Annotated in this window: 145 protein-coding genes, 2 tRNA genes, 1 other RNA gene and 10 pseudogenes; 84 read left to right on the top strand and 74 right to left on the bottom strand. The window is 61.8% G+C overall.

Annotated features, from left to right (window positions below; all coding sequences use genetic code 11):
- A pseudogene (locus tag QZ648_RS24875) lies at nt 1-458 on the top strand (hypothetical protein); the annotation flags it as partial.
- A 1,116-nt stretch (nt 459-1,574) separates the two neighbouring features.
- On the opposite strand, the gene QZ648_RS08340 reads toward QZ648_RS24875, so the two are convergent.
- From QZ648_RS08340 to grpE, 7 genes and pseudogenes are all read right to left on the bottom strand, one after another.
- Nucleotides 1,575-1,922 carry a hypothetical protein gene (locus tag QZ648_RS08340; protein ID WP_291996688.1) on the bottom strand — a complete coding sequence of 116 codons (348 nt, stop codon included), beginning with the start codon at nt 1,920-1,922 and terminating at the stop codon, nt 1,575-1,577.
- A gap of 1,692 nt (nt 1,923-3,614) precedes the next feature.
- Nucleotides 3,615-3,917 (bottom strand): hypothetical protein, encoded by a 303-nt coding sequence (locus QZ648_RS24870; RefSeq protein ID WP_366144088.1) that lies wholly within the window; start codon nt 3,915-3,917, stop codon nt 3,615-3,617.
- A 25-nt stretch (nt 3,918-3,942) separates the two neighbouring features.
- On the bottom strand, nt 3,943-4,212 hold the full coding sequence (locus QZ648_RS24865) for a hypothetical protein (protein WP_366144095.1): 270 nt from the start codon (nt 4,210-4,212) through the stop codon (nt 3,943-3,945).
- A 215-nt stretch (nt 4,213-4,427) separates the two neighbouring features.
- Nucleotides 4,428-4,771 (bottom strand): annotated as a pseudogene (locus tag QZ648_RS24860) (Hsp70 family protein).
- A pseudogene (locus tag QZ648_RS24855) lies at nt 4,695-4,922 on the bottom strand (hypothetical protein); the annotation flags it as partial. The pseudogenes QZ648_RS24855 and QZ648_RS24860, both read right to left, overlap by 77 nt.
- A gap of 16 nt (nt 4,923-4,938) precedes the next feature.
- Nucleotides 4,939-5,628, bottom strand: a complete 690-nt coding sequence (locus QZ648_RS24850; protein ID WP_366144087.1) for an Hsp70 family protein — start codon at nt 5,626-5,628, stop codon at nt 4,939-4,941.
- Between the two features lie 97 nt (nt 5,629-5,725).
- Complete coding sequence (gene grpE, locus QZ648_RS08330; protein WP_291996687.1) at nt 5,726-6,292, bottom strand: nucleotide exchange factor GrpE; 567 nt, start codon at nt 6,290-6,292, stop codon at nt 5,726-5,728.
- Nucleotides 6,293-6,473: 181 nt separating this feature from the next.
- Here grpE and QZ648_RS08325 point away from each other — a divergent pair, with 181 nt between their 5' ends.
- Nucleotides 6,474-7,823, top strand: coding sequence for a serine/threonine-protein kinase (locus QZ648_RS08325; RefSeq protein WP_169066897.1), 1,350 nt, complete (start codon nt 6,474-6,476; stop codon nt 7,821-7,823).
- A gap of 82 nt (nt 7,824-7,905) precedes the next feature.
- Here QZ648_RS08325 and hemH read toward each other — a convergent pair whose 3' ends face one another.
- The gene (gene hemH / locus QZ648_RS08320) at nt 7,906-9,009 is read right to left on the bottom strand and encodes a ferrochelatase (RefSeq protein WP_169066898.1); all 1,104 of its coding nucleotides are present in this window, start codon (nt 9,007-9,009) and stop codon (nt 7,906-7,908) included.
- Nucleotides 9,009-10,037, bottom strand: a complete 1,029-nt coding sequence (gene hrcA, locus QZ648_RS08315) for a heat-inducible transcriptional repressor HrcA (RefSeq protein ID WP_169066899.1) — start codon at nt 10,035-10,037, stop codon at nt 9,009-9,011. The genes hemH and hrcA overlap by 1 nt, the downstream gene beginning before the upstream one ends.
- Before the next feature lie 75 nt (nt 10,038-10,112).
- Here hrcA and QZ648_RS08310 point away from each other — a divergent pair, with 75 nt between their 5' ends.
- Together QZ648_RS08310 and recN are read left to right on the top strand one after the other, a co-directional pair.
- The gene (locus QZ648_RS08310; protein ID WP_169066900.1) at nt 10,113-11,042 is read left to right on the top strand and encodes an NAD kinase; all 930 of its coding nucleotides are present in this window, start codon (nt 10,113-10,115) and stop codon (nt 11,040-11,042) included.
- A gap of 23 nt (nt 11,043-11,065) precedes the next feature.
- Nucleotides 11,066-12,721 (top strand): DNA repair protein RecN, encoded by a 1,656-nt coding sequence (gene recN / locus QZ648_RS08305; protein WP_291996686.1) that lies wholly within the window; start codon nt 11,066-11,068, stop codon nt 12,719-12,721.
- A 293-nt stretch (nt 12,722-13,014) separates the two neighbouring features.
- Here the strand turns inward: recN and QZ648_RS08300 are convergent, their stop codons facing one another.
- Nucleotides 13,015-13,320, bottom strand: coding sequence for a helix-turn-helix domain-containing protein (locus tag QZ648_RS08300; protein ID WP_291996685.1), 306 nt, complete (start codon nt 13,318-13,320; stop codon nt 13,015-13,017).
- Between the two features lie 244 nt (nt 13,321-13,564).
- On the opposite strand from QZ648_RS08300, the gene QZ648_RS08295 reads away from it, so the two are divergent.
- The 7 genes from QZ648_RS08295 (at nt 13,565) to QZ648_RS08265 (ending at nt 21,041) form a co-directional block, all read left to right on the top strand.
- A complete protein-coding gene (locus tag QZ648_RS08295; RefSeq protein ID WP_291996684.1) occupies nt 13,565-14,845 on the top strand; it encodes an aspartate kinase in 1,281 nt (426 codons plus the stop codon).
- Nucleotides 14,845-14,938 (top strand) — tRNA-Ser (locus QZ648_RS08290). The genes QZ648_RS08295 and QZ648_RS08290 overlap by 1 nt, the downstream gene beginning before the upstream one ends.
- A 344-nt stretch (nt 14,939-15,282) precedes the next feature.
- Nucleotides 15,283-16,782: a class I SAM-dependent DNA methyltransferase gene (locus tag QZ648_RS08285; RefSeq protein WP_291996683.1), complete on the top strand. Its 1,500-nt coding sequence runs from the start codon at nt 15,283-15,285 to the stop codon at nt 16,780-16,782.
- Nucleotides 16,779-16,991, top strand: a complete 213-nt coding sequence (locus QZ648_RS08280) for a hypothetical protein (protein WP_291996682.1) — start codon at nt 16,779-16,781, stop codon at nt 16,989-16,991. Before QZ648_RS08285 ends, QZ648_RS08280 begins: the two co-directional genes overlap by 4 nt.
- Nucleotides 16,984-18,495 carry a class I SAM-dependent DNA methyltransferase gene (locus tag QZ648_RS08275; RefSeq protein ID WP_291996681.1) on the top strand — a complete coding sequence of 504 codons (1,512 nt, stop codon included), beginning with the start codon at nt 16,984-16,986 and terminating at the stop codon, nt 18,493-18,495. Before QZ648_RS08280 ends, QZ648_RS08275 begins: the two co-directional genes overlap by 8 nt.
- Complete coding sequence (locus QZ648_RS08270; protein ID WP_291996680.1) at nt 18,488-20,365, top strand: ATP-binding protein; 1,878 nt, start codon at nt 18,488-18,490, stop codon at nt 20,363-20,365. The genes QZ648_RS08275 and QZ648_RS08270 overlap by 8 nt, the downstream gene beginning before the upstream one ends.
- Nucleotides 20,358-21,041, top strand: coding sequence for a hypothetical protein (locus QZ648_RS08265; RefSeq protein WP_291996679.1), 684 nt, complete (start codon nt 20,358-20,360; stop codon nt 21,039-21,041). The genes QZ648_RS08270 and QZ648_RS08265 overlap by 8 nt, the downstream gene beginning before the upstream one ends.
- Before the next feature lie 45 nt (nt 21,042-21,086).
- Here the strand turns inward: QZ648_RS08265 and QZ648_RS08260 are convergent, their stop codons facing one another.
- Nucleotides 21,087-22,529: an IS1380 family transposase gene (locus QZ648_RS08260; protein WP_169068687.1), complete on the bottom strand. Its 1,443-nt coding sequence runs from the start codon at nt 22,527-22,529 to the stop codon at nt 21,087-21,089.
- Nucleotides 22,530-23,218: 689 nt separating this feature from the next.
- Between QZ648_RS08260 and QZ648_RS08255 the strand changes: the two genes are divergently transcribed.
- The 3 genes and pseudogenes from QZ648_RS08255 to QZ648_RS08245 all read left to right on the top strand — a co-directional run.
- The gene (locus QZ648_RS08255) at nt 23,219-26,215 is read left to right on the top strand and encodes an HsdR family type I site-specific deoxyribonuclease (RefSeq protein ID WP_291996678.1); all 2,997 of its coding nucleotides are present in this window, start codon (nt 23,219-23,221) and stop codon (nt 26,213-26,215) included.
- A 94-nt stretch (nt 26,216-26,309) separates the two neighbouring features.
- On the top strand, nt 26,310-26,747 hold the full coding sequence (locus tag QZ648_RS08250; RefSeq protein WP_291996677.1) for a DNA-directed RNA polymerase subunit alpha C-terminal domain-containing protein: 438 nt from the start codon (nt 26,310-26,312) through the stop codon (nt 26,745-26,747).
- 15 nt (nt 26,748-26,762) lie between these two features.
- Nucleotides 26,763-26,990, top strand: a pseudogene (locus QZ648_RS08245) (hypothetical protein); the annotation flags it as partial.
- Here QZ648_RS08245 and QZ648_RS08240 read toward each other — a convergent pair.
- Nucleotides 26,925-27,197, bottom strand: coding sequence for an HU family DNA-binding protein (locus tag QZ648_RS08240; RefSeq protein WP_291996676.1), 273 nt, complete (start codon nt 27,195-27,197; stop codon nt 26,925-26,927). The pseudogene QZ648_RS08245 and the gene QZ648_RS08240 overlap by 66 nt on opposite strands.
- A gap of 470 nt (nt 27,198-27,667) precedes the next feature.
- Between QZ648_RS08240 and QZ648_RS08235 the strand changes: the two genes are divergently transcribed.
- A complete protein-coding gene (locus QZ648_RS08235; RefSeq protein ID WP_291996675.1) occupies nt 27,668-28,006 on the top strand; it encodes a P27 family phage terminase small subunit in 339 nt (112 codons plus the stop codon).
- Nucleotides 28,007-28,011: 5 nt separating this feature from the next.
- Here the strand turns inward: QZ648_RS08235 and QZ648_RS08230 are convergent, their stop codons facing one another.
- Together QZ648_RS08230 and QZ648_RS08225 are read right to left on the bottom strand one after the other, a co-directional pair.
- A complete protein-coding gene (locus QZ648_RS08230) occupies nt 28,012-28,506 on the bottom strand; it encodes a GNAT family N-acetyltransferase (RefSeq protein WP_291996674.1) in 495 nt (164 codons plus the stop codon).
- A complete protein-coding gene (locus tag QZ648_RS08225) occupies nt 28,503-28,781 on the bottom strand; it encodes a DUF1778 domain-containing protein (protein WP_291996673.1) in 279 nt (92 codons plus the stop codon). Before QZ648_RS08225 ends, QZ648_RS08230 begins: the two co-directional genes overlap by 4 nt.
- A 92-nt stretch (nt 28,782-28,873) precedes the next feature.
- Here QZ648_RS08225 and QZ648_RS08220 point away from each other — a divergent pair, with 92 nt between their 5' ends.
- Nucleotides 28,874-30,241 carry a terminase large subunit gene (locus tag QZ648_RS08220; RefSeq protein WP_291996672.1) on the top strand — a complete coding sequence of 456 codons (1,368 nt, stop codon included), beginning with the start codon at nt 28,874-28,876 and terminating at the stop codon, nt 30,239-30,241.
- Between the two features lie 35 nt (nt 30,242-30,276).
- The gene (locus QZ648_RS08215) at nt 30,277-30,822 is read left to right on the top strand and encodes a S49 family peptidase (RefSeq protein ID WP_291996671.1); all 546 of its coding nucleotides are present in this window, start codon (nt 30,277-30,279) and stop codon (nt 30,820-30,822) included.
- A 233-nt stretch (nt 30,823-31,055) separates the two neighbouring features.
- Here QZ648_RS08215 and QZ648_RS08210 read toward each other — a convergent pair whose 3' ends face one another.
- Nucleotides 31,056-31,643 carry a CHRD domain-containing protein gene (locus QZ648_RS08210; protein ID WP_291996670.1) on the bottom strand — a complete coding sequence of 196 codons (588 nt, stop codon included), beginning with the start codon at nt 31,641-31,643 and terminating at the stop codon, nt 31,056-31,058.
- A 418-nt stretch (nt 31,644-32,061) separates the two neighbouring features.
- Here QZ648_RS08210 and QZ648_RS08205 point away from each other — a divergent pair, with 418 nt between their 5' ends.
- From QZ648_RS08205 to QZ648_RS08155, 11 genes are all read left to right on the top strand, one after another.
- Nucleotides 32,062-33,363, top strand: a complete 1,302-nt coding sequence (locus tag QZ648_RS08205; protein ID WP_291996669.1) for a phage major capsid protein — start codon at nt 32,062-32,064, stop codon at nt 33,361-33,363.
- Nucleotides 33,364-33,398: 35 nt separating this feature from the next.
- Nucleotides 33,399-33,845 carry a hypothetical protein gene (locus QZ648_RS08200; protein ID WP_291996668.1) on the top strand — a complete coding sequence of 149 codons (447 nt, stop codon included), beginning with the start codon at nt 33,399-33,401 and terminating at the stop codon, nt 33,843-33,845.
- A 3-nt stretch (nt 33,846-33,848) separates the two neighbouring features.
- On the top strand, nt 33,849-34,472 hold the full coding sequence (locus QZ648_RS08195; RefSeq protein WP_291996667.1) for a head-tail connector protein: 624 nt from the start codon (nt 33,849-33,851) through the stop codon (nt 34,470-34,472).
- Nucleotides 34,469-34,810 carry a phage head closure protein gene (locus tag QZ648_RS08190; protein ID WP_291996666.1) on the top strand — a complete coding sequence of 114 codons (342 nt, stop codon included), beginning with the start codon at nt 34,469-34,471 and terminating at the stop codon, nt 34,808-34,810. Before QZ648_RS08195 ends, QZ648_RS08190 begins: the two co-directional genes overlap by 4 nt.
- A complete protein-coding gene (locus QZ648_RS08185) occupies nt 34,786-34,920 on the top strand; it encodes a hypothetical protein (RefSeq protein WP_291996665.1) in 135 nt (44 codons plus the stop codon). The genes QZ648_RS08190 and QZ648_RS08185 overlap by 25 nt, the downstream gene beginning before the upstream one ends.
- Entirely contained in the window at nt 34,920-35,282 is a 363-nt protein-coding gene (locus QZ648_RS08180; protein WP_291996664.1) for a DUF3168 domain-containing protein, read from the top strand. Before QZ648_RS08185 ends, QZ648_RS08180 begins: the two co-directional genes overlap by 1 nt.
- Nucleotides 35,283-35,345: 63 nt before the next feature.
- Nucleotides 35,346-35,987: a phage tail tube protein gene (locus QZ648_RS08175; protein WP_291996663.1), complete on the top strand. Its 642-nt coding sequence runs from the start codon at nt 35,346-35,348 to the stop codon at nt 35,985-35,987.
- The gene (locus QZ648_RS08170; RefSeq protein ID WP_291996662.1) at nt 35,984-36,322 is read left to right on the top strand and encodes a hypothetical protein; all 339 of its coding nucleotides are present in this window, start codon (nt 35,984-35,986) and stop codon (nt 36,320-36,322) included. The genes QZ648_RS08175 and QZ648_RS08170 overlap by 4 nt, the downstream gene beginning before the upstream one ends.
- Before the next feature lie 53 nt (nt 36,323-36,375).
- Nucleotides 36,376-36,546, top strand: coding sequence for a hypothetical protein (locus tag QZ648_RS08165; protein ID WP_291996661.1), 171 nt, complete (start codon nt 36,376-36,378; stop codon nt 36,544-36,546).
- Nucleotides 36,547-36,954: 408 nt separating this feature from the next.
- Nucleotides 36,955-38,034: an XRE family transcriptional regulator gene (locus QZ648_RS08160; protein WP_291996694.1), complete on the top strand. Its 1,080-nt coding sequence runs from the start codon at nt 36,955-36,957 to the stop codon at nt 38,032-38,034.
- Entirely contained in the window at nt 38,015-38,476 is a 462-nt protein-coding gene (locus QZ648_RS08155; protein ID WP_366144086.1) for a PIN domain-containing protein, read from the top strand. Before QZ648_RS08160 ends, QZ648_RS08155 begins: the two co-directional genes overlap by 20 nt.
- Nucleotides 38,477-38,613: 137 nt before the next feature.
- Here the strand turns inward: QZ648_RS08155 and QZ648_RS08150 are convergent, their stop codons facing one another.
- Entirely contained in the window at nt 38,614-39,717 is a 1,104-nt protein-coding gene (locus QZ648_RS08150; protein ID WP_291996660.1) for a hypothetical protein, read from the bottom strand.
- 97 nt (nt 39,718-39,814) lie between these two features.
- Nucleotides 39,815-40,195, bottom strand: coding sequence for a NifB/NifX family molybdenum-iron cluster-binding protein (locus QZ648_RS08145; RefSeq protein ID WP_169067400.1), 381 nt, complete (start codon nt 40,193-40,195; stop codon nt 39,815-39,817).
- Nucleotides 40,196-40,256: 61 nt separating this feature from the next.
- Here QZ648_RS08145 and QZ648_RS08140 point away from each other — a divergent pair, with 61 nt between their 5' ends.
- On the top strand, nt 40,257-40,412 hold the full coding sequence (locus QZ648_RS08140; RefSeq protein WP_291996659.1) for a hypothetical protein: 156 nt from the start codon (nt 40,257-40,259) through the stop codon (nt 40,410-40,412).
- Between the two features lie 42 nt (nt 40,413-40,454).
- On the opposite strand, the gene QZ648_RS08135 is transcribed toward QZ648_RS08140, so the two are convergent.
- From QZ648_RS08135 to QZ648_RS08125, 3 genes are all read right to left on the bottom strand, one after another.
- Complete coding sequence (locus tag QZ648_RS08135; RefSeq protein WP_291996658.1) at nt 40,455-40,727, bottom strand: hypothetical protein; 273 nt, start codon at nt 40,725-40,727, stop codon at nt 40,455-40,457.
- Between the two features lie 7 nt (nt 40,728-40,734).
- Nucleotides 40,735-43,449 (bottom strand): HAD-IC family P-type ATPase, encoded by a 2,715-nt coding sequence (locus tag QZ648_RS08130; protein WP_291996657.1) that lies wholly within the window; start codon nt 43,447-43,449, stop codon nt 40,735-40,737.
- A 152-nt stretch (nt 43,450-43,601) separates the two neighbouring features.
- On the bottom strand, nt 43,602-44,738 hold the full coding sequence (locus tag QZ648_RS08125) for an FAD-dependent oxidoreductase (RefSeq protein WP_169067403.1): 1,137 nt from the start codon (nt 44,736-44,738) through the stop codon (nt 43,602-43,604).
- A 388-nt stretch (nt 44,739-45,126) separates the two neighbouring features.
- On the opposite strand from QZ648_RS08125, the gene QZ648_RS08120 reads away from it, so the two are divergent.
- On the top strand, nt 45,127-46,494 hold the full coding sequence (locus QZ648_RS08120; RefSeq protein ID WP_291996656.1) for a sigma-54-dependent Fis family transcriptional regulator: 1,368 nt from the start codon (nt 45,127-45,129) through the stop codon (nt 46,492-46,494).
- Nucleotides 46,495-46,512: 18 nt separating this feature from the next.
- On the opposite strand, the gene QZ648_RS08115 is transcribed toward QZ648_RS08120, so the two are convergent.
- The 4 genes from QZ648_RS08115 to QZ648_RS08100 all read right to left on the bottom strand — a co-directional run bounded on the left by QZ648_RS08115 (nt 46,513) and on the right by QZ648_RS08100 (nt 51,763).
- Nucleotides 46,513-46,698, bottom strand: coding sequence for a hypothetical protein (locus tag QZ648_RS08115; protein ID WP_169067405.1), 186 nt, complete (start codon nt 46,696-46,698; stop codon nt 46,513-46,515).
- A gap of 332 nt (nt 46,699-47,030) precedes the next feature.
- Complete coding sequence (locus QZ648_RS08110; RefSeq protein WP_291996655.1) at nt 47,031-50,429, bottom strand: mechanosensitive ion channel domain-containing protein; 3,399 nt, start codon at nt 50,427-50,429, stop codon at nt 47,031-47,033.
- 9 nt (nt 50,430-50,438) lie between these two features.
- Entirely contained in the window at nt 50,439-51,176 is a 738-nt protein-coding gene (locus QZ648_RS08105; RefSeq protein ID WP_169067407.1) for an alanyl-tRNA editing protein, read from the bottom strand.
- An 11-nt stretch (nt 51,177-51,187) separates the two neighbouring features.
- On the bottom strand, nt 51,188-51,763 hold the full coding sequence (locus tag QZ648_RS08100; RefSeq protein WP_291996654.1) for a hypothetical protein: 576 nt from the start codon (nt 51,761-51,763) through the stop codon (nt 51,188-51,190).
- A gap of 70 nt (nt 51,764-51,833) precedes the next feature.
- Between QZ648_RS08100 and QZ648_RS08095 the strand changes: the two are divergent.
- The 7 genes and pseudogenes from QZ648_RS08095 to QZ648_RS08065 form a co-directional block, all read left to right on the top strand.
- Nucleotides 51,834-52,379, top strand: a pseudogene (locus QZ648_RS08095) (DUF1016 N-terminal domain-containing protein); the annotation flags it as partial.
- A gap of 76 nt (nt 52,380-52,455) precedes the next feature.
- Nucleotides 52,456-52,971, top strand: coding sequence for a PDDEXK nuclease domain-containing protein (locus tag QZ648_RS08090; RefSeq protein WP_291996653.1), 516 nt, complete (start codon nt 52,456-52,458; stop codon nt 52,969-52,971).
- A gap of 52 nt (nt 52,972-53,023) precedes the next feature.
- Nucleotides 53,024-53,632: a hypothetical protein gene (locus QZ648_RS08085; RefSeq protein WP_291996652.1), complete on the top strand. Its 609-nt coding sequence runs from the start codon at nt 53,024-53,026 to the stop codon at nt 53,630-53,632.
- A 646-nt stretch (nt 53,633-54,278) separates the two neighbouring features.
- Nucleotides 54,279-55,517, top strand: coding sequence for a site-specific integrase (locus QZ648_RS08080; RefSeq protein WP_291996651.1), 1,239 nt, complete (start codon nt 54,279-54,281; stop codon nt 55,515-55,517).
- Entirely contained in the window at nt 55,514-55,792 is a 279-nt protein-coding gene (locus QZ648_RS08075) for a DUF4258 domain-containing protein (protein WP_291996650.1), read from the top strand. The genes QZ648_RS08080 and QZ648_RS08075 overlap by 4 nt, the downstream gene beginning before the upstream one ends.
- Nucleotides 55,789-56,019: a type II toxin-antitoxin system MqsA family antitoxin gene (locus QZ648_RS08070; protein ID WP_291996649.1), complete on the top strand. Its 231-nt coding sequence runs from the start codon at nt 55,789-55,791 to the stop codon at nt 56,017-56,019. Before QZ648_RS08075 ends, QZ648_RS08070 begins: the two co-directional genes overlap by 4 nt.
- A gap of 114 nt (nt 56,020-56,133) precedes the next feature.
- A complete protein-coding gene (locus QZ648_RS08065; RefSeq protein WP_291996648.1) occupies nt 56,134-56,841 on the top strand; it encodes a hypothetical protein in 708 nt (235 codons plus the stop codon).
- Between the two features lie 237 nt (nt 56,842-57,078).
- Here QZ648_RS08065 and QZ648_RS08060 read toward each other — a convergent pair whose 3' ends face one another.
- Entirely contained in the window at nt 57,079-58,374 is a 1,296-nt protein-coding gene (locus QZ648_RS08060) for an ISL3 family transposase (RefSeq protein WP_291995979.1), read from the bottom strand.
- 101 nt (nt 58,375-58,475) lie between these two features.
- On the opposite strand from QZ648_RS08060, the gene QZ648_RS08055 reads away from it, so the two are divergent.
- From QZ648_RS08055 to QZ648_RS07985, 15 genes and pseudogenes are all read left to right on the top strand, one after another.
- On the top strand, nt 58,476-58,694 hold the full coding sequence (locus tag QZ648_RS08055; RefSeq protein ID WP_366144094.1) for a helix-turn-helix domain-containing protein: 219 nt from the start codon (nt 58,476-58,478) through the stop codon (nt 58,692-58,694).
- Nucleotides 58,695-58,864: 170 nt separating this feature from the next.
- The gene (locus QZ648_RS08050) at nt 58,865-59,764 is read left to right on the top strand and encodes a toprim domain-containing protein (protein ID WP_291996647.1); all 900 of its coding nucleotides are present in this window, start codon (nt 58,865-58,867) and stop codon (nt 59,762-59,764) included.
- Nucleotides 59,761-61,683 carry a DUF927 domain-containing protein gene (locus tag QZ648_RS08045; protein WP_291996646.1) on the top strand — a complete coding sequence of 641 codons (1,923 nt, stop codon included), beginning with the start codon at nt 59,761-59,763 and terminating at the stop codon, nt 61,681-61,683. The genes QZ648_RS08050 and QZ648_RS08045 overlap by 4 nt, the downstream gene beginning before the upstream one ends.
- Nucleotides 61,673-62,023: a hypothetical protein gene (locus QZ648_RS08040; RefSeq protein ID WP_291996645.1), complete on the top strand. Its 351-nt coding sequence runs from the start codon at nt 61,673-61,675 to the stop codon at nt 62,021-62,023. The genes QZ648_RS08045 and QZ648_RS08040 overlap by 11 nt, the downstream gene beginning before the upstream one ends.
- Entirely contained in the window at nt 62,002-62,343 is a 342-nt protein-coding gene (locus tag QZ648_RS08035) for an HGGxSTG domain-containing protein (protein ID WP_366144092.1), read from the top strand. The genes QZ648_RS08040 and QZ648_RS08035 overlap by 22 nt, the downstream gene beginning before the upstream one ends.
- 463 nt (nt 62,344-62,806) lie before the next feature.
- Complete coding sequence (gene brxF, locus QZ648_RS08030) at nt 62,807-63,286, top strand: BREX-3 system P-loop-containing protein BrxF (protein WP_366144090.1); 480 nt, start codon at nt 62,807-62,809, stop codon at nt 63,284-63,286.
- A gap of 18 nt (nt 63,287-63,304) precedes the next feature.
- The gene (locus QZ648_RS08025; RefSeq protein WP_291996643.1) at nt 63,305-67,030 is read left to right on the top strand and encodes a DUF6079 family protein; all 3,726 of its coding nucleotides are present in this window, start codon (nt 63,305-63,307) and stop codon (nt 67,028-67,030) included.
- A gap of 2 nt (nt 67,031-67,032) precedes the next feature.
- Nucleotides 67,033-68,388, top strand: a complete 1,356-nt coding sequence (locus tag QZ648_RS08020) for a hypothetical protein (RefSeq protein WP_291996642.1) — start codon at nt 67,033-67,035, stop codon at nt 68,386-68,388.
- Between the two features lie 21 nt (nt 68,389-68,409).
- Entirely contained in the window at nt 68,410-70,107 is a 1,698-nt protein-coding gene (locus QZ648_RS08015; protein WP_366144085.1) for a DNA methyltransferase, read from the top strand.
- The gene (locus tag QZ648_RS08010; RefSeq protein WP_291996641.1) at nt 70,094-71,389 is read left to right on the top strand and encodes an ISL3 family transposase; all 1,296 of its coding nucleotides are present in this window, start codon (nt 70,094-70,096) and stop codon (nt 71,387-71,389) included. Before QZ648_RS08015 ends, QZ648_RS08010 begins: the two co-directional genes overlap by 14 nt.
- Before the next feature lie 4 nt (nt 71,390-71,393).
- Nucleotides 71,394-72,650: pseudogene (locus QZ648_RS08005) on the top strand (DNA methylase); the annotation flags it as partial.
- Nucleotides 72,651-72,669: 19 nt separating this feature from the next.
- Complete coding sequence (locus QZ648_RS08000) at nt 72,670-74,430, top strand: Fic family protein (RefSeq protein WP_291996640.1); 1,761 nt, start codon at nt 72,670-72,672, stop codon at nt 74,428-74,430.
- Nucleotides 74,427-77,228 (top strand): helicase-related protein, encoded by a 2,802-nt coding sequence (locus QZ648_RS07995; RefSeq protein WP_291996639.1) that lies wholly within the window; start codon nt 74,427-74,429, stop codon nt 77,226-77,228. The genes QZ648_RS08000 and QZ648_RS07995 overlap by 4 nt, the downstream gene beginning before the upstream one ends.
- Nucleotides 77,225-79,219 carry a BREX-3 system phosphatase PglZ gene (gene pglZ, locus QZ648_RS07990; RefSeq protein WP_291996638.1) on the top strand — a complete coding sequence of 665 codons (1,995 nt, stop codon included), beginning with the start codon at nt 77,225-77,227 and terminating at the stop codon, nt 79,217-79,219. The genes QZ648_RS07995 and pglZ overlap by 4 nt, the downstream gene beginning before the upstream one ends.
- 4 nt (nt 79,220-79,223) lie before the next feature.
- Complete coding sequence (locus tag QZ648_RS07985; RefSeq protein ID WP_291996637.1) at nt 79,224-79,940, top strand: hypothetical protein; 717 nt, start codon at nt 79,224-79,226, stop codon at nt 79,938-79,940.
- A gap of 236 nt (nt 79,941-80,176) precedes the next feature.
- Here the strand turns inward: QZ648_RS07985 and QZ648_RS07980 are convergent, their stop codons facing one another.
- Nucleotides 80,177-80,335 carry a hypothetical protein gene (locus QZ648_RS07980; RefSeq protein ID WP_291996636.1) on the bottom strand — a complete coding sequence of 53 codons (159 nt, stop codon included), beginning with the start codon at nt 80,333-80,335 and terminating at the stop codon, nt 80,177-80,179.
- Between the two features lie 165 nt (nt 80,336-80,500).
- Here QZ648_RS07980 and QZ648_RS07975 point away from each other — a divergent pair, with 165 nt between their 5' ends.
- Nucleotides 80,501-82,345 (top strand): IS1634 family transposase, encoded by a 1,845-nt coding sequence (locus QZ648_RS07975; protein ID WP_291995907.1) that lies wholly within the window; start codon nt 80,501-80,503, stop codon nt 82,343-82,345.
- Nucleotides 82,346-82,402: 57 nt separating this feature from the next.
- Here QZ648_RS07975 and QZ648_RS07970 read toward each other — a convergent pair whose 3' ends face one another.
- Nucleotides 82,403-82,984: a hypothetical protein gene (locus tag QZ648_RS07970; RefSeq protein ID WP_291996635.1), complete on the bottom strand. Its 582-nt coding sequence runs from the start codon at nt 82,982-82,984 to the stop codon at nt 82,403-82,405.
- A 390-nt stretch (nt 82,985-83,374) separates the two neighbouring features.
- Here QZ648_RS07970 and QZ648_RS07965 point away from each other — a divergent pair, with 390 nt between their 5' ends.
- Entirely contained in the window at nt 83,375-83,596 is a 222-nt protein-coding gene (locus tag QZ648_RS07965) for a hypothetical protein (RefSeq protein ID WP_291996634.1), read from the top strand.
- A gap of 401 nt (nt 83,597-83,997) precedes the next feature.
- Here the strand turns inward: QZ648_RS07965 and QZ648_RS07960 are convergent, their stop codons facing one another.
- From QZ648_RS07960 to QZ648_RS07950, 3 genes are all read right to left on the bottom strand, one after another.
- Nucleotides 83,998-84,843, bottom strand: coding sequence for an ATP-binding protein (locus tag QZ648_RS07960; RefSeq protein ID WP_169068220.1), 846 nt, complete (start codon nt 84,841-84,843; stop codon nt 83,998-84,000).
- Nucleotides 84,840-86,282: a DDE-type integrase/transposase/recombinase gene (locus QZ648_RS07955; RefSeq protein WP_291996633.1), complete on the bottom strand. Its 1,443-nt coding sequence runs from the start codon at nt 86,280-86,282 to the stop codon at nt 84,840-84,842. The genes QZ648_RS07960 and QZ648_RS07955 overlap by 4 nt, the downstream gene beginning before the upstream one ends.
- 97 nt (nt 86,283-86,379) lie before the next feature.
- Entirely contained in the window at nt 86,380-86,946 is a 567-nt protein-coding gene (locus tag QZ648_RS07950) for a hypothetical protein (protein ID WP_291996311.1), read from the bottom strand.
- A gap of 222 nt (nt 86,947-87,168) precedes the next feature.
- Between QZ648_RS07950 and QZ648_RS07945 the strand changes: the two genes are divergently transcribed.
- The 3 genes from QZ648_RS07945 (at nt 87,169) to QZ648_RS07935 (ending at nt 90,204) form a co-directional block, all read left to right on the top strand.
- Nucleotides 87,169-87,993, top strand: coding sequence for a hypothetical protein (locus QZ648_RS07945; RefSeq protein WP_291996632.1), 825 nt, complete (start codon nt 87,169-87,171; stop codon nt 87,991-87,993).
- A 117-nt stretch (nt 87,994-88,110) separates the two neighbouring features.
- Complete coding sequence (locus QZ648_RS07940) at nt 88,111-88,761, top strand: hypothetical protein (RefSeq protein WP_291996631.1); 651 nt, start codon at nt 88,111-88,113, stop codon at nt 88,759-88,761.
- Between the two features lie 36 nt (nt 88,762-88,797).
- Nucleotides 88,798-90,204, top strand: coding sequence for a hypothetical protein (locus QZ648_RS07935; protein ID WP_291996630.1), 1,407 nt, complete (start codon nt 88,798-88,800; stop codon nt 90,202-90,204).
- Nucleotides 90,205-90,812: 608 nt separating this feature from the next.
- On the opposite strand, the gene QZ648_RS07930 is transcribed toward QZ648_RS07935, so the two are convergent.
- Together QZ648_RS07930 and rng are read right to left on the bottom strand one after the other, a co-directional pair.
- Nucleotides 90,813-90,889: transfer RNA gene (locus tag QZ648_RS07930), tRNA-Met, on the bottom strand.
- Nucleotides 90,890-90,989: 100 nt separating this feature from the next.
- A complete protein-coding gene (gene rng / locus QZ648_RS07925; RefSeq protein ID WP_291996629.1) occupies nt 90,990-92,444 on the bottom strand; it encodes a ribonuclease G in 1,455 nt (484 codons plus the stop codon).
- Between the two features lie 114 nt (nt 92,445-92,558).
- On the opposite strand from rng, the gene yegQ reads away from it, so the two are divergent.
- Together yegQ and QZ648_RS07915 are read left to right on the top strand one after the other, a co-directional pair.
- Nucleotides 92,559-93,911, top strand: coding sequence for a tRNA 5-hydroxyuridine modification protein YegQ (gene yegQ, locus QZ648_RS07920; RefSeq protein ID WP_169064899.1), 1,353 nt, complete (start codon nt 92,559-92,561; stop codon nt 93,909-93,911).
- The gene (locus tag QZ648_RS07915; RefSeq protein WP_291996628.1) at nt 93,908-95,008 is read left to right on the top strand and encodes a hypothetical protein; all 1,101 of its coding nucleotides are present in this window, start codon (nt 93,908-93,910) and stop codon (nt 95,006-95,008) included. The genes yegQ and QZ648_RS07915 overlap by 4 nt, the downstream gene beginning before the upstream one ends.
- Before the next feature lie 122 nt (nt 95,009-95,130).
- On the opposite strand, the gene QZ648_RS07910 is transcribed toward QZ648_RS07915, so the two are convergent.
- From QZ648_RS07910 to ydiK, 3 genes are all read right to left on the bottom strand, one after another.
- Entirely contained in the window at nt 95,131-96,039 is a 909-nt protein-coding gene (locus tag QZ648_RS07910) for a PEP-CTERM sorting domain-containing protein (protein WP_169064881.1), read from the bottom strand.
- A 545-nt stretch (nt 96,040-96,584) separates the two neighbouring features.
- Nucleotides 96,585-97,190: a riboflavin synthase gene (locus QZ648_RS07905; protein WP_169064880.1), complete on the bottom strand. Its 606-nt coding sequence runs from the start codon at nt 97,188-97,190 to the stop codon at nt 96,585-96,587.
- 136 nt (nt 97,191-97,326) lie between these two features.
- On the bottom strand, nt 97,327-98,451 hold the full coding sequence (gene ydiK, locus QZ648_RS07900) for an AI-2E family transporter YdiK (RefSeq protein ID WP_169064879.1): 1,125 nt from the start codon (nt 98,449-98,451) through the stop codon (nt 97,327-97,329).
- A 175-nt stretch (nt 98,452-98,626) separates the two neighbouring features.
- Between ydiK and QZ648_RS07895 the strand changes: the two genes are divergently transcribed.
- The 3 genes from QZ648_RS07895 (at nt 98,627) to QZ648_RS07885 (ending at nt 101,147) form a co-directional block, all read left to right on the top strand.
- Nucleotides 98,627-98,755 carry a hypothetical protein gene (locus tag QZ648_RS07895; RefSeq protein WP_291996627.1) on the top strand — a complete coding sequence of 43 codons (129 nt, stop codon included), beginning with the start codon at nt 98,627-98,629 and terminating at the stop codon, nt 98,753-98,755.
- A 299-nt stretch (nt 98,756-99,054) separates the two neighbouring features.
- On the top strand, nt 99,055-99,642 hold the full coding sequence (locus QZ648_RS07890; RefSeq protein ID WP_169064878.1) for a TRAP transporter small permease subunit: 588 nt from the start codon (nt 99,055-99,057) through the stop codon (nt 99,640-99,642).
- The gene (locus tag QZ648_RS07885) at nt 99,642-101,147 is read left to right on the top strand and encodes a TRAP transporter large permease subunit (protein ID WP_291996626.1); all 1,506 of its coding nucleotides are present in this window, start codon (nt 99,642-99,644) and stop codon (nt 101,145-101,147) included. The genes QZ648_RS07890 and QZ648_RS07885 overlap by 1 nt, the downstream gene beginning before the upstream one ends.
- A 160-nt stretch (nt 101,148-101,307) precedes the next feature.
- Here the strand turns inward: QZ648_RS07885 and QZ648_RS07880 are convergent, their stop codons facing one another.
- Entirely contained in the window at nt 101,308-102,387 is a 1,080-nt protein-coding gene (locus QZ648_RS07880; RefSeq protein ID WP_169064876.1) for a TRAP transporter substrate-binding protein, read from the bottom strand.
- A 150-nt stretch (nt 102,388-102,537) separates the two neighbouring features.
- Nucleotides 102,538-103,911: a metalloprotease PmbA gene (gene pmbA, locus QZ648_RS07875; protein WP_169064875.1), complete on the bottom strand. Its 1,374-nt coding sequence runs from the start codon at nt 103,909-103,911 to the stop codon at nt 102,538-102,540.
- A gap of 117 nt (nt 103,912-104,028) precedes the next feature.
- Between pmbA and yjgA the strand changes: the two genes are divergently transcribed.
- Both yjgA and mog read left to right on the top strand, forming a co-directional pair.
- Nucleotides 104,029-104,577: a ribosome biogenesis factor YjgA gene (yjgA, locus tag QZ648_RS07870; RefSeq protein ID WP_291996625.1), complete on the top strand. Its 549-nt coding sequence runs from the start codon at nt 104,029-104,031 to the stop codon at nt 104,575-104,577.
- A complete protein-coding gene (gene mog, locus QZ648_RS07865; RefSeq protein WP_291996624.1) occupies nt 104,567-105,169 on the top strand; it encodes a molybdopterin adenylyltransferase in 603 nt (200 codons plus the stop codon). Before yjgA ends, mog begins: the two co-directional genes overlap by 11 nt.
- Before the next feature lie 33 nt (nt 105,170-105,202).
- Here the strand turns inward: mog and QZ648_RS07860 are convergent, their stop codons facing one another.
- The gene (locus QZ648_RS07860) at nt 105,203-106,729 is read right to left on the bottom strand and encodes a hypothetical protein (protein ID WP_291996623.1); all 1,527 of its coding nucleotides are present in this window, start codon (nt 106,727-106,729) and stop codon (nt 105,203-105,205) included.
- Nucleotides 106,730-106,954: 225 nt separating this feature from the next.
- On the opposite strand from QZ648_RS07860, the gene QZ648_RS07855 reads away from it, so the two are divergent.
- The 3 genes from QZ648_RS07855 (at nt 106,955) to QZ648_RS07845 (ending at nt 109,176) form a co-directional block, all read left to right on the top strand.
- On the top strand, nt 106,955-107,776 hold the full coding sequence (locus QZ648_RS07855; RefSeq protein WP_291996622.1) for a thymidylate synthase: 822 nt from the start codon (nt 106,955-106,957) through the stop codon (nt 107,774-107,776).
- Between the two features lie 93 nt (nt 107,777-107,869).
- Complete coding sequence (locus QZ648_RS07850; RefSeq protein WP_169064871.1) at nt 107,870-108,406, top strand: dihydrofolate reductase; 537 nt, start codon at nt 107,870-107,872, stop codon at nt 108,404-108,406.
- Between the two features lie 332 nt (nt 108,407-108,738).
- Entirely contained in the window at nt 108,739-109,176 is a 438-nt protein-coding gene (locus tag QZ648_RS07845) for a DciA family protein (protein WP_291996621.1), read from the top strand.
- On the opposite strand, the gene QZ648_RS07840 is transcribed toward QZ648_RS07845, so the two are convergent.
- The 22 genes from QZ648_RS07840 to rsmI form a co-directional block, all read right to left on the bottom strand.
- Nucleotides 109,163-109,351 (bottom strand): hypothetical protein, encoded by a 189-nt coding sequence (locus QZ648_RS07840; RefSeq protein WP_169064869.1) that lies wholly within the window; start codon nt 109,349-109,351, stop codon nt 109,163-109,165. The genes QZ648_RS07845 and QZ648_RS07840 overlap by 14 nt on opposite strands.
- 4 nt (nt 109,352-109,355) lie before the next feature.
- Entirely contained in the window at nt 109,356-110,285 is a 930-nt protein-coding gene (gene lpxC / locus QZ648_RS07835; protein WP_291996620.1) for a UDP-3-O-acyl-N-acetylglucosamine deacetylase, read from the bottom strand.
- Nucleotides 110,286-110,381: 96 nt separating this feature from the next.
- Nucleotides 110,382-111,557: a cell division protein FtsZ gene (ftsZ, locus tag QZ648_RS07830; RefSeq protein WP_169064868.1), complete on the bottom strand. Its 1,176-nt coding sequence runs from the start codon at nt 111,555-111,557 to the stop codon at nt 110,382-110,384.
- A 74-nt stretch (nt 111,558-111,631) separates the two neighbouring features.
- Nucleotides 111,632-112,861, bottom strand: a complete 1,230-nt coding sequence (ftsA, locus tag QZ648_RS07825) for a cell division protein FtsA (RefSeq protein WP_291996619.1) — start codon at nt 112,859-112,861, stop codon at nt 111,632-111,634.
- Nucleotides 112,858-113,610 carry a cell division protein FtsQ/DivIB gene (locus QZ648_RS07820; RefSeq protein WP_291996618.1) on the bottom strand — a complete coding sequence of 251 codons (753 nt, stop codon included), beginning with the start codon at nt 113,608-113,610 and terminating at the stop codon, nt 112,858-112,860. Before QZ648_RS07820 ends, ftsA begins: the two co-directional genes overlap by 4 nt.
- 3 nt (nt 113,611-113,613) lie before the next feature.
- Nucleotides 113,614-114,549, bottom strand: a complete 936-nt coding sequence (locus QZ648_RS07815) for a D-alanine--D-alanine ligase (protein WP_291996617.1) — start codon at nt 114,547-114,549, stop codon at nt 113,614-113,616.
- Nucleotide 114,550: 1 nt separating this feature from the next.
- On the bottom strand, nt 114,551-115,939 hold the full coding sequence (gene murC, locus QZ648_RS07810) for a UDP-N-acetylmuramate--L-alanine ligase (RefSeq protein WP_291996616.1): 1,389 nt from the start codon (nt 115,937-115,939) through the stop codon (nt 114,551-114,553).
- Complete coding sequence (gene murG, locus QZ648_RS07805; RefSeq protein WP_169064864.1) at nt 115,939-117,024, bottom strand: undecaprenyldiphospho-muramoylpentapeptide beta-N-acetylglucosaminyltransferase; 1,086 nt, start codon at nt 117,022-117,024, stop codon at nt 115,939-115,941. The genes murC and murG overlap by 1 nt, the downstream gene beginning before the upstream one ends.
- Nucleotides 117,021-118,181 carry a putative lipid II flippase FtsW gene (ftsW, locus tag QZ648_RS07800; protein WP_291996615.1) on the bottom strand — a complete coding sequence of 387 codons (1,161 nt, stop codon included), beginning with the start codon at nt 118,179-118,181 and terminating at the stop codon, nt 117,021-117,023. The genes murG and ftsW overlap by 4 nt, the downstream gene beginning before the upstream one ends.
- Entirely contained in the window at nt 118,181-119,548 is a 1,368-nt protein-coding gene (gene murD, locus QZ648_RS07795) for a UDP-N-acetylmuramoyl-L-alanine--D-glutamate ligase (RefSeq protein WP_291996614.1), read from the bottom strand. The genes ftsW and murD overlap by 1 nt, the downstream gene beginning before the upstream one ends.
- Before the next feature lies 1 nt (nt 119,549).
- Nucleotides 119,550-120,638 (bottom strand): phospho-N-acetylmuramoyl-pentapeptide-transferase, encoded by a 1,089-nt coding sequence (gene mraY / locus QZ648_RS07790; RefSeq protein WP_291996613.1) that lies wholly within the window; start codon nt 120,636-120,638, stop codon nt 119,550-119,552.
- Nucleotides 120,638-122,011 (bottom strand): UDP-N-acetylmuramoyl-tripeptide--D-alanyl-D-alanine ligase, encoded by a 1,374-nt coding sequence (murF, locus tag QZ648_RS07785; protein ID WP_291996691.1) that lies wholly within the window; start codon nt 122,009-122,011, stop codon nt 120,638-120,640. Before murF ends, mraY begins: the two co-directional genes overlap by 1 nt.
- 5 nt (nt 122,012-122,016) lie before the next feature.
- Entirely contained in the window at nt 122,017-123,504 is a 1,488-nt protein-coding gene (locus QZ648_RS07780; RefSeq protein ID WP_366144084.1) for a UDP-N-acetylmuramoyl-L-alanyl-D-glutamate--2,6-diaminopimelate ligase, read from the bottom strand.
- A 17-nt stretch (nt 123,505-123,521) separates the two neighbouring features.
- The gene (locus QZ648_RS07775; RefSeq protein WP_169064860.1) at nt 123,522-125,270 is read right to left on the bottom strand and encodes a penicillin-binding protein 2; all 1,749 of its coding nucleotides are present in this window, start codon (nt 125,268-125,270) and stop codon (nt 123,522-123,524) included.
- Nucleotides 125,267-125,545 carry a cell division protein FtsL gene (ftsL, locus tag QZ648_RS07770; RefSeq protein WP_169064859.1) on the bottom strand — a complete coding sequence of 93 codons (279 nt, stop codon included), beginning with the start codon at nt 125,543-125,545 and terminating at the stop codon, nt 125,267-125,269. Before ftsL ends, QZ648_RS07775 begins: the two co-directional genes overlap by 4 nt.
- A gap of 1 nt (nt 125,546) precedes the next feature.
- Nucleotides 125,547-126,500 (bottom strand): 16S rRNA (cytosine(1402)-N(4))-methyltransferase RsmH, encoded by a 954-nt coding sequence (gene rsmH / locus QZ648_RS07765; protein ID WP_169064858.1) that lies wholly within the window; start codon nt 126,498-126,500, stop codon nt 125,547-125,549.
- Nucleotides 126,497-126,943 carry a division/cell wall cluster transcriptional repressor MraZ gene (gene mraZ, locus QZ648_RS07760; protein WP_169064857.1) on the bottom strand — a complete coding sequence of 149 codons (447 nt, stop codon included), beginning with the start codon at nt 126,941-126,943 and terminating at the stop codon, nt 126,497-126,499. The genes rsmH and mraZ overlap by 4 nt, the downstream gene beginning before the upstream one ends.
- 356 nt (nt 126,944-127,299) lie before the next feature.
- Nucleotides 127,300-127,673: RNase P RNA component class A (rnpB, locus tag QZ648_RS07755), an RNA gene on the bottom strand.
- 9 nt (nt 127,674-127,682) lie between these two features.
- Nucleotides 127,683-128,471 carry a DUF3025 domain-containing protein gene (locus QZ648_RS07750; RefSeq protein WP_291996612.1) on the bottom strand — a complete coding sequence of 263 codons (789 nt, stop codon included), beginning with the start codon at nt 128,469-128,471 and terminating at the stop codon, nt 127,683-127,685.
- A 12-nt stretch (nt 128,472-128,483) separates the two neighbouring features.
- Nucleotides 128,484-128,936, bottom strand: a complete 453-nt coding sequence (locus QZ648_RS07745) for a hypothetical protein (RefSeq protein ID WP_169064855.1) — start codon at nt 128,934-128,936, stop codon at nt 128,484-128,486.
- A 56-nt stretch (nt 128,937-128,992) separates the two neighbouring features.
- Complete coding sequence (pyrC, locus tag QZ648_RS07740) at nt 128,993-130,027, bottom strand: dihydroorotase (RefSeq protein ID WP_169064854.1); 1,035 nt, start codon at nt 130,025-130,027, stop codon at nt 128,993-128,995.
- Between the two features lie 124 nt (nt 130,028-130,151).
- Nucleotides 130,152-130,991 (bottom strand): 16S rRNA (cytidine(1402)-2'-O)-methyltransferase, encoded by an 840-nt coding sequence (rsmI, locus tag QZ648_RS07735; RefSeq protein WP_169064853.1) that lies wholly within the window; start codon nt 130,989-130,991, stop codon nt 130,152-130,154.
- Here rsmI and QZ648_RS07730 point away from each other — a divergent pair.
- The 3 genes from QZ648_RS07730 to QZ648_RS07720 all read left to right on the top strand — a co-directional run bounded on the left by QZ648_RS07730 (nt 130,990) and on the right by QZ648_RS07720 (nt 132,749).
- Nucleotides 130,990-131,400, top strand: a complete 411-nt coding sequence (locus QZ648_RS07730; protein ID WP_248595156.1) for a YraN family protein — start codon at nt 130,990-130,992, stop codon at nt 131,398-131,400. The genes rsmI and QZ648_RS07730 overlap by 2 nt on opposite strands.
- Before the next feature lie 108 nt (nt 131,401-131,508).
- Nucleotides 131,509-132,102, top strand: coding sequence for a phosphoheptose isomerase (locus tag QZ648_RS07725; protein WP_169064851.1), 594 nt, complete (start codon nt 131,509-131,511; stop codon nt 132,100-132,102).
- The gene (locus QZ648_RS07720; protein WP_291996611.1) at nt 132,099-132,749 is read left to right on the top strand and encodes a BON domain-containing protein; all 651 of its coding nucleotides are present in this window, start codon (nt 132,099-132,101) and stop codon (nt 132,747-132,749) included. The genes QZ648_RS07725 and QZ648_RS07720 overlap by 4 nt, the downstream gene beginning before the upstream one ends.
- Nucleotides 132,750-132,816: 67 nt before the next feature.
- Here QZ648_RS07720 and QZ648_RS07715 read toward each other — a convergent pair whose 3' ends face one another.
- From QZ648_RS07715 to QZ648_RS07695, 5 genes and pseudogenes are all read right to left on the bottom strand, one after another.
- On the bottom strand, nt 132,817-133,185 hold the full coding sequence (locus QZ648_RS07715) for a hypothetical protein (protein ID WP_291996610.1): 369 nt from the start codon (nt 133,183-133,185) through the stop codon (nt 132,817-132,819).
- Between the two features lie 151 nt (nt 133,186-133,336).
- Nucleotides 133,337-135,143: pseudogene (locus QZ648_RS07710) on the bottom strand (sodium:solute symporter family protein).
- A 12-nt stretch (nt 135,144-135,155) separates the two neighbouring features.
- Entirely contained in the window at nt 135,156-135,410 is a 255-nt protein-coding gene (locus tag QZ648_RS07705) for a DUF4212 domain-containing protein (protein ID WP_291996609.1), read from the bottom strand.
- A gap of 213 nt (nt 135,411-135,623) precedes the next feature.
- Nucleotides 135,624-137,129, bottom strand: coding sequence for a potassium transporter TrkG (locus QZ648_RS07700; RefSeq protein ID WP_291996608.1), 1,506 nt, complete (start codon nt 137,127-137,129; stop codon nt 135,624-135,626).
- 216 nt (nt 137,130-137,345) lie between these two features.
- Entirely contained in the window at nt 137,346-141,221 is a 3,876-nt protein-coding gene (locus QZ648_RS07695; protein ID WP_291996607.1) for a DUF3683 domain-containing protein, read from the bottom strand.
- Between the two features lie 220 nt (nt 141,222-141,441).
- Here QZ648_RS07695 and QZ648_RS07690 point away from each other — a divergent pair, with 220 nt between their 5' ends.
- From QZ648_RS07690 to QZ648_RS07670, 5 genes are all read left to right on the top strand, one after another.
- Entirely contained in the window at nt 141,442-142,635 is a 1,194-nt protein-coding gene (locus QZ648_RS07690; protein ID WP_291996606.1) for a cation:proton antiporter, read from the top strand.
- 2 nt (nt 142,636-142,637) lie between these two features.
- A complete protein-coding gene (locus QZ648_RS07685; protein ID WP_169064846.1) occupies nt 142,638-143,768 on the top strand; it encodes a YbdK family carboxylate-amine ligase in 1,131 nt (376 codons plus the stop codon).
- A 60-nt stretch (nt 143,769-143,828) separates the two neighbouring features.
- Entirely contained in the window at nt 143,829-145,361 is a 1,533-nt protein-coding gene (ilvA, locus tag QZ648_RS07680) for a threonine ammonia-lyase, biosynthetic (RefSeq protein WP_291996690.1), read from the top strand.
- Nucleotides 145,362-145,502: 141 nt separating this feature from the next.
- The gene (cysK, locus tag QZ648_RS07675) at nt 145,503-146,435 is read left to right on the top strand and encodes a cysteine synthase A (RefSeq protein ID WP_169064896.1); all 933 of its coding nucleotides are present in this window, start codon (nt 145,503-145,505) and stop codon (nt 146,433-146,435) included.
- Between the two features lie 17 nt (nt 146,436-146,452).
- Nucleotides 146,453-147,616 (top strand): PatB family C-S lyase, encoded by a 1,164-nt coding sequence (locus QZ648_RS07670; protein WP_169064895.1) that lies wholly within the window; start codon nt 146,453-146,455, stop codon nt 147,614-147,616.
- Between the two features lie 67 nt (nt 147,617-147,683).
- Here QZ648_RS07670 and QZ648_RS07665 read toward each other — a convergent pair whose 3' ends face one another.
- The gene (locus QZ648_RS07665; RefSeq protein WP_169064845.1) at nt 147,684-148,316 is read right to left on the bottom strand and encodes a 5-formyltetrahydrofolate cyclo-ligase; all 633 of its coding nucleotides are present in this window, start codon (nt 148,314-148,316) and stop codon (nt 147,684-147,686) included.
- Between the two features lie 5 nt (nt 148,317-148,321).
- Here QZ648_RS07665 and QZ648_RS07660 point away from each other — a divergent pair, with 5 nt between their 5' ends.
- From QZ648_RS07660 to QZ648_RS07650, 3 genes and pseudogenes are all read left to right on the top strand, one after another.
- On the top strand, nt 148,322-150,322 hold the full coding sequence (locus QZ648_RS07660) for a lytic transglycosylase domain-containing protein (protein WP_248595155.1): 2,001 nt from the start codon (nt 148,322-148,324) through the stop codon (nt 150,320-150,322).
- 49 nt (nt 150,323-150,371) lie between these two features.
- Nucleotides 150,372-151,337 carry a complex I NDUFA9 subunit family protein gene (locus QZ648_RS07655; protein ID WP_169064844.1) on the top strand — a complete coding sequence of 322 codons (966 nt, stop codon included), beginning with the start codon at nt 150,372-150,374 and terminating at the stop codon, nt 151,335-151,337.
- A gap of 39 nt (nt 151,338-151,376) precedes the next feature.
- Nucleotides 151,377-152,610, top strand: a pseudogene (locus QZ648_RS07650) (multifunctional CCA addition/repair protein).
- A gap of 162 nt (nt 152,611-152,772) precedes the next feature.
- On the opposite strand, the gene QZ648_RS07645 reads toward QZ648_RS07650, so the two are convergent.
- From QZ648_RS07645 to QZ648_RS07630, 4 genes are all read right to left on the bottom strand, one after another.
- Nucleotides 152,773-153,876, bottom strand: coding sequence for a hypothetical protein (locus QZ648_RS07645; RefSeq protein ID WP_291996605.1), 1,104 nt, complete (start codon nt 153,874-153,876; stop codon nt 152,773-152,775).
- Nucleotides 153,877-153,905: 29 nt separating this feature from the next.
- Complete coding sequence (locus tag QZ648_RS07640) at nt 153,906-155,465, bottom strand: MBOAT family protein (RefSeq protein ID WP_291996604.1); 1,560 nt, start codon at nt 155,463-155,465, stop codon at nt 153,906-153,908.
- 571 nt (nt 155,466-156,036) lie between these two features.
- Entirely contained in the window at nt 156,037-157,194 is a 1,158-nt protein-coding gene (locus tag QZ648_RS07635; protein WP_169064893.1) for an SAM-dependent methyltransferase, read from the bottom strand.
- Nucleotides 157,195-157,281: 87 nt separating this feature from the next.
- Nucleotides 157,282-158,127, bottom strand: coding sequence for a hypothetical protein (locus QZ648_RS07630; RefSeq protein ID WP_169064840.1), 846 nt, complete (start codon nt 158,125-158,127; stop codon nt 157,282-157,284).
- Nucleotides 158,128-158,254: 127 nt separating this feature from the next.
- Between QZ648_RS07630 and QZ648_RS07625 the strand changes: the two genes are divergently transcribed.
- The 3 genes from QZ648_RS07625 to QZ648_RS07615 are packed head-to-tail and all read left to right on the top strand — an operon-like array spanning nt 158,255 to nt 160,806.
- Nucleotides 158,255-158,992: a pteridine reductase gene (locus tag QZ648_RS07625; RefSeq protein ID WP_169064839.1), complete on the top strand. Its 738-nt coding sequence runs from the start codon at nt 158,255-158,257 to the stop codon at nt 158,990-158,992.
- A gap of 27 nt (nt 158,993-159,019) precedes the next feature.
- A complete protein-coding gene (gene ttcA, locus QZ648_RS07620) occupies nt 159,020-159,904 on the top strand; it encodes a tRNA 2-thiocytidine(32) synthetase TtcA (RefSeq protein ID WP_169064838.1) in 885 nt (294 codons plus the stop codon).
- Nucleotides 159,901-160,806, top strand: coding sequence for an adenylate/guanylate cyclase domain-containing protein (locus tag QZ648_RS07615; RefSeq protein ID WP_169064837.1), 906 nt, complete (start codon nt 159,901-159,903; stop codon nt 160,804-160,806). Before ttcA ends, QZ648_RS07615 begins: the two co-directional genes overlap by 4 nt.
- A 78-nt stretch (nt 160,807-160,884) precedes the next feature.
- Here the strand turns inward: QZ648_RS07615 and QZ648_RS07610 are convergent, their stop codons facing one another.
- Nucleotides 160,885-161,595, bottom strand: coding sequence for a ComF family protein (locus QZ648_RS07610; RefSeq protein WP_169064836.1), 711 nt, complete (start codon nt 161,593-161,595; stop codon nt 160,885-160,887).
- A gap of 201 nt (nt 161,596-161,796) precedes the next feature.
- Here QZ648_RS07610 and bioB point away from each other — a divergent pair.
- From bioB to QZ648_RS07595, 3 genes and pseudogenes are all read left to right on the top strand, one after another.
- Nucleotides 161,797-162,676: pseudogene (gene bioB, locus QZ648_RS07605) on the top strand (biotin synthase BioB).
- Nucleotides 162,677-162,682: 6 nt separating this feature from the next.
- Complete coding sequence (locus tag QZ648_RS07600) at nt 162,683-163,096, top strand: class I SAM-dependent methyltransferase (RefSeq protein ID WP_366144083.1); 414 nt, start codon at nt 162,683-162,685, stop codon at nt 163,094-163,096.
- A gap of 159 nt (nt 163,097-163,255) precedes the next feature.
- The gene (locus QZ648_RS07595) at nt 163,256-163,573 is read left to right on the top strand and encodes a hypothetical protein (protein ID WP_291996603.1); all 318 of its coding nucleotides are present in this window, start codon (nt 163,256-163,258) and stop codon (nt 163,571-163,573) included.
- 42 nt (nt 163,574-163,615) lie between these two features.
- Here the strand turns inward: QZ648_RS07595 and QZ648_RS07590 are convergent, their stop codons facing one another.
- From QZ648_RS07590 to QZ648_RS07580, 3 genes and pseudogenes are all read right to left on the bottom strand, one after another.
- Nucleotides 163,616-163,909: an ACT domain-containing protein gene (locus QZ648_RS07590; protein ID WP_366144089.1), complete on the bottom strand. Its 294-nt coding sequence runs from the start codon at nt 163,907-163,909 to the stop codon at nt 163,616-163,618.
- Between the two features lie 23 nt (nt 163,910-163,932).
- A pseudogene (gene ilvB, locus QZ648_RS07585) lies at nt 163,933-165,577 on the bottom strand (acetolactate synthase large subunit).
- Between the two features lie 427 nt (nt 165,578-166,004).
- On the bottom strand, nt 166,005-166,208 hold the full coding sequence (locus QZ648_RS07580; RefSeq protein ID WP_291996601.1) for a hypothetical protein: 204 nt from the start codon (nt 166,206-166,208) through the stop codon (nt 166,005-166,007).
- Between the last annotated feature and the right edge of the window lie 491 nt (nt 166,209-166,699).

Here is a 166,699-nt window from a genome sequence, read left to right as displayed (position 1 = left end):
AGCGCGGCCCCTCGGGTGTCGAACCGCCGGATCATGAACCCCGCGCCACAGCTATGTTGCCGCATGTGCTCGACTTGAGGGAGCAACTGGAAAAAAAACGGCCCTCGCTAGATCCAGTCAAGGACGGCGACGTGAGAGAAACTTTTCGGTGCGCAGTTCGATGGGTACCGGCAAGATTTCGGCAAAACGAGCGACGACCTGCGGGATGCGAAACGAGTCGAAGTCAGAACAGCGCCACGGAAGACCCGCTCGGATTCGTGCTCTGGAAAAACGCCGCAGAACGAGCTTTCTGCCTTCGACGGGGGGCAGGGCGCCCAGGGTGGAATATCGAGTGTCGGTCGATGAGTTCGGACGGCTCGGCAAGCACTCGACATCCACGCGGAGGTTGGATCTGCGTTTCCCCACCACAGAGAACGAGATCGCGCAATCGATGGGCGCCCATCCCTGCAAGTTGGTGAACTACTGGATGCTACCGGCTTCGTTCGGGTCGCCGAAAAAGCAAAATGTCGACGTCGCTTGGCAACTTCCACGATCAGGGAGATTCTCAAGAAATCGCACGCCCGAAGTGTCCGATTATTCACGTGCGGCAAATTCACGCAGCCCGTCCAACTACTAGGGGGGACAGATCCATCTCGACGATGCAGTCAGGCCTTGAGCGACTCTATACGGGCGAGCTCAGGAGCAGTGGGGGAACGCCGATGCTGTCGCCAGGATCGACTGGAAGAGCGCAGGCCTTGCGCTTCCAGGCAAGAGCAATGAATGGCGGACTTCAACCCCCAGAAGCCTGCGCGGCACTTTTCGATGGCTGCCGAACCAATCGCTAGCAAAGTACACGGCGGTGGCCGGGCAATTGCGCGGGCTGGCGGGTCTGTCGGCATGCTGACGCGCGAATCACAGATTTTCCTGCAAGCGAGCCAAGCAGCGAGCCGGAGGACGGAGACCGGCGCGTCGAGACACATCGAAGCACGCAATCCGCCGAGCGCCTTGCCGCCAAGAAGAAAAAGGACTCGCGGCCGCAGATTCGCATCGCGGCGAGTGATGGCGGCCGGTTGTCGTCATAGGGATGGCGCGACCGGAAAACCATGGCGACGCTCTAGTCACCGAGTCACGAACCCGGAGAAGCTAATGCATGATGCGCCCATGGTCATAACGGTCAGGTCGACCAAAGCCGGAGCAGCGCTTCCATTGCCGAATAGCTGACGCAGAACCGACCCAGGTCGAGGTTGTGCATGCTCTCGAGGGCGTTGATCCAGCCCTTCGCGAGTCGGCTCCTTGCCGGTTTCTGCGGAATTCGCTTCGACCAGCACTCTGGCCATCGCATAGCTCGAGGCAATAGTAGGAAGGATTCCTGCGGACCGATAAACTTATGTATTACTAGTTGCGCCAGCCGCGGCGTATCGCTCCACGGCGACGCTGCCTGCGAGATGCCCCGGATGCCGCGCGCCGCATCGCCAAGCTCCTGCACAGAATCGGCGCGCCAAAACGGAGAAAGGGTCATGACTGCGGCAGTGATCGGCCATTATTCAGGGCCGGACCAAAAAGCTGCGTGGGTTGTAAGCTACGTCACCCATTGATCACCGCGGCGGCTTGACCGCGGCGCTCTGCTGCACGGCCTGAGCGACTCGGACGAGTTGCGCTCGACGGTCGCAACCGACCGACGGCGTCAGTTGATGCCTTCTTCGTGCGCTGCACCACGCCTCCAGCCGAATTGCCAAAACCATCGTTTGGTACAGAACGGCAATGTTCTTGATGCCCAGCGAAACAGATGATGGACCAGGGCTTCTGTTTCGTTTCGCGTAGCTGCGCACGGAGATGAACATGTAACAGATGTTCGGATGCCCTTTCGTCGACTGACGGATCGAAATCCAACACCGAAGGGCCCCTATCAGCGGCAGCGGGCCAATCCCGAAAGGCTCGTTCATGGCGGCGGTCGTCGGGCTCGCCCCGTAGGAGCGAGCAAGGCGAAGAATTTTCCGTGTTGATCAAGGCGTGGTATTAGCCACCGCAGAGCTCGGTCTCGTAGCGTCGGCAAGACCCGCAGGCGACAAAGATTCTGCCGTCGATCGGGCCAGGTTCATTGATTGACGGAAATAGCCTGGATGACGCGCTTAATCCAGTCCGTAAGGCGCCATTGGGGCAGAAAACGGCGCCGTCATGCCAATCAGGATGCTTATGGCGGTTCACCCAGCTCGCCGCAAGGACGCCTACCAAAGCAACTCAACAGAGCGACAGCAGCACCTTTGCAAACCTCCTACGCAGACCCTCCTCCTGGTGCGAGTCCAGTCGGCTGTGGACAGTTCGACCAAACAAGGAAGGATTGCAAGGGAAAAAATGACAGGCGGCTTACATGGACTGCCAAGAAACGAGTCGAAGAATCTATTGCAAGCTTATGGAATTGGCATTCCGGAGACAAGGGCCGCTCGACCCCCGTTTCGCAGAAGCGCAGGACAAGCCGGCCACAGGCCTGCGCTGACCCGCACACCGGAAAAGCGCGATCAGGTCGCCGCGAAGAAGTCGCGCACCGATCATCAGGATTTGGCGCGAGGATTTGACGGCCCGAGTTTTCCTGCGCTCGACTATTCGAGTTCGCGCAGCAACTCCTTCTGACGGTCGGTCAGATGAACCGGCGTTTCGACCACACGTGACACAGCAGGTCCATGCGCATGGTAGCACACTCTGATGACTTTTCGGCAAGACGAAAACCTTATCGGATGGTTTCCGCAGGAATAATGACCTTAGCCGCACCGTAAAAGGGTCGGGATTCAATAGCGCACCGAGAGCGGCGGTCGTAAAGCTGATCGGCATTTCACAACTGCAGATCGCTCTGCTTCACGTGGAAAAAGGGGGTGCGCCTTGAGGTGAATCTGGACGTAGAGGTCTCCCGACGACCCACACGTTGAAGCCGTGCTCACCCTCGCCAGAGAGCCGTATGCGCTCGCCCTAGTCTCCGACTCGCGACGGGATGATTCTTGAACGGCGCAGCGTCTTGTGTGCGTACACGACCCGCGCCCTGACAGGGAGAGCAGGGGTCGGCAATGAACACGAACCGGTGCATGGAAATTCGGACCAGTTTGCTGGATCGGAAAAAAGCCTGCTGCAAAACGCGAACTGGGCACTCCAACTGACAGGTCGGGCAGTCTTCGGCTGCGTGACCGGGACTTGGCGACGCTACGAGGCAGCAGCGCAGACCTCCATGGTCGGAATGCGAATTTGGTTTCGGTGCAAAAGCCAGCCTGCTCGAGGGGTGACCTCTTCGAGGTTGTTAGCGCAGGTCGCGCGCGATAGATATTCGAACGCCGCCGCCCCGCGACACGCGAGACTCGCGAAAAATACCGCCAAGGCGTCGGGAAACCGCCAGGGCCACCGCCGCCATGAATGAATGGGGAGTACGCACTACCGGCGTGACCGATTGGTCGTAGGCGCACCGCTGCTGAGGGTCGGAGAGTAATCGTAGGCTTCCGTGGCTTCCTTGAACTGATCATCGGCATTGGGCTTATTCGGATTGCGGTCCGGATGGTGCTTTCATCGCCAGCTTGCGCTAGGATCTTCTATATCGACGGAGCGGTCGCGAGTGACGCCCGAATGTCGTAAAAAGTCGCGTTTAGCCATCGTTCTCAAGCACGTGTGGGGGAGCGAGGCGCATTATACAGCCCCGCCCGCAGCAGGATGACTAATTCTGTCTTTGACTTCGTGAACTCCGGCATCGACAAGTCGCGTCGTCCTTTCTCGCCATTCACCCGCGGCAATCCGCTCCGGAGCATTTCCTGATCGGCCGCGCCGCCAGCAGTATCGGCCTGCTGCTTGGCGTACATTTTCTCGCCAAGTTTTTGCGCGCCACACCAGTGCCGAAGAGGCCTCGGTTTTTGCCTGATGCTCGCGACGTCGTCGCCACGAATGGATTCTTCCGGCTTCTTCATGCAGCCTTCATGCAAGCCCTTCTCGTCATCGATAAGTCCTTGCCGTACTCGGCAGCGACTCTTGACCGAGATGGATCATGCGTCGCACTGATGACGCCGTATCGGCAGTCGTTGCGCCTTGCGGTTCCTTTCGGCGTGCACTTCGGCATCCGGCAGCAGTGCGCTGCAATTCTTCCTCGCTAGACCGGAAGAGGGGATCTGGATTTCCGTGATCTGTTCTCCTTGCCGGTCGCATTGTACATTCGCCGCAGACATGCAGAATGACGTTGGAGTCGATACGAAAGTGGACTTCGATCTGTGGAATGCCACGCGGCGCCGCGGGATGTCCGCGAGGTTTGAAACGGTCCGAGGGCTCTGGTTGCCGTTGGCCATTTCACGTCGCCCTGCAGAAATGAATGGTGAACCGCCGATTGCCGTCATCGGCCGTCGAGAAACATGGTTACGCCTTAGTAGGGATGGTGGGTGTTCTTCTGATCAGCTTGGTTATCACGCCGCAAGCGTTCGCGATACTCAGCGGGACAGCGGCGTCACGTCGGCAACAGGACATCCTTGACCTCGCCCTGCAGCACGCCGCCCTGAATGGGCGGCACCGACGGCGACGGCTTCATCCGGATTGACGTCGCGGCGCGGTTCCTTGCCGAAGAAAGCATTCACTTTTTCCTGCACCTTCGGCATCCGCGATGGCCACAGACCCAGGATCACGTCGTCGATGTCGCCTATCTTGCAGCGGCATCCTTGAGGGCGATACGACAGGGCTCGATGGTACGGTCGACCAGTTCATCGACCAGAGCTTCGAACTTGGCGCGGGTGATCTTCAAGGTCAGATGCTTGGGTCCGGAACTGTCGGCCGTGATGTACGGCAGGTTGATTTCGGTCTGCTGGCCGGAAGAGAGTCGATCTTGGCTTTCTCGGCAGCATCCTTGAGGCGCTGCAGCGCGAGCACGTCGGCCCTTCAGGTTGAACCCCCGACTCTTTCTTGAACTCGTCGATGATGTAGTCGATGAGGCGTTGATCGAAGTCTTCACCGCCGAGGAAGGTGTCGCCGGTTGGTGGACAAGACCCTCGAACTGGTGCTCACCTTCGACCTGCGCGATTTCGATGATCGAACGTCGAAGGTGCCACCGCCGAGGTCATAGACCGCGATCTTCTTGTCGCCCTGCTTCTTGTCCATCCCGAAAGCCAGCGCCGCGGCGGTCGGCTCGTTGATGATGCGCTTGACTTCCAGCCCGGCGATACGACCGGCGTCTTTCGTCGCCTGACGCTGGCTGTCGTTGAAGTAGGCGGGCACGGTGATCACCGCTTCGGTCACTTCCTCGCCGAGGTAGTCCTCAGCGGTCCTCTTCATCTTGCGCAGCACTTCGGCGGAAACCTGCGGCGGAGCAATCTTCTTGCCGCGCACCTCGACCCAGGCGTCGGCATTGTCAGCCTTGAGAATCTTGAAAGGCATCAGCGCGATGTCTTTCTGCACTTCCTTCTCTTCAAAGCGGCGACCGATCAGGCGCTTGATCGCGTACAGCGTGTTGGTTGGATTGGTGACTGCCTGCCGCTTGGCTGGCGCACCGCAGAGAATTTCGTCGTCCTCGGCGTAAGCAACGATCGACGGCGTGGTGCGCGCACCTTCGGAGTTTTCGATAACCTTCGGCTTGCCGTTTTCCATAACGGCAACGCAGGAGTTGGTTGTGCCCAGATCAATGCCGATGATCTTGCCCATAGCAGAATCCTTTCAATATTTCGGTAAATTGTGACGACATCCGCCCACTGGCTGAATGTCTGTTGACAAACCCAAACTGGGGCTTATCGCAGGAATTTCAACCCTCGGCCTTGGCCTTGGCGACGACAACCATCGCCGGACGCAACACGCGCTCGGCCAGCAGATAGCCCTTCTGCAAGACCGTAACCACAGTGTTCGGCTCCTGCTCCGATTCGACGACGCTGATCGCCTGGTGAAGGTTCGGATCGAACTTCTCGCCGAGCGGATTGACTTCTTTCAACGCCGACTTCTCGAAAGCGGCGACCAGTTGCTTGAGGGTGACTTCGCTTCCCGCGCGCAGGCTGTCGACGCTCTGCGTGTCGGTCGCCAGCGCGATTTCCAGGCTGTCCCTGACCGCCAGCAGTTCGCGAGCGAAGCGCTCGATGGCGAACCTGGCAGCCTTGGCGATATCCTCCTGGGCTCGCCGGCGCACGTTCTCGGTTTCCGCTTTGGCACGCAACCAGGCATCGTGATGCTCGGCGGCTTTCAGCTCGGCTTGACGCAAGGCGTCTTCAAAACTCGGCGCACGGCCTTCCGCAGGCGCGCTTTCGGCAATCACTTCAACAGGCTCCGTGGCTTCGGGCGCCGCGTTGCTCTCGTCAGGCGGTGTGTCGTTTACTTGCATAGATGATGATCTCCCAGAAACTGCAGGCAGGTTGGGGCGAGTTTTTCGATTTCAAGGGCTTTTTATCTGCTTGAGGAGGTGGAAGGCCACCGCAATTCGCGCATAATTGCTCATTCAGCGCCTTGTTTCCCTAGCAGCATCTCAATTGTCTCTAGTCCCCCCAACAGGACTTGGTACTCGCATGACGGAGAAAATCGGCAAATATCAGATTATTCGCACGCTCGGCAAGGGTGCGACAGCGGTCGTCTATCTGGCCCAGGATCCGGACGCAACTCGTCAGGTCGCCATCAAGCTGATCCGCTTTGGCAAGGATAGCGCAGCGATGTCACGGCGCTTGCGCAAGATCTTCCAGACCGAGGACGCGATCGGCCGACGGCTCAATCACCCCAACATCGTCAAGGTGTACGACGCCGTCGTCGAGAAAGACCAAGCCTACCTGGTCATGGAATTCGTTGACGGCGGAGCGCTCGACCGCTTCTGCTCGATCAACCGCCTGCTCCCGATGCACCGCGTCATCGGCATCATTTTCAAGTGCTGCCTGGCGCTTGATCACGCTTTCCACCAGGGCGTCGTCCATCGCGACATCAAGCCGGCCAACATTCTGCTCGACGCCGACGACAATCCGCGCATCACCGACTTCGGCCTGGGGCTGAACCTGCACAAGGACATGGGCCAGGACTCGACCTTCGTCATGGGCGTCGGCTCACCCGCCTATATGTCTCCCGAACAGGTCAAGAACTACCCGCTCAATCACAAGACCGACCTCTACTCCTTGGGCGTACTACTGTTTCAGCTACTCACCGGGCGGCTACCGTACCGTGCCAACAATCCTGCGACGCTGGTCTACAAGATCGTCAACATGGATGCGCCGTCGGTTTGTGCGCTGAACCCCAACCTGCCGGCTGGCCTCGATGCAATCATCAAGAAATCTCTTGAAAAAGACCTCTACAGCCGCTACCGCAATGGTGCCGCGTTCGCCAAGGATCTCTCGGCGGTGCGTTACCAGATGCTCGACGAAGACCAGACCCAACAGGATCTGACCCACTTCGAAAGGCTGCGCAAGCTCGACTTCTTCGTTGAATTCGAGGATATCGAGCTCTGGGAAGTGCTGCGCATCAGCAGGTGGCGGGAGATATCGGAGAAGGTCACCCTGATCCGCGAAGGCGACAATCACCGCAAGTTCGGCGTGATCATTGACGGCTTCGTCGAAGTATCAAACAACGGGCGGGTCATCTGCCGACTGGGTTCGAGCGACGTGATCGGCGAAATGGCTTTCATGCATCCCACTGACACCCTGCGGCACGCCACCGTAGTCACTCTGGAAGCCACGCTATTCCTCGAAATCAACAGCGCGGCGCTGGAATTGGCTTCCGACGAACTGCGCGAACGCTTCAACAAAGTTCTCGTGACCAATGTGCTCCGCCGCTTGCGCGAAGCCAACAAAGTCCTCGCCAAGCTTGGCCAGACCGCCGTCCAGGGCAGCCTTTCGGCCTCCTCTCTAGGACTGACGCCGCCGCTGCAATTGCTCTAGACAGAAATTTGGCACGGCGCGCTGTCGATGTCGCGGAAGCGTATTGAGAGGATGGATGGCACCGGGCGCGCTGGCGCCGCCCTCAGGATGACGCTCCCAGAGCCTTGGCACGCAGGGCGCTGAGTTCCAGGCCGGCCGCCTCCGGTGCGAGTTGCGTCGGCCAGCCGCGCAGCTGCGTTTCGGCAATGTCGGCCAGGGCGCGAATCCAGTCGTCGCGGTCGTTGAGGCACGGCAGGTAGTGGAACTCCTTGCCGCCGCCGCCGAGGAACTCGGCGCGCCCTTCGATGGCTATCTCTTCGAGCGTCTCCAGGCAGTCGGCAGGGAAACCCGGACAGATCACATCGACCCGCTGCACACCCTCTTTACCGAGCGCCTTCAAAGTCGGCGCGGTATACGGCTGCAACCACTCGGCGCGACCGAAGCGCGACTGAAAGCAGATCTGATAGCGCCCCGCAGCAAGACCAAGCGCCTCGGCCAGCAAGCGGCCACTCTTCTGGCACTCGCAGTGGTAGGGATCGCCTTTGTCCAGGGTGTAGCGCGGCAGCCCATGAAAACTCATGATCAGCCGATACGAATCGCCCGGCTGCCCACTGCTCGCCCAATGCTCGCGAACACTGGCCGCGAGCGCCGCGATGTAGCCGGGATGGTCGGCGAAACTCCGGACCGAGCGCACTTCCGGCTGGTTGCGAACACTTTGTAACCAGCTGCAGGCGGCATCGATGGCGGTGGCGGTGGTACTTGCCGCGTACTGAGGGTAGAGCGGCAGCAGCAGAATCCGCGTACAGCCTGCGGCCTTGAGTCGCGAGAGGGTTGCCGCAATCGACGGCTCGCCGTAACGCATGGCGTAGTCGACGACCACCTGATGCCCTGCCTGTCCCAGGAAACCACGCAGCAGCTTCGCCTGCCGCTCGACATACACTTTCAGCGGCGAGCCAGCGGCCGTCCAGATCGACGCGTATTTTTCGGCCGACCGTCGCGGTCGCACTCTGAGAATGATCCCATTCAGGATCAGCCACCAGAGCGGGCGTGGAATCTCGACGACGCGCGCGTCGGAAAGAAATTCCTTGAGGTAGCGTCGCACCGCCGGCGCCGTCGGCTCGTCGGGTGTGCCGAGATTGATCAGCAAAACGGCAGTTCTTGCCGGCGAACCATGACCGTAAGCCGGCTCGGGGAGATAACGAGGCATCAGGAATTGGCCTGGTAAGAGAGCGCGGAAGAAAGTAGTTTGGCGGTGATATCGACGATCGGAATGACGCGGTCGTAGGCCATGCGGGTGGGACCAATCACACCCACCGAACCGACGATCTGACCGTCGACCTCGTAAGGCGCGGTAACCACACTGCATTCATCGAGGGGTGCCAGGCCCGATTCGCCGCCAATAAAGATCTGCACGCCGTCGGCGCGATGCGACAGATCGAGCAACTGCATCAGCGAAGTCCGCTGCTCGAAGAGGTCGAACAACTCGCGCAGCCGCTTCATGTTCGACGAGAACTCCTCGACTTCGAGCAGATTACGCTCACCCGAGATGATATAGCGCTCGTCCGTGCCCTTCATCGCCTCGTCACCGGCGGCCAGCGCGGCGGCCATCAGCGACTGCAGATCGCCACGCAAGCGCAGCAGCTCCTCCTGGACACGCAGGCGAATATGCTCGAAATCGCCACCGATGAAATGCTGGTTCAGGTAATTGGTTGCCGTAACCAGTTCCGACGGGGTATATGAGCGGCCGGGAAAGAGCAGGCGATTCTGCACGTCACCGTCGGCCGTCACCAGGATCAGCAGAATGCGCTTTTCCGACAGACTGACGAATTCGATCTGACGAATCCTCGGCACCCGCCGCCTGGGCGTCATGACGATACCCGCAAAGTGACTCAAGCCGGAGAGCAGGCGCGAAGCATTGCTGATCAGCTGCCGCGGTTGCGAGAGCAAAAGCTGCCCCTCGATGGCGTCAATCTTTTCTTTCTCGAGCGGCTCGACGGTGAGCAGGCTGTCGACGAAGAAACGGTAACCACGCGAGGTCGGCACACGTCCGGCCGAGGTATGCGGACTGGCGATCAGGCCATTCTCTTCGAGGTCAGCCATGACGTTACGCACGGTCGCTGCCGACAGGTCCAGGCCGGAGTACTTTGACAAGGCACGCGACCCGACCGGCAGCCCGTCCGCGATGTAACGTTCAATGAGCGTCTTGAGCAGCCTTCTGGCGCGTTCGTCTAGCATGGCTTGGATTCTACAAAAATTCCCCGCTCGCGGGGGCGCCGCGGATGAAAGCTGAATTGTGGTCTAATTGACGCCATGAACAATGTCTTTCCTCACGAATCGACCGATTGCGCGAATCTGCCCAAGACCATTGCGCTGATCGGCAAGTATCATAGTCAGGATATTGCCGAATCGATCCGCATGCTGGCCAGATACCTGCACGAACGCGGCATGACGGTCCTGATCGAGGAGGAAACTGCACGCAACGTCGTCTCGCAACTTGACCTGCGCAGCTGGGCGAGCGGCAGTTTTGCCTGGCTGGGCGCGCATGCCGATATGGCCATCGTGGCCGGCGGCGACGGCACCATGCTCAACGCCGCACGCCAGCTGGCCCGCTATCGCGTGCCCCTGGTCGGGGTCAACCAGGGGCGCCTGGGCTTCATGACCGACATCTCGCGCAACGACATGCTGGCGGCCATGGACGACCTGCTCGACGGCAAATTCGTTCCCGAAACGCGCATGCTCCTGGAAGCCGAGGTGCTGCGTGACGAACGCCCTGTCGGCGCCCCTCACCTGGCGCTCAACGACGTGGTCGTCGACAAGGGAGCCATCGGCCGAATGATCGAATTCGAGCTCTTCGTTGACAGCGAATTCATCTACCACCTGCGCGCGGACGGCCTGATTGTCGCCACCTCCACCGGCTCGACAGCCTACGCGCTATCGGCCAATGGCCCGATCCTGCATCCCCAGGTTTCGGCGATCGCGCTGGTCCCGCTTTGCCCGCATGCGCTGACCAACCGGCCGATCCTCGTTGGTGATCGCAACGAGATCGAGATCCGCATCGTTCATGGCACCGATTCGCGCGTGCACTTCGACGGCCAGGTGACAGTCGACCTCACGAACGGCGATTGCGTACGCATCCGTCGCTCCGAGTATTCGATCTGCCTGCTGCATCCACCCGGCCACAGCTACTTCGCCATGCTCCGTCAGAAGCTCCACTGGAGCGAGCGACCAAAGGAGCACTAGGCAATTCCTGCGACCACCCCATCATGCTACGCCGGCTGACAATTCGCGACTTTGTACTGGTCGATCGCCTTGAACTCGAGTTCCAGGGCGGTTTCGGCACGCTCACCGGAGAAACCGGCGCTGGCAAATCGATTCTTGTCGACGCGCTGGCGTTTGCCCTTGGCGAGCGCGCCGACGCCAGCCTGATACGCGCCGGCAGCGAACGCGCCGAGATTGGCGCCGAGTTTGATCTCGACCAGTCTCCGGCGGCCGCCGCATGGTTGCGAGAGCACGATATCGATAGCCAGGACGGTCTGCTGCTGCGCCGCGTGCTCGATGCCAACGGCCGCTCGCGCGCCTACCTGAACGGCTCGCCGGTCACCCAGGCGCAGCTCCGCGAGGTCGCCGAAGGATTGGTCGACATCCACGGTCAGCACGCCCACCAGTCGCTGCTGCGCGGCGACGCCCAACGCGCACTACTCGATTCGCACGCCCGGCTCGACGCCCTGCTGGCTGAAGTCGCCACCGCCTGGCGGCAATGGCGCGACGCCAGGAACCGCCTCGACGCCGCCGCCGAGGGCAGTGAAGCCTTGGCCGCCGAACGCGAGCAGCTGGATTGGCAACTGGGAGAATTGGCAGCGCTCGGCTTCTCGAGCGAAGAATGGCGGGCACTGAACGACGAGCACAAGCGCCTGGCACACGCAGCAAGCCTGGGTGAAGGCGCCCAGTTCGCGCTGCAGGTGCTCGCCGAAGGCGATGCAGCATGCGAAGCGCAAGTCGCCAGAGTCGCCAGTCGGCTCGATGGCCTCTCCGAATACGACCCCGCTCTCTCTGAAGTCGCCGTTCTGCTGCAGTCGGCGCAGGCGGAGCTCAGCGAAGCAATCTCGGCACTTCGCCGCTACGCCAACCGCGTCGAGCTTGATCCGCAGCGCCTGACGGACGTCGAAAGCCGCCTCGAAGCCGTCCTTGATTGTGCGCGAAAATTTCGCTGCACTCCGGACGAACTGCCGGCCTTGCTGGCGCGCTGGCAGGAGAGATTGGCGGTACTTGGTGATGCCGCCGACCTCGCCGGGCTGAGCGAACGCGTCGAAGCGGCGGCCAAGCATTACGGTGAACTGGCTCGGCGGCTGTCCGCCAGTCGCGCAAGCGCTGCCCTGGCCCTGGGCGGCGAAGTCAGCCAGGTGATGCAGCAACTGGCACTTGGCGGCGGCTGCTTCGACATCGCGCTGCTGCCGATCGAGGGCGGCAGCGCCGCCGGACTTGAGCAGATCGAGTTTCGCATTGCCGGGCTGGCCGGGAATGAGTCGCGCTCCCTGGCCAAGGTCGCCTCGGGCGGCGAGTTGTCGCGCATCAGCCTGGCCATCCAGGTAGTCACCAGTCAGGCGGCAAGCGTCCCGACACTGATCTTTGACGAGGTGGACGTGGGCATTGGCGGCGGCGTCGCCGAGGTCGTCGGCCGCCTCCTGCGCGAACTGGGTGCCGAACGACAAGTCCTTTGCGTGACGCATCTGCCGCAAGTCGCCGCACGCGCCAACTGGCAGTGGCAAGTCAGCAAGGTCTCCGAGGCCGGTCAGCTACGTAGCCGTGTCAGCACACTTGGAGCCGAAGCACGTATCGAAGAGATCGCCCGCATGCTGGGCGGCATAGAAATCACGCCGATCACTCGCCAGCACGCCAAGGAAATGCTGCAACTTCCCTGACCAGGAGAACAAGACCGAAGACCAGGCGCGAGGCGCACTCCGGAACGCCTTGCAGCGCTCACCGCCCGGACTCCAAACGCCTGCGCCGGGCCCCCGCGCAAGGGCTTCGCGTAACGAGTTCACCCTGAACGGCACGCGCTTCGGGAAATCTTGCGGGAAACCTGGCTTCCGGGACACCCGGGCGGTGGCGCTCGCCGCCCGGCGAGCAGCCAGCAGTTGACCACCTTCGTGAAAACCCGGATCACGTCCGGAAACGGCGCTACCAGCGGCGCCGCCAAGCCACCAAGCCAGGCTCAAACAGCCTTCTTGACCTTGCCTCTGGCTGCTTTTTTGAGGGATTTGAATTGTTCGGGGTCTTCCGCCTTCAGATACTCGACGACCTCGAAGTCCTCGCGCTTGAGGCGCTGAATATCGATTTGCTCGACATGCACCAGGCGCAGCAACTCACGTACCGGCTTTGGCATGTTGCGGCCACTCTCGTAGCGCGAACCACCACTTTGCGTCACGCCAATTTTTGACCAGAACTGCTGCTGATTGAGGCCAAGCTTGCGGCGAATTTCGCGAGGATCGACCCTCTCGACGACTTTGACGGTGCTCATAGCTATCCTTTCGTACGATGACTCTACGCGAACCAGCAGGCAACCCGCTTCCTGCCACAGATCGACACCCTCTGACCCAAGTAATACACGGCACACTATAGGCGAATCAAACAGAATTGCAAGTGGCATTTGATTAGAACATTTGACTAATGCCGATCGGCTCATCAGGGCCGGCGGCTCTTTGCCGCCGTGTCAAGCAATGCTTTAGAATAGCGGTTTTTTCGGACCTCGAATTGGATTGGCAATGGCACTGATAGTTCAGAAGTTCGGTGGTACGTCGGTGGCCTCGACGGATCGTATCAAAAGCGTCGCCAAACGCGTCGCTCGCTGGCAGGCGGCGGGGCACGACGTGATCGTCGTTCCGTCGGCAATGGCCGGCGAAACCAACCGCTTGATCGCCTTGGCCAAGGAGATCTCGCCCTCGCCCGACCCGCGCGAACTCGACGTCATCGCCTCGACCGGAGAACAGGTGACCATCGCGCTGCTGGCCATGGCCATGCATGCCGAAGGCCTTAAAGCCAGGAGTTTCACCGGCTCGCAAGTCACCGTGCTGACCGATAGCGCCTTTACCAAGGCGCGCATCCTCAAGATCGACGAAACGCGAATTCGCAAAGCCCTGGCCGAGGGCAACGTGGTCGTCGTCGCCGGCTTTCAGGGTGCCGATGAAGACGGCAACATCACCACTCTGGGCCGCGGCGGCTCGGACACCTCGGCCGTTGCGTTGGCCGCTGCACTGAAGGCTGACGAGTGCCAGATCTACACCGATGTCGACGGCGTCTACACCACCGACCCGCGCGTCGAGCCGGAAGCACGCAAACTGGACACCATCACTTTCGAGGAAATGCTCGAAATGGCCAGCCTCGGCTCCAAGGTGCTTCAGATCCGCTCGGTCGAATTCGCTGGCAAGTACAAAGTCAAACTGCGTGTGCTTTCGAGCTTCGAGGACGAAGGCGAGGGCACGCTGATCACTGTTGAGGAAAAAAGGACCATGGAAGAACCCGTCATTTCCGGCATCGCTTTCAATCGTGACGAAGCCAAGCTGACCATGCTCGGCGTTCCCGACCGCCCCGGCATCGCCTACCAGATCCTCGGGCCGATCGCCGACGCCAACATCGATGTCGACATGATCATCCAGAACATTGGCCGTGACGACACCACCGACTTTTCGTTCACCGTCCACCGCAGCGATTACAGCAAGGCCCTCGCCATCCTAGAAACCGTGCGGCAAAAGATCGGCGCCCGCGACCTCAGTGGCGACACGGGCACCTGCAAAGTCTCCGCCGTCGGCGTCGGCATGCGCTCGCACCCCGGAGTCGCCAGCAAGATGTTCGGCGCGCTGGCCAAGGAAGGCATCAACCTGCAAATGATCTCGACATCCGAAATCAAGATCTCGGTCGTCATCGAGGAAAAGTACCTTGAACTTGCCGTGCGCGTCCTGCACAAGGCCTTCGGCCTGGAGAAGCCGCCAAAGTCGAAGTTGGGTTTGACCGGACGTGACGAAACCGATATCATCACGCCCTCCTAGGAGACGTGGCCGAGAGGTCGAAGGCACTCCCCTGCTAAGGGAGCATGCGGGCATAAACCTGCATCAAGGGTTCGAATCCCTTCGTCTCCGCCAGGAACGTCGCAGCAAAGCTCTGCGACAAAAACGATCACCCCGCCGGACGCCGTGTTCTGCGGGGTTTTTCGTTTATACCTGTTGACCTCGCCCCCCCACAAATGTCATTTCTGGCCGATTTTGGCGTCTTACGGGCCGTTTCTCTCGAAACCCCGTGACTTCGCGAATTTAGTGTATAACTTTTACGTCGTTGTTTTTGCTTCAGAAACTGACATGGGCTGACGGGTCAGTTTTCGCGCATGTGCTTTGGGTCAGAGAGGTACTCCAACGCGAAATGGGGCTCATCTGGTGCGCTTTTCTAGTGGGATAATGGCCGCCGGCACAAGAACAACAACTGGCGAGTGATGGGGCAGAAACAGACCGTTAGCGTTGAGCAACTGGAGTCCCACCTCTGGGAGTCTGCCAACATCCTTCGCGGTCCAGTGGATGCGGCCGACTTCAAGACCTACATCTTCCCGCTGCTGTTCCTCAAGCGAATCTGCGATGTCTGGGACGAAGAGTATGACGAAATCGTCGCCGACACCGGTGATGCCGAACTGGCCTGGTTCCCCGAGTCGCACCGCTTCCAGATTCCCGACGAATGCCACTGGAACGAGGTACGCGCCGTCGCCAGCAACGTCGGCAATGCCCTGCAGCGGGCGATGCGCGAGATCGAGAAGGCCAACCCCGACACCCTCTACGGTGTCTTCGGCGACGCTCAGTGGACGAACAGGGAGCGGCTGTCAGACGCCCTGCTCAAAGACCTGATCGAGCACTTCTCCCGGCTTTCCTTCGGCAATCTCGACATCAGCAGCGATGTCGTCGGCGATGCCTACGAATACCTGATCAAGAAATTCGCCGACGCCACCAACAAGAAGGCCGGCGAGTTCTACACCCCGCGCAGCATTGTCCGCTTGATGATCGACATGCTCGATCCGCGCGAGGGCGAGACCATCTACGACCCGGCCTGCGGAACCGGCGGCATGCTGCTTGCTGCCGTGCAGCACGTCAGGGACCGGCACGGTGACGTGAAGCGGCTGTGGGGCAAGCTCTTCGGCCAGGAGAAGAACCTCACCACTTCGTCGATCGCGCGCATGAACCTCTTCCTGCACGGTATCGAGGACTTCCAGATCGTGCGCGGCGACACCCTGCGCAAGCCGGTCTTCTTCGACGGCGATCGCCTCGCCAATTTCGACTGCGTGCTCGCCAATCCACCGTTTTCCCTCGAAAAATGGGGCGAAGAACTGTGGATCAAGGATCCCTTCGGGCGTAACTTCGCCGGCCTGCCCCCATCTAGTTCGGGTGACTTCGCCTGGGTGCAGCACATGGTGAAGTCGATGGCTGCGGTCACCGGACGCATGGCTGTCGTGCTGCCGCAGGGTGCGCTGTTTCGCAAAGGCGCCGAGGGGGCTATTCGCCAGAAACTGCTGCAGATGGACCTGATCGAGGCGGTCATCGGTCTGGCGCCCAACCTCTTCTATGGCACCGGTCTCGCTGCATGCATTCTCGTCCTGCGCCAGAAGAAGCCCCGTCAACGCCGCCAGAAAGTCCTGATTGCCGACGCCTCGCGCCTGTTCCGACGTGGCCGGGCACAGAACTACCTGCAAGCCGAGCACGCCCTGGAGATTCAAGGCTGGTTCCAGACATTCGAAGATGTGCCGGATGCCGCTCGGGTGGTCAGCCTCGATGAGATCAAGGCCGAAGACTGGACACTCAACATCTCGCGCTACGTGTTGCCACCCCTGCAGGACGACATCCCGCCGCTGCCGGAAGCCATCGCGGCGTTCAAGGCGGCACTCGCCCGTTGCCGTGAGGCCGAAGACCTTCTGACCAGGGTCATGACCGAGGGAGGCTGGCTGCAATGAAGTTCAGGAAATACATCTGCCCCGCCTGCCGGCAGAAGACCGGCGTCGATATCCTCTATGGATACCCCGCCTACGAAGCATTCGAAATGGCCGAACGCGGTGAAGTGGCGCTCGGCGGCTGCTGCATCGACCTGGAAGGACCGGAGCGCAGGTGCACCGCGTGCGCGCACGAGTGGCGGATCACGCGCCGGGAGGTGAAACTTGTCTGAGCGCATCACCCAGCAGGCACTCGAATCCTACCTCTGGGGTGCAGCGGTCCTCCTGCGTGGGCTGATCGACGCCGGCGACTACAAGCAGTTCATCTTCCCGCTGCTCTTCTTCAAGCGCGTCTCGGATACCTGGGACGAAGAATATCAGGCGGCCCTGGCCGGTTCCGATGGCGATCTCTCCTATGCCGAGTTCGCCGAGAACCACCGCTTCCAGATCCCGGAGGGTGCGCACTGGAATGATGTCCGTCAGCAGCCGAAGAATGTCGGCCAGGCCATCCAGACCGCACTACGCCAGCTGGAGGCCGCCAACCCTGACCTGCTCGCCGGCATTTTCGGCGATTCCCCGTGGACCAACCGCGAGCGCCTGCCCGACGCGACGCTCAAGAACCTGATCGAGCACTTCTCCACCCAGACCCTGTCGGTCGCCAACGTCCCCGAGGACGAACTCGGCAATGCCTACGAATTCCTGATCAAGAAGTTCGCCGACGACTCGGGCCACACCGCCGCCGAGTTCTACACCAACCGCACCGTCGTCCATCTGATGACGCAACTACTCGCCCCCCAGGCCGGCGAATCAATCTACGACCCGACCTGCGGCACCGGCGGCATGCTCATATCGGCGCTGGTCGAAGTGAAGCGCAGCGGCGGCGAATACCGCACGCTCAAACTCTACGGGCAGGAGCGCAACCTTATCACCTCGGGCATTGCCCGCATGAACCTCTTCCTGCACGGCGTAGAAGACTTCCAGATCATCCGCGGCGATACCCTGGCCGACCCAAGGCATATCGAGGGCGGCGGCCTGCGCAAGTTCGACGTGGTCCTCGCCAATCCACCCTATTCGATCAAGCAATGGAATCGGGCGGCGTGGGAGACGGACAGCTGGGGCCGCAATTTCCTCGGCACGCCACCGCAAGGCCGCGCCGACTACGCTTTCCAGCAACACATCCTCGCCAGCCTCAGTGCCAAGGGCCGCTGCGCCGTCCTCTGGCCGCATGGCGTGCTGTTCCGCAATGAAGAGCAAGCCATGCGCACCAAAATGGTCGAGCAGGACTGGGTCGAGGCGGTGATCGGTCTGGGACCGAACCTCTTCTACAACTCGCCGATGGAAGCCTGCATCGTCGTCTGCGGGCGCCGGAAAGCAGCGGCGCGCAAGGGCAAAGTGTTGTTCATCGACGCCCTGCATGCGGTCACGCGGGAGCGCGCGCAGAGCTTTCTGAAGCCAGAGCATCAGCAGCGAATCCTACATGCCTACCAGGCCTTCATCGACGTGGCGGGCTTTGCGAAGGTCGCCACGCTTGCGGAAATCGGCGCCAACGCCGGCAATCTGTCGATTCCGCTCTATGTGAAAAAGGTAGCGGCAAACGCCGATGGCGATGGGCAGCCCGCGAGCCTGCCCGCGGCCTGGGAGCAATGGCAAAGCGACGGCCGGGTCTTCTGGCAGCAGATGGACACGCTGGTCGAGACGCTTGACCAACTTGCCACCGAGGGTGACGCCAATGCGTAACGCAAGCGACCTCTTCTCTGAACTCAATGCAGTCGACGAGTCCATCCAGATCGAAGCCAAACGTGCCAGCGAGATCGGCAAGTCGATCATGCAAACCGTCATCGCCTTTGCCAACGAGCCCGGTCTCGGCGGCGGCTACCTGCTTCTCGGGGCGGACTGGAAAACCGACGAGAAAGGCGACGTTGTGTACTGGCCTCTCGGCCTGGCCGACCCTGACAAGATCCAGCGCGACCTGGCCAGCCAATGCGCGAGCACATTGAACGTCGCTGTGCGTCCAGAAATGCAGATGGAAATGGTGGACGGGCGCGCCGTCCTGGTCGTCTTCGTGCCAGAGTCCGATGTCAGCCAGAAGCCGGTTTATGTCAAAGCGACCGGTTTGCCGCGTGGCGCCTATCGGAGGATTGGCTCTACCGATCAGCACTGTGTCGATGAAGACCTATGGGTGCTACGCGGAGAAACGCAACCGCAAACCGGTCCGGACATGGCCGTCATCGCGGATGCCTCTCGCGACGATATCGACCCTCAGGCGGTCGCCGAATACCGCCGGCTGCGAGTCGAGGCCAACCCCGGAGCAGAAGAACTCGCCTATGGCGACGACGATTTGCTGGAAGCGATCTGCGCACTGCGCCGCGTCAATGGCGAACTGAAGCCGACCATCGCCGGTGTGGTGATGTTCGGCAAGGCGCTGGCGCTGCGGCGCCTGATGCCAGCACTGCGCGTGGATTACATCCGGGTGCCCGGTACGCAGTGGGTCGATGACCCGGACAATCGCTTCGTCACAACACTTGATGTTCGCAAGCCCTTGTTGCTCGCCCTACGACAAGTGCAAAACACGATCCTCGACGAACTGCCTAAAGGCTTTCGCCTGGATGAAGGCGAACTGCAAAGCCGGCAAGAACCGCTCCTTCCCCGGAAAGTCATCCGTGAGGCTCTGGCCAACGCCACCATGCATCGTAGCTACCATATCCACAGCCCGGTGCAGATCATCCGGTATAGCAATCGGATCGAAGTCATCAATCCAGGTTTCTCGCTGAAGGATGTCGCCGACCTGGGCAAACCGGGCTCGCGCCTGCGCAACCCAGCCATTGCCGCCGTACTGCACGACCTCCACTGGGCGGAAACCAAGGGCTCGGGTATTCGCACCATGCGCCGGCTGTCTGCTGGAGCGGGCCTGCCCCTACCGGAGTTCAGTTCGGATCGCCAGAGAAACGAGTTCAAGGCTATCCTGTTCCTGCACCACCTGCTGACCGAAGAAGATTACCGCTGGCTCAAGTCCGTTGTTGGTGAAACGCTCAATCCTGAAGAAGCCAAGGTATTGATCTACGCTCGCGAAACCGGCGCTGTGGACAACACTGCCTGCCGGGATTTTTCGGGGCTGGATACCTTATCCGCCAGTTTGGTGCTGCGTCGCCTGCGTGACCGAGGCCTGCTGGAGAAACAGGGGAGTGGCAGCCGCACGTATTACACACTACAGAATCCAGAAGCGGTTCCCGACCTGCATCCTGAACAGGCTCGCTTACCGTTCGACACCGACCCTAAACTTCTTGAAGGTGGCAAGTTCAACGATGAAGGTGGTAAGTTGCAACGTGCCGACTTACCACCTGAGCTTGCCACCCGCCTCCCGAAAGCGGGGCAGCGTCTGAGCGCCAATGCCTTGCGCACACTGATTCGCACCCTGTGCCGCTGGCGCGCCTTGCGCGGCGAAGAACTTGCCACCCTGCTGGGCAAGGATCTCAAGTATCTGCGCAACAGGCACTTGAGCGACATGGTGCACATCGGGCAGCTGAGCCTGCTCTACCCGGAGTCGCCCAATCACCCGCACCAGGCCTACGTGCTGCCAACCAACGATGGAGAAGCCAATCATGGGTGAGAAGCCTCTGAAGCCGGGCTGGCGCAAGGTGAAGTTCGGCGAAGTAGTGCGCCTGTCCAAGGCGCGCTGTGCCGAGCCTCTGGCCGATGGCCTCGATCGATTTGTCGGCCTGGAGCATCTTGAGCCCGGAGATCTGCGGATTCGCCGTTGGGGCAATGTGGTGGACGGGGTGAGCTTCACCAGCGTCTTCAAGCCAGGCCAAGTGCTATTCGGTAAGCGCCGTGCCTATCAGCGCAAGGTGGCATTGGCCGACTTCGCTGGCGTGTGCTCCGGCGACATCTACGTGCTGGAGAGTAAGGACGCGCAGTTCCTGCTGCCAGAGCTGCTGCCTTTCATTTGCCAGACCGATGCATTTCTTGATCACGCGGTGGGCACATCGGCCGGATCGCTGAGTCCGCGCACGAACTGGACGAGCCTGTCGGATTTCGAGTTTTCGATTCCCGCTGGCGAACTCGACCAGAGCGGCCTTTGCTCACTACTTTCGGCTATGCAGGCTTCAATTGATTCGACGGTGGAGTGCAGGTCTGCCGCGCAGATCGCGCTGGACGCATATCTAGCCCGGATGTTGCACAAACGCTGCCCTGTGCCTCCCCCGGGGCTTGACTACGCATTTTTCGATTTCCAGGCGATAGTTCCCCCGACCCCGCAAGCGGGGAGAAGCGTGAGAAGTGGTTGATGGTCAGGGTGGGTGGCTGCCTCTCGTGGGCCAGACGTGGCGTGTTCATGGCGAAGCCGGCATGGGGCGCATCCGCTTGGCGGGGTAAAGCCTCTTGCAGAGCTGTGCCAGCAGCCCCTTGAGCGGGCAACTGCTGGGTAGCTGCAGCAGCACCCGGTCCTTGTACTGTTTGACGCGGACGGCGATCTTGAACAGCGCGAGGATGACGGTCTTGGGCTGTGCCGTCGCCAACGGCGTGCCTTGCAGCCCCAGGTGGCGCAGTTGCTGATGCAGAACGTAGGCCGCGGCGCTCAGCAGCAGGCGAGCGAAGTTGGCGAGGAAGGACGAAGCGGATGTCCGATCCGATTTCAGATCGCTTTTCACTTGCTTGATCAAATTCTCAGCCTGGCCGCGGCCACAGTAGTCCTGTTGGTAAAGCGTCCGCGGCGAGGGGCCACGCAAGGAGGTGACCACGTAGCGCTGATTGTCCTTGGCAGGCGTGATCGCGCTACCGGTCAGGACTTCGGCCTTGAGCACCACCCGGAAGGCGCGCGGCCAGGAGCGCGCCTGGTAGTCGAATTCACCGAAATGGCGCACCGCCGCGGCGGCCGGGCGCAGGCCCCGGGCGGCCAGCGCCCGATTCAAGGCGGCGTGTGCGCGCACGTTCTTCATCAAGCCCTCGGCCTGGCGCGTGAGGACCGGGTTGCCGGCCAGGCCGAAGATGAAATCTGCATTGCCATCGGCCTGAATCAACGCCATCAACTCGGGATTGGAGAAATGGCCGTCGCCACGTAGCAGGATATGGGTCTGCGGCCAGTGGCGCCGCAACACGGTGAGCACCCGCTTCATGATCATGGCGTTCTCGGCGCCGGTCGGGCGTTTGCCGGGGCGCAGGACGGCGCTCACCAGAGCGCCGGAGTGGGCCTCGAACACCAACAAGGGCAGGTAACAGTGGTGGCCGTAGTGGTGATTGTAGAAAGACAGGGCCTGCTGGCCATAGGTGGCATCGTCGGTGTGATCCAGATCCAGCGTGATCGTGCGCGGCGCTTCGGCGTAGCCAGCGATGAATTGCTCGACCAGAGCCTGCGCCAGTCGGTAGATGTCGCTTCGTCGCACGGCGCCCTCCAGACGCGAGAAGGTGGCACCGCTGGCCAGCGCCTGCTCGGCATCGAGCGGTGCCCGCCCGGCTGCCAGCTTGAACAGCGGGTCATGACGCAGGGCGTTGGCGTCGTTGCCGTCCTCATAGCCGCAGGCAATCTGAAAGACGCGCTGCGTCAGCAAATCGCGCAGCGGGTGGGTGATGTAACGAGGATCGCGGGAATCGGCAATCGCCCCGGTCAGGCGATCGATCAGGCCGATGCGACGATCGACGGCGCTCAGCACCAAGGCGCCCAGGTCCGAGGACACCTCACCGGCGCTGAAATCGGCGCGAACCGTGAAGCCCGCAGCGGGCGGGAGGTGGAGTTGTTCCGGGGTAAAATCCAAGGCTGGGCGAGTAGTGGTAGGCATTTTTTACGAACTGGTTTCTATAGAACTCCAATTGTATCAAATGTTTACGTGCTTACTCGCCCTCTTTATGCAACATCCAGGCTAGATGAAACATTTGAATCGATTGAGAGCTTGGTACCGCTTCAATCTATGTCTAAAGCAATCGTTCGTGGAATCGACAGCCCCGGCCCCGACGTCGACGATGGGGTTCCATACGTTCGCATAGCAGAAATGACAGGCCCTGAGGGCATTCTGCTTTCAAACCTCAAGCGGACATCAAAGAAAATTGCTGATGAGCACCCGGAATCCTGCCTAGTCAGTGGTGACATCGTCGTCGCTTTGAGAGGCGTAGTCGGTCTGCCAGTTCGAGTTCCAAGTGAGGCTGAAGGAGCGAACCTGTCGCGTGGAACAGCCCGGGTATCCGTGCTAAATGAACATTCCTCTGAATACGTTTACTGGGCACTTCGAAGCCCCAGAGTACGGAAAGAGATCCTTAGATTCGCTACAGGCTGGAAGGGTGAAGACCTTAGAGAAATCACTTTGAAAGAGCTTAGGGCCTTGCGGGTGCCCAGCCTGCCAAGAGGGAAACAGGAATATGTTGCGACAACAGCAGAGGCGCTCGCCGCCGCGATACGTGCCGCGACTGGACGCTTGGTATCGGCGAGCAGCTTGCTCCGTACATTCTTGAATACTGCAATGTGAGGGGCGATATGTTTACAGAAGCCAACACCGTCGAAGCCTACCTCCACGACCTCCTCGCCGGGCCGGCCAAGCGCATTCCGCCCCACACCTTTCAGCAACCCGAAACCACCTATGGCCGCAGCCGTGGAGGCCTCGGTTGGCACCGCATCGCCGCCGCCGACGTTCCCCGCCAGACCCAGGAAGTACTGGTCGAACCCTGGGTGCGCGAAGCGCTGATTCGCCTCAACCCGGAAATTACCGCCGATCCGGAACTGGCCGACCAGGTGCTCTACAAGCTACGCGCGATCATCCTTTCGGTGCGCTCCGATGGCTTGATTCGCGCCAACGAGGAATTCACGGCCTGGTTGCGCGGCGAGCGTTCGATGCCCTTCGGCCAGAACAACGAGCATGTGCCGGTGCGGCTGATCGACTTCGACGGCCTGGCGAACGCGCTCGACGAGAACCACTATGTCGTCACCCAGCAGTTCACCTACCGTGCCGGCAGCGCCGAGCGACGGGCCGACCTGGTGCTGTTGGTCAATGGCTTCCCGCTGGTGCTGATCGAGGCCAAGACGCCAACACGGGCAGCGGTCACCTGGGTCGATGGCGCGGTGCAGGTGCATGACGACTACGAGAGGTTCGTGCCGGAGCTCTTCGTCTGCAACGTTTTTTCGGTGGCCACCGAGGGCAAGGAGTTTCACTACGGTTCGCTCGGCCTGCCGGTCAAGGATTGGGGGCCGTGGCATCTGGAGTCGCCCGCAACCCCGACAGCAGCGAGCGACGGCAGCAAGCTGAAAACCGTGCAGCGCGCGGTCGAGAGCATGCTGCGCCCGCATGTGGTGCTCGACATCCTGGCGAGTTTCACGCTGTTCGCCACCGACAAGAAGAAGCGCCGCTCCAAAGTGATCTGCCGTTACCAGCAATACGAGGCGGCGAACAAGATCGTCGAACGGGTACTGGCGGGCACGCCAAAGAAGGGCCTGATCTGGCATTTTCAGGGGTCCGGCAAGTCGCTGCTGATGGTCTTCGCGGCGCAGAAGCTGCGCCTGCACCCGGCGCTGCGCAACCCAACGGTCATCATCGTCGTCGATCGCGTCGACCTCGATACCCAGATTACCGGCACGTTTACCGGCGCCGACATCCCCAACCTCGAAAAGGCCGAGACGCGGGACAGGCTGCAGCAACTGCTGGCGCAGGATGTGCGCAAGATCATCATCACCACGATCTTCAAGTTCGGCGAGGCCGACGGCGTCCTGAACCAACGGCACAACATCATTGCCCTGGTCGATGAAGCGCACCGCACGCAGGAAGGCGACCTCGGGCGCAAGATGCGTGATGCCCTGCCCAATGCCTTCCTCTTCGGCCTGACCGGAACACCGATTAATCGCCTCGACCGCAACACTTTCTATGCTTTCGGCGCCGATGAGGATGACAAGGGCTACCTCAGTCGCTACGGCTTCGAGGCCTCGATCCGCGATGGGGCGACGCTCAAGCTTCACTTCGAACCGCGCTTGCTGGAACTGCATATCGACAAGGCCTCCATCGACACCGCCTTCAGGGAAATGACCGGCGGCCTCTCGGACCTCGATCGCGACAGTCTCGGCAAGACGGCCGCCAAGATGGCCGTCCTCGTCAAAACGCCGGAGCGCATCCGGCGGGTGTGCGAGGACATCGTTCAGCACTTCCAGAGCAAGGTCGAGCCGAACGGCTTCAAGGGCCAGATCGTCACCATCGACCGTGAGTCCTGCCTACTCTACAAGGCCGAACTCGACAGGCTGTTGCCGCCAGAGGCTTCGGCAGTGGTCATGACGGTCAATGCCAACGAGCCCGAGCGCAGGGCCTTTGCGCATAGCCGTGACGAAGAGGAACGGCTGCTCGACCGCTTCCGTGACGCCAGGGACCCGCTGCAACTGCTGATCGTCACATCCAAGCTGCTCACCGGCTTCGATGCGCCGATCCTGCAGGCCATGTATCTCGACAAGCCGCTACGCGACCACACGCTGTTGCAGGCAATCTGCCGAGTCAATCGCACCTACTCCGAGCAAAAGACCCACGGTCTGATCATCGATTATCTTGGCATTTTCGACGATGTGGCGAAGGCGCTGGAGTTCGACGACAAGAGCATGGCTGCGGTGGTGTCGAACATCCAGGAACTCAAGGATCGGCTACCGGAGGCCATGCAGAAGTGTCTGGCCTTCTTTGCCGGCGTCGATCGCACCATCGAAGGCTACGAGGGCCTGATTGCTGCGCAGCAATGTCTGCCCAACAACGCGGCGCGCGACAACTTCGCCGCCGAGTACAGCGTACTGGGCAGGCTGTGGGAAGCGATTTCGCCTGACACTCTCCTGGGCCAATACGAGACGGACTACAAGTGGCTGTCGCAGGTGTATCAGTCGGTGCAGCCTTCCAGCGGTCACGGCCGGCTGATCTGGCACGCCCTCGGCGCCAAGACCATCGAGCTGATCCACCAGAACGTGCATGTCGATGCCGTGCGCGATGATCTTGACACCCTGGTTCTCGATGCCGACCTGCTGGAAGCGGTGCTCTCCAACCCGGACCCCAGGAAAGCCAAGGAAATCGAGATCAAGGTCGCCCGGCGCCTGCGCAAGCATCTCGGCAACCCTAAATTCAAGGCGCTGTCGGAACGTCTGGATGCCCTGCGTGATCGCTTCGAGTCCGGCGTGCTGAACAGTGTCGAATTCCTCAAGCAGCTCCTTCAGATCGCCAGGGAGGTGTTGCAGGCCGAAAAGGAGACACCGCCCGAGGGAGACGTCGATCGCGGCAAGGCGGCGCTCAGCGAACTGTTCAACGAGGTCAGGACCGCCAACACGCCGATCGTCGTCGAGCGGGTGGTCGCCGACATCGACGAAATCGTTCGCCTGGTGCGCTTCCCCGGCTGGCAGGACACCCTATCCGGCGAGCGGGAAATCAAGAAGGCGCTACGCAAGTCGCTATTCAAGTACAAGCTGCATGCCGATGAGGAACTGTTTGAGAAGGCCTACAGCTACATCCGACAGTACTACTGATGGGAGGCGCAGTGGAAATACAGTCACGTCCTGGATGGCTACTCATTTCGAATTGTAGAATCAAGTGAACCAACCGCCCTTAATGAGAACTGAAATGCGGAGTCGAAATCGTGCGATTGTGCAAACGGTGCTTTCAGGATCACCGGCCGCGGCAGTCGCGCGACAATTCGGCGTATCAAAAAGTCGCTGCTACCAACTCGTGCATTCGGTTTGTAGCCGACTTGATCCAGAGTTGTACGCGTCGCTACAAACACCGGGGAAGCGCCTTGTGCCGATAGCCACTTTATGTGAATTTGCCGAGGCATTTCTTGAGCGTCTGGATGTGGATGATGATTCGGTAACACGAGACAGCCCTATCCATAGGCTGACAAAGCTTTCCACCATCACGCTGCACGCCTTGACCAGTGTGGATATCCAGACGGTTGGCGACTTGATGAACTGCAATGTCGATTATCTGAACAAGATACCGCTACTGGGCAAAGAAGGAATTCGACGGATTCATGAATCCCTCCGGTCTATCAAAGTCACCTGAATTTTCTCGGGAAATCACTACCTGATGGGCAAGCGCAACCTCACCTACACGGGGATCACGCGCGGCAAGAGGCTGGTGGTGCTGGTCGGATAGAAGAGAGCGTTGGCGATGGCGGTGAAGGGAAAACAGGTAAAACCGCGCTGGTCGAAACTGCGACGGCGGCAATTTGTTCTTCGTTCATCTTCTCCCCCTGTGTTCAGTGTTCAGCGCATAACCCAGGCCAGAACTCATGGTACAGCATGACCTGCTCATATCCGGCTTGCCAGTGTGTGCCTGTTTCATGCCGGTCATCGCCGTGAATGGACCAATAGCGCGTCGCCGGTTTCGCTTGCCGCTTGCCAATGTGTTGCTCAGTCCTTCAAGAATCGCTTTGACGACGAGCTCGGCATCTTTGGCGCTGAGTTGCGGCAAGCGAGCGGCAAGCCGGGCGATGAGTTGGCAACGGATCATTCCGGCATTCTACTTGGTCCGTATTTGTAGGCGGCCCGCTCTGCGGTCATGGACCGGGCTCGTCGAATAATCGGTTCAGATCATGGCTCCACGCGCACGATCCATCCTTATTCGCTGGGGTTCACCATACTTCGCCGGGGTTCACCATACCAGCAAGAAAGACCGCAATGACTGATGGTCGCGCATCACGGGGATACCATCGAAAGGTAAGGCGGGGGCGCCCGGCACGATGTAGGCAGCAATCTTTTTGTTGCGCTCGCTTGCTACCAGCAACTACGCTCGGACCTCGTCGGAACGGAGACCATTCTGGGACCAGACCACGAGTACGCGCGTAGATGCCAGTAGCGCCAGACCCACGATAGCCTCGTAGCTGTCAGCGCCCCCGGTCCGAAGGCTGTGATAGGAAGGGTCGACGAACATATGTCCGCAGATCCACCAGATCGAATCCCGTCTAGCTACTGCCCTCGACCGTGCCCTTCAAGGAAGCGTGGAACTACGCGCTAGCCAATTCACCACCCGGTTTGCTGTCGGCGCTCGATGGCGCAGTGCTGGAGCGCTGGGCGAACTGCTCGGGGCTGTACCGCGATGCACTCTCCAAGATCAACAAGGCCGGCGTCCCTGGGATGATCATCAAGACCCCCAGCGGCATCCTGCGGCGCTCGCCCCTGATGGACGTGATCCGGGATCTGGCGTTGAAGATGAAGGGTTACGAGGCCGAGATGGGATTCACCCCGGCGGCCCGCTCACGCATCTCGCTCCCCGCTGAATCGACGACCGAGTCGGATCCCTGGTCGGAGATTGCCGGCTGATGCGCTCAGGAAACGACGCTACTCAAGCGCAGCATCAGCGTCATCGGATGCGCTGGCGAGACCTGAAATCCGTAGTGCCCATAGAACTCCCTGGCCTGGTCATGGAGCGCATGCACCAGTAGGGCTCTGACCCCGGCGTTCTGCGAAACGATCACTGCCCGCTTGACGGCGTCCTGCAGCAAGGAAGCGCCCAGCTTGATCCCCCGCGCGCGACGATCGACGGCGAGCCGGGCCAGCACCATCACCGGCACGGGGTCCGGCATATTGCGGCGCACTGAACTCGTGGCCATCTGATGCGCGACAGCTCCTGCGGCCATGGCGTAGTAGCCGTAGATGCGGTGCTCCTGATCGGCCACCACAAAGCTGCGGCTCGCCCCGCTCAGCTGGTTGGCCATGGCCCGCCGCTTGAGCCACTCGTCGAGTACGGCCTCGCCGCACGCAAAGTCATCCAGACGATGGGCGACCGACAGCGGCTGCGGCGCGCCGAGTTGCAGGTTCATGCCTTGCTGGCGCCTGCTTCCCAGGGCGCCTTGACCGCCATCAGGCGCTCAAGTCCAGGATTGGCGGCTGGCGGCGCGTCGAGCATGGCGGTGAACTGCCGGAACTTGTCGGCGTCGAGACTGAAAAAAACCTGATCGATCACCACCGCCTGCGCCTTGTCGCAGGCGGCTTCGAGCATGAAGTCCGAACGGTTCTTGCCGAGCAACTGTGCGGCGTGATCAATCAGATCCCGCTGCTCGGGAAGTGCTCGCAGGTTGATGGCGGCGTCACGCATGAGTTTCTCCTTTGATGCATACACAACAGACACACTTATCCTATGGCGGCGTGTATCTGTTGTCAATACACGACGAAGCTCGAGACTGACGCTTGAGTTCCTACACCACCACCGCCCGCCACTACGCCAAGGCCGTCGTCACCGGCAGGGTTCTCACCGGCAAGTGGGTGCGCGAGGCCTGCCAGCGGCAACTCGACGATCTCGCGCGCTTCACGGGCAGGGACAGTCCCTACCGCTTCAACCCAACGCTGACCGACAAGCTGGGCCGCAGTTTCCGGCCTGCCGACAAGCTGTGGGCCTTCATCGAGCGCCTGCCGCACGTCAAGGGACCGCTGGCAGGACAGCCGATCCGGCTGGAGCCCTGGCAGGTGTTCATCCTGACCACCGTCTTCGGCTGGGTGAAACCCGATGGCAAGCGGCGCTTTCGCCGCGCCTATATCGAAGTGCCGCGCGGCAATGCGAAATCGACACTTTCCTCCGCCCTGGCCCTGTACATGCTGGCCGCCGATGGTGAAGGTGGCGCGGAGCTGTATTCGCTGGCGACCACTCGCGACCAGGCGCGCATCGTGTTCGGCGACGCGCAGACCATGGCCCGCCAGTCGGCCGGGTTTCGGTCCCGCTTCGGGGTGGGCGTCGGCGCACACAACCTGCACGTGCTGGCCAGGGGCTCGAAGTTCGAGGCGCTCTCCGCGGAAGGCTCGACCCTCGACGGGCTGAACATCCACTTCGGCTGCATCGACGAGCTGCACGCGCACAAGACCCGGACCGTCTACGACGTGGTCGAGACCGGCACCGGCAAGCGCGACAACTCGCTCTTGTGGGTGATCACCACCGCCGGCAGCAACCGGTCAGGCATTTGCTACGAGATCCGCACCTTCGTCACCCGCCTGCTCGACGGCGTGCTCGCGGACGACAGCCAGTTCGGCATCGTGTACGGGCTCGACGACGGCGACGACTGGACGCTCGAAGAGTCGCTGATCAAGGCCAATCCGAACTGGGGCATCTCGGTGCGCCCGGAAGTGCTGGCGCCGCTGCAGGCCAAGGCGATGCAGATGCCGAGCGCGGTGAACAACTTCAAGACCAAGCATCTCAATGAGTGGGTCAACGCGGACACCCCATGGATGGACATGCGTTCCTGGGATCGCTGCGCCGACCAAGGGCTCGACATCGAGTCCTATGCGGGACAGCCGTGCTGGATTGGCCTCGATCTGGCCAGCAAGACCGACATCGCGGCCCTGCTGCTGGTCTTCGCGCATGCGGAAATTGACGGCGGCTTTGCGGTGTTCGGGCGCTACTACCTGCCCGAGGATACGGTACACGCCACCGGCAACAGCAAGTACCCCGGCTGGATGGGCAGCGGGCGGCTGACGGTGACGCCGGGCCGGGTAGCGTCAGCACGCAGCAGTTCGCCTCTGCTCTGCGCCAGGCGCTGGCCGATGATTCGGTCAGCCAGATCCTGATCGACATCGACAGTCCGGGTGGCAGTGTCTATGGGGTGTCCGAACTCGCCGACGAGATCGTCAGTGCCCGGGCGCAGAAACCGGTCGTGGCGATTGCCAACAGCCTGGCAGCGAGTGCGGCCTACTGGATTGGCTGCTCGGCATCGGAGTTCTACGTCACGCCGGGCGGCGAGGTCGGCTCGATCGGCGTCTGGCAGGCGCACTTCGATTACTCGCAGGCGTTTGTCACCAAAGGCGTCAAGCCGACGCTGATCGCGGCCGGCAAGTACAAGGTCGAGGGGAATCCGTATGTGCCGCTCGACGAGGAGGCACAGGGCTTCATGCAGTCGCGGGTGGATGATTACTACGCCAGTTTCACCAAGGCGGTGTCGCGCGGTCGTGGGGTGCCAATTGCGCAGGTGCGCGAGGGCATGGGTCAGGGTCGTGTGCTCGGCGGCGACGCTGCGCAGGCACAAGGCATGATCGATGGCGTGGCCACATTCGACGATGTCGTCAGGAAGATGCGACGGAATGTGAAGGCCATCGTGAGGCCGAACGCAAGTCGGCTCGCGTACGCGCAACGGGCAATCGAGATCCTGTGATAATGGAAAGCTCTGATTGATGTCGCGTGGTGCGGTCGCGCGCGTGACCGCATTTTTTGGCGGAACTGTTGTTTCAGTTCGGACAGGCGCGGCCAGTCGCCGGTTGTGGAAGCCGTTCAGAAATATCCACGGAATCTGCTGAACATATTGGCCATCGGCATCCGCCTGAATTCGTATCCACAAAAGAAAAACCCCGGCGAAGCGGGGTCTGGTCTGCACTGTAGTTGTTGCGACTATGCCGTCTTACGGCGGCGGCTGAAGCCGAGTCCGGCTAGCCCAAGGCCAATTAGGGCAAGACTGGCGGGCTCAGGAACCTGTGTGAGGAAGCCGCGGATCTCACCACCTGGGTGGGAAGTTGTATGAATGTTGACATACGCCTCACCAAGGGAGATCCCGGCGAATAACGCCGCTTCTGCTCCCGCCGTCGTCCCGCCATGAGCCGTGATGAAACCCGGGCTGTACGAAGAAGCCAGGGTCATGTCGAGAAGCACGTCATAGACTCCGGACGTGACTCCCAGTGGAAAACCAAAGAAGTTTGGAACGGTCGTGGCCACACCGGCCGTCCCGGGAGCTGCCGTACAGCAATGAATGTGCGAAGCGGTTGTCGTCCCGATCAAACCGGAAAACGTGATGTGCACCGCCATGGTTTTGGCAACATCGTCCGTAATGACCGACGCAAATCCAGTTCCTGGCGAAGCATTTGGGGGGGCCTCGCTCGCTCCATCCAAAGCGGCCTGGTAGGTGATGATCGTCGCGTGCGCCAGCGGAGCACCGGCAAGCATCACCCCAGCCAGCATGAGAACACATAGCGGATGTTTCATAAAATGCCTCCTGTTGTTCGTTGGCAGCAGCCTGAGTAAGGAATGCGGCGGTTAAGGACAATCGCCAGATAACCGACGGTAGCCAGTAGAAAGCATGGATCGTGCCGGAAAATAAATATGGCATGAAGTCAATCGATTAGCAGGATTTGGGGATACCCATGTTTTGGGTGCTGTAAAAATTGCCGACAGGATTTCGCACTGGAAGTCCTTCCGGAAGGTGTTGCTACGCCGCTCGTTTCATGCGCTGCGCCCACGACAATCCCCTTGACCACTACTGACACATTTCCCGACGATGCTCCGTTGCCCCTCACCCCGTTCTAAAACCACCCGCCGCTCGTCCCCACCCAAGCCGCCCCCGGGCGGTTTTTTTACGCCCCTCGAACCCGCCTCACGCGGGTTTTTGCTTTTGGAGAACCACATGAGCAAGCAACTGCGCGAGTTTCAGGCTCGCAAGAGCACCCTGGTCAAAGAGGCCCGCGGTCTGACCGACCTCGCTGCTTCGGAGAACCGCGACCTCACCGACGACGAAGTGACCGCCTTCGACGCCCTGCGCGCCAGGATCGACGCCGCCTCTGCAGCGATCGACCGCGAAGCCGCCCTGATCGCCGACGAAGCACGCATCGGTGTCGACCACGTCATCGGTCCGATCGTCACCGACAACCGCGAAGCCGATCCCCGGCGCGGCTTCGGATCGGTCGGCGAATTTATGCAGGCGGTGTACCAGGCCGACAAGCCCGGTCAGTCGATCGACGCGCGCCTGCTGCTTGGCGGTATCGGCGCCGCCGCACCGAGCAACTACGGCAACGAGGCCGTCGGCCAGGACGGCGGTTTTCTGGTCCCGCCGCAGTTCTCGCAGGAGATCTTCAGGCTCTCGCTCGGCGAGGACTCGCTCCTGCCGCTCACCGACAACGTCGAGATCAGCGGCAACAGCATGGCTTTCCCGAAGGACGAGACGACGCCTTGGGGCACCAACGGCATTCGCGCCTACTGGCAGGGCGAAGCGGCCTCGGGCGTTCCCACCAAGCCGGTGCTGGGCCTGGCGACCTTGCGCCTGAAGAAACTGATGGCCCTGGTTCCTACCACCGACGAGTTGCTCGACGACGACAACGCGCTGACCAGCTACCTGCCGGAGAAGGTCGCGGTGTCGATTCCCTGGAAAGCCAACGAGTCGATCCTCTTCGGCGCCGGCAACGGCATCCCGCTCGGCTGCATGAACGGCGGTGCCATCGTCACGGTGGCCAAGGAATCCGGTCAGGCGACGCAAACCCTGCTGACCCAGAACCTCGCCAAGATGATCGCCCGCCTACCGCCGGGCTCGTTCACCAACGCCGTCTGGATCGTGAACAACGACGTCCTGCCCGCACTCTTCACCCTGACGCTCGGCAACTACCCGATCTACCTGCCGGTCGGCCAGTCGGTCGGCGGCATCCAGCTCTCGCCCTACGGCACGCTCCTCGGTCGCCCGGTGTTCGTCTCCCAACACGCCAACACCTTCTCGTCGCAGGGCGACGTGCTGCTGGTCGATCTCTCGTACTACCAGACCATCACCAAGGCCGGCGGCATGCAGACCGCGACCTCGATGCACCTCTACTTCGACGCCGACCTGACCGCCTTTCGCACCACCTTCCGCATGGACGGCCAATCGAAGATCCAGAACCCGATCGCCCCGGCCAAGGGAGCCAACGCGCTCTCGCCCTACATCCAGCTCGCCGCGCGCTGAGCGAGGCACGAACCATTTTCCCGCAGGAGACATCCATGTACCCCAACCTCAAGGGCAGCGAAACGCTGTCGATTCTCGCCACCATCGACCCGGCCAGCCAGGCGGCCGGCACGGTCACCACCGCCTGGGTGTCGGTCGCCAATTTCCATGCGTTTCTGGCGCTGGTCGAAACCGGCGTCCTCGGCGCTGCGGCGACCGTGGACGCCAAGATCCAGCAGGCACGGGACGCCACCGGAACCGGCGCCAAGGACGTCAGCGGCAAAGCGATCCGGCAGATCGTCAAGGCCAGCGGTGACAACAAGCAGGTGCTGATCAACCTGAGGCCCGAGAACCTCGACAGCAACAACGGCTTCGCCTTCCTGCGTCTGTCGCTGACCGTCGAGGTCGCCGCCAGCATCGTCGCCGGCAAGCTCATCGGTGTGCATCCGCGCTACGCCACGGCGGAGGTCTTCAACCAGGCCGCGGTGGTCCAGGCGATCTGAGCCATGCCCCTGCAACTCATCACCCCGGCCGCGGAGGAACCGGTGTCGCTCGCCGAGGCGAAGCGCCACCTGCGGGTGGAGTCTGCCGACGACGATGCGCTGATTGCTTCGCTGATCTCTGCGGCACGGCAAGCCGCAGAGACGCTCACCGGCCGTCAGTTCGTCACCGCGCGCTGGAAACTGGTGCTCGACAGTTTCCCCGGTCCGAGCCTGATGGGCGTTCCTGCGGGACTGCCGTTCTCGCTGCCGGGGCACGCGATCCTGCTGCCGAAATGCCCGGTTCAGTCGGTGTTCGCCATCCGATACCTGGACATGTCCGGCACCACGCAAACCATGCCGCGAGCGGACTACACCGTCGATACGGCTTGCGAGCCGGCGCGCGTGACCCCGGTGTTCGGCAGTGCCTGGCCCGTTTCCTTGCCGCAGATCGGAGCCGTAACACTTGTCTTCGCTGCGGGCTACGGCGATGCCGCCAGTGTCCCCGCGGGAATCAAGAGCTGGATCAAGCTGCGCGTGGGCAGTCTCTATGCGCACCGCGAGGAAGTCGCCCTGCTGACGAGCGGCAAGATCGAGTCCTTGTCGTTCATCGACGGCCTGCTCGACCCGTACAGGGTGGTGCTGGTATGACCGCGACCTTCAATCCCGGCCAGGCCAAGCAGCGCATCCGGCTGCAGGCCAAAAGCGTTACCCGCAATGCCATCGGTGAGGAAGTCGTGAGCTGGAGCGACGTCGTCACCGACACCGCCGACCATGCGCTCTGGGCCGAGGCCTGGCCGCTCAAGGGACGCGAGTTTTTCGCCGCCCAGCAAACCCGCTACGCCGCCGACGTGCGTTTTCGGATCCGGTGGCGGGCGGGTGTGGTGCGCGAGCAGCGCATCGACAGAAACGCCTTGGCGCGGCCGGCGCCAACAATCCGAACGATCCGTATTACTGGCGGTTTTTGGAGTTCGGCACGCGCAAGCTGACCGCGCGCCCGTTTCTGCGCCCCGCCAGCCGCAAGCTGCCACAGGTCGCCGAAGCGTTCATCGTCTCGGCCACCGCCGAGATCAACCGGCTCAACACGGGGAGTGAGTAATGTCTGCCGAAACCGAACTGCATGCCGCCCTGTCGGCCAGCACCGCGCTGGCCACGCTGGTCGATACCCGGATCACCCCGGACGCCATTCCAGAGGGCAATCCCCTGCCGGCGGTCGTCTACCAGCGGGCTGGCACCACCCCGGTCAGCACCATTCATGACGGCCAGCCGATCGCCGAGGAAGTCCGTTTTCAGGTCAGCGCCTGGGCGCCCACGCGCACCGCGGCTGACGCTGTGGCGGACGAAGTCGCCAACGCCCTGGCCGTCGCTGGCGTCAGCGTCGCCGATCGGTCGAGCGGCATCGACCCGGAGAGCGACCTTAAGTCCGCCACCGTCGAGGTCGACTGGTGGCACGTGTTCTGAGCCTTCCCCCCTTCATCACCCGCCCGCCGATTGGCGGGTTTTTCTTTTTCGGAGGCAAATACCATGTCCAATCCCCGCAAGTGGTCGAACGTCGCCGTCGCCCTGCAGTCGGCGCTGGGCGCCGCGATCACGATTACCGCCGTCACCAAGGCCGCGGAAGGTGTCGTCTCCGCGACCAACACCCTCGCCAATGGCGAATTCGTGCTGCTCGCCGTCGAGGACATGTGGCAACTGAACGACCGGGTCGCCCGGGTCAAGGCGGCCCCCGGGGCCGGCTTCACCCTCGAAGGCATCGATACCACGCTGTTCGATACCTTCACCAGCGGCAGCGCGCAGAAGATCACCTTCGGGGTCAGCGTCACCACGGCGACCGAGGTCAGTCCGTCCGGTGGCGAGTTTGATTTCATCCCGACGACGACCATTCACGCCGCCCAGCAGACGCAGATCCCGGGCACCCCGACGGCCGGTGTGTACACCTTCACCAACGTCTGGGACATCAGCGACGCCGGTCTGCTGGCGATCAAGGCCGCCTCGGACACACAGACCAAGCGCGCCGTCAAATTCACCTTCGGTGCCGGCGGTCCGATCATGTGCTTTAACGGCTACCCCGCCGGCCAGCTCCTGCCGGGGGGCCAGGCGCAGGCACTGGTCACCACGCCGACGGTCATCACCCTGTCCGGCACGCCGAGCTACTACGCCTCATGAGCGCCCTCTCCGCAAAGATCCGCAAGGCGCGCGAACTGCGTGTCGAAGCCGGGGGCTTCGTGTTCACGGTCCTGCGCCCAACCCCGCTCGAACGCGAGGAGAAGATCCGGGGAGACTCCGCCGCGCGCGGCATCCTCTCGCTGGTCATCGGCTGGGAGAACGTCACCGAGGGCGACCTGATCCCCGGCGGCGACCCGCATCCGCTGCCCTTCGACGCGGAGGCCTGTGCCGAGTGGCTGTCGGACCGCCCCGACCTCTTCGCCGGCATCGCCGACGCGGTCGTCAAGGGTTTTGAGGCGCACGTCCTGAAGATCGAGGACGCACTAAAAAACTGAGCGCCTGGCTGGCGGCGCGCGATCTTCCGGCGCAACTTCAGCCAGGCCATCAGATGACCCCGCTGCCAATCGCCACCGCCGTCCAGGCCTGGAACCTGATGGGCGGCATCGATTGGTCCGCGCTGCCGATCGTGATTGATCTCCTCGGTATCTCCGACCCCGAAGCCCTCATCACCCAGCTGGTTGCCATTCGCGACCACCAGAACGCTCAAGGGAACGACTGAACCATGGCCCTCGCCACGCTGACCATCGACATCATCGCCAAGCTGGCGAACATCGAGCGCGACCTCGGCATTGCCGACGGGTAGTCCGACAGGCTGCTAGATTGAATCGAGTCGGGCCGTCTCCCTTCCACGTCGTCGTCCGTTTGTCCGTTTTTTTCGGCGCCGTCTCCACTGCTCTGGATCGCGGAGCACCTCCGCTGGCGGCGGTGGTCAGCGGCCTGTTCTACACCAAACGACATCGAGCAATAATCTCACTGGGCGCACCGTGGCGTGGTGCGGGCATCTACGGTTTGGTTTAAAATTTTCGTACATTTTTGTGTATTTTAAACCATGGGGAGTGTAGCCTACACGGTAACTTGGCTATCGCTCAAACGCGGTAGCCACCCTCAAGCCAACCAAGGAGGCGTCATGATCGGGGACCGAATTCGGCAGGCTCGTCTGGCCGCAGGACTCACCCTGGGCGCCCTGGGAGACAAGGTTGGCGTAACGCACACAGCCATTCAAAAGTACGAAAAGGGGACGATGACGCCGCCGTCGTCGCAACTTCTCAAGCTGGCTCGTGCTTGTGGCATCCGCGTTGAGTACTTCTTCCGCACGCACAAAGTCGAACTGCTTGAGCCTGAATTTCGCAAGCTCGCGACGTTTGGCAAAGCCGCGCAGGAAGCGCTAAAAATAAAGGTACTGGATCGGATCGAGAAACGCGTCGAGTTGCTGGGGTTCTTCCCGGAATCGCCGCTCTTGCGCTTCGACTCACATATCGCGCTGCCCGAGCGCGTCACCGGACTTGATCAACTCGAGGGTCTGGCGGATCAGGTTCGCGACGCTTGGAAACTCGGGCTCAATCCCATCGGTGACTTGACTGATACCCTGGAGACGCGTGGGCTACTAGTGATCGTCGTCGACGAGGAGAACTCAGGGTTCTCCGGCCTGACTGCCATGGCGCGCACGCTCAACGGGCACATGTATCCGGTCGTTGCCGTTTCCTCGCGCTGGCCTGGCGATCGGCAACGATTCACGCTGGCACACGAACTTGGTCACTTGCTTCTTTCCGGTCGCCTGGACGCTCAAATCGACGAAGAAAAGGCCTGCGACCGATTTGCCGGCGCTTTCCTTGCGCCGAAGGCGGCGGCCGTGCAGCTTTTGGGCCAGTCTCGCCGAGGCTTGGAGTGGCAAGAACTCTACGCTCTGAAGCATGAATTCGGATTGAGCATGGCCGGGTGGCTGCAGCGGGCGAAGCAATGCGGCGTGATCACCAATGCGGTCCATCTGGCGATGTGGAGACGCTTTTCTTCGAAAGGCTGGCGGAAAGCCGAGCCCGGTGATCCGGTCCAGCGCGAGCATCCCCGACTGTTTGAGCAGCTGGTTTATCGTGCCTTGGGCGAACAATACGTGTCTGAATCCAAGGCGGCTGAACTGCTTGGCATCCCAATGATGCGCTTTCACAAGGAGCGTCAGCTGGAGTCAGTTGATGCTGCTGCTCATCAGTGATGCCAATATCCTGATCGACATGGAAGCGGGGGAGTTGATGGACAAGCTCTTCCGGCGTCCGATGCAGTTCGCGATACCGGACATCCTGTACTGGGAAGAAATCGAACCAGGAACGCCCGGCCTGAAAGAGCAAGGCCTGCGAGTCCTGGAGGTCTCTGGCGAGTATGTGGCTTACGCAGAGGGCTTGCCTGCGAAGTGCGGAACCGACCCAAGTGCAAACGACTACCTTGCCTTGGCGCTCGCCAAGCAAGAGGGCTGCCCGCTACTGACGGGTGATCAGATGCTCAAACAGGCCGCGAAGGATGAGGATATTCCCGTTATGGGCACCGTCTGGATCCTGCGAACGATGGTTGAGAACCAATTGCTGAACGTCGATCAAGCAGCTTGCTGCACTGGCAAGGATGAAAGAAAGCAAACGCCGACTACCGTGGGTGGACGCTGAGCGGATTCTTGGCAGTATTCACCAAACGGTGTTTCACCCCCGCTGAGCCACTGACGCCTACGCAAATTGGATGCGCCCCGCCAACACCCGCATTTCAGGGACAACCACCCTATGAAATTCCCCCGCAGGACCTGTCTCTATTGCGCGAATGATTCTGACCTGTTGAAGGCGGCTGGAAAGTCGATACGACGGCGGCGGACGGCGGCCCACATTGCTTTCACGCCGTTTTGCGTGACCCGGTAGAGACGAGAGTTGGTGACTTTGGCGATCAAGCCATGGCCGCGCAGTTTGGCGATCAGGCGGCTGGTTCGATGCGTACGCCGCTTGATTTCGGCGGGGTTCTTGGCAGGGGCCGAATAAAGCTTGCCCTGGAGATCGCGGTTGCGGAAGCCATTGATGGCGAACTCGCCGGCCAGCAGCGAGGTGAACAGAGCGACGTTCTCCGCGGTGACCGGGTTGAAAGCGGCGACATGCCGACCGGCCTTGCTCTGTGACCGGCAGAAGCGATCGATGGCCTTGATCGCCTGACCTTTAAGAGGAGCATTGGCCAAGGCGTCGATCAGGCGCGCGTTGGCGCCGTGAGCGACTTCGGCGTAGCGCCAGAAATTCGAGACCCCTTTGCGCATCGACGACCACCGACAGACGACCTGACCCTCGGCATTTTCGGACGAGGTGAGGATTTTGAACTTTGCCGGATTGTTGAGGGTGGTCTCGATTCTCAAGACGTTGAGATGATCGTAAAGTTTGACGGAGTTGCGTCGGATACGGAACTTGATCCGGCACCCTTCGGGCCGCTTCTTGCTGTCGATCACGACCTCGCCCGTGAAGAGGTGATGAGGTTTTTGGCCAAGAAAGCGCATGATGTCCGTGGCACCGAAGCCGGTGATGGCGGCATGGACGAGGTCCTGGTGGATACGTTCGAGATCGGCTCTGGACTTGAACAGGATATCGGTGGCCACTTCGGCCTGGTCCATGCCAAACCAGTAGCCGTCGAACTTCGCCGCGGCGATGGCCGGCAAGAGCGGATTGCCGCTGGCCACCTGGCGAATCAGGAACGCAGGCCAGTCGGTGTGGTTGAACTGCTCGGCAAGTGCCGCGGTGGCTTCGAAATCCGACACCCAGAGAATCTTGTTGTCGCTCCGCTCGAAGGCGACACCCACTGGCGGCAGTTGCCGACACAGCCACTCCCGGCCATTGACGTAAATCTGAGTGGCGTACGCTGCCCAGGTCTGGATACGCACGTGCATCCAGCCAAAAACCGGGTCGATCGGATACCAGTACAGGTGCAGGCAGTGACGATTGCGCCGAACGACTATATGCCATGGCTATAGTGGCCCTCTAGCTCGCGAGGTGTAAAAAATCACCGTGCTCATGGCAATAATGGTGCCGCGGAACAGGCAATCGTGGGAGACGATTGCTGAGCAGGGCGGTCACCGCAGCATCGGGATCTTCCTCCATGGTGATTACCGGAAGAATCCCGCTTTGCATCAAGCGCGCATGGAGGCCGGGCCCCATGCCGCCGGTAATCAGGATATTGATGTCGGCCAACGGTTCGGCAAGCAGCCCGGAGCTGGCGTGCAAGCTCTGCTCCATGGACACCTCGACGAGGCGCTTTCCGGTCACGACACCCTTTTCAAGGTCGTAGATCCAGAACTTGCGGCACTTGCCGGCGTGTTCGGTAATCGTCTTGCGATTCTGGCTGGTGACGGCGATTTGCATGATTTGTCCTTTCCTGGCAATTTGCTCGTGTCATGGCGAAGCGGCCGTTTGTGACGGCGACATGCCGACTCGCTTTTTCGAACGCCAGCGCTCAGGCCTGCCCGCTCGTGTCGCCGCCGATCAGCGGGCGGCGGTCGGCCAGATGGCGGTGTGGGGGAATCTCCAGATTGGCGGCGTGTTCTTGAACATCGCTATCCTCGAAGGTCGGTATCCTTGAATCATCAACTGGCGGCTATGCGCCAACATCAGTCAACTCTTATCAAGATTCGTGCCAGCGTTCGAGCACCGGAACAAACAGCGAGAAAGCAATGGCTTGAAGATGCGCGAGCCGCACGCTGACGCTTCTTTTTGGTGCCTGGCTGCCGATGTGGCAGTCAAAGCGGCACAATATGGCAGTCTTGCGGACAGTGATGAGGCATCCGCTCTGCGGCAAGGGGAGTCCGGTAGCGGCCGCTATCCTTGGTGCGGTTCCTTTGACGAATTGAAAATCTACGTCTGCCAACCATTGGCCATCCAGCGCCGAGTTCTGCATCGTCCGGCTACCAGGTCAGCCAGCGCTGCACGAAGCGGTTGTCACGCCGGATCAGGAAGCGCCGTAACTCGTCACCCAACAGAATCGCGGCCGCGAACGGCAATGCCAGCGAGACCTCGAACCAGCCTATCGGTGCGGTGCCGAAGAATGGCTGCAGGAACTCGATTTGCGAGATCGCCGCGAGTAGCGCCAGTTCCACCGCGATACCCACCCAGATCAGTTTGTTGCGGAAGATGCCGGCGGACAGGATGCTCTGCCGACGCGTGCGGCAGATCAGCACATCCGCCACCTGGCAGATCACCACGGCGGCAAAGAAGGAAGTCACCGCAGTGCGATAGAGCAAATCGGAGGTCGCCAACTCGACGCCCCACACCCAGCCTCCCCGATGCAGCACGACGAAGAATGCGAAGAAGCCGGCAGCGGCTTGCAGCATGCCGATGATGCCGTAGCTCATAGCCAGCAGCGGCCAGGTAAGCAGTCTTTCGTCACGGCGGCGCGGTGCCTGTTTCATCACGTCCTGTTCCGGCAACTCGCGCCCCAGCCCCAGCGCTGGCAATAGGTCGGTGCCCAGGTCAATGGTCAGGATCAGCACCACGGTCAGCGCCAGCGGCGCATCGATCGCCACGAAGGCGATGAAGGGCAATATCTCGGGGACGTTACTGGTCAGGACGTAGGCGATGAATTTCTTGATGTTGGAGAAGATGGTGCGCCCCTCCTCAATGGCCTGCACGATGGTGGCAAAGTTGTCGTCCATCAGCACCATGTCCGCCGCCTCTTTCGCCACCTCGGTACCGGATACGCCCATTGCCACACCCATGTTGGCATTCTTCAAGGCCGGCGCATCGTTCACCCCATCGCCGGTGACGGTGACGATCTCGCCCTTCTTCTGCAATCCCTTGACTATCTGAAGCTTCTGTCGAGGTGTCGAGCGTGCGAACACCAACTCCCGACTATCCAGCAGAACGGAAAGCTCCTGCTCGCTCATTTCCAGCAATCTTTCACCCACCACCACCTGCCCGTCGCCGGTAAACAGGCCAACCTGACGAGCGATGGACTCGGCCGTGGTGTGGTAGTCGCCGGTGATCATGAAGACGCGGATGCCTGCGCTGCGGCAGCGGTCAATCGCTTCGGCGATCTCCGGGCGTGGCGGATCGAGCATGCCCACCAGGCCCAGATAGACGAAACCCTCCTCACTGGCCGCATCGGCGTCGGTCGTCTTGCAGGCGAGCGCCAGCACCCGTTCGCCGCGCGCCGCCAGCACTTCGTACAGTTCCAGCGCGGTACGACGAGCCGACTCAGCGAATTCGACCCGCTCGCCGTGATGCAAACGATGCGTGCATTTTGTGAAAACGACCTCGGGCGCACCCTTCATGCAGGCGAGATTGGGCTGACCGCTCCCAGCTTTGTGCGTGGTGATCATGCGTTTTCTGGCGGAGTCGAACGGACTTTCGTGCAAGCGCGGGAAGCGCGCCGCCACATCGCCGATGGCTTGCAAACGCTGCGCCAGAACCAGCAGGGCGCCCTCGGTCGGATCGCCGAGATAGTGCTGCTCGGTCAGCCGTGCGTTGTTGCACAACACCATGACGGCCCAGGCATCGGCGAAACCTTCCGCCTGCTGCAAACCACTCTGAGCGGCCGACCATTCGCGCTCGCCCAGCACCAGCGTGGCGACCTGCATCTGGTTCTGCGTGATGGTGCCGGTCTTGTCGGTGCAGATCACCGTGGTTGAACCCAGCGTCTCGACCGCTTCGAGATTCTTGATCAGCGCGTTCTTCTTCGCCATGCGTTTGGAGGCCATGGTCAGCGCCAGCGTCACCGTGGGCAAGAGACCTTCCGGGACGTTGGCCACGATGATGCCGATGGCGAATATCAAACTGCCTATCAGGGGATTGCCGAGCACCATGCTGAGCGCGAAGAACAGCACGCCGAGCGCGATGGCGATGGCCGAGATGACGCGGATGAAATGGCGCAGCTCTTTGCGGATCGGCGTCTCCACCGTGCCCGCCGCCTTGGTCAATTGCACGATCTGACCGATCTGCGTGTTCATGCCGGTGCCGTACACCAGCGCACGGCCGTTGCCGCTTTGCACCAACGTGCCAGAAAACACCATGTTTCGACTCTCCATCAGCCGCTCGTGGGTGCAGGCCATTTTGCGCAACTGCGGTTCGCTCTCGCCGGTCAGCGAGGCATGGTCTACCTTGAGCTGATTCACCTCGAGCAGTCGCCCGTCGGCCGGCACCCGGTCGCCCTCTTCCAGCAGGATGACATCGCCCGGCACCAGCAAGCGTGCCTCGATGCGCGATATTTGCCCATCGCGCTGCACCGTGATCATCGGTGGCAGCATGTTGCGAAAGCTCTCCATGATGCGTTCGCTTTGCTGCTCCTGAAGGTAGGTGAACAGCGCGTTGAGCAAGACCACTACCAGCAGCGCGACGCCAATGTAGAAATTGCCTTCGCCCGGCTTCAGGTAATCGGCAAAGAACGCCAGTGCCGAGCCGACGAAGAGCAGCAGGGCGAAGAAGTTCGCGAACTGGCGCAAGAACTTGACGATCTCTGGCGTTTCGTTACGTACGCGTAGTTCATTGCTACCGAACTCGAGCAGTCGTTGGGCGGCCTCGGCGCTGCTCAGTCCGTCCCCTGTGCAGTGCAGGCGCTGCCGCAAGGCTTCCAGCGGAATGCGGTGCTGGTCGGCAGGCACGGTTGTCTCTTCATGATGAGTCATGGCACGCCTCTCGGTCGATATCGGGGCCGGGCTTGCGCGGGCAAGGCGCAGCGATGAGTCAATCATAATTCGACCGGGCGGCGATGGCTCATCTGGCCGTCGTGCTGACAGGGGGCATCGGTTCTGCGGCAAGGGGAGTCCGCTAGCGGCAACTAGCGGTATTTCCTGAGGTACACGCCCTCGAAAAAGCGTTTGGCCCAGTGGAAGAGGCGCGACGAGGGCAGGATGATCTGGCGCCGTGGGTTGCGAAACACCAGGGTGCCGTGATCGATGGCGTCGATGATGCAGATCAGTTCGACCTTGAAGGTCGCGCTCGGCGTTTGTCCGCGCAGGCCGGCGAGCACGTTCTCTGCCGCGGCGGCGGCCTGCAGGTCGGCCATGTGGGCCTGCTTGGGCATCCAGTCGGGGCCCGGAAAGCTGCCGGAGTCGCCGACCACATACAGGTGTTGGCTGCCGACGACACGGCACTGCGCGTCAGCCTGGAGCAGGCCACCCGGCGAACGCGGCAGTGCGGTCGTGTCAAACCACAGGTTGCCGGTCATGCCGGGCATGAAGAGGATGAGGTCGGCGGCGAACTCGCCACCCGCGGTGACCACCCGGTCGGCCTCGAAGCGCTCCATCTTGTGGCCGAGGTGGGTGCGAATGCCACGCTTGTCCATTTCCGCCAGCAGGTAGTTGACCGCTTTCGGGCCGAGACGCTGACCCGGTTCCTTTGACGGATTGAAAAACACCAGCTCGAACTTCTCCCGCCGGCCCTCGCGCTTGAGCTGCTCGTCGATGCCGAACAGGAACTCGAACATGGGACCGCCGCGTACGGCGGCAGGCTCGTTGGGGTTGCCCGCAAATCCCACCGCAATGACACCGCCGTGCATGGCGCGCAGGCGGTCACGAATCTGTTCGGCTGCGGCAATCCCCTCGCAGGGGGTGATGGCGTGCTCGATGCCCGGCAGCTTCTTGATGAAGCGCCCGCCGCTGGCAATCACCAGCGCATCGTTACCGACGTCGCCGGCCGTGGTCTCGACGACCCGCCCGCCGTCACGCAGGCCCGTCACCTCCGCGGCCACGTGCATCACCTGCATGCGCCGAAAGAAGTTCGCCAGGGGCACTATCAGCTGTTCGCGCCTGCGCAGGCCCGAGGGAATCCAGATGGTGCCGGGAAGATAGTGCAACTCCGCGCGCGGCGCGATCACGGTGATCTCGACTTTCGCATCGCGGCGGCGGATTTCAAGCACGCTGGAGAGCGCGCCGAAGCCGGCGCCGATGACGGTAATGCGGGTGGGTGGATTCATGAAAGGAGGCTTCTTGTTGGCAGGGGGTTGCAGGGGGCTAAAAGGCGGCAGGGCGCACGGTCCTACAAGGCCGAGGGCATCGGCCGTGAAGGGCATCAGCATTCAGCACTCAAGAATCGTGCCAGCCAGTGGCAGCACGCAACAGGCCCGGTATTTACAGCGCTTGACGGTGAGCGGACTATTTTCACGGGCTGACGATCGCTGCCGCCTGCCAAAACATGGCAGTATTTGGCAGAGCAAACGCTCACGACATGTCGAGACAGCGCTGATAATGAATGTCTTGACCGTTCCCCCCTTCCCTTTTTCCCCGACCCTTCTCGTGCAGAGGGAGAAGAGAGCTTCGTGGGTCGCGGACGCGACCTGCACGGCAACAAGATGATTGGCAGCAATGACCCCTACCCCAAACCCCCACCCTCCCGCCGAATTGATTTCCTTCCTCGAGTCGCTCGTCGAGCCGCATATCCTGTGTGACCGGAACTACCGCATCATTGCCGCCAACGACAGCTATCGCGCCAAATGGGAGGGGCAGCAGAAAATCATTGGCCGAACCTGCTACGAGGTATCGCACCGATATGCCGTGCCCTGCGACCAGGCAGGTGGATCTTGTCCGCTGCTGCGCAGTCTGCGCTCCGGTCAGCGGGAACGTGTCGTGCATCTGCATCACACCCCGCTCGGCGAACGCCTCGAAGACATCGAGCTGACGCCCATTCGGAACGCCGACGGCGAGATGGTCTATTTCATAGAGAAGATCGACCCGCTGCCGGTGCCGCGCAGCGATGAGCATGCGCGTGGCCTGATCGGGCGGTCAGCGGCCTTTCTGGCGATGATGGAACTGGTGGCGCGGGTGGCACCGTCCGAAGCAGTAGTCATCCTGCAGGGTGAGTCGGGTACTGGCAAGGAACTGGTCGCCGGCGCCATTCACCAGTTGAGCCGGCGGGCGCAGCGCCCGTTTATTGCGGTCGACGGCTCAGGATTGACAGAAACCTTGTTCGAGAGCGAGCTCTTTGGCCACGAGCGCGGCGCTTTCACCGGGGCTGTGGCGCGCAAGATCGGCCTCATTGAAGCGGCAGCAGCGGGAACCCTGTTCCTCGACGAGGTCGGTGATATTCCACTGTCGATTCAGGTCAAGTTGCTGCGCCTCCTTGAAACGGGGACCTTCCGGCGGGTGGGCTCCACGGAGCTTCGCCAGGCCGACATCAGGGTAATCTCGGCAACACACCGTTCGCTGGCCGAAATGGTCGAAGCCGGAAGCTTCCGGGAGGATCTGTACTATCGCCTGAATGTTTTCCCGATCTTCCTGCCGGCACTGCGGGAACGGCGGGAAGACATTGTGCTGCTCGCCGAAACCCTGCTCCCGAGAGTTTCTGGCGGACGTTCGCCGCGCCTGAGCCGCGCGGCGATCGGCTGGTTGCTCGACTACGATTTCCCGGGAAATGTCCGCGAACTGCGCAATCTCCTCGAACGTGCCTGCCTGCTGAGCGACAGCGATGAAATCGACCTGCGGCACCTGCCGGCAAGCGCAGCTGGCGGGGGACAGCGGTCGCTGGCGACGAAAAGCCCGCAATCGGGGCCAAAATCGGGCCAAAAATTGAACCTCAGCGATGCACAACTGCTCGATCTTGCAGCCAGTTTTCCCGGTAGCCGAAAAGAGCTCGCGCACCATGCCGGTCTGTCGGAACGGACGCTCTACCGGCGCTTGAACGCCCTCGGGGTGCTTGAGCAGGCCGAGGAAAGCCGGCCCCGCGGAACGAAGTAGCCGCTTCGCGCAGCCAGCCTATTTGCTCGGCTTCTGGCCAGTCGCCTGCGCCTGTTTTTCCCGTAGTCGCTTGTTCTTGTCCTCACTGCCGAAAAAGACGTAGCGGCCGGCGAGTTCGCAGCCCTTCATCCCCGGATCACAAACCAGGTTTTTCACCTTGGCACATAGCCCCTTGATTTCATGCGGACAGCCCCACGACGACATGGCAATCTCCAAAAAAGGCGGCGATCAACGCGGCCAGAACGCAAGAAGACAATTACCTTACCGCGAGAGCGCCTCCTGGCGTTCTTCACGGTCGGTGCTCATTGCCTTGCTGTAAGCAGTGATGGTATGAGCGCTAGTATAGTGCTGCTTTCTTGATGAGACTCTCGGCAATCATCCCGCACGCACGGTCATTGCGAGGAGGCGCAGCGTTGGTGGTCGTTGAGGCAGCCCCTTGCGGCGGTCGTGACGCGACCCAGGGGACTGGCGGCTGTGAATTGGCTTTCCTGACCATCAGGGTCGAATGGCCAACTCGATTCAGGCGCTACACATGGCTATGGCGTCGCTCCCGGCTCGGCCGTTGGCGCCGTCATGAGGACTTGGAGAGGCGAACCTGTGCTCAGATGCACGTCGCGTTGCGGGTACGAGATCTTGATTCCGCGTTCGCAAAAGGCCTTGTCGATGGCCATGTGCAGTTCGTGCGTGACGATGCTGCGGTTGAGGACCACGCGTGTGAACACGCGCAGCTCGAACTCCATACCGCTTTCGCCGAAACGCAGAAACAGCGCCGCTGCCGCTGGCTCGTCAACAACGCTTTCGTTGTTCAGCGCGACCTCCATCAGGGTGTCGACCACCTGCTCCGCGTCGCTTCCGTAGGCGACGGCAAGGGGGACGATCAAGCGCGTGATGGGATCGGACAGGGTCCAGTTGATGCAATCCTGGGTGATGAAAGTCTTGTTCGGGATGAGCAGTTCCTTGCGATCCCAGTCGCTGATGGTCGTGGCGCGAATGTGGATGCGCGTCACCGTGCCGGTATGGCCGGCAATGGTCACGATGTCGCCGACGCGAAACGGCCGCTCGAAGAGAATGACGATGCCGGAAACGAAATTGGCGACGATTTCCTGCAGGCCGAAGCCCAGGCCGACGCCGAGCGCTGCGATCAGCCACTGCAGCTTCGTCCAGTCGATGCCGAGAAGATTCGACGCGGCAATCAGCCCGACGAGAACAATGAGGTAGTTCAGCAGCATGGTTATGGCATAGCCGGTGCCGGGAGCCAGATCGAAGCGGCTGAGGACGGCCACTTCGAGCGCACCGGGCAGGTTCCGGATGGCGATGATGGCGATGGCGAAAACCGTCGCCGCGACGATCAGGCTCCAGAGGGTCACCACCTGCTGTGGCAGCGTGCCGTCGGCAGCGCCGAGGCGCCAGAGGACGATCTCGTCAAGCGTGCGCACCGCCGGCAACAGGCCTTGCCAGATCCAAGCCATGGCAAAGGCAATGCCTAGCAGGACGAGCAGGCGGAGCAGTGCGCGCGTTTGCCGGCTGATCGTGTGACGGTCGATTTCGTAGCTCTGCAAGGCTTCCGGAATGGCGTCGGCGGCGCGTTCGGCCGCCTGGCGATCGATCGTTTGCGTGCCCGCATCCCGGCCCGCGTGACGCGCTTCGCGCGCCCGTGCCAGCGCCATTCGCCGCTCGAAGACGGAGAAAGCGCGCTCGAGCGTGGCGTGCACAAGCGTCGCCATGGTGATCAGCACGATCGACTGCATGGTTAGCCGCAGCAGCTGTGAAGCGGTGTAGTGGTAGCCAAGCAGGGAAAGGCCAATCGTCGCCAGCGCGATGAGCATTAGTGCGGGATACCACAGGTAGACGATGTACCACAGCCAGTTGTCGCCATCGGTCTCGGCGAGACTGAGACGCGACAGGCGCCACAGCCGGGAAGCGATCCAGGCAATCGCCAGACAGAACACGATCAGGGAAATCCGTCCCAGGCCGTCACGTATCTCCGGGGCGGCGTGCACCGAAACCAGGACCATAACGATGGTGATCGGCACGAAGAGCAGCATCAGCCGCCGGGTGTTACGGCGCAGCAGGGTCAGCGTTGACAGGCTCCAGTCGAAATGCACGGCGGCGACGCCCTTGGCACGAACCAGCTGCAGGAGGAACTCCATGAACAGGATCAGGACGCCACCCGTCATAAGCGCGGTCTCCAGGCTGCGGGCGAAACCCGTATGGCTGTGAGCCAGGTAGGCCAGTCCAAAAAGTAGCAACGCCGGCGGCAAGGCAAGAGCCGCCGTGATCGCGAAAGCTTCCAGGGTCAGTACCAGATCATCCGACTGCACCTTGCCGATCCGCGGCGCCATCCGCTCCAGGCGCTGCTTCAAGCGGCCACGGCTGGCGATGGCGAGCACCAGGAGCAGCAGCAGGCCGAGGAATCCCGGCAGGCGGTGATCCAGATTTCTGGCGGCGGCCTGCCGCACGTCCTGCCAGTGCGCGGGCTCCGAAAGCCAGGCCATGGAATCAACCGCGGCGCGCAGCGTTTGCATGCCCATCGGTTGCGCGCTGGGAATCCAGAACAGATGGCTCTCGAGCGCATCACGGTAGGTATGCGAGCGATCGGAGAAATACTTGAGCTGGGTGAGCAGCACGAACAGTTCATCGGCGTAGCGCGCCTGCTCATTCTTCAGGCGGGTAATCAGGCTGCGGCGCTGTTCGAGCAGGCTGTCGATCGCCGCGCCCCAGTCCTGGGTAGCCCCACGCAGCAGCTTTTCCAGCGCCGGCTTGCTGGGCAGGTCGTAGGGCGGGCGCTTCTCCTCCAGTTGAAACAGGGCAATGCGGCTGGCCTCGAGTTCGCCTTCCGCCTTGCTGCGGGCGCTCTCGATGTTGATGGCGTCCGAAGCCTTGTCCCTTTCCTGGCGCAAGGCGATACCGAAGGCCGCCGAGGCGTCGAGCTGATTGAGATTGAGCAGGCGATCGAGCGTTTCCAGCTTGCTGTTGAGCAGCGACACGGCGCCGCGCAGGCGAGCGCTCTCGGCTTCCGCCTGCTGCCTTTTTACCAGTATTTCGTCGATCAATCTGGACAGGCGGATATTGCCCTCGGCAAAACCCAGCAAGTCCTCTGGCGCCGCACCCAGCGACTGCATGAAGGCCTCGAGATCGCTGACCAGCGCACTCACCCCGGCTTTGTGAACGCGACCCAGAATGGCTTGCAGCGCGGCGATGTAGTCCGTCGTACTGGCCAGCTGGTCAGCCAGCAGGTCGGCTTCGGCCTCCATCAGTGCCAGGCGTGCCGGTCGGCTGGCCAGGCGCTCGCTCAAGGCCTCGATCCGCGCCAGCCCGAGGCGCTTGTCGGCAGCGCGAGCGGCGGCCTCGGCCAGCTGAGTTTGCTCGGAGGTGCCGACTGCACGCGCGCTGTTGTCGACCTTGTCCACGCTCTCTTGCGCGGTGCTGAGCAGTTGCTTGAGCGCCAGAGCGCGTTCTGACTGCACGCTGGATTGCACCCGGGCGAGTTTTGTCCGCAGAATCGCTTCCTCACCCACGACGTCCAGAAGCGCCTGCTCGACAACGCTCGGCGGCTGCTTTTCTAGGTCTTTGGCGACTTTCGGCGGTCGGTAGGCTTGCTGCTCGGCGCGCAATCGCTGCCGCTCGCGGGGCAGGTCGCGCAGCGCCTGCGCATAGGCGCGAGCCTCCTCTTCAAAGCGCTCGGCAGCCTCGATGCGGGAGATGGCCAGCCGATACAGGGCGGCAATTTCGGCTTTCTGCGCAGCGCTGAGAGTGCCGGACTGCTCGACCGACGCCAGGCGCTGCTGCAGGTCCGCAACACCCGGCAAGAGCGTTTCCTGGGCGCCGAGCAGCGATGCCCAGAGCAGAACGATGGGCATGATGGCGCGGCGGACAATGAGCGCCAGAAACGTCGCCCGGCCGGGAGCGGATCGTCCCTGTCCGCGCAAGGGCATGGACATTGCTCAGCGCGCGCTATCGACGAGCGGCGCGAAACCGAGCACGACGCGGCGCGTCATCGCCGACTTCTTCTCGATGCGAGTGACGATGACGGTACCGACTTCGGCCGTGTTGGCCACATGGGTGCCGCCGCAGGGTTGCAGATCGACGCCTTCGATCTCGAGCACGCGCACCCGCCCCAGGCCACGCGGCGGCTTGACACTCATGCTGCGCACCAGGCCCGGGTTGGCATCAAGCTCGGCTTCCGTAATCCAGCGCTGGCTGACCGGATGCGCCTCTTTGACCAGGCGCGCCAGGCCCGCATTCAGCGCCGACTTGTCGAGCGGCGCAGTCATGTGGAAGTCCAGGCGCGCGTAATCGGCGGTGATCGAACAACCGTCGACCGGCTGCGGAACCAGCGCGCACAGCAGGTGCGTGGCCGTATGAAAGCGCATGTGCCGCTGCCGGCGCGGCATGTCGATCTGGGCGGTGACCGGCGTTCCGACGCTCAACAACGCCAGCAGCCCCTGCTGCGCAGCGCCCGCCAGGTGCAGAATCTCGCCCGGGAACGCACCCTTGCGGGTATCGAAGATCTCCAACTCGCTACCGTCAGGCAGGATCAACATGCCTCGGTCACCTGCCTGGCCGCCACCCAGCGGATAGAAAACCGTGCGATCGAGTTGCACGCCGCGCTCGTCGACGCGCGTTATGCGGGCATTACAGGTGGCAAGCGAGGCGTCTTCGCGAAACAGCTCTTCGGTCATCGGTGGTCCTGTCAAGGAAAGCCGCACCCGCCGAACTTGTCACTGCGGGCGATCAAGGCAAATTGAGGACTTTGAGTGTATACCGCTACGCGGTAGCCGGAAAGGAGAAGCCCTCGTAACACATGGGCTAAATGGCTGAATTTATTGGCAGTGTGGGGTGAAATTGAAGCGCCGACTGAGCGACTGATCGATCGATTCTTGGACATATGGCCGTTGCCTTCGCGCAGCGTGCTCCCTGGATTGCTTCGCTTGGCTCGCAATGACGACGACGCTGCTAGCCGCTCCAGTCGCGACGCCGTCACCGCGAGAAACCAACAACGCGGCAATCGCGCATAGTTTTCTGGCAGCGACCATCGTGACTTGCGCACCATTTTCCGGTAAGCAGCGCCTTGATTCTTCCGCTTCGTCGCCTCACCGCAGCCGTCATTCATGGGTTGCGGGTTATGCTCTGGCTGAATATTCGGCATGCCTGACACTTGCGACACACTGCCCGTTTCCGGAGTGAGTGGGCTCGCCTCACCCAGTAAAAGAAATGGAACCGAAGCGCTGATGGACCAGGCCACACATAACAAGATCGTCTCCTTCATCTGGGGCATCGCCGACGATGTCCTGCGCGACCTCTTCAGGCGCGGCAAGTACCCCGACGTAATCCTGCCGATGTGCGTCATCCGGCGCCTGGAGCCACTTCTACAAAGCGCAACCGCTGCGCGCACTGGAAGAGATCAGTGCGGATATCCTGGCCATCGAGAAGGAAGCCGAGGGACTGCTGGATGGGTTGCTGAAGGGCGGGACAGGCGCATGAAGAAAGGGATCAAGCGGCCCGACCGTGACGCTGCAAAGCAGGCAGTGACCAAGTCTGTGCCCACGGCAGGCGAGACAATTCCCGCTGACCAAGGAGCCCTGCTGGGCGATCTGCGAACTCTCGTCCGCTCGCCCCGCCAGCGGCTGGCCAGCATTGCCAATGTCACCTACACGCGGCTGTGCTGGCAGCTTGCTTGCCGCCTGCTGCGAGAAAACCTGCAGGCGGGACGCGCGGCCTACGGCAAGGAGATTCTTGCGACCGTGTCGCAAGAATTGACCGCCGAGTTCGGCGCCGGCTTCAGCTACACGGCCCTGACGCGCATGGCCCGATTCGCCGAGTGGACGACCGACGAGCAGATTCTTGCGACGCTGTCGCAAACATTGAGCGGGAGCCACTTCGTCGAGCTACTGCCGGCCGATCAAGGATCCGCTGGCCCGCGACTTCTACGCCGAGATGTGCCGCATCGAGCGCTGCGACGTGCGTACCCTGCGCCTGAAGATCGTCGGCATGCTGTACCAGCGCACCGCCCTGTCGAAGAAGCCGCAAGCCGTCATCTCGGCAGAGATCGGCAAACTTGGCGAGGGGCCGATGAGCCCCGACATCGTCTTCCGCGATCCGTACCTTCTCGATCTCCTCGGACTCACGGGGGCCTATATCGAACGCGATCTCGAGAGCGCCATCCTGCGCGAGATCGAGTGCGTGCTGCTGGAGCTTGGTACCGGCTTCGCCTTCGTTGCCCGGCAGAAGCGCCTAAGCGTCGGCAAGGACGATTTTCATCTCGACCCGCTGTTCTTCCACCGCCACCTGCGCTGGCTGGACAAATACGAACGGGAACTGGCGAAGAAGCGCCAATCGGTCTCATCCTGTGCGCATCCGCCGACGCCGAGCAGGTCGAACTGCTTCAACTCGACGCCAAGTCCATCCGCGTCAGCGAGTACCGCACCGAGTTACCGCCGTTGCCACTGCTGCGCAAACGGCTGCACCAGGCGATAGAACACGCCAGGGAACAGGCCGCCCGGCGCCTGCCTGACGCTGGAAGCCACGAATGAAGATCAACGACGCCACTTCACAGGCGATCGTCGCCCTCGCGCGGAGCATCGGTGAACTTCAGCAGCAGGCCGCACAGGAATACAGGCCAGTGGTCGACGACATCCTGCGCACTCGCTGCCGCGATACTCAGCACATCGAACACACACTGGATCGCCTGCTCGACTTCTGCGGTGATGACTTAGTGCTCGGAATGTACAAGCGGCTCTGCCGTCACTATTGGAATCTCGACCCGCTGGCGGACGAGGATGCGGAGATCGAGCCTGTCCCAACCGACGGGGGTGGCGATGGCCACAGCCAGCCAGAATTCGACCGCTTGAGCAACATCCTGAAGACCTTCAACGAGCAGTTCGGCACCCTGTTCGCCGACAACGACCGGGTCGCCAGGCGTATTCGCGAGGACATCGCGCCAAAGGTTGCTGCTGACGCAGCCTTCCAGAATGCACGGCAGAACACGCAACATACGGCGCGTATCGCACACGACCAGGGGCTGAGCCGAATGATGCAGGCGCTGCTCAAGGACGACACCCTGGTCTACAAGCAGTTTGTAGAGAACGAGGCCTTCCGGCGCTCGCTCAGCGACATGGTGTATGCGATGACGGGATAGCGCCGCGCCGTGTTGCAGGTGCGGTGAAACGTACGTACTCCTGGCGCTGCACGGACTTGACACTGCTGCCACGGCAGCCAAGGCGAGTTCTGTCAAATGACATATCCGCCTGCGCGCCATTGCCAGCAGGCGTAGCCAAGGTCATTTCGAGGAGGCAAAGCCGACGGGGCAATTCAGAGCTTTGCCTCTTCGCGTTGTCGATGCGGCGGCGGCAAGGAAATCAGAACGTGGAACTGGATTGCCGCGTCGGCCTCGCCTCCGCGCAATGACGGGGTGGGCGCCTCCGTTACCGCTCGATCTGATGCGCGCAGGCGGAAACCGACACCTTGATCCGAGTGGCACGGCTTCCCTTTGAGGCAGCCCTGGAAGTCTACACGAAAGCCGGACAGCAAAAAGCCCCGGCTTTTGACCGGGGCTAAATGCTTGAATCCGTTGGTGGTGATGGGTGGAATTGAACCACCGACCTATGGGTTATGAATCCGTGAGTCCCGGTGGACCGATGGGTTAATGAACCTTAACAGAGCTATACACAGCAAGCCATTGCGGCTAAACTCACCTTACCGGGGTTACACGAAACAGGACGGTTTTTTACCTGCAATGTAACCCCGGCGTAACCCCAGATTCCCCAAGGGCATAAGGAGAGGTCATGGACGATACCGCGAAGCTGCAATTCAACAAGGAAAAGTTGCTCGCCCTGCCGCTACCCGCAGTGGGCTCGCGATCGACTTATCACGACACCAAGGCGCCGGGCCTGCAACTGCGCGTGTCGGCAAGCGGCGTGAAAACCTTTTCGATGTACCGGCGGACGAAGGGCGGCGGACCGGAACGCGTGACCCTCGGGCGATTCCCCGCGATGACCGTAGAGCAGGCGCGCAAGGCAGCGGCCATGGTGAATGCTGAAATCGAGGATGGCGCAAACCCTGCGCAGGCGAAGCGTGTGCTCAAAGGGGAACCGACGCTCACCGAGGTCTTCGCCGAGTACGGCAGGCGACACGGGGAGAAAAAGCAGGCGTGGGCTGCCGATCAACAGCGCTTTCGTGACTACCTGCAGCCGTCCCTTGGCAAGCGGAAATTGACGACAATCACGCGTGCGATGATCGCCCGGACACTTTCCGACGCCGAGAAAACCGGCAAGGCCGTGGCCACGGTGCGCAATATTCGTGCCCTTGCATCAAGCATCTTCGGCAAGGCAATCGAATGGGGATATGTCGACGCCAACCCGGCACAAGGTGTCACGATTTCGGGCGCCAAGGTAAGCCGTGATCGCTTCCTCCGATCCGACGAGCTTCCCCGCTTCTTCCAATCGCTGGCGGAAGAGCAGAACGAGACCTTGCGAGACTACATTCTGCTGGCGCTGCTGACCGGCGCGCGTCGCGCCAACTTGCTCGCGATGCGCTGGACGGAAGTTAACCTGAAAGAGTCCGTCTGGCGGATTCCCAATACGAAAAACGGTACGCCGCAAAACGTAACGCTTTCGCCTGAAGCGGTGACCATTCTGCAAGCCCGACAAGACGCTGCCGAGAGCAGCGCCGTTTTTGTTTTCCCGGGAACCGGCGAGAGCGGTCACATCGAGGAACCGAAAAAAGCGGTCATTCGCGTCATGGAAAGGGCCGGAATCCCCTACGGCAGGAACACGCCGGACGGCGTAACGCTGCACGATCTGCGCCGGACCCTGGGCAGCTGGCAGGCCAAGACGGGCGCATCGCTGGCGATCATTGGCAAAAGCCTGAACCACAAGAGCCAACAGGCGACAGCGATCTATGCCCGTCTCGACCTTGACCCGGTGCGGGCGTCTGTCAATACGGCAACTGCGGCTATGATGGAAGCTGGCGGAATGAAAAACGCAGCGGAGGTGCTGCCCATGCCGAAGCGGGGCAATGCGTGAAGCTGATTTATCGACAGCATGCGGTGCGGCGGATGTTCGAGCGCCGCATATCGACTGCCGACGTTGGCGCGGCGCTGGCGTCGGGGCGCGTAATCGAAGACTACCCGACCGATACGCCCTACCCTAGCTGCCTGTGGCTGGGCTTCGCCGGCAACCGCCCTTTGCATCTGGTATTCGCCGACAACCCCGACGATGGCGAGCGCATCATCATTACCGTCTACGAACCCGACCCGGCCCTATGGCTGGCGGACTTGGCCACGAGGAAAAACCCATGAAATGCCCTATCTGCCGACACGGCGAAACCCGCCCCGGCGCTGTCACTGTTCCACTTGAACGCGGCGACGTGGTGATTGTTTTCCGCGAGGTTCCCGCGCTGCTGTGCGAGAACTGCGGCGAAGCTTTCCATGACGAGGCCGTTACTGCTGCCTTGCTGAAGCAAGCCGAGCAGGCGGCGGCGGCGGGCGTGGAAATCGACGTGCGGCGCTTCGCGGTAGCGGCGTGACCTGAGGAAACTTGAGTTTTGCTGCGCCTAGCCCGAGGTTGATCCCCGCGGGCGAAAACCGAGATACCTAGGTTCGCACGGCGTCTTGAAACAAGGGGAGCGAAAGGGCGCAAGATGATTGAAACAACGCATATTCGGCTGAATAAGGCCGCAGAAATGCTTAATACTGATACCGATACGGTGTTAATTGCTGGCTCAGAAGGAAGAGTGCGTTTGTACTGGCTATTAAATAGATCTGTGCACGCAGAGCTTGGCTATTTTCACGAACCGCCTGACCCGCCTCCAGACGAGCCGCCAGCGTATTGGGTGACAGAGGGTCTGGGATTGAAGTTCTTCTTTTTCATCCCGTTAGACAGTATGGAGGCTGCCGAACTTCTCAAGAAAGAGACGATTACCGCGAAGGCATCGGCGCTTACCGTACAAGACACCAACGGTCGTTTTTGGATGCCTTCTGGGGGCTGGGCCGTAGAGGGCGGCGGTTTAGTTCATGACGATTTGCACGTAACAAGGGATGCTGTTTTTTTGAAACGTACCGATATAGATTGCATCGGAGAGCGCGGCGTTACCCCTTCGGCTGGAACAGTCCTGGCGCTGCCGTCACACGCCCAGCGTGGACTCGTTTCCGACAAACTCGCTATCTTGAGTCGCGCGGCGGCGACATTTTGGGCGAACGTCGATAGAGACGACAGGAGCACACACCCCAAGAATGCTAGCGTGGCAGCATGGCTGATGGAACGTGGATATTCAAAGACGCTTGCCGATCAAGCGGCAAGCATAATTCGTCCGGAATGGGCGCCCACGGGCCGCAAAGCAGAAGAATAGCAACACCCTCGAATGCCAGCAACGGCATGATGGCAGCAAAGGGTGACACCCTTAACGGGAAACCCCTTGCCGTTTTTTTTGACGTTCTATTTCTCTATCGTTCGCACCATGAACTGCGCTGTGCGGTTCTGAACTGCAACATGCAGTTCCTTACTGGAGCGAACGATGACCATTCAAAGCATCATCGAAGCAACCCGCGATCTTCTCGACGAGAAAGAGGCGGGGCTGTTTCTGGGTTTAGGTCGTTTCCTGTGGAACGGGCAAGAACGGGGCGAAGGGCGAGACGGGCAAATGAGTGAGCTTCCCAGCGATAAGGTAGGCCATGGCGATGAAGTTTTCGACGCGGCGATAGCCGCGCGCCCGTGCGCGCGCCTCCTGGAGCGATCGATTCATCGCTTCGACGCGGCCGTTGTGTTTGCCGGCGTTAAAACCGTTGAGTACGCCAGGAAGATGCTTGCTGATCGTCCTGCCGAGGCGCTTGAATGGTTCGAGTCGGCAGCGGCTGGCCCAGCTGAGCCAGCGCTTGAGCAGGGGCGTGGCCTCGTCAGGTGTCGTGGCGGTGGCGTAGATGGAGCGCAGCGCCTGCTTGATCCGCCAGGCCCGTGCGGTCTTGAGGTTCGAGCGCTGCAACCAGTGCATGGTCTCGGTTTGTTTGACGGTCCAGTCGGCGGGCTTCTTGTGCAGGCCCCAGCGGGTGCCCTTCAGTTCGGGTTCGCTCTTGACCTCTGCTCGTCGCACCTCGTCCAGCGCCGTGCTGCTCAGAGCAACGACGTGAAAGCGGTCAAAGCAGACCTCGGCTGCTGGAAAGTGCTCGGCGGCGCCGGCCTGGAACGAGCCGCTCATGTCCATGCTGACATGGGTGATCGCGGTCGGCTGACCACCATGCTCGGTAAGGTCGCTGGCGAACTTCCCGAGCGTGGCCTTGTCCCGTCCCGGCGTCGCAAACAGCAAGCGCTGTGCATCAAGATCATAAAAAACAGAGATGTACGTCTGGCCGCGCTTACTGGCGGTCTCATCGACGCCAATCACGCGAACCTCGGCATGACTTTCCTGCGCACGCGCTTGGCCCACATGATGATTGATCACGCGCCACAGTCTGCGACTGCGCACACGCAGCAGTCGGCCGGCCGCCAGGACCGACATGGTCGGCGCCAGCATCAGCGTCAAAGCCTCGAACAGCAGGGTGAAGCGACTGCCTTCTCGCGCCCAAGGCACGGCGATCTGCGTGACCTTGCCGCAACCGGCACAGGCCACTCGCGGCACCTCGGCATGCAGGTGGGCTTCGTACTGAAAGAAATCCATATGGCGCCAGGAACGCGCCAAGCGGTCATGCAGCGGCTGCGCTGCCGCACCGCAAGCCGGGCAAGCATGATTGGCCGCGCCAAATCGGACCTGGAAATCGATCCGTCCCGACTCTGGCTTGAAGATGACTTCAGCTACCTGCCAAGGAGCAACGAGGCCCAGAGCCTGGGTGAACAGCGTTTCAATCATGAGGAAGAGGCCGCGAGAGGAAAGGCCGCTATTGTCCTCCATGCCGAGGGCGGCAGACTGCCTTCCTCGGCCCGGAGGAAGCGTAAGCGAGCGGGCAGCGATGTAAAGGGTTCGGCTGCGCCCGGACTGCGTCCGCCCTTGACATCGCCGCCCCCTCAAACCGCCAAAACCAGCGCCCGTTCCACACGAAACGACATAGAGCCCTGTTTCTCGATACTGCCCCCGGCACGCTGTCTGTTTGGCGGTGCACCGGGCGTTACAACCTTCCCTTCGTGAAGATCGGACGCAAGGTGCGTTACCGCCGTACCGATCTGGTCGCCTGGTTGGAGAAGCGCACCCGCGAAACCGGCGCGACGGCATAGAGGGCGGTGACGATGACCCACAAAACAAAGGGCCGCGACGGAGGCAACCGCGCGACCCAAAATACTGCATTCGACGCTCGACATTCTACTGGACGAAGTGACCCGCTGCCAGGCTGGTACGGTCTCGCCAGCGACGTGAAACCGTCACGTAATCGGCAGCAGAAAAAATCGTGGAACAGGGGCCGCCGATGCTGACCGTCGGCAACCCGGTTCCCGGATTCCGCGAAGCCATGCACCGGGCCGGCATTGTTCCCCCTGCCGTCGTCGAGCCTGACGGAGCGCTGCATCGCTTCCATGTTGAAGGCGACCGTGGCGGATCGCTCAACGGCTGGTATTGCCTGCACATGGATGGCCGGTCTGCAGGCGTCTTCGGAAGTTGGAAAACTGGCTTTTCTTGTACTTGGTCAGAGGCCGGCAAGCGCATCAGTACGGCCGAACACGAGGCATTTGCCGAACTGGTGCAGGAGGTGCGCAGCAGGGCAAAGGCAGAGCGGCGGGCGTTACACGAGGTAGGGGCACGCAATGCACAAGCCATTTGGACGGCTGCCGTCCCCGCCAATCGGGATCACTCTTACCTGATTGCCAAGGGCGTGCAAGCGCACGCCCTTCGGCAATCCGGCGCGGCGCTGTTGATTCCCTTGTTCGACAGTCACGGACTGCTGTGGAACGTGCAGCGGATAATGCCCGATGGCGCCAAGCGCTTCAGAAAGGGCCGCGCGGGCGGGCTGCACTCGCCGATTGGCGATCTGACGGACCCGGCAAGCCTGCTGATCTGCGAAGGCTGGGCAACCGGCGCAACGCTGCACGAAGAATCGGGACGGCCGGTCCTGTGCGCGATGAACGCCGGCAACCTGCTGCCGGTGGCGACGGCCGCGCGGGCTGCCTGGCCGGGTGCTGATCTGGTGATTTGTGCCGACAACGACCGCAAGACTGCCGGCAATCCGGGCCTGACAGCAGCAACCGCGGCGGCGAAGGCCGTAGGCGCGCGACTGGCGGTGCCAGAGTTCCCAGAGGGTGCAAGCGGTTCCGACTTCAACGACCTGGCGAACTTGCGGAAGGGTGCGGCATGACTGACGACCTTTTCGACGTACTACCGATTTCCGGGGTTACAGAGGTTACAAGGGTGCAAACCCGCGACGACGGGGATTCGGACGTAACCCCGAGCGTCGTCCCTGGGGTTGCAGAGGTTACAACGGTGGCCGATCTGCTCGCCAATGCGATGGAACCTGACGAAGCCGAGGCGCGGCACGACCCAATTACCGTAGTTCCCGAGAGTCACCGTCCGTGCTTTCGCGTCTATGACGGCTGGAGCGTGACCGATAGTGGTCGCAAGCTGAGGCCGGGCGTCTGGCTTCACACGATGAGCGCACCGAAACGCAACTGCGAGCCTGTCCCGGTGGATTCCTGGATTTGCGGGCCGCTGTATGTCGAAGCTCAGACCTTCGACGGTACCGGCAACAGCTTCGGGCGGCTGCTGCGCTTCAAGAACACGGTGGGCCGCTGGCGGACATGGGCAATGCCCATGGAGTTGCTCCGAGGCGACGGAACTGACCTCCGCGGCGAACTGCTCGCGATGGGACTGTCGATCGACCCAAGCGGCCGTTTCCACCTCGCGCGCTACCTCCAGGAGCGAGACCCAAAAAGAAGGGTGCGCTGTGCGCTGCAAGTTGGCTGGTGCGGCGCCGTGTTCGTCCTGCCAGATGCAGTGATCGGACCGGATGCCACGAGCGTGGTCTTTCAATCTGGCGAACGCGGACACGAGGAACACGGGCAGGGCGGAACGCTCGACGGCTGGCGTACCGAAATTGCGGCGCGCGCTGTTGGCAATCCACTGTTCATCGTCGGCTTGTCAGCTGCATTTGCCGGGCCGATGCTGGCACGCTGTAATGCGGAAGGTGGCGGGCTGCACTTCGTTGGTGATTCCTCAACCGGCAAGACGACCTTACTTGAAGCGGCTGCCTCCGTTTGGGGCGGGGCGAACTATCGGCGCAGTTGGCGAGCAACGGCCAACGGTATCGAAGGCGCGGCGATCCTGTTCAATGACTGCCTGCTCGCCCTAGACGAGATCAGTGAATGTGACCCGCGCGAGGTCGGCAACATCGTCTATGCGCTGGGCAACGGCCGCGGCAAACAACGGGCGAGCCGTTCCGGCGCGGCTCGGGCGGTCAGCCGCTGGCAGGCTTTCATCGTTTCGACGGGCGAACGCACCATTGCCACGACAATGGCCGAAGGCGGCCACCGATCAAAGGCCGGGCAATCGGTTCGCTTGCTCGATATTCCGGCCGCGCGGCAGCATGGCTGCTTCGACGTACTGCACGATCAACCGAGCGGCGCGGCGCTATCCGATGCGGTCAAGCGGGCCGCGGTCACGCACTACGGGCGAGCCGGCCGGGCGTACCTCGAACGGCTGGCGCACGATCCGCGCGACTTCGCAGAACGACTGGAGATCCTCAAAGGCTCGCCAGACTTCAACCACAGAGACTTTGAAGGGCAGGACAAACGTGCCGCCGGACGGTTCGCACTACTCGCGCTGGCCGGCGAAATGGCAACCGAATACGGACTGACCGGCTGGCCGGAGGGCGACGCGGTCAAGGCGGCGGTAGTCGCGTTCAAGGCCTGGCGATCGTTGCGCGGGCGTGGCAACGATGAGCGGCGGCAAATCCTGGAACGGGTTTCCAACTTCATCGAACGGCATGGCGACGGGCGATTTTCTGATGCGGACGCGAGCAACGAAATCCCAGTTCGCGAGCGGGTCGGCTGGTGGCGGGACAGCCAAGGGAGCCGGCTTTATCTTTTCACGGCGGTCGGAATGCGCGAGGCATTGAAAGGCTTCGACTTTAACCGGGCGCTTGACGAGTTGGAGGCCTGCGCCGTAATCCCCAAAGCAGGCGCGAACGGCAAGCGATCCAAGCTGGAGAGGATTGGAGGGCGAACGGTGCGCGTCTACGAAGTCCAGGCGGATGCGTTGGGCAGCAGCCATGGGGATTGATGATCTACTCGCCAAGCTGGTACGCGAAGTCGTAACCCCTGTAACCCTTGATGGTGCGGACGGGGTTACGGTGGAAGCCCCGGAAACACTGGCCAGCACCCTTGTAACCCCTGTAACCCCGCAAAACAGGAGTCCCCAAAAGGATGCCGAAGCAGGCGTGCTGACCGCGAACAGGCGCGACGGCGACGATCTTGACGACCGGCGAAGTTGCCACCAGTGCAGCAAACTGCAGGCTGGCGCGTGCATCGTCGCCAAACCTGGCGGGCTGGTGTCAGCAATCCGTGGCTATCGCCCGGCGGCGCCGGCGATGCTGCGGCGATGCTGCGGGTATGCGCCATGAGCGACGCGACACCTGACAAGCACCGGCGCTGGCGCGAGTATCACGCGCTGTGCGGTGCCATTCGTCGGCGATGGCACGAGCGCGGTTATCAGCAGCCTCTGCCACGTTGCCCACCCTGCCCCGCGGATTCGATTGGCTTGGCCTGTGGCGCAAAGACCAGAGCCGGGACACCCTGCAAAATCACGACGTTGTACTTTGGTGGTCGCTGCAAGTGGCACGGCGGCATGAGCACGGGTCCGAAGACCGAGGCGGGTAAAGAGCAATCCAGGATCAATGGCAGGAAGGGCGGCAGGCCGAAGAAGCAGGAACCCGAGTCGTAGGAGGAAAGGTTGAAGGAAGGCTTGGCTCGTCGGCAGCGCAACGACAGAGAAATCCCAAGTCATAGATAGGCAAGGTAACGGCAAGGGTACCCCAAGGTAACCCCAAGGTTGCTTCGTCGGCGTGGAGCCCCAGAAACCAGAGTTGTGAGACCTGAGACAACTTTGCCCTGGGACCCTTCAAAGGCATCCGGAAAGCGAAGTTCACCGCGTCTGGTTGCTGCACGTCGTCGACCACCAGCCGCGGGAGATTCATTGCACGCCAGCGGCGAGCCATGCCGAAGTACTGACGTGGTATCCGCTGGCGGTGGCCGCTGAACCGATAGCAACCACCCTGCATGCGCGCCAGCTTCGCTTGTAGGTAGGGCATTACAGGAATATGATTCACCGCTTATACCATCAAGATAACGGTGGCGGCAGGGCAAGCAAAATAACAACTCGCCCTCACGCGGCGCGGCTAGGGGGTATGCCATCAATGCTTGAGAAACTTGAACGGTTGGCCACCGAGGTTGCTGCCCTCCACAGCAAGCTGATCCTTCTTGTAGGCGCTCCGCGTACTGGCAAGACGGCATTGCTGGTCGCATTTGGAAAGCGGGCAAAGACCGAACCGATGAACGTTGGTTCGGAGCTGGGTCGCCGGCTGGCGGCAATCCCGCGAAAACAGCGCCACCTGCAGACCAACGCCCTTCTGCGCGACCTGGCTGATCAGCATGCGAGTGGCGACCTGCTGCTACTGGACAACATCGAGATCTTGTTCGACCGATCTCTCCAGCTCGATCCGCTCGATCTGCTGAAGCGACACGCGCACGCCAAAGGCGTCGTGGCCGTTTGGCCAGGCGAATTGCACGGCGACACAAGAACGGGCCGGCTGACTTATGCCGACATAGGGCATCCCGAACATCGCGACTACGCCCTCACCAACCTGATCCCCTTCGAAATTCAGTAACCGGGAAGAGAGCAACACATGCGCTACGGCGATCTCATTCAATTCGAACCGATCGAATCGGTCATACAACTACTCGACGCCAACCGGCCCGACGAAGCCAAGAAGCTCGTCGCGACCTACGTCATGTCCGACGACATGGCCGAGCGGATCGCCAAGCAGATGATTCCGCAACTCTCCTTCGACGCGTCCGTCGACCACATGGGCGTGCTGGTGGTTGGCAACTACGGCACCGGTAAGTCGCACTTGATGTCGGTGCTGTCCCTTGTCGCCGAGGACGCGGCTTACCAGCCCATGATCCGCCACCCCAAGGTCGCAGATGCGGCGGGACAGATCGCGGGCAAATTCAAGGTCCACCGCATCGAGATCTCCAGCCAGATGTCGCTGCGGGACATCATCACCCAGGAGCTTGAGCTCTTCCTTGAAAAGAACGGTGTCAGCTACTCGTTCCCGGCCGCCGACAAGGTGGTCAACAACAAGGCGGCGTTCGAGGAAATGATGGCCGCGTTCGCCGAGGTTCACCCCAATCACGGCGTGCTGTTGGTGGTCGATGAGTTTCTCGACTACCTGCGGTCCCGCAAGGATCACGACCTGGTTCTGGACCTGTCGTTTCTGCGTGAGATCGGCGAAGTCACCAAGCACCTGCGTTTCCGCTTCGTGGCCGGCGTGCAGGAAGCCATCTTCGACAGCAGCCGTTTCCAGCACGTCGCCGACAGCCTGCGTCGTGTGAAGGACCGCTTCACCCAAGTTTTGCTGGCTCGACAAGACGTCAGCTTTGTGGTCGCTGAGCGCCTGCTGAAGAAGACCGCTGACCAGCAGAACAAGATCCGGACTTACCTCACCAAGTTCGCCAAGTTCTACAGCTCGATGAACGAGCGCATGGACGAGTACGTGCGCTTGTTCCCCGTTCACCCGGAGTACATCGGCACCTTCGAGCGGCTGATCTTCACCGAGAAGCGCGGCGCCCTGGTCACCCTGCGCGACCAGATCCAGGCCGTACTGAATGATGAGGTTCCCAACGATCGCCCAGGGCTCATTGGCTACGACCAGTTTTGGGACACCGTGACCTCCAACTCGGTGCTGCGCTCCGATCCCGGCATCGGCCCCGTCCTGAAAGTGTCTGAAGTCCTGGCTGAACGCGTCCTGAAGGCATTCGCCCGGCAGGCGTACAAGCCGATGGCGCTGCGCGTCATCGCGGGCCTGTCGGTGCATCGGCTAACCACGGGCGGCGACATCTACGTACCAGTCGGGCCGAGCGCCGCAGAACTGCGAGACACACTGTGCCTGTACCAGCCGGGTATCGAAGACATGGGTGGCGACCCGGCGGACGATCTGCTCACCGCTGTGCAGACCACCCTGCGGGAGATCGTCAAAACGGTCAACGGCCAGTTCATCTCCAAGGCCCCGGACACCGAACAGTACTACCTCGACCTGAAGAAGGACGTCGACTACCAAACCCAGATCGAAAAACGCGCTGAAGCGTTGTCGGACGACGTGCTGGACCGCGCCTACTACGGTGCCATCAAGCAGTTGATGGAGCGCACCGACGAGAATAGCTACGTCACCGGTCACCAAATATGGCAGTACGAGATTGAGTGGCAAGACCGCCGCGTCCACCGCAGCGGCTACCTGTTCTTCGGCGCGCCGAACGATCGGCCCACCGCCCAGCCCGAGCGCGACTTCTACGTCTACTTCATCCAGCCGTTTGAGCCGCCGCGCTTCCGCGACGAAAGCAAGTCGGACGAGGTGTTCATTCGGCTCAAGGCACTGGACGACGCCATCAAGCGCCATCTGTCGTTCTACGCGGCAGCGCAGGACCTTGCCTCCACCGCCAGCGGCGGCGCAAAGGCCATCTACCTGGACAAAGCGAAAGACGCGCTGCGCGACATGAGCAAGTGGCTGCAGGAAAAGCAGATGAATGCCTTCGAGGTCACCTACCAGGGCAAGTCCAAGACCCTGCAGGATTGGGCCAAGGGCGTCTCCATCCGCGACAAGTTGCGTCTGGGGTCTGACGAGCGCGCGAACTTTCGCGACATTGTCAACGTCGTCTCTGGCCTGGCACTCAACCAGCAGTTTGCCGAGGTTTCGCCGGAGTACCCGACATTCCCGGTGCTGGTCACCGAGTCCAACCGCAAGCAACTGGTGAGTAATGCGTTGAAGGCGCTGGCCGGCGGCACCCGCACCAAAGACGCCAATGCCGTGCTCGACGCCTTGGAGATGCTGGACGGCGATCGCATCGAGCCGTGCCGTTCGCGCTACGCCCAGGAAGTGCTCAGTCGCCTGAAGGCCAAGGGGCATGGCCAGGTGCTGAACCGTAGCGAGCTGCTGAACGGACAAACCGACGTGGAGTACTTCCACCCGGTGAAATTCCGCCTGGAGCCTGACCTGCTGGTGGCCGTGCTGGGCGGCCTCGTCTACTCCGGCGACATCGTGTTGGCGATCACTGGCGACAAAATCGACTCCGGCAAGATCACCCTGCTGGCCGAGCGCGGGCTCGAAGAGCTCAAGCAGTTCAAGCATGTCGAAGCGCCGAAAGAGATCAACGTCGCCGTTCTGCGTTCACTGTTTGAACTACTCGGTCTGTCGCCCGGCTTGGCGCAACTGGCCACGCAAGGCTCCGAGGAACCCGTCAAGCAGCTTCTCGAAGCCGTCTCCAAGCTGGTCGGCCGTGTCCTGACGGCGGGTACGGATATGCAAGGCAAGCTCACCTTCTGGGGCAAGCCTCTGCTCACCGATGACGAGACCCGTGACTGGCGCACTCGCCTGGAAGCGCTGAAGACTTTCACCGAGGGTCTGACGCCGTACAACACGGTCGGCAAGCTGAAAAACCTGCGCATTGGCTCGGACGACATCGACGCTCAGAAGAGGAACCTCGAGGTTTTGGCCGCCGTCGAGAAGCTGCTGGCACTGGTGACGGAGTTGGGCAGCACGGCCGCCTACCTGTCGCAAGCCGAGATGGTGCTGTCCAGCGATCACGCGTGGGTCAAACAGGCGCAAAGCGCCCGCAAGGACACCCTGGACAAGCTCGCACTGGACCGCAACGCGCAGCATGCCCCCGAATACCGGCAGACTTTGGCCCAACTCAAGAAGGACTACCTCAACGCCTACATCACCCAGCACAGCAAGGCCCGCCTGGGCGTGGCCGAAGACAAGACCAAGTCTGCATTGCGCAAGGACTCCCGGCTGGTTGCTATGCGGGCCCTGGCTGGCATCGCACTGATGCCCACCAGCCAACTCACCGCCTTCGACGATAAGCTCGACAAGCTCAAGAGCTGCGCGTCATTGGTGGACTCGGAGCTGTCTGCCAGCCCTTGTTGCCCACACTGCAGCTTCCGCCCTGCCAATGAGCAAGGCGATTTCCTGCCAGCCGCCAATGTGCTCAAGCAAATGGATGAGGAACTGGACCGGCTGCTCGACGGCTGGCAGCAGACACTGCTCGACAACCTGGACGACCCGATCATTCAGGCCAACCTTAACCTGCTGAAGGCATCGGCACGAGAGCTGATCAAGAAATTTGTGGCGGCCAAGAAGCTGGCCGACCCCGTGATCCCGGACTTTGTCAGCGCTGTGCAAGAGGCGCTGTCAGGATTGGAGAAGATCGGCGTCACCAGCAAAGATATCAAAAATGCCCTGCTGCAAGGCGGTTCACCAGCTACGCCGGATGACCTTCGCAAGCGGTTCGAAACCTTCCTGAACGATCGCTGCAGGGGAAAAGACACCAGCAAGCTGCGATTCGTGGTGGAGTAAGGATGAGTACGCTAGTCGGTCAAGGGCTCACGGATATCGATGCATTGGCATTGGCCGTTCGCGATCGCGAATCGCGTCGGTTGATCGCAGAAGCAATCACGGCCTATCGCGGTGGTGCCTTACGCTCTTCCATCATGTCGACGTGGATTGCGGTGTCGTTCGATATCATCGCCAAGGCGCGCGAACTAGCCGCACAGGGTGAAGCTGCACCAAAGGCATTCGTCCAGGACTTGGACTCGGCAATCGCCAACAGCGACATCCGAAAGATGCAGACGACCGAAAGCGACCTGCTCAAGACCGCGGACGAACAGCTTCAACTCTTTGCTCCCCATGAGCTCGATGCGTTGCGGCGTCTGCAGAACGACCGAAATCTCTGCGCCCACCCAGCGTTCATCGTCGAGGATGAGCTCTATCAACCGACCCTTGAGTTAGTTCGGTCACATATTGTCCACGCCCTCCAGTACCTGCTGATTCACGCTCCCTTGCAAGGCAAGAGCGCCATAACCCGCTTCGATGCCGACATCGTCAGCCCTTCCTTCCCTACAATTTGCGCAGACATTGGCACGTATATCCGCGCCAAGTACCTCGACCGGGCCAAAGATGTTCTTGTTACCAATCTGATCAAAGCACTGCTCAGTGCGCCGTTCGGCGATGAGCGCGCACGCTTCGTCGGACGATCGCGCCTTCTGGCCATGACGTTGAGGGAAGTGGCCAAGGCCAAAACCTCCATTTATGACGCAACGGTGCCTAGCTACGTGGCAAAGAAGTTTGACTCAGTTCAGGACGATGTCCTGCTGACTATCTGCCCCTTCCTCGAAAACGATGTGCGCATTTGGGAATGGCTATCTGAGCCCGTGCGCTTGCGCATCAAGCAACTTCTCCAGACGGCAGAAGTTGAAACACTCAAAGCGCATGCCGCTTTCGATGCTTTCGCGGTTGCTGAACTTGGTGACGTGCTGCTGGCACGGTTAGACGCATTCGATCGGAACACTCAGATCAGCATCATTGGCGAACATCCAAAGAGAGAATTTGTTCATCGAGGCATTCAGATATACAGCGACGCAGGCGGCTATCGAACTGCCGAGGCATGGGGGCAATCCATCATCCTGCCACTCGCTCCGCACTTTAATGCCGACGATATCCGATCGCTGCTCGAAACTGTGCAAGACAACGGTCGGATTTGGGATGCGGGTGGCACGCCAGACATTCTGAATACAGTCTTCGACATCACCCGTCACTTGCTTCCACAGAGCCGGCAGTATTGGCAAACGTTTGTCGATGGTCGTATCGCCCATAACCGGGGCAATACCGAGGACCACTATTCCTACCCAGGGCTACAACAACGGCTTGCCGCATAAGAACAACAAGGAACTGATCGAATGAATGATTTGCTGCACAACCAGAAGGGCACCGCCGCCACTTCCGTCGAATGCTTCGGCCAGACTTTCCCGAGCGACCAAGCGCGCCGAGAGCACTTCGTGGGATTGCTACGCGAGAAGCTGAAAGACCCTGCGTTCCGGAAAACAGAAGGGTTTCCCATCGGCTCCGACGAAGCAATCCTGGCGATGTCTGATCCGCCCTACTACACCGCGTGTCCGAACCCGTTCCTTGAAGAGTTCGTGCGCCACTACGGCAAGCCTTACGACCCCAGCGTGAAGTACAGCCGCGAGCCCCAGACGATCGACGTATCGGTCGGAAAAATGGACCCCCTCTATAAGGCGCACTCGTATCACACCAAGGTGCCACATTTGGCTATCGTGCCGTCCATCCTGCACTACACAGAACCAGGCGACATCGTTCTCGACGGCTTTAGTGGATCTGGCATGACGGGTATCGCAGCACAGTGGTGCGGATCAGCGCCTGCCGCATATCGGCACGAGGTAGAACAGGATTGGAAGAAGCAAGGCAAGGCCACGCCCAAGTGGGGCTCACGTAGAGTCATCCTCAACGACCTGTCGCCTGCCGCGACCTTCATCGCAGCGAACTACAACCTGCCATTGGATGTTGAGGCCTTTGCAAAGGCAGGAAAGCAGTTGCTCAAGGAAGTCGAGCAAGATATCGGCTGGATGTACGAGACCCTACACAAGGACGGGCGGACGAAGGGCCGGATTGAATACACGGTCTGGAGCGAAATATTTACCTGTCCGGATTGTGCCGGCGAGGTGAATTTTCTTAATGAGGCCTATGACGCTGACAACCAGCATGTCAGAAACAAATTCCCTTGCCCCCACTGTGGGGCGGAGCTAAGCAAAGACAAGATGGATCGCGTCCTAGAAAGTCGCATCGATCCATCTAACGGCGATAGCTGGAAGCGGGTTAAGTTTCAACCAGCAATCATTGTTTATAAGGTGGCTGGCAGCCGCCATGACAAACATCCTGATCACGCCGACTTGGATGCCTTGTGCCGCATTAAAGCGCTTGAGTTGCCTACGAAGATACCAACTGCCCGATTCCCGATTGAGCAGATGTATCACGGGTCCCGAATTGCGCCAAAAGGGTTTTCTAAAATCCACCATTTCTTTTTGCCGCGAGCTGCTCAAGCTCTAGGGTTGATGTGGGCGAAGGCAAACTCCGAACAAGATCTTCGGGTCCGAGGCATGTTGCTCTACTTCGTCGAGCAAGCCATTTGGAATATGTCAGTTTGCAACTCTTATCGTCCCGCCGGTTTTTCGCAAGTTTCGCAATACATGAAGGGTGTCTATTACGTCCCTTCGCAACACGCGGAACTCAGTCCTTGGTATGTCTTGGGTGGAAAACTGAAAAGGCTTGCAAAAGCATTCGAGCCAACCCGATGGAAAGATGCTGATGCAGCGATTTCCACGGGTTCGATCGGAGACCTTCCGGTTGCAGACGCCTCCATTGATTACATTTTTACGGACCCGCCGTTCGGCGAGAACATTTTGGCTCTATGTCGTTTCGTGTGGAACGGGCGCTGGTTTTGGCGGTTTGAGGGGGCGGCGATGTCAAGGGCGGACGCAGTCCGGGCGCAGCCGAACCCTTTACATCGCTGCCCGCTCGCTTACGCTTCCTCCGGGCCGAGGAAGGCAGTCTGCCGCCCTCGGCATGGAGGACAATAGCGGCCTTTCCTCTCGCGGCCTCTTCCTCATGATTGAAACGCTGTTCACCCAGGCTCTGGGCCTCGTTGCTCCTTGGCAGGTAGCTGAAGTCATCTTCAAGCCAGAGTCGGGACGGATCGATTTCCAGGTCCGATTTGGCGCGGCCAATCATGCTTGCCCGGCTTGCGGTGCGGCAGCGCAGCCGCTGCATGACCGCTTGGCGCGTTCCTGGCGCCATATGGATTTCTTTCAGTACGAAGCCCACCTGCATGCCGAGGTGCCGCGAGTGGCCTGTGCCGGTTGCGGCAAGGTCACGCAGATCGCCGTGCCTTGGGCGCGAGAAGGCAGTCGCTTCACCCTGCTGTTCGAGGCTTTGACGCTGATGCTGGCGCCGACCATGTCGGTCCTGGCGGCCGGCCGACTGCTGCGTGTGCGCAGTCGCAGACTGTGGCGCGTGATCAATCATCATGTGGGCCAAGCGCGTGCGCAGGAAAGTCATGCCGAGGTTCGCGTGATTGGCGTCGATGAGACCGCCAGTAAGCGCGGCCAGACGTACATCTCTGTTTTTTATGATCTTGATGCACAGCGCTTGCTGTTTGCGACGCCGGGACGGGACAAGGCCACGCTCGGGAAGTTCGCCAGCGACCTTACCGAGCATGGTGGTCAGCCGACCGCGATCACCCATGTCAGCATGGACATGAGCGGCTCGTTCCAGGCCGGCGCCGCCGAGCACTTTCCAGCAGCCGAGGTCTGCTTTGACCGCTTTCACGTCGTTGCTCTGAGCAGCACGGCGCTGGACGAGGTGCGACGAGCAGAGGTCAAGAGCGAACCCGAACTGAAGGGCACCCGCTGGGGCCTGCACAAGAAGCCCGCCGACTGGACCGTCAAACAAACCGAGACCATGCACTGGTTGCAGCGCTCGAACCTCAAGACCGCACGGGCCTGGCGGATCAAGCAGGCGCTGCGCTCCATCTACGCCACCGCCACGACACCTGACGAGGCCACGCCCCTGCTCAAGCGCTGGCTCAGCTGGGCCAGCCGCTGCCGACTCGAACCATTCAAGCGCCTCGGCAGGACGATCAGCAAGCATCTTCCTGGCGTACTCAACGGTTTTAACGCCGGCAAACACAACGGCCGCGTCGAAGCGATGAATCGATCGCTCCAGGAGGCGCGCGCACGGGCGCGCGGCTATCGCCGCGTCGAAAACTTCATCGCCATGGCCTACCTTATCGCTGGGAAGCTCACTCATTTGCCCGCCTCGCCCTTCGCCCCGTTCTTGCCCGTTCCACAGGAAACGACCTAAACCCAACATTTTCTACGCCGATCTGAACTTCCTCGTTGAAGGTTGGCACGGGGTTGTGACTGCCACCACTTCAGAGGCGATCGTGGACAAGCCAAAGAACAAGGGGTTACCAGAGTATCAACACTTGATGCAGCACTGCTTCGCCGAGTACTACCGAGTACTCAAGCCCGGACGCTGGATGACCGTGGTCTTCTCCAACAGCAAGGCGGCGGTCTGGAACGCGATCCAAGTCGCGTTGCAACAGGCGGGCTTTGTGGTGGCCGAGGTCACGGCGCTCGACAAGATACAAGGCAGCTACCGCCAGGTGACCTCCACAACAGCGGTGAAGCAGGACTTGGTGATCTCGGCCTACAAGCCTAACGGCGGCTTGGAGCAGCGGTTCGCCCAGCGAGGTGCCACTCCCGAGTCTGCATGGGACTTCGTACAGACACACCTCAAGAACCTCTCGGTGACCAAATCCAGGAACGGGGAACTGGAGTTCATCGTTGAGCGCGACCCCCGTCGCATTTACGACCGGCTGGTGGCATGGTTCGTACGCCATGACACGGCTGTTCCCTTGTCCAGCAACGAATTCTTGAGCGGCCTGCGCAGTCGTGTCTTTCCGGACCGCGATGGCATGGTCTTCCTACCGGAGCAGGTCGCCGAGTACGATAAGAAGCGCGCACAGGCCGCACAGGCGCCACAGATGGAGCTTTTCGTTTCCGACGAACGCAGTGCCATCGACTGGTTGGCCGATTTCCTGAGGCGGCGACCTTCGACCTATCAGGAACTGCACCCCGAGTTCATCACTCAGCTCGGCGCCGGCTGGAAAAAACATGAAACCAGACCCGAACTGGCCGCGCTGCTGGAGAACAACTTCCTGCGCTACGACGGCAATGGCGATGTGCCCAGCCAGATCCACAGCTATCTCTCGACCAACCACAAGGATTTGCGTGGTCTGGAGAAGAACGATCCTCGCCTTATTGCAAAGGCCAGGGATCGCTGGTACGTGCCCGACCCGAACAAGGCGCAGGATCTGGAGAAAAAGCGCGAGAAGGTACTGCTCAAGGAGTTCGATGCCTATCTGGCCATCACGGGTCGGCGGCTCAAGGAGTTCCGGCTGGAAGTGTTGCGTGCCGGCTTCAAGATGGCCTGGGGGAAGAAGGACTACCGGACCATCATCAAGGTCGCCGAGAAGATTCCGGAGATAGCGCTGCAGGAAGATGAAAAGCTGCTGCTTTGGTATGACCAGGCGCTGACGCGTATGGAGACGGACGCCTGATGAGCAACAAGGGGCAGCAATGAACCAGGACGAGCTGCTCGGTCGGCTGAATGCTTTCGAGTGGAACGACTTCGAGTGCAAGCGCGCGCAACGCGGCGTGCCGGAAGACGCCTACCGAACCGTTTCGGCCTTCGCCAACACGGCCAGCGGCTGGCTGGTGTTCGGCGTGAGCGAGCGCCAGGGACAACTGGAAATCACGGGGGTCGATACGCCGGACAAGGTGCAAAACGACTTCCTCGCCGTCCTGCGTAGCGGTCAGAAATTGAACCGCGTAGTCGCCGTCGACGCGCATAGGTTCGAAATCGATGGCAAGCACGTCTTCGCGTTCCACGTACCGGAAGCGTCGCGAGCCGACAAACCGATCTACATCAGGGGTGATCTGCGCGAGAGCTACATCCGCCGCGGCGCCAGCGACGAACGGTGCACGCACAGCGAACTGGAGCGCTTTCTGCGCGATGCCGCTCAAGACCGCTATGACGGTGTGGCGCTCCCTGATATTCCTGTGGATCGCTGCTTCGACCTGGCGACGGTCGAGTGGTATCAGGCACAGTTCGCCCGGCGCAATCCTGAACATCCGGAGGTCACCGATCCGATCGAATTTCTGCTGAACTGGAACTTCATTGTCGAACGCGACGGCCGGATGCTACCCACCCGTGCAGGGGTGCTGCTCTTCGGCGACGGACGCTATGTGCGCCAGATTCTGCCGCGGCCGGTGTTGGATTACCAGCGTATCGACACGCCCTTCGACCAATGGTCGGCAGAGAAGCGCTGGCACGATCGCTACGTTTTCGAAGAGAACATCTTCCAAACGTGGCGGGGGTTGGTTAGCCGCTACATGCGGATTGCCGAACATCCGTTTTCGCTCGACCCCGCCACCTTGCGGCGCAATGACGATCCGCCCGACTACGTGGCCTTCCGTGAAGCGGCGATCAACCTGATGATCCACCAGGACTATGGCGATCAAGGCCGCAAGGCATCCATTCGCCTGTTTAGTGACCGCACGATCTTCTGGAACCCGGGCTATGCGTTCGCGACCGAGGCGGAGTTGCTGGATCCGACCGAGAAGGAGGTTCGCAACCCGTCCATCGTGAAGGCGTTCCGCCGCATCGGCTTGTCGGATCAGGCGGGAACGGGGATCCGGGCCATCTTCCGCAACTGGCACGACCTCGGCCGCGTGCCGCCGCAGCTGAAGAACGACAAGGCCCGCAAAGAGTTCGAACTGGTGCTCATCAACAAGCCCCTCGTCAGCGAGGCGATGCAGCGGTACCGCCAGGACATCGGCGTCAACCTGACCCGTGAACAGGCCGATGTTCTGGCGCTGGCGCTCGAAAGCCCTGACGGCGGCCGCATCAGCTTGACCGACATCCGCGGGCTGGGCGTGAGCACTACCCAGCAGGCCAAGGAAATCGCCGATTACCTGGTGCGGCAGCAATTGCTGCAACCGGTCGGCGAGGCCCTGTTCGAGGTACCGGACGCGCTGCGACGGCGATTCGCCGAAGCGACCGAGCAAGTCACCCCGCATGTCACCCCCCAAGTGCCCCCGCAAGTCTCCCCCCAAGTCCTGGCGCTGCTGGCAAAAGTATCCGGGGAGATGGCGCGCCAGGAATTGATGGAGGCCCTGGGGCTGAAAGACCGCAAGCACTTCGGCGATGCCTACCTCCAGCCGGCCCTGGATGCGGGCGTGCTGGCGATGACGATTCCCGACAAGCCGCAGAGCAGCAAGCAGCGGTACCGCCTGACCGAGTTGGGGCAGGCGTCGCTCAAGAAGGGATGTGCATGAGCGACGGCTTCGGTAGCGGCGACTGGTGCTGGCATGCACGCCAGGCCACGCCCTGCCGCGTGATAGACAGACAGGATGTATGGGGCGAAACCGCCTACCGCGTCTGGCTGCCCACCAGCGACGCGGTGTTACGTGCGCGGCCGCAGGACTTGGCCAGGCTCGACAGCATTCAGCCAACGGTCGAGGGCATCCTCCATACCGCAGCGGCGGCCAAGCTGCTGGACGCCTTGGAAGACAAGCTCTTGCTGGCGCCCATCCAGTCCAGTGTGGTCCCCTTGCCGCACCAGCTCTACGCGCTCAACCGCGCCATGAGCCGTGGCCGCATCCGCTACCTGCTGGCGGACGAGGTGGGCTTGGGCAAGACCATCGAGGCTGGGCTGATCCTGCGCGAGCTGAAGTTGCGCGGTATGGCCAAGCGCGTGCTGGTGGTGGCGCCCAAGGGCCTGGTGCGCCAATGGCAGGCCGAGATGCGCCTGCACTTCGGGGAAAAGTTGCAATTCGTCGACCCGGCCGAACTCGCTGCCTTCCGGCAATGGCGAGTCAACGCAACTGAGGACGAGGAAAACCTCTGGCGGCTGCACGACCAGGTGATCTGTTCGCTGGATTCGGTCAAACCCATCGAAGGCCGCAGAGGCTGGAGCCTGGAACAGCTAAACAACTACAACCGCGAGCGGTTCGAGGATTTGATTTCGGCCTCGTGGGATCTGGTGATCATCGACGAGTCGCACCGCATGGGCGGCAGCACCGATCAGGTGGCGCGCTACAAGCTGGGTGCCGCCCTGGCTGAAGCGGCACCCTACCTGCTGCTGCTGTCGGCCACGCCACACCAGGGCAAGACCGACCAGTTCCTGCGCCTGATGCAGTTGATTGACCGGGATTCCTTCCCGGATGAAGGCAGCGTCAGCCGAGATCGCGTGCGACCGTTCGTCATTCGCACCGAAAAGCGCAATGCGATCGATGCGGAAGGGCAGCCGCTGTTCAAGCCTCGCGTCACGCGGCTCCAGGCCGTGGCGTGGCAAGCCCGGCACGGCGCCCAGCAGCGGCTGTATGAAGCCGTCACCGACTACGTGCGCCATGGCTACAACCAGGCATTGGCGGCCAAGCAGCGGCACATCGGATTCTTGATGATCCTGATGCAGCGGCTGGTGACGTCCAGCACGGCGGCCATTCGAGCCACGCTGGAGAAGCGGCAAGCGCTACTCAATGAACCCCAGCTGCAGGCGCCTCTGTTCGATTCGACCGAGATGGACGAGTGGGCGGAGCTGGACGGTCAAAGCCAAGTGGACATCGCGGTTCAGACTTCCGGCTGGGTGCAGGAGAAGGCCGAGCTTGACTTCCTGTTGACCCTGGCCCGCGAAACCGAAGCGCAAGGCACGGACGCCAAGGCCGAAGCCCTGTTGGAACTGATCTACAAGCTGCAGCAGGAAGAGAACGACCCAAGCATGAAGGTCTTGATCTTCACGGAGTTCGTGCCGACACAGACCATGCTGGCCGGTTTTCTGGAAAGTCGTGGCTTCTCGGTGGCCTTGCTCAACGGCAGCATGGATCTCGATACACGCGCCAAGGCGCAACAGGCCTTCTCGCGCGACGTCCGGGTTCTCGTCTCGACCGATGCTGGTGGCGAAGGCTTGAACCTGCAGTTCTGTCACGTCGTCGTCAATTTTGACATGCCGTGGAACCCCATGCGCATCGAGCAGCGAATCGGCCGCGTGGACCGTATCGGCCAGCGCCATGTGGTGCGCGCCATCAACTTTGTCCTTGAAGACACGGTGGAACACCGTGTCCGCCAGGTGCTGGAAAGCAAGCTTGAAGTCATCGCGCAGGAGTTCGGCGTGGACAAGGCATCTGACGTGATGGACTCGGTCGAAGCGGAGCCGCTCTTCGACGAGCTGTTCGTGCAGGGTCTGCAGGACCCGGACTCCATCGAAAATGTGTGCGACGCCGTAATTACACATGTCCGCGACAAGGTTGCCGACGAGCGACAGAATACCGACTTGCTGGCAGATGCCCATACGCTGGATGCCATTGAGGCTCGCAAATGGCGCGACCACCCAGCGCAGTTCTGGCTGGAACGTGCCATCACCACGGGTCTGCCGGCACGCGGCGGAAGTGCCGTGAAGAAAGGCGACGCATGGCGCATCAAGTGGCCGGACGGCAGCGAGTCGACGCAGGTTTGCTTTGACGCCAGGACGGCGGAACAGAATCCCGATCTGGAATGGGTCACCCTGGAGGACCCTCGCGCCAGAGCGGTGATCAGCGAACTGTCACGCTGCGTGGCCGGGCAATCGCTGGCGGAGATCACGATCACCGGCTTGCCCGAGACTGTGCAGGGTGTCTGGTCGCTTTGGGAGATCAGCCTTTCCGCTGAGGGTCTCAGCCGCAAGCGCTTCCTGCCAATCTTCGCAACGGACGACGGGCGAACCTTTGTGCCCACGGCCAGGCGCATCTGGGATCTGCTGTTGACTGAAGCGATCGAGATCAAGGGCGCCGCCGGCACCGAGCAGGCTGTGCAATGGTTCGAAGCCTCCATGACTGCTGCCAAGACTCAAGGTGAGCGCGTGTTCTCTCAACTGCTCGATGAGCACCGCTCGCGGCTGAAGGAGGATCGGGAGCGCGCCAAGTACGCCTATGACGCCCGTTATCAGGCCATTGATCGAATTGGCTTGCCAGCCGTTCGCGAGCATCGCCGCAAGCGGCTGAATGCCGAGCACCGGACGCGCATGGCGGCACTGGACGATGCAGATGCCGGCGTGCCGGAGCTCAACGCGGTGATGATGCTTCGGGTGGGTCCGACATGAGCCGATGGATTGACCGCATCCTCAAGGAGTTTCCGGCCGACCTGGCCCGTTTGTGGATTGCCGCCGACCCCGACGACGTACTGTTGGATGAGCAGGTACTTTCAAGCCTGCGTGAGCGTGGCTTCGAGCTGATGCCCTTCGAGGACTCGGTCGCGTTCCGTGCTGAGTATGAAGATCGCTACCGCTGCGCGTGGGACCGTGGAGAGACAGCGCCAGCCAGGTCACTTGTGCTGCACCTGCGCGGCACCAACACGAGTGACCTCCCCTGGGACTACCTCAGGCAGGCGCGTCGCGTGAGCCTGAGTCTTGCCGACCTGTTCCCGAAACTCAGCTATTCGGTCGTTCGGCAGATCGGCACTGAACACCATGAAGGGCTATTCGCTGCGCAGGCCAAGCACGCGCCGCAGGCATTCGGTGAATCAGCGACCAAAGAGTTCGTTCTGACGCACATTTTCAAAATCAGCCCGCACCTGATTTCGCGGCCTGAGGACCTGTGGCGCGAGTTGTTGCGACTGCACTACCGTGATTCCCCATTGCCGGCGGTCCTGGCTGCGCATATGGCCCATGTGCTTGGCGAACATGCGGAGTTCAAGGGTTTGCCGATCGGCGAACTGTTCGGGTCGAAAAGCGCCTCACTTCGCGTGATCCAGGATGCATGGTATCGCTGCCTCTCGCGCCTTGGCGTGACCGGGATACGTACCGGGGAGCCTACGCCGGCTGATCTTGTAGCTACCGCAGAAGTGCCGTTTGAGCACCCGGACGTGCGAGCAATCATCGACTCGATGTTCCTGGACGGGCTGCTCCACCCGCTTGCCGTTCAGGGGCTGCCTGCCTGCATTCCGGAGTGGGCGAAGGCCGGTATCGTGCGCGACCCGTTGGCACTGCGCGATCTCGTAGCGGAGGGCATCAAGGGCCTTCTCCAGTCACTGCCAAAGCTGGAATCGTCTCACCGCGACTGGGCAAACCTGGCCCGACGCTTGGGTGAGGTTATCGCCCGCTTCCACGCCTTGGACTCGGCTCGTGCCGAAGGGCTGAAGCCCCTGATCAGCGAGCTGCAAGGCGCTACCGATGAGCGCTTGCGGGAGTGGGTAAGCAAGCACTACGCTGACTTGCCATCCCTGCCCGTGGCGAATGGTCCGGTCATGGTTCACCACGTGCCGCGCTTTCTTTCCATGCGACGCAGCGCTGGAGAGAACAAGATCGCGCTACTGGTGTTCGATGGTCTTGCCGTCGACCAGTGGGTCCAGATCCGGGAGGCTCTGGCCAGACGCACCCCGAAGCTCGGCTTCGACGAGAGCGCGTGTTTTGCCTGGCTGCCGACATTGACGTCGGTGTCCCGACAGGCGCTGTTCTCCGGACTCAAACCACGAGAGTTCGCTGACACGATCGACACGACTTCACCAGAGCCGACCCAGTGGTCCCGGTTCTGGCAGGACCAAGGTTTGCGCGCCAATGAGGTCCTGTACCGCAAGGGCATCAAACGTATCGAACAATTGGCTGATCTGGATGCGGGCCTGTCTGAAGCGTCAATCAAGATCGCTGGCATCGTGGTCGACACCGTGGATGAGTTCGTTCATGGTTCCGTGCTCGGCAAAAGCGGCATCGCCACCCAAATCGAGGGCTGGTGTGAGACGGGTTTTGTCGATCGTCTGTTCTCGCTGCTACTCGACAAGGGTTTCAACGTTTACCTGACTGCCGACCACGGGAATGTGGAGGCGGTCGGCCAGGGTCGGCCCAACCAAGGCGTAACCGCAGAGATGCGCGGCGAGCGCGTCCGAACTTACCGTAGTGATGCCCTGGCCACAGAATCGGCTGCGGCCAATCCGAATAGCTACCGTCTGGATATCGCTGGACTGCCTGCGAACTTCATGGCCCTATTCGCTGGCGGACGTACAGCCTTCATGCAGCGAGGAGAACCTGCCGTGGTACACGGCGGCGTCTCGGTTGAAGAGCTGTTGGTGCCTTTTATCAAAGTAAGGTATGTGAGTTGACTGAATGAGTCCGACTGCCCCACAAATTGGCTTCGACCGCTTCATCCAGCTCGATTGGGTGGCTGCGGCGTTGAAGGTGCGTGCCGGGTTGGCCAACCTCGATGAACTGAATGATCTGCTGGATGCCGCCGGCCTTGGTTTGGCGGCCAGGAAGAAGACTCGCACGGTTTTGAACCGGCTTTGGCTTGAACCGCGAGTAGACCTTGTCGATTTCGCTAACCGTGGCGCCGAGATCTTCAAGGCAAATCCGGGTGTCTCCGTCGCAGCGCTGGCTTGGGGAATGGCGATCGCAACCTACCCGTTCTTCGGCAAGGTCGCCGAACTGGTGGGCCGTTTGTCAGCCTTGCAAGGCGACTGCAGTTCCGCAGAGGTGCATCGGCGGATGAGCGAGATCTACGGCGAGCGCGAAGGTATCTACCGCATGGCCAATATGGTTCTGCAGTCGCAGGCTGGCTGGGGCGCGATAGAGCGAGTGGAGAAAGGCAAACGGTTAGTTCGCTGTCCCCCGATTACTGTGACCCAAAATGAGCCCGCCGTTTGGCTCGTGGAAGCAGCGCTACGCTACGCAGGAAGGGCCGTGTCAACGGCGTCGCTGCAATCGATGGTAGTGCTTTTTCCATTCGTTCTCGACCAGTCATTGGCTTACATGGTCTCGAACAGCCCGCATTTAGAGCTTCGATCTGAGGGAGCAGGTACGCAGTTCGCGTCACTCCGCGAGTGAGGACGTCCATTTCTCTGCACGACAATGCGCTCTGTTGGCGCCAACCACTCTTCAGCGACAAGGCTCGGTGGTGCACCAAGGACCAGGACCTGGCTGGCCCACGTTGCCACATCAAATTCGCGAACTCCGCGAGCACTCGCGGCAGGCGCGCAGTGGGGGCGTGAGGTCCCAAGTGCCCCAATGCCACAATTTGCAGATGCAAGCCGCAGGATTAAAACCACCAGCGAACGATGGCCTCACTGAGACTGCCGATCAGTCACCCCGAAGTGGAAGTCGACTTCCTTGCGCGCGGGCGCCCATATCGTAACGCGCATGTCATCCTGCCGAAACACTTTCCCATGCGCGTTGCCGGCGTCTGTCTTCATGCTCGCAAAGTTCGCATCGAAGTTGCGCATCTTGACCCCTCTTTAACAACTCTTTGTCATATTGCGGCCTTTTCCGGGCTGCGGCGATTGTAAGTCATTGATTCTCAATAGGCCGCATTTCTGAGGCGCAATGTTGTGCCATAATAGTTTTTCAAGCCTAGTTTTTCCCCTTGCATTTCTTGTACGATCGTGGGCATGTATATCCGACAGACACGAACGAACAACAAGGTCACCGGCGAGGGCTACTTCACCTTTCGGCTGGTGCGGGGCGAACGCGTCGCAGGCAAGGTCCGTCAGATCACCCTGCTGAATCTCGGGCGTAATTTCGCCATCAAGCAGGAGGACTGGCCGGTGCTGTGTCGTCGCATCGAACAGCTTCTGCATCCCCAGGAAGCGCTCCTGCCACTGCCCTGCACGGGCCCTATCGAAAGCGCAGCCCAGCGCTACGCGGGGCAACTGATCGTGCGGTCGCCGATGAGCGACTCGCCGCCGGCGGCGGAGGCCAGTGAGCCCTGCGGAAAGCCGCGTCCGCCGGTGACGTTCGAGGAAGTCGATATTGACTCGCTGCAAGTGATGCAGCCGCGCTCGGTTGGCGTCGAGCACGTCGGTCTGCATGCGCTGACCGAACTGGGCATCATCGACCAATTGCGAGAGTTGGGCGTCAATGGCGTGCTGCGGGCGTCGATTATCGGCAACCTGATCGGGAGAATGGGCCGCCCGGGCTCCGAGCGGGCGACCTGGAGCTGGCTGCAGAAGCAGAGCGCCTTGGGCGAGCTGATCGACGTCGACTTCCTGTCGATGTCGCACATGAGTCTTTACCGTGCTTCGGACGTCCTGATGAAGCATCGGGAAGTGATTGAAGCGCGCTTGTTCGGCACCGTTCGCACGCTCTTTGGCCTGGAAGAGACGATCACGCTCTACGACCTGACCAACACGTATTTTGAAGGCGAAGTTCCGAGTAATCGCAAGGCCAAGCGTGCCCGTTCCAAGGAGAAGCGCAGCGACTGCCCGTTGGTGACGCTCGGCCTGGTGCTCGACGGCAGTGGCTTTGTGCGCCGCTCGCAGACCTTCGAAGGCAATGTCAGCGAAGCCGGCACGCTTGCTGGCATGCTGACCGGACTGGACGCCCCGGCAGGGGCGCTGGTGATCATGGACGCGGGCATCGCTACCGAAGCCAACATCGCCTGGCTGGTCGAACATGGCTATCGCTACCTGGTCGTTCGTCGCGGGGGGACCCGGCAGTTCGATGAAACACAGGCGGTCACGATCGAGACCGCCGACGAGCAACCGTTGCGGCTGCAAAAGGCGCTCAGTGAAGACGGGAAAGAGCTGCAGTTGTTTTGCCATTCACCGGGTCGGCAGCTCAAGGAGGAGGCCATGCTCGAATCCTTCAGCCAGCGCTTCGAAGCCGGACTGCAGCAAATGCAGGACGGCCTGGCCAAACCACGTGCCGAGAAGCGCCCCGACAAATTGCACGAACGACTCGGCCGGCTGAAGCAGAAGAGTCGCGGCACCAGCCAGCATTACACGGTGGACCTGGTGACGGACGAATCGGGCAAGCGGGTCACCGGGATCACCTGGCAGAAGGTGCCGCGCGAGGGGAGCCAAGCGACGCACCCGGGCGTCTATTGCTTGCGCACTAATGAACTCGACTGGGACGAGGAGCGGCTCTGGCGCACCTACACCCTGCTGACTGACCTGGAGAGTGTGTTTCGCAGCCTCAAGAGTGAGCTGGGCTTGCGGCCGGTCTTTCATCACAAGGAAGAGCGCGCCGACGGCCATCTGTTCATTACCGTGCTGGCTTACCAGTGTGTGCAGTTCCTTCGCCTAAAGCTGAAGGCGGCGGGCATTCCCGACAGTTGGGCGACCCTGCGCGAAACCCTCTCGATCCAGCGCCGGGTGACGACGACTTTCCGGCAACGCGATGGCCGCACGCTGCACGTCCGCAAGGCCACTGCCGCCGAGCCCGAGCTGATGGCGATCTATCGCGCCTTGGGCGTCAACTCAGACCCCGGAGGAACCCGAAAACTGGTCGCCTGACACGAAATTACGCGCTTGTTGTGCCATTAGAGATTCAAGTGCCTTGCAAGCAGTTGATTATGCAAGAGGTTTTTTTGAGAATGTTAAACACGGGTTGAGTTCTTCCGTGCAGTACGCGTTCAATTTGGAGAACTCAACTTCGCCGCCGCGCTCCAGTTGCAGGAACGCGCGGATTATCTGATGGTTGATTTGATGTGGCCGACCAGCCCAGAGTTCGATCCTTCTCAGTTTCAGGAAGTCGTCATCGCCAAGTGTCGGCTCGGCCGTTGAGGCCGGATCACGTACTGCTCGTCTCGTTTTTGGGCCACCAGCGTCATATTTGACATGACAAGCATGACACAAGAACTTGAACGTGCCCGCGATGGGCAAGTGGGATTCAATGATTCTTCGCTCAATCAGTTCGAGATCGCAGTCGACGACGCCAGCCTCATTGATGTTGTCGTAGAGCGCAGCCTCGATGAGCGTGCGGCGATCGCGGCCGTGAATGTGTGCGGAATGCAGTTCGGCCTTGACCCCACAGTCTTCACAGACCCCGCCCAAGCGATTTCTATGACTACGCGCCGCGTAGTTCACGGCGTTACGAACTCTGGGGCCGATGAAGTGATGGAACTCCTGAATCGTGCCGACGAACCTTGCCATTACGCTATTTCCCAATCGTTGCCGAGACTCAGTGGACTTCGTACTGGAGTCGATCTATTCGTCGCCCAAGTTCCATGGTTCCACGGTGCCAGACCAGCGCCATCGCGTGAAAGAGAGCGTTCGTCGAGGCCATGCCAGGGGAATGCCATAACCTGCCGCGACACGCCCGCATGGTGCACTTTTTTGTGAGGAAGCCGCCCGGCCCCATAACGCCGAGGTCAGGCTCTAGGACTTCGAGATCGCGGCTGGCTGGGCCAGCCTTTACTGCGAAGGGCAGTATAGGTGCTACATCCACTGCGGGCAAACTGCGGTTGGGTGGAGGTAAACCGAGCCACAGTCGCGCTCCTCGCCACAATAGCGTCGGCGTGCTATTGTCGTGACAGTCACGGTTTGTTACTGGAGCTTAAAATCACCAACGAGATAACCGCAAACGTGAAGCGTGGCAGACCACTCACGGGCAAGCTGCCGATGAACCCCGCCGAGCGCAAGCGGGCGCAGCGGATGCGCGATCGCCGCGCGGCGATCGAAGCCATTGGCGATGAGGAGAATGCATCACTGCGGGCCCTTTTAACGATGCTTGGGCGCGTTGAAACGTCCGACGCTGCCAGATGAGTGCGGTCAGCCAATTTGATGTTCCGATGTTCACGTACGGTGATGGTTGCGGCGATATGCTAAACGCACTAAGTGTCGCTCGATCATGGACGACAGTCGGGCAAGAGCGGCCCAGGCGAGTCGATCCTGGGGCTCTGCCCCAGACCCCGCACTCGCCGTGAGGCAGCCGTCGGGGATGTAAAACCCCCATCCCCGACAACTGCCTTGAGCGTCGGCGCCCTCCAGGGCGTCAAGGGGCTTTCGCGGCATAAACGCGGCGATGAAACATGCCGCATTTATTCCACGGTCCCCGTGACCCCCTTCCGAGCGCGGTTCGAGGGATTTGCCAACATCTCAAGAAGCCATCGATTGGCGCACCAGCGCGGGATTCGAAGCAGCGAAGGACATCGTCAGCCTCGAAATCAGCGACCCGCCACCGCACGCCGTGGCGCCGGCCTCTCGGGTTGGGCAAAGACCTCCAGATAAAGCTTCTCGTCGAGTTGGGGAAGGTCACGCTGCGCCGCGGCGGCGAGCAGTTCGGCGGCGAGCGTCGTCAGGATGCGGTAATTTCCTGCGGCGTGATCGCACAGCGTGTGTTGCAGCGCCGGTGTCATCAGACTGGCGTTACCGGCGCCGGCGAGCAGATGGCTCAGGCAGGCGAGCAACTCCTCGCGGCTGGCGTGTTCGGTGGCGAGCCGGGTGCGAATACGCGAGCCCAGCGGGATCAGTTCCTCGCGCCGCAGCTTCTCGATCAGGCGCGCATCGCCCGCCAGTACCACACACAAAAGCGGCTGTGAATCGAACCGCGCACTGGCCAGAAGACGTAGTTCGCAGAGCACCGGCGGACTCATCTCCTGCGCCTCGTCGACCAACAGCACCGCGCGTCTTCGCGTCGTCTCCAGATGCGCGAACCAGACCTCGCGCAAGGCCTTGAAGCCACCCCAGCGGTTATGCGGGCGCAGGGGCACAGCAAAGATATCGCCCATCTCGCGATAGAAGTCGGCGAGGTTGCTCTGCGGGTGATTGATCGCGCCCACCGTGATATCGGGCAAGCGCGCGAGACGCTCCGCCAGGAGGCGCAAAGCAACGCTCTTGCCGGTACCCGGGTCGCCATGGATCATCGCAAAGCCCCCCTCGCGGATCTGGGCCTGCTCGATCCGCCAACAGAAATTCTCGATCCGGGGCGGCACGTAGATCGCCTCGGTCGGCAAATCCGGGGAGAAGGGATTCCACTTCAGCCCATACAGGGCAAGGAGTTTCTGGTTCATGCGGGGTCCTGGTCGAGGGGTGGCAAGTACGCAGGCGGCAGGCCGGTGGCGGCGTAATCGGCGAGCAACTGGCGGAGCAAGGGCGCCAGGCCCGACGACGGTAGCGGCGACAGATCGGGGGTCACCGGCGTCAGGCGCCGGCGCTGGCCATCGGCGTTGGCCGACTTGTCGAGTGGCTTGACCGGGCAAAGAAGCCCACCGCTACGCGGATCGACCAGATCGACCCGTGTCAGATCCCAGCGGGCGTAACGCAGGTGAAGCACGGTGAGATGGCGATAACGGGCGGGAATCTCGAAGCGTGCTCCGGCCAAGCTCACCGTGCCATCGGAGCGCCGTTGCCGGCGCGCCACTTCGATACGGAATGCGGCAGACAATGCTTCCGTCGTCGGGCAGTCGCGACGGACATTCGGGCCGGCAAGATAACGCGTCAGCGGCGTGGTCTCGATCTCGGCATGGCGCGTGCGGTGATATTCCTGTTCGACCCAGGCTTGGGTCGCCTGATTGAGGAGATCGAGCGTCAGCGAGTCCTCGCCTTCCAGCATGGCCATCAGGCGCCCTTCGACACGGCCCCAGAAGGACTCTTGCTTGGCGTTTTGGTAAGGGGAATATGGCAGCGTCGTCTGATGGACAATGCCCAGACAAGCCAGGCCGGAGACGGTTTCATCGGCCAGCATGGCGGCGCCATTGTCGGTCATCAGGGCACGGGGCAGCCCTCGCTTCATGAACGCTTGCGACAGTCCGTGTATCAGGCTCTCGGCCGTTTCGTCGAGATACCACTGCAAGTGGCAGACGAGCCGCGAGCGGTCGTCGATCACCCCGAGCAGCAGCGGCTTGACCCAGTTCCCCGCACGTGTCAGCACCTTGCGTTTGGCGTGATGGAAATCGAGGTGCCAGAGGGCCGACACTTGATCGACTTCGAAGCTCCGGACCTCCAGCCGTTCGAGGCGGTCACGGGCCAGTAACGCCCCTTCGGTGGCGCGCTTGGGATGGGCTTGTCGGAACATGCCCTGCGCCTTGAGGTAGCGTCGAACGGTGGGGTAGGACGGCAAGGGTGAGTCGCTGCCCGCCAGTGCGACGCGCAGGTTGTCGAAGTGCAGTTGTGCGGTCCAGCCGGGATGTTCGCGGTACTGGGCGGTCAGCACCTCGACGGTTCGTGGACTCATGCTGGGGAAACGGCCGATGTTGCCGCGCAGTTGGTTTCTGAGCGTGGCGACCGGGTCGGCAGCGCGCCGTGCTCGGTAGTACCAGCGCTCCAGCGTCGACTTACCGAAACACACTTCGAGTCCCGAGAGGGGGTGTCGCCAGCGCTTGACGGCGAGCAGGGTCAAGGCGGCCTGCAATTCGCCGGCGGCCGGCGGTGCGGCCAGCAAGGGGCCGATGATCGAGAAGCGCAAACGCGCCCAGCGATCGCGTTTCAGCGGATCGATAGTGGAACTCAAGAAGGTCTCCCAATGTGGCGGCGCCGACGGCGCTCAAACCAGGAGCGAAGGCTACAAAGCCTCGATCAGGATGACTATCAACATCTTCTGCGGGCGATCAGCGACCCTCAGGCAAGTCGATCGGCCTGACCGTGAGGGGCGACAGGAAAACCAGGAGTCGCATCAGGGCTTCTTCGGCGTTTCCCGAAAACCGTTCGAGCAGGCTGGCGGGGAAGAGATCGCTGACCACAGGGGGCATGAAGTGGGCGCAGGTGGCTTGCCAGAGCGAGGTCTGCGGAAACTCACCCTGCCACCAGTGGCGCCAGCGTCGCAGGGTCAGCAACGGGACGTTGAGGGTTCCGGACAGTCGCGTCGCCGCTGGGTTCTGCCCGGCATGCCGGGCAGAACCCAGCACCACCGCCAGCGCGAGATATACGCGCCGACCGAGGAAACGCACCGACATCGAGGTCGTGCGCCGCCGGCAGCGATGGCAGCAGAAGCTGAAGCGCGACTCGAAATCGCCGCGAACCTCGCTCAGGCAGGCGCGCGGCTTGCGTGGATAATTCGCGCGGTGCAGAACACCGCCGCACCGGCAACCGGCGGCGTGTGTCTCGCTGGCCAGTTCTTCATCGATGCGCAGCAGCAAGCGGAAAAAGTTGGGCGATTGCAGGAGGGCGTGGCACACTTGAATGGTCTCTTGGCTTGGTAACCAGAGACTCCCCCAAAGGGTTCGTTTGTTCAAGTTCCCCGAGGGGGGTCACCTGCTCTCCATCACGCTGCGTGACCAGAAAACCACCAAACACCATCACGAGCGGTGACCGTACTCACCAGACGTTCCGCACGACGGGCCTGGGCTGAAATCGGCCGACGCTACGGATTCGTGACTATCACGAAATGAGGTACGACCATGGAAACGATTGAGAGCACGGCGTTGAGCAATTCTGCGGTGGTCCCGTTCCAGGCGATAACCGAAACTGCGCCAGCACCGAAAGCAGGAGCATACGATGGGGTGCGCTTCAACGCCATGAAGCACGGCATTCTGTCCAAACTGGCTGTGCTGGCGCACGAAGATCATGCCGAGTTCGACGACTTACTGGCGGCGCTGATTGACGAACACCGACCGGCCGGCATCACCGAGCGGCACCTGATCGAAGAGCTGGCGACCATCATCTGGCGCAAGCGGCGGGTGCTGCTAGCCGAAGGAGCGAAGATCAACGAGGGCTTGAAAGCGGTGGTGAACAATTCGAAGTCGGTCATGGCCTCGGCCGCCCCTTTTCAGCGTGGCCTCGCCAGCGACAACAGCCGGTTTTCGGACCTGATGACCCAAACGCCCGAAAAGATCGCCGAGACCGAACGCAATGCGGAGCTTGACCTGGCAGCAGCCCGCAAGGCGGCGGCGACCCTGCGTAAAGGCGGGGCGAATGCTTACGAAAAAGCCTTGCGCGTGCTGCGGCAAGATTCGCGCGACTGGTGGCAGGATCAGATCGAAGACGAGGAATACCCGGCGACCGCGGAAGGGCTGACGCAATTCATCCGTGAATTGCTCGAACCCATGTGGATGCGCGTAGCAGTGGAAATCCGACAGATTCCGGCGATCAAGGCCCAGACATTTGGCGAAGGGCTGCAAGCGTACCGACTGGAGAAGCTGAACCGATACGAAACGCACCTCGACCGCAAATTCGAACGCACTTTGGCGATGCTTTTGAAGCTGAAAGAACTTCGCAGCAAATGAAAACAGCGCCAATAAGGGCACGCCACAAAGTAGGCGCCGCAGGGCTTCCAGTCAGTTTGAGTACGCACCACACAGAAAATCTGCCGAATGATTTCGGCAAAATCGAGAAATCAGCAAATGGGCGGAATTGGTAGCGGGCGGCGGTACCAGGGTGGCAAGGCCACCACCGACGAGTATCGGGCGCTTGACGTGCGACAGCTCCAGCGCGCTGGCCGCCTGACACCCGGCCAGTCGTTCGGCTGGTGCTGGTCGCGCAACGGCGAAGTGGTCGCGCAGATTGATGTGCGAACAGCAGTGAGTGGGCTGGTCTTGAATTATCGCTATCGGATCAGCGGCGGCGAGTGGCAGGCGATAGAACATGCGGTCAGCGTGACCCATTCCGACTGTGCCAATATTGGCGGGCGGCGAGCGTGGTTCGTTTGTCCCGCACAAAGGTGTGGGCGGCGTGTTGCACTGCTCTACGGGGGGGCGGGCATATTCGCTTGCCGGCACTGCTACCGACTGGCCTATGCCTCCCAACGGGAAGCCGGCGACGATCGCGTAACGCGAAGAGTGAACTGTATCAGGCGTCGATTGGGCTGGCAGGAAGGCATCCTCAATCCGCGGGGGTGGAAAAAGCCGAAGGGGATGCATGCGCGCACGTTCGAGCGTCTGGCCTGCCGGCATGATGCTCTGATCGAGGTAGCACTCGCGGGGCTGTCCGCTCGAATCGATCGCATGTGCGGGCGGCTTGGTCGCATTCAGGACGCTCTGTGCGGCGGGCACTGAATCTGTTTCGCAAAATCGCTGCTTCAGTCACGAGCCATGCGAACTAAAACTGGTCAGCAATACGAACTTTCGCCGTTAAAGCTCTGGTCCGCCCTCCGGCGGCGCCTTACCGCCTGTGGGCAAGACAAAGCGACGCCGCAGCAGTGGATTGGCACCATTCGCAACCTGCAGAGCAAAGGGGTGAGCGCTGTCGAGATTGAATGGTCGAATGTTATCCCCGCGCTGGAGAAATCCCCGCACCCCTCTCTGCAGATTGACCAACTGCTCGCTTTCCTTGCGCACCACCCACCTTGCGAGCTTGAACTCCAGCGCTACGTAACCGACCGGTATGTGCCGACCGTCCGCTACGAGAAGCAACTGCGACCGATCGAGTTGCCGCCTCTCACGATGAGGCGCGGCCGACACGAACTTCGTTTGTTGCATTTCATAGATCGAACCTTCGGGCTTTGCATCTGGCTCCATGTGGAAGTTGATGTTGGACTGTTTGGACGGAATCGATACTGGTCCTTCTCCGTTCCACGCGGTCGCAAGAAACTGGCTCCGCATCCAGTAAACCGGTGGTTTCCCAGCGCTCGCGAGGCTATGGCATATGGGCGGCGGCTAGTTGACCACATGGCGCAGCGTTTGGCTGCAGAGGGATTCTACGGCCAAGTCAAGAGCCTCAATAAGTACGTGCCCTATGTCCTCCCCGGTGGCGAAAACTACACCGAGTGGCTGATTAGCGCGCCGAATCTTTCCACGAAGTACCGGGGGCCTCACTTCGACGTCCCCAATATCATTGCCCACGTGCGCACCACCGACCGTTTTACGCTTGAACGCCTGCGCCTGCTCTTTCTCGAAGAAATCCAGAGCGACTGGAATCAAGAACTTCGCCATGCCATCCAAGAAGGGAAAACGCGACGGTCGGCAACCGACACAGAAGCCGACATCCTCGATTGGGATGACGACGTGGAACCTCCGCCCCTTAACCCCTACCTGCATCATTGGCTCGATGCCGGGCTGAAAATGATGCTCCTGCTGGCCGCCAATCAGGGCTATGCGGGAATAGCTTGGTTGCCGGGGAGGCTTCACGCCAAGCGCTTCCCCTGGGCAAATGCTGATGGTCTGAAAACCTTCTACGACCGAATTGTTCCCGCCGCAGTTGCGAAGCTTGGCCGATCATGGGGTGTGGAATTGGTTGAAGCGCAGCTCTCGCCGTCTACTCGCAATTTCGGGGTACGCAAGGTGCCCCAGGCCGAACGGTGGTCGGTCGTAAACCTCGACTCTGGACAGGTTGAGGACGAGCAATTTCTCAATTGGGAGAAGGCCGAGGAGTTTCGGCGGTCGAAGGAGACCACGGCCTTGGAAAACGTGACAGCCCTCTATCTATCAGATCAAATTCGGGCCGACATCCGGAAATATGGTCTCCCTCAGCTGGGGGCAGTGGGGAAGAGGCTAGGATAGATGGTGTGGGCAAAGGTGCCAGCGCTCGTTTCACAGGGCAAGGTGAAAGCGAAAGACACGAGCACCGATTGATGACGACATTGAAATGCCGTTTCGCCGATAGACACCATCAATCCACAGGCAGAGACGGCGGCGGCTGAGAGCAGTGCCGTAGCAGCGCGAAAGCGGCGAAATACGCGGCTTGCGGTAGTCCCTGCTAACAGATAGAAAACAGGCGTCGTGTGCCACACTCTCAACGGGAAAGCTGCAATCAAGGATGCTTGCCAAAGAGATTGCCAACCAAGGCGCTGGCCGGGCGATAGTGCTTGGTGACTGCGGCGGCAACTATCGAGCGGATGCTTACCAAAACGGACCTTACCAGTCAGGCCGTGGGCGTCAGCACTGAACGAGCGGGCTCGGTACGGAGTTGCTGTAGCGGAATTGCTCGACAGAATTCGAAATCTGGAACGGGCGGCAGCTCGACGATGCCGCTGAAGTACGCGCAGCTTGGGTAAAACGGCGCCCCGTCGAAGATAGCGAAGAAGCCGGCTTGGTTACGGCAAACGTAACCCCGGCGTAACCCCAACAAAAAGCCCGACCTTGTTGGCCGGGCTAAATGTTTGATTCTTTGGTGGTGATGGGTGGAATTGAACCACCGACCTATGGGTTATGAATCCATCGCTCTAACCGACTGAGCTACATCACCTCAGGGCGGCAGATTATAGGACCCAGCCCGCCAGGGGTCAAGCCGAACGATACCGATAGTCGACGCCATCGTGCAGCGCCTGGCGAACGGCGGCCGAAAATTACATCAGCACGATGTCGTACTGTTCCTGCGTATAGCTGGGCTCGGCCTGCAGCGAAATCGGCTTGCCGATGAAATCGGAGAGCATCGCCAGGCCGTGCGACTCTTCGTCGAGGAAGCGGTCGATGACCGCCTGGTTGCCGAGCACGCGGTATTCGCGCGCGTCGAACTGGCGCGCTTCGCGCAGCAGTTCGCGGAGAATCTCGTAGCACACGGTACGCGCGGTTCTCACTTCGCCGCGGCCTTCGCAGGTTGGACAGGTTTCACACAGCACGTGCGCGAGCGATTCGCGCGTCCGCTTGCGCGTCATCTCGACCAGACCCAGCGCCGTAAAACCGTTGACCGTCAGGCGCGTATGGTCACGCGCCAGCGCCTTGTTGAACTCGCTGAGCACTGCCGAGCGATGTTCTTCGTTCTCCATGTCGATGAAGTCGACGATGATGATGCCGCCGAGATTGCGCAAACGTAGCTGACGGGCAATGGTCTGCGCGGCTTCGAGATTGGTCTTGAAAATGGTGTCGTCGAAGTTGCGCACGCCGACGAAGCCGCCGGTATTGACGTCGATGGTGGTCATCGCCTCGGTCTGGTCGATGATCAGGTAGCCGCCCGACTTGAGATCGACCCGGCGGGCAAGTGCTTTCTGAATCTGGTCCTCGACGCCGTGCCGGTCGAACAGCGGTCGCTGCCCGGTGTAATGCTCGAGCAGGGGCGCAACAGTCGGCGTGTACTCGGCGGCAAAGGTGGTCAGCCGCGAGAAGTTCTCGCGCGAGTCGATGACGATGCCGGAAGTTTCGGGATTGACGAAGTCGCGCAGCACCCGCTGCGCCAGCGACAATTCCTGATAGAGCAGCGCGGGCGGTGCGGCGGTGGTCGACTGGGCCTGGATATCGCGCCAGGTCTTGCGCAGGTACTCGATGTCCTTGGCCAGCTCGGCTTCGCTGGCGTTCTCGGCCATGGTGCGCACGATAAAACCGCCCGGTTCGTCCTCGGGCACCAGACGTGAGAGCTTTTCGCGCAAGGCTTCACGTTCAGCTTCTTTCTCGATGCGCTGAGAAATGCCGATGTGCTTCTCCTGCGGCAGATAGACCAGCATCCGCCCGGCAATCGATACCTGCGTGGACAAGCGCGCCCCTTTGCTGCCCATCGGATCCTTGATGACCTGCACGAGGAGGCTCTGGCCTTCGAAGAGCAGTCGCTCGATCGGCCGCAGCGGTTCGTCATTCTGCCGCGGCTCGCGGATATCGGCGACGTGCAGGAAAGCGGTACGGTCAAGGCCAATCTCGATGAACGCCGATTGCATCCCCGGCAGGATGCGTACGATGCGTCCGACATAGACGTTGCCGACGAAGCCGCGACTGGCGCAGCGTTCGATGTGCAGTTCCTGCACGGCGCCCTGATACATGACCGCAACGCGGGTTTCCTGCGGGGTGAAATTGATCAGGATCTCTTCAGACATGGGCTGGTGCTCTGGAAAATGGGGCGAGAAATACGGTTAGAATCGCGATTCGCCGCATTCTACTCTTAGTACCCTGTCACGCCCCCTCCCCGGATTCCTGCCATCTCAGCCTTGATCCCTGCTTCGCCCTCCACCGCGACCTCTCCCGAATTGCTCGCTCCTGCCGGTTCGCCGACGATGCTGCGCACGGCCTTCGCCTACGGCGCCGATGCCGTCTATGCCGGCCAGCCGCGTTACAGCCTGCGCGTGCGCAACAATGCCTTCGGCGATCTCGACACGCTGGCCACTGCAATTGGCGAAGCACACGCCGCCGACAAGAAACTGTACGTGGTCAGCAACGTCCTGCCGCACAACCGCAAGGTGCGTACCTACCTGGCCGACATGGCGCCGGTCGTGGCGCTCCAGCCCGACGCGCTGATCATGGCCGACCCGGGGCTGATCGACATGGTGCGCGAAACCTGGCCGGAAATGCCGGTGCATCTCTCGGTGCAGGCCAATACGGTCAACTTCGCGGCGGTACGCTTCTGGCGCAAACTGGGGATCAGCCGCGTCATCCTGTCGCGCGAGCTGTCGCTCGACGAAGTCGCCGAGATTCGCCAGGAATGCCCGGAGATGGAACTCGAGGTCTTTGTGCATGGCGCCCTGTGCATCGCCTACTCGGGCCGCTGCCTGCTTTCCGGCTACTTCAACCATCGCGATCCCAACCAGGGTAGCTGCACCAATTCGTGTCGCTGGGATTACAAAGTGAAGCCGGCGGACGCCGAGGCGGCTGTCGGCATGGGCGCCGGCCACGCGGGCAGCGCGGCCGGCATGGCTAACACGGGCAGCAGCAGCGGCGAATGGCTGCTCGAAGAGAAGGAGCGCCCGGGCGAGCTGATGCCGATAGAAGAGGATGAGCACGGCACCTACATCATGAACTCGAAGGATCTGCGCGCCGTCGAGCACGTCCGCCGCCTGGTCGAGATCGGCGTCGACTCGTTGAAGATCGAGGGGCGCACCAAATCGCCCTACTACGTTGCGCGCAGCACACAGGTCTACCGGCGCGCCATCGACGACGCCGTTGCCGGCCGCCCTTTCGACCCCAGCCTGCTCGGCGAACTCGAGGGCCTCGCCAATCGCGGCTACACCGACGGCTTCTATCAGCGCCACCACGAACACGAAATGCAGAACTACCTGCGTGGCCACTCGGAGTCGGGACGCAGCCTCTACGTTGGCGACGTCATCGACTGGAACGCGGCGCGGGCGCTGGCGCTGATCGACATAAAGAACCGCATCTCGGTCGGCGATCGGCTGGAGATCATCCACCCCTCGGGCAATCGCGTCATCACGGTGGAGCGCATGGAAAACCTCGGCGGTGCCGAAATCCGCGTCGCTCCGGGCAACGGCCACAAGGTGTGGATTGCTCTGCCAACGGAACTGCCCGGCGCGATGCTGGCGCGCTTCGTCTCATCCTCCGGCCAGCAATGAAGCAGCCGGCGCACCTCTTTGTCGACATCTCGGCGCATGGATTCGGTCATCTGGCGCAGGCGGCGCCGGTGCTCAACACGCTCAGCAAGCGCTTGCCGGAACTGCGCCTGACCATCCGCAGCGGCCTGCCCACCGACAAGCTGCAGGCACGCGTCATGGCCGACTTCACCCACCTGCAGGAGCGCAGCGACTTCGGCTACGTGATGCACGATGCCGTCAGCCTCGACCTCGAGGCGACGGCGCTCGCCTATCGCCGTCAGCACGCCGACTGGGACCGCCTGGTTGATCGTGATGCCCGCCTCTTCCGCGAGCTGCAGCCCAATCTGGTGTTCAGCGACGTTGCCTACCTGCCGCTGGCCGGTGCCGCACGCGCCGGCATCCCGTCGGTGTCCATGTGCTCGCTGAACTGGGCCGAGCTCTTTGCCCATTTCTTCGCCAGGGAGGAGTGGGCAGAGGCCATTCATCGCCAGATGCTGGACGCGTATGCAAGTGCCGAGTGCTTCCTGCGCGCGACACCGGGAATGGCCATGGCCGACCTGCCACGGCTACGCCCCATCGGCCCGCTGGCCGCACTCGGCAACGACTGTCGGAAGGCCCTGCGCGAACGGCTGGGCAGCGGCATGGACGAGCGCCTGGTCCTGATCGCTTTTGGCGGCTTCGAGAAGGAGCTGCCCATTGCTGCCTGGCCAGCGATCCCCGGCGTACGCTGCTTGATTCCACAGGCCTGGCAGCTCACACATCCGAGCGTCAGCGATTTCGAACCTCTCGGGCTATCGATCGCCGATGTCTTGCGTTCGGTAGACGCGGTGCTTACCAAGCCCGGCTACGGCACTTTCGCCGAAGCCGCCTGCAACGGCACGCCGCTGCTCTACCTGCGCCGTGAAGACTGGCCAGAGCAGGATTTCCTGATCGACTGGCTGCAAACGCACGGCCGCTGCAGGGAAATCAGCGCTGGCGAGCTGCTTGCCGGTCGGCTGCTGCCCTCACTCGAGGCCTTGTGGCGCCAGGCCGCGCCGCCGATTCCGACGCCCTCGGGCGCTGAAGATGCGGCGGCGGTGCTGCTGCCATGGCTAGGGCTGAGCACTCGGCAGGCCTAGCTGGCAGCCGCGCCGACACCGATGCCGACACGAAGTGCGGCGGTGATGGGCAGCATTCATGTGGGGGAATCGGCACACACCTCGCCCACCTCCTTGTGGCGTGCGCCGGCCAGGCGCCAAATCTAGCGACGGCGGCGAAGGGTGAAGCCAGCGAGCGCCAGGCCGAAGAGCGCGAGCGTCCCCGGTTCGGGTACCGTGCCGTACAAGGCGATACCATCGTTGATGCATTCCTCGAAGAAATGCGCCGTGAATTTCCCGCCAGGCAGCGCGGCGAGGTCAAAAGAGAAGCCGAAGATTTGTGGGCCGACGGCACCAAAGTGGGCAAAATCAAGGCCCAGGTTCTCTAGTTGGATTTTGTTGAGCGAACTGATAGCCGACACCAGGGCGCCGCTGGCAATGTTGGCATAGATGTCGCGATTGCCGAAGTAGTTGGTCACGTCGGTGGTCGAGCTCAGGTCACCCATGCTGCCCGTGGGCCGCCCGAAGCCGGCATCGTAGTAAGCCTGCAAGCTTGCGTAACCTTGGTTCGCCAAGGTCAGATTGACGACGCTCAGGTTCTTGAACAAGCCAAGGGTCGTATTGCTGACGCCGGGGGTGCCGTTGCCAAGCGAGTCGTTGGCACTGGCAAAGCGAATTCCGAACACTCTGGGGTCATTGAACTCGCCTGGCGTGTCGAGATTGTGCGACGAGAAGTTGAGATAGAGATCGCCCGGGGCAATGCTCCCATTGCGGGCACCGGCGTTGGTCACCCCCGCCAGCGGCATCCCGCCACTGATCGCGAAGTAGCCGGTCGAGCCGATCTTGCGGAAGGCCAGGCCACGCTCTTCGTAAGACGCCCCACCGGAGCCGTCAGTAAACGAGTCGATGGCGTAGTTCCAGTCCTGGTAGACGGTGCCTGCGCTGGCGTCGGAAGCACTGACCGCCAGGGCGGCGAAGCCAGCCACCAACAAGGCGGGAGCGAGACAGCGGCGGATGCGGCCAGCTACGGTCGACCTCGAGCAGGCCTCAGGCTTGCGAGAAGAGATATTCATGGTACGATTCCGTTCCGAAGTAACTGAATGATGGTTTTTCAGACCGCGCTTCAGGGGGCACAAGCACACTAGGCAATGACCACTAATCATTGCCGTGCCAACCGAGGACGCGACGCACATCCGCTTTTGAAGCCCGGCAAGGTTTCTCGGAGCGGGGAAGGCGAATCCACAGCCTGGCTCGACTTCGGAATCAAGTATCTCTCGTCGAGCCGGCAGCTGGTTATGAACTAAGTCACGGGGTCCGTCATCTTCAGCGCGCTGGCATGCTTTGCAGGAGCGGAGGGATTGCCGGACCCCGTGCCGCCTTCACGCGCGAGAAGGGATTCTTTCTGGCACCGATAGTGGCCCACGCTCGGCCAGGTCGCATTCGCGCTGGGGATGCGCGCCGACGACGGTCCGCTGCTGGTGCAGGGAGAGATTCATTCCTGCCTGCCTGGAAGAATCCTGCAGACCGCGAGCGCCGCTGTCGACGCGACAACCTCCGCAGGCGATCAGTCGTGAGCGCTTGTTACGGGCGACGCGAACCAACGCGAATCAGGCCGCCCTCACTGCTCCTCATGGGCGCTCAACAGCCGTTCGCAGTAGCGCGCGATCAGGTCGATTTCGAGATTTACCCGGCTACCGGGCTGCAAGCGACCCAAGCTGGTCGCTTCGAGCGTGTGCGGGATCAGATTGATGGTGAAGGTGGCGCCGTCTACCGCGTTGGTCGTCAGGCTGACGCCATCAACCGTGATTGACCCCTTTCGGGCGATATACCTGGCAAGCGCTTGCGGGGCGCCGATTTCGAGCAGGCGGTTGTCGCCCACCGGGTCGAAACGCAAGACCTCGCCGATGCCGTCGACGTGCCCGGAAACCAGATGCCCCCCGAGGCGATCGGCCAGCCGCAGGGCTTTCTCGAGGTTAACCGGGCCAGGTCCGGCGAGGCCAACGGTGCAGGCCAGAGATTCCGGGGAAACATCGACGCAGAAACACGGGCCCAGTTGATCGACCACTGTCAGGCAGACGCCGTTGCAGGCAATCGAATCGCCGAGCACGACGTCATCAAGGTCGAGCTTGCCGGCGTCGATGGTCAAGCGAACGGTTGCAGCGCCATCGTCACGAGGCGTAACGGCGGTGATTTGGCCAACGGCGGCGATGATTCCAGAGAACATAAAAAAGCCCAAGTAGAGTGGTGATTGCTGGATGGTTGCTGGGCGGAAGGGCGCTGGATTCTAGCATGCCGCCCCTTGCCGCCGGCCTCGCCCAGCTCTTGACTTCGCCGACCGAGAACAACAGCAAGGACAGCGATCAGCCGCCAGCCGATTGGCCCTTTTTCTCCGCGACGGGCGCTTCGGCAATGCTCGCCGACGGCGCACCTGGCCGAATCGGATCATCACGCAACCAGGCTTCGAGCAGAGTGTAACTGACCGCCAGGACCACCGGGCCGACGAAGATGCCGACCAGACCGAAGGCCAGCAAGCCGCCAATGACGCCAGCGAGAATCAGCAGCAAGGGCAGGTCGGCCCCCTGCTTGATGAGCAGCGGACGCAGGAAATTGTCCATGGTCCCGACGATTACCGTCCACACCAGGAGGAAAGTGCCCCAGCCGGTATCGCCACTCCAGTACAACCAGGCGACGGCCGGTGCCAACACCAGCGTCGGCCCAAGTTGGGCGATGCAGAGCATGAACATCAAGGCAGTCAGCACGGGCGCAAAAGGTACGCCGGCGATGGCCAGGCCAATGCCACCGAGTACCGACTGTACAAACGCCGTAATGCCGACGCCAAGGGCGACCGCGCGAACGGCTTGCCCAGCCAGCACGACGGCGCCTTCACCGCGCTCACCGGCCAGGCGGCGACCGAACCGCAGCATTTCGTCAGCGGCCTGTTCGCCGCCTGAATAGAGAACTGCGGACAGGGCGACGGTCAATAGAAACTGCACGAAAACCAGGCCAAAGCTGCCGACTTCTCTGGCGAACCACTTGGTCAGATTGCCCGCATAGGGGGCGATCTTGGCCGTCAGTTCCTGGGTTCCAGCCACCGCCAGCTGCATCCAGGCCTGGTCGAGCTTGTGCCCGATCAGCGGCAGGTTGGGAACCCAGTCAGGGGGTGGCGGCACCTCGAAGCTTGCGGCAAACCTCCCCCAACTGACGATGTGGTGAGCGTTCTCGACGAGGGTCGCGATGGCCAACGACAAGGGAACGACGAGGACCAGGAGTACCAGCAGGGTCATGACCATCACCGCCGGAGCACGCCGGTTGCCGAGCTGTCGCTGCACGCGCAGCATCACCGGCCAGGTGGCGACGACAACCATCGTCGCCCAGATCAGGGCCGGCAGAAACGGCCTCAGGATCCAGCCCGAAGCGGCAATCAGCACGCCGATGAAAAGGACGGCCAGGGTTGTTCGGGCGACTTCGGTTCTGGGGCTATTCATCATTCACTCTTCGGCATCGTGCTTCCGCTGGGAGGCTCCTGCTGCACGCGCCAGCGGGTCATGGCGCGCACGGATAACAGGAGAGGACAATCTGACGGGGCATGGTAGCGCAATCGACGCCCGCAGCGTGAGGGGCTGGCAACGCTCGCAGGGAATACGTGCGGTAAATGCACACTTGATCAGCGATCTGATTGACGCCGCCCTGCTCACCGTGCGCTTTCTGCCAGTCCGCTACACGGCCCGCTATCGAATCCAGCCGGACGACGGCAAGGCGCCGGATCTGCGCCAGCGAGAAACCAGCTGAGCGACGGCAGCATAGCTCGCTCGGCGCCAGCGCAACGCCTCTTGTGCTGGCACATGGCTTTCGCCTAAACACCTGATCGGCAAGACCTTTTACCACCCCGACAGCATGGTTTTCATGTTTAACAAGCGCGCTTGCATAGCGAAAAGATGTGCCATAATCGGCCGACTATCGTGCCGCCATGTTTGCGGCCCATAGTTTTTTGGTACCGCAGCCGAGCCAAGCCGCCCGATGAAGAGGCGACTGGCATGTGATCAGCTCTGCGAGGGCCGCGTTTCCAGCTGTCAAAGGAGGATTTTCCCGTGAATGGTTTACTCAAGCTTTCAAGCCTGATTGATGGCCTTACCGAACGCGTCGGCAAGAGCATCATCTGGCTGGTGCTGATCGTCACCCTGATCGGTGCCGGTAACGCCGTCATGCGTTACACCATCGACTACAGCTCGAACGCCTTTCTCGAGATTCAGTGGTATCTGTTCTCGGCGATTTTCCTGTTTTGCGCCGGTTACACTCTGATGCGCAACGAGCATGTGCGTATCGACCTTGTCGCCGGTCGCTTCTCCCGGCGCGGCCAGGCGATGATCGACATCTTCGGCATCATTTTCTTCCTGATGCCGATGGCCATCGCCATCATGTACATGTCGTGGCCGATCTTTGTCCTCGCCTACGAAACCAACGAGCAATCGAGCAACGCCGGCGGCCTCACCGTCTGGCCGGTTCGCCTGATGGTCCCTATCGGCTTTTTCCTGCTGGTGATTCAGGGCTTTTCGGAACTGATCAAGCGCATTGGCTTCGTGCAGGGCCGGTGTCCGGATCCCGGCGCCAAGTCGCACACGCCGACCGCTGAAGAAGAACTCGCGCTAGCCATCAAAGCCAAACAGGGAGAACTCTGATGACCGAATTCCTGATCAACAACATGGCGCCGATCATCTTTGCTTCGATGGTCCTCTTCCTGCTAGTCGGCTTCCCGGTAGCCTTCGCGCTCGCCGCCAACGGCATCTTCTTCGGCCTGATCGGCATCGAACTCGGCCTGCTCGGCCCACAACTTTTCCAGGCCCTGCCGGACCGTATTTTCGGCATCATGAACAACGACACGCTGCTGGCCATTCCCTTCTTTACCTTCATGGGTCTGATTCTCGAACGATCAGGAATGGCCGAAGACCTGCTCGACACCATTGGGCAGCTATTCGGCCCAATGCGTGGTGGCCTGGCGCTGGCCGTCATCTTCGTCGGAGCGCTGCTCGCCGCGACCACCGGTGTCGTCGCCGCGTCGGTGATCTCGATGGGACTGATTTCGCTGCCGATCATGCTACGCTACGGCTACAACACCAAGCTCGCCACCGGCGTCATCGCTGCGTCGGGAACGCTGGCCCAGATCCTGCCGCCATCGCTGGTACTGATCATCATGGCTGACCAGCTGGGCAAGTCGGTCGGCGACATGTACAAGGGCGCCTTCCTGCCGGCTATCGTGTTGACTCTCTTCTACGTTGGCTATGTCCTGCTGGTCGCTATCTTCAAGCCCAAGTGGGCACCGGCACTGCCAGCGGAAGCGCGCACCCTGCATGGCAGCAAACTGCTGCTACGCGTGCTGACCACCATGGTGCCACCGCTGATGCTGATCTTCCTGGTCCTCGGCACGATCTTCATGGGTATCGCAACGCCGACCGAAGGCGGCGCCATGGGCGCCACCGGCGCATTGCTCATGGCCCTGGCGCGCAAACGCCTGACGCTGAGCCTGCTCAAGCAGGCAATGGATACGACCGCCAAGCTGACGACCTTCGTGGTCTTCATCCTGGTTGGCGCGCGCGTCTTCTCCCTCACTTTCTACGGTGTAGACGGGCACCGCTGGGTCGAGCATCTCCTCACCGGGCTGCCGGGCGGTGAAGTCGGCTTCCTGATCGTGGTCAACGTCCTGATCTTCCTGCTCGCTTTCTTCCTCGACTTCTTCGAACTCTCATTCATCGTCGTGCCGCTGCTCGGACCGGTTGCCGAATCACTGGGGATCGATCTGATCTGGTTCGGAATACTGCTGGCGGTGAACATGCAGACCTCGTTCATGCATCCGCCTTTCGGCTTTGCGCTTTTCTACCTGCGCTCGGTCGCGCCGGCGTCGGTCAAGACCACCGACATCTACTGGGGTGCGATTCCCTTTGTCTGCATCCAGATCGTCATGGTCGGCATCCTGATTGCGTTCCCGCAACTGGTGACTTTCGGCCTCGACAAGGAGGTCAAGGTGGATCTCGATTCGGTCGAGATCGAGATGCCGAGTTCCTCGTACGGAGGTGGCGGCGGATACGGTGCGCCTGCGGAAGGCGCGCCAGACGGACAGCAGCAAAAGCCCGGGGCTGCGGCTACCGACGCTATTCTCGACATGCTCAAGGAGAACAAGGAAAAGTAGGCGGCAGGCTGCCGTCGGCGGGAAGGTCGCCGCGCGACGGCAACAGGAATATAGGGAATGCTGACCCGAAAAGGAAACGGAGGCCATTGGCCTCCGCTTCCTTTTCTTCATCGCGAGGGCCGCCAAGCGGCCCTCTACGGACGAAGTCTGAAGTCTGAAATTAGCGCTTGGTGTTCATGTAGCTCACGTAGGCACCTTCGGCAATCCCGAACCAGAGGTTCTGGTCGGCCTGGAACTTCGCGTAGTCGTCATAGACTTTCTTGAAGCCGGGATTCGCCTTGGACGTCTCCGCATAGAGTTCCATGGCCGCCTTGTACGCAGCATCCATGATCACTTTCGGATACTGCCGCAACTGCGTACCGGAGCCGACCAGTTGCTTCAACGCCGTCGGGTTCTTGGCGTCGTACTTGGCCATCATGTCCACGTGCGCATCGGCACAGGCCATATGCAGGATTGCCTTGTACTCTTTCGGCAGCTCGGCGTACTTGGCGCTATTGACGTAAACCGACAGCTGCGGCCCGCCCTCCCACCACCCCGGGTAGTAGTAGTACTTGGCAACCTTGTTGAAGCCCAGCTTCTGGTCATCGTAGGGGCCAATCCATTCGGCCGCGTCAATGGTGCCCTTCTCCAGAGATGGATAGATATCGCCACCCGGAATCTGCTGCGGCACGGCGCCCAGTTTGCTCAACACCTCACCAGCAAAGCCACCAATACGGATCTTCAGGCCATTGATGTCGGCAACCGTCTTGACCTCCTTGCGGAACCAGCCGCCCATTTGCGCACCGGTGTTGCCACAGGGAATCGGAACGATATTCGACTTCCCGTAGAGCTCGCCCATCAACGTGCTGCCGTTACCGTAACGCATCCAGGCGTCGAGCTGACGGTTGGTCATGCCGAAAGGAATCGCGCAGTCAAAGGCGTAGGTCGGATCCTTGCCGAAAAAGTAGTACGACGCGGTGTGCGCCATTTCGACAGTGTTGTCCTTGACGGCGTCGAAGACTGCCGGGCCGGGGACGATTTCACCACCGGCGAAAACCTGAATCTGAAACTTGCCACCAGTGGCTTCGGCGACCCGCTTAGCCATGAACTCGGCACCACCATAAATGGTATCCAGGCTTTTCGGGAAGCTGGACGCCAGACGCCAGCGGATGGTTGGTGCATTCTGAGCAATCGCCGGCATGGCCACGGTACCGGCCGCCAGGCCGACACCCGCATTCTTCAAAAACGAACGTCTTTCCACAGTCTTGTCTCCTATTTTGGTTTTTTTACACGAGTTGCCCGCAGATTATAGCGAAAGCAGTCTGCCTGGGAATACGCATTTTCCGAGCCTCCGCGGCCGGCCGCGCGCCCGTCGCGCAGCTGGCCAGAGAAATTCGTAGCGCGGAAAAAGCTAGGCGCCAGCCACCTTCATCTGCTCGATGAGCAGCGACCCGACCTGCTTCGAGCCGCGCACCAGAACATCGTTGCCTACGCCGGCCACGTTTCTGAACATGTCGCGAAGGTTGCCGGCGATGGTGATCTCCTCTACCGGATGGACAATCTCGCCGCCCTCGACCCAGAAGCCGGCAGCGCCGCGCGAATAGTCGCCGGTAACATAGTTGACGCCATGGCCGAGCAACTCGGTCACCAGCAAGCCACGGCCCATCTTCTTGAGCAGGCCAGGCAAATCCCGCTTGCCGGGATGAACGATGAGATTGTGACTGCCACCGGCGTTGCCGGTGGTCTGCATCGACAGCTTGCGCGCCGTGTAGGCGCTCAGGAAATAGCCCTGCAGCTGGCCGTCAACAATCACTTCACGATCCTTGGTCGCGACGCCGTCACTATCGAAATAGCCACTGGCCAGGCCACGCGCGAGATGGGGTCGCTCGCTGATCTGTACCTTTCTGGCGAACACGCGCTTACCCAGGCTATCGACCAGGAAGGAGGTCTTGCGGTACAGGCTGCCGCCGCTGACTGCGTGCACAAAGTTGCCAATCAGCGACGAGGCAAGCGGCGCCTCGAAAATCACCGGCACCTTGCAGGTCTTGATCTTGCGCGCACCAAGCCGCGCCAGGGCGCGCTGGGCGGCGCGCTCGCCAATCAGCTCCGGCGACCCAATGGCCTGCGCATCGCGGGCCATCGCGTACCAGTCGTCGCGCTGCATGTTTCCATCTTTGCCGGCGATCATCGAACACGACAGGTAATGCCGCGAAGTCGGATAGCCGCCGATGAAACCAAGACTGTTGGCAGACACGAAATGCCCTTCCTGACTGGACACCGTCGCGCCCTCCGAATTACTCAGTCGCGGGTCGACGGCGAAGGCGGCAGCTTCGCAGCGCTTGGCCAGGTCGACGGCGGCTTCGACCGAGAGCAACCAGGGATGATAGAGATCGAGATCCGGCAGGCGCTCGCTGTCGATGGCCAGCAGGCGCGCGTCGGGCAGACCGGCGGAGGGATCGGCAGCCGTAAAGCGGGCGATGTTCAGCGCCGCCTCGACCGTCTCACGCAAAGCCGTCGCTGAAAAATCGGAAGTGCTCGCCTGGCCTTTTCGCTGACCAAGATAGATGGCGACGGCAATCGCCTTGTCGCGGTTGTATTCGATGGTTTCGACCTCTCCACGGCGAGCCGTCACCGACTGACCGAAGCCATCGGAAACATCGACCTCACAAGCACTTGCGCCGCTCTTTTCGGCATGCGCGAGAACGTCACGCGCCAACTGCTGCAGAGTTTCGAAACGGTAGCTGAACCGCGATTCGCGAGCGGCGGCGGTGGTGGGAGGGGACATGGGGCGGTGGCCAAAGGCAAAAGTCGCTATCATAGCAGCTCCGCGCAGACCGTCCGTTCCGGCGTCTGGATACGTCCCTCTCCCCAACCGACACCAGGAAAGCCCCCTCTGCCGCCGATGATCCCCCCCGAAGAAGACGAAGAAGAAGCCGGTCCGCCATCAAAAACGCAGCGCAAGCGGGCCATGGAGGAATTACAGGCCGTCGGCGAGGAACTGGTGGACCTGGCGCCCGATCGGCTAAAGAAAATCGACCTCCCGGAGGATCTGCGCGCCGCCGTCCGTACGGCACAGCGTATGACCCGACACGACGAGGCACGACGGCGACAGCTGCAATACATCGGCCGGGTAATGCGCGATATCGAAGACCCGGAACCGATCCGCAAGGCGCTGGCTGCGCTGCGTGGCGATTCGGCCGAGGAAACAGGCAGGCTGCACCGTATCGAGCGCCTGCGAACGGCCTTGCTGGCTGACGAAGCGGTGCTGTTCGGAATTGCCGAGACCTACCCAGCGGTGGATCTGCAGCGTCTCCGCTCGCTGCGACGCGCCGCCTTGAGCGAGCAGGAGCAAAGCAAGTCGCCGCGTAATTACCGCGCCATTTTCCAGTTCCTCAAAGGGCTGGAAATCCTCGACGACCGCGCCACCGGAAAGGATGGGCATGATCAATGATGATCAACTGCGGATTGGACTGCTGTCGATCAGCGACCGCGCCGCGCAGGGCGTCTATGCCGATCAGGGAATCCCGGCGCTCGAAGAATGGTTCGGCCGGGCACTTGCCAGCCCGTGGCGAAGCGAAAGACGCCTGATCGTTGACGAGCAGGCACGCATCGAAGAAACATTGAAGGAGCTGGTTGATGAGCTTGGCTGCCATCTGGTGCTGACCACCGGCGGTACCGGTCCGGCGCCACGCGACGTCACCCCGGAAGCCACCCTCGCCGTCGCCGACAAGCTGATGCCCGGCTTCGGCGAGGAAATGCGCCGCATCAGCCTGAACTTCGTGCCGACGGCCATCCTTTCGCGTCAGCTGGGTGTCGTTCGTGGCAAGGCCCTGATCCTCAATCTGCCCGGGCAACCGAAGTCGATCCGGGAAACCCTTGAGGGAGTGAAAGCGGCCGATGGCACGGTCGTGGTGAACGGCATTTTCGCTGCCGTCCCCTACTGCATCGATCTGCTTGGCGGCCCCTACGTCGAAACCGTCGCGCAGGTGGTCAAGGCTTTTCGACCGAAATCAGCGCTGCGGCCAACGGCCCCCCAAGGCTAGCGGCAAGGAGCCGCCCCCCAGGTCTTCTAGCCTTCAGGTCGCTGATTGCTCGCGAAAGCAAGCAATCTCGTACTCGCTGCCGACCTCCTCCAGCTCCATCGGAATCAGCGTCCGGCGCTGGCCCTGATGGCTGAACTCCAGCGTTTCACGGACATTAAAGCCCGCCAGCGGCAAGACGATGCGCAGGATTCCGGTTTCCCTACCATCCTGCAACCAAATACCCGGGATAGCCACCGCCGCCGAAAAACCGCTGCGCCGCGGCCGCAATTCAATGCTCAGCGCCTGCCGAGAGAGTACCTGCACGCCCAAATAGGCGTCGTCAGGACCCTGCCTGGTGAAGCGCCTGGCGACACCTAGCATCCAGTTGTCGCCACCCTCCGGCTGGACGCACAGCAGTGCACCGATGTTGATGCGCTCCGTCGCCGAATGGTCAATCTGCGCACGAAATCCGCCAAGGCTGACGTTCTCGACCACCCAGCTGTCCATCGCTACTTCATTCTCGGGGCGCGGCACGGCTCCCGAGAACAGCGAGTAGCTGTCATCAAAGCCATACAGGACGAGCATTCGCGTTTTCACCGCATGCCGCGTATGGCGGCGCTGTGGCGGGCACTTGCCCCAATACAGACGCAGATGGCGAAGTACCGGCAACAGCGCACGCGGCGCGTACTCACCGCCAAGGTTGATGTCGGACGGAATCTCACCGTGCTCGACCCGATGCAGCAGCCCTTCGAGCGCCGCCAGCGCCGTTCCCGGGGAGAAGAAGCGCAAGCCACGCCTGCTCACACCAGGGTGACGGGCCAGTCGCAGCGGTGGCGCGCCGGCTTCCGCATCGACCCAATAGACGCTGTCCGGCCGACAATTAGGGAGGAGAACAAAGTGCGGCAGGCAATGCGCAATCAGGCGGTCAGCGAGCTCGATCTGCACGGGCATCAAGCTATCCATCGAAGAGGCAAAGAAGACAATTGCATGCAGGTATTGCTCCGCCACGGTGCTCAGCCCTTGCCGCGCCGGATAGAGCTGTAGCGGCTTCTGAGCGTTAGTCGTAGTTTCGGCCACCAGATAGGTTGTGCCGAGCGCCTGCCAGAGGTCTTCTGCACCGGAACCGTAGCGAAACGCCAACCACTTGAGTTGATTGCGGCGTGCCGCCTGCGCGCGTACAAGCGCCAGCGGCAGGAAGGCCTTGAAGGCGTCGCCAGCGTTGCTCTTGGGATCCCGCTGGGCGCGTTCGATGCAGTCGGTGTACAGGGTCGCGACCTGGCTCCAATAGCCGTGGCTGCGCGTCCACAGCCGCTCTTCTTCCCGTTTCGTCAGGCGTTCTGACAGCAGGTAGTCGCGAGCCACAGCCAACAGGTGCCGCTGCGCCGCCTCATCAAGCTGGCGGAGCACATCGAAATACTGGTCAACGCGGAAGCTCTCGCTGTGCTGGAGCGAATCGAACCATCCGCTCACTTCGTCGACGGCTTTTGCCGGCCTATCGACGTGCAACTCGGCAAGAATTCGCTTCAGCTCCTTGCTGTCAGCCAGTGGATGATCTGAACGTTTCGCAAAGAAATTGAACATTATGGAACGTGAAGCCTCATCGCGGATGACTGCCGTTGGAGCGCGAATTGTAAACCAGTAATCCAGGACGAGGTCGAACGTCTGCCGAATGACGCCCGCTTGCCGCCAAGCCGATTCCTCGGCGTCGCGCGAAGCACGCTGGGCAATCGAGCGGCGTCGGCAGCGGACTGCGCCCGGCGGTCGATTACTCTACAATTCGGCCTGGATCAACGACAGGCTCAAACCATGCAGCAGTATCTCCACCTGATGCGCCATGTTCTCGAACAGGGCACGCTCAAGGCAGACCGCACCGGCACAGGTACGCTCTCGGTGTTCGGCTGGCAGATGCGCTTTGACCTCAGCGCCGGTTTCCCGGCGGTGACGACCAAGAAATTGCATCTGCCGTCGATCATCCACGAGTTGCTTTGGTTCCTGCAGGGTGACACCAATATCCGTTATCTGCGCGAGAACGGCGTCCGCATCTGGGACGAATGGGCGGACGCGAATGGCGATCTCGGCCCGGTCTACGGCCATCAGTGGCGTCACTGGCAAAGCCCGCAGGGAGGCGAAATCGACCAGATCGCAGTGCTCGTGGAGAATCTGAAAAACAAGCCTGATTCGCGCCGCCATCTGGTCAGCGCCTGGAATCCAGCCGACGTCGAGCGCATGGCGCTACCGCCGTGCCACGCCTTCTTCCAGTTCTACGTCGCGCCCGCCGGGCCAACTGACCGCGACCAGCGCGCCAAGCTTTCCTGCCAGCTCTACCAGCGCAGCGCCGACATCTTCCTTGGCGTCCCGTTCAACATCGCCTCGTACGCACTTCTCACCCTGATGCTGGCGCAGGTCTGCGGTTATCAAGCGGGCGACTTTGTGCATACCTTCGGCGACGCGCACCTCTACAGCAATCACGTCGAGCAGGCGCAACTGCAACTGACGCGTGCGACGCGAGCCTTGCCGACGATGCGACTGAATCCTGACATCGACGACATCTTCGCCTTCCGTTTTCAGGACTTCAGCCTCGAAGGCTACGATCCGCATCCGCACATCGCGGCGCCGGTCGCGGTCTAATCCGATGCAGCGTAGCGACTGCTGCTACTGCATGCCGACCGCTGGCATAGCCGCCGACAGCCGCTGCCAGGGGCGCCTTCGGAGAGGCTGGAAATGATCGTACTGATCGCTGCCGTTGCCAGAAACGGCGCCATTGGCAGGCAGCAACAATTACTTTGGCAACTGCCTGAAGACATGAAACACTTTCGCGAAACAACCCGCGACAAGACCGTGATCATGGGCCGAAAGACCTGGGAGTCGCTGCCGGCAGCGTTTCGACCGTTGCCAAGGCGGCACAATATCGTCGTCAGCCGCAATCCGGCTTACCTTGCCAGCGGGGCAACACGGGCCGGCTCAATCGAGGAGGCCATTCGCCTCGCGGGCGACGCCAGCGAGACCTTCGTCATCGGTGGCGCCGACCTCTATCGACAGACTCTGGCGCTGGCCGGTCGGCTCTACTTGACCGAAGTCGCCGCGGACTGTCCGGGAGACAGCTACTTCCCGGACCTTCCGCCTGACGAGTGGCGCGAGATCTCGCGTCGCGCGGGGAAGCCATCTGCCAAGGACTCTTGCCAAGGGCCTGGCAGCGACGAGCAGGCGACCGCAGCGAGTACCCCCGCCTTCGACTTCGTCGTCTACGAACGTCGTTAGGCGATTGCCGGAAACGAACGTACCAGATTGCGTCGGATTTTCGGTCGGCTTCAAGGCGCGACAACAGGCGCATAGTCGAACTACGTACCTGTGTCGTAATACAGAAGACGGGCGAAAAGACAAGCAGGGTGATATGTTCTTTGACAGAAATCGCCTTAACAGTCATCACCTGTCGAGATACGCCAGATCATCGAAGTCATGACCGTAGCCCTTGTTCCGCGGGGGAAAAGTACCAGCTACGTCACCAGACTACGGGTGTCAAGGTCTTGGCGGTTGCCAGACGGTTGGCGACGAGAATAAGATGCACGCCTTGCCTCTCCCAGAAATTCCCGATGACGGACTCACTGCACAGCTATCTTGATGGACCCGAAGGGGCTGGCAAGGTCTTGGCACACGCCAGACTCCTGGCCAGGCTGGCGGGATTATTTCAAGAGATCGCGCCGCCACATCTTGGCCAGGCAAGCAGCTTGGCCAATTACAAGTCGGGGATCGTACTTATCCACGCCAGCAGCGGCGCCGTGGCGACCAAGCTACGCCAGATGGCGCCGACACTGGTCGATGAATTTTTGCAGCGGGGCGTGGAGTGTAGGGGGCTTCAGGTGAAAGTCCAAGCTCGCGCCCGCCCCGCGGCGGCCCGCGCGGCGGAGCAAAAGCCGCTCAGCGCCAGGACCAGCCAGCGCTTGACGGCATTGAGCGACTCGCTGCCGGCGGCGTCGTCTTTGCGCTCTGCGCTCGAACATCTGCTGGCGCACGCCGCTAGAGAGGAATGACCGCCACGCGTTCGAGGATCAGAAGCGCGAATACCAGCAAGGCGACGATCAGCGCGTAGCGAAAAAGACGCCAGGCGAAATGCAGGTAGCGCGCGTCTCGCGTAAACAAAAAGATCAGCACCCCGCTGGCAACGGTAATCACCGTCAGGACCGCCAGCAGACGCAGCAACCACACCTCGTCAGAACGCCGGCAAGGCCAGCCAGCGTGAAAGCGACGGCGGAGCGAGGCCAGCGTTTTCGAAACTGACGTATTCCCAGGCATCCGGAGTGGCCAGCAATTGCCGAGCCAGCGCGTTGTTCAGTGCGTGCCCTGACTTGTGGGCGACAAATGACGCCAAAAGCGGCTGCCCGAGCAGGTACAAATCGCCGATGGCGTCGAGAACCTTGTGCTTCACGAACTCGTCGCTGTAGCGCAGTCCATCGGCATTCAGGACGCGGTACTCATCGAGTACGACGGCGTTTTCCAGCCCGCCTCCTTGCGCCAGGCCGTTCTCGCGCAACCACTCCACCTCCTGCATGAAACCGAAGGTTCGCGCTCGCGCGACTTCGCGAGCGTAGGAGTTGTCGGCGAAATCAATGCACACCGACTGCCCGGTGCGGTCAATCGCTGGATGATTGAAACCAATCGAGAAAGTCAGGCGAAAGCCGTCATAAGGCTCGAAACGCGCCCACTTCTCACCGGACTGGTCGCTATCGCGGACTTCAATCGGACGCGTGACGCGAATGAATTTCTTGGCGACCGCTTGCTCTTCGATCCCCGCCGACTGAATCAGGAAGACAAACGGCGACGCCGAACCGTCAAGAATTGGGACTTCGGCGGCATCCAGATCGACAAAGGCGTTGTCGATGCCGAGACCGGCGAATGCCGACATCAGGTGTTCGATGGTGCCCACCTTGGCGCCGTCGACTTCCAGGCAGGAACACATGCGCGTGTCGCCTACGAGCAAGGCCGAGGCCGGCAGATCGACGACCGGATCGAGATCGAGACGTCGAAAAACGATGCCTGTCGCAGGCGCAGCCGGCCGCAGGCTCATATTTACCTTGACGCCCGAATGGAGGCCGACGCCAGCGGCGCGGACTACGGACTTGAGTGTTCGCTGCTTTAGCATGTACTTGAAAAACCGATGGAATCGGCGCATTTTAACACAGTCGGAACTGCCTTGAAACGCGCCGATCCCGGCAGAGGAGTTAGTGCAGGGCTGGCTTCAGTCGGCCTGTTTTCTGAGAAAGGCCGGAATATCCCAACGATCCACACCACTGTTGGCCAAGGCTTCGACGGTCGCGCTACGCCCTTTGCGAAACACCGCTGGCGTCTGGTCAAGGCTCGAATAGTCGACACTCTGCCCGTGCGCGTAACGGCCGTCAGTACCGGTCGCCAGGGTCACCGAGCTGTTGATCACTTCAAAGCTCTGCCTTTTCGCCTGCGCCTGACCCAGGCCGGTGGCCACCACCGTCACGCGAATCTCGTCGTCGATACTTTCGTCATAGACCGCACCGAAGATGATGTGCGCGTCGTCAGCAGCGAAGGCGCGAACCGTGTTCATGACCTCGTTGACTTCCTTCATCTTCAGCGAACGGGTGGCCGTGATATTCACCAGTACGCCCTTGGCCCCCGAGAGGTTGACTCCCTCGAGCAAAGGCGAAGCGACCGCTCTTTCGGCAGCAATCCGCGCCCGGTCGACACCGGCAGCGCTGGCCGAGCCCATCATCGCCATGCCCATTTCGCCCATCACCGTGCGCACATCCTCGAAGTCGACGTTGACCAGTCCCGGGAAATTGATGATTTCGGCAATGCCGCCAACCGCGTTACGCAAGACATTGTCGGCTGCCTTGAAGGCATCGTCCATGGAAACGTCATCGCCGAGAACGTCCATCAAACGGTCATTGAGAATGACAATCAGCGAATCCACGTGCTTCTGCAGTTCGGCGATACCCGCTTCAGCAATTTTCAGACGCTTTCCTTCGAAGCCGAAGGGCTTGGTCACCACGGCGACGGTGAGGACGCCGAGTTCGCGTGCCACCTCGGCGACGATCGGTGCGGCGCCGGTACCTGTGCCGCCGCCCATGCCTGCGGTAATGAAAACCATGTGAGCACCGGCCAGCGATGCGGCGATGGCCTCGCGCTCTTCCTCGGCAGCACTACGCCCGGCCTCCGGCTTGGCGCCCGCGCCAAGACCGGTCTTGCCCAATTGCAGGCGCTGCACGGCAACGCTGCGGTTGAGCGCCTGCGAGTCGGTATTGGCGGCGATGAAGTCGACGCCATTGACGCCTTCGCGGATCATGTGATCGACGGCATTGCCACCGGCACCGCCGATACCGATGACCTTGATCACCGTATCGCGTTCCCCGCCCAGTTCTTCCTTATCGATGATTTCAAACATTATCGTCTCCTCTGCAAAAAGCTTATTTTTACTGCTGAAAGTTGCTAATGGCCTGACACCGGAGAGCTCGCGGGTCAGAAGTTCTTTTCAAACCACGAGCGCATGCGCCCGAAAACCTGTTTCACGTCTCTCGTTTCACGCACCTTCAAGCCCCGCTTGCGCTGCGTCTGCGCCTCGAGCAGAAGGCCGCAAGCGGTCGCAAAGCGCGGACTCTGGACGACGTCGGCGAGTGCTCCCTGGTACTTTGGGATGCCCAAGCGGACGGGCATGTGAAAAATCTCCTCGCCGAGTTCGATCATGCCCGGCATCACCGAGGCGCCGCCGGTGAGCACGATGCCTGATGACAGCACGTCCTCGAACCCCGAACGGCGAAGCTCGGCCTGGATCAGTTCGAAGAGTTCCTCGACACGCGGCTGGATGACATCCGCCAGGGCGCGACGGGAAAGCTTGCGCGAAGGGCGGTCGTCGACACCGATAACGTCGATCGTATCTTCCGGGTCGGCGAGGTCTGCCAGAGCACAGCCGAAGCGACGCTTGATGTCTTCCGCCTCGCGCGTCGGCGTGCGCAAGGCCATGGCAATGTCGTTGGTCACCTGGTCGCCGGCGATCGGGATTACCGAGGTATGACGGATTGCACCCTGCGTCCAGACCGCCAGATCGGTCGTACCACCGCCGATGTCGATCAGGCAGATGCCGAGATCCTTTTCGTCCTCCGAGAGCACGGCGCAACTCGAAGCCAGCGGCTGCAGCACCAAGTCGTTGACTTCCAGACCACAGCGACGGACGCACTTGATAATGTTCTGAGCCGCCGAGACCGCTCCGGTGACGATGTGCACCTTGACTTCGAGGCGAAACCCGCTCATGCCGATCGGCTCGCGGATGCCATCCTGGTCGTCGATAATGAACTCCTGCGTCAGGATGTGGAGGATTTCCTGATCGGCCGGAATCGGCATCGCACGCGCCGTTTCGATGACCCGCTCGACGTCCATCGGCGTCACTTCACGGTCCTTGATGGCCACCATTCCGTTCGAATTGAAGCTGCGGATGTGGCTGCCGGCGATCCCCGTATAGACGTCGCGCACCTTGCAATCGGCCATCAGTTCGACCTCCTGCAGGACGCGCGAAATGGTCGCCACGGTCTCCTCGATGTTGACCACCACCCCCTTCTTGAGCCCTCGCGACTCCTGCTGGCCCATGCCGATCACGTTCACCCGCCCTTCCGGGGTGAGTTCGGCGACCAGCGCCACGATCTTAGAGGTGCCGATGTCGAGACCGACGATCAGATCTTTGCTATCCCTGCTCATTTCTTTCCTTTGACTTCGTGACCCGCAGTGGCCGGAAGGCGCAATGCGAAGCCGTTGGGATACCGCATGTCCACCGCCAACGGCCGCCCGTGGCGGGTTTCCGACAGGGTTGGGTAGTAGTCGACAAAACGCTGCAGACGCATCCGGATCGGCGCCTTCGCCTGCTCGCGACCGAGCTCAACCAACATTCCGTCCTCCAGTGCCAGCGCCCAGGCCAGGCGTGGCGACAAAGCCACTTGTACCGGCTGCTGACCGATCGGCTGCAGGAGCCGGGCAAACTCCTCGTGGCGGCGCAGCATGTCGCCCGCCGACCCGCTTGGCCCGAAGAACCGCGGCAGACGCTGCTCGTCGGGCAAAGAGGCGGGAAAGACTTCGCCGAAGGTATTGACCAACTCGCCGTTCCCCTCGCCCCAGTGCGCAACGGCCTGATGTTCCTCGATACGGACATCGATACGCGCCGGCCATTTCCGCCACACCTCTGCTCGCCGCACCCAGGGCAATTGCTCGAGCGCCAGCCGCAGAGCTTCCAGATTGACGGTGAAGAAACTGCTGGCCAGCAGAGATTCGAGTGACTCCTCCAATTCGCTGCGCTGAACCGACTGCAACTCGTGCATCACCTGCAGCTCGTTGACTGGAATCAGCCGCATCCGCGGCGCACCCCAGATCACTGCCGCAACCAGCAAGGCGGCGCCGGCTGCCAGCAAGAGCAGGTCGGCAAGGGCAGTCATCAATTGCGGTTTGTGCCACATCGCTCATCCCAGGGCAGCTAGTGCAAGGACGCGAAGCACCAGTTCGTCGTAAGAAATTCCGGCCGCGCGCGCCGCCATCGGCACCAGCGAGTGATCGGTCATTCCGGGCGAGGTGTTAACTTCGAGAAAATAGGCCTTGCACGTCCCGTCTGCGGTCGCCGCATCCATCAGGAAGTCGACCCGTCCCCAGCCGCGGCCACCAAGAATGCGGAAGGCATGCAAGGCCTGGGCGCCAAGCGCTCGCTGCAGACTTTCCGGCAGACCGCAAGGACAACGGTAAGCCGTGTCGTCGCGCAGATACTTGGCCTCGTAGTCGTAAAACTCGGTACTCGGCTCTATCTTGATGATCGGCAACGCCTGGTCGCCAAGAATGGCGACCGTGTACTCGCCGCCAAGAATGGCACGTTCGGCGATCACCAGGGAATCGTGCCGCGCCGCTTCGGCGTACGCCGCGGCCAGGTCGCCCGCCTGCTTGACCTTGCTGATGCCGATCGACGAACCCTCGCAGGCCGGCTTGACGAACAAGGGCAAACCCAGCGACGCTTCGACGGCAGGATAATCGCTATCCGCCGCCAACATCACGTAGTCGGGAATCGGCACGCCAGCAGCATGCCAGAGCATTTTGCTGCGCCACTTGTCCATACCGATCGCCGAAGCCATCACGCCACTGCCGGTGTAGGGAATTTCCATCAATTCGAGAACCCCCTGGATCGTCCCGTCTTCACCATAGCGTCCATGCAGGGCAATGAAAGCGCGGTCGAAGGCGGCCAGATCGTCGAGTGGGCGCGTGGCCGGATCGAAAGCCTGCGCATCGACCCCCTGCCGGCACAAGGCTGCGAGCACCCGCGAACCGCTGTTCAAGGAGACTTCGCGCTCCGCCGAACGGCCGCCGAAGAGAACGGCCACTTTACCGAAATCTTGCGCATCCAGGGTCGTCATCCTAGCCACCCACCAGCTTGCCGGCGACGCCGCCGATCGAACCAGCGCCCATGGTCATCACCACGTCGCCGTCGCGGGCGAGGTCGACAATCGCCTGCGGCAGGTTGCCGACCTGGTCAACAAAGACCGGTTCGAGTTTTCCTCCGACACGCAAGGCGCGCGCCAGCGCGCGACCGTCGGCAGCGACAATCGCCTGTTCGCCGGCGGCATAGACCTCGGTCAACAGGAGCGCATCGACGCGGCTCAGTACACTCACAAAATCCTCGAAGCAGTCGCGCGTGCGGGTGTAGCGATGCGGCTGAAAAGCCAGCAGCAGGCGACGACCAGGAAAGGCACCGCGGGCGGCGGCGATCGTTGCCCGCATCTCGACCGGGTGATGACCGTAGTCATCGACCAGGCTGAAGGAACCGCCACCAGGCAGGCCGATCTCGCCGTAACGCTGGAAGCGGCGGTCAACCCCGGTGAAGTCGGTCAGCGCCTTGACAATCGCCTGGTCGGCAAGGCCAAGTTCGCTGGCCACCGCAATCGCCGCCAGGGCGTTGAGAACGTTATGCCGGCCCGGCAAGTTGACGGTCACTGGAAAACGGCTGATATTGCCATTGACGCGAACGCAATCGAAGTGCATCTGGCCGTTGTCGGCGACCACATTCTCGGCGTACACGTTGGCTGACGATTCGAAACCGTAGGTGACGATCTGCTTGCTCACCAGGGGCATGATTTCGCGGACATTGGCGTCATCGGCGCAGAGCACGGCAACGCCGTAGAACGGCAGGCGTTGCAGGAAATCGACGAAGGCCTGCTTCAGGCGATTGAAGTCGTGGCCATAGGTTTCCATGTGATCGGCGTCGATATTGGTGACAATCGAAATAACCGGCGAAAGAAACAGGAATGAGGCGTCGGACTCGTCGGCTTCGGCCACCAGGAATTCGCCGGAGCCGAGGCGAGCGTTGGCGCCGGCAGCGTTGAGGCGGCCACCGATGACGAAAGTGGGGTCCATGCCGCCCTCGGCCAAAATCGACGCCGTCAGGCTGGTGGTGGTTGTCTTGCCGTGTGTTCCGGCAACGGCGATTCCCTGCTTCAACCGCATCAACTCGGCGAGCATCTGCGCCCGCGGCACGACGGGCACCTTGCGTTGCCGTGCGGCAATAACCTCCGGATTATCCTCCTTCACCGCCGACGACACGACCACCGCGTCGGCGCCAGTGATGTTCTCGGCAGCGTGGCCAAGCACGGTGCGCACGCCGAGTCCGGCCAGGCGCCGGGTGACCGAGTTTTCGGCGAGATCGGAGCCGCTGATTGTGAAACCGAGATTGGCCAGCACTTCGGCAATGCCGCTCATACCGGCGCCGCCGATGCCGACGAAATGAATACTCTTGACTTTATGCTTCACTAAACCAGTTCCTCGCACATGCGTGCAACGTCTGCGGTCGCCGCTGGCTTGGCCAGTTGACGCGCCTTCGCGGCCATTTGCTCGAGCTGAGCAGGGGCGTATTTACACAGCAGGCTGATGGCTTCCGGCGTCAACTCGCTCTGCGGTAGGAGCATGGCAGCGCCAGCCAGCGAAAGAAAGCGGGCGTTGGCCGTCTGGTGGTCGTCGACGGCATGCGGAAACGGTACCAGGACGCTCGCTACGCCGCTTGCTGCCAGCTCGGCAACGGTTAGCGCGCCGGCCCGACAGAGCACCAGGTCAGCCCATTGGTAAGCGGCGGCCATATCTTCGATGAAGGCCGCACAGTTGGCCTGCACTCCGGCGACGCGGTAATTCTCCTGTAGCTGCGCGAGATGTTTTTCGCCGGCCTGATGACGCACTTCGGGCCGCGCCGCAGCGTCGATCAGCGCCAGGCCCTTGGGAACGATTTCGTTAAGCGCCGCGGCACCCAGGCTGCCACCGAGGACCAGCAGATGCAAGGGTGGCTGGCGGCCCGCGAGGCGCACTGCCGGCGCCGGCCCGGCGCTCATTTCCGCACGTAAGGGGTTGCCGACCCAGACTCCCTTCGGCAGGACATCCGGAAAACCGCAGGCCACCCGGTCGGCGAAGCTGGCGAGCACCCTGTTGGCCAGGCCAGCGACGGAGTTCTGCTCGTGAATCACCAGCGGATAGCGCAACAGGGCAGCCATCAAGCCGCCGGGGAAGCTGATGTAACCGCCCATCCCGAGGACGACGTCGGGCTGCACGCGGCGAAGCTCGCGCTGCGCCTGCCAGCACGCCGAGAATAGATGAAAGGGAAGGAGTATCTTGCGCAACAGGCCCTTGCCACGCAGGGCGGCAAAACGGACCTCGGCCATTTCGTAACCACGCGCGGGCACGAGCTTGGCTTCCATGCTCCCCGGTGCGCCCATCCAGACCACTTTCCAGTGGCGGCTGCTGAGCAGGTCGGCCACCGCCAGGCCCGGGAAGACGTGCCCACCCGTACCTCCGGCCATGACCAGCAGGGTCTTGTTGGTCGCCGCAGCATTCACAGCCGGTGCGTTCATACCTCGACCCCGCGCATCAGCTGACGATTCTCCCAATCGATCCGGAGCAGCACCGCCACCGCCAGGCAATTGGCCAGGATCCCCGAGCCACCAAAGCTCATCAACGGCAGGGTCAGTCCTTTGGTCGGCAGCAGACCGCAGTTGACCCCCATGTTGATGAAGGCTTGAACACCAATCCAGACGCCGATTCCCTGTGCGACCAGCGCCGAATACAGACGCTCGAGGGCGACCGACTGGCGACCGATGGCGAAAGCGCGTTGAACGATTAGCCCGAAGAGAACGATGATCACCAGTACGCCAACGAATCCAAGTTCTTCGGCGATCACCGCAAGCAGGAAGTCGGTATGCGCTTCGGGCAGGTAGAACAGCTTTTCGACGCTGGCCCCGAGGCCGACGCCGAACAACTCGCCACGGCCGAAGGCGATCAGCGAGTGCGACAGTTGATAGCCACGGCCGAAGGCGTCTGCCCAGGGGTCCATGAATCCGAAAATGCGGTCACGACGGTAAGGCGAGAAGATGATCAGCGCCGCAAAAGCTGCGGCCAGGACGATGATCAGGACGACGAACAGGCGCGCCCGCATGCCACCGAGAAAGAGAATGCTGAAAGCAACCGAGATGATCACCACGAAGGCGCCGAAGTCGGGTTCCTTGAGCAGCAGCACGCCAACGGCAACCATGGCGCAAGCCATCGGCAGAAAAGCTTTCTTGAGATTGTGCATGTGCGGCATCTTGCGCACCGTGTAGTCGGCCGCGTAGAGGACGGCGCAAAGTTTCATCAACTCGGAAGGCTGCAGGTTGACGATGCCAAGAGGAAGCCAACGCTGCGCGCCGTTGACCTCGCGGCCCACACCGGGGATCAGTACCAGGGCCAGGAGCAGGCAGCCGCCGACAAAGAGCCACGGGGACCACTGCTGCCAACTGGTCATCGGCACCTGAAAAGCGATGGCGGCGGCGAGTAGCCCGATGATCAGAAAAATGGCATGGCGAACAAGGTAGTAGGCCGGCTGATGGCCCGTGCCGCGGGCAGCTTCGGCGGTCGCCATCGACGCCGAGTAGACCATCACCATGCCGATCAGCAGCAGGATCAAGGTGCCCCACAGGAGCGCCAGGTCGATCTCGGAAGGCAGGCGGCGGGGCGTATCGAAGGTGCTCAACATCAGGCTGCCTCGCCTTCGAGGCCACGAACGGCGTCGGCAAAAGCTGCCGCGCGATGCGCGTAGTTGCGGTACATGTCCATGCTGGCACACGCCGGCGAGAGCAGAACGGCGTCGCCGCGTTGCGCCTGCGCGGCACACCAGTTAACGGCTTCGGGCATATCCAGGCAGCGCCGCAGCGGCACCTGGGAGCCGGCCAGCAGCGCAGCGATTAGCGGCGCATCGCGCCCGATCAGGGCGATCGCACGGGCATGCCGGTCAAGCGCTGGACGGAGCGGCGAAAAGTCCTGCCCTTTGCCATCGCCACCGAGAATGATGGCCAGCTTGCAGCCCAGGCCCTCGATCGCGGCGAGGGTGGCGCCGACGTTGGTTCCCTTGGAGTCGTCGAAATAGCGGACCCCCTTGATCTCCGCAATCCGCTCGACGCGGTGCGCCAGACCCGTAAAGGCGGCCAGGGCTGGCACTACGGCCTGCGGATCGATACCGATCGCCTCGCACAAGGCCAGTGCGGCCAGGGCGTTGGTCGCATTATGACGGCCCACGAGCTGCAGTTCCCGGAGCGCGATCAGTTTCTCCTCACCACGCACCAGGCAGTCATCGGCGATTCCGTATTCACTGGCCTGCGCCGGGGCACCGAGGCCGAAGCTAACGCAACGACGGTCACTGCGTGCGGCCGCCAGGCTGCGCGGATCATCGCGATTGACGACCATCACGCCGCACCCCTGAAAGACACGCAGCTTGGCAGCGCTATAGTCGTCGAGGCCATTGTAGCGGTCGAGGTGGTCTTCGCTGATATTGAGTACGGTCGCCGCATCGGCGGCCAGAGTGTGCGTCGTTTCGAGCTGAAAACTCGACAGCTCGAGGACCCAGACCGCCGGCAAGTCGTCGCCATCGATGGCCGTCATCAAGGCATCAAGAGCCGCCGGGCCGATATTTCCGGCGACGGCGGTACGCCGGCCTGCGGCCCGGCACAGGGCGCCGACCAGGGTGGTGGTGGTCGTCTTGCCATTGCTACCGGTAATGGCAATCAGCGCAGCTTGCGGAGTCAGGCGATGCACCGCCCAGGCAAAGAGCTCGATTTCGGAGACCAGGGGAATGGCGTGCGCAACAGCGTCCTGAAGCAGCAGCTCCTGTACCGGAACGCCAGGGGAAATGGCGATCAGTTCGACACCCGCGAAGGCCGCGGCCGAGAACGGCCCGGCGAAGAGGAGCGCTGTGGGCACAGCGGCGCGTAGCGCGTCGGCCTGCGGCGGTGCGCTACGGCTGTCGGCGACACGTACGCGGGCGCCCTGCCGGTGCAGCCAGCGGGCCATCGCCAAGCCGCTTTCGCCAAGGCCGATGACGAGCACCAGTTTCCCCTGAAGTTCCATCTCAGCGCAGCTTCAGGCTGGACAAGCCGATCAACACCAGCATGATGGTGATGATCCAGAAGCGCACGACGACCTGAGTTTCTTTCCAGCCGCCGAGTTCGAAATGGTGATGCAGCGGTGCCATGCGGAAGATCCTTCGGCCGCCGCTCAGCTTGTAGTAAATGACCTGTGCGGCCACCGACAGTGTTTCGGCGACGAAGACGCCGCCCATGATCGCCAGCACGATTTCCTGGCGGACGATGATCGCCACTGAGCCGAGAGCTGCGCCAAGCGCCAGCGCGCCGACGTCGCCCATGAACACTTCAGCCGGGTAGGCGTTGAACCACAGAAAGCCGAGCCCGGCACCGACCATGGCGCCGAGAAAAATGGCCAGTTCACCAGCACCCGGAACGTAGGGCAGTAATAGATAGCGCGCATAGACCGAGTTTCCGGCCACGTAGGCGAAGATGGCCAGGGCCGCAGCGATCATTACCGCCGGCATGATCGCCAGCCCGTCGAGGCCATCGGTGAGGTTCACTGCATTGCTGGTGCCGACGACGACCAGGTAGCTGAGGACGATGAAGCCAATGATTCCCAGCGGATAGGCCACCGTCTTGAAGAATGGCACGATCAGCTGCAACTGTTCCGGACCGCTGGCGCTGAGGCCAAGGTAGAGGGCTACCAGCAAGCCAAGCGCCGATTGCCAAAAGTACTTCCAGCGTGAAGCCAGCCCGCGCGGATCGCGGTTGACCACTTTTTGCCAGTCGTCATACCAGCCGATGCCGGCGAAGCCGACGGTGACGATCAGCACCACCCACACATAGCGATTGCTGAGGTCACTCCAGAGCAGCGTCGTAAAACAGATCGCGAGGACGATCAGCGCCCCCCCCATGGTCGGTGTTCCCGACTTCACGAGGTGGGTCTGCGGACCGTCCTGGCGCACCGCCTGACCAATTTTCTTGGCTGCCAGCCAGCGGATCAGCGACGGCCCGGCCAGGAAGGAAATGATCAACGCCGTCATCGCCGCGAGGACGGCGCGCAGGGTGATGTAGCCGAAAACGTTGAAAGCGCGCACATCCTGCGCCAGCCATTGGGCGAGGAGCAGCAACATCAGCCGCCCTCCGCAATCGCTGGCAAGGCAATGGCGTCGGCCACCCGCTCCATGCGCATGAAGCGCGAGCCCTTGACCAGGACTGTGGTTTCCGGGTTCAGCTCGGCGATCAGGGCGGCGATCAGTCTGTCGAGGTTCTGGTAGTGCTCGCCGCCGCTGCCGAAATTGTGCGCCGCGAGAGCGCTCGCCTCACCGAGGGTGAATAGACGATCGATCCCCTGGCTCTTGGCATAGCCGCCGATTTCGTCGTGAAACTGGCCGCTCATCGCGCCGATCTCGCCCATGTCGCCGAGGACCAGTACGCTGTGCCCGATGGTTGCCGCGAGCACGTCGATGCCGGCGCGGACCGAGTCGGGATTGGCGTTGTAAGTGTCGTCGAGGAGTAGCGCACCGTGCACGGCCAGGCGCCTTTGCAGCCGCCCCTTGAGACCGTGAAAAGCGCTCAGGCCGGCCTGCACCGCGGCCAGCGGAACTCCGGCGGCGAGGCAGGCGGTGGCGGCGGCCAGCGCGTTGCGGGCGTTGTGCTGCCCGGGCAGGGCCAGCACAATCTCGACCTCGTCGCCGGCAGCTGCGACGCTGAGCCGGCTTTCGAGACCGTGCAGATAGAAGCGACCGCGGACGTCTGCTGCCTTTTCGAAGCCGAAAGTCATCATCCGCAGGGCGCGACTCTGACTGCGCCAGAGTTCCGCCCATTGGTCGTCGGCGCAGAACACGGCGATGCCACTCTCGTCAAGTCCCGAATAGATACTGCCTTTTTCGGCGGCGATCGCTTCGAGCGAGCCCATTCCCTCGAGATGCGCACGCTGCGCGTTGGTCACCACGGCGACGCTGGGGTGCGCAATTCCCGCCAGATAGGCAATCTCACCAGGATGATTCATGCCCATCTCGATGACTGCCGCACGATGGCCGGCCTGCAGCCGCAGCAAGGTAAGGGGCAAGCCGATGTCGTTGTTGTAGTTGCCCTGGGTGACCAGCAGCGCATCGCCGTAGGCGACTTTCAGGATGCTGGCGATCATTTCCTTGGTCGTCGTCTTGCCATTGCTGCCGGTGACGGCAATCAACGGCAGGGTGAAACGGCCGCGCCAATCCGCGGCCAGGGCGCCAAGTGACAAGCGTGTTTCAGCCACCTTAACCAAGGGCAGAGCGAGGTCCTGCAACCCATCGACGGCATCGGCGGCGACCACTGCGGCGACCGCGCCGCGGGCCTTGGCGGCGGCCAGGTAGTGGTGACCGTCGAAATTGTCGCCGCGCAAGGCAAGAAAAAGCTCGCCGGCTGCGCTGCTTCGGCTGTCGGTCGACAGCCCGCAGAACTGGACATTCTCGCCAAGGAGTTGGCCGTCGGTTGCGCGCGCAACGGCCAGGAGATCCATCATCACGCTCATTCGGCCATCTCCTGACGAGCAGTGAGTGCGGCACGCGCTTGCAGGGCGTCGGAAAACGGCCGCCGCAGACCACAGATCTCCTGATACGACTCGTGCCCCTTGCCGGCAATCAACACCACATCCGCGGGGTGCGCGGCAAGGAGGGTGCGCTCGATCGCCTCGCCGCGATCGACAACGACTTCGGCAGCCGGTGCCGCGACGCGAATCTCGTTGATAATCGTCTGCGCATCTTCGCCACGCGGGTTGTCACTGGTCAACACGACATGATCGGCGCGCGCTGTGGCGATCGCTCCCATCAGCGGTCGCTTGCCGCGGTCGCGATCGCCACCGCAGCCAAAAATGACGATCAGGCGGGCACCACGAGCTGTCGCCACCGCCCGCAAGGCGCCCAGTGCGCTGTCCAGGGCATCGGGGGTGTGGGCGTAATCGACGACGACCAGCGGTTCGTTGCGGCCGCCGATCTTCTCCAGACGACCGGCTGGCGAGGGCAACTGCGCGAAGCGTTCGGCGACGGCTTTCGGCGTCAAGCCGGCATCGATCAGGACAGCGGCAACAGCGAGGAGATTGGAGACGTTGTAGCGACCGAGCAGGCCGGTTTCGACCATCGCGCGCCCGTTCGGAGCACAGAGCCGGAAGCGCAAACCGTCGATGCTTTCCTCGATCTCTTCGGCACGAATCGTTCCCTGTCGACCGTCGGGGCTGTCCTGCTGGGTGTAAGCGACCACTTTGGTGGCCGAACTGAGCGCCGCCAGCCGGCGCCCGAAAGGGTCGTCGAGATTGCACACCGCCAGGCGCAGCCTGGGCCAGGTAAAGAGTGCTGCCTTGGCCTGTGCGTAAGCCTCGAAACTGCCGTGATAGTCGAGATGATCGCGCGTCAGATTGGTGAATACGGCGATATCGACGCGGGCGCCGTCGAGGCGACCTTCGGCAATGCCGATCGAACTGGCTTCCAGCGCGCAGGCCTGAGCCTGGTCGTCGGCAAAGCGCGCCAGGGAGCGCATCAGGGTCGTCGCTTCGGGTGTCGTGAAGCCGGTATCGAGCAACTGGCCGGGGAAGCCGGCGCCCAAGGTGCCGATGATTGCGCAGCGGCGCGGGTGGCAAGCGGCAAGCCATTGCGTCACGGTGGTCTTGCCATTGGTGCCGGTAACCGCGATTAGCGACAGCCGCTCACTCGGCCGCCCGTAAACAGCCTCCGCCAGCGGCCCACACAGTGACCGCAAACCCTGCACCGGCAAATTGGCGACCCGCCAGTCGGCGTTCCAGGCAAAATCGTCCGTAGCCGCACCCGCCTCCCAGAGGACAGCGCAAGCGCCCGCGGCGATAGCCGCGGCAATATGTTTGCGGCCATCGGCCAGGTCGCCAGGATAGGCGAGAAAGAGATCGCCAGCACTGACCTGGCGGCTGTCGTCGCTGGCGCCGCTGGGCAGCACGCCAAGCGCCGCCAACTGCGCCAGCATATCGCGGGCGGTCGTGTCGGCCGTCACAAGGGCATCCGTCCGGCTCACAACCTGGCCTTGGTCGCTGGCTTGCCGCTCTGCGCAACCTCCAGCGGCGCATCCGGTGCGATGCCGAGGGTCCGCAAGGTACCGGCCATCACCGCCGCAAAAACCGGCGCCGCCACTTCGCCACCATAGTATTTGCCGCGCGGCTCGTCGATCATCACGGCAACGACCAGCCGCGGATCCGAGGCCGGCGCAAAGCCGACGAAGGACGCGACGTATTTCTTGGTTGTGTAGCGACCGCCTTCAAGCTTGCGCGCGGTACCGGTTTTGCCGGCCACACGATAACCCGGGATCTGCGCCCTGGGAGCCGTTCCGCCGGGCCGCACAGCCATTTCGAGCATGGCGCGCACCTCCCGCGCCGTCTGCGGGCTGAATACTTGCTCGCCACGCGGCCGCGCGGAAGCAACGCGGGTGAGCGAGAGCGGCGCCAGATCGCCATCACGCGCAAAAACCGTATAGGCGCGCGCCAACTGAATCAGGGATACCGAAATGCCATGGCCGAAGGACATCGTCGCCTGCTCGATGGGCCGCCAGGTCTTCCAGGGACGCAGTCGACCGCTGACCTCGCCCGGAAAACCGAGACTCGGCACCTGCCCGAAACCGACGCTGTCAAACATATCCCACATCGTTTTCGCCGGAAGCATGGCCGCGATTTTGGACGCTCCGACGTTCGACGACTTCTGGATGACCTCGGCAACGCTCAGCACGCCGTAGCGATGAGTATCGGAAATCGTCGCACCGCCGATGCGCAGACGACCAGGCGCGCAGTTGATCGGCGTGTCGAAGCGGACTTTCCCAGTCTCCATTGCCAAGGCAATGGTAAATGGCTTCAGGGTCGAACCGGGCTCGAAGGTATCGGTCAAGGCACGGTTGCGCAACTGGGCGCCGGAAAGACTCGTACGATTGTTCGGGTTATAGGTCGGCCAGTTCGCCAGGGCCAGGATTTCACCGGTCCTGGCGTCGAGGACAACGGCACCGCCAGCTTTTGCCTTGCTGTCGGCAATGGCCTGCTTGAGCTGACTATAAACCAGGTACTGTACCTTGGAATCCAGGGCCAGGTTGATATCTTCGCCGTCCTGCGGCGGCTTGATAGAGCCGACGTCTTCCACGATCTGGCCGCGCCGGTCCTTGATCACGCTACGGCTGCCCGGCGTGCCCAACAATTTCCCATGGAAGGCCAGCTCAGCGCCTTCGAGTCCCTTGTCGTCGACCCCGGTGAAACCGACCATGTGCGCGGTCATCTCGCCAGTCGGGTAGAAGCGGCGATACTCCTGGTCCTGACCGATGCCAGGCAGCTTGAGCGCAGCCACCTGCGCAGCCACCGGCGGTGGAATCTGGCGGCGAAGGAAGACGAAGGGCTTATCAGTCGTCAGCTTGCGGGTCAGCGCCTGCGCGTCGGTCTCCAGCAGCGCGGCCAGTTGCTGCGTCTGCTCGGCGCTTAACTGTACCGCCGGCGGGACTGCCCAGATCGACCGCATCGGCGTCGAAATGGCCAGCACGTCGCCATGGCGGTCGGCAATGCGTCCGCGTGAGGCGGTGATTTCGATGTCACGCCGGTAGCGTGACTCGCCCTTCTCCTGCAAGAAATCGGTGTCGAGTATTTGCAGGTAGAACGCACGGCCGATCAGAACGACAAAGGAAAAGAGAATCAGCAAAGCCATCAGCCGCGACCGCCAGGCGGGCAGGCGCAGCTCCAGCAAAGGGCTCTCGGCGAATTTGTGGGACACTTTTGCCTTGAAGCGCATCATCGCGACGCGCCTCCAATCGGTGCCGTGGGAAGCAGAGTCTCGGCGTCAGGGGTGCGCATACCGAGCTTCTCGACGGCGATTTTCTCGATTCGCGGCGCCGTTCCCCAGGTCGACAGTTCAAGTTGCAACTGCCCCAACTCGACCTCGAGCTGGCGTGTACGCTCGTGCTGGACGTCAAGCTCCTGAAAGAGCTGCCGCGCCTTGTGTTGCGAAGTCACCACGCCCAGGCTACAGAGCATCACCACCAGGAGGAGAAGCAGATTCAGGCGCACCATTTCAAGCCGCCTTCCGGGCGAGCTTTTCGGCGACGCGCATGACGGCGCTGCGCGCCCTCGGGTTGGCAGCGACCTCTTCTTCGTTGGCCTTGAGCGGCTTGCCGACCAGGCGCAGCTCCGGCTGCGGCAGATCGACCGCACGCAAGGGCAGCTTCGTAGACAGCAGCTGCTCGGGCGCGGCGCCGTCGCGCATGAAGCGTTTGACGATCCGGTCTTCGAGCGAGTGGAAGCTGATCACCACCAGCCGCCCTCCCGGTTTGAGGACTGTCATTGCCTGCGGCAGCACTAGCGTGAGTTGTTCGAGTTCTTGATTGATATGAATCCGTAGAGCTTGAAAGGTACGCGTCGCCGCGTCCTTGCCAGGCTCGCGGGTCCGCACGGCTTCGCGTACAAGGGCTGCGAGCTCGCCCGTGGTTGCAAGCGGCCGCTCTCCCCGAACAGCCACAACCTTCTTTGCAATCTGGACAGCAAACCGTTCTTCCCCATAATTCCTGATAACCTCCGTAATTTCCTGCACGCTGGCCCGCTGCAACCATTGCGCTGCGGTTTCCCCTTGCGTCGTGTCCATCCGCATATCCAGCGCTGCGTCGTAACGGAAGCTGAAACCCCGCTCCCCTTGATCAAGCTGTGGCGACGAGACGCCAATATCGAGAAGCACGCCATCGACGCCTTCCGCGATGTCGATTCCCGCCAGGCGCAAGGCTTCGCTCAACTCGCCGAAGCGCTGGTGCATGACCAGCAGCCTGCGATCCTGAATCTCTCGCGCCGGCAGCACCGCCTCCAGGTCGCGATCGAGAGCCAGCAGGCGACCGTCCGGCCCCAGCCTTTCGAGGATCGCCCGGCTGTGTCCGCCACGACCAAAAGTGCCATCGACATAGGTTCCGGCGGGTTTTATCGCCAGGGCGGCAACCGCCTCCCGCAGCAAGACCGTCTGATGCTGCGCCGACAAGCTCACAGCGCAAGATCCTCAAGCCCCGGCGGCAGACACTGGTCGCTGAGGGCAAAGACCGCTTCCTGCTGTTCCTGCCAGCCGAGGTCGGACCAGATTTCGAAATGACTCCCCTGCCCGACCAGCCAGACCTGTTTTTCGAGCGCCGCGAACTGACGCAACTCGGGAGCGACAAGCAGGCGACCTGCCGCGTCCATCGTTTCTTCGCGCGCATTACCGACCAACAGGCGTTTGATGGCGGCCGATTGCAGATTCATGCTCGACGCAGCCAGAACCTTGTCGCGAATCGGTTCCCAGGCCGGCTCTGGATAGAGGAGCAAGCAACGATGCGGGTGCGCCGTGAGCACCAGACGGCCGTCAGCAGCCGCGGCCAAAGCCTCCCGATGACGTACCGGAATAGCCAGCCTGCCCTTCACATCGAGACTCAACGCCGCCGCACCCTGAAACATCACCCCAACTCTTCCCCTGCAATCTTTCCGAGATCACCGCAATATTTCCCACTTTCTACTACTTGTCCCCACTTTAAGACAAAGCTGGCACGAAAGCAAGGTCTCTTTCAGTGCTTTTCTCAATAGCTACAAGGACTTATAGACGACTTCTGAAGCACATCAAGAGGCGCATTGTTTTTATAAAACAATGGCGCCATTCCTGTAGTTAAAGTGATTTCTCAAGAAGCGCGGCTAAACCGGCCCTGCGCACGCCTTAAGCGCGCTAGACGCGGCCGACTGGCGGCCAAAGGGAGGCAAATGGAGGGGGGATTGTTGAAATAGCGGCCGCGAAAACAGCCTGTCAGGCGGGAAGAAAGGTGGGAAGCCGATCGATAAGCCGGGTTCTGTCGTGGACAGCCATTCCTCTAGACGTACTGTTACCAGCACGCTCAAGCAGCCTACCCGGAAGCAGCGCGAGCCACGCCCGTGCTTCCCTATTTGGCCTTGCTCCAGATGGGGTTTGCCGTGCCAGCCGTGTTACCACGCCTGCGGTGAGCTCTTACCTCGCCGTTTCACCCTTACCTGCCCGCTCTCGGTTCGCTGAGCGCGGACATCGGCGGTCTGTTCTCTGTTGCACTTTCCGTCACCTCACGGTGCCCGGTCGTTAACCGGCATCCTGCTCTACGGAGCCCGGACTTTCCTCTCGGCGCGAGGGGTTAACCTTTTGCCCAGCGGCTGCCTGACCGACTTCCCGCGCCGATTATACCCGTCGCCGCGTTCGGCCCGCGCGGAATTGCCAGGCATCATCGTAGTAGGATGGGCTTTCGTTGGCCTCCGTCACCCCGGGCAGACCCAGCAGTGGCAAAGGGTGAAAAGCGCGTGGATCGCGATGTCGTCCGGCCGCCACTTCGCTCGCCAGACGCCGGTCGACGTCAGCCAACTGTTCGCACAGCGGCGCGCGCAGCCAGTCCTCACTGACCTCGTGCAGCACGGCCTTGGCTGTCAGCCCGCGAAACGGCTGCAGCAGTTGCTCGTAGGTGGCGTGACCAAAGACAAAACAGCGCAGCGTGCGACCGAGATCAAGGCGCCGCTCCCAGAACAGGGTTTTCCATTGAAAGCCGCGCAACAGGGCCAGCAGCGAGTGGTCGGAGGAGACAACGACAACTCCGCATTCATCGAAATGGGTCAGCGCATCGCGATCGCGGCCGCGACCGCAGCGCGCGTCGGGTACCGCCATCGCCTCGACGTGGCAGGCATTCAGCGTCGATTTGCTCAGCGGAAAACTGAGCCAGACCAGGGCATTGAAGAAATCGTGCCAGTTGCCCGGACGCGTCTCCACCTCGCCGCGCACCCAGATGCGCATTTCGTAATCGACGCCATCGCCTTGCGGCGCAACGAAAGACAGGCGTTGACCGCCAGCGCTACGTAGATCGCAGCGCGCGCTGAGCAGTTCGAGCGACGCCGGCTCCGGGGCAAAGGGAATGCCCTCGATGAGCGGTGACAGTGGCGCGAACAAACCACCCGGCGACGGCCACGCTGCCAGATTCACTTCTTCACCTGCTCACTGCTGTGCCGGCGCGCCAGCGTTCGTCGGCGTGTCGCTCTGCGCTGCGGCGACGAAGCTCAAGCTGCCATTGCGCATCTCGAAGCTGCCCTGTAAAGGACCCATACCCTCCGCCGGCGCCTCTTCAAGCCGGGCAAAGCCCTCACAGGTGCGCGTCTCGACGACCAGCATGCGGCGCCCCTGTTTGAGAATCCAGGCACCGTTCCCGGGGGCGTAGACCTCGACCGGCGTTGTGGCACCGGCCTTGCCCATGTCATGGCGACGCATGCACTCGGGCATCCGCGCGGCGACCAGGGAATAGGAAGCCGACTTCTCCCAGAAGAAATTCTGGATGCGAATTAGCGTCAGCGCGTGCTGGCTGGAGCCGTCGATCTCGAAGGACGCACGCTGATCGGAGCAGGCCACCAGCAGGGGTAGCAAAAACAGGGACAACAAGGTCTTTCGCAGCACAGGAAATCTCCTCAAGCGAATCCCGGAGCCGGCCGACGCAGGGAGACGCCCCGACATTAATCGAGCATCCGCCAGCGTAGCCGCTCACCGGCACGTAGCGGAACCAGCGCATCGTCGCCGAGATAGGAGAAAGCCTCGGCAACGAGCCAGTCCTCCTGCACCAGCGTCACCGTCCCGGAATTGCGCGGCAGACCATAGAAATCGGCGCCATTGAAGCTGGCAAAGGCCTCCAGCCGATCCAGGGCGCCGACCGACGCAAAGGCTTCCGCATAGAGTTCCAGAGCCGCGTGCGCCGTGTAGCAACCGGCACAACCACAAGCGGTCTCCTTGCTGGTCCGTGCATGCGGCGCAGAATCGGTCCCCAGGAAGAATCGCTTGCTGCCGGAAGTCGCTGCGCGCACCAGCGCCAGCCGATGCGTCTCACGCTTGAGCACCGGCAGGCAATAATGGTGCGGGCGAATACCGCCGGCAAAAATGGCGTTGCGGTTGTAAAGCAGGTGATGCGCGGTAATCGTCGCCGCCAGGTTCGGCCCCGCACTACCCACGAAATCAGCAGCATCGCGGGTAGTGATGTGCTCAAAAACGACCTTGAGACCCGGGTAACGCGCCAGCAGGGGCTCCAAAACGCGTTCGATGAAGCGTTTTTCGCGATCAAAAACGTCGACCTCCGGATCGGTCACCTCGCCGTGCACCAGCAAGGGCATCCCCGATCGCTCCAGTTCGGCAAGGGCTGGCGCGCATTTGTCGAGATCGCTGACGCCGGCGTCCGAATTGGTCGTCGCTCCTGCCGGATACAGCTTCACCGCGTGTACGAACCGGCTAGCCACGGCCAGCCGCACTTCATCAGCCGACGTACGGTCGGTCAGGTAGAGAGTCATCAGGGGTTCGAACGACAACGCCGGCGGTAACGCCGCCAGGATCCGCGCCCGGTATTCGCCAGCCGCAGCGACGGTGGTCACCGGCGGTCGCAGATTGGGCATCACGATGGCGCGGGCAAACTGACGCGCGCTATGCGGCAAAACCGTGCGCAGCGCTTCACCGTCGCGCAGATGAAGGTGCCAATCGTCAGGGCGAGTAAGGGTGATCTGCATTCTTGAACCGCGGCGAGGAAAAGTCTGAATTCTAGATGATTTTCTCGCCGCGGCCGAACCTGGGCGAGCCGACGACGCAACGGCCAGCGGCACGACCGGCGTCGCACTGCCACCCGTGCAGCGCTCAAGCCCTGAGTCGTAAGGCCAATTCGTACAAGGTTTTCTTGCCGACACCGGTAATGGCGTGCGCCAGGCGGCTCGCCTGGCTAACCGCCAGGCCATCGTCCAGCAACAGCTTGAGGACTCTTTCCCCTTCGACGCCGTCGTCAAGCGATGCGGCCCCGGAAACCAGCAGCACAAACTCGCCACGCTGCCGGTTGGCGTCGGCCAGCAGCCAGCCATGCGCTTCAGCAAGCGGACAGACATGGATGGACTCGAATAGTTTGGTCAGTTCCCGCGCCAGGACCACGGTCCGTGCCGGCCCGAAGGCATCCGCCAGGGCGAGCACGGTATCGAGAATGCGGTGCGGCGCCTCGTAGAAAACCAGGGCGTAGGGCAACTGGAGCAGCCCGCGCAAGGCCTCGGCGCGCTGCCCCGCCTTGTTCGGCAGAAAACCGTAGAACAGGAAATGCGGGTCCTCGAGTCCACTCGCAGAGAGCGCCACGATCGCCGCACAGGCCCCCGGCAACGGGACCACGCGATAGCCGGCAGCGCGCACCCTGGCCACCACCCGCGCCCCCGGATCGGACACCGCGGGGGTGCCGGCATCGACCACAAGCGCCACCGACTCCCCGTTTGCCAGGCGCGCGATGACCTGTTGCGCGGCAGACTGCTCATTATGCTGATGCGCCGCCAGCAGACGTGCAGTACAGCCATAATGTCTGAGTAGCAGCCCGCTATGACGCGTGTCCTCGGCGGCCACCCACGCCACCTGCCGCAAAACATCGATGGCCCTCTGACTCATGTCGCCAAGATGGCCGAGCGGCGTTGGTACCACATACAGTGCAGGGAGTTCTTCGCTCATGACCATCCATCGGCAGGTGAACGACAAAGATAGCACGGCCGGGGCGGGCGAACGCCCGGCAACACCGGGTTTGCGCGCAGAACGCCTGGCGGCGGCCTTCCTCGAACGGAACGGCCTGAGCATCCTGGCACGCAATTACCGTTGCCGCGGCGGCGAGGTGGACCTGATCTGCGAGGACCGACAGGTGCTCGTCTTCGTCGAAGTGCGCCTGCGCCGCAACACCAGCTACGGCGGTGCAGCGGCCAGCATCACCCGCGCCAAGCAAAGCCGCATCATCCTCGCTGCGCGCCATTACCTGGCCTCGCATAGCGCCAGGCGGGAGCCCGAATGCCGCTTCGACTGCCTGCTCCTGGACGCCCTTTCCGAAGCGGCAATCGAATGGTTGCGCGACGCCTTTGCCGCTGGGTGAGGCATGCCGCCGCTCGCCACTGCCGGAGCACCCCGGCTCCCACTGCACGATCTTGTCGACGCCCTGGTGTTAAGATCTCGTACTCTTCTTTCAGTCGAGTCAAAGCTCATGGATTTGATCACTCGCATCAGCCAGCACTTCAAGGACAGCGCGCAGACCAAGCTCGACGCCATCGAACTGCTCGCCGGACCGATTGCCCAGGCGATCGAGGCAATGGTCGCCTGCCTGCTCAACAACGGCAAGATCCTCGCCTGCGGCAACGGCGGCTCGGCGGCCGACGCGCAGCACCTGGCCGCCGAACTGGTTGGCCGTTTCGAGGCTGAAAGGCACGAACTGGCAGCGATTGCCCTGACCACCGACTCGTCGATCATGTCGGCGATCGCCAACGACTATGGCTTCAGGATGGTATTCGCCAAGCAGGTCCGTGCCCTCGGCCAGCCCGGCGATGTGCTGGTGGCCATCTCGACGTCAGGAAACTCGCCCAGCGTCGTCGAAGCGATCAGTGCCGCGCACGAGAACGAACTGCGAGTGGTGGCCCTGACTGGCAAGGGCGGCGGCGCGATCGGTGAAATGTTGCGCGAAGGCGACGTCCATATCCTGGTGCCGGCCGAACGCACCGCACGCATTCAGGAAACGCACCTACTCACCATCCACTGCCTTTGTGATGGCATCGATTGCCTGCTCATGGGAGTTGAAGAATGAGGAGATCTCTGGTCACCAGCCTGATTTGCGGCGCGCTCCTGGTACCGATGTTGCAGGGTTGCATCTCGGTGCTTGCCGTCGGCGCCACGCAAGCCACGCTGGCCGCCGTCGACCGCCGGGCGCTGGGCACCCAAACCGAAGACGAAAGCATCGAATGGAAGGCCGCGCTGCAGATCAGCCCGCTAGGAGGCCGCGAGTCGCATATCAACTTCACCAGCTACAACGGCAAGGTGCTCATTACCGGCGAGGTGGCGTCCGAGCAGACCAAGGCAGAAGTGGAACGGCTGGTCGCCGCGCTACCGGAAGTGCGCGGCGTTTACAATGAACTCGTGGTCGCGCCAATCTCTTCGTTCGGGACGCGCAGCAACGATTCCTACCTCACCACCAAGGTCAAGTCACGCTTTGTCGAAGCCGGCAAGTTCAACCCCGTCTATGTCAAGGTGGTGACCGAAAACGGTGTCGTCTACCTGCTCGGCCTGGTCACGCAGCGCGAGGCCGACGCAGCAATCCAGCTGGCGCGCACCACGAGCGACGTCAAGAAAGTCGTCACCCTTCTGGAAATCATCACCGACGCCCGGGCCAAAGAGCTGGACGCCAAGGTGACGCCCCAGTCAGTGAAACCGGATAACGTGACAGCCGACGGATAGCCCGCTCAGGCTCCTCCCAGCGAGCCACAGACGGCCAATTGTCGGGGCGTATTCACGTCGCCCCGCATCAACGACGATTGCCCGCTGCCGACTCCTTCTTCTTGCCCCACGGGGCATGGGCGTTACGACTGACAATATAGTCGGCAAAGAACTTCATCCAGATCGTAGACCCGGCGATCGCCGTCCAGGTATCGTAGTGCACGCCGGCAAGGACCACCATCAGGATCACCGAAACCGCGATCGCACCGGCAACCACGTTGACGGCTGCCGTGTAGGGCGCATATTTTTCCGGATTTTCTGGTGGCACGCCGCGTTTCAGCGCCACTTCGGAAAAATCCCTCTTGAACAGGATGCGCCACGCCCGCCGCAGCCAGAAGAAGGCAATCGGGAACAGCCCGAGAAACAGTATCCATGTCAGCGCAATGCTGATACTCATCCACGACTCCTCTTGTACCGCGCGCCAGCGTAGGCGCTACGTATTTGGAAAGCAGCAAAGAAAAACCCCGCCAGACCTGCCAGCGGGGTTGTTCCTTGCCCGCTGCCGCCAGCCGAAGCCGACGGCAGCCTGATGATACGGCTAACTGCGCTCAGTGAGCACCCGAGACAGCACCTGAGCCACGCGGAATGCGAACAGCTTCAACCATCGCCTGGATGTGCGCCGGTGGTTCCGGGGTCATCTTGTCGACAATGAAGGCAACGCCGAAGTTAACACAGGCACCGATCGCACCGAAGGCTTCCGGCGTGATGCCGAAGAACGGGTTCGGGCCACCGATCAGGCCCAGGTACTCGGTTCCCTTGACGAAGAAGATACCCTTGTGTGCGAAGACGTAGAACAGGGTGATGAACAGACCTGCAAGCATGCCGGCCATGGCACCTTCCTTGTTCATCTTCTTCGAGAAGATCCCCATCATGATCGCCGGGAACAGCGAACTTCCCGCAATACCGAAGGCCAGGGCAACGGTACCGGCCGCGAATCCTGGCGGGTTCAGACCCAGATAGCCGGAGATGACGATCGCTACTGCCATCGAGATCTTGCCTGCCAGCAGCTCGTTTTTCTCGCTGATATCGGGCATGAAGACGTTCTTGATCAGGTCGTGCGAGACAGCGGCCGAAATGGCCATCAGCAGGCCGGCAGCAGTCGACAGAGCGGCAGCCAGACCACCGGCAGCAACCAGCGCGATGACCCAGTTCGGCAGCAGCGCGATTTCCGGATTGGCGAGCACGATGATGTCGGCGTTGACCTCCAGCTCGTTGCCTTTCCAGCCAGCAGCTTCGGCCTTGGCCTTGAACGCGTCGTTCTTCGACTTGTCGTTGTAGTACTGGATGCGGCCGTCGCCGTTCTTGTCTTCCCACTTCAGCAGACCGGTCTTCTCCCAGCGCTTCATCCAGTCCGGACGATCCGCGCCGACGATTTGCGAGTCGGCCGCGTAGGGATCGGCATCCTTCATCACGACACCCGGGGTGATCGTGCGGATCAGGTTGGTCTTGGCCATCGCCGCCACGGCAGGCGCCGTGGTGTATAGCAGGGCGATGAAGACCAGCGCCCAGCCCGCGGAACTACGCGCGGCAGCGACCGTCGGCACCGTGAAGAAGCGCATGATGACGTGCGGCAGACCAGCGGTACCGATCATCAGCGACATCGTGTACACGAACATGTTCAACATACCACCAGCATCAGAGGTGGTGTAGTTGGGGAAGCCCAGGTCGGTCACCACCTTGTCCAGCCGCTGGAGCAGCGAGATGTCCTGGCCAACGAGGCTGGAACCGAGACCCAGTTGCGGGATCGGGTTGCCGGTAAGCTGGATCGAGATGAAGATCGCCGGAATGATGTAGGCAGCGATCAGCACGATGTACTGAGCAACCTGGGTGTAGGTGATCCCCTTCATGCCGCCGAAAACCGCGTACACGAAGACGATGCCCATACCGACGTAGATACCGGTTTCGCTGGAAACGCCGAGGAAGCGCGAGAAAGCGACGCCGACACCGGTCATCTGACCAATGATGTAGGTGATCGAGGCAGTCAACAGGCAGGCCACGGCTACTGTACTGGCCGACTTCGAGTAAAAGCGGTCGCCGATGAACTGCGGCACAGTAAACTTGCCGAACTTGCGCAAATAAGGTGCCAGCAGCATCGCCAGCAACACATAGCCACCGGTCCAGCCCATCAGGAAGAGGCCGCCACCATAGCCCATGTTCGAGATCAGGCCGGCCATCGAAATGAACGAGGCTGCCGACATCCAGTCAGCGGCCGTCGCCATGCCGTTCATCACCGGTGGCACCTGGCCGCCAGCTGCGTAGAACTCGCTGGTACTACCGGCACGGGCCCAGAGGGCAATCCCGATGCAGGGCGAAAGTCGCACCGACGACCAGGTAAATCGTTGTTTGAAGTTCCATTATTTTGGCCCCTTACTCTTCGTGGACGTCAAACTGACGGTCGATTTCGCCCATCTTCTTCCGGTAGTAGAAGATCAGCGCGATGAATATGTACATCGCTCCCTGTTGGGCAAACCAGAAGCCCAGGGGATAGCCACCCAGATGGATGCTATTGAGTGCGGGTGCGAACAGGATGCCCGCGCCGAACGAGACCAGGAACCATACTATCAGGATCTTGGTTAACAACCCGAGGGTCGCCGACCAGTAAGCCTTTCCACTGTCCTCCATGATTACCTCCTCCAATTTTTTTTCGATCGATTAAGTGGCTCCCGAAGCACCCATGGGAACCACCGGGGCGATTATTGATGTCGATTCTTACTGGAAGCTGACACCACTCTGGAAAGTAGGGCTTGCGCACAAGCTATCGTGGGGTCGCGCGTTCGCGCGTTCGCGCGCTAGCGGCAACCGTCGCCGCGGCGCGAAGGGCAGACGGCGACTGGCCTACCTCCGCCAGAAGCCAGGCGCCAGCAAGACCAGCAAAGTGAAAATCTCGAGGCGTCCGAGAAGCATGGCCCAGGTGCACACCCAGGTCTGCAAGTCGGTGAGCACGGCGTAGGTCGTCGCCGGACCAACGAGGTTCAGGCCCGGGCCAGTGTTGTTCAAACAGGCGACGACGGCGGAGAACGCGGTGATGATGTCCAGCCGCGTGGCGACCATCAGCAACGTCATTGCGACGATGCTGACCACGTAGATGAACATGAAGCCAAGGATGGCGTGCAGCACCTGGTCCGGAATGACCGTCGCGCCGAAGCGCACCGTCTGCATGCCGCGCGGATGCATGGCCCGCGTCAGTTCGCGCGACACCTGCTTGTAGAGAACCACCGCGCGCATCATCTTGATCCCGCCACCCGCCGAACCCGAGCAGGCGACGAAGCTGCCCAGGAAAAGGATCCACAGCTGGCCGAACAGGGGCCACTGCACGTAATCGGTCGTTGCGAAGCCAAGCGAAGTGGCCAGCGACACGGAGTGGAATCCGACGTAACGCAGAGTCGTCAGGAAATCCGCGTAGATCGCCTCCGGCCAGAGGTAGACCGAAAGCGCCAGGATGCTCAGTGCCAGAATGCCCAGGAAATAGTGCGCCTCGATGTCGGCCAGATACGCACGCAGCGATCGCTGCGAGAAGGCCAGGAAGTGCGTGCTGAAGTTGATGCCGGCGAGCAGGGCGAAAAAGATGACCACCAACTCGATATCGAGGCTGTCGAAGTGGCCAAGACTGGCATCCTTGCTGGAAAAACCACCGAGGCCCATCACCGAGAAGGCGTGCATCATCGCGTCCCAGGGTTCCATGCCCACGCCATACAAACTGATGCCGCAGAGAGCAGTAAGGATCACATAGACTACCCACAGGCCCTTGGCAGTCTCGGTGATGCGCGGCGTGATCTTGGAATCCTTCATCGGCCCAGGGGTTTCCGCCTTGAGCATGCCGCGGCCGCCGAAGCCAAGCAAGGGCAGAATGGCGACGGCAAGAACGACAACACCGAGGCCACCGACCCAGTGCATGAAAGTTCGCCAGAAGTTGATCGAAACGGGCAGCTGGTCAGGCCTGGACAAGACCGTCGCACCGGTCGCCGTAAGGCCTGAAACGGCCTCGAAATAGGCGTCCGTCCAGGTCAGCTCGGCAATGTGCAGGTACAGGGGCAGGGCGCCGAAAGCGGGCAGGATCGCCCAGATCAGGGCGACCAGCAGAAAGCTCTCGCGCACCCGCATCTCGCGTTGCTGCCGGCCTATGAAGAAAGAAAGCAGCAAGCCGCAGAGGATGGTGATCAGCACCGCTTCATCGTACGCGTCATGTGCGCCGTCGGCGGTCAGCCAGGAAATGGCGAGCGGAATCATCATCAGGCAACCGAAGCCGGCGATCAGAACGCCGAGGACGTACAGCGCCGGTGCGAAACGCCCAAACACGCGCGCGCCTCGCGACTCCGCGGAAAGCGACGAAGAACCAGACATTTTCTCGATCCTGGCCACCAGCTTTCTTGACGTGCCCATGAGGATGCGGAATCGACCACTCAGGGGCCTATCCGCGAGGATCAGGGGGAGAGTAAAAAATCAGCCGCACCAGCGAGCAGGTATCTTGGCCCGGCGGTTGCAATGTGGCGGGCATTCTATACCGAAAGTCTCGCCACGGCGCCCGGCAGGCCACTCACGGCGTTTACTGCCCGCGCTCTAGAGCAGCACCCGCTCGATACCGCCGTTGTTGGCCTGCCTGACGTAGCGGGCCAGCCAGTCGTCGCCCAGCAGGCGCCTGACCATTTCGACGACGATGTAGTCGGCCTCTGTGCCGCTGTCATCGTTGTAGCGGGACAAACCTTGCAGACAAGAGGGGCAGGAGGTAAGCACCTTGATCGGGCCGCCAAAGCCATCCGCCCGCTGCCTTTCGACGCCGTTGGCGATCTCTTCCTGCTTGCGGAAGCGCACTTGTGTGGACACGTCCGGACGCGTCACGGCCAGGGTTCCCGACTCGCCACAGCAACGCGCCGAAAGCTCTACCGGCTGCGCCATCAGGCTGTTGACCACCTTGATGCCGGGCATGGTGCGCATTGGCACGTGACAGGGGTCGTGATAGAGGTAACGACTGCCGCTGACGCCGTCGAGGCAGACGCCTTTTTCGAGCAGATACTCGTGAATATCGAGCAGACGGCAACCGGGAAAGATCTGCTCGAAGTGGTATTTTTCGAGCTGGTCCATACAGGTGCCACAAGAGACGATGACGGTCTTGATATCCAGATAGTTCAGGGTGTTGGCAACGCGGTGGAAAAGCACCCGGTTGTCGGTGGTGATCCTCTGCCCCTGGTCGGCCTCGCCGGCTGCCGTCTGTGGATAGCCACAGCAGAGATAACCGGGTGGCAGCACGGTTTGCGCGCCGATCTCGTAGAGCATCGCCTGCGTGGCCAGGGCCACCTGGGAAAACAGGCGCTCGGAGCCGCAACCCGGGAAATAAAAAACCGCATCGCCGTCGTAATCCGGGGCGCTGACCTTTTGCGGATCGCGGATGATCGGGACAATCTTGTCGTCCTCAATGTCAAGCAGCGCGCGCGCCGTGCGTTTGGGAAGCCCACCCGGCATCGGCTTGTTGATGAAGTGGATGATCTGCGACCGAAGAGTCGGCGAACCGAGCGTCGCCGGCGGTTGCCGCGTTTGCGCCTGGACCAGACCCAGCGACTTCGCCGCCCGGTAAGCCAGGCGCTGCGCCCGATATCCCCAGTCGATCATCAGCTTGCGCACCAGCTTGATGGTCGCCGGATCCTTGATCGTCAGGAAAGCCATGGCCGCCGCTTTCGCCGGCACGAATTTCTTCTTGCCTTGCTCGCGCAGCAGATTGCGCATGCGGATAGAGACATCGCCGAAGTCGATATCGACCGGGCACGGCGTCAGGCACTTGTGGCAGATCGTGCAGTGATCGGCAACGTCGTTGAATTCGTCGAAATGGCGCAGCGAAACGCCGCGTCGAGTCTGCTCCTCGTAGAGAAAAGCTTCAATCAGCAAGGAGGTGGCAAGGATCTTGTTGCGCGGCGAGTAGAGCAGGTTGGCGCGCGGAACATGCGTCGAACAGACCGGCTTGCACTTGCCGCAACGCAGGCAGTCCTTGACCATCGCCGAAATGTGGCCGATTTCCGACTGCTCCATGATCAGCGACTCGGTGCCGAGCAGCGAGAACGACGGCGTGTAGGCCTTGCTCAGATCGCCGCCCGGCAGCAGCTTGCCCTTGTTGAAGCGGCCTTCGGGATCAACCCGGGCCTTGTAGTCGCGAAAAGGCTGGATTTCCTCATCGCTGAGGAATTCCAGCTTGGTGATGCCAATGCCGTGCTCGCCCGAGACAACGCCGTCGAGCGCCCGCGCCAGCGCCATGATCCGTTCGACCACGGCGTACGCGGTCTGCAGCATCTCGTAGTTGTCGGAGTTCACCGGAATATTGGTGTGCACGTTGCCGTCGCCAGCGTGCATGTGCAGGGCGACAAACAGGCGGCTGCGCAATGTCTGCTGCTGAATCGCGGCGATACGTTCGACGACCGGCCGGTAAATGACGCCGTCGAAAATGTCTTCGAGCTGCGGCTTGAGCTCGCTCTTCCACGAAACGCGCAGCGAGTAGTCCTGCAAGCGATGAAAAAGCGTCGGCCTGGGCGCCCGATTCTTCAACTCGCCACTGCTGAGGCCACGTCTGGCGAACTGCGCTTCGGCCTCGTGCAGCGGCAGGTCTAGGCTGTCGAGCAACCACTGCCAGCGCGTGCGTACACTGGCCACCGCTTCCAGCGCGGCCGTTCGGCGTTCGCCGATCAACAGCTCCTTGTCGAGGTCGGCGTCGCCACGATGCAGGGGCAGGTCGCCCTGCAGGAATTCGCTCAGGGCGTCGCAAAGCGCCAGCTTGTTGCCGATCGACAGTTCGATGTTGATGCGCTCGATGCCGTCGCAGTATTCGCCCATCCGCGGCAGCGGAATTACCACGTCCTCGTTGAGCTTGAAGGCGTTGGTATGGCGTGAAATGGCAGCGGTGCGCGAGCGATCAAGCCAGAATTTCTTGCGTGTTTCGGCGTCGACGGCGATGAAGCCTTCGGCGCCGCGCAGATTGCACAGGCGCACCACTTCCGACGCCGCGCTCATCACCGCCGACTCGTCGTCACCGACCAGATCACCGATGAGCACCATTTTCGGACGCCCGGCGTTTTCCGCCTTGCGCTTGGCCTTGGTCGCGTAGCCGACGGCGCGCAGATAGCGCTCGTCGAGGTGTTCGAGTCCGGCGAGCAGGACACCAGCGTCCTTGCCGCCGCCCCCAGGCGCGAAGTGATCGGTAATCTCGACAATCGCCGGCACCGCCTCGCGTACCTGTCCGAAAAACTCGAGGCAGACGGTACGTGCGTGCTGCGGCATACGGTGCAGAACCCAGCGCGCGGCGACGATCAGGCCGTCGGTGCCCTCTTTCTGGACACCGGGCAGACCGGCCAGAAACTTGTCGGTGACGTCCTTGCCGAGACCCGCCTTGCGAAAGCTTGAGCCGGGAATCTCCAGCATTTCGGGCTCGCCGTAGAGCGTCTTGCCATTCTTGCGAAAACGCCTGATCTCGAAGCGCACCGTCTCCTGTTCGTGGATCTTGCCGAAGTTGTGGCCGATGCGCGTCACTTCCATCGGATGACCACTGGGGTCGACCAGCTTCCACCAGGCCAGATTGTCGACCGCCGTTCCCCACAGCACTGCCTTCTTGCCGCCAGCGTTCATTGCCACGTTACCGCCGATGCACGAGGCATCCGCCGAAGTGGGGTCGACCGCGAACACCCGGCCGGCCGCCGTCGCGGCTTCCGCGACGCGAGCCGTGACCACGCCGGCACCGGTACGGATCGTTGCGTACGGGCGATCACATCCGGGCAGGCGCATTTCCTCGACGGCACCGATGTTCATCAGCTTCTCGGTGTTGATCACCGCCGCCAGCGGCGTCAGCGGAATCGCCCCGCCGGTGTAACCGGTGCCGCCACCGCGCGGAATGATGGTCAGCCCGAGTTTGATGCAGGCACGCACCAGGGCGCCGATCTCTTCCTCACTGTCCGGGTTGAGCACCACGAAGGGGTATTCGACGCGCCAGTCAGTGGCATCGGTGACGTGCGAGACGCGCGCCAGGCCGTCGAAAGCAATATTGTCGTGGCGCGTATGCCTGGAAAGGGCTTTTCTGACCTTGCTGCGCAGCCTGCCCGTATCGTCGAAATGGCGCTCGAAAGCGTCAACCGCGGCCGCGGCGGCGACAATCAGTTGCTGCACGCGTTCGTTACCCTGGCGACGCTTCTCAATCTCGCGCAAACGATGGCGAAGCGCCGCGATGAGCGCCACTCGCCGCTCGCGATTGGCAAGCAGATCGTCCTCCAGGTAGGGATTGCGTTGCACAACCCAGATATCCCCGAGCACTTCATAGAGCATCCGCGCCGAGCGACCGGTGACGCGTTCGGCACGCAGCTGGTCGAGCAAGGCCCACTTTTCTGCGCCGAGCAGACGAATGACAATCTCGCGGTCGGAAAACGAGGTGTAGTTGTAGGGGATCTCGCGCAGGCGTGCGTTCATTGATACTCTCGGCTAGCAGCAAAGGGCGAATTCTAGCTTATTGCAGTGCAACAGCGATGGCCGCCGGGCAGGGGAAAACTCCCAGCTCCAGACGGTCGCACTGCTGCTTCCTCGGGTATCCTGTCGCCATCAGCTTGGGAGGGCGCATGTACAGGAACACTTGTCGGGTGACTGCTTTCGCCAGCCAGCCTGGACTTTCCCGTCTGCGAGGCCGGCCGGCTTGATTCAGGAAACGCTGCTCGACGTCCTGGCGAACATCGCCTGGCCGGCAGCGATTGCCATCGCCTGGACCGTCGGCGAACTGGCCTACCGCCTGCTATCGCTGCCGCGAATCAGCAGTTACGGCATCGCCGGCTTCGTGATGGCCGCCAGCCAGGGGGGATTTCTCGACAACCCTTCGGGAACGCCGATCGCTCTGCTGGCTCATTTCGCTTTCGGATTGATACTTTTCGAGCTCGGCTACCGCATCAACCTGCGCTGGCTGCGGGTCAATCCCTGGCTGGCAATCACCGGCGTAGCCGAAGCGAGCGGCTGTTTTGCTGCGGTGTTCATGCTGGCGCAAGCCTTTGCCTTGCCAATCGTCCCCTCGTTGCTGCTCGCCGCGCTGGCCATGGCCACCTCGCCGGCAGCCGTGCTGCGGGTGGCCAACGAACTGCAGAGCTCGGGCCAGGTCACCGAGCGCCTGTTCCACCTCACCGCCTGCAACTGCGTACTCTCCCTCTTCGTTTTCAAGGCCATCGTCGGCTACTGGGTGCTGGCCAGCGCCGGCAGCGCCTTCGAAGCCGTCTGGAACAGTCTGGTGGTGGTCGGCGTATCGATCAGCATCGGCGCAGCCTTCGGCGTGGCCGTGCCGGCGCTGCTCCGCCAGCTGGGCAACATCGACCGCAATGCCACCGTCGCTTTTGCCGTTGCGGCCTTGCTGCTGACGGCCGTGACGTACGCTTTCAAGTTCTCGCCGCTACTGGCGGCGCTGGCCTTCGGACTGGTCGCCCGACACCGGCGCGCGATACTCTCGCAAGCGCAGCGCAACTTCGGCACCCTTGGCGACCTGCTGACCGTGCTGTTGTTCGTTTTTGTCGCGGCCTCGCTTGACTGGCAGCAGGTGCGCAGCGGACTCACGCTGGCATTGGCCGTCATCGCGCTGCGTCTGGCCGTCAAGATGACGGCGACGACCGTCTTTGCCCGTCCCAGTGGCGTCAGCTGGCGCAAAGGCGCGCTGACCGGCCTGGCGATGACGCCGATGTCCGGCCTGGTCATCGTCCTCCTCGAACAGACCCGACACCTCAAGCTCTACGCACTCGATCAGGTCGCCGGCCTGGCAGCGATCGTCCTGCTGCTCGAGGTGATTGGCCCGGTGCTTACGCGCCGGGCTCTGGTCTGGGCTGGCGAAACGCATCAGCAGGAGGGCCGCTGAAAATGCCCCTCGAGTCCTTCAAGGCCAGCGCATCCCTGAGCATGGGAGTCGAACTCGAGTTGCAACTGGTCAACTGGACCGACTTCGACCTCTCCGGCTCGGCCAGCGACCTGCTCCACCTGCTCGGCCACAAGACCTTCCCCGGCGACGTCAAGCCCGAGATTACCGAAAGCATGCTCGAGATCTCGACCGCCGTGCATCACCGCCACGCCGAGCTGCTGGCGCAACTGCGCGACATCCGCGACGCCCTGGTGCGTACCGGTGACCGTCTCAACATCGCCGTCTGCGGCGGCGGCACCCATCCCTTCCAACGCTGGTCCGAGCGGCGCATTTTTCCCAATCCGCGCTTCAATCAGCTCTCCACCCTCTACGGTTACCTGGCCAAGCAGTTCACCGTCTTCGGACAACACATTCACATTGGCTGTACCAGTGCCAACGAAGCGCTCTACCTGCTGCATTCCTTGAATCGCTACGTGCCGCATTTCATCGCCCTGTCGGCCTCTTCCCCTTTCTTCCAGGGGATCGACACCCAGTTCGACTCGGCACGCCTGAATTCGGTCTTTGCCTTCCCCCTGAGCGGCCGTGCGCCCTTGCTCTTCGACTGGCAGGAGTTCGCGCATCACTACTTCGCGAAAATGGAAACCACCGGCGTCGTCAAGAGCATGAAGGATTTCTACTGGGATATCCGCCCGAAACCGGAGTACGGCACGATTGAACTGCGCGTCTGCGATACGCCGCTCACCGTGGACCGCGCCGCGGCCCTCGCCGCCTACCTGCAGGCGCTCTGCCGCATGCTCCTGCAACGCGACGAAGCACCACCGGTCGAGGACGATTATCTGGTCTACAACTACAACCGTTTCCAGGCCTGCCGCTTCGGCCTCGATGGCGTGCTGGTCCATCCCAAGAGCCACGAGAGTCGGCTGCTGCGCCAGGACATCCTGGCCACCCTCGCCAGACTCGAACCCCATGCCGCGGTTCTGGACAGCATCGGGGCACTCGAGCAGCTACGCCACGAAGTGAGCGCGGAAGGCAACCACGCCAGCTTCCTTCGCCAGCACTTTGCCGATGCGGGCAGTGTCCAGGGCGTGGTCGACGCCGCGGTAACGCTCTTCCGGCGGGGGAGAAGCAGGTAAGGCAGCTCCCGCGAAGTGATCGGCGACCACTTCACCTGCTAGAATCCTCGTTTTCCCTCGCTGCACACCGCCGCTGCCAAAATGTCCATGGACTACCTCGAAAGAATACTCAACGCCCAGGTCTACGACCTTGCCAGCGAAACTCCCCTTGATTTTGCACCCGGCCTGTCGGCGCGTACCGGTAACCGGATACTGCTCAAACGCGAAGACCTGCAGCCCGTTTTTTCCTTCAAGCTGCGCGGCGCTTACAACAAGATCTTTCATCTCTCGGCCGACAAACTGAAACGTGGAGTGATCTGCGCGTCGGCCGGTAATCATGCCCAAGGCGTGGCGCTGGCAGCAGCCAAGCTCGGTTGTCGGGCGGTGATCGTCATGCCGACGACAACGCCGCAGATCAAAATCCAGGCGGTGCGAGCCCTTGGCGGTGAAGTGGTGCTGATCGGGGAATCGTTTGACGACGCCTTCACGCATGCTCGCGAACTCGAGAAATCCGAGAAACTGAGCTTCGTTCACCCTTTCGACGACCCGGAGGTGATTGCCGGCCAGGGGACGATAGGCATGGAGATCCTCCGCCAACACGCCAAGCCGATTCATGCCGTGTTCTGCTGCGTCGGTGGCGGTGGACTGATTTCGGGTGTTGCCGCCTACATCAAGCGGGTACGGCCGGACACCCGGATCATCGGCGTTGAAGCCAGCGACGCCGACGCCATGACGCGCTCGCTGGCCGCCGGCAAGCGCATCCGGCTCGACCATGTCGGCCTCTTTGCCGATGGGGCAGCGGTCAAATACGTCGGCGAAGAGACCTTCCGCCTCTGCCAGATGTACGTCGATGAAATGGTCCTGGTCAATACCGACGCCATCTGTGCAGCGATCAAGGACGTCTTCGAGGACACCCGCGCGGTGCTCGAACCGGCGGGTGCTTTGGCGGTCGCGGGTGCCAAAGCATACGCCCGAGCACACAAGCTGAAAGACAAGGCGCTGGTGGCCATCGCCTCCGGCGCCAACCTCAACTTCGACCGTCTGCGCTTTGTCGCCGAACGCGCCGAACTCGGCGAACAACGCGAAGCCGTTTTTGCCGTCACTCTGCCCGAGAAGCCGGGCGCCTACAAAAACTTCGTGGCGCTGATCGGCTCACACAACATCACCGAGTTCAACTACCGCTATAACGACCAGCGTGACGCGCACGTCTTCGTCGGTATCCAGGTCTCGTCCCGCGCCGAGTCGATAAAGCTGCTCGAACAGCTGCACAAACACAATTATCCGGCCCTCGACCTGACCGACGACGAAATGGCCAAAGGGCACATTCGCCATCTCGTGGGCGGCCACTCACCAGGGATCAACAACGAGCTTCTTTACCGCTTCGAATTTCCCGAGCGCCCCGGCGCGCTGATGAAATTTCTCAACAGCATGAGCGCCGGCTGGAACATCAGCTTGTTCCATTACCGCAACCATGGCGCCGATTACGGGCGAGTCCTGGTCGGCATGCAGGTGCCGCCGAGGGAAATGAACGAATTCGAGGATTTCCTCGAGAAGGTCGGCTACGCGCACTGGAACGAGACCAACAACCAGGCCTACAAGCTGTTTCTGGGCTAGTTGTGCGCCTCTGCGCCGCAGACAGGCGCAGCAATGATAGGCTGTGCTGACGACGCCACCGGTACTCACCCGTCACATGCCGCTGTTCGTTCCTGAACCAGTCCACACAGGACCCTTTCCGAGGAGAGCATCCACATGACCATGAACATCGTCAACAACGTCACCGGCCTGATCGGCAATACCCCACTGGTCAGACTCCACCGCATCAGCGCCGGTATCGAAGGCACCATCGCCGCCAAGCTGGAGTTCTGTAATCCGGCGCACAGCGTCAAGGATCGTATCGCCATGGCAATGATCGACGACGCACAGGCAGCGGGACGAATCAGCCCGGAAACCATCGTTCTTGAACCGACCTCGGGTAACACCGGCATCGGTCTGGCGATGGTTTGCGCGGCACGTGGGATCAAATGCTGCTTCGTGATGCCGGAGACGATGAGCCGTGAACGCCGCCTGCTGCTCAAGGCTTACGGCGCCGAATTGGTCCTCACGCCCGGCCCGGACGGCATGGGCGGCGCCATCAGCCGCGCCGAGGCCATGGCCGCTGCCGATTCGCGCTACTACATCCCGCAGCAGTTCGAGAATCCGGCCAATCCGGCCATTCACCGCGCGACGACGGCCGAGGAAATATGGCGCGACACGCATGGCCAGGTGGACATCTTCGTTTCGGGCGTCGGCACTGGGGGCACCATTACCGGTGTCGGCGAAGTGCTCAAGGAGAGGAAGCCCGGCGTGCAGGTGATCGCCGTCGAGCCCGACGCCTCGCCGGTGCTCTCGGGTGGGGCTAAGGGACCGCATCCGATCCAGGGCATCGGGGCCGGCTTCGTGCCGAAGGTGCTGAACACCGCCATCTACGATGAAGTGCTGCGCGTCACCTCTGAAGACGCTTTTGCCACCGCCCGCAGAATGGCAACCGAAGAGGGCCTGCTGGTCGGTATTTCGTCCGGGGCAGCCGTGTGGGCGGCGATGGAAGTCGCGCGGCGACCACACAACGCCGGCAAGCTGACCGTGGTCATCATCCCCTCCTTCGGTGAGCGCTACCTGTCGACCGCACTCTTCGCGGACCTCGAAGTCTGAGCGGCGTGCTGCCGGTGCTGCCGGAGAAAGACGACGCCTTCGCCGGCGTCATCGACCGGCGCGGCGGTGATTCGCTGAAGTGGAACCGCTACGCTGGCCGCGATGTGCTCCCCTTGTGGGTTGCCGACATGGATTTCGCGGCGCCGCCAGCGATTGTCAGGGCTCTTGAAAAACGCGTCGCGCACGGCTGTTTCGGCTACGCGGAGGCGACACCGGCTCTGCTCGCTGCCGTCCTCGGACATCTCCAGCGTGCCTACGGCTGGCAGGTCGAAGCCGACTGGCTGGTCTGGCTGCCGGGCCTGGTCAGCGGACTCAACGTCGCCTGCCGGGCCATCGACGGCGATGTGCTGACGGCGACGCCGATCTACCCCCCTTTCCTCTCGGCACCCGGCCTGTCCGGCAAGGCGCTGGCGACCGCCCCCCTGCAGCAGCTTGCCGGCCGCTGGCTCTGGGACTTCGCCGCCTTGCAGCGCGCACTGACCCCAAACAGTCGCCTGCTGCTGCTCTGCCACCCGCACAACCCGGTGGGACGCGCCTGGGACGACGACGAGTTGGCGCAAATCGCCGCCTTCTGCAATGAGCACCAGCTGATCGTCTGCTCGGATGAAATCCACTGCCAGCTACTGCTCGACCAACAGCGGCGGCACCGGCCCCTGGCGACGATTGATGCCGACCTCGCCCAGCGCAGCATCACCCTGATGGCGCCATCGAAAACCTACAATATTCCTGGCCTCGCTTGCGCTTTTGCAGTCATCCCGAACACCGCGCTACGGCGTCGCTTCACGGCCACGATGCGCGGCATCGTCCCGCATGTGAATGCGCTTGGCCTGGCGGCCATGGAAGCCGCTTATCGCGACTGCGACGACTGGCAGCAGGCGCTGCTCGCCGTTCTACGCAACAACCGTGATCGCGTCACAGCAGCGCTCGGCGCCATCCCTGGTCTGCGCGTAAACCACGTCGAAGCCACCTACCTAGCATGGATCGACGCACGCGGCCTGGGCGTCGGCGATGCGACGGCCTTCTTCGAAGAGGCTGGCGTTGGCCTCTCCAATGGCGCGGACTTTGGTCTCCCCGGCTGGCTACGACTCAATTTTGGCTGCCCGCGCGCGACGCTCGATGCGGCCCTCGAACGTATGCTGAACGCTTGTTCGAGATTGCCCAGGGCGGCGACGACTTCCTGAACCTCCGCGGCGACGCCCGCGACAAGGAGTCGGTGGCGCGGCCCGCGGACCAGATCCAGCAGCGCGCTCAACGCAGCGCTCGGAAGACACCGGCTTCGGTCACCATTGCGTCGAGTCGCTGGTCGTGCGGCTCGGGAGAAATGCTGTCCAGCCGGGCGAGTTCGAATCCGACCCCCACCACCAGCGGTCGCGGCAAAAGTGATGCCAGAGTGCGGTCGAAATAACCGCCGCCGTACCCAATGCGGTAGCCGGCGGCGTCAAAGCCATTCACCGGCAAGAGCAGCACCTCGGGAATCAGGAAGTCGCCGTGGGCCGGTGTCGGGATGCCATAGCGATCGGCGAACATCGCCGTGCCCGCCGACCAGGCGCGAAAAGCCAGCGTCCGCGGTTCGTCGATCACCACCGGCAGCAAAGCCCGAAAGCCTGGTTTGCCCGCGCTGGCCCATTCGTCGATCAGCGGTCGGAGGTCGGCTTCATTCTGCACCGGCCAGCAGAAGCCGACAGCCAGCGCCGCCAGCTGCGGAAAACCCTCACGCAGATGCGTGCGGACCCGACGAGACAGCTGCACGCACTCATCCGCAGTCAGAGCCAAGCGGCGCTCAAGCAGGCTTTTGCGCAGCGCACGGCGGGCGGCAAAGCGCTCGGCGGCGACGCGACCAAGGCCATCGATGGTGATTCCCGGCGTCGCTCCAGCAGCCATGTGATATGCTCAAAACAGATATTTTTCGAGAAATCCAGCTTACCATGAAGTTTCGCCACAGCCTCCGCCACAGCTTTCGGTACACCCTTCTGGCCCTCCTCGGCGCCTCACTGCTGACGCCGCTTGGCGCCTTGGCGAGCAGCGCCGACGAGCAGTTTCTCGCCGCGCGCAGCGCCGCTCGCAACGGCGACAGGACGCGCCTGGAGCAACTGGCGCCAACGCTGCAGGATTACGAACTGGCATCCTACGTCGATTACTGGCAGCTTCTTCTCGACCTGAAGGAAGCCGATCCAGCAAGCGTCACCGCCTTCCTTAACCGCAATCCGAACAGCTATGTAGCCGAAAAGTTGCGCACCGACTGGCTCCGCCAAACCGGCAAGCAGCAGCAGTGGGCGGCTTTTGATGCCGAGTTCCCGCGTCTGCTGCAGACACCGCCGCAAGACATTGCCTGCTATTCGTTGCAGGGCCGGCGGGCTCAGGGCGACCCGAGCATGCTCGACGACGCCTTGCCCCTGTGGTTGACCTTGCTCGAGCCTCCGGAACCCTGCTACCCGGTACTCGAGGCGCTGATTCTCGAAAAGCGCGTCCTCGCCGATCTCGTCTGGGCACGAATCCGCAACCAGTTCGAGGCCAACAAGACCACCGCCGCCGCGTACAGCATGAATTACCTGCCGCCCAGCCAGACCCCGGACGCGAAACTGGCGCAAACGATCATCACCGCGCCGCTGCCCTGGCTGATCCGCTTGCCGAGCGACTTTTCAGCTAACCGCATGCAGCGCGAGCTGGCCATCCTCGGCATCCAGCGCATCGCACGCAACGACCCGCGCATGGCGGCACAGCAACTGCAGCGCATCGCGCCTTCGCTGAGCAAGGAGGAACAGGGCTGGGCGTGGACGCAGATCGGCCGCCAGGCGGCGCAGGACCACATGCCCGAGGCCAGCGAGTGGTACCGCAAGGGTGGCGATACGCGCCTTTCCGATGATGCGGCGGAATGGAAAGTGCGCGCGGCGCTGCGCGTCCAGGACTGGGGCGCCGTGCGCTCGACGATCGAAGCAATGCCCCCGGAACTGGCCGCGCAATCGGCCTGGGTCTACTGGCTGGGCCGCGCCTACCGCGCTGGCGGCAGGCTGGCTGAAGCCGATACGCAGTTTGCGAAGATCGCCGGTCAGCCCGATTTCTACGGCAACCTGGCCAGCGACGATCTCGGCCAGGCCATTGCACCACCACCACAGGCATCGCCACCGAGCCTTGATGAGCTGGCGGCGGTGCAGGCCAAGCCCGGCGTGCAACGCGCGCTGCTCTTCTTTCGCCTCAACCTGCGCTCGGAAGCGGTCCGGGAATGGAACTGGTCCCTGCGCGAGATGAGCGACCGGGAACTGCTCAGCGCGTCAACGATCGCCCTGCGCGCCGATATTTACGACCGCGCCATTGCCAGCGCCGACCGTACCCGCAACGAACACGACTACTCGCTACGCTACCTGGCGCCATTTGGCGATCAGGTGCGGCCGGCAGCGCGCAACCAGGCCCTCGACGACGCCTGGGTCTATGGCCTGATGCGCCAGGAGAGCCGCTTCGTGACCAATGCGCGCTCGGGTGCCGGCGCGTCCGGGCTGATGCAACTGATGCCGGCCACCGCCAAATGGGTCGCCGGCAAGATCGGCCTCAAGAATTACCACCAGGGCCAGGTTAACGACACCGAAACCAACGTGCTGCTCGGTACCAGCTACATGCGACTGGTACTCGAGGATCTCGACAATCACCCGGTGCTCGCCTCCGCTGCCTACAACGCCGGGCCGGGTCGGGCGCGCCGGTGGCGTGCCGACGTGCCGCTGGAAGGTGCGATCTATGCGGAGACGATTCCCTTCAGCGAAACCAGGGACTACGTCAAGAAGGTCATGAGCAATTCGGTTTACTACTCGGCGCTCTTCGATGGCCGACCGCAAACGCTCAAGAATCGGCTCGGGACAATCGCTCCACGCACCGGCGGCGAAGCCAAGGGCGAGTAATTGCCTTAAAATCATGTTTTTTCGACACCCACTTCATCGGTAGGACGCTATGGAACTCAAGAATGTGCTGTTGATCGGCGGCAGTGGTTTTGTCGGCGGCTGGATTGCCAGCTGCCTTTCACAACGCGGCGTACGGGTGACGATAGCCACCCGCCACCGTGACAACACCAAGAAACTGATCATGCTGCCGACGGTCAGGATGGTCGAAGCCAGGGTGAACGACCAGCAGGCACTCGTCGAACTGATGCGTGGTCAGGACGCGGTCATCAACCTGGTCGGAATCCTCCATGACCGGGATTCGCGCCTGCCCTACGGCAAGGGTTTCGCCGCCGCGCATGTCGAGCTGACGAAAAGCATCGTCGCCGCCATGCAGCAGAGCGGCGTACGTCGCCTGGTGCATATGAGTGCGCTCAATGCCGCAGGCGACGGGGTATCGGAATACCTGCGCTCGAAGGGAGACGGCGAAGCCGTGGCACAGGCTGCGATGGCCGAGCTGGACGTCACGGTGTTTCGACCGTCAGTGATTTTTGGGCCGGGCGACGCCTTCCTCAACATGTTTGCCACCTTGCTGAAGCTTTTCCCGATCTTCCCGCTTGCTGGCGGTTCGGCGCGCTTCCAGCCGGTTTATGTCGGCGACGTGGCGAAAGCCTTCTGCGACTGCCTCGGCGATCACAGCACCTTTGGCCGGACTTACGATCTCTGCGGCCCGAAAGTCTATACGCTTCGCGAACTGGTCGAGTACACTGCCCGCTTGGTCGGCAAGCCGCGCCGCATCATCGATCTTGGCAACGGTGGCTGGGCTTACCTGCAAGCCGGCCTGCTGTGGCTGCTGCCGAAGCCGCCGATGTCGCCGGACAACCTGCGCTCGATGGACGTCGACAGCGTCACCGATGGTAGCCATGACTATCCGGATTGGCGGCCAACGGCACTTGAAGCCGTGGCCCCGAGCTATCTGTCGCCGGCCGAGATCGGGCAGTTTCGCCGCGACCGCTATCGCCTTCGTGCCGGTCGCTGAGCAGGCCAGCGCGCCAGCCCAGGCGCCAGCACTGCGCTGATGGAAATCTTCACGGTCGGCGGGGCGATCCGCGACGAGTTGCTCGGTTTGCCGGTTCAGGATCGTGACTACCTTGTCGTCGGCGCCTCGCCCGAGGAAATGCTGGCCCGCGGCTTCAAACCCGTCGGCAAGGATTTCCCGGTCTTCCTGCACCCACAGTCGCACGCCGAATACGCGCTGGCGCGAACGGAACGCAAGACCGGCAACGGTTACAAGGGCTTTGCTTTCCATGCCGCCCCGGAGGTCAGCCTGGACGAGGATCTGGCGCGCCGCGACCTGACCATCAACGCCATCGCGCGGAGCGCCGATGGCGTACTGATCGACCCCCACCATGGTATCGACGATCTGGCAGCACGCGTACTGCGCCATGTCGGACCGGCCTTTGTCGAAGACCCGGTGCGCGTTCTGCGCCTGGCGCGCTTCGCCGCGCGCTTCGCTGCGTTCACGGTGGCTCCGGAAACCGTTGCGCTGGCGCAAGGAATGGTCGCCAACGGCGAGCTCGACCATCTGGTTGCCGAACGCGTCTGGCAGGAACTGGCCAGGGGCCTGATGGAAGACAAGCCGTCACGGATGTTCGAGGTGCTGCGTGAATGCGGCGCCCTGGCCCGACTGCTGCCCGAGCTCGACCGCCTTTACGGCGTACCGCAGCGGGCGGAGATGCACCCGGAGATCGACACCGGGGTACATGTGATGATGGTCGTTGATCAGTCTGCGCAGCGCCACTACGGACTTGCCGGTGCGCTTCTCTACGCTGCTCCACGACCTTGGCAAAGGCGACACCCCGGACGCCGATTTGCCGCGTCATCCGAACCACGAAGCGCGTAGCGTCAAACTGGCGGCCGAGGTCTGTGCGCGCCTGAAGGTGCCGCGCGAGTGTCGTGATCTGGCGCTCCTGGTCGCCCGCTATCACGGTGACATTCATCGCGGTCCGCAATTGGCGGCAGAGGACATCATCGGGCTGCTCGAAAACACCGACGCCCTGCGCCGCCCCGAACGCTTCGAGCAGCTGCTCGAAGCCTGTGCCTGTGACTTCCATGGTCGCCTGGGCTTCCAGGACCTGCCCTACCCGGCGCCAGCGCTCTTTCGCCAGGCGCTCCAACTGGCGCACGACGTCGATGCAGCGTCCATCGCGCGCAGCACTACCGAGCCGGAAATGATCGGCGCCAAGGTGCATGCGGCACGGTTGGCTGCAGTCAGGCCGTTGCTGGCCAGGCTCGGCGGCGGCGCTTCTTGAACTGGCAGCGCCTGGAGCCGGGCAAAGCCCGCACTGTGTTGGCGGCAAGCACCAGCGACTGACCTCCACCCGGGGAACTCGATAACGACCGGACCTGGGAAGCGCACGGAGCGTAATTGAAAAGTGATGCGGACGGTGATACCTGCGTGGCGAATGAAATGATCAATACAGGCGAACACCGAAGTCCTGTTGCTGCTCGCAGGATTCCTTGATCATGGCCTCCAGCATCAAATCCCCCAGTTCTCGGCGATAATGTGCAGGCTCCCAGAACCACTTCACGGGCTCATGTTTAGCCCCAACGTCAGGCACCGGCTCGTGAATGTAGGAAGAGTCCGCTGAAAAATCCCAGAACTCGACATTATCGCCCCCCCGTCTGCGCAGTCCATTGGTGATTATTTCCAGCCACTCCTGGTGCTGCCCAAATAATTTCTCGTCTTTCAAGACCTGCCAGAACTGCTCGTGAAATGGATTCGTGAATATAATAACCCGGATGCCCATAGCGTCAGTGATGTCCAGAAACTTATCGAGCACTGCAAAATCCACTGACAGGCTTCCATCCTCATAACGTAGACTCCAGCCTTGACTATACTTCTTCCTGAGCATGTGCATTTTTTGGGCAAACAGCGCATGCGGCCCTTCGATCGCTACGCTGGTACGAAAATCATTGCCCGGGTTGAAGCCCTGGTCGTCTCGATCTGATTGCCCGGGAGATTGCAAGGCCATCGTCCGAATACTGCTGATCAACGCATCGAGAGAGAAAAGCGTACGATAATGGTCCACCAGAGAGGTCCAGGTGTATTCATTATTTCCAGACCCGTCGAAAGCATAGCGAAGACGACCGGTGTTCTTGGACCAGTCGATTTCCACCCCAGGCGCCGGACGATCCCGCCGCAGCAGAAAGTCAACAAAATCGATGCTTAGGTACACCCGCTGAACCGGCTGGGCATAGATGATATTCAGGGCATATTCCAGTTGCTCTCGCACGCCCGCCCCGGGCAAACCGAGGTTGTACACCCGCGCTCCCGCCGCCGTGAAGCAGCGATGGGTTGGGTTTATCCCCATCTCCACCCTGGAATTGCCGACGATCAGCGTATCCCATTTACCGAATGTTGGGTGGTAGGCTTTGCTCATGCGCACATGCTCATTGATCGCCACCTTCCCTTGGTTCAGACCCTCGCGGCGTTCGACACCCAGCATGAGGTAGGGGTCAATCAGGTAATTGATGACAACCGTACAGGCTGCAAACACCATGAAGAAAAGTGCCATCAGAATTGTGTATCGACGCGGCGCCATGATCAGAATTGGAAGTAGAGGAATTCAGAAATCTGGGTAAGCGTAAGCACACCCACTAGTCCAATAAGTCCCGTAGTCGCGGCCCAGGTCGTGGAGTAACCCCAGCGAATCCTGGCCTGATCACGGACGGCTTTAAAGCTCTCTTGATGCTCGTACAGCACAGGTTCATAGTGGTGGAAAATTTGTGCCACGTTGGGCATGCAAACTGCGCCAAACGCGCCAACCAGAACCCATAGGTAGTTGCCGACAAAGGCCGATCCACTTCCGCCCCCTAAGGAAACACCCATCAGAGTCAGCGTGTTTTCCAGCCCACTCACGCGCGCAGCAACACTCATGGGCAATTCCGCGCCATTGGTACCAAGCATTGCCAGGATAATGGCATTACCCTGTTCCAATGTCGGCGCCCGAAAATACACCCAAGCGACTGTCACCCCAAGGAAAGTCAGCAGCCAGCAAAATAACCGGTAGGCACGGTGAGCCTCCAGCCTAAATCCCGCAGCCTGCATCGACCAATGCCAGGCGTGGTTGATCATCAGGTAGCTTCCGTGCAGCGCTCCCCAGATTACGAAGGTCCAGCCAGCCCCATGCCATAGCCCCCCTAGCAACATCGTAAGAAATAGATTTGCGTAGCGTCGTCCTTTGCCTTTGCGACTCCCTCCGAGGGGAACATAGAGATAATCCCGTAGAAAGCGGGACAAAGTAATATGCCAGCGGCGCCAAAATTCGATAATACTTACGGATTTGTAGGGTGAAAAAAAATTCACCGGCAACTTGATGCCGAATATTCGAGAACAGCCGATAGCCATATCCGAATAACCAGAGAAATCAAAATACAGTTGAAACGTGTAGGCCAGAGTACTGCCCCATGCCACAAAAAAATCAGCGTTCTGTGCAGCCAGAGGATCATCGTAGATCGGCCCAACGTAGCGCGACAGATTGTCTGCGATCACGGTTTTCTTGAACAATCCTATGCAAAATATGCTGATGCCAATCGCAAAATTCGACCATTGCGGCTGCAGTGCTTCCTTTTTCATGAACTGCGGCAGCATTTCCTTGTGATGCACAATTGGCCCGGCGATCAACTGCGGAAAGAAACAGACAAACAGGCAGTAATGAAGAAAATTGTATTCACGAGTATTACCTTGCCAGGAATCCACTAAGTAGGATATTTGCTGGAAGGTGAAAAATGAAATGGCCAGCGGTAGTACGATCTTCTCAAGATGCCAGGACGTACCCACCAGAATATTGAAGTTGTCGACGAAAAAATTGGCGTACTTGAAGTAGCCAAGCAAACCCAGGTTGATCGCCACACCTAGCACCAGGAAAAACTTGCTCTTGCCGTTATCATTCGAAACGAGCCACCCACCCAGTGCGTAGTTAATGGCAATTGAGAACAGAATGAAAATAATATAAGCAGGATTCCACCAAGCATAGAAAAAGAGCGATGCGACCACCAGCAGGCCCAGGCCGAACTCCTGCCCCACAAATCGGACAGCCAAAAAGTACAGCAAGACCGTAAGCGGGAAGAACAGGAACATAAACTCAAAAGAATTGAATAACATTGCGACAGATTTTCCGTTATTGTTCTAATCCCGCTTATCGATAGTACGCAGCAGTTACCGTAGCAACCACCGCAAGACCCTTGCTGTAGATACTTTAGGACTTGTGTCGTTTCGTGTGGAACGTAGCCAGTTGAGGCGGATGCCTAGGCCTACCGCCAGCCCCCAACCCGACGCCTCGCCCCTGAGGGCGGTGAGGCCCGAGCCGCTGGACGGGCCGGTGAGCTGGCCGCGGCGAAAAGCCGCGACCAGCCCCAAGTCTCTGTGCGAACGAAGGTTCCCGACGAGATCAAAGGCACGCCTCGCCCAGAACATCGCTGTCGGTGTTGCCGAGCAGCGCGGCGGTGAGCGGTGAGCGGTGAGCGGTGAGCGGTGAGCGGCGTCTGATTGCACAGGAAACCACACAGAGCGAGCTTAGTTTAGCCCAACACGCGGGGTGAAACCGCGGCATTGCGTCACATTCATGCCCTTCTTACGCAATCGCGCGCTGACTCCTAAGGGCGATCGCTGGAATGCCAAACCCCCTGCACTTACTACACTCGCCGCCAAAAAAGAGCGGGGCGCGTGCTAGCCGTCAGAGCGTCGCGCAACGGTCGCCGCTGACAAAACCGAGCAGAGGTTCGGAGATTCCCCGGCCAAGTGCGATCACCTTGAACAGCTCACCCATTTCGGCTGGCGAGACCAGCTTGTTGGCGGCACTGGCCAGAGGCAGATAGCGCCTGGCGTCGCTGGCCGGGGTTCGCGCCAGGACTTCGCCCAGCCCACAGTTGAAGAGAAAGTTGGACTGCGTACTGTAGCCGAGCAGTTCCAGCCCTGCCTGACAGCCACTTTCGACGATCGCCGTGAAATCGACGTGCGCGGTGATGTCCTGCAGACCCGGTAGATAAAAGGGCTCGACATGCGCGTGGTGGCGATAGTGGCACATCAGCGTGCCGGCGCTGCGTTGCGGGTGATAATACTCGCGCCGCGGGAAACCGTAGTCGATCAGCAACAGCGCGCCGCGCCCGAGGCGTGCCGCCCACTCCGCAACCCAGGCACGTGCTGTCAGCGAGACCTCACTGAGGTAGTCCGACGGCATTGCGCATGCGGCAGACAGCGCCAGACCTTGCTCGAGCAGCCTGCCGCTGGCCGGGCGATCGGCCCAGGCAAAGCGCCCGTGGTCGACGGCAACACCGCGTTCGGCAAGCCCCGTGGGCTTCCAGACCAGGAGATGTACCGGCATCGCATCAAGCACTTCGTTGGCCAGCACCAGCCCATCGAAGCGCGCGGGCAGGCGCTCGAGCCAATGCACGCGCGCCAGCAGATGCGGCGCCTGAGCGGCAAGCGCCTGGCGCTGGCGCGCCTGCAGCTCGCCGGAGAGTTCGAGGATGGCGTAGCTGTCGGGCAGCCGGCCACGCCCCTCGAGCTCGCGCAGCAAATCGGCTGCCAGCTGCCCACTGCCAGCGCCCACTTCGATGATCTGCGGGGAGCTGAGTTCGAGGAGCTGTGCCACCTGTGCAGCAAGCGTCTGGGCAAAAACCGGCCCGAGTTCCGGGGCGGTGACAAAATCGCCCTGCGCACCGAACTTGTGAGCACCGCCGGAGTAGTAGCCCTTCGCCGGCGCGTAGAGCGCCAGATCCATGAACCGATCAAAACCGATCCAGCCGCCGGCCGCTTCAATCTCGCGAGCAAGCAGATCGCTGAGCACCGCGCTGAAGGCCAGCGCGGCGGCGCTTGGGGCGGGCAAACCCATACTCGCGCTCAGTGCTGCCGAGGCCGCGCGACGATCAAGCACCGCCACCTCACTGCCGGAGGCCACTCCCGCCAGCCGGGCGACGGCTCATTTTTCGGAACCCACAAAGCGGACTTGTCCGTACAGCTCCGGATGGGTAATCGCCAGCCAATGTTCAGCCTCTGACTGGGCTCGCTCCCAGGTCGCAGCGCGCAAGGCGACGGACTGCGTAGTGCCGTCGTCTCGCGGCCATTCGAGGCTATAGGAGTGGAAGCCACCACGCCCTTGCAGACGGATCTGGCGGGTCATAGTCGGCAGCTCGCGGCGTAACTGCGCGCTGCCGGCGTCCACCTGCAGCAGTCGGAACTTGGGTCCTTTGCCCTGATGCTGGACGACGCACTCCTGCTTCGCGGCATCTTCCTCGAGGACCATCCAGTCGCTGCAGCCTTCAATGATCGCGCCCATCGGCAAGCCGTCTTCCTCACGGACAATCTCGGCGCTTACAACCTGCGTCTGCGCGCCGCCTTCGACGAGATCGTGCCATGGCAGGCCCTGCCGCGTCGGTGGTGGGAAGGGAAGCGCATGCTTGCCTTGACGAATGCGCGCGAACAGCGAAGACTTCCTGACGTCTTCGAGATCAATCGCCGGAAACGCCGCGCGCGGCTGCGCACGGAAATTGCCGGCCCCCATGTAGCCGACCTCCCAGAGCGTCTTCAGCCATTCGGCCGTATCGAGCGCGACCTGTGCCATCTGTTCGTCAAACGCACCCTCGTCCCGCCCCTGCTGGCCACTGCTGGCCCTTCCGGCCAGCAGTTCCCCCTCGTGTGCGCGTGCGCGCAGCAACTCCTGCAACAAGCGGTTGACCCACTCGGCGTCGTCTGCCGATAACTGCTCGACGCGCTCCGCCAGAATCGTCAGCTCGTCGGCGTCAAGCGGCTGCTCCAGTTTGCTCATGGCTTTTTCCCCCAAGTGTCTCGAACGCTAGTCTACCGCGGCGACACCGGGACAGGTTGTTTTTCCAGAAGGAGGGGCAAAAATCCGTTAAAATCATGTCCTTGTTGCTGCCGGCCTGGAACGGGAGATGAGCGGAAAAACGATATTGGTGACCGGCGCCGCGCGCCGGCTAGGCAGTGCGATCGCCCGCGAATTGCACGCCACCGGCGCCAACCTGATGCTCCATTATCGTCAGGCCTCGGCGGCCGCCGCAGCGCTGGCCAGCGAGCTGAACGCTGTCCGACCGTCGTCGGCGGCCTGCCTGCAGGCGGACCTGCTGGACGTCGAGACTTTGCCAAGGCTGGTCGCCGATACGGTCGCGCATTTCGGCCGCCTCGATGCCCTGGTGAACAACGCCTCGAGCTTCTTTCCAACCCCCCTGGGCACGATCGACCTGGCCAGCTGGGACGATCTGATTGGCAGCAATCTGAAGGCGCCGCTATTCCTGACGCAGGCGGCCGCACCACACCTGATCGCGGTGCAGGGGTCGGTGGTCAATATCACCGACATTCACGCCGAGCGCCCGCTGGCGGCGTATCCGCTGTATTGCGCGGCGAAAGCCGGACTGCTTGGCCTGACACGCGCCCTGGCCATCGAACTGGCACCCCGGGTGCGGGTCAACGCGGTCGCGCCAGGGCCGATCCTGTGGCCGGACAGTGGCGTTTTCGACAACGCAGCGCGCCAGGACATCGTCGCGCACACCCTATTGCAGCGCGCCGGCTGCCCGCAGGATATCGCCCGGGCAGTGTGCTACCTGCTGAACGACGCTGACTACATTACCGGTCAGGTCATCAATGTAGACGGCGGTCGCACCGCCCATCTGTGACTGCTCACGCCGATTGAGAGGAAACTGTTGGAACAATCGAACACCCTGCAGCGCCTGAGGAAGCGTCTGGAGAGCCATACCGGCAAAGCCATCGCCGACTACAGGATGATCGACGACGGCGACACCATTCTGGTCTGCATTTCCGGCGGCAAAGACTCCTACACCCTGCTCTCGGTGTTGATGGCACTGCGCCAGAGGGCGCCGGTGGATTTCCGGCTCATCGCCATGAACCTCGACCAGAAGCAACCGGGCTTCCCGGCCGAAATCCTGCCCGCCTATCTGGCCAAGCTGGGTGTCGAATATCGCATCGTCGAACAGGACACCTATAGCATCGTCAAGAGCAAGATCCCCGCGGGCAAGACCACCTGTTCGCTGTGTTCTCGCCTGCGCCGCGGGGTCATCTATCGCACCGCCAAGGAACTCGGGGCGAACAAAATTGCGCTTGGCCACCATCGCGACGACATCGTCCATACGTTGTTCCTCAATCTTCTCTTCGCCGCTCGGCTGAAGGCGATGCCACCGAAACTGCTGACCGACGACGGCGCGCACGTGGTCATCCGCCCACTGGCCTATTGCAGCGAAAAAGACATCGCCCGCTTTGCCCGCGGCATGGCCTACCCAATCATTCCGTGCAATCTCTGTGGCTCGCAGGACAATCTGCAGCGCCAGAAAATCCGCGAAATGATGGCCGACTGGGACCGCCGCTACCCGGGACGCACCGAGGCCGTTTTCTCTGCGCTGCAGCAGATCGTGCCCTCGCACCTCGCCGACCAGAAGTTGTTTGATTTCCAGGGTCTGCGTCCCGGAGATAATCCGGCAACCATGGATGGCGGCGATCTGGTCTTCGACCCAGCGCCGCTCAGCGAAATGCCGCCCCGCCTGCAAGACTTGCCAGTGGCGGTGCTCGAATGATGAGCAGCAAGGAAGAGATGCGTTCGGTTCTGATTGCCGCCGTCGCCGGAAGCTCGAAATTGTTCGAAAAACGGGGCGGAACAGAAGCCGCGCACGCTGTCGAGCGTTGCCTGAAGCGCATGGCGCGGGGGGTAGAGGGCTTCCGCGGACGACTCCTGCGGGGCAAGCGCGACGAACTCACGGCGCTCTTCGCGAGCGCCGATGATGCCTGTCAGGCAGCCATCGCCATGCAGCGGCGGGTAGCCGACCTGCCACCGGTGTCCGGCGTCCAGCTGGCAATCCGTGTCGGCTTTCATCACGGCCCGGTGCGCGAGGATGACGCGGGTGCTCTTGGTGAAGGACTGAGCATCGCCAAGTCTCTTGCCAATCAGGCCACTGCCGCTCAGACCTTGACCAGCGGCCAGACCAGAGCTCTGCTGACAGCACCCTTGCAAGCGGCGACGCGTTCCCTGCAGCAGCCCCCGAAAAGCAGCCTGCCGGCTGCGTACGAGGTATTCGAAGTCCTGTGGTTTGAAGCCAAGGCACCGTCCAGCAAGACGCTCGTCGCTTCGCCCGCACCCTTGCCACCCAGGGACTGCGATTTGCGCCTGTGCGTACGCTATGGGGGGCAGGTCAAGTTGCTCGACAAGGCGCGAGCGTATATCGACATGGGCCGTGACGCCAACTGCGCAATCACCATTCGCGACCGCCGCGCATCGCGCAAGCACGCGACGATAGAGCGGCGCGGCGAGCACTTCGTACTCAGCGATCTCAGTACCAATGGCACTTTCATCACCATTAGCGGCGAGAACGAGCTGTTTCTGAGGTGTGAGGACTTCGTCTTGCGAGGCAGCGGAATCATCGCCTTCGCTGCCTCGGCGAGCAGCCCGTCGGCCGACATCGCCGAATTCGAGCATCTTTGAGCGCAGGAGACACCGGGCACGCGCTGCCGGCGACTGTTTTTCTGGCGCATCCCCGACAGACGTGGCAAAGCAATCGGCTCAGGCCGGCGGCAAAGCGCGCGCGAGAACCAGCAGCGTCACCTGTTCGGCACCGTGCAAACGCACGCTCCGCGCCAGTTCGTCGAGAGACGCGCCAGTGGTCATCACATCGTCGACCAGCAGCACTCGCTTGCCGGTGAAATCCGCCGTGCACTGGAAGGCGCCGCGGACGTTTGCAGCGCGTTCGCGCCAGGGCAGATCGGCTTGGGCGGGAGTATGCCGAATGCGCCGGCAGCTCCGCAGGTCGATCGGGATGCGCCAGGCTCTGCTCACCGGACGCGCCAGCTCGAGCGCCTGGTTGAAGCCGCGCGCGCGCAAACGTAGCGGGTGTAGCGGCACGGGAACGATGAGATCAGCGCAGCTGCTGGCCAGCAGCGCGGCAAGGCGAGCGCCGAAATAGCTGGCCAGCGCCAGGCGATGACCGTACTTGAACGACTGCACCAGCTTGTCGAGCGGAAAATCGTAGCGCAACGCAGCCAGGGTCAAATCGTAGTGGGGTGGCTTGGCCAGGCAGCGACCACAGACCTCGCCATGCGGCGTTGGCAGAGCACAGCGCGGACAGCGTCGTGCTGGCAGTTGCGGCAAGTCGGCCTCACAGGCGGAGCAAATCAAACGGGCGCCGCTGCTCGCAGCACACAACAGGCAGTCCTGGGTCAGCAGTCCGGCGCAGGATCTGAGGATCCGTCTGGCAGTTTGAGTTAAGATTGGCATCCTCGGAAGGCTCCTTACGAGCTCACCAATGCATGAATGCATGAACGGTGGCCCAGCCGGCCTCAAACCACCCCCCAACCATAGGTCTAACCAATGAACGCAATTCCTCAAGTCGCGACACTTAGTCCGGATCGCGCCATTTCGGCCCCAGCAGGCAAGTGGACGGTTGCCGATGTCGAAGCACTTTACCAGCTTCCCTTGATGGATCTGCTGTTTCGCGCGCAACAGGTGCACCGCGAGAACTTCAACGCCAACGAGATTCAACGCTCGACGCTGCTTTCGGTAAAGACCGGCGGCTGTTCGGAGGATTGCGGCTATTGTTCGCAGGCGGCGCGCTACAGCACCACCACCGAACGCGAAGCGCTGATGCCGCTCGATGAAGTGATCGCCGCCGCCCAGGCTGCCAAGGACAAGGGCGCCTCGCGCTTCTGCATGGGCGCCGCCTGGCGTGGCCCGAAAGACAAGGACCTGGCCAAGGTCACCGAGATGATTCGCACCGTCAAGTCCATGGGTCTGCAGACCTGCGTCACCCTGGGCATGCTCAAGGACGGCCAGGCCGACGAACTCAAGGAAGCCGGCCTCGATTACTACAACCATAATCTCGATACCGACGCCTCCTTCTACGGGCAGGTGATCACCACCCACAAGCACGCCGACCGGATCGACACCCTGGGCCAGGTGCGTGAAGCAGGTATCAAGGTCTGTTCCGGCGGCATCATCGGCATGGGCGAATCGCGCCGCAACCGCGCCGCGCTGATCGTCCAGCTCGCCAACCTCAACCCGGCCCCGGAGTCGGTGCCGATCAACAACCTCGTCCCGATTCCCGGAACGCCGATGGCCAATGTCGCGCCGGTCGATAGCTTCGAGTTCGTGCGCACCCTGGCTGCCGCGCGAATCACCATGCCAACGAGCTTCGTGCGTCGTCGGCGGGTCGCCAGGAGATGTCCGACGAGCTGCAAGCGCTCTGCTTCTGGCCGGCGCCAACTCGATTTTTTACGGCGACAAGCTGCTGACCACCGGCAATCCGGAAGCGGATCGTGACGAAGCCCTGTTCGAGAAACTTGGCCTGCGCCCGATCTAGTCACTCATGAAAGCACCGGCGCAGTTCGTTGATCAGCGCCAGGTGCGACGGCAGTTTTGCCCGCGCCGCTGGCCAGCTACGATGAAGTGGCCGTGCTGCAGCGCGAGATCGCGAGCCGCATGCTGGCCAGGCTGGACTACGTGCGCATGCGAGCCGCAGCGCATTCTCGATCTCGGCTGCGGTACGGCGCCAACCTCACCAGCCCTGCACGCGCGCTATCCCGGAGCACTGCTCATCGGCGCCGACTTCTGCGAAAACATGCTGCGCGCCAGCCAGGCCTCGCGCTCACGCTTGCGCTGGCTGATGCCCTTCCTGCGTCGCCAGCGAACGCCCTTGCTGGCGGCGGATGCCGGCGCGCTGCCGTTCCCGCCGCAGTCGATCGGCCTGCTCTGGTCGAAACTCATGCTGCACCTGGCTTGACGACCGCTGGCAGCATTTCGTGAAGCGCATCGCCTGCTCGACTCGGTGGCTTGCTGATGTTCTCCGCCTTCGGACCGGATACCTGAAGGAGCTGCGCAGCAGTTTCAAGGACGGCCATGTGCCACACCAGCGCTTTACCGACATGCATACTACGGCGACATGTTGCTTGAATGCGGCTTTTCCGACCCGGTGATGGACGCCGAACTGCTGACCATGACCTACGCCGGCTTCGACCAACTGCTCATCGATCTGCGCAATAGCGGCTCGACCTGCGCCATGCAGGCACGTAGCCATGGCCTGACGGGGCGGGCCGGCATGGGCCAGGGCCGCGCGGCGTACGCACGGCTCGCCGCCGACGATGGCCGCGTGCCAGCGACGGTGGAAGTGGTTTACGGCCACGCCTGGAAAGCGGCGCCGAGAAAAACCCCCGCCGGACTGAGCATCGTCCGCTTCGACCCGCAGCAGCGGATGCGTTGAGCGGGGCCGCCAGCCACGAGCGCCGGCGGCCGAACTTCCGACTTAGCGGAAGAACCTCCTCGAGGCGGATGAAGACCTCGTGTTCGGCGCCCGTGCCGACGCACCGCCCAGGACGTCCTCCAGCTTCTCCACCTGCTTGACCATCTGGTCCAGACGTTGGTCTTTCATTGACCAACAGCCAGATGCGCTGGTCGCGCCACTGCCCACCGGCATCACCAGGATACCTTCGACGTTGTAGGCGCGGCGCGAGAACAGACCGACGACGTGCGACATGACACCCGGGTGGTTGTAGACGTCCAGTTCGAGCACCGTACGAGCCACAGCCTGGTTTTCCATTCTTGAGATCGTGTTCATGGTTTTCAGCCTCCGATCATGTCTTTGTTGGCGGCACCCGGGCGGCACCATCGGCAAAACCTGTTCGTGCATGCCGATGCTGGCGTGAATCAGCATCGGGCCGCGGCTGGACAACAGCCTCGGCCAGGGCTGCACGCGGATCGCTGGCCGTATCGAGATCGATGGCCGGCACGCCAAAGCCTTCGGCCAACGCGAACGAAGTCGGGCATGCCCTTGAATTTCGAAGCGTAGATGCGCTCGCCGTAGAACATCGTTTGCTGCTGGAAGACCAGGCCCAAAGATGAGTGTTCTCAGCACGATCTTGACATTGACCTTCTCCTCGGCAGCGGTGACCAGTTCCTGGATATTCATCAGAATGCTACCGTCACCGGTAAAGCAGACCACCGTCCGTTCCGGTTCGGCGAGAGCCGCGCCGATTGCTGCCGGCATTCCGAAGCCCATCGTGCCAAGGCCACCCGAGGTCAGCCATTGGCGCGGCCGGCGCAGCGGGTAGGCTTGTGCCACCCACATCTGATGCTGACCGACGTCGGTGGTGATCGTCGCCTGATCGTCAAGGCAATCGGCGACGGCGCGGATCAATCCGTAAGGCGTACGCGGATCGTCGATTCCCGGCAGGCGTAGCGGATGCGCTGCCTTCAGGCTGGCCACGCGCGCCAGCCAGGCTTGCCGCTGCTGCTCCTCGACGGCCGGCAGCAAGGTCTGCAGCACGGCCCCGACGTCACCGGCGATACCGACATGCGCGGTCTTTATCTTATCCAGTTCCGAGGGGTCGATATCGATATGGACGATCTTCGCCTGCGGGCAGAAACCGGCCACTTTGCCGGTCGCACGATCGTCGAAACGCGCACCGACAGCGATCAGGAGATCGCACTCGTCCAGCGCAAGGTTGGTAAAACGCGCGCCGTGCATACCGAGCATACCCAGCGACAGGGAATGCTCGACCGGCATCGCGCCGAGGGCCATCAGGGTCATCACCGTCGGTAGAGCGGCTTTTTCGGCCAGCGCCACAGCCGCTGCGGACGCTCCCGAATGCACGACACCACCGCCGAGGTAGAGAATCGGCCGGGAAGCCTCGTTGATCATCGCCGCGGCGACGGCGACCCGTTCAGTCGCTGGCGCCGGAACGATCTCGGCGACGCCGACCGCGGGCCACTCGCCGACCTCGACCACTTGATTCTGAACGTCCTTCGGGATGTCGATCAGTACCGGCCCCGGCCGACCCGAAGCGGCGATCCGGAAAGCCCGCGGAACGACTTCGAGCAGATCCTCGGCACAGTTGACCAGGAAGTTATGCTTGGTAATCGGGATACTCAGACCATAGGTATCGACTTCCTGAAAGGCGTCGCTGCCGATCATCGCTCTCGGCACCTGCCCGGTGATTGCCACCAGCGGAATTGAATCCAGCTTGGCGTCGGCGATTGCGGTGAGTAGATTGGTTGCCCCGGGGCCCGACGACGCCAGGCATACCGCCGGCAAGCCTGTGGTACGCGCAATCCCCTGCGCCATGAAACCGCCGCCCTGTTCGTGCCGTGCAAGCACGTGGTGAATCAGCGCCGACTGTGACAAGGCATCATAAATGGGCAGTATTGCTCCGCCGGGGATGCCGGCGAGGGTGCGAACGCCCTGTCGTTCCAGCAGGCGCACGACAATCTGTGCGCCGCTGAGGGTTTTCGGATGTTTGCTTGGGCAAGAGACTCTCCTTGAATTGAATTGCGCTGCTGACTTGGTCGAATGTGGCGTCAGAAAAGAAAACCCCCGCTCGGCTTGCACCGGCGGGGGTTTCTGGAATGAGTTGTCGTTTCTTTCTACACTTTGACTGCTCTTCTCCCGGCCCTCGACGGTGTGTCCCCTGGTACGCGTACCAAGGGTACGACGCCTAGCAGAGAGACGCCGACAGCAACGACCACAAGCGCACCAGTGGAAGCAAGCGGATAAGTACTATGGTCGTGGAAGTGGCGCATCGTGGTCACGTAGAAGTCATTTGAGCCGAAAGGCAATTAGAACCGAGCGTGGAAAATAATGCAAGCCTTACACGGGATCAGCAGCACCGACCAAACAGACTGTCGCAGCGACAGGCTCAGTCGTGCCCGCCTGCCTCGGCTCTCCCTTGCGCACCGCCCGCATCACCTGCCGCTGGCAGCGCCTCGTCATCAGGGGCTGGCAACGGCGGCGCGGCGGCCAGCGGTACCTGGTGGTTGACTTGATAACTGGCAATCAGAATCAATGCTGACGACGCCAGGACCACCAGCATGATCGAAGCGTCGAGATAACTGGGCAGCAAGAACGCTTCGCGAACGTGTAGGGAAAAGCAGGACGGTAATCAGGCCGCGCGGGGCAATCCACATCCGTAGGCCCGGCGGCAATGGCCCCAGCATTTCAAGCCGCAGAATGATGTGAAAAGCACTACCAGTAAGAACACTGCCACCAGCCTCAAAGACACCAAGCTGGCCCGCACCCCAGCCAGCATGAGCAGCACGACGAACTAAGAGGGGTAGGTCTTGGATGATGAGCACTCTGTCCAGCTGCAAAGAAGCCCACGAAGACAGAAGAAGCCAGGTCGCACGGAGCCAGAAGGTCAGTTCCACGAACGTACAGGCCACAGATGGTACGAAACTCGGGTACAGACCAGGTCGTTTCCGTAATTCTCGGCTTATCACAGCGATTACCGGCCCGGGTAAGAGGGAACCAGAGTACGGAACGGTTGTAGTATGGACGCCACCGGCCAGAAGTAGTACCACCCCCATGATCAACGGCGAGAGATGCAGCAGCTCG

This window comes from Candidatus Accumulibacter sp. ACC012, assembly GCF_907163155.1.
Classification (GTDB): domain Bacteria; phylum Pseudomonadota; class Gammaproteobacteria; order Burkholderiales; family Rhodocyclaceae; genus Accumulibacter; species Accumulibacter delftensis.
This window is presented reverse-complemented; position numbering and strand designations above follow the sequence as displayed.

Coding starts and splice junctions, on each gene's coding strand:
- QZ648_RS08340 (WP_291996688.1), bottom strand. CDS start 1,922: ATGAACGAGCCTTTCGGGATTGGCCCGCTGCCGCTGATAGGGGCCCTT.
- QZ648_RS24870 (WP_366144088.1), bottom strand. CDS start 3,917: ATGAAGAAGCCGGAAGAATCCATTCGTGGCGACGACGTCGCGAGCATC.
- QZ648_RS24850 (WP_366144087.1), bottom strand. CDS start 5,628: ATGGGCAAGATCATCGGCATTGATCTGGGCACAACCAACTCCTGCGTT.
- grpE (WP_291996687.1), bottom strand. CDS start 6,292: ATGCAAGTAAACGACACACCGCCTGACGAGAGCAACGCGGCGCCCGAA.
- QZ648_RS08325 (WP_169066897.1), top strand. CDS start 6,474: ATGACGGAGAAAATCGGCAAATATCAGATTATTCGCACGCTCGGCAAG.
- hemH (WP_169066898.1), bottom strand. CDS start 9,009: ATGCCTCGTTATCTCCCCGAGCCGGCTTACGGTCATGGTTCGCCGGCA.
- hrcA (WP_169066899.1), bottom strand. CDS start 10,037: ATGCTAGACGAACGCGCCAGAAGGCTGCTCAAGACGCTCATTGAACGT.
- QZ648_RS08310 (WP_169066900.1), top strand. CDS start 10,113: ATGAACAATGTCTTTCCTCACGAATCGACCGATTGCGCGAATCTGCCC.
- recN (WP_291996686.1), top strand. CDS start 11,066: ATGCTACGCCGGCTGACAATTCGCGACTTTGTACTGGTCGATCGCCTT.
- QZ648_RS08300 (WP_291996685.1), bottom strand. CDS start 13,320: ATGAGCACCGTCAAAGTCGTCGAGAGGGTCGATCCTCGCGAAATTCGC.
- QZ648_RS08295 (WP_291996684.1), top strand. CDS start 13,565: ATGGCACTGATAGTTCAGAAGTTCGGTGGTACGTCGGTGGCCTCGACG.
- QZ648_RS08285 (WP_291996683.1), top strand. CDS start 15,283: ATGGGGCAGAAACAGACCGTTAGCGTTGAGCAACTGGAGTCCCACCTC.
- QZ648_RS08280 (WP_291996682.1), top strand. CDS start 16,779: ATGAAGTTCAGGAAATACATCTGCCCCGCCTGCCGGCAGAAGACCGGC.
- QZ648_RS08270 (WP_291996680.1), top strand. CDS start 18,488: ATGCGTAACGCAAGCGACCTCTTCTCTGAACTCAATGCAGTCGACGAG.
- QZ648_RS08265 (WP_291996679.1), top strand. CDS start 20,358: ATGGGTGAGAAGCCTCTGAAGCCGGGCTGGCGCAAGGTGAAGTTCGGC.
- QZ648_RS08260 (WP_169068687.1), bottom strand. CDS start 22,529: ATGCCTACCACTACTCGCCCAGCCTTGGATTTTACCCCGGAACAACTC.
- QZ648_RS08255 (WP_291996678.1), top strand. CDS start 23,219: ATGTTTACAGAAGCCAACACCGTCGAAGCCTACCTCCACGACCTCCTC.
- QZ648_RS08250 (WP_291996677.1), top strand. CDS start 26,310: ATGCGGAGTCGAAATCGTGCGATTGTGCAAACGGTGCTTTCAGGATCA.
- QZ648_RS08240 (WP_291996676.1), bottom strand. CDS start 27,197: ATGATCCGTTGCCAACTCATCGCCCGGCTTGCCGCTCGCTTGCCGCAA.
- QZ648_RS08230 (WP_291996674.1), bottom strand. CDS start 28,506: ATGAACCTGCAACTCGGCGCGCCGCAGCCGCTGTCGGTCGCCCATCGT.
- QZ648_RS08225 (WP_291996673.1), bottom strand. CDS start 28,781: ATGCGTGACGCCGCCATCAACCTGCGAGCACTTCCCGAGCAGCGGGAT.
- QZ648_RS08210 (WP_291996670.1), bottom strand. CDS start 31,643: ATGAAACATCCGCTATGTGTTCTCATGCTGGCTGGGGTGATGCTTGCC.
- QZ648_RS08205 (WP_291996669.1), top strand. CDS start 32,062: ATGAGCAAGCAACTGCGCGAGTTTCAGGCTCGCAAGAGCACCCTGGTC.
- QZ648_RS08200 (WP_291996668.1), top strand. CDS start 33,399: ATGTACCCCAACCTCAAGGGCAGCGAAACGCTGTCGATTCTCGCCACC.
- QZ648_RS08195 (WP_291996667.1), top strand. CDS start 33,849: ATGCCCCTGCAACTCATCACCCCGGCCGCGGAGGAACCGGTGTCGCTC.
- QZ648_RS08190 (WP_291996666.1), top strand. CDS start 34,469: ATGACCGCGACCTTCAATCCCGGCCAGGCCAAGCAGCGCATCCGGCTG.
- QZ648_RS08180 (WP_291996664.1), top strand. CDS start 34,920: ATGTCTGCCGAAACCGAACTGCATGCCGCCCTGTCGGCCAGCACCGCG.
- QZ648_RS08175 (WP_291996663.1), top strand. CDS start 35,346: ATGTCCAATCCCCGCAAGTGGTCGAACGTCGCCGTCGCCCTGCAGTCG.
- QZ648_RS08170 (WP_291996662.1), top strand. CDS start 35,984: ATGAGCGCCCTCTCCGCAAAGATCCGCAAGGCGCGCGAACTGCGTGTC.
- QZ648_RS08165 (WP_291996661.1), top strand. CDS start 36,376: ATGACCCCGCTGCCAATCGCCACCGCCGTCCAGGCCTGGAACCTGATG.
- QZ648_RS08160 (WP_291996694.1), top strand. CDS start 36,955: ATGATCGGGGACCGAATTCGGCAGGCTCGTCTGGCCGCAGGACTCACC.
- QZ648_RS08155 (WP_366144086.1), top strand. CDS start 38,015: ATGCTGCTGCTCATCAGTGATGCCAATATCCTGATCGACATGGAAGCG.
- QZ648_RS08145 (WP_169067400.1), bottom strand. CDS start 40,195: ATGCAAATCGCCGTCACCAGCCAGAATCGCAAGACGATTACCGAACAC.
- QZ648_RS08140 (WP_291996659.1), top strand. CDS start 40,257: ATGCCGACTCGCTTTTTCGAACGCCAGCGCTCAGGCCTGCCCGCTCGT.
- QZ648_RS08135 (WP_291996658.1), bottom strand. CDS start 40,727: ATGCAGAACTCGGCGCTGGATGGCCAATGGTTGGCAGACGTAGATTTT.
- QZ648_RS08130 (WP_291996657.1), bottom strand. CDS start 43,449: ATGACTCATCATGAAGAGACAACCGTGCCTGCCGACCAGCACCGCATT.
- QZ648_RS08125 (WP_169067403.1), bottom strand. CDS start 44,738: ATGAATCCACCCACCCGCATTACCGTCATCGGCGCCGGCTTCGGCGCG.
- QZ648_RS08120 (WP_291996656.1), top strand. CDS start 45,127: ATGACCCCTACCCCAAACCCCCACCCTCCCGCCGAATTGATTTCCTTC.
- QZ648_RS08115 (WP_169067405.1), bottom strand. CDS start 46,698: ATGTCGTCGTGGGGCTGTCCGCATGAAATCAAGGGGCTATGTGCCAAG.
- QZ648_RS08110 (WP_291996655.1), bottom strand. CDS start 50,429: ATGCCCTTGCGCGGACAGGGACGATCCGCTCCCGGCCGGGCGACGTTT.
- QZ648_RS08105 (WP_169067407.1), bottom strand. CDS start 51,176: ATGACCGAAGAGCTGTTTCGCGAAGACGCCTCGCTTGCCACCTGTAAT.
- QZ648_RS08100 (WP_291996654.1), bottom strand. CDS start 51,763: ATGAAGGAGACGATCTTGTTATGTGTGGCCTGGTCCATCAGCGCTTCG.
- QZ648_RS08085 (WP_291996652.1), top strand. CDS start 53,024: ATGAAGATCAACGACGCCACTTCACAGGCGATCGTCGCCCTCGCGCGG.
- QZ648_RS08080 (WP_291996651.1), top strand. CDS start 54,279: ATGGACGATACCGCGAAGCTGCAATTCAACAAGGAAAAGTTGCTCGCC.
- QZ648_RS08070 (WP_291996649.1), top strand. CDS start 55,789: ATGAAATGCCCTATCTGCCGACACGGCGAAACCCGCCCCGGCGCTGTC.
- QZ648_RS08065 (WP_291996648.1), top strand. CDS start 56,134: ATGATTGAAACAACGCATATTCGGCTGAATAAGGCCGCAGAAATGCTT.
- QZ648_RS08060 (WP_291995979.1), bottom strand. CDS start 58,374: ATGGAGGACAATAGCGGCCTTTCCTCTCGCGGCCTCTTCCTCATGATT.
- QZ648_RS08045 (WP_291996646.1), top strand. CDS start 59,761: ATGACTGACGACCTTTTCGACGTACTACCGATTTCCGGGGTTACAGAG.
- QZ648_RS08040 (WP_291996645.1), top strand. CDS start 61,673: ATGGGGATTGATGATCTACTCGCCAAGCTGGTACGCGAAGTCGTAACC.
- QZ648_RS08035 (WP_366144092.1), top strand. CDS start 62,002: ATGCTGCGGGTATGCGCCATGAGCGACGCGACACCTGACAAGCACCGG.
- brxF (WP_366144090.1), top strand. CDS start 62,807: ATGCCATCAATGCTTGAGAAACTTGAACGGTTGGCCACCGAGGTTGCT.
- QZ648_RS08025 (WP_291996643.1), top strand. CDS start 63,305: ATGCGCTACGGCGATCTCATTCAATTCGAACCGATCGAATCGGTCATA.
- QZ648_RS08020 (WP_291996642.1), top strand. CDS start 67,033: ATGAGTACGCTAGTCGGTCAAGGGCTCACGGATATCGATGCATTGGCA.
- QZ648_RS08015 (WP_366144085.1), top strand. CDS start 68,410: ATGAATGATTTGCTGCACAACCAGAAGGGCACCGCCGCCACTTCCGTC.
- QZ648_RS08010 (WP_291996641.1), top strand. CDS start 70,094: ATGGAGGACAATAGCGGCCTTTCCTCTCGCGGCCTCTTCCTCATGATT.
- QZ648_RS08000 (WP_291996640.1), top strand. CDS start 72,670: ATGAACCAGGACGAGCTGCTCGGTCGGCTGAATGCTTTCGAGTGGAAC.
- QZ648_RS07995 (WP_291996639.1), top strand. CDS start 74,427: ATGAGCGACGGCTTCGGTAGCGGCGACTGGTGCTGGCATGCACGCCAG.
- pglZ (WP_291996638.1), top strand. CDS start 77,225: ATGAGCCGATGGATTGACCGCATCCTCAAGGAGTTTCCGGCCGACCTG.
- QZ648_RS07985 (WP_291996637.1), top strand. CDS start 79,224: ATGAGTCCGACTGCCCCACAAATTGGCTTCGACCGCTTCATCCAGCTC.
- QZ648_RS07980 (WP_291996636.1), bottom strand. CDS start 80,335: ATGCGCAACTTCGATGCGAACTTTGCGAGCATGAAGACAGACGCCGGC.
- QZ648_RS07975 (WP_291995907.1), top strand. CDS start 80,501: ATGTATATCCGACAGACACGAACGAACAACAAGGTCACCGGCGAGGGC.
- QZ648_RS07970 (WP_291996635.1), bottom strand. CDS start 82,984: ATGGCAAGGTTCGTCGGCACGATTCAGGAGTTCCATCACTTCATCGGC.
- QZ648_RS07960 (WP_169068220.1), bottom strand. CDS start 84,843: ATGAACCAGAAACTCCTTGCCCTGTATGGGCTGAAGTGGAATCCCTTC.
- QZ648_RS07945 (WP_291996632.1), top strand. CDS start 87,169: ATGGAAACGATTGAGAGCACGGCGTTGAGCAATTCTGCGGTGGTCCCG.
- QZ648_RS07940 (WP_291996631.1), top strand. CDS start 88,111: ATGGGCGGAATTGGTAGCGGGCGGCGGTACCAGGGTGGCAAGGCCACC.
- QZ648_RS07935 (WP_291996630.1), top strand. CDS start 88,798: ATGCGAACTAAAACTGGTCAGCAATACGAACTTTCGCCGTTAAAGCTC.
- rng (WP_291996629.1), bottom strand. CDS start 92,444: ATGTCTGAAGAGATCCTGATCAATTTCACCCCGCAGGAAACCCGCGTT.
- QZ648_RS07915 (WP_291996628.1), top strand. CDS start 93,908: ATGAAGCAGCCGGCGCACCTCTTTGTCGACATCTCGGCGCATGGATTC.
- QZ648_RS07910 (WP_169064881.1), bottom strand. CDS start 96,039: ATGAATATCTCTTCTCGCAAGCCTGAGGCCTGCTCGAGGTCGACCGTA.
- QZ648_RS07905 (WP_169064880.1), bottom strand. CDS start 97,190: ATGTTCTCTGGAATCATCGCCGCCGTTGGCCAAATCACCGCCGTTACG.
- ydiK (WP_169064879.1), bottom strand. CDS start 98,451: ATGAATAGCCCCAGAACCGAAGTCGCCCGAACAACCCTGGCCGTCCTT.
- QZ648_RS07885 (WP_291996626.1), top strand. CDS start 99,642: ATGACCGAATTCCTGATCAACAACATGGCGCCGATCATCTTTGCTTCG.
- pmbA (WP_169064875.1), bottom strand. CDS start 103,911: ATGTCCCCTCCCACCACCGCCGCCGCTCGCGAATCGCGGTTCAGCTAC.
- yjgA (WP_291996625.1), top strand. CDS start 104,029: ATGATCCCCCCCGAAGAAGACGAAGAAGAAGCCGGTCCGCCATCAAAA.
- mog (WP_291996624.1), top strand. CDS start 104,567: ATGATCAATGATGATCAACTGCGGATTGGACTGCTGTCGATCAGCGAC.
- QZ648_RS07860 (WP_291996623.1), bottom strand. CDS start 106,729: ATGTTCAATTTCTTTGCGAAACGTTCAGATCATCCACTGGCTGACAGC.
- QZ648_RS07855 (WP_291996622.1), top strand. CDS start 106,955: ATGCAGCAGTATCTCCACCTGATGCGCCATGTTCTCGAACAGGGCACG.
- QZ648_RS07850 (WP_169064871.1), top strand. CDS start 107,870: ATGATCGTACTGATCGCTGCCGTTGCCAGAAACGGCGCCATTGGCAGG.
- QZ648_RS07845 (WP_291996621.1), top strand. CDS start 108,739: ATGACGGACTCACTGCACAGCTATCTTGATGGACCCGAAGGGGCTGGC.
- lpxC (WP_291996620.1), bottom strand. CDS start 110,285: ATGCTAAAGCAGCGAACACTCAAGTCCGTAGTCCGCGCCGCTGGCGTC.
- ftsZ (WP_169064868.1), bottom strand. CDS start 111,557: ATGTTTGAAATCATCGATAAGGAAGAACTGGGCGGGGAACGCGATACG.
- ftsA (WP_291996619.1), bottom strand. CDS start 112,861: ATGAGCAGGGATAGCAAAGATCTGATCGTCGGTCTCGACATCGGCACC.
- QZ648_RS07820 (WP_291996618.1), bottom strand. CDS start 113,610: ATGTGGCACAAACCGCAATTGATGACTGCCCTTGCCGACCTGCTCTTG.
- QZ648_RS07815 (WP_291996617.1), bottom strand. CDS start 114,549: ATGACGACCCTGGATGCGCAAGATTTCGGTAAAGTGGCCGTTCTCTTC.
- murG (WP_169064864.1), bottom strand. CDS start 117,024: ATGAACGCACCGGCTGTGAATGCTGCGGCGACCAACAAGACCCTGCTG.
- ftsW (WP_291996615.1), bottom strand. CDS start 118,181: ATGTTGAGCACCTTCGATACGCCCCGCCGCCTGCCTTCCGAGATCGAC.
- murD (WP_291996614.1), bottom strand. CDS start 119,548: ATGGAACTTCAGGGGAAACTGGTGCTCGTCATCGGCCTTGGCGAAAGC.
- mraY (WP_291996613.1), bottom strand. CDS start 120,638: ATGTTGCTGCTCCTCGCCCAATGGCTGGCGCAGGATGTGCGCGCTTTC.
- murF (WP_291996691.1), bottom strand. CDS start 122,011: ATGATGGATCTCCTGGCCGTTGCGCGCGCAACCGACGGCCAACTCCTT.
- QZ648_RS07775 (WP_169064860.1), bottom strand. CDS start 125,270: ATGATGCGCTTCAAGGCAAAAGTGTCCCACAAATTCGCCGAGAGCCCT.
- ftsL (WP_169064859.1), bottom strand. CDS start 125,545: ATGGTGCGCCTGAATCTGCTTCTCCTCCTGGTGGTGATGCTCTGTAGC.
- mraZ (WP_169064857.1), bottom strand. CDS start 126,943: ATGTTTCAGGGTGCGGCGGCGTTGAGTCTCGATGTGAAGGGCAGGCTG.
- pyrC (WP_169064854.1), bottom strand. CDS start 130,027: ATGCAGATCACCCTTACTCGCCCTGACGATTGGCACCTTCATCTGCGC.
- QZ648_RS07730 (WP_248595156.1), top strand. CDS start 130,990: ATGACCATCCATCGGCAGGTGAACGACAAAGATAGCACGGCCGGGGCG.
- rsmI (WP_169064853.1), bottom strand. CDS start 130,991: ATGAGCGAAGAACTCCCTGCACTGTATGTGGTACCAACGCCGCTCGGC.
- QZ648_RS07725 (WP_169064851.1), top strand. CDS start 131,509: ATGGATTTGATCACTCGCATCAGCCAGCACTTCAAGGACAGCGCGCAG.
- QZ648_RS07720 (WP_291996611.1), top strand. CDS start 132,099: ATGAGGAGATCTCTGGTCACCAGCCTGATTTGCGGCGCGCTCCTGGTA.
- QZ648_RS07715 (WP_291996610.1), bottom strand. CDS start 133,185: ATGAGTATCAGCATTGCGCTGACATGGATACTGTTTCTCGGGCTGTTC.
- QZ648_RS07705 (WP_291996609.1), bottom strand. CDS start 135,410: ATGGAGGACAGTGGAAAGGCTTACTGGTCGGCGACCCTCGGGTTGTTA.
- QZ648_RS07700 (WP_291996608.1), bottom strand. CDS start 137,129: ATGTCTGGTTCTTCGTCGCTTTCCGCGGAGTCGCGAGGCGCGCGCGTG.
- QZ648_RS07695 (WP_291996607.1), bottom strand. CDS start 141,221: ATGAACGCACGCCTGCGCGAGATCCCCTACAACTACACCTCGTTTTCC.
- QZ648_RS07685 (WP_169064846.1), top strand. CDS start 142,638: ATGCCCCTCGAGTCCTTCAAGGCCAGCGCATCCCTGAGCATGGGAGTC.
- cysK (WP_169064896.1), top strand. CDS start 145,503: ATGAACATCGTCAACAACGTCACCGGCCTGATCGGCAATACCCCACTG.
- QZ648_RS07665 (WP_169064845.1), bottom strand. CDS start 148,316: ATGGCTGCTGGAGCGACGCCGGGAATCACCATCGATGGCCTTGGTCGC.
- QZ648_RS07660 (WP_248595155.1), top strand. CDS start 148,322: ATGCTCAAAACAGATATTTTTCGAGAAATCCAGCTTACCATGAAGTTT.
- QZ648_RS07655 (WP_169064844.1), top strand. CDS start 150,372: ATGGAACTCAAGAATGTGCTGTTGATCGGCGGCAGTGGTTTTGTCGGC.
- QZ648_RS07645 (WP_291996605.1), bottom strand. CDS start 153,876: ATGGCACTTTTCTTCATGGTGTTTGCAGCCTGTACGGTTGTCATCAAT.
- QZ648_RS07640 (WP_291996604.1), bottom strand. CDS start 155,465: ATGTTATTCAATTCTTTTGAGTTTATGTTCCTGTTCTTCCCGCTTACG.
- QZ648_RS07635 (WP_169064893.1), bottom strand. CDS start 157,194: ATGGGTTTGCCCGCCCCAAGCGCCGCCGCGCTGGCCTTCAGCGCGGTG.
- QZ648_RS07630 (WP_169064840.1), bottom strand. CDS start 158,127: ATGAGCAAACTGGAGCAGCCGCTTGACGCCGACGAGCTGACGATTCTG.
- QZ648_RS07625 (WP_169064839.1), top strand. CDS start 158,255: ATGAGCGGAAAAACGATATTGGTGACCGGCGCCGCGCGCCGGCTAGGC.
- QZ648_RS07615 (WP_169064837.1), top strand. CDS start 159,901: ATGATGAGCAGCAAGGAAGAGATGCGTTCGGTTCTGATTGCCGCCGTC.
- QZ648_RS07610 (WP_169064836.1), bottom strand. CDS start 161,595: ATGCCAATCTTAACTCAAACTGCCAGACGGATCCTCAGATCCTGCGCC.
- QZ648_RS07600 (WP_366144083.1), top strand. CDS start 162,683: ATGAAAGCACCGGCGCAGTTCGTTGATCAGCGCCAGGTGCGACGGCAG.
- QZ648_RS07595 (WP_291996603.1), top strand. CDS start 163,256: ATGTTGCTTGAATGCGGCTTTTCCGACCCGGTGATGGACGCCGAACTG.
- QZ648_RS07590 (WP_366144089.1), bottom strand. CDS start 163,909: ATGGAAAACCAGGCTGTGGCTCGTACGGTGCTCGAACTGGACGTCTAC.